This window comes from Streptacidiphilus alkalitolerans, from assembly GCF_042511045.1.
GTDB lineage: Bacteria > Actinomycetota > Actinomycetes > Streptomycetales > Streptomycetaceae > Streptacidiphilus > Streptacidiphilus alkalitolerans.
In genome coordinates this window covers 682,537-850,701 of sequence record NZ_JBHEZX010000001.1, presented here as the reverse complement: position 1 = coordinate 850,701, position 168,165 = coordinate 682,537, and the positions used below count along the sequence as shown (strand labels likewise).

General features: G+C 72.3%; 152 protein-coding genes and 1 pseudogene (1 of these 153 only partly in view). 90 read left to right on the top strand and 63 right to left on the bottom strand.

All coding sequences use genetic code 11. From position 1 onward, the window contains the following. Positions 1 to 1,159: pseudogene (locus ACEZDG_RS03805) on the top strand (hypothetical protein); the annotation flags it as partial. A 75-nt stretch (positions 1,160 to 1,234) separates the two neighbouring features. Further along, positions 1,235 to 2,044 (top strand): tetratricopeptide repeat protein, encoded by an 810-nt coding sequence (locus tag ACEZDG_RS03800; RefSeq protein ID WP_380502253.1) that lies wholly within the window; start codon positions 1,235 to 1,237, stop codon positions 2,042 to 2,044. Between the two features lie 85 nt (positions 2,045 to 2,129). Here the strand turns inward: ACEZDG_RS03800 and ACEZDG_RS03795 are convergent, their stop codons facing one another. Continuing rightward, entirely contained in the window at positions 2,130 to 3,461 is a 1,332-nt protein-coding gene (locus ACEZDG_RS03795) for a DUF1015 family protein (protein ID WP_380502195.1), read from the bottom strand. Positions 3,462 to 3,504: 43 nt separating this feature from the next. Between ACEZDG_RS03795 and ACEZDG_RS03790 the strand changes: the two genes are divergently transcribed. After that, a complete protein-coding gene (locus ACEZDG_RS03790; RefSeq protein WP_380502193.1) occupies positions 3,505 to 3,954 on the top strand; it encodes a tetratricopeptide repeat protein in 450 nt (149 codons plus the stop codon). A gap of 11 nt (positions 3,955 to 3,965) precedes the next feature. Continuing rightward, complete coding sequence (locus ACEZDG_RS03785; RefSeq protein WP_380502191.1) at positions 3,966 to 5,003, top strand: HAD-IIA family hydrolase; 1,038 nt, start codon at positions 3,966 to 3,968, stop codon at positions 5,001 to 5,003. A gap of 7 nt (positions 5,004 to 5,010) precedes the next feature. Here the strand turns inward: ACEZDG_RS03785 and ACEZDG_RS03780 are convergent, their stop codons facing one another. Next, on the bottom strand, positions 5,011 to 5,358 hold the full coding sequence (locus ACEZDG_RS03780; protein ID WP_380502189.1) for a sterol-binding protein: 348 nt from the start codon (positions 5,356 to 5,358) through the stop codon (positions 5,011 to 5,013). A gap of 120 nt (positions 5,359 to 5,478) precedes the next feature. Here ACEZDG_RS03780 and ACEZDG_RS03775 point away from each other — a divergent pair, with 120 nt between their 5' ends. The 6 genes from ACEZDG_RS03775 (at position 5,479) to ACEZDG_RS03750 (ending at position 11,533) form a co-directional block, all read left to right on the top strand. Then, positions 5,479 to 6,336, top strand: coding sequence for a hypothetical protein (locus ACEZDG_RS03775; protein WP_380502187.1), 858 nt, complete (start codon positions 5,479 to 5,481; stop codon positions 6,334 to 6,336). Then, entirely contained in the window at positions 6,329 to 6,505 is a 177-nt protein-coding gene (locus tag ACEZDG_RS03770; RefSeq protein ID WP_380502185.1) for a hypothetical protein, read from the top strand. The genes ACEZDG_RS03775 and ACEZDG_RS03770 overlap by 8 nt, the downstream gene beginning before the upstream one ends. Positions 6,506 to 6,549: 44 nt before the next feature. After that, positions 6,550 to 7,362, top strand: coding sequence for a TlyA family RNA methyltransferase (locus ACEZDG_RS03765; RefSeq protein ID WP_380502183.1), 813 nt, complete (start codon positions 6,550 to 6,552; stop codon positions 7,360 to 7,362). 88 nt (positions 7,363 to 7,450) lie between these two features. After that, positions 7,451 to 8,347 (top strand): NAD kinase, encoded by an 897-nt coding sequence (locus ACEZDG_RS03760; RefSeq protein WP_380502181.1) that lies wholly within the window; start codon positions 7,451 to 7,453, stop codon positions 8,345 to 8,347. A gap of 219 nt (positions 8,348 to 8,566) precedes the next feature. Further along, positions 8,567 to 10,270, top strand: coding sequence for a DNA repair protein RecN (gene recN, locus ACEZDG_RS03755; RefSeq protein ID WP_380502179.1), 1,704 nt, complete (start codon positions 8,567 to 8,569; stop codon positions 10,268 to 10,270). Between the two features lie 123 nt (positions 10,271 to 10,393). Continuing rightward, positions 10,394 to 11,533, top strand: coding sequence for a glycosyltransferase family 4 protein (locus ACEZDG_RS03750; protein WP_380502177.1), 1,140 nt, complete (start codon positions 10,394 to 10,396; stop codon positions 11,531 to 11,533). A gap of 77 nt (positions 11,534 to 11,610) precedes the next feature. Here ACEZDG_RS03750 and ACEZDG_RS03745 read toward each other — a convergent pair whose 3' ends face one another. Together ACEZDG_RS03745 and ACEZDG_RS03740 are read right to left on the bottom strand one after the other, a co-directional pair. After that, positions 11,611 to 12,285: an HAD-IA family hydrolase gene (locus tag ACEZDG_RS03745; protein WP_380502175.1), complete on the bottom strand. Its 675-nt coding sequence runs from the start codon at positions 12,283 to 12,285 to the stop codon at positions 11,611 to 11,613. Between the two features lie 54 nt (positions 12,286 to 12,339). Continuing rightward, positions 12,340 to 14,265, bottom strand: coding sequence for a glycoside hydrolase family 15 protein (locus ACEZDG_RS03740; protein ID WP_380502173.1), 1,926 nt, complete (start codon positions 14,263 to 14,265; stop codon positions 12,340 to 12,342). Between the two features lie 394 nt (positions 14,266 to 14,659). On the opposite strand from ACEZDG_RS03740, the gene ACEZDG_RS03735 reads away from it, so the two are divergent. From ACEZDG_RS03735 to ACEZDG_RS03685, 11 genes are all read left to right on the top strand, one after another. Further along, entirely contained in the window at positions 14,660 to 16,348 is a 1,689-nt protein-coding gene (locus ACEZDG_RS03735) for a CTP synthase (RefSeq protein WP_380502171.1), read from the top strand. Between the two features lie 102 nt (positions 16,349 to 16,450). After that, positions 16,451 to 17,098, top strand: a complete 648-nt coding sequence (locus ACEZDG_RS03730) for an NUDIX domain-containing protein (protein ID WP_380502169.1) — start codon at positions 16,451 to 16,453, stop codon at positions 17,096 to 17,098. A gap of 73 nt (positions 17,099 to 17,171) precedes the next feature. Beyond that, a complete protein-coding gene (locus ACEZDG_RS03725; RefSeq protein ID WP_380502167.1) occupies positions 17,172 to 19,400 on the top strand; it encodes a tetratricopeptide repeat protein in 2,229 nt (742 codons plus the stop codon). A 215-nt stretch (positions 19,401 to 19,615) separates the two neighbouring features. After that, a complete protein-coding gene (gene ald, locus ACEZDG_RS03720; RefSeq protein ID WP_380502165.1) occupies positions 19,616 to 20,731 on the top strand; it encodes an alanine dehydrogenase in 1,116 nt (371 codons plus the stop codon). A gap of 452 nt (positions 20,732 to 21,183) precedes the next feature. Continuing rightward, positions 21,184 to 22,320: a ParA family protein gene (locus ACEZDG_RS03715; protein WP_380502162.1), complete on the top strand. Its 1,137-nt coding sequence runs from the start codon at positions 21,184 to 21,186 to the stop codon at positions 22,318 to 22,320. Then, on the top strand, positions 22,305 to 22,832 hold the full coding sequence (locus tag ACEZDG_RS03710) for a hypothetical protein (RefSeq protein ID WP_380502160.1): 528 nt from the start codon (positions 22,305 to 22,307) through the stop codon (positions 22,830 to 22,832). Before ACEZDG_RS03715 ends, ACEZDG_RS03710 begins: the two co-directional genes overlap by 16 nt. 58 nt (positions 22,833 to 22,890) lie before the next feature. Further along, complete coding sequence (locus ACEZDG_RS03705) at positions 22,891 to 23,748, top strand: segregation and condensation protein A (RefSeq protein WP_380502158.1); 858 nt, start codon at positions 22,891 to 22,893, stop codon at positions 23,746 to 23,748. A 332-nt stretch (positions 23,749 to 24,080) separates the two neighbouring features. Then, positions 24,081 to 24,698: an SMC-Scp complex subunit ScpB gene (gene scpB / locus ACEZDG_RS03700; protein WP_380502251.1), complete on the top strand. Its 618-nt coding sequence runs from the start codon at positions 24,081 to 24,083 to the stop codon at positions 24,696 to 24,698. 61 nt (positions 24,699 to 24,759) lie between these two features. Continuing rightward, entirely contained in the window at positions 24,760 to 25,911 is a 1,152-nt protein-coding gene (locus tag ACEZDG_RS03695) for a pseudouridine synthase (protein WP_380502156.1), read from the top strand. A 27-nt stretch (positions 25,912 to 25,938) separates the two neighbouring features. Continuing rightward, positions 25,939 to 26,514, top strand: a complete 576-nt coding sequence (locus ACEZDG_RS03690; protein ID WP_380502249.1) for a TetR/AcrR family transcriptional regulator — start codon at positions 25,939 to 25,941, stop codon at positions 26,512 to 26,514. 74 nt (positions 26,515 to 26,588) lie between these two features. Then, the gene (locus ACEZDG_RS03685; RefSeq protein ID WP_380502155.1) at positions 26,589 to 28,082 is read left to right on the top strand and encodes an MFS transporter; all 1,494 of its coding nucleotides are present in this window, start codon (positions 26,589 to 26,591) and stop codon (positions 28,080 to 28,082) included. Positions 28,083 to 28,113: 31 nt separating this feature from the next. Here the strand turns inward: ACEZDG_RS03685 and ACEZDG_RS03680 are convergent, their stop codons facing one another. Together ACEZDG_RS03680 and ACEZDG_RS03675 are read right to left on the bottom strand one after the other, a co-directional pair. Then, entirely contained in the window at positions 28,114 to 28,497 is a 384-nt protein-coding gene (locus tag ACEZDG_RS03680; RefSeq protein WP_380502153.1) for a DUF952 domain-containing protein, read from the bottom strand. Positions 28,498 to 28,604: 107 nt separating this feature from the next. Next, positions 28,605 to 29,837: a glycoside hydrolase family 6 protein gene (locus ACEZDG_RS03675; protein ID WP_380502151.1), complete on the bottom strand. Its 1,233-nt coding sequence runs from the start codon at positions 29,835 to 29,837 to the stop codon at positions 28,605 to 28,607. A 159-nt stretch (positions 29,838 to 29,996) separates the two neighbouring features. On the opposite strand from ACEZDG_RS03675, the gene ACEZDG_RS03670 reads away from it, so the two are divergent. Further along, the gene (locus ACEZDG_RS03670; RefSeq protein WP_380502149.1) at positions 29,997 to 31,118 is read left to right on the top strand and encodes a M24 family metallopeptidase; all 1,122 of its coding nucleotides are present in this window, start codon (positions 29,997 to 29,999) and stop codon (positions 31,116 to 31,118) included. A 20-nt stretch (positions 31,119 to 31,138) separates the two neighbouring features. Here the strand turns inward: ACEZDG_RS03670 and ACEZDG_RS03665 are convergent, their stop codons facing one another. Further along, positions 31,139 to 32,551 (bottom strand): aminotransferase-like domain-containing protein, encoded by a 1,413-nt coding sequence (locus tag ACEZDG_RS03665; protein ID WP_380502148.1) that lies wholly within the window; start codon positions 32,549 to 32,551, stop codon positions 31,139 to 31,141. On the opposite strand from ACEZDG_RS03665, the gene ACEZDG_RS03660 reads away from it, so the two are divergent. The 4 genes from ACEZDG_RS03660 to der all read left to right on the top strand — a co-directional run bounded on the left by ACEZDG_RS03660 (position 32,550) and on the right by der (position 37,217). Further along, complete coding sequence (locus ACEZDG_RS03660) at positions 32,550 to 33,530, top strand: DMT family transporter (RefSeq protein ID WP_380502146.1); 981 nt, start codon at positions 32,550 to 32,552, stop codon at positions 33,528 to 33,530. The two genes, ACEZDG_RS03665 and ACEZDG_RS03660, sit on opposite strands and share 2 nt — an antisense overlap. A gap of 220 nt (positions 33,531 to 33,750) precedes the next feature. Beyond that, the gene (locus ACEZDG_RS03655) at positions 33,751 to 34,842 is read left to right on the top strand and encodes a prephenate dehydrogenase (protein WP_380502144.1); all 1,092 of its coding nucleotides are present in this window, start codon (positions 33,751 to 33,753) and stop codon (positions 34,840 to 34,842) included. A 124-nt stretch (positions 34,843 to 34,966) separates the two neighbouring features. Next, entirely contained in the window at positions 34,967 to 35,635 is a 669-nt protein-coding gene (cmk, locus tag ACEZDG_RS03650) for a (d)CMP kinase (protein WP_380502142.1), read from the top strand. Positions 35,636 to 35,825: 190 nt separating this feature from the next. After that, a complete protein-coding gene (der, locus tag ACEZDG_RS03645) occupies positions 35,826 to 37,217 on the top strand; it encodes a ribosome biogenesis GTPase Der (RefSeq protein WP_380502247.1) in 1,392 nt (463 codons plus the stop codon). Positions 37,218 to 37,296: 79 nt separating this feature from the next. On the opposite strand, the gene ACEZDG_RS03640 is transcribed toward der, so the two are convergent. Further along, entirely contained in the window at positions 37,297 to 37,596 is a 300-nt protein-coding gene (locus tag ACEZDG_RS03640) for a hypothetical protein (protein WP_380502140.1), read from the bottom strand. A 70-nt stretch (positions 37,597 to 37,666) separates the two neighbouring features. Further along, positions 37,667 to 38,536: a hypothetical protein gene (locus ACEZDG_RS03635; RefSeq protein WP_380502138.1), complete on the bottom strand. Its 870-nt coding sequence runs from the start codon at positions 38,534 to 38,536 to the stop codon at positions 37,667 to 37,669. A gap of 492 nt (positions 38,537 to 39,028) precedes the next feature. On the opposite strand from ACEZDG_RS03635, the gene ACEZDG_RS03630 reads away from it, so the two are divergent. Both ACEZDG_RS03630 and ACEZDG_RS03625 read left to right on the top strand, forming a co-directional pair. Then, entirely contained in the window at positions 39,029 to 39,742 is a 714-nt protein-coding gene (locus ACEZDG_RS03630) for a transglycosylase family protein (protein ID WP_380502136.1), read from the top strand. A gap of 140 nt (positions 39,743 to 39,882) precedes the next feature. After that, positions 39,883 to 40,800: a transglycosylase family protein gene (locus tag ACEZDG_RS03625; RefSeq protein ID WP_380502134.1), complete on the top strand. Its 918-nt coding sequence runs from the start codon at positions 39,883 to 39,885 to the stop codon at positions 40,798 to 40,800. Here the strand turns inward: ACEZDG_RS03625 and ACEZDG_RS03620 are convergent. From ACEZDG_RS03620 to ACEZDG_RS03605, 4 genes are read right to left on the bottom strand one after another with little or no spacing between them, the layout of a single operon-like run. Next, complete coding sequence (locus ACEZDG_RS03620; protein ID WP_380502132.1) at positions 40,772 to 41,491, bottom strand: ATP-binding cassette domain-containing protein; 720 nt, start codon at positions 41,489 to 41,491, stop codon at positions 40,772 to 40,774. The genes ACEZDG_RS03625 and ACEZDG_RS03620 overlap by 29 nt on opposite strands. Then, complete coding sequence (locus ACEZDG_RS03615; RefSeq protein ID WP_380502130.1) at positions 41,481 to 42,182, bottom strand: ATP-binding cassette domain-containing protein; 702 nt, start codon at positions 42,180 to 42,182, stop codon at positions 41,481 to 41,483. The genes ACEZDG_RS03620 and ACEZDG_RS03615 overlap by 11 nt, the downstream gene beginning before the upstream one ends. After that, positions 42,179 to 44,164: an ABC transporter permease gene (locus ACEZDG_RS03610; protein ID WP_380502128.1), complete on the bottom strand. Its 1,986-nt coding sequence runs from the start codon at positions 44,162 to 44,164 to the stop codon at positions 42,179 to 42,181. The genes ACEZDG_RS03615 and ACEZDG_RS03610 overlap by 4 nt, the downstream gene beginning before the upstream one ends. Beyond that, positions 44,161 to 44,745, bottom strand: a complete 585-nt coding sequence (locus tag ACEZDG_RS03605) for a hypothetical protein (protein ID WP_380502126.1) — start codon at positions 44,743 to 44,745, stop codon at positions 44,161 to 44,163. The genes ACEZDG_RS03610 and ACEZDG_RS03605 overlap by 4 nt, the downstream gene beginning before the upstream one ends. 155 nt (positions 44,746 to 44,900) lie before the next feature. On the opposite strand from ACEZDG_RS03605, the gene ACEZDG_RS03600 reads away from it, so the two are divergent. The 5 genes from ACEZDG_RS03600 to ACEZDG_RS03580 all read left to right on the top strand — a co-directional run bounded on the left by ACEZDG_RS03600 (position 44,901) and on the right by ACEZDG_RS03580 (position 49,860). After that, complete coding sequence (locus ACEZDG_RS03600) at positions 44,901 to 45,500, top strand: hypothetical protein (protein WP_380502124.1); 600 nt, start codon at positions 44,901 to 44,903, stop codon at positions 45,498 to 45,500. 28 nt (positions 45,501 to 45,528) lie between these two features. Continuing rightward, on the top strand, positions 45,529 to 46,857 hold the full coding sequence (locus ACEZDG_RS03595; protein ID WP_380502122.1) for an ABC transporter substrate-binding protein: 1,329 nt from the start codon (positions 45,529 to 45,531) through the stop codon (positions 46,855 to 46,857). 84 nt (positions 46,858 to 46,941) lie between these two features. Continuing rightward, positions 46,942 to 47,802 (top strand): acyl-CoA thioesterase, encoded by an 861-nt coding sequence (locus tag ACEZDG_RS03590; protein ID WP_380502120.1) that lies wholly within the window; start codon positions 46,942 to 46,944, stop codon positions 47,800 to 47,802. A gap of 113 nt (positions 47,803 to 47,915) precedes the next feature. After that, complete coding sequence (locus tag ACEZDG_RS03585) at positions 47,916 to 49,226, top strand: MFS transporter (protein WP_380502245.1); 1,311 nt, start codon at positions 47,916 to 47,918, stop codon at positions 49,224 to 49,226. A 172-nt stretch (positions 49,227 to 49,398) separates the two neighbouring features. After that, positions 49,399 to 49,860: a hypothetical protein gene (locus tag ACEZDG_RS03580; RefSeq protein WP_380502118.1), complete on the top strand. Its 462-nt coding sequence runs from the start codon at positions 49,399 to 49,401 to the stop codon at positions 49,858 to 49,860. On the opposite strand, the gene ACEZDG_RS03575 is transcribed toward ACEZDG_RS03580, so the two are convergent. Further along, positions 49,806 to 50,402: a phosphonate degradation HD-domain oxygenase gene (locus ACEZDG_RS03575; protein ID WP_380502116.1), complete on the bottom strand. Its 597-nt coding sequence runs from the start codon at positions 50,400 to 50,402 to the stop codon at positions 49,806 to 49,808. The two genes, ACEZDG_RS03580 and ACEZDG_RS03575, sit on opposite strands and share 55 nt — an antisense overlap. A gap of 217 nt (positions 50,403 to 50,619) precedes the next feature. On the opposite strand from ACEZDG_RS03575, the gene ACEZDG_RS03570 reads away from it, so the two are divergent. The 4 genes from ACEZDG_RS03570 (at position 50,620) to ACEZDG_RS03555 (ending at position 54,308) form a co-directional block, all read left to right on the top strand. Then, positions 50,620 to 51,834, top strand: a complete 1,215-nt coding sequence (locus tag ACEZDG_RS03570) for an FUSC family protein (RefSeq protein WP_380502114.1) — start codon at positions 50,620 to 50,622, stop codon at positions 51,832 to 51,834. A gap of 104 nt (positions 51,835 to 51,938) precedes the next feature. Beyond that, the gene (locus tag ACEZDG_RS03565) at positions 51,939 to 52,118 is read left to right on the top strand and encodes a hypothetical protein (RefSeq protein ID WP_380502112.1); all 180 of its coding nucleotides are present in this window, start codon (positions 51,939 to 51,941) and stop codon (positions 52,116 to 52,118) included. Positions 52,119 to 52,220: 102 nt separating this feature from the next. Next, positions 52,221 to 53,099, top strand: a complete 879-nt coding sequence (locus ACEZDG_RS03560) for an RNA polymerase sigma factor SigF (protein WP_380502110.1) — start codon at positions 52,221 to 52,223, stop codon at positions 53,097 to 53,099. 138 nt (positions 53,100 to 53,237) lie between these two features. Further along, positions 53,238 to 54,308 carry a fatty acid desaturase family protein gene (locus ACEZDG_RS03555; protein ID WP_380502243.1) on the top strand — a complete coding sequence of 357 codons (1,071 nt, stop codon included), beginning with the start codon at positions 53,238 to 53,240 and terminating at the stop codon, positions 54,306 to 54,308. Here the strand turns inward: ACEZDG_RS03555 and ACEZDG_RS03550 are convergent. From ACEZDG_RS03550 to ACEZDG_RS03540, 3 genes are all read right to left on the bottom strand, one after another. Further along, a complete protein-coding gene (locus ACEZDG_RS03550) occupies positions 54,305 to 54,835 on the bottom strand; it encodes an NUDIX domain-containing protein (protein ID WP_380502108.1) in 531 nt (176 codons plus the stop codon). The genes ACEZDG_RS03555 and ACEZDG_RS03550 overlap by 4 nt on opposite strands. A 44-nt stretch (positions 54,836 to 54,879) precedes the next feature. Continuing rightward, entirely contained in the window at positions 54,880 to 55,731 is an 852-nt protein-coding gene (locus ACEZDG_RS03545) for an SAM-dependent methyltransferase (RefSeq protein WP_380502106.1), read from the bottom strand. Positions 55,732 to 55,826: 95 nt separating this feature from the next. Then, entirely contained in the window at positions 55,827 to 58,115 is a 2,289-nt protein-coding gene (locus ACEZDG_RS03540; protein WP_380502104.1) for a SpoIIE family protein phosphatase, read from the bottom strand. A gap of 242 nt (positions 58,116 to 58,357) precedes the next feature. Here ACEZDG_RS03540 and ACEZDG_RS03535 point away from each other — a divergent pair, with 242 nt between their 5' ends. Continuing rightward, the gene (locus ACEZDG_RS03535) at positions 58,358 to 59,242 is read left to right on the top strand and encodes an ATP-grasp domain-containing protein (protein ID WP_380502102.1); all 885 of its coding nucleotides are present in this window, start codon (positions 58,358 to 58,360) and stop codon (positions 59,240 to 59,242) included. Here ACEZDG_RS03535 and ACEZDG_RS03530 read toward each other — a convergent pair. The 4 genes from ACEZDG_RS03530 to ACEZDG_RS03515 are packed head-to-tail and all read right to left on the bottom strand — an operon-like array spanning position 59,219 to position 62,414. Further along, the gene (locus ACEZDG_RS03530) at positions 59,219 to 60,073 is read right to left on the bottom strand and encodes an SCO6745 family protein (protein ID WP_380502100.1); all 855 of its coding nucleotides are present in this window, start codon (positions 60,071 to 60,073) and stop codon (positions 59,219 to 59,221) included. The two genes, ACEZDG_RS03535 and ACEZDG_RS03530, sit on opposite strands and share 24 nt — an antisense overlap. Before the next feature lie 10 nt (positions 60,074 to 60,083). Then, a complete protein-coding gene (locus ACEZDG_RS03525) occupies positions 60,084 to 60,434 on the bottom strand; it encodes a hypothetical protein (RefSeq protein ID WP_380502098.1) in 351 nt (116 codons plus the stop codon). 26 nt (positions 60,435 to 60,460) lie between these two features. Beyond that, complete coding sequence (locus ACEZDG_RS03520; RefSeq protein ID WP_380502096.1) at positions 60,461 to 61,438, bottom strand: threonine/serine dehydratase; 978 nt, start codon at positions 61,436 to 61,438, stop codon at positions 60,461 to 60,463. Between the two features lie 58 nt (positions 61,439 to 61,496). After that, positions 61,497 to 62,414: an SDR family oxidoreductase gene (locus ACEZDG_RS03515; RefSeq protein ID WP_380502094.1), complete on the bottom strand. Its 918-nt coding sequence runs from the start codon at positions 62,412 to 62,414 to the stop codon at positions 61,497 to 61,499. A 112-nt stretch (positions 62,415 to 62,526) separates the two neighbouring features. Here ACEZDG_RS03515 and ACEZDG_RS03510 point away from each other — a divergent pair, with 112 nt between their 5' ends. Further along, positions 62,527 to 63,252 carry a TetR/AcrR family transcriptional regulator gene (locus tag ACEZDG_RS03510; protein ID WP_380502092.1) on the top strand — a complete coding sequence of 242 codons (726 nt, stop codon included), beginning with the start codon at positions 62,527 to 62,529 and terminating at the stop codon, positions 63,250 to 63,252. On the opposite strand, the gene ACEZDG_RS03505 is transcribed toward ACEZDG_RS03510, so the two are convergent. Together ACEZDG_RS03505 and ACEZDG_RS03500 are read right to left on the bottom strand one after the other, a co-directional pair. Continuing rightward, positions 63,178 to 63,711, bottom strand: a complete 534-nt coding sequence (locus ACEZDG_RS03505; RefSeq protein ID WP_380502090.1) for an adenylate kinase — start codon at positions 63,709 to 63,711, stop codon at positions 63,178 to 63,180. The genes ACEZDG_RS03510 and ACEZDG_RS03505 overlap by 75 nt on opposite strands. 42 nt (positions 63,712 to 63,753) lie before the next feature. Next, entirely contained in the window at positions 63,754 to 64,764 is a 1,011-nt protein-coding gene (locus ACEZDG_RS03500) for a LuxR C-terminal-related transcriptional regulator (protein ID WP_380502088.1), read from the bottom strand. A gap of 457 nt (positions 64,765 to 65,221) precedes the next feature. Here ACEZDG_RS03500 and ACEZDG_RS03495 point away from each other — a divergent pair, with 457 nt between their 5' ends. Both ACEZDG_RS03495 and ACEZDG_RS03490 read left to right on the top strand, forming a co-directional pair. Further along, complete coding sequence (locus ACEZDG_RS03495; RefSeq protein ID WP_380502086.1) at positions 65,222 to 65,434, top strand: hypothetical protein; 213 nt, start codon at positions 65,222 to 65,224, stop codon at positions 65,432 to 65,434. 50 nt (positions 65,435 to 65,484) lie between these two features. Beyond that, a complete protein-coding gene (locus ACEZDG_RS03490) occupies positions 65,485 to 66,162 on the top strand; it encodes a response regulator (protein WP_380502084.1) in 678 nt (225 codons plus the stop codon). 18 nt (positions 66,163 to 66,180) lie between these two features. Here ACEZDG_RS03490 and ACEZDG_RS03485 read toward each other — a convergent pair whose 3' ends face one another. The 8 genes from ACEZDG_RS03485 to ACEZDG_RS03450 form a co-directional block, all read right to left on the bottom strand. Continuing rightward, the gene (locus tag ACEZDG_RS03485; protein WP_380502082.1) at positions 66,181 to 67,710 is read right to left on the bottom strand and encodes a SagB family peptide dehydrogenase; all 1,530 of its coding nucleotides are present in this window, start codon (positions 67,708 to 67,710) and stop codon (positions 66,181 to 66,183) included. Positions 67,711 to 67,754: 44 nt separating this feature from the next. Continuing rightward, a complete protein-coding gene (locus tag ACEZDG_RS03480; RefSeq protein WP_380502080.1) occupies positions 67,755 to 70,040 on the bottom strand; it encodes a TOMM precursor leader peptide-binding protein in 2,286 nt (761 codons plus the stop codon). Positions 70,041 to 70,082: 42 nt separating this feature from the next. Continuing rightward, the gene (locus ACEZDG_RS03475) at positions 70,083 to 73,364 is read right to left on the bottom strand and encodes a DUF4135 domain-containing protein (protein WP_380502078.1); all 3,282 of its coding nucleotides are present in this window, start codon (positions 73,362 to 73,364) and stop codon (positions 70,083 to 70,085) included. Position 73,365: 1 nt separating this feature from the next. Beyond that, positions 73,366 to 75,525, bottom strand: a complete 2,160-nt coding sequence (locus ACEZDG_RS03470) for an ATP-binding cassette domain-containing protein (protein WP_380502076.1) — start codon at positions 75,523 to 75,525, stop codon at positions 73,366 to 73,368. Further along, positions 75,522 to 77,801: an ATP-binding cassette domain-containing protein gene (locus tag ACEZDG_RS03465; protein WP_380502074.1), complete on the bottom strand. Its 2,280-nt coding sequence runs from the start codon at positions 77,799 to 77,801 to the stop codon at positions 75,522 to 75,524. Before ACEZDG_RS03465 ends, ACEZDG_RS03470 begins: the two co-directional genes overlap by 4 nt. Then, positions 77,798 to 78,385, bottom strand: a complete 588-nt coding sequence (locus ACEZDG_RS03460) for a hypothetical protein (protein ID WP_380502072.1) — start codon at positions 78,383 to 78,385, stop codon at positions 77,798 to 77,800. Before ACEZDG_RS03460 ends, ACEZDG_RS03465 begins: the two co-directional genes overlap by 4 nt. Beyond that, positions 78,382 to 79,626, bottom strand: a complete 1,245-nt coding sequence (locus ACEZDG_RS03455) for a cytochrome P450 (protein ID WP_380502070.1) — start codon at positions 79,624 to 79,626, stop codon at positions 78,382 to 78,384. Before ACEZDG_RS03455 ends, ACEZDG_RS03460 begins: the two co-directional genes overlap by 4 nt. A gap of 139 nt (positions 79,627 to 79,765) precedes the next feature. After that, the gene (locus ACEZDG_RS03450; protein WP_380502068.1) at positions 79,766 to 79,927 is read right to left on the bottom strand and encodes a hypothetical protein; all 162 of its coding nucleotides are present in this window, start codon (positions 79,925 to 79,927) and stop codon (positions 79,766 to 79,768) included. 226 nt (positions 79,928 to 80,153) lie between these two features. Here ACEZDG_RS03450 and ACEZDG_RS03445 point away from each other — a divergent pair, with 226 nt between their 5' ends. The 4 genes from ACEZDG_RS03445 (at position 80,154) to ACEZDG_RS03430 (ending at position 82,739) form a co-directional block, all read left to right on the top strand. After that, on the top strand, positions 80,154 to 81,065 hold the full coding sequence (locus ACEZDG_RS03445) for an ABC transporter ATP-binding protein (protein WP_380502066.1): 912 nt from the start codon (positions 80,154 to 80,156) through the stop codon (positions 81,063 to 81,065). Further along, the gene (locus tag ACEZDG_RS03440; RefSeq protein ID WP_380502064.1) at positions 81,062 to 81,871 is read left to right on the top strand and encodes an ABC transporter permease; all 810 of its coding nucleotides are present in this window, start codon (positions 81,062 to 81,064) and stop codon (positions 81,869 to 81,871) included. Before ACEZDG_RS03445 ends, ACEZDG_RS03440 begins: the two co-directional genes overlap by 4 nt. A gap of 125 nt (positions 81,872 to 81,996) precedes the next feature. Next, positions 81,997 to 82,428: a DUF427 domain-containing protein gene (locus ACEZDG_RS03435; protein ID WP_380502062.1), complete on the top strand. Its 432-nt coding sequence runs from the start codon at positions 81,997 to 81,999 to the stop codon at positions 82,426 to 82,428. Then, positions 82,425 to 82,739: a hypothetical protein gene (locus tag ACEZDG_RS03430; RefSeq protein ID WP_380502060.1), complete on the top strand. Its 315-nt coding sequence runs from the start codon at positions 82,425 to 82,427 to the stop codon at positions 82,737 to 82,739. Before ACEZDG_RS03435 ends, ACEZDG_RS03430 begins: the two co-directional genes overlap by 4 nt. A 34-nt stretch (positions 82,740 to 82,773) precedes the next feature. Here ACEZDG_RS03430 and ACEZDG_RS03425 read toward each other — a convergent pair whose 3' ends face one another. Further along, the gene (locus ACEZDG_RS03425) at positions 82,774 to 83,448 is read right to left on the bottom strand and encodes a lysophospholipid acyltransferase family protein (protein ID WP_380502058.1); all 675 of its coding nucleotides are present in this window, start codon (positions 83,446 to 83,448) and stop codon (positions 82,774 to 82,776) included. A gap of 44 nt (positions 83,449 to 83,492) precedes the next feature. Beyond that, positions 83,493 to 84,434, bottom strand: a complete 942-nt coding sequence (locus ACEZDG_RS03420; protein WP_380502056.1) for a helix-turn-helix domain-containing protein — start codon at positions 84,432 to 84,434, stop codon at positions 83,493 to 83,495. A gap of 166 nt (positions 84,435 to 84,600) precedes the next feature. Between ACEZDG_RS03420 and ACEZDG_RS03415 the strand changes: the two genes are divergently transcribed. From ACEZDG_RS03415 to ACEZDG_RS03400, 4 genes are all read left to right on the top strand, one after another. Beyond that, positions 84,601 to 85,533, top strand: coding sequence for an SDR family NAD(P)-dependent oxidoreductase (locus tag ACEZDG_RS03415; RefSeq protein WP_380502054.1), 933 nt, complete (start codon positions 84,601 to 84,603; stop codon positions 85,531 to 85,533). 388 nt (positions 85,534 to 85,921) lie between these two features. Beyond that, complete coding sequence (locus ACEZDG_RS03410; RefSeq protein WP_380502052.1) at positions 85,922 to 86,443, top strand: helix-turn-helix domain-containing protein; 522 nt, start codon at positions 85,922 to 85,924, stop codon at positions 86,441 to 86,443. A gap of 92 nt (positions 86,444 to 86,535) precedes the next feature. Then, positions 86,536 to 87,057, top strand: coding sequence for a hypothetical protein (locus tag ACEZDG_RS03405; RefSeq protein WP_380502050.1), 522 nt, complete (start codon positions 86,536 to 86,538; stop codon positions 87,055 to 87,057). After that, positions 87,054 to 89,054: an MAB_1171c family putative transporter gene (locus ACEZDG_RS03400; RefSeq protein ID WP_380502048.1), complete on the top strand. Its 2,001-nt coding sequence runs from the start codon at positions 87,054 to 87,056 to the stop codon at positions 89,052 to 89,054. Before ACEZDG_RS03405 ends, ACEZDG_RS03400 begins: the two co-directional genes overlap by 4 nt. A 78-nt stretch (positions 89,055 to 89,132) precedes the next feature. On the opposite strand, the gene ACEZDG_RS03395 is transcribed toward ACEZDG_RS03400, so the two are convergent. Continuing rightward, positions 89,133 to 89,630, bottom strand: a complete 498-nt coding sequence (locus ACEZDG_RS03395) for a peptidylprolyl isomerase (protein WP_380502046.1) — start codon at positions 89,628 to 89,630, stop codon at positions 89,133 to 89,135. A gap of 230 nt (positions 89,631 to 89,860) precedes the next feature. On the opposite strand from ACEZDG_RS03395, the gene ACEZDG_RS03390 reads away from it, so the two are divergent. Next, a complete protein-coding gene (locus ACEZDG_RS03390; RefSeq protein WP_380502044.1) occupies positions 89,861 to 91,474 on the top strand; it encodes a cellulose binding domain-containing protein in 1,614 nt (537 codons plus the stop codon). 127 nt (positions 91,475 to 91,601) lie between these two features. Next, a complete protein-coding gene (locus ACEZDG_RS03385; RefSeq protein WP_380502241.1) occupies positions 91,602 to 92,231 on the top strand; it encodes a nucleoside/nucleotide kinase family protein in 630 nt (209 codons plus the stop codon). A gap of 26 nt (positions 92,232 to 92,257) precedes the next feature. Here ACEZDG_RS03385 and ACEZDG_RS03380 read toward each other — a convergent pair whose 3' ends face one another. Together ACEZDG_RS03380 and ACEZDG_RS03375 are read right to left on the bottom strand one after the other, a co-directional pair. Further along, positions 92,258 to 93,220 (bottom strand): ornithine cyclodeaminase family protein, encoded by a 963-nt coding sequence (locus ACEZDG_RS03380; RefSeq protein WP_380502042.1) that lies wholly within the window; start codon positions 93,218 to 93,220, stop codon positions 92,258 to 92,260. Beyond that, positions 93,217 to 93,984 (bottom strand): IclR family transcriptional regulator, encoded by a 768-nt coding sequence (locus tag ACEZDG_RS03375; protein WP_380502040.1) that lies wholly within the window; start codon positions 93,982 to 93,984, stop codon positions 93,217 to 93,219. Before ACEZDG_RS03375 ends, ACEZDG_RS03380 begins: the two co-directional genes overlap by 4 nt. 87 nt (positions 93,985 to 94,071) lie before the next feature. On the opposite strand from ACEZDG_RS03375, the gene ACEZDG_RS03370 reads away from it, so the two are divergent. Together ACEZDG_RS03370 and ACEZDG_RS03365 are read left to right on the top strand one after the other, a co-directional pair. Further along, positions 94,072 to 95,403, top strand: a complete 1,332-nt coding sequence (locus tag ACEZDG_RS03370) for an amidohydrolase family protein (protein WP_380502037.1) — start codon at positions 94,072 to 94,074, stop codon at positions 95,401 to 95,403. Further along, positions 95,400 to 96,473, top strand: coding sequence for a dipeptidase (locus tag ACEZDG_RS03365; RefSeq protein ID WP_380502035.1), 1,074 nt, complete (start codon positions 95,400 to 95,402; stop codon positions 96,471 to 96,473). The genes ACEZDG_RS03370 and ACEZDG_RS03365 overlap by 4 nt, the downstream gene beginning before the upstream one ends. Positions 96,474 to 96,577: 104 nt before the next feature. Here ACEZDG_RS03365 and ACEZDG_RS03360 read toward each other — a convergent pair whose 3' ends face one another. From ACEZDG_RS03360 to ACEZDG_RS03345, 4 genes are all read right to left on the bottom strand, one after another. Beyond that, complete coding sequence (locus ACEZDG_RS03360) at positions 96,578 to 97,693, bottom strand: hypothetical protein (protein ID WP_380502033.1); 1,116 nt, start codon at positions 97,691 to 97,693, stop codon at positions 96,578 to 96,580. A gap of 119 nt (positions 97,694 to 97,812) precedes the next feature. Further along, a complete protein-coding gene (locus ACEZDG_RS03355; protein ID WP_380502031.1) occupies positions 97,813 to 99,114 on the bottom strand; it encodes a class I SAM-dependent methyltransferase in 1,302 nt (433 codons plus the stop codon). 167 nt (positions 99,115 to 99,281) lie between these two features. After that, on the bottom strand, positions 99,282 to 102,944 hold the full coding sequence (locus ACEZDG_RS03350) for a discoidin domain-containing protein (protein WP_380502029.1): 3,663 nt from the start codon (positions 102,942 to 102,944) through the stop codon (positions 99,282 to 99,284). A gap of 224 nt (positions 102,945 to 103,168) precedes the next feature. Then, a complete protein-coding gene (locus ACEZDG_RS03345) occupies positions 103,169 to 104,248 on the bottom strand; it encodes a glycoside hydrolase family 19 protein (protein ID WP_380502027.1) in 1,080 nt (359 codons plus the stop codon). A 255-nt stretch (positions 104,249 to 104,503) separates the two neighbouring features. On the opposite strand from ACEZDG_RS03345, the gene ACEZDG_RS03340 reads away from it, so the two are divergent. The 10 genes from ACEZDG_RS03340 to ACEZDG_RS03295 all read left to right on the top strand — a co-directional run bounded on the left by ACEZDG_RS03340 (position 104,504) and on the right by ACEZDG_RS03295 (position 114,506). Beyond that, positions 104,504 to 105,307 carry a VOC family protein gene (locus ACEZDG_RS03340; protein ID WP_380502025.1) on the top strand — a complete coding sequence of 268 codons (804 nt, stop codon included), beginning with the start codon at positions 104,504 to 104,506 and terminating at the stop codon, positions 105,305 to 105,307. Between the two features lie 172 nt (positions 105,308 to 105,479). Next, on the top strand, positions 105,480 to 106,001 hold the full coding sequence (locus ACEZDG_RS03335) for a hypothetical protein (protein ID WP_380502023.1): 522 nt from the start codon (positions 105,480 to 105,482) through the stop codon (positions 105,999 to 106,001). Positions 106,002 to 106,156: 155 nt separating this feature from the next. Next, positions 106,157 to 106,786 (top strand): HdeD family acid-resistance protein, encoded by a 630-nt coding sequence (locus ACEZDG_RS03330; RefSeq protein ID WP_380502021.1) that lies wholly within the window; start codon positions 106,157 to 106,159, stop codon positions 106,784 to 106,786. A gap of 170 nt (positions 106,787 to 106,956) precedes the next feature. Beyond that, positions 106,957 to 107,919, top strand: a complete 963-nt coding sequence (locus tag ACEZDG_RS03325; protein WP_380502019.1) for a site-specific recombinase — start codon at positions 106,957 to 106,959, stop codon at positions 107,917 to 107,919. A 109-nt stretch (positions 107,920 to 108,028) separates the two neighbouring features. Further along, complete coding sequence (locus tag ACEZDG_RS03320; RefSeq protein WP_380502017.1) at positions 108,029 to 109,186, top strand: MFS transporter; 1,158 nt, start codon at positions 108,029 to 108,031, stop codon at positions 109,184 to 109,186. Continuing rightward, positions 109,183 to 111,510: a molybdopterin oxidoreductase family protein gene (locus tag ACEZDG_RS03315; protein ID WP_380502015.1), complete on the top strand. Its 2,328-nt coding sequence runs from the start codon at positions 109,183 to 109,185 to the stop codon at positions 111,508 to 111,510. Before ACEZDG_RS03320 ends, ACEZDG_RS03315 begins: the two co-directional genes overlap by 4 nt. Positions 111,511 to 111,517: 7 nt before the next feature. After that, positions 111,518 to 112,165 (top strand): 4Fe-4S dicluster domain-containing protein, encoded by a 648-nt coding sequence (locus ACEZDG_RS03310; RefSeq protein ID WP_380502013.1) that lies wholly within the window; start codon positions 111,518 to 111,520, stop codon positions 112,163 to 112,165. Next, positions 112,162 to 112,800, top strand: a complete 639-nt coding sequence (locus ACEZDG_RS03305; protein WP_380502011.1) for a QcrA and Rieske domain-containing protein — start codon at positions 112,162 to 112,164, stop codon at positions 112,798 to 112,800. The genes ACEZDG_RS03310 and ACEZDG_RS03305 overlap by 4 nt, the downstream gene beginning before the upstream one ends. Continuing rightward, positions 112,797 to 113,150 carry a hypothetical protein gene (locus ACEZDG_RS03300; RefSeq protein WP_380502009.1) on the top strand — a complete coding sequence of 118 codons (354 nt, stop codon included), beginning with the start codon at positions 112,797 to 112,799 and terminating at the stop codon, positions 113,148 to 113,150. Before ACEZDG_RS03305 ends, ACEZDG_RS03300 begins: the two co-directional genes overlap by 4 nt. A 99-nt stretch (positions 113,151 to 113,249) precedes the next feature. Then, positions 113,250 to 114,506, top strand: a complete 1,257-nt coding sequence (locus ACEZDG_RS03295) for an MFS transporter (RefSeq protein ID WP_380502007.1) — start codon at positions 113,250 to 113,252, stop codon at positions 114,504 to 114,506. A gap of 18 nt (positions 114,507 to 114,524) precedes the next feature. On the opposite strand, the gene ACEZDG_RS03290 is transcribed toward ACEZDG_RS03295, so the two are convergent. After that, the gene (locus tag ACEZDG_RS03290; RefSeq protein WP_380502005.1) at positions 114,525 to 114,965 is read right to left on the bottom strand and encodes an acyl-CoA thioesterase; all 441 of its coding nucleotides are present in this window, start codon (positions 114,963 to 114,965) and stop codon (positions 114,525 to 114,527) included. Beyond that, the gene (locus ACEZDG_RS03285; protein ID WP_380502003.1) at positions 114,962 to 115,633 is read right to left on the bottom strand and encodes a TetR/AcrR family transcriptional regulator; all 672 of its coding nucleotides are present in this window, start codon (positions 115,631 to 115,633) and stop codon (positions 114,962 to 114,964) included. The genes ACEZDG_RS03290 and ACEZDG_RS03285 overlap by 4 nt, the downstream gene beginning before the upstream one ends. A gap of 113 nt (positions 115,634 to 115,746) precedes the next feature. Here ACEZDG_RS03285 and ACEZDG_RS03280 point away from each other — a divergent pair, with 113 nt between their 5' ends. Both ACEZDG_RS03280 and ACEZDG_RS03275 read left to right on the top strand, forming a co-directional pair. Beyond that, positions 115,747 to 116,919: an HNH endonuclease gene (locus ACEZDG_RS03280; protein ID WP_380502001.1), complete on the top strand. Its 1,173-nt coding sequence runs from the start codon at positions 115,747 to 115,749 to the stop codon at positions 116,917 to 116,919. 406 nt (positions 116,920 to 117,325) lie between these two features. Continuing rightward, positions 117,326 to 117,727 carry a hypothetical protein gene (locus tag ACEZDG_RS03275; RefSeq protein ID WP_380501999.1) on the top strand — a complete coding sequence of 134 codons (402 nt, stop codon included), beginning with the start codon at positions 117,326 to 117,328 and terminating at the stop codon, positions 117,725 to 117,727. Positions 117,728 to 117,745: 18 nt separating this feature from the next. On the opposite strand, the gene ACEZDG_RS03270 is transcribed toward ACEZDG_RS03275, so the two are convergent. The 14 genes from ACEZDG_RS03270 to ACEZDG_RS03205 all read right to left on the bottom strand — a co-directional run bounded on the left by ACEZDG_RS03270 (position 117,746) and on the right by ACEZDG_RS03205 (position 131,744). Next, the gene (locus ACEZDG_RS03270; protein ID WP_380501997.1) at positions 117,746 to 117,964 is read right to left on the bottom strand and encodes a hypothetical protein; all 219 of its coding nucleotides are present in this window, start codon (positions 117,962 to 117,964) and stop codon (positions 117,746 to 117,748) included. Positions 117,965 to 118,080: 116 nt separating this feature from the next. Then, a complete protein-coding gene (locus ACEZDG_RS03265; protein ID WP_380501995.1) occupies positions 118,081 to 119,172 on the bottom strand; it encodes a glycosyltransferase family 2 protein in 1,092 nt (363 codons plus the stop codon). After that, positions 119,169 to 121,961 carry a class III lanthionine synthetase LanKC gene (gene lanKC / locus ACEZDG_RS03260; RefSeq protein WP_380501993.1) on the bottom strand — a complete coding sequence of 931 codons (2,793 nt, stop codon included), beginning with the start codon at positions 121,959 to 121,961 and terminating at the stop codon, positions 119,169 to 119,171. Before lanKC ends, ACEZDG_RS03265 begins: the two co-directional genes overlap by 4 nt. Positions 121,962 to 122,012: 51 nt before the next feature. Further along, positions 122,013 to 123,701, bottom strand: coding sequence for a daptide biosynthesis intramembrane metalloprotease (mpaP, locus tag ACEZDG_RS03255; RefSeq protein ID WP_380501991.1), 1,689 nt, complete (start codon positions 123,699 to 123,701; stop codon positions 122,013 to 122,015). A gap of 13 nt (positions 123,702 to 123,714) precedes the next feature. Continuing rightward, positions 123,715 to 124,461: an ABC transporter permease gene (locus ACEZDG_RS03250; RefSeq protein WP_380501989.1), complete on the bottom strand. Its 747-nt coding sequence runs from the start codon at positions 124,459 to 124,461 to the stop codon at positions 123,715 to 123,717. After that, positions 124,454 to 125,194, bottom strand: a complete 741-nt coding sequence (locus tag ACEZDG_RS03245) for an ATP-binding cassette domain-containing protein (RefSeq protein WP_380501987.1) — start codon at positions 125,192 to 125,194, stop codon at positions 124,454 to 124,456. Before ACEZDG_RS03245 ends, ACEZDG_RS03250 begins: the two co-directional genes overlap by 8 nt. Then, on the bottom strand, positions 125,191 to 125,394 hold the full coding sequence (locus ACEZDG_RS03240) for a hypothetical protein (protein WP_380501985.1): 204 nt from the start codon (positions 125,392 to 125,394) through the stop codon (positions 125,191 to 125,193). The genes ACEZDG_RS03245 and ACEZDG_RS03240 overlap by 4 nt, the downstream gene beginning before the upstream one ends. A 144-nt stretch (positions 125,395 to 125,538) precedes the next feature. Next, positions 125,539 to 125,727, bottom strand: coding sequence for a daptide-type RiPP (locus ACEZDG_RS03235; protein ID WP_380501983.1), 189 nt, complete (start codon positions 125,725 to 125,727; stop codon positions 125,539 to 125,541). Between the two features lie 82 nt (positions 125,728 to 125,809). After that, entirely contained in the window at positions 125,810 to 125,971 is a 162-nt protein-coding gene (locus ACEZDG_RS03230) for a daptide-type RiPP (protein WP_380501981.1), read from the bottom strand. A gap of 107 nt (positions 125,972 to 126,078) precedes the next feature. Then, entirely contained in the window at positions 126,079 to 127,437 is a 1,359-nt protein-coding gene (mpaC, locus tag ACEZDG_RS03225) for a daptide-type RiPP biosynthesis dehydogenase (RefSeq protein WP_380501979.1), read from the bottom strand. Then, positions 127,434 to 128,774, bottom strand: a complete 1,341-nt coding sequence (mpaD, locus tag ACEZDG_RS03220) for a daptide-type RiPP biosynthesis aminotransferase (protein WP_380501977.1) — start codon at positions 128,772 to 128,774, stop codon at positions 127,434 to 127,436. Before mpaD ends, mpaC begins: the two co-directional genes overlap by 4 nt. Beyond that, a complete protein-coding gene (gene mpaM, locus ACEZDG_RS03215; RefSeq protein ID WP_380501975.1) occupies positions 128,771 to 129,625 on the bottom strand; it encodes a daptide-type RiPP biosynthesis methyltransferase in 855 nt (284 codons plus the stop codon). The genes mpaD and mpaM overlap by 4 nt, the downstream gene beginning before the upstream one ends. A gap of 5 nt (positions 129,626 to 129,630) precedes the next feature. Continuing rightward, positions 129,631 to 130,704 (bottom strand): daptide biosynthesis RiPP recognition protein, encoded by a 1,074-nt coding sequence (gene mpaB / locus ACEZDG_RS03210; protein WP_380501974.1) that lies wholly within the window; start codon positions 130,702 to 130,704, stop codon positions 129,631 to 129,633. A gap of 77 nt (positions 130,705 to 130,781) precedes the next feature. Then, on the bottom strand, positions 130,782 to 131,744 hold the full coding sequence (locus tag ACEZDG_RS03205; RefSeq protein ID WP_380501972.1) for an LLM class flavin-dependent oxidoreductase: 963 nt from the start codon (positions 131,742 to 131,744) through the stop codon (positions 130,782 to 130,784). A 566-nt stretch (positions 131,745 to 132,310) separates the two neighbouring features. Between ACEZDG_RS03205 and ACEZDG_RS03200 the strand changes: the two genes are divergently transcribed. Continuing rightward, positions 132,311 to 133,297, top strand: coding sequence for a helix-turn-helix domain-containing protein (locus ACEZDG_RS03200; protein WP_380501970.1), 987 nt, complete (start codon positions 132,311 to 132,313; stop codon positions 133,295 to 133,297). Between the two features lie 91 nt (positions 133,298 to 133,388). On the opposite strand, the gene ACEZDG_RS03195 is transcribed toward ACEZDG_RS03200, so the two are convergent. Further along, positions 133,389 to 135,608 carry an NADP-dependent isocitrate dehydrogenase gene (locus tag ACEZDG_RS03195; RefSeq protein WP_380501968.1) on the bottom strand — a complete coding sequence of 740 codons (2,220 nt, stop codon included), beginning with the start codon at positions 135,606 to 135,608 and terminating at the stop codon, positions 133,389 to 133,391. Positions 135,609 to 135,728: 120 nt separating this feature from the next. On the opposite strand from ACEZDG_RS03195, the gene recQ reads away from it, so the two are divergent. Both recQ and moaA read left to right on the top strand, forming a co-directional pair. After that, positions 135,729 to 137,621, top strand: coding sequence for a DNA helicase RecQ (recQ, locus tag ACEZDG_RS03190; RefSeq protein WP_380501966.1), 1,893 nt, complete (start codon positions 135,729 to 135,731; stop codon positions 137,619 to 137,621). A 150-nt stretch (positions 137,622 to 137,771) separates the two neighbouring features. Beyond that, entirely contained in the window at positions 137,772 to 138,779 is a 1,008-nt protein-coding gene (gene moaA, locus ACEZDG_RS03185) for a GTP 3',8-cyclase MoaA (RefSeq protein ID WP_380502239.1), read from the top strand. 57 nt (positions 138,780 to 138,836) lie between these two features. Here moaA and ACEZDG_RS03180 read toward each other — a convergent pair whose 3' ends face one another. The 6 genes from ACEZDG_RS03180 to ACEZDG_RS03155 form a co-directional block, all read right to left on the bottom strand. Then, positions 138,837 to 139,439 (bottom strand): molybdopterin-dependent oxidoreductase, encoded by a 603-nt coding sequence (locus ACEZDG_RS03180; protein ID WP_380501964.1) that lies wholly within the window; start codon positions 139,437 to 139,439, stop codon positions 138,837 to 138,839. A gap of 164 nt (positions 139,440 to 139,603) precedes the next feature. Continuing rightward, complete coding sequence (locus tag ACEZDG_RS03175; protein WP_380501962.1) at positions 139,604 to 140,413, bottom strand: alpha/beta hydrolase family protein; 810 nt, start codon at positions 140,411 to 140,413, stop codon at positions 139,604 to 139,606. A 129-nt stretch (positions 140,414 to 140,542) separates the two neighbouring features. After that, complete coding sequence (gene ribA / locus ACEZDG_RS03170) at positions 140,543 to 141,679, bottom strand: GTP cyclohydrolase II (protein WP_380501960.1); 1,137 nt, start codon at positions 141,677 to 141,679, stop codon at positions 140,543 to 140,545. A gap of 45 nt (positions 141,680 to 141,724) precedes the next feature. Next, positions 141,725 to 142,252, bottom strand: a complete 528-nt coding sequence (locus tag ACEZDG_RS03165; RefSeq protein WP_380501958.1) for a group II truncated hemoglobin — start codon at positions 142,250 to 142,252, stop codon at positions 141,725 to 141,727. Next, entirely contained in the window at positions 142,249 to 142,584 is a 336-nt protein-coding gene (locus ACEZDG_RS03160) for a putative quinol monooxygenase (RefSeq protein ID WP_380501956.1), read from the bottom strand. The genes ACEZDG_RS03165 and ACEZDG_RS03160 overlap by 4 nt, the downstream gene beginning before the upstream one ends. A gap of 117 nt (positions 142,585 to 142,701) precedes the next feature. Then, positions 142,702 to 144,420 (bottom strand): FAD-dependent oxidoreductase, encoded by a 1,719-nt coding sequence (locus ACEZDG_RS03155; RefSeq protein ID WP_380501954.1) that lies wholly within the window; start codon positions 144,418 to 144,420, stop codon positions 142,702 to 142,704. Between the two features lie 320 nt (positions 144,421 to 144,740). On the opposite strand from ACEZDG_RS03155, the gene ACEZDG_RS03150 reads away from it, so the two are divergent. The 22 genes from ACEZDG_RS03150 to glgB form a co-directional block, all read left to right on the top strand. Further along, positions 144,741 to 145,565, top strand: coding sequence for a type 1 glutamine amidotransferase domain-containing protein (locus ACEZDG_RS03150; RefSeq protein WP_380501952.1), 825 nt, complete (start codon positions 144,741 to 144,743; stop codon positions 145,563 to 145,565). A gap of 4 nt (positions 145,566 to 145,569) precedes the next feature. Next, the gene (locus ACEZDG_RS03145; RefSeq protein WP_380501950.1) at positions 145,570 to 147,219 is read left to right on the top strand and encodes a thiamine pyrophosphate-binding protein; all 1,650 of its coding nucleotides are present in this window, start codon (positions 145,570 to 145,572) and stop codon (positions 147,217 to 147,219) included. Positions 147,220 to 147,283: 64 nt separating this feature from the next. Then, complete coding sequence (locus ACEZDG_RS03140; RefSeq protein ID WP_380501948.1) at positions 147,284 to 147,718, top strand: nuclear transport factor 2 family protein; 435 nt, start codon at positions 147,284 to 147,286, stop codon at positions 147,716 to 147,718. Positions 147,719 to 147,757: 39 nt separating this feature from the next. Beyond that, on the top strand, positions 147,758 to 148,213 hold the full coding sequence (locus tag ACEZDG_RS03135) for a nuclear transport factor 2 family protein (protein ID WP_380501946.1): 456 nt from the start codon (positions 147,758 to 147,760) through the stop codon (positions 148,211 to 148,213). A gap of 33 nt (positions 148,214 to 148,246) precedes the next feature. After that, the gene (locus ACEZDG_RS03130) at positions 148,247 to 148,618 is read left to right on the top strand and encodes a nuclear transport factor 2 family protein (protein ID WP_380501944.1); all 372 of its coding nucleotides are present in this window, start codon (positions 148,247 to 148,249) and stop codon (positions 148,616 to 148,618) included. A 32-nt stretch (positions 148,619 to 148,650) separates the two neighbouring features. After that, a complete protein-coding gene (locus ACEZDG_RS03125; RefSeq protein WP_380501942.1) occupies positions 148,651 to 150,249 on the top strand; it encodes a GMC family oxidoreductase in 1,599 nt (532 codons plus the stop codon). Continuing rightward, positions 150,242 to 150,856, top strand: coding sequence for a DJ-1/PfpI family protein (locus ACEZDG_RS03120; RefSeq protein ID WP_380501940.1), 615 nt, complete (start codon positions 150,242 to 150,244; stop codon positions 150,854 to 150,856). Before ACEZDG_RS03125 ends, ACEZDG_RS03120 begins: the two co-directional genes overlap by 8 nt. Beyond that, entirely contained in the window at positions 150,856 to 151,311 is a 456-nt protein-coding gene (locus tag ACEZDG_RS03115) for a VOC family protein (protein ID WP_380501938.1), read from the top strand. The genes ACEZDG_RS03120 and ACEZDG_RS03115 overlap by 1 nt, the downstream gene beginning before the upstream one ends. Further along, a complete protein-coding gene (locus tag ACEZDG_RS03110) occupies positions 151,304 to 153,136 on the top strand; it encodes an AGE family epimerase/isomerase (RefSeq protein ID WP_380501936.1) in 1,833 nt (610 codons plus the stop codon). Before ACEZDG_RS03115 ends, ACEZDG_RS03110 begins: the two co-directional genes overlap by 8 nt. Before the next feature lie 2 nt (positions 153,137 to 153,138). Then, entirely contained in the window at positions 153,139 to 153,498 is a 360-nt protein-coding gene (locus ACEZDG_RS03105; protein ID WP_380501934.1) for an STAS domain-containing protein, read from the top strand. Further along, positions 153,495 to 155,621, top strand: a complete 2,127-nt coding sequence (glgX, locus tag ACEZDG_RS03100; protein ID WP_380501932.1) for a glycogen debranching protein GlgX — start codon at positions 153,495 to 153,497, stop codon at positions 155,619 to 155,621. The genes ACEZDG_RS03105 and glgX overlap by 4 nt, the downstream gene beginning before the upstream one ends. 58 nt (positions 155,622 to 155,679) lie before the next feature. Further along, positions 155,680 to 155,991, top strand: coding sequence for an STAS domain-containing protein (locus tag ACEZDG_RS03095; RefSeq protein ID WP_380501930.1), 312 nt, complete (start codon positions 155,680 to 155,682; stop codon positions 155,989 to 155,991). A 10-nt stretch (positions 155,992 to 156,001) separates the two neighbouring features. Beyond that, positions 156,002 to 156,418 (top strand): ATP-binding protein, encoded by a 417-nt coding sequence (locus ACEZDG_RS03090; protein WP_380501928.1) that lies wholly within the window; start codon positions 156,002 to 156,004, stop codon positions 156,416 to 156,418. Between the two features lie 110 nt (positions 156,419 to 156,528). Continuing rightward, entirely contained in the window at positions 156,529 to 157,668 is a 1,140-nt protein-coding gene (locus ACEZDG_RS03085) for a PP2C family protein-serine/threonine phosphatase (RefSeq protein ID WP_380501926.1), read from the top strand. Next, entirely contained in the window at positions 157,669 to 158,391 is a 723-nt protein-coding gene (locus ACEZDG_RS03080; protein WP_380501924.1) for a MinD/ParA family ATP-binding protein, read from the top strand. Between the two features lie 19 nt (positions 158,392 to 158,410). After that, positions 158,411 to 159,739, top strand: a complete 1,329-nt coding sequence (locus tag ACEZDG_RS03075; RefSeq protein ID WP_380501922.1) for a sugar phosphate nucleotidyltransferase — start codon at positions 158,411 to 158,413, stop codon at positions 159,737 to 159,739. A gap of 251 nt (positions 159,740 to 159,990) precedes the next feature. Then, positions 159,991 to 160,713, top strand: coding sequence for a type 1 glutamine amidotransferase domain-containing protein (locus ACEZDG_RS03070; RefSeq protein ID WP_380501920.1), 723 nt, complete (start codon positions 159,991 to 159,993; stop codon positions 160,711 to 160,713). A 50-nt stretch (positions 160,714 to 160,763) separates the two neighbouring features. Beyond that, on the top strand, positions 160,764 to 161,228 hold the full coding sequence (locus tag ACEZDG_RS03065) for a (2Fe-2S)-binding protein (RefSeq protein ID WP_380501918.1): 465 nt from the start codon (positions 160,764 to 160,766) through the stop codon (positions 161,226 to 161,228). Between the two features lie 33 nt (positions 161,229 to 161,261). Then, positions 161,262 to 163,658, top strand: coding sequence for a xanthine dehydrogenase family protein molybdopterin-binding subunit (locus ACEZDG_RS03060; RefSeq protein WP_380501916.1), 2,397 nt, complete (start codon positions 161,262 to 161,264; stop codon positions 163,656 to 163,658). Next, the gene (locus tag ACEZDG_RS03055; protein ID WP_380501914.1) at positions 163,655 to 164,506 is read left to right on the top strand and encodes an FAD binding domain-containing protein; all 852 of its coding nucleotides are present in this window, start codon (positions 163,655 to 163,657) and stop codon (positions 164,504 to 164,506) included. Before ACEZDG_RS03060 ends, ACEZDG_RS03055 begins: the two co-directional genes overlap by 4 nt. Before the next feature lie 219 nt (positions 164,507 to 164,725). Then, on the top strand, positions 164,726 to 166,765 hold the full coding sequence (locus tag ACEZDG_RS03050; protein WP_380502237.1) for an alpha-1,4-glucan--maltose-1-phosphate maltosyltransferase: 2,040 nt from the start codon (positions 164,726 to 164,728) through the stop codon (positions 166,763 to 166,765). Beyond that, positions 166,762 to 168,165, top strand: the 5' portion of a protein-coding gene (gene glgB, locus ACEZDG_RS03045) for a 1,4-alpha-glucan branching protein GlgB (protein WP_380501912.1). The gene runs 513 nt beyond the window's last position; only the first 1,404 of its 1,917 coding nucleotides appear in the window; the start codon lies at positions 166,762 to 166,764; its stop codon lies off the right edge, out of view. The genes ACEZDG_RS03050 and glgB overlap by 4 nt, the downstream gene beginning before the upstream one ends.

The following is a 168,165-nucleotide window of genomic DNA, read 5'->3' as shown; positions in this document are numbered from 1 at the left end:
CAGTGGTGGCGGTAGCTTCCGTCGTGACGACCGGCCGTCCGGTGGTGGGTTCAACCGTGATGACCGTGGTCCGCGTCGTGATGACCGCCCGTCCACGGGTGGTGGGTTCCGTCGTGATGAGCGTCCGTCCTCTGGCGGCGGCTTCCGTCGGGATGACCGTCCCTCCGGTGGCGGCTTCAACCGTGACGACCGTGGTCCGCGCCGGGACGACCGCCCCTCGACCGGCGGTGGGTTCCGTCGTGACGACCGCCCGTCCGGCGGGTACGACCGTGGGCCGCGTCGCGATGACCGTCCGTCCAGTGGTGGCGGTAGCTTCCGTCGTGACGACCGGCCGTCCGGTGGTGGGTTCAACCGTGATGACCGTGGTCCGCGTCGTGATGACCGCCCGTCCACGGGTGGTGGGTTCCGTCGTGATGAGCGGCCTTCCTCCGGCGGCGGGTTCAACCGGGACGACCGGCCCCGTAGTGGTGGCTTCAACCGTGACGACCGCGGCCCGCGTCGCGATGACCGTCCGTCGACCGGCGGCGGGTTCCGTCGCGACGACCGGCCCTCGTCCGGTGGCGGCGGGTACGACCGTGGTCCGCGTCGGGACGACCGCCCGTCCACGGGTGGTGGGTTCCGTCGTGATGACCGCCCCTCGTCCGGTGGTGGCTTCAACCGCGACGACCGTGGTCCGCGTCGCGATGACCGGCCGTCGACCGGTGGTGGGTTCCGTCGGGATGACCGTCCGTCCGGTGGTGGGTTCAATCGTGATGACCGTGGTCCGCGTCGTGATGACCGTCCGTCCACGGGTGGTGGGTTCCGTCGTGATGAGCGGCCTTCCTCCGGCGGCGGGTTCAACCGGGACGACCGGCCCCGTAGTGGTGGCTTCAACCGTGACGACCGCGGCCCGCGTCGGGACGACCGTCCGTCGACCGGTGGTGGGTTCCGTCGTGACGACCGGCCGTCCGGCGGGTATGACCGTGGGCCGCGTCGCGATGACCGGCCGTCCAGCGGTGGTGGCAGCTTCCGCCGTGACGACCGTCCGTCCTCCAGTGGCGGGTACAACCGGGACGACCGTGGTCCGCGTCGTGATGACCGCCCGTCGACCGGTGGTGGGTACCGTCGTGACGACCGCCCGTCCTCGGGTGGGGGTTACAACCGGGACGACCGGCAGGGGGACGAGCGGCGGAGTGAGCCGGTTCGCCGGCTGCCGATCGACGAGGACATCACCGGGCAGGAGATCGACGGTGATGTGCGGCAGGAGCTGATGAGCCTGCCGAAGACGCTGGCTGACGATGTCGCCAAGAACCTGGTCATGGTCGCGCGGCTGCTGGACGCGGAGCCGGAGGAGGCGTACGCGTACTCTCGGGTCGCGCTGCGGCTGGCGTCGCGGGTCGCGGCTGTGCGGGAAGCGGCTGGATTCGCCTCGTATGTGACGGAGCGTTACTCGGAGGCTCTCACTGAGTTCCGTGCCTCGCGGCGGATGACCGGGCTGGCCGACCTGTGGCCGGTGATGGCGGACTGCGAGCGCGGTCTCGGCCGTCCGGAGCGGGCGCTGGAGATGGCCGGTGCACCCGAGGTGAAGCAGCTGGACAAGGCCGGGCAGATCGAGATGCGCCTGGTCGCGGCCGGTGCGCGCAGCGACATGGAGGAGTTCGACGCCGCCGTGGTCACGCTGGAGTGCTCCGAGCTCGGCTCGAACTCGGTGCAGCCGTGGACGGCCCGTCTGCGGTACGCCTACGCCGACGCGCTGATCGGCGCCGGCCGGGCGGACGAGGCGCGCGAGTGGTTCGCCAAGGCGGCCGAGGCCGACCAGGACGGATCCACCAACGCCGCCGAGCGCCTGGCGCAGATCGACGGCATCGAGTTCGTGGACGCGCTGGACCCCGACGTCGAGATCGATGACGAGGCCCAGGTCGAGACCGCCGGGGACACCGGGGACACTGAGGACGACGACACGGAGTTCGCCGAGGGCGACGGCGAGGACTACTATGAGGACGACGACGAAGAGGACGAGGAGGAGGGGGTTGTCACTCCCTCCGACGAGACCAAGCGCGACTGAGCGACTCACCCACTCACGTGAGTGAGTGACCAGCTGAACGACTGTGGCCCGCACCGGGGGAACCGGGGCGGGCCACAGTCGTTTCTCAGCGGATCAGGAGGCTGCGCAGGACCAGCCCGGTGGCCGGTTTCGGGCCGAAGGAGGTGGACTTGCGCGGCATCGTCACGCCCTGTTCGGCCAGGCGGCGGACCACGCCCTCCTCGACCGGGTGCAGCAGCACGGCCGTTCCGCCGTCCCGCGCGGCCTCGCGGACGGCGGCGGTGGTGTCGTGGAGGTAGCCGATGTGCTCGGGCGCGTCGGGGACGTGCCAGACCCGGTCCAGCAGGACCGAGTGCAGCACCGTGGCGTCGAGCCTGCGGTACTCCTCGGGGCGGTCGGGCGGGACGGCGGCGTCCAGGGTGGCCCGGTCCGGTCCGGTGAGCAGGTGGAAGGCGCCGTCGCCGGACAGTACGAAGGCGTTGGCGCCGTCGGCCTTGGCCGCCGCCAGGGCCGTGACGGCGTCCTGCTGGGTGCCGCGGAGGGCGGTGGTCCGCCAGGCCGGGCCCAGGGCGGCGAGGGCCTTGTCCAACGGGAGCTGGTGCAGCACCCGGTGGATGGCGCGGACCCGGAGCGGGTAGCGGGCGGTGTCGACCAGCAGCACCAGGCCGCGGTCCCAGGGGCTGTGCGCCAGGTAACGGTGTTCCCGCTGCAGCCGCAGGTACATCGCCCAGCGGTGGTGTCCGTCGGCGATCAGGGCCCGGCAGGTGGCCAGGTCGGTGCGGACGGCGGTGATGTCCGCCCGGGCGGTGACGGCCCAGAGCCGGTGGGTGGTGCCGTCGGCGGTGGTGCTGGTGAGCAGCGGCTCGCCGGCCACTGTGCGTTCGACGACCTCGGCCGCGCCGCCGTCGCCCCGGTAGGTGAGCAGCAGCGGCTCCAGGTTGGCCTTGGTGGTGCGCATCAGCCCGACCCGGTCGGCGACCGGGCGGGGCATCACGTCCTCGTGCGGGAGCACCACGCCCGCGCTGGGGCCGCTGACGGCGAGGGCGCCGATCAGGCCGCGCTGCAGCACTCCGTCGGAGGTGTGCTGCTCGTAGACGTAGAGGGCGGGCTCCGGGTCAGCGGTCAGCACGCCCTTGCGCTGCCACTCGGCCAGCAGCCGGGCGGCACGGCGGTAGCCGCTCTCGGCGGTGGGCTGGGGACGGGGCAGGATCAGCCGGACGATGTTGTGCGGATCACCGGTCTCCAGCAGCAGCCGCCCCTCCGGGTCCACCACGTCGTACGGCGGGGAGGTGACGGCGGCGAGGGAGCTGACCCGGGCCGGGTTGTAGCGCAGGCCCCGGAAGGGGGCCAGCGACAGTCCGGCGGCGGCCACCCGGCCCGCGTCCCCGTACCTGAAATCTCCTGGATCGTCTGCACTGTCTGCTCTCACTCTGGGCATGTTAACCGGGTATGCCCAGTTGGCTGAGGGGAGAGGAGCCGCGATGAAGGAGCGGACACATAGTGACGAAGGTGCTCCGGCCGGTGATGTGTACGACTGGTTCCGGCGCGGAAGCGAGCTGCTGGAGAGCGGGCATCCGGGGGCGGCGGAGCAGTTGCTGACCCGGGCGGCGGCGGCCGAGCCCGGGTCGACGGCGATCAGGGAGGCGCTGGCGCGGGCGCAGTTCGACGCCGGGGCCTACCCGGCGGCGCTGGAGAGCTTCCGCGAGCTGGCGGGGGCGGATCCGGCCAATGACTACGCCCAGTTCGGCTGGGGGCTGACCGCCGCGCGGATCAGGGACTTCGAGGAGTCGGCGGTGCATCTGGCCCTGGCGGTGGCGATGCGCCCCGACCTGGCCCACTACCGGGCGGCGTTGAAGCAGACCAGGGCCACGCTGAAAGCGCGGGCCGGGGGATTCGATAACGTCGGGCAGGACGCACGCCCGGACGAGTAGGAAGAACCCAGATGCCTGAGCAGCCGCTGCACCGGATCTACGACACCGCCCTGCTGGATCTGGACGGGGTGGTGTACGCGGGGCCGCAGGCGATCGAGCACGCGGTTGAATCCCTGGCCGAGGCACGGGAGGCGGGCATGCGGCTCGCCTATGTCACCAACAACGCCTCCCGCACGCCCAAGGCTGTGGCCGCGCACCTCAGCGAGCTGGGGGTGCCCGCCGAGCCGGAGGACGTGATCACCTCGGCGCAGGCGGCGGCCCGGGTGGTGGCGGGAAAGGTGCCCGAGGGTTCGAAGGTGCTGGTCATCGGTGGTGAGGGCCTGGTCGAGGCGGTGCGCGAGCGCGGCCTGGAGCCGGTGCGCTCGCTGGACGACGACCCGGCGGCGGTGGTGCAGGGCTACGACGCCACGGTCGGCTGGCAGCAGCTGGCCGAGGCCTCCTACGCGGTGGCGAAGGGGCTGCCCTGGGTGGCCTCCAACACCGACCTGACCATCCCGACCGCGCGGGGCACCGCGCCCGGCAACGGGACGCTGGTCGCGGCGGTGCGCACGGCGACGGGCGTGGAGCCGGAGGTGGCCGGAAAGCCGCTGCCGCCGATGCACCGGGAGACGATCCTCAGGACCGGGGCGAAGCATCCGCTGGTGGTCGGGGACCGGCTGGACACCGACATCGAGGGGGCGTTCAACGGGGGCGTGGACAGCCTGCTGGTGTTCACCGGCATCAGCCGGCCCGAGGACCTGCCGGAGGCCCCGGCGAAGTACCGGCCCACCTACCTGGCCGCCGACCTGCGCGGGCTGCTGCGGGTGCAGCCCGAGCTGGTCGCCGGGGACGGCGGCGCGTACAGCTGCGGCGGCTGGACGGTGACGGTCGCCGACGGGGCCCTCAGCCTGGGCGAGGCGCGCGGGGAGGACCCCTACGACGGGCTGCGGGCGCTGTGCGCGGCGGCCTGGGCCGCGGCCGATGCGGACGGCGCCGACGGTGGCGGCGGCGCGAACGATGGCGGCACGACGCCGAAGTGGCGGGACGCGCTGGCCGCGCTGGGCCTCTGACTCCCGGTCAGAGCAGCTTGCGGAGCTGGAGCAGGTCGCGGATGCCCGCGTCCAGCTTGACCCTGCCGGTGGCCCACGCCGAGGCGAAGTTGAGCTTGCCGTTGACCAGGGCGACCAGGTCGTCGCCGGTCATCGACAGCCCGATCTGGGCCTTCTCGGCGGGGCGCCCCGGGCTCTCGGTCAGACCGGTGATGGTGCCGCCCTGGAGCCGTCCCGAGAAGGTGATGTCGAGATCGGTGATCCAGCAGGTCAGCGAGCGGTCGAGGGAGGCCGCGGTGCGGACGTTTCCCTCGGCCTTGCCGAGGTTCCGGCTGAGCTGCTCCAGTGCCGCGCGGCACTCGGCGGGGTTGGCCATGGTGCGCTGTGCTCCCGTTTGTTCTGGCGGATGGGCGGATTGTTCTGGTGGTACCGACGTTGCCCGACGCTACCGCAGTGGGCCTGGGTGAGAGACTGGGAGCGAGAGAGGGAGACCTGTATGCGCGACGTAGTGCGTGACTGCCTCAAGGTCGTGGCGGAGGCCGCGGGCGGGGTGGTCGTGGTGGTCGAGGAGGCACGGAAGCGTGCCGAGGACGAGCTGCGCGGGCGGGTGCCGGAACCGGTGCAGGAGGCGGTGGCCGGGGTGGTCGGCGCGGTCCGCACTGAGGCGGACAAGGTGTGGAGCCGGCTGGGCGACGGTGTGGTGCAGGTCGGCGTGGTGCTCGAGTTCCTGGAGCAGCAGGTCCGGCAGCTGCAGGGCGGGACGGAGTCGGTCCCGGGTCCGGCCTCGGAGCCGGACTCGACCTCGGCCTCGGCCGAGGACGAGCCCCGTCGGGGGCGGGCCGAGCAGGCGTTCCCCGCCGCGCGGAGCCGGTCGGCGGCGTCACGGCCGCGCCCGGTGCGGGTGGTTGTGGACGAGGACCCCGAGCTGGCCGCCGCGGCGGCGCGGCGCAGGGCGGCGGTGCCGGGGATGAAGAAGACCGCGGAGCGGCGCGCCGCGGCAGCGCCGGTCGCGCAGACCCCGGCGAAGCCTGCGCCGGCGAGGCCCGCGGCGGCGAAGAAGGCCGCGACGAGGCAGGCGCCGGCGAAGAAGGCTGTCGCGAAGAAGGTCACGGCGAAGCCGGTACCTGCGGCGAAGCAGGCGCCCGCGAAGAAGGCTGCGGCCAAGAAGACCGCCGCCAAGAAGGTCGCGGAGAAGCCCGTTGCCGCGAAGCAGACGGCCGCGAAGAAGAGTGCCACCAAGCAGGCACCGGCCAAGAAAGCCCCGGCCAGGAAGACCACCGCCAAGCAGGCTCCGGCCAAAACGGCTCCGGCCAAGGCGGCGCAGCCCGGGCGGGGCGGGGTCGGGGATGAGTGAGGCGGTGCCGCTGGAGACCGGGCACGGGGCCGTCGACGGGGCGCTGGCGCGGCTCGCGGAGTTGGACGGCGTGCCGGTCGAGGCGCACGCGGAGGTGTTCGAGGGCGTGCACCAGGTCCTGCGTGACACCCTGGGTGCCCTGGACGCACCGCGCCCCGGCCTCTCGTAGATCTTCGTCGTAGGAACCACACAACCGCAGGAGCTGAACCGCACGTGGCAGTCGCACGACGCCGTCTGGACGCTGAGCTGGTCCGCCGGAACCTGGCCCGGTCCAGGGAGCACGCCAGTGAGCTGATCGCCGCCGGGCGGGTCTCGGTGGGCGGCGCGACGGCGACCAAGCCGGCCACGCAGGTGGAGACCGCGGCGGCGGTGGTCGTCGCCAAGGACGACAACGACCCCGACTACGTCTCCCGCGGCGGCCACAAGCTGGCCGGGGCGCTCGCGGCGTTCGTGCCCGAGGGCCTGGCGCTGGAGCGGCGGCGCTGCCTGGACGCGGGCGCGTCCACCGGCGGGTTCACCGATGTGCTGCTGCGGGCCGGGGTGGACCGGGTGCTGGCCGTGGACGTCGGCTACGGGCAGTTGGCCTGGTCGCTGCAGAGCGACGAGCGGGTGACCGTGCTGGACCGGACCAACGTCCGCGAGTTGACGTTGGATCAGATCGGCGGGGAGCCGGTGGACCTGGTGGTGAGCGATCTGTCGTTCATCCCGCTGGGCCTGGTGCTGCCCGCGCTGGTCGGCTGCACGGCGCCGGAGGGCGATCTGGTGCTGATGGTGAAGCCGCAGTTCGAGGTGGGCAAGGAGCGGCTCGGCAGCGGCGGGGTGGTCCGCAGCGCGCAGCTGCGCCAGGAGATGATCGAGAAGGTGGCCGGGCAGGGCGCGGCGCTGGGTCTCGGTGTGCGCGGGGTGGTCGCCAGCCCGCTGCCGGGGCCCTCCGGCAATGTCGAGTACTTCCTCTGGTTCCGGCGCGACGCCGGTCCTTTGGACCCGGCCGACGCGCACCGGGCGGTCGTCGAAGGCCCGCAGTAGCCGGGGGTGGCAGCCGGTAGGGTCGGGGAACTGCACACAGTGAGGACCGACCGGGCCGAGGGCGTCCCGGCACGCGCTGGAGGAACAGATGAGTGACCGTACGGTCTTCCTGCTCGCGCACACCGGCCGCGAGGAGGCGCTGCAGAGCGTCGAACAGCTGGTGGAGGGGCTGCTCGAAGCCGGGATCCGGCTTCGGGTGCTCGCCGCGGAAGCACCTGACATGGGCTTTCCGGCCGGGGTGGAGGCGGTGCCGACCGGCCCCGGCGCGGCGGAGGGCTGCGAGCTGATCCTGGTGCTGGGGGGCGACGGCACGCTGCTGCGCGGCGCCGAGCTGTCCCGTGAGTCCGGGGTGCCGATGCTCGGGGTGAACCTGGGCCGGGTGGGCTTCCTGGCCGAGGCCGAGCGCGAGGACCTGCAGAAGGTCGTCGAGCGGGTGGTGGACAGCGACTACGAGGTCGAGGAGCGGATGACCCTCGACGTGGTCGTTCGAACGGACGGCCGGATCGTGCACCGCGACTGGGCGCTGAACGAGGCCTCGGTGGAGAAGGCATCCCGCGAACGCATGATCGAGGTGGTGACCGAGGTCGACGGTCGGCCGGTGTCGACCTTCGGCTGCGACGGGGTGGTCTGCGCCACACCGACCGGGTCCACGGCCTACGCCTTCTCGGCCGGCGGGCCGGTGGTCTGGCCGGAGGTGGAGGCGCTGCTGATGGTGCCGATCAGTGCGCACGCGCTGTTCGCCAAGCCGCTGGTGACCTCGCCGGACTCCGTGCTCGCGGTCGAGGTGCAGGCCAGGACCCCGCACGGGGTGCTGTGGTGCGACGGGCGGCGGACAGTGGAACTGCCGCCGGGCGCGCGGGTGGAGGTCCGCAGGGGCGCCATCCCGGTCCGGCTGGCCCGGCTGCACCGGGCCCCGTTCACCGACCGGCTGGTGGCGAAGTTCGCTCTGCCGGTCACCGGGTGGCGGGGCGCGGCGGAACGCTGAGCAGGTCGGGTGCGCCGGGTGCGGTCGGCTTCGCCGCGCGGTCCGGCGGACCACTACGCTCAGTCCTACGCAGGACCGACGCAGGACCTGTTGGGCGGGGGCCCACTGCTCCCCGCGTGTCTCCGATATATCTCCGCAGAGGGGCCAGAGGGGCTAGTGAGCACTCGCCGAGAGGAAACGGTGCAGGTCAACGGCATGAAACGGCCCCGCCTCGAAGAGATGCGGATACGTGCACTCGGGGTGATCGAGGACGCCGTGGTCGAGTTGTCGCCCGGGTTCACGGTGGTGACCGGCGAGACCGGCGCGGGCAAGACCATGGTGGTGACCAGCCTGGGCCTGCTGCTGGGCGGACGGGCCGACCCCGGTCTGGTCCGCACCGGCGCCGAGCGGGCCGTGGTCGAGGGCCGGGTGGCCTTCGCCGAGGGCACGCCCGCCGCGCAACTGGCCCTGGACGCCGGGGCCGAGCTGGACGACGGCGCCCTGCTGATCAGCCGTACGGTCTCGGCCGAGGGGCGCTCGCGGGCGCATGTCGGCGGCCGTTCGGTGCCGGTGAGCCTGCTGGCCACGCTGGGCGAGGACCTGATCGCGGTGCACGGCCAGACCGACCAGCAGCGGCTGCTGCAGCCGGCCCGGCAGCGCGGCGCGCTGGACCGCTACGCCGGTGGCACGGTGGCCGAGCCGCTGGCCGAGTACCAGGCGGCCTTCCGGCGGCTCCGCGAGGTCACGGCACGGCTGGACGAGCTCACCACCCGGGCCAGGGAGCGGGCCCAGGAGGCCGACCTGCTTCGCTTCGGCCTGGACGAGGTCGCCGCGGCCGAGCCGGTCGCGCACGAGGATCTGGAGCTGGCCGCCGAGTCCGAGCGGCTCGGACACGCCGACGCCCTCTCCTCGGCCGCCAACCAGGCCCACGCGGCGCTGGCCGGCGACCCGTCCGACCAGGACGCGGTGGACGCCGGGACGCTGCTGGCGCAAGCCCGGCGGGCGCTGGAGTCCGTGCGCGGGCACGACCAGCGGCTGGCCGCACTGGCCGACCGGCTGGTCGAGGTCGGCTATCTGCTCTCCGACATCGGCGGCGACCTGGCCGGGTACGCGGACGACCTGGACGCCGATCCGGCGCGGCTGGCCGCGGTGGAGGAGCGGCGGGCGGTGCTGTCGCACCTGGTGCGCAAGTACGGGAGCCCGGACGGCGGTCTCGACGAGGTGCTGGCCTGGGCCGAGAGCGCTGCTCTCCGTCTGACCGAGCTGGACGGCGACGACGACACGATCAGTGCTCTCGAAGAAGAGCAGCGCTCTCTTCATGAAGCAGTGTCCGCACTTGCCGCGCAGCTCACCGAGGCCCGGCACGCCGCCGCCGAGGACTTCGCCAAGGCGGTCACCGCGGAGCTGACCGAACTGGCCATGCCGCACGCCCGGGTCAGCTTCGGGATCACCCCCGCCGCCGACTTCGGCCCGTACGGCGTGGACGAGGTCGAGGTGCTGCTCGCCCCGCACCCGGGCTCGCCGCCGCGTCCGATCGCCAAGGGCGCGTCCGGCGGTGAGCTGTCCCGGGTGATGCTCGCCGTCGAGGTGGTCTTCGCCGGGGCGGACCCGGTGCCGACCTACCTCTTCGACGAGGTGGACGCCGGAGTCGGCGGCAAGGCCGCGGTCGAGGTCGGCCGCAGGCTGGCGCGGCTCGCCCGCACCTCGCAAGTGATCGTCGTCACCCACCTGCCCCAGGTCGCCGCGTTCGCGGACCGGCACCTGGTGGTGGAGAAGACCGTCGACGGCACGGTCACCCGCAGTGGCGTGACCACGCTGAGTGACGCGCAGCGGGTCAGGGAGCTGTCCCGGATGCTGGCCGGTCTCGAGGACTCGGAGCTGGGCCGCGCCCACGCCGAGGAACTGCTCGCCGCCGCCCGGACGGTGGCGCCGCCGAACGGGTGAGCGGTCCCGGACGGAGCAGTGCCCGGGGCTGCTGCCGACTGTCCAAGACCGGGCCCGAGCTGGCATTGTTGTGCCGCGCCGGCCCACCGGCCACCGACTACCGCAGGGGAGAAGAACCGGACCGTGGAGCACACCTCGGCAGCCCCCACCGGAGAACTGCACGCCGTCCTCGTCCTGGCGGGCAGTTCCGGCGGCATCGGCGCGCACGTCCGCTCGCTGGCCCAGGGGCTCAGCGCGCACGGACTCGAGGTCACTGTCTGCGGTCCGGCCGAGACCGACGAGCTGTTCGGCTTCTCCGCCTCCGGCGCGCGGTTCCACCCGGTGGAGATCACCCCGACCCCGGGACCACGCACCGACGCCGCGGCGGTCGGCGAGCTCCGCCGGGCCTTCGCCCGCGCCTCGCTGGTGCACGCCCACGGCCTGCGGGCGGCGCTGCTGTCCGACCTCGCGCTGCGCACCGCCCGGGCCGGCACCCCGCTGGTGGTCACCTTCCACCACGCCAACCTGGCGACCGGGGTCGAGCGGCGGCTGCTGCGGCTGATGGAGCGTCGGGTGGCCAAGTCGGCCGACCTGGTGCTCGGCGCCTCCTCCGACCTGGTGACCCGGGCCCGCGGCCTGGGCGCGGCCGACGCCAGGCTCGGCCCGGTCGCGGCCCCGCCGCTGCCGGTCCCGGTGCCCGAGCGCAGCCGCGAGGAGATCCGCAGGGCGCTGCTCGGCAGCAGGGAGCGGGCCGACCGTCCGGTGGTGCTCGCGGTGGGCCGACTGGTGCCGCAGAAGAACTTCCACCTGCTGTTGGACGCGGCCTCCGGCTGGCGCGGCGGCGAGGAGCCGCTGCTGCTGATCGCCGGCGAGGGCCCCGAGCAGGGGGCCCTGCGGGCCCGGATCAAGTCGGAGAAGCTGCGGGCCAAACTGCTGGGGCACCGGTCCGATGTGAGGGAACTGCTGGTCGCGGCCGACCTGGTGGTGATCCCCTCGCGCTGGGAGGCCCGTTCGCTGGTCGCCCAGGAGGCGCTGCGGGCGGGGGTCCCGCTGGTCGCCACCGCGGTGGGCGGGCTGCCCGAACTGGTCGGCGACGCCGCGGTACTGGTCCCTCCGGGGGATCCGACGGCCCTGGCGGCGGCGGTGTCCGGGCTGCTGGCGGACGCCGACCGTCGCCGTGTGTTGGCCCTGGCGGGGCCTCAGCAGGCTTTGACCTGGCCTGATGAGGCCGCGACGGTGGCTCAGGTGCTCAGTGTCTACGACGAACTGACGGGGGAGCGCTGAAGGTGGGCGCGAGGGTGCGGGTCGTGGGTGGTTTTTCGCGCAGTTCCCCGCGCCCCTAGCGCCGTGCCTGGTGGGCCTTAGGCGGTGATGGTGAGGGTCAGGGTGCCGTCGGCCTCGGTGACGGTGACCTGGTGCAGGGAGTCGACGGAGACGGTCGCGCCGTAGCCGGTGGTGGCCGGGCCCACGCCGATGACCTGCATGCCGGCGGCGAGCCCCGCGGCGACGCCGGCCTCGGAGTCCTCGAAGACCAGGCAGTCGGCCGGGTCGATGCCGAGCAGCTTCGCGCCGAGCAGGAAGCCCTCCGGGTCGGGCTTGCTGAGGGTGACGTGCTCGGCGGTGACCGCGACCGGCGGCAGCGCCAGTCCGGCCGCGCCCATCCGGGCCCGGGCCAGGGCGTCGTCGGCCGAGGTGACCAGGGCGTGCGGGAGGCCGCCGAGCGAGGCGAGGAACGCCGCCGCGCCGCCGATGGCGACCACGCCCTCGGTGTCGGCCGTCTCCTGGGCCAGCATCCGGGCGTTCTCCTCGTGGTTCTGCTCCATCGGGCGGTCCGGCAGCAGGATCGCCATGCTGGCGAAGCCCTGGCGGCCGTGCACCACCTCCAGCACCTGGTCGCCGTCCAGGCCGTACTGGAGCGCCCAGGCGCGCCAGACCCGTTCGACGGCCGGTCCTGAGTCGACCAGGGTCCCGTCCATGTCGAGCAGCAGGGCGCGTCCGGTCAGGGTGGTGACGGCGGCTGTCGGGGTGGCGGGCATGTGACTCCTTGGAAGGACCGAGGTTTGTTCCTCAATCATACAAAGGAGCGCGGCTCACATGCCGGGCAGTCCGCCGCAGGCGTTGAGGCGCAGGGCGGTGTCGATCAGCGGGACGTGGCTGAACGCCTGCGGGAAGTTGCCCACCTGGCGCTGCAGCCGGGGGTCCCACTCCTCGGCGAGCAGGCCCACGTCGTTGCGGATCGACAGCAGCTTCTCGAACAGCTGCCGGGCCTCGGCCACCCGGCCGATCATCGCCAGGTCGTCGGCCAGCCAGAACGAGCAGGCCAGGAACGCGCCCTCGTCGCCGGGCAGGCCGTCCAGGCCCTCCTCGCCGCCGCTGGTGGGGTAGCGCAGCACAAAGCCGTCGGGGGTCAGCAGTTCGCGCTGGATCGCCTCGATGGTGCCGATCACCCGCTTGTCGTCCGGCGGCAGGAAGCCCACCTGCGGGATCAGCAGCAGCGAGGCGTCCAGCTCCTTGGACCCGTAGGACTGGGTGAAGGTGTTGCGCTCCCGGTCGAAGCCGTTCTCGCAGACGTCCTCGTGGATGTCGTCGCGCAGCTGCCGCCAGCGCTCCAGCGGGCCCTCGTGCGGGGTCTCCTCGATCATGCGGATGGTGCGGTCCACCGCGACCCAGGCCATCACCTTGGAGTGGACGAAGTGCCGGCGCGGGCCGCGCACCTCCCAGATGCCCTCGTCCGGGTCGCGCCAGTGCTGCTCCAGGTAGCCGATCAGCCGCAGCTGCAGCAGGAAGGCGTGGTCGTTGCGGGCCAGGCCGGTCATATGGGCCAGGTGCAGCGCCTCGACCACCTCGCCGTAGACGTCCAGCTGGAGCTGTTCGGCGGCGCCGTTGCCGATCCGGACCGGGCCGGAGCCCTCGTAGCCGGGGAGCCAGTCCAGGGTGGCCTCGGTGAGTTCCCGCTCGCCGGCGATCCCGTACATGATCTGCAGGTTCTCCGGGTCGCCGGCCACCGCCCTGAGCAGCCACTCGCGCCAGGCGCGGGCCTCGTCCCGGTAGCCGGTGCGGAGCAGCGAGGAGAGGGTGATGGTGGCGTCGCGGAGCCAGGTGAAGCGGTAGTCCCAGTTGCGGACGCCGCCGATGTCCTCCGGCAGCGAGGTGGTGGGGGCGGCGACGATGCCGCCGGTGGGGGCGTAGGTGAGGCCCTTCAGGGTGATCAGCGAGCGGACCACGGCCTCCCGGTAGGGGCCCTGGTAGGTGCACTGGGAGGCCCAGTCGAGCCAGAACTCCTCGGTGGCGGTCAGCGCCTCCTCGGCGTCCGGCTGGTCCGGCGGGCCCAGGTGCGAGGGCTGCCAGGTGAGCGCGAAGGCGATCCGCTGGCCGGCCTGGACGGTGAAGTCGGCGTAGGTGGTGAGGTTGCGGCCGTAGGTCTCGGCCTCGCCGTCCAGCCAGACCGAGTCGGGCCCGGCGACGGCGACGGTGCGGACGTTCTCCGGGTTCGCCGGGTCCTCGACCTTGTGCACCCAGGGCACGATCCGCCCGTAGGAGAAGCGCATCCGCAGCGCCGAGCGCATCCGCACCCGGCCGCTGACGCCCTCGACGATGCGGATCATCTGCGGGACCGCGCCGCGCTCGGGCAGTCCGCGCGGCGGCATGAAGTCGATCACCCGGACCGTTCCGCGCGGGGTGTCCCACTCCTGCTCCAGGATCAGCGAGTCGCCCCGGTAGCGGCGCCGGGTGGCCGGCTGGGCCGGGGCGGCGGCGGTCGGCGGCAGGGCCCGGAACTCGCCGGTGCTGTCGAAGCCGGTCGGGAGCGGCAGCGGCGGCACGACCGGCTGCTCCGGGACCGGGTCGGCCGGGCCGATCCGCCAGAAGCCGTGCTCGTCGGTGCCGAGCAGCCCGGCGAAGACGGCCGGGGAGTCGAAGCGGGGCAGGCACAGCCAGTCGACCGAGCCGTCCCGGCTGACCAGGGCAGCCGTCTGCATGTCGCCGATGAGTGCGTAGTCCTCGATGCGGGCGGCCATGTGGATCTCCAGTTCACGCGATGAACAACACGGCGTCGCCGGTGCGGGGAAGTGCGGGGAGGGGGGTTGTGTGGGGGAGTCTGCTCGCGGAGGAGTGGTGTCCCCCGGCGATCTTCCGCCGATCCGTCAGGCGCTGTGATGCGTCCGGGATCTGTGTGGTTCCTGAATGGGGAACGCGTCCGTGCAGGATACGACGTCCGGCAGGGTGGGTGGGAACTCCGTGATCGTGGCGCGCCGCCGAGCAGCGCCGGGAGCACGATCACGCCGGGTGACTGATAGGCTGGTACCCCGTGGACTGGTGCTAGGCACCGCCGCCAACCCACCCCCTCAGTGTCTCCTGGGGGCCAGGGTCCGGCCGCCACCGACGTGAAGACGCAACCACGGGAGCCCCCTCTTGGCACAGCCCCATTCCGCCGTAAGCCGGAACAATACGACGACCAAGCACCTCTTCGTCACCGGGGGCGTCGCCTCCTCGCTCGGCAAGGGGCTCACCGCCTCCAGCCTCGGGGCTCTGCTGAAGGCGCGCGGACTGCGGGTCACCATGCAGAAGCTGGACCCGTACCTCAACGTCGACCCCGGCACCATGAACCCGTTCCAGCACGGCGAGGTCTTCGTCACCGACGACGGCGCCGAGACGGACCTGGACATCGGCCACTACGAGCGCTTCCTCGACACCAACCTGCACGGCTCGGCCAACGTCACCACCGGCCAGGTGTACTCCACGGTGATCGCCAAGGAGCGCCGCGGCGAGTACCTGGGCGACACCGTGCAGGTCATCCCGCACATCACCAACGAGATCAAGTCCCGGATCCGCCGGATGGCGACCGACGACGTGGACGTGGTGATCACCGAGGTCGGCGGCACCGTCGGCGACATCGAGTCGCTGCCCTTCCTGGAGGCGGTCCGCCAGGTCCGGCACGAGGTCGGCCGGGACAACGTCTTCTTCGTGCACGTCTCGCTGCTCCCCTACATCGGCCCCTCGGGCGAGCTCAAGACCAAGCCCACCCAGCACTCGGTGTCGGCGCTGCGCAGCATCGGCATCCAGCCGGACGCGGTGGTGCTGCGCGCCGACCGCGAGGTCCCGCAGGCCATCAAGCGCAAGATCTCGCTGATGTGCGACGTGGACGAGGAGGCCGTGGTCGCCGCGATCGACGCCAAGTCGATCTACGACATCCCCAAGGTGCTGCACTCCGAGGGCCTGGACGCCTATGTCGTCCGCCGGCTCGGCCTGGCCTTCCGCGACGTGGACTGGACCGTCTGGGACGACCTGCTGCGGCGGGTGCACGAGCCCGAGCACGTGGTCAAGGTCGCGCTGGTCGGCAAGTACATCGACCTGCCCGACGCCTACCTGTCGGTGACCGAGGCGCTGCGGGCCGGCGGGTTCGCCAACCGGGCCAAGGTCGAGATCAAGTGGGTCACCTCGGACGACTGCAGGACCCCGGCCGGCGCCGAGGAGCAGCTCGGCGACGTGGACGCGATCTGCATCCCGGGCGGGTTCGGCGACCGCGGCGTGGACGGCAAGGTCGCCGCGATCACCTACGGCCGGGAGAAGAAGATCCCGCTGCTGGGGCTGTGCCTGGGCCTGCAGTGCGTGGTCATCGAGGCGGCCCGGAACCTGGCGGGGCTGCCCGAGGCCAACTCCACCGAGTTCGACCCGGCGGCGCAGCACCCGGTGATCTCGACCATGGCCGAGCAACTGGAGATCGTGGACGGCAAGGGCGACCTGGGCGGCACCATGCGGCTCGGGCTGTACCCGGCGAAGCTCGCCGAGGGGTCGATCGTCCGCGAGGTCTACGGCGGCGAGCAGTACGTGGACGAGCGGCACCGGCACCGCTACGAGGTCAATAACTCCTACCGGGGCGAGCTGGAGAAGACCGGCCTGGTGTTCTCCGGGCTTTCGCCGAAGGGCGACCTGGTGGAGTACGTGGAGTACCCGCGCGACGTGCACCCGTACCTGGTGGCCACCCAGGCGCATCCGGAACTGAAGTCCCGGCCGACGCGGCCGCATCCGCTGTTCGCGGGGCTGGTGGCTGCCGCCGTGCGTCGCCAGCAGGGCGAGGGTGCTCCCGCGGCGTCGGAGTAGGCGCCCGGGTCGGCCCGGGTAGCTGTTCGCGCAGTTCCCCGCGCCCCTACGTGGTTGCATGGCTGGGCACTGAACTTGAGCGCGGCAACATGGAGGCTTGGGATGCGGCGGGAAGCGGTTGTGGACAGTCCGGAGGAGTGGCCGGTGACGTCCTCGCGGACGGCGTTCCACGGGAAGGTCTGGGACATCCTCACCGAGGAGGTGGTGATGCCGGACGGCGTCGTCGCCGCCCGCGACTTCCAGCGGCACCCCGGCGCGGTCGGGGTGCTCGCGCTGGACGAGCAGCGCCGCGTCCTGCTGGTGCGCCAGTACCGGCACCCGGTGCGGCACCGGCTGTGGGAGCTCCCGGCGGGCCTGCTCGACGTCCCCGGGGAGAACCCGCTGCACGCCGCGCAGCGCGAGCTGTACGAGGAGGCGCACGCCAAGGCGGGGGACTGGAGGGTGCTGATCGACTTCTACAGCTCCCCCGGCGGCTCCTCCGAGGCGCTGCGGATCTTCCTGGCCCAGGACCTGGCCGAGGCCGACGGCGAGCGCTTCCAGGCCGAGCACGAGGAACTGGACCTGGAGGTCGACCGGGTCGACCTGGACGAGCTGGTCCGGCTGGTCCTGGCCGGGGAACTGCACAACGGCGCGCTGGTCGCCTCGGTGATGGCGGCGAAGGTCGCGCTGGACAGCGATGTGTACGGGGACGCGGGCCTGCTGGGCCTGCGACCGGCCGACTCGCCCTGGCCCGCGCGTCCGTTCGAGTGAGTGTGCGGACAACCGCGGGACCGACCGGGCACAGCTGCGGAGCCGCGCCCGGTCGGTGAACTACGCTGCGCAGGTGGCTGCAGCACAGACGGCACAGCAGAACCGCCCGCTCGGCAGATCCGGCACGCCCGGCCGTCTCCGAGCCCAACTCCCTGAGGACTCCCCCTACTTCACCGGTCGGCTGGCGGAACTCGCGCAGCTGAGGGACGAGGTGGGACGGCCCGCGCTGGGGTCGCAGCCGGAGGACGGCGCCGACCGGTCCAGCCGGGTGCTGCTGGTCGCCGGGCGTCCCGGATCCGGGCGGACCGCGCTGGCCGTGCGCTTCGCCCGCAGCGTCGCGGAGGACTATCCCGACGGCTGCTTCTTCGTCCGGATGAGCGCCCCGGACGGGGCCCCGGTCGGCGCGGGCGACGCGGCCCGGCTGCTGCTCGGGGCGCTGGGCGAGCCGCGCGGCGCGCTGGGCCCGGACGGTCCGGCGGACGACGAGGCCGACTGCGCCACCCTGCGCGAGGTGCTGGCGCAGCGTCAGGTGCTGCTGGTGCTGGACGACGTGCAACAGGCGGACCAGGTACGGGCGCTGCTGCCGCAGGGGCCCGGCTGCCTGGTGGTGGCGGTCAGTTCGGGGCCGCTGACCGGTCTGGCCGACGCCCGGCCCTGTGTGATCGGCGGCCTGGACCTGGCCGCCGCGACGGCGGTGCTGGTCGGCCTGGCCGGGGACACCAGGATCGTCTGCGACCCGGTGGCCGCGCGGACCCTGGCCGAGGCGCTGGCCTGCCACCCGACCGCGCTCGGCCTGGCCGGCGGCTGGCTCAGGGCCAGGCCGCGGGCCTCGGTCACCGATGTGCTGCGGCTGCTGTCGGCGCCCGCCGCGGCCGTGCCGGTGGTCGCGCCCCGGGTGGAGCTGGAGAAGCAGCCCGGCGCGGCGGATCCCGGACCCGAGCCGCTGCGGCGGGCCTTCGAGCTGGTCCACGCCGGGCTGCCGGCCAACGCCGCCCGGCTGCTGCGGCTGCTGACCCTGGCCCCGGACGGGGTGGTCGACCCCCGTACCGCGTCCGCGCTGCTGGGCTGCCCGGTCGACGCCGCCGCGGTCCATCTGGCCACCCTGGCCGAGCAGCAGCTGCTGCGGGCCGCCACCGCGCCCGGCGACGACCCGGGCCCGCACCGGTACCGGCTGCCCGGCTGCCTGCGCCCGGCGCTGCTGGCGCTGCTCGCGGCGGACCGCGCGTCGGAGACCGATCTGGCCCGGGCCCGGCTGCTGGAACGGCTCACCCGGCTGCTCACCGCCTGCTGCCAGCTGCTCGCCCCACCCGCCGGCCCGCTCCGCGGCCCCGCGGCCGAGCCGCTGCCGGGCCCGCTGCGCTTCCACGGCCAGGCCGAGGCCTGGACCTGGCTGGACACCGAGCTGCCGGTGCTGCGCGCCGCCGTCCGCACCGCGCAGGCCGACGGCGCGCTGGACGGGGTGGCGATGCGGCTGTCCACCGCGCTGGTGCGGGCGCTGCCGCTGTGGGCGGGCTCCGCCGCGCCGGTCGCGGCCGACCTCTACGCCCTGCACACCACCGTGCTGGAACTGGCGCTGCGCGGCGGGTTCCCGCGCCAGCAGGCCGCGGCGCTGGTCAACCTGGGCGACCTGCACGCCGCCGCCGGGCAGCACGTCCGGGCGCTGGAGCGGTACCGGTCCGCGCTCGGCCCGGCCAGGGCCGTCGACGACCAGACCGCGGTGGGCCGGATCCTGGAGGCGGTCGCCGGGGCCCACCGGGCCTCGGGGGACCTGGTCCGCGCCGCCGACTGGTACGGCAGGGCGCTGGCGCTGCGCCGCAAGCGCGGCGAGCGGCAGGACGAGCTGCGGCTGCTGGGACGGCTCGCGGCGACGCACACCGCGCAGGGACGGCTGGGGGACGCGCTGCGCGACTACCGCGCGGCGGCGGCGCTGCACCGGAAGCTGGGGGACGAGGTCTCGGCGGTGGGCGCGGTGCTGGGCGCGGCCCGGGTGCAGGAGCTGGCCGGGAGCACCGAGCAGGCGCTGCGGACCCAGCGCGAGGCGCTGGCCGCCGCGCGGCAGTGCGCCGAGCCCGCGGCGGCGCTGCGGCTGCAGGTCCAGGTGCTGCAGCGGATGGCCGAGGTGCTGGAGCGGGCCGGGGACCCGGGCGGCGCCCGGGTGCAGCGGGCGCAGGCGGCGGCGCTGGAGGCCGGGCCGGGGGCCGGACCGGGTGCGGAGCCGGCGGCCGGGCCCGTCGAGGGGGCCGTTCCGGGCCCGTCCGACGAGGTCGATACGGGCGATGAGCCGGGTATGTCCCGATCCTGACCGGGTAGGAGTAAGGCGTCCTATCAGCTGATTGTTTCGAGAGATAGTCGCGCAAGCCTACGAAACTGCCAACCAATCGGTTTCATTTGGTCACATTGGAAGGCTGGCGCATCGCCCAGGCTTCATTACACTCGGAAGAGCCGCAACCAGTGCGCGGCCACCCTTCGGCGTATCCGCCGTCGGGGATCCCCCATGTGCAAGGGACGTGTTTAGCCGTGAAGGTCGGCATCCCCCGCGAGGTCAAGAACCACGAGTACCGCGTGGCGATCACGCCCGCAGGCGTTCACGAGCTGGTCCGCAACGGGCACCAGGTCGTCGTGGAGCAGAACGCCGGCGCCGGTTCGTCCATCCCCGACGCCGAGTACGTCGCGGCCGGCGCCGAGATCCTCGGCACCGCCGACGAGGTGTGGGCCGCCGCCGACCTGCTGCTCAAGGTCAAGGAGCCGATCGCGGAGGAGTACCACCGGCTCCGCAAGGGCCAGACCCTCTTCACCTACCTGCACCTCGCCGCCTCCCGGGAGTGCACCGACGCGCTGCTGGCGTCCGGCACCACCGCCATCGCCTACGAGACCGTGCAGACGGCCAACGGCGCGCTGCCGCTGCTCGCGCCGATGTCCGAGGTCGCGGGCCGGCTGGCCCCGCAGGTCGGCTCGTACCACCTGATGCGCCCGGCCGGCGGCCGCGGCACCCTGCCCGGCGGCGTCCCCGGCACCCACGCGGCCAAGTGCGTGGTCATCGGCGGCGGCGTCTCCGGCTGGCACGCGGCGACCATCGCCATCGGCATGGGCTACGACGTGACCCTGCTGGACCGCGACATCAACAAGCTGCGCGAGGCCGACAAGATCTTCGGCAACCGGATCAAGGCCATCGCCTCCAACGCCTTCGAGCTGGAGAAGGCCGTGCTGGAGGCCGACCTGGTCATCGGCGCGGTGCTGATCCCCGGCGCCAAGGCCCCCAAGCTGGTCACCAACGAGCTGGTCTCGCGGATGAAGTCCGGCTCGGTGCTGGTGGACATCGCGATCGACCAGGGCGGCTGCTTCGAGGACTCCCGGGCCACCACGCACGCCGAGCCGACCTTCCCGGTCCACAACTCGGTCTTCTACTGCGTGGCCAACATGCCGGGCGCGGTCCCGAACACCTCCACCTACGCGCTGACCAATGTGACGCTGCCGTACATCGTCGAGCTCGCCAACCGCGGTTGGAAGGAGGCCTGCGCGCGGGACGAGGCGCTCGCCAAGGGCCTCAACGCGCACGAGGGCCAGCTGACGTACGGTCCGGTCGCCGAGGCGCACGGTCTGCACGCCGCGGATCTGGCCGAGGTGCTGGCCTGAACCGCCGCTGAAGCCTGAAATACCCCTGAAGGGGGCGTGACCCCGGCGGTTGAACGCCGGGCTCACGCCCCCTTCAGGCATTGGGTTCAGCGCTAATGTCGACACATCGTCAACTTGGTGCCGATGAATGTCACTCCCGTGCCGGGAGTGCCCGGGATGGTCAGAAGGGCTGTGATACCGCCTGTTCTCTGGCATCGTGGCGGTGTGCGGGTGCGCTTCTGGCCATCGCGTCGTGATCTAGTCATATCGACATGTTGGTTCGTGCATCACTGGTGTGGTGGTTGACGCTACTGTGTCGTTGCTAGGCTGCGGCACGGCACATGCCGCCCAGTGGAGGGGGCACAGCCCCAGAGCCCCACCAAAAGTTTCCGGTGTCAACGGCGGTCGCCAAGGAGGTAAGACGACTTGTGAATGAGTCGACATTTGCTCCCGGGGGTGGTCAGCCAGGACTGGTGCAGGACGGCACCGGTCTCTCCGGGGAGGACTCGGCGGACGTGCGGACCTTTGACGCCCGTCGCTCGGGACCCGAGTACGACGCCCACACCTACCCGGGCCAGCAGCCCGGTCCCTACGAAGCAGGCGCTCGCAACGCCGAGGTCCAGGACGGCTCCGCGTTCCAGGCGGTCGAACCCGGCCTGGTCTACGCCGAGCTGCCGGACGGTCAGTTCTACGACCCCGACGCCGAGTACGAGCCCGACCCCGAGTACGCGGCCACCCTGGCCCCGGACGCCGCCCGCCAGCGCCGCGAGCGGGTGGGCCCGACCGGCCGCCCGCTGCCGTACTTCCCGATCCCCTCGCCGCTGACCGAGCACGGTCCGGCGAAGATCGTCGCGATGTGCAACCAGAAGGGCGGGGTCGGCAAGACCACCTCGACCATCAACCTGGGCGCCGCGCTGGCCGAGTACGGACGACGGGTGCTGCTGGTCGACTTCGACCCGCAGGGCGCCCTCTCGGTCGGCCTCGGGGTCAACCCGATGGAGCTGGACCTCACCGTCTACAACCTGCTGATGGAGCGGGGCCTGACGGCCGACGAGGTGCTGCTGAAGACCGCCGTGCCCGGCATGGACCTGCTGCCCTCCAACATCGACCTCTCGGCCGCCGAGGTGCAGCTGGTCAGCGAGGTGGCCCGGGAGTCCGCGCTGGCGCGGGCGCTCAAGCCGCTGCTGCCGGACTACGACTACGTCATCATCGACTGCCAGCCGTCGCTCGGGCTGCTGACGGTCAACGCGCTGACCGCGGCCGACAGCGTCATCGTCCCGCTGGAGTGCGAGTTCTTCGCCCTGCGCGGGGTCGCGCTGCTCACCGAGACGATCGAGAAGGTCTGCGAGCGGCTCAACCCGGACCTGCGCCTGGACGGCATCCTGGCCACCATGTACGACTCGCGCACGGTGCACAGCCGCGAGGTGCTGGCCCGGGTCACCGAGGCGTTCGGCGACCACGTCTTCCACACCGTCATCGGCCGTACCGTGCGCTTCCCGGAGACCACGGTGGCCGGCGAGCCGATCACCACCTACGCCTCCAACTCGGTCGGCGCCGCCGCCTACCGCCAGCTCGCCAGGGAGGTGCTCGCCAGGTGCCCCGTCGAGTGAGCCTCCCGGGAGCGGACGAACTGTTCCGGACCACCGGGGGGATGTCGCTCACCCCCGCACCCCGTTCGCCGGAATCCGGCCAGCCCCGGGAGACCAGGGAGGGCCGCGAGGCGCGCGAGTCCCGCGAGGGGCAGCCGGCCGACGCGGCGGGGGAGCACGGAGCGGCCCAGGCCGAGCCGACCGCCCCCGCGCAGCGGCAGCCCGGCGGCCAGCCCGCCGCTCAGCACAACGGCGTCCCCGCCCCGGCGGGGGAGGCCGCGGCCCGGCGCAAGCCGCGCGGCGGCGGCCGTTCCCGCCCGACCGGGCGCGAGCGGCACGAGGAGAAGATCACGGTCTACGTCTCCGCCGAGGAGCTGATCGACCTGGAGCACGCCCGGCTGGTGCTCCGCGGCGAGCACGGGCTCGCCGTCGACCGGGGACGGATAGTGCGCGAGGCCGTCGCGGTGGTGCTGGCGGACCTGGAGCAGCGCGGCGAGGCCAGCATCCTGGTCCGGCGACTGCGCGGTCGCTGAAGCGGTCCCGGCCGGGTCGTGCCGACCCGCTGTCGCCGGTCCCCCTTATGGTGTTCGCGTGAGCGCACCTGTCCTGCCCGCCCACCTGGAGGAGCCCGAGCTCGAGGCCGAGCCGCCGGGTGGCTTCCAGGTGCACCTGGACAACTTCGAGGGGCCCTTCGACCTGCTGCTCGGTCTGATCGCCAAGCACAAGCTGGACGTCACCGAGGTCTCGCTGTCCCGGGTCACCGACGAGTTCATCGCCCACATCAGGGCCATGGGCGCGGACTGGGACCTGGATCTGGCCAGCGAGTTCCTGGTGGTCGCGGCCACCCTGCTGGACCTCAAGGCGGCCCGGCTGCTGCCGGTCGCCGAGCTGGAGGACGAGGAGGACCTCGCCCTGCTGGAGGCCCGCGACCTGCTGTTCGCCCGGCTGCTGCAGTACCGGGCCTACAAGCAGATCGCGACCCTGTTCAACGAGCGCTGGGCGGCGGAGCAGCTGCGCCGCCCGAGGACGGCCGGGCTGGAGCCGCAGCACGCCGCGCTGCTGCCCGAGGTGGTGATCAGCATCACCCCGGAGGGCTTCGCCCGGCTGGCCGCCAAGGCGTTCGAGCCCCGGCCGAAGCCGGTGGTCTACGTCGAGCACATCCACTCCTCCCGGGTCAGCGTCCGGGAGCAGGCCGCGCTGGTGCTGGAGCGGCTCCGTGAGCTGGGACAGGCGAGCTTCCGCACCCTGACCGAGGACGCGCCGGACGTGCTGACCGTGGTCGCCCGGTTCCTGGCGCTGCTGGAGCTCTACCGCGAACGGGTGCTCCTGTTCGACCAGCCGGAGGCGCTGGGGGAGCTGCTGGTGCAGTGGATCGGCGAGGAGGGGGCAGAGATCGAGGTCAGTGAAGAGTTCGACGCGGCACCTGAGCAGAAGGGTGAGGACGGATGACCAGCAGTGACGAGGAGCAGAGCGGCCTCCCGCCGCAGGCCGGCGCCGGCCGTCGCCGGCTCGGCATGCCGGGCCGGCCGCGTCCGGGGGAGTACCTGGAGAACACCTGGATCGAGCCCGACCCGGTGCAGCCGGACCCGGTGCCGGCACCGGGCCCGCAGCCGGTGCCCGAGCCGTTCCCGCAGCCCACGCCGGAGCCCGACCCGGTCCCCGGGCCCGTCCCCGAGCCCCCGCCGGAGCCCGTGCCGGGGCCGAGCCCGATCCCGGACCCGGTGCCCGCGCCGCCGGTCCCGCCGCTGCAGCCCCGGCCGCCGGTCCCCGATCCGCAGCCGCTGCCGCTGCCCGAGCCGGGCCCGCTGACCGCGCTGGACGTGGTGGAGCTGAAGCCCGCGCTGGAGGCGATCCTGATGGTGGTCACCGAGCCGACCACCAGCGCCCACCTGGCCCAGGTGCTGGAGCGGCCGAAGCGGGCGGTGGACCGGGCGCTGCGCGAGCTGGCCGCCGAGTACACCGAGCAGGGCCGCGGCTTCGAGCTGCGCTTTGTCGCCGGGGGCTGGCGCTACTACAGTCGGGTGTCCTGCGCTCCGGCCGTCGAGCGCTTCGTCCTGGACGGCCAGCACGCCCGGCTGACCCAGGCCGCGCTGGAGACCCTGGCGGTCATCGCGTACCGGCAGCCGGTGTCCCGTTCCCGGGTATCCGCCGTCCGTGGTGTGAACTGTGACGGTGTCATGCGTACCCTGGTACAGAGGGGTCTGGTCGAGGAGACCGGGTCCGAACCGGAGACGGGAGCGATCCTGTACCGGACGACGAACACATTTTTGGAACGGATGGGGCTGCGCGGCCTGGACGAGCTGCCGGAGCTGGCCCCCTTCCTGCCCGAGGCCGACGACGTGGAAGCGGACTCGCAGGAGGGCTCCGCGATCGCCGAGGCGGTCGCTATGAGCAGGTGAACAGGCAGGCGCACCCGCCCTGGGACGCGGCCCCGACGACGGATCGACAACGGACTTCTTGATGCGTAGCGGTAACGGTAACGGCAGGAACAGCAGTGGTGGCGGCGGCAGCGCCGGGAGCGGTTCGCGTGGCGGGAGCCAGCGCGGCGGTAGCAGCAGTGGCGGCACAGGGCGTGGTGGCGCGGGGCGCGGGAGCGCCGGGCGCGGTGGGGCGCAGGGCAACAGCAAGCGGGAGAGCGGCAGCGGCTGGGACAAGGAGCCGCCCCGTCCCGAGCAGCGGTCGTACGACCGTCCCGAGTTCGGCGCGCGTCCGGCCGGCCAGGGGCGCTCGATCGGCCAGATCCGCCCCGGCGGTCTCGGCGGCGGCGCGGGCGCCAGGCGCGGCCCGGCCAAGCCGGTGCGCTCGCGCGAGCTGCAGGCCAAGGTGGAGGACGCGGTCCGCGCCCGCCACGACAAGCCCGCGGTCAAGCTGCCCAAGACCCACGGCGAGCCCGAGGGCGAGCGGCTGCAGAAGGTGCTCGCGCGTGCGGGCATGGGCAGCCGTCGCGCCTGCGAGGAGCTGATCGACCAGGGCCGGGTCGAGGTCAACGGCGAGCGGGTGCGCGAGCAGGGCAAGCGGGTGGACCCGCAGCACGACGAGATCAAGGTGGACGGCCTGACCGTCGCCACCCAGTCGTACCTCTTCTTCGCGCTGAACAAGCCGGTCGGCGTGGTGGCGACGATGGAGGACCCGGACGGCCGGCAGTGCCTCGGCGACTACGTCAACAACCGGGAGACCCGGCTGTTCCACGTGGGCCGCCTGGACACCGAGACCGAGGGCATCATCCTGCTCACCAACCACGGCGAGCTGGCGCACCGGCTGACCCACCCCAAGTACGGGGTCACCAAGACCTATCTGGCCGCGATCCAGGGCCCGATCCCGCGCGACCTGGGCAAGCAGCTGGCCAAGGGCATCGAGCTGGAGGACGGCTGGGCCCGCGCCGACAGCTTCAAGGTGGTCCAGAACGTCGGCAAGAACTACCTGGTCGAGATCAGCCTGCACGAGGGCCGCAAGCACATCGTGCGCCGGCTGCTCTCGGAGATGGGCTACCCGGTCGAGAAGCTGGTCCGGGTGCAGTTCGGCCCGATCCCGCTGGGCGACCAGAAGTCCGGCTGGCTGCGCCGCCTCACCAACCCCGAGGTCGGCCAGCTGATGAAGTCCGTCGGCCTGTAGAGCGCAGGGCAGCAGATGACCGCGACGGTGCGCCGTACCCGCCTCAGTGACGAGCGGGAGGCCGAGCTGTACCGGGCCGTGATCGAGCTGGTGCTCGAGGTCGGCTACGAGGCGATGACCATGGACGCCGTCGCGGCCCGGAGCAGGTCCAGCAAGGCGACCCTGTACCGGCAGTGGGAGGGGAAGCCGAAGCTGGTCGCCGCGGCGATGCGGCACAGCAGGGCGCCGGTGGCGGAGGACATCGACACCGGCAGCCTGCGCGGCGACCTGCACGAGCTGGCCCGGACCATCGGCGAGGGCGCGGAGCACGACACGGTGTTCATGAGCGCGGTCGGGCATGCCGCGCACAGCAATCCCGACCTGGCGCTGGCGCTGCGGGAGATGCTGATCGACCCGGAGCTGGCCCGGCTCTCGGTGCTGCTGGGGCGGGCGGTCGCCCGGGGCGAGGTGCGCGACGACGCCCCGGCGGCCGAGTTCTTCGCGCACACCCTGGTGGGGGCGATGATGGCGCGGAAGGTCCTGGAGGACAGCTTCGCGGACGCCGACTTCCTGATCCGCTACATCGACGCGGTGGTGCTTCCCGCGTTCGGCGTCACCAGCTAAGCGAAACGGTTGCGTTTCGATAGGTCGCGTTATACCTTAGCTCCGTACGAAACCGTTTCGTTCGGAGAGAGGCCATGACCCAGACATCGATCGACGCCCGCGTCGACACCCCGCCCCGCGCCGCGGACGCGCCCGCGCACCGCTGGTGGGTGCTGGCCGTCATCGGCCTCGCCCAGCTGATGGTCGTCCTCGACGCGACCGTGGTGAACATCGCCCTGCCCTCGGCGCAGCACGCCCTGGGCTTCTCCGACAACGACCGGCAGTGGGTGGTCACCGCCTACTCGCTGGCCTTCGGCAGCCTGCTGCTGCTCGGCGGCCGGCTCGCCGACCTGGTCGGCCGCAAGGTGGTCTTCCTGGTGGGTGTGGGCGGCTTCGCCGCCGCCTCCGCGCTGGCCGGCGCGGCCGGGAACTTCGAGGTCCTGGTCGCCGGACGGGCGCTGCAGGGCCTCTTCGGCGCGATGCTCGCCCCCGCCGCGCTGTCGCTGCTCAACACCACCTTCACCGACGCCAAGGAGCGGGCCAAGGCCTTCGGCATCTTCGGCGCCATCGCCGGCGCGGGCGGCGGCATCGGCCTGCTGCTCGGCGGACTGCTCACCGAGCACCTCAGCTGGCGCTGGACCCTCTATGTGAACCTCTTCTTCGCGGTGTTCGCGCTGGCCGGCGGCCTGGCCCTGCTCAAGCGCGGCGCCCCCGCCAACCGCCCCAAGCTGGACCTGCCCGGCACCCTGCTGGTCTCGGCCGGACTGTTCGGCCTGGTCTACGGCTTCTCCAACGCCGAGAGCAAGCACTGGTCCTCCCCGCAGACCTGGGGCTTCCTGCTGGCCGGCGGCCTGCTGCTGGCGCTGTTCGGCTGGTGGCAGACCCGGGCCGAGCACCCGCTGCTGCCGCTGCGGGTGCTGCTCGACCGCAACCGCGGCGCCTCCTTCCTGGTGGTGGCGATCTCCGGGGCGGGCATGTTCGGGGTGTTCCTGTTCCTGACCTACTACCTGCAGGTGTCGCTGCACTACAGCCCGGTCAGCACCGGGCTCGCCTTCCTGCCGATGATCGGCGCGCTGATCGTCACCGCGCAGCTGTCCACCATCGTGCTGATCCCGAGGTTCGGTCCGAAGCCGGTGGTCCCGCTGGGGATGGCCATGGCGGCCGGCGGCATGGTGCTGCTCACCGGTCTCGGCCTGCACAGCGGTTACGCCGCGAACGTGCTGCCCGCGCTGCTGCTGACCGGCCTCGGCCTCGGCCTGGTGCTGCCCCCGGCGATGAGCCTGGCCACCGACCGGATCGGCGCGCAGGACGCCGGGGTGGCCTCGGCGGCGGTCAACACCATGCAGCAGATCGGCGGCTCCATCGGCACCGCGCTGCTGAACACCCTGGCCGCCAGTGCCGCCACCGCCTACGCGACCAGCCACGGACGCACTCCGGAGGTGCTGGCCCAGGCCCAGCTGCACAGCTACGCCACCGCCTACTGGTGGTCGGCCGGATTCTTCGCGGCGGGCATGGTCGTCGCCGGTGTGCTCTACCGCCGCGGCCGGGTCACGGTCGACCCGGACGCCCCGGTGGCCGTGCACATGTGACGCACAGTCAGTAATGAGCCGGCGGCCGGGCTCAGCTCCAGGGGATGAGCTTGGCCCACTTCCCCGAGTGGTCCCGCTGGACCTCCAGCATCCCCACCACCGCGCTGCGGTTGACCGGGCCGTAGATGTGCGGGAAGAGGACGGTCGCGGCGGTGCCCGGCGGCGGGGCCGGGACCGCGGCCTCCCAGCGGACCGGGGAGTCGAGCGCGTCCTCGTCGATGAGCAGCACCATCAGCGGGCCCTGGGTGTGCGCGAAGCGGTCGTTGGCCACCGTCAGCACCGGGCTGTCCTGCTGGTCGGGGGAGTCCGGCTCGGGGGAGCAGTGGATGAAACCCTCCAGCGCCAGCGAGGCCGTGGCGTAGGGGCGGTCGGGGTGCGCCAGCCAGCCGTCGAGCGTCGTCAGATGGAGAATCATCTCCCAGTTGTACCCTCCCCTCCCGGCGCCCACAAGTGACCTGCTGATCACTCGTGGGCGCCGGAGCGGGAGGTCGGCGCATGTGCCCGGCGGCTGCTCCCAGTTGCTCAGTCGAAGGGTGCGAGGTTGAAGCGCAGCGCCGGTGCGGCGGTCCTGGCCAGGCCCAGGGCCTGGGCGGGCCACCACACCCCGGCGGCCGGGTCGGTGCTGCCGTACTCGGGGTCGGCCGGTCCCGCCGTACCGCGGGTGCAGCTGCCGTCGGACTCGCCGGGGACCTTGATCCAGAGGAAGGCGTCCAGCAGCGGCACCCCGGTGTCCGCGGTCGGACGGGTGCCGAGACCGCGTCCGGGCGGGTTGCACCAGGTCTGCGGGTCGCCGGTGTACGTGCCCGCGGCCGGGGTCCACGGGCCCTGGCCGTTGCGGCTGCTGTCGATGACGAAGTGCGGCAGCGGGACGCCGGCCGGGACGTGGGCCGAGTACCAGGCGTCGGCGTCGGCGGCGGGCCAGTACTGGTTGGCGCAGTCGTCGGCGGAGGCGCCCGCGGTGTGCTGCAGGTACCAGGTGCACTGGGCGACCTCGGTCCCGTAACGGGTGAGGTCGGCGTCGGTCTGGTAGTTGGAGACATTGAGGAAGAAGCCCTGGGCCCGGGAGACCCCGGCCTGGAGCAGGAGTTGGGCCTGGGTGCCGACGTTCTGCCAGGCGCTGTGGCCGCCGTCCAGGTAGACCAGGGCGCCGGGTTGCTGCTCCAGCCGGTCGACGGCGGCGTTCAGCTGGTCCAGCCGGTCGGTCTGCTGCTGGGCGGTGCCGCCGCAGTAGGCGGGGCTGAGCGCCAGGCCGTCCGGTTCCAGCACGACCACGGTGCGGTGGCTGCCGATGCCGGCGGCCAGGGCGTTGATCCAGGCCGCGTAGTCGGCGCTGGTGGCCGCGCCGCCGGCGGAGTACTGGGCGCAGTCGCGGCCGGGGATGTTGTAGGCGACGGCGACCGGCACCTGGTGCGCCAGGACGGCCTTGGCCTGCAGTACGGCCATGTCGTGGGTGGTCGTGGCCGGGGCCGCGGTGCCGTTGAACCACTGGGCGACCGGCCAGGAGGCCAGTTCGGCCATGGTGAGGGCGTCCTTGAGCCGGCCCGCCTTGAGATCGGTGAGGGCCTGGGCGGCGGCCTTGCTGCCGGGGTCGACGAAGAAGCGGCTGCCGGCGGGGAGGGTATGAGCGGCGGCGGCGGCCGGTCGCGGGGCGGCACCGGCGGCGCTGGCGGGGCCCGCGCCCAGGCCGACCACCGCGGCCAGGGCTGCCAGGGCGGTGAGCAGTGGCTTCGACCGGAGATATGGGAGCGCTTCCATGGAAGTGAGGCACCAGACCTTTCAGCGAGTGGGCTTCGGCGCTGAACATCAAGCCAGCGGCGGCGTTTGACGTCAAGGGATTGAACGGGAGCGCTCCCAGATTTTTTCGACGGAACGGGTTCTGTGGCAGCCGGTGCGCCGTCGTGATGGACTGCGGGTATGGCCCATGACGCTGCGCTGTACCCCGCCGACCGGATCGCCCGCGCCCAGAAGGCCGCGGCCGACGCCGGACTTGACGCCCTGTTGGTGTCCCCCGGTCCCGACCTGCGCTATCTGACCGGCTACCAGGCGCTCCCGCTGGAGCGGCTGACCTGCCTGGTCGCGCCCGCGAGCGGGGAGCCGTTCCTGGTCGTGCCGCTGCTGGAGCAGCCGGCCGCGGAGGCCTCGCCGGTGGGCGGTCTCGGGATCGAGATCGTCGGCTGGCAGGAGACCGAGGACCCGTATGCGCTGGTCGCCTCACGGCTGCCGTCCGGCGGGGCGCTGCGGCGGGTGGGCCTGGACAACCACATGTGGGCGGAGAAGGTCCTGGCCTTCCGGGCCGCGCTGCCCGGGGCGGAGCAGGCGCTCGCCGGGGAGGTGCTCGGGGAGCTGCGGATGCGCAAGTCCGCCGCCGAGGCCGAGGCGCTGCGGCAGGCGGGCGCCGCGATCGACGCCGTGCACGCGGCGGTGGGCGACTGGCTTCGGCCCGGGCGTACCGAGCGCGAGGTGGGCGAGGACATCGCCGACGCGATCATCGCCGCGGGCCACGCCACGGTGGACTTCGTCATCGTGGGCTCGGGGCCGAACGGGGCCAGCCCGCACCACGAGGTCTCCGACCGGGTGATCCGGGCGGGCGACCCGGTGGTGGTCGACATCGGCGGCACCATGCCGTCCGGCTACTGCTCCGACTCGACCCGCAACTACTGCGTGGGCGAGGCCCCGGCCGACTACCTGCGGGCCTTCGAGGTGCTGCTGGCGGCGCAGACCGCGCAGTGCGAGTCGGTCCGGCCCGGCCTCACCGCCGAGCAGTTGGACGCGGTCGGCCGCGACCTGATCACCGAGGCCGGCTACGGCGAGCGGTTCATCCACCGCACCGGCCACGGGATCGGTCTTGAGACCCATGAGGAGCCCTACATCGTCTCCGGCTCGGCCCGCCCGCTGGAGCCGGGCATGGCCTTCTCCATCGAGCCCGGCATCTACCTGCCGGGCCTTTACGGGGCCCGGATCGAGGACATTGCCATCTGCACCGAAGCAGGCGGTGAGCGGCTCAATCTGACGCCGCGTGAGCTGCGGATCCTCTGACCCTCCCGCGCCTGCCCGTGCTACCCGCCCCCGGCCAGTACCTGCTTCAGCAGCCTTGCCCCGTCCGTCAGTTGCTGGACGCCGGGCACGCCCGAGTAGCTGATCCGCAGGTGCGGGGCCGGGGGCTCGGCCGGGTAGTAGGCCTGGCCGGGGGTGACCGCGACCCCGGCCCGGAAGGCGGCGGCGGTGAGCGCGGTCTCGTCCGCGCCCTCGGCCAGCCGGAGCCACAGGTGGTATCCCCCGTAGGGGATGTGATGCGGCGTCAACTCACGGGTGAAGGCCAGCCTGCGGTCGCGCAGCGCGGTGGCGACCGTGCGCAGGTGGGTGCGCCAGGCCGGCGCGGCGACCAGTTCCAGCGCGGTCTCCTGGAGCGGGCGGGGGACGAAGAAGCTGTCCACTGCCTGCAGCGCCCGCAGCCGTTCGAACGCCGGCCCGCGGGCGCTGATGGCGGCGATCCGCAGGCTTGGTGAACTCGCCTTGGTGAGCGAGCGGATGTGCACCACCACGCCGTCCGGGTCGTCCGCGGCCAGCGGTTGCGGCAGCGGCGGCGCGTCGGCGTGGACCAGCTTCCGGGCGAAGTCGTCCTCGACCACAAAGGCCCCGGCGGCGCGGGCGATCCGCAGCACCTCGACCCGTCGCCGCGGTGCCAGCACCGCCCCGGTCGGGTTCTGGAACAGCGGCTGGCAGACGAACACCCGGGCCCCGGTCGCGGCGAAGGCGTCCGCCAGCAGGTCGGTCCGCACGCCCTCGGCGTCCATCGGCACCGGGACCGGGCGCAGCCCGGCGGCGCGGGCGATGGCCAGGATGCCGGGGTAGGTCGGCGACTCGACCAGCACCGGCGCGCCCGGGGGCGCCAGGGCGCGCAGCGCGGTGCTGAGCGCGCTCTGCCCGCCCGCGGCGACCAGCACCTCAGCCGCGCTCAGGGTGTGCGCGGGGCCGGCGATGTCGGCGGCGAACCAGGCCCGCAGCTCGGGCAGGCCCTCGACCGGCGGACGGCTCCAGGTCCCCGGCCGCCGCCCGGCCCGGGCCAGCGCGGCGGCCAGGGCCCGCTCGGGCTGCAGCGAGGGGTGCAGGTAGCCGCCGCTGAGGTCGATCACATCCGGCGGCGGGACGGTGAGCGTGGCCAGCACCCCGGCCGCGTCCACCCCGCGCGAGCCCGCCCCGGCGCTGAGCGCCACCTGCTGCCAGGACAGGTCGCCGGCGCGGCCGGCCGGGCCGCCGTCCCGGCGGACCCGGAACACCCCCGCGCCCGGCCGGGACACCACCAGGCCCTCGGCGGCGAGCACGGCGACCGCCCGGGAGACCGTGCCGGGGCCGACCTGGTACTCGCCCATCAGCGCGCGGCTGGACGGCAGCATCCGGCCGTCCGGGTAGCGCTGGAGCTCCCGGCGCAGGGAATCCGCCAGGGCGGCCACACTGCTACGCTCATTCATGAGAGATCATGATAGCGCTACCGTCTCTTTCCTGGACTCCGGTAGCGGTGGGGCGACCCTGGCCGGCCTCGGCGTGCTCACCTTCTCCTTCAGCTTCCCCGCCACCGCCTGGGCCCTGGACGGCGGCCACGGCCTCGGCCCCTGGACGGTCACCGGCGTCCGGGGCGTGCTGGCGGCGCTGCTCGCCCTGGCCTGCCTGCGTCGCGGCCGGGTGCCGGTACCGGAGCGGCGGCACTGGCGCGGGCTGCTGGCGGTGGCGCTGGGCTGCGTGGTCGGATTCCCGCTGCTGACCACGCTGGCCCTGCAGACCTCCACCTCGGCGCACTCCGCCGTGGTGATCGGGGTGCTGCCGCTGGCGACGGCCGCCGTCTCGGCCGCTCTCGGCCGTACCCGGCTCTCGCCCTGGTTCTGGGGCGCGGCGGGGGTTGGGGCGCTGGTGGTCGCGGTGTTCGCACTGCGGCAGAACCACGGGCGGCCGACCGCCGCCGACCTCTGCCTGTTCGGCGCGCTGCTGGTCTGCGCCGTCGGCTACGCGGAGGGCGGCCGGCTGGCCCGGGAGCTGCCGGGCTGGCAGGTGATCGCCTGGGGCGTGGTCGCGGCCCTGCCGGTGACCGCGCTGACGGCGGCGGTCGCGCTGGCGGTGGAGCCGGTCGGGCTGACCGCCCACGCGCTCACCGGGATCGGCTACCTGGCCGCGGTCTCCCAGTTCGGCGGCTTTGTGCTCTGGTACCGGGGGATGGCGGTGATCGGCGTGCCCCGGGCGAGCCAGCTGCAGCTGGCACAGCCGCTGCTGACCCTGCTCTGGTCGGTGCTGCTGCTCGGCGAGCGGCTGCCCGCGTCCGCGCTGGTCGCGGCGGTGCTGGTGCTCGGCTGCATCGCCACCACCCAGCGGTTCGGCCGCAGGGCGCCCGAGCCGGGGAAGGCCCTCGGCGTCTCAGTCGGCGGACCTGCGGTTCCACATGGCGGGCAGTCGGATTAGTGTGACCGGGTCGGACCAGGTGGTGGGGCGCTTCGCGGGGGGCGTCCCACCACCTCGCCCGCACTCTCCCCCCGGCCGATCGGGTCGGCCTGCGCCCCGACCCGATCCGCACGGCCGCCGGCGCGGGTAAGCGGTCGCAGTGGTGGGCCGGGATACGGAATCATGGGGGAAGCAGCCCCTCTGCCCCTGTCCCGTGTCGTACCGAAGGACGTAGCCCGCCATGCGTACCGCCGCTGTGATCGGCACCGGACTGATCGGGACCTCCGCCGCGCTCGCGCTCACCGCGCGCGGAATAGACGTGCACCTCCGGGACGCCGACCCCGACGCCGCCCGTACCGCCGCCTCGCTCGGGGCCGGCACCGTGGACGGGCCGGAAGGGGTGGTCGACCTCGCGATCATCGCGGTGCCGCCGCCGATGATCGCCTCGGTGCTGGCCGCGTGCCAGCGCGAGGGCCTGGCCCGCTGCTACACCGATGTCGCCAGCGTGAAGGCGGGCCCCCGGCAGGACATCGCCGCGCTGGGCTGCGACACCGTCCACTACATCGGCAGCCACCCGATGGCCGGGGCCGAGCGGTCCGGCCCGCTGGCGGCGCGTGCCGACCTGTTCGAGGGCCGCACCTGGGTGCTGACGCCGACGCCCGACACCGACACCGACACCCTCAATGCCGCGCTGGAACTGGTCGCCCTGTGCGGGGCGGTGCCCGTGGTGATGGACGCCGAGGCGCACGACCGCGCCGTCGCCCTGGTCTCGCACACCCCGCAGGTGCTGGCCAGCCTGGTCGCGGCCCGGCTGGAGCACGCCGAGGAGAACGCGGTGCGGCTGGCCGGCCCCGGGATCAGGGACACCACCAGGATCGCCGGGTCGAACGCCCGGATGTGGGTGGAGATCCTCAGCGCCAACGCCGGGGTCGTCGCCGACATCCTGGAGGAGCTGGCCGCCGACCTGGGCACCGCCGTCACCGGGCTGCGCAGCATGCAGGCCGCCGACGAGGCCAAGCGCGCGGAGGGCGCAAGCACCGTCGAGGACGTGCTGCGGCGCGGCAACGCGGGCCGGGCCCGGATCCCCGGCAAGCATGGTGCGCCGCCGACCCGGTACGAGGTGGTCGCCGTGGTCATCGGCGACCAGCCGGGCGAGCTGGCCCGCCTCTTCGCCGAGGCCGGACGGGCCGGCGTCAACATCGAGGACGTGCTGATCGAGCACTCCACCGGGCTGCAGGCGGGCCTGGTCCAGCTGATGGTCGCCCCCTCCGCTGTGGCGGGGCTCACGTCCGCGCTGCAGCAGCGGGGATGGCGAGTGCGATCCGACCGGTAACCTTGGTGGAAGACCCCGCCGTGCCGAGCCGTGCTGCCCATGCATGCAGGCCGTGATCGAGAGAAGGACTGTCGCCGTGGCCCTCCACAACGCACCGAGTGGCGCAGACCGTTCGGATGCCCCGGTGATCATCGTCCTGGACGGCCCCGCCGGCACCGGCAAGTCCACGGTCTCCCGTGAGATCGCCTCCCGGCTCGGCCTCAGCTTCCTCGACACCGGTGCGATGTACCGGGCGATGACCTACTGGCTGCTGCAGAACGGGGTCGACGTCAACGACCCCGACGCGGTCGCGCTGGCCTCGTCCAAGCCGGTGATCCTGTCCGGTACGGACGCGGGCGGCCCGACCATCACGGTCGACGGGGTGGACGTGTCCGGGCCGATCCGCGGGACCGAGGTCACCGGCGCGGTGAGCGCCGTCTCCGCCGTTCCCGAGGTGCGGACCCGGCTGGTCGAGCTGCAGCGCGGCTCGGCCGAGGCCGCCCCCCGCGGCATCGTCGCCGAGGGCCGGGACATGGGCACGGTGGTCTTCCCGGCCGCCGACCTCAAGGTCTTCCTCACCGCCTCGGCCTCGATCCGGGCCGTCCGCCGGGCCGCGCAGCTCGGGGTGACCGACCCGGCCGGGACCGCCGCGATCCTGGCGGACATCGAGCGCCGCGACGCCTTCGACTCCGGCCGGGCGACCTCGCCGCTGGCCAAGGCCGAGGACGCGGTCGAGGTCGACACCAGCACGATGACACCGGACGAGGTCATCGCGCACATCCTGGGACTGGTGCGTGAGCGCGCCCGGGCCTAGGGCCCGCCTCTCCGAACACCGGCCCCCGCACCGTCCATTGAGCTTTGCGCGCCCCTCCCGGGCGACCACGAACGAGAGTTGGCACCGCACCATGAGCAACGAGATCGTCGGCAGCAACGCCGGCAACGGTGGGCTTGACGGCTCCGCCGGCAACGTCGATGAGATCAGCTCGGCGGACTACGCCGAGTTCATGGCGCTCGCCGCCGAGGAGGGCTTCGACCCCGAGGACATCGGCGACCTGAACGCCGACGCGGGGCCGCTGCCGGTGCTCGCGATCGTCGGCCGCCCCAACGTCGGCAAGTCCAGCCTGGTCAACCGGATCATCGGCCGCCGCGAGGCGGTCGTCGAGGACAAGCCCGGCGTCACCCGGGACCGGGTCCAGTACGAGGCCACCTGGAACGGCCGCCGCTTCCAGATCGTCGACACCGGCGGCTGGGAGCTGGACGTCTTCGGCCTGGACGCCATGGTCGCCGCCCAGGCCGAGGTCGGCATCGAGAACGCCGACGCGGTGCTGTTCGTGGTGGACGCCACGGTCGGCTCCACCGACGCCGACGAGGCGCTGGTCAAGCTGGTCCGCAAGTCCGGCAAGCCGGTGGTGCTCTGCGCCAACAAGGTGGACGGGCTCTCCGGCGAGGCCGACGCCGCGATGCTCTGGTCGCTGGGCCTCGGCGAGCCGTACTGCGTCTCCGCGCTGCACGGCCGCGGTTCCGGCGACCTGCTGGACGCGATCCTGGCCAAGCTGCCGCCCGCGCCCGAGCAGCGCTTCGGCGGCGAGGCCGTCGGCGGCCCGCGCCGGGTGGCGCTGATCGGCCGTCCCAACGTCGGTAAGTCCAGCCTGCTGAACAAGGTCGCCAAGGAGGACCGGGTCGTCGTCAACGAGGTCGCCGGGACCACCCGCGACCCGGTCGACGAGCTGATCGAGCTCGGCGGCAAGACCTGGAAGTTCATCGACACGGCCGGCATCCGGCGCCGGGTGCACCAGACCGCGGGCGCCGACTTCTACGCCTCGCTGCGCACCGCCGCCGCGCTGGAGAAGGCGGAGGTCGCCGTCGTCCTGATCGACGCCAGCGAGACCCTGGCCGAGCAGGACACCAGGATCATCTCGATGGCGGTCGAGTCCGGCCGCGCCGTCGTGGTGGCCTACAACAAGTGGGACCAGATCGACGAGGAGCGCCGCTACTACCTGGAGCGGGAGATCGAGACCGACCTGGTCCAGGTCCAGTGGGCGCCCCGGGTCAATGTCTCCGCGCTGACCGGCCGCCACATGGAGAAGCTGGTCCCGGCGATCGAGACCGCGCTGGAGGGCTGGGAGACCCGGATCCCCACCGCGCGCCTCAACGCCTTCCTCGGCGAGCTGGTCGCGGCCCACCCGCACCCGGTGCGCGGCGGAAAGCAGCCCCGCATCCTGTTCGGCACCCAGGCGGGCGCCAAGCCGCCGCGGTTCGTGCTGTTCGCCTCGGGCTTCATCGAGGCCGGCTACCGCCGCTTCGTGGAGCGCCGGCTGCGCGAGGAGTTCGGCTTCGTCGGAACGCCGATCTCGATCAGCGTGCGGGTGCGCGAGAAGCGCGGCCGCAAGAAGTAGTCCCTGGTCCTCAGGACGGCTGTGGGCCCCAGGTCGGTGACCTGGGGCCCACAGCCGTTCGTCCGGGACCGCGCGCCGCTCAGCCGCGGCCGGGCGGAAGCGAGAGGTAGCCGCGGTGGCGGCCCATGCCGCCGGTCGAGGCGTAGTCGTCGCCGGACGGGTAGTACGGGCCGAAGCCGGTGAAGCGCAGGTCCTCCTCGCCGGAGTGGTCCCCGGGGAGGGCGCGGAACAGCCGCCGGAACTCCGAGTACAGGGTGTCGTAGATCGGAGTCGCCGAGGGCGGCTCCGGTTCGTACGAGCGGGGGGAGGGCATCAGCGGGGCGCTCGGCGGCCGACTGTCGGCCCAGCGGGGCGGCGGGGGGAAGTTGTAGGTCTGCACGCCATGGCCAACGACCGGACGCCCCACGGGATGCGGGGCAGCAGTTGTGAGTCGGGGCGGCAGCCGCGACTCAGGTGCCGGCGAGCGGCAGCACCGCGCCGACCAGCAGACCGTGCCTGGCCGCGCCGTCCATCGCGCTGCGCAGCAGGTCCTCGCGGGGCTGGCGGCCGATGCTCCCGGCGGGCGCCGCGTACATCACCACCTCGCCCTGCTGGGTCGCGGCGGACCGCCAGGCGTCGGTCACCTGCAGCGGCTGGTGCGCCTGCCACCAGGCGATGGTGCCGCCGCCCTTGGCGGGCTGGAGGATGGCGTGCAGCTGGCCCATGGCCATCAGCACCGACCAGCCGGGCAGCTCGACCGGCGGCTGCTCCACGTCGAAGACCTGGCCGAAGCCCTGCTCCACCAGCATCGGCGCGAAGTGGTCCTGGCCGGACTCGTCGCCCGGCCGCCCGACCGCGCCGGTGGGCTCGACCACGAGGGCGGCCCGGGGGATGCCCGCGTACCGGCCGGTCTGGCTCAGCACCAGGCCGCAGGTGACGCCGAGCACGGCGGCCTGCTGGGGCTGGCCGCCCGGGCCCTGCGGCCCGCGCTGCGGGAGGGCGGCGGGGGCGGCCGGGGCGCTGGGGGCGGGTGCGTAGGCGGCCTGGGGCGGCGTCGTCTGCGGTGCCTCGCTGATGCTGCGCACGGCGCCGAGCAGCTGCTCCTCGGCGACCGGGACGACCTGGGACGGAATGCAGCGCGAGTGCGCGAAGGCCAGCACGGCCGTCTCCTCGCCGACGAACAGCACGGTCGCCGTCGACTCCTGGGTGACGTCCCCGGGCGCACGGCAATGGGTGCAGTCGTACCGGTCCGGTGCGGTCACACCGGTGAGCAGGCGGTCTGCTTCGTCGTCGCCGATCTCGGCACGGACCTCGTCGCTGACGTCGATCAAGCGCGGCACGAACACTCCTTGGGTCATCAGGGGCTGGGAAAGGATGTTCCAGCCGTGATGACAAACGGATCGGGTGTGCTTCGGGTCACGGTCGGGGCCGGTCGAGTCGGCGGGACTCGGGCATCCGCATGACAATGCGCTGGTCAGTGGTGACCATCCGTCGACCGTGTGGGCCAGCTCACGTACGGGTTGCTGTGGCCAGGAGCACAGCGTCCGCCGTCGATCGCTCACAAAAGGGACAAATGGTCTTGATGGTGGGCGTGCCGACGGCTGTCTACCGCTGGTAACACCGCCTTGAGCTGCGACGACCCGGAACCATTTGGATGCCTGGCGCGGGTTGCCTACGTTCGGACACCGGTGCAACGAGCACCGCGAGCACCGCTTCGGGGCGGCCTGAATCTCTGGGCCGCCGACCCGCCCCGTGAGCCGTGGTGACGGAGTGACGAGCGCGTACGACGCGCCGCCCGTCGGCCCGGCCGGGACTGTCGAGTAAGGGACTTCATGATCTTTCGCCACGAGAACGACGCCGTCCGCAACGCTGACAACACCGCTGCCATCGAGGGCGGCAGGAAGAAGAGCCGCCGCATCCGTGCGGCCGTGATCGCCGGTGTGGTCGTCGCCGCTCCCGTGGCTGGCCTGCTGACCGCGACCGGCGCGTCCGCCGCCTCCGGCTCCACCTGGGACGCGGTCGCCCAGTGCGAGAGCGGCGGCAACTGGAGCATCGACACCGGCAACGGCTACTCCGGTGGCCTGCAGTTCTCCCCGTCCACCTGGTCCGCCTACGGCGGCGACCAGTACGCCGCGAGCGCGAGCCAGGCCAGCGAGAGCCAGCAGATCGCGGTGGCCGAGCAGGTCCTCGCCTCGCAGGGGCCCGGTGCGTGGCCGGTGTGCGGCCCCCAGGCCGGCCTGAGCCAGGGGGACGCGGGCTCGTCTTCGACGTCGGACTCGGCTTCGTCGGACTCGACCTCGACCTCGACCTCGACCGGTAGCAGTGGCGACTCCGCGAGCGCGGCGGCTCCGTCCAGCAATGTTGACAACAGCGCCTCGTCGGCGCAGGCGACCGGCGCTACCTACACGGTGAAGTCCGGCGACACCCTGGGCACGATCGCCGCGGCGAACGGCGAGTCCTGGCAGACGCTGTACGCGGCCAACACGAGCACGGTCGGTGCCAACCCCGACCTGATCTTCCCGGGTCAGGTGCTCTCCATCGGCTGACCCTTCGTCGGTCCGCTGCTTGCGCCTGCGGCGGTGCGGTGCCCCGGACGGGGTGCCGCGCCGCCGTTCGTGTGAATGGACGGCGAGTCGTGCTGTCGGATCGTCAGATTATGTGCTGAGCCGACTTAGCGTCATTTGCCATGGCCACAGGGATGAAGGTGCTGGCGGTAGCGGCAACCGTGGCTGCGGCTGTCGCCGCGGTGCCGTGGACTGCGGACATGGGGTCTTCGACCCGGGTCGCGGTATCGGTGTGGGACCGGCTCGCGCAGTGCGAGAGCAGCGGAAACTGGCACATCAACACGGGCAACGGCTACTACGGCGGAGTGCAGATCTCTGCCGAGACCTGGTCGGAAGCCGGGGGCAAGGCGTACGCGAAGCGGCCCGACCTGGCGACGAAGGCGCAGCAGATCGCGGTGGCGGAGCGGATCCTCGCCTGGCAGGGCTGGACGGCCTGGCCGGCCTGCTCAAAGCACCTGGGCCTCACCACCCCACCCAAGCCCACCCCCAAGCCGGTGCCGAAGCCCACGCCGAAGCCGGTACCTACACCGAAGCCTGTGCCGAAGCCCAAGCCGACGCCTGTGCCTACGCCGACGCCTGTGCCTACGCCCAAGCCCCTGCCGAAGCCCACGCCTACACCGTCGCCCGTGCCCAGGCCCACGCCGAAGCCGAGCCCGAAGCCAGTGCCGACGCCTGTGCCCACGCCGAAGCCGGTTGCCAAGCCCAAGCCCGTGCCCACGCCGACGCTGATGCCCGTGCCCACGTCGACGCCCAAGCCCAAGCCCACGCCGAAGCCGGGTCCGGTGCCTGTTTCGACGGCGAAGCCTGCTCCCAGGCCGACCCCGGTACCGACGCCGGTTCCCACTCCGCCGCCGCCCACCCCTCCCCCCGCCGCGGGCACCGCTCCGCGGTACACGGTGCGGGCCGGGGACACGTTGTCGGCCATCGCCGCGCGCTTCGCGGTGAAGGGCGGTTGGCCCGCCCTCTACCGGCTCAACCGGGCCGCTATCGGCCCCGACCCGGACGTCCTGCTCACCGGGACGGTGCTGACGCTGCGGTAGCGACGATCGCCGCCAGCGCCGGTTCCCCCGGCTCGCCGGCGAAGACGACCGCACCGCGGTGCAGCGCATAGACCAGGTCCGGCGCCGGCACACCGAGCGTCCCGGCCCGGAGGGCCTGTTCGGCGAGGACGACGGTGCGGCCCGCCGCCGCGCCGGCGATCAGCGCCTCGTGGACGCGGGCCAGTACCGGCGCGGCGAGGCCGCGTCCCAACTCGTCCAGGAGCAGCAGCTGGGACGGGCCGGCCAGGGCCACCGCCAGTGCGACCATCTGCTGCTCGCCGCCGGAGAGGGTTCCCGCGCTGCGGGTCCGCAGTCTGCCGAGTTCCGGAAAGAGGTCGAACGCCGCCCCACGCGCCGACGCGGTGAGCCGGGACAGGTGCTCGGCGACGGTCAGTGTGGGGAAGACGGCGCGTTCGGCCGGGACCAGGGTCATCCCGAGCCGCGCCCGCCGGTAGGCGTCGAGCCCGGTGATGTCACGGGCCTTTGGGCTGCCGTCACCGAACCAGAGCACCTGGCCTCCCGACAGCGGGACCGTCCCGGCCAGCGCGTGCAGCGCGCTGCTGCGGCCCGCGCCGTTGCGTCCGAGCAGGACCGTCCGCCGGCCCCGGGGGATCCGCAGGTCCACGCCGTGCAGGGCCTCCAGCGGCCCGTAGCGGACCCGGGCCGCCCGCAGCGCGATCTCAACGCTCATCGACGGCCCCCGGCAATTGTTCTGACGCTTCGTCAATTCGCCCTGCGGTCATGGTGTGGACGCTGTGGGCGATCCGGTCGACCAGCTCGCGGTCGTGCTCGACCAGCAGTACCGCCCGGCCGTCCTCGGCGAGCGCGGTGAGCAACTGCGCCAGCAGCTCGGTCTCGTCGGCGTCCAGTCCGGCCGCCGGTTCGTCCAGCAGCAGGACGGTGGGGTCGCCGGCCAGGGCGCGTCCGAGTTCGAGCAGTCGCAGGGTGCCGGTGGGGAGCGTGCCGGCGGACCTCTCGGCGACTGATTCCAGGCCGAGTTGGCGCAGGGCGCGGGCGACGGCGAAGTCGGCGTCGCGGGGCGAGCGCCGGCCGGCCTGCTCGGCGCCGACGCGGAGGTTGTCGGCGACGGTCAGGCCGGGGAAGACGGCCAACTGCTGGAAGGTGCGGGCCAGGCCGAGCCGGGCCCTGGTGTATTCGGGCAGGTGGGTGATGTCGCGGCCGTCGAGCAGTACCTGTCCGGCGTCGGGGCGTTCGGCGCCGCTGAGGCAGCGGAACAGGGTGCTCTTGCCGGCCCCGTTGGGCCCGGTCAGCGCGGTGATCCGGCCGGGCGGGACGTCGAGGGACACGCCGTCGAGGGCGGCGACGCCGCCGTAGCGGCGGACCAGGAGCCGGGCGCTGAGCCCGGTCCGCTCCGGGGTCACCGCCCGCCGCCCGCGAGTTGATGGGCGATCCGGCGGCCGAGCGGGCTCAGCCGGACCGGGGGATCGGGCTGTGGTTCCTGCGCGGCCGGGGTCCGCAGCAGGCCGGCCCAGCGGCCCCAGGAGCCGGCGGACCAGCCGCGCAGCACCGCGAGGACGCCGATGGCGGCGGCCGAGACGCCTGCCGAGGTGGCGGCGTCCAGCGCGGTGAGGGCCATCGCGGCGAGCACCGCGCCGGAGGCGCTGCCGGCGCCGAAGACCACCACCGCGGCGAACCAGAGCAGCCCGAGCACCGGATCGAAGGAGTCGGGATCGAACGCCTGGGCGCCCAGCCCCAGCAGTCCGCCGCCGAGCGCGGCCAGCGCCGCGCCCGCGGTGAAGGCCAGCAGCTTCAGCCGCGGCACGTTGACGCCGGACGCGTACGCCGCCGGTTCGTGGTCGCGCAGCGCGCCGAGCGCCCGTCCGGTCCGGCCGCCGTGCAGGGCGCGGACCAGCAGCAGGGCCGTTGCCAGCAGCGCGAGTTCGGCGGCGTAGAAGACCCGGTCGTTCGCCCAGGGGCCGGTGCGGTCGAGGCGGATGCCGACAGTGAGATAAGGCTGTTGGAAGACAAGTCGACTCATGGCTGTGCCGACCGCGAAGGTGGTCAGGGCCAGGGCGAGGCCGCGCCGCCGGATCGCGGGCCAACCGACCAGCAGCCCGCAGGGGGCGGCGAAGGCGACGGCGACGAGCAGGGCGGTCAGGGCCGGGACGCCGTCGGCGGCGAGCGTGCCGGTGAGCAGTGCGCCCAGGCCCGCGTATCCGGCCTGGCCGAGCGAGATCTGGCCGCCGTAGCCGGTGACGACGACCAGCGAGAGCAGCACCAGGGCCAGCCCCGGGCCCGGCAGCAGAGCCCGTAGGTCGCCGCCGCGCAGCACGAGCGGGGCCAGCAGCAGGACCAGGCAGGCGCAGCGGCGCAAGCTCCGCAGGATCTCGACGTCCGAACCGACCCCCGCGCCCGCGCCGACCCCAGAGCCGACCCCCGCGCCCGCGCCGACGCCGACCCCCGGCAGCAGGGCCGGAAGCGGGGGCAGCGCGGGGACGCCGCCGGTCGCCCGGGTCAGCCGTCCGGGCAGGAGGACCACCGCGAGCAGCGCCAGCACAAACAGGTCGGCGCCGGCCGACTGCAGCAAGGGGCCGCCCCACCCACTGGGGTGAAAGGCCGTCAGTTCGCTCTGCCCGATGCCGAGGGCCAAGGCCGCGCCGACCGCGAGCGGCAGGCTGCGCAGCCCGGCGGCGACGGCGACCGCCAGGGTCTCCATCACCAGCAGCGGCAGCCCGTACGGGTCCAGCCGCAGCGCCGGGGCGAGCAGGACGCCGGTGAGGCCGGCGGTGAACGCGCCGAAGGCCCAGCCGACCGAGGAGACCCGGTCGGCGTCCAGGCCGGAGAGTTCGGCCAGCCGGCGGTTGTCGACGACCGCGCGGACCGTGGTGCCGAACGGCGTCCAGCGGCTCACCGCGCCGACCCCGACCGCGATCAGCGCGACGGCGGCCAGGTCGACCACGGTGTCCAGGGTGAGCCGCAGGCCGCCGGGGAGGCCGATCGGGCGGGCCGGGACGACGGCGGGGGCGTCGGTGAGCGGGGTCAGTCCCCAGCACAGCGCCGCCGCGCCGATCAGCAGCACGAACACACCGAGCCCGGCCACCAGGGTCTCCACGGTTCCGGCGTTGCGCCGCTGGAGCCGGCGGAACACCAGCAGGTCCATCAGCACCCCGAGCCCGGGGGCGAACAGCAGCACGCAGGCCGGGACAGCGAGGGCGCGCGGCCAGTGCCAGACCACCACGGTCTGCCGCAGGGCGTAGGCAGTGACCATGGCGACCGCGCCCTGGGCCAGGTTGAGCACGCCGGTCGCCCGGTGGCAGACCACCAGGCCGATACCGGACAGCGCGGCGGCACTGCCCACGGCGAGCCCGGCCACGGCGAGGTCCACCGGCAGCGGGACGGTCATGTCCCCTCCGGCGGTTCGCACAGCGGGCAGGGGCGCAGGCCGCGGCTGGCGACGTCCCCGTTGAGCAGCTGCTCGGGGTCCTGGCGGCCCTGCACCAGCAGGCAGTCGGAGCGGTGGTACGTCCGGCCGCCGGGCACGGCGAGCAGCCAGGGCCGGGCGGACCCGTCGATCTCGGAAGCCTCGGCCCGGTCGTTCTGCTCGGCCTGCACCGCCTCCGTCAGCAACCGGGTGAGAGTGGCGAGTTGGCGCTGCAGCTGCTCGTATTCCGGGGAGGGGCGGGCGCCTCGGCGGCGGGCCGCGAGCAGCACCGAGCCGCCGACGATCAGGGCCGCGCCGGGCGCGGTGGCGGAGGCCAGGTAGGGGATCTGCCGGGCGGTGTAGCGCTCGCCGGAGACCCCGTACCAGCCGAGCGCGCAGAGCAGCACGCCGGTGGCGCAGCAGATCCAGCCGAGGCGGTCGCGCAGCGCCTGGGCGGTCCTCCCGGCTCTGCTCGACCCGGGAGCCGCCGCGAACGCTCCTGCCGCGAACGGTGCTGCCTCGGACGGTGTTGGCGCGGATGCTGCTGCCGGTGGTGCCGCCATCGATCCCCCAGCCCGGCCGTCCCTGCGGACGGTCACATTCCTTCATCTTTTTCGCCGATGCGTGCACCGACGGGACCATCATCCGCCGAAACCGGTAGCTTGGAACTAGCTGACGGAGCGTCAGATGGAATACTGATTCGGACGGTGAGGATTCCATGAGCAACGGTTCCGCAAACGTTTCCGGGTACCTTCCGCGCGCTGCCGTCGGGGCGGCGGTGCTGCTCCTCGCCACGGCCTGCGGAAGCAGCGGGGGCGGCGGTACGGCGGCGCCCAGCGCGTCCCCCAGCGCCGCCGCGCCCACCACCAGTGCCGCGGCTCCGGCCACCACCAGCGCCGCTGCCGCACCCGCCGCCTGCGGCACCGGTGCGGCGCCGACGGTCAGCGGCACCGGGCCCAGCGACACCGCCGGGGCGGCGGCTGCGATCTCCACCAGCTACCAGAAGTTCTTCGACCCGGCCACGCCCGCCACCGCCAAGGTCGGGCTGCTGGAGAAGGGCACCACCTTCGCCCCCGTCCTGCAGTCCTTCGCCGCCAACCCGTTGGCCGCCCACGCCACCGCCACCGTGCTGACGGTGTCCTTCACCGGCGCGACCGCCGCCGACGTCACCTACAACCTCTGCGTCAGCGGGGCGCCGGCGCTGCCCGGTTCGGCGGGCAAGTCGGTTCTGGTGGGCGGGGTCTGGCAGGTCGCGGACGCCACCCTGTGCAACCTGATCAAGCTGAGCGGCGGGACCTCCCCGGCCGCCTGTGCCTGACCCCCTTCCCTCCCGTACCGTGCTGCCCATGCTTCCCCGTCGGACGGCCGGAAAGGTCCTGGCGGCCGTACTGCTGGCGGCCGTGCTGCCCTTGGCGGCCTGCGGCAGCCGGCTGCCGGAACGCGACTTCGCCGGGCCGCCCGCCGCCGCGCCGGGCGCCACCGGCGGGTCCGCGCCGCCGCCGCTCACCGTCGGCATCGTCACCTCGGTCTCCAGCGTGCTCGGCACCGAGGCGTTCAGCGGGCCGCTGTACGGGGCGCAGGCGTTCTTCCGCGCGCTCAATGCCGCCGGGGGCCTGGGCGGACGCCAGGTGAAGGTGGTGACCTGCGACGACAGTGGCAGTGGCAGCGGCAACCAGGCCTGTGTGCACAAGCTGATCGACCAGGACCACGTCCTGGCCCTGGTCGCCACCAGTGCCCTCGACTACGCGGGCGCCCCGTACGTCAGCGCCAAGGGCGTGCCCGACATCGGCGGCGAGCCGATCGGCACCGCCTACGACCGCTACCCGCACCTCTACCAGATCTACGGCAGCAGTGAGCCCAGGGACGGCCGGGCCGTCGGCTGGAACGGCACCCAGTACGCCACCACCGAGGTCTACCGCTACTTCGCCCAGAAGCTCGGGCTGCACTCGGCCGCCGTGGTCGGCTACAACCAGGCCGACTCGGCCCGCTACGCCGCCCAGTTGGTCCAGGGCCTGAAGGCCGAGGGCTACCGGGTGCTGACCGAGACGGTGGACTTCGCCCTGCCCAACTTCGCCGCTGTCGCCGCCCAGTTGAAGGCCCATGGCACCCAGCTGCTGCTGGACGCGATGGATACCAGGGGCAATGTCGCGCTGTGCCAGGCGATGGCCTCGGCCGGGGTGGCCGTGGCGGCCAAGGTCACCAATGTGCAGAACTGGACCGCGCGGGCGGGCAGCGACTACCAGGCCGTCCCGGGCTGCCTGGACGCGCTCTGGGCGACCGCCGACAGCCGCTCCTACGAGGATGTCCGGTATCCGGCGGTGGCCGCGTTCCGGGCCGCGATGAAGCGCTACTTCCCGTCCCGGGAAGGGCAGTTGTCGCAGTGGGAGGTGGAGGGCTGGGCAGCCGCCCAGTGGTTCGCCGACGCGGCGGGCTCCTGCGGCGCCCAGGTCGACCGGGCCTGCCTCGACCGCTACCTGCAGCGGCCGGAGCCCTATGACGCGCACGGCCTGCTGATCCCGACCGGCTTCACCCCGAAGCCGGCCCCGACCGGCCCGCAGCGGGCCTGCCTGGATGTGGCCCGCTGGCAGGGCGGCGCGGACGGCGGCTGGGTCACCCAGGTGGCGGACATGGACACCGACTGCTTCCAGGTCCCGGCGCTGCCCTACCGCTCGTGAGCAGCGCGCTGGTGAGCACGCACCGATCGGCGACAGGGGAGAATGTCCTCCGAGAGCGTGTGCGAGCGAGAGGACGAACATCCCATGGGCAACCCGGTGGACCAGCTGGTCGACCTGCTGGACCTCGAACAGATCGAGGTCAACATCTTCCGTGGGCGCAGCCCGGAGGAGTCGCTGCAGCGGGTCTTCGGCGGTCAGGTCGCCGGGCAGGCACTGATCGCGGCGGGGCGCACGGTGGCGTCCGACCGCCCGGTGCACTCGCTGCACGCCTACTTCCTGCGGCCCGGCATCCCCGGGGTGCCGATCGTCTACCAGGTCGACCGGATCAGGGACGGCCGCTCCTTCACCACCCGGCGGGTCCTCGGCGTCCAGCAGGGCCGGACGATCTTCGCGCTCACCGCCGACTTCCACCTGCCGGAGGAGTCGCCGTTCACCCACCAGCTGCCGATGGCGCCGGTGCCGCAGCCGGAGGAGCTGCCGACCGCGCTTGAGGAGGTCGGCTCGGTGCTCGGCGAGCTGCCGCCGTTCATCAGCCGCCGCCAGCCCTTCGACATCCGCTATGTGGAGCGGCTGCGCTGGACCGCGGAGGAGCTGGCCGGGGTCGAGCCGCGCAGCGCGGTGTGGCTGCGCACCAACGGCCGGCTCGGCGACGACCAGCTGGTGCACGCCTGCGCGGTCACCTACGCCAGCGACATGACCCTGCTGGACGCGGTACGGATCCCGGTCGAGCCGCTGTGGGGCACCCGGCACTTCGACATGGCCTCGCTGGACCACGCGATGTGGTTCCACCGTCCGTTCCGGGCCGACGACTGGCTGCTCTACCAGCAGGAGTCGCCGGTGGCGATCGGCGGCCGGGGGCTGGCCCGGGGACAGCTGTTCAACCGCCAGGGCGAACTGGTGGTCTCGGTCATGCAGGAGGGGCTGTTCCGGCGGATCGCCGACTGACCCGCGCCCGATTCACCCCGCTTCGCCGGACCCGGCCGGAGCGGCCCGGGCGCGGCGCGAGATGATGTGCTGTGCCCAAGGACCAGCTCACCCCGCCTGCCGCCGCCGACCCGATGGCCCAGACGACACCCCAGTCCGCCGTCCAGCCCGCCGCCACGGCCTCCGGCAGGTTCGGGCGGCTGGCCCGTACCGCGCTCGCCGACGTCACCCCGCTGCGCACCAGCCCGCACTTCCGGCGGCTCTGGTTCGGCCAGAGCGTGTCCTCGGTCGGCCAGCAGATGACCGCGCTTGCCATCTCGGTCCAGGTGTACGCGCTCACCGGCTCACCCTTCGCCACCGGTCTTGTCGGCCTGTGCTCGCTGGTCCCGCTGGTGGTCTTCGGGCTCTACGGCGGGGCCATCGCCGACACCATGGACCGCCGCAAACTGGGTCTTTTCGGTGCCACCGGCCTGGCCGTGCTGTCCGCCGGGCTGGCCGCGCAGGCCTTCCTCGGCGTGCGCCAGGTCGGGGTGCTCTACGCGGTGGTGGCGCTGCAGGCGGTGTGCTTCGCGCTGAACGCCCCGGCCCGGGCGTCCATGGTGCCCCGGCTGGTCCCCGCCGAGCAGCTGCCGGCCGCCAACGCGCTGTCGACGGTCAGCATGAACCTCGGGCTGACCGTCGGACCGATGCTGGGCGGACTGATGATCGGGGTCTGGAGCTACCAGGCCGCCTACCTGTTCGACGCGGTGGCCTTCAGCGCCTCGCTGTACGCGATGTGGCGGCTGCCCTCGATGCGTCCCGAGGGCGACCCGGCCGGTTCCGCCCGCCGGGCCCGGGCCTCGGTCCTGGACGGGCTGCGCTTTCTGCGCGACCGCCCCAATCTGCGGATGAGCTTCATGGCCGACCTGGCCGCGATGGTGTTCGGCATGCCCCGCGCGCTGTTCCCGGCGCTGGCCCTGGTCCTCTACCACGGCGACGCCGGCACGGTCGGGCTGCTGGCCGCCGCCCCGGCGGTCGGCGCACTGCTCGGCGCGCTGTTCTCCGGCTGGGTCGGACGGGTGCACCGGCACGGGCTCGCGGTGATCTGCGCGGTGCTGGCCTGGGGCCTGTCCATCGCCGGGTTCGGCCTGGCCCGGCAGCTGTGGCTGGGCCTGATCCTGCTGGCGATGGCCGGGGCCGCGGACACCGTCAGCATGATCTTCCGCAACACCATCATGCAGGCAGCCGCGCCCGACGACATGCGCGGACGGCTCCAGGGCGTCTTCGTGGTGGTGGTCGCCGGGGGCCCGCGCCTGGGCGACTTCGAGTCCGGCAGCGTCGCCCAGCTCACCAGCCCGACCTTCTCCGCCGTCAGCGGCGGCCTGGCCTGCGTCGCCGCGATGCTGATCCTCACTGCCCGCCACCCGGCCTTCGCCCGCTACGACTCCCGCAACCCCACGGCCTGAGCCGGGGCCTGAGCCGGGGCCTGAGCCGGGGCCGATAAGAACGCGTAAGGATCGGCCGCCCCGCCGTATGGGAGGTGTCAACGGCGGGTCCGCGCCGGGCGCCGCAGGGCTTCCATGGGTACAGACGCCGGTCCGGGCCCACTGGGGCCGACGCGGCGCGTTGGAGGTTCCCATGTCCGCCGTCCAGCTGCTCACCCGTACCGGCACCCGGGCCCACCGGTCGGCGCCCGCCGCCCACGCCGTCGCCGACCGCCGGGACCTGCTGCAGGCGCCGATGGCACTGGTGGTCGCCTTTGCGGTGGCGGCCCCGGCCTCGATCCTGCTCGCCGCAGTGGGGGCGTGGGGGCACCCGGTGTTCCTGCTGGTCGTGCTGTGCATGGCGGCGTTCGCCGTCGGCCGGGCCTGCGACCTGGCCGGGAGCCTCCTGGTCGGGCCGGTGTTCTGGCCGTTCTTCGACGGCTTCGACACCCACCGCTGGGGCGTCCTCGGCTGGGACGGGAGGACCGACGCGTTCCGCCTCGGCCTCCTGGTCGCGGCCGGGGCGCTCGGCGCGCTGGCCGGCCGCCTGCGCGCCGGTCGCTATCCGGCGGCGGCCGAGGGCGTGCTGAGCAGCCCGGCCAGCAGCGGCAGGTAGTGGGCGAACGGCGGGGAGGCGAACGCGGGGTCCTTGGCCTGCTCGTCCCAGCGCCGCAGCCGGACGGCGTCGGCGGCGTACGGGCCGGCCTCGAAGGCGATCGCCTGGGAGGAGTCCATCGGGCCGCCCTGGACCCGCAGGGTGTGCACCGAGGCCTCGGAGAGCCGTCCGAAGTAGCCGGGCTCGACCGCGCACAGGTAGCGCTTCGCGGCCACGTGCAGCCGTACCGGCTCGGTGACCTCGGGGCCGAACCACTGGGCCAGCCAGGCGGCGCCGGTGCGGCTGTGCTGGTTGTCCGTCCCGGCCATCAGCACGTCCCCGGAGAGCCCGCCCTGGGCCGCGGTCAGCGTCCCGAAGTGGCCCACGTCGTGCAGCAGGGCCGCCGCGACCAGCGCCGGAGCCGCCCCCGTGGCCTCGGCCAGGGCGGCGGTCTGCAGCATGTGCTCGGCCTGGGTGACCTCTTCGCCGAAGTACTCGGCGGCGCCCTCCCCGGCGAACAGGTCGGCCAGGACGTCGAGCGGAGCAGTGGCAGGCTGGGGCATCGCGATGTCCTCCGCGGGGTGGGGTCGGCGGAAAGGGGCTGTGGACGACCCTCGCACCGGCCGGCACCGTCCGGGTGACGCGGGGGAGGCCGCGGGGTGATGCCCGGGGGTCGGTGACGGTGTCGGCCGGGCCGGGGGTGTGGGCCATGTCATAGTGGTGATCATGCGGCGGCTCCCTGGGCAGAGGCAGCAGATGCCTGGTGCACCGGTACGGCAGATGCTCACCGACCTCCTGTCCGAGTTGAAGAAGCGCCGCAATGACCCCGTCGTGGTCCAGACCGTGCGGGCGACCGTCGCGGCGACCCTGGCGTACGCCGTCGCGCTGCGGCTGAGCAGCGAGCCGGCCCCGCTGACCGCACCGCTCACCGCGCTGCTGGTGGTACAGGTGACGCTGTACTCGACGCTGAAGACCAGCATCCGACGGGTGAACTCGGTCGTGGTCGGGGTGCTGATCGCGATCGGGTTCAGCTCGGTGGTGGGGCTGAGCTGGTGGAGCCTGGGGCTGACCATCCTGGCGGCGCTGACGGTGGGCCAGTTCGTCCGGGTCGGCGAGTTCGTCAACGAGGTCGCGATCAGCGCGATGCTGGTGCTCGGGGTGACCCGGCTGGCCTCCCAGGCCTGGGACCGGGTGCTGGAGACGCTGATCGGGGCCGGGGTGGGCCTGGCCTTCAACTTCCTCTTCGCACCGCCGGTGTGGGTCGACACCGCGGGGGAGTCGCTGGAGGACCTGGCCCGCCGGGTGCGGATGCTGCTGCTGCACCTGGCGGAGGAACTGGGCCGCCCGCCGGCCCCCGCGCGGGCCGCCGCCCGGCTGCACGAGGCCCGCCACCTGGACCAGGACATCGCCGAGGTCGACGCCTCGCTCCGGCAGGCCGAGGACAGCCTGCGGCTGAACCCGCGGATCAGCGAGGGGCTGCTGTCCCGGCTGGTGCTGCGTACCGGGCTCGACACCCTGGAGATCTGCGTGGTCGTGGTCCGGGTGCTGGCCCGCTCGCTGACCGACCTGGCCAAGCAGTACGAGTCGGAGGGGCCGGAGAGCGCGGACCGGCCGCTGTTCCCCGAGCGGATGGCGGTCTCCCTGGAGGAGCTGTTCTCGCACATCGGCGCCGCCCTGGTCAGCTTTGCCGTGCTGGTGACCACGCAGGTCAGCAGTAACGCGGAGGAGGCCGAGTCACGACTGGCGGCCGAGCTCGCCGCGGCCTGGGGCAGCCGGGAGAACGTGGCCAGGCTGCTGCTGGAGCGCATCCAGCAGAGCCCGCAGGCTTGGCAGTTGCACGGTGCGCTGCTCGCCGAGGTGGACCGGATCCTGGACGAGCTGGCGCCGGAGCACCGCTCCAAGCGGCTGATGGAGGAGTTGGACCGGGCCTCCCTGACGAAGCGTCAGCGCCGCTTCGGGCTGGCCCGGCCGCGCGGCCGTCGTCACTCTGCGTAACTCTTCGAGATGCGGGGCGACTTGTCGCCTGCGACGGTGGTGGGGAGCCCGCCGGATGCGGGCTCGGCGTTCCAGTTGTACTGACCCATGCAGGAGACACACTCATGTCGAAGGTCAAGAACCGCGACCGCAAGCAGAAGACCACCGGCCACGCCGACCACAGCGTCCACGGCGACAAGGCGATGTCCTCGCCGGAGATGCAGGACGCGCCGACGCTGCTGATGCCGACCACCTCGGCCCAGCCGTCGGCGCGCAAGAAGGAGAAGCGCTACGGCCACAACTGAGCCGGTGTGACCTCCGGCTGTTGCGGCAGCCTCCTGCGGTGCGTGCCCCTTCGGGGTGCGCACCACAGGCATGGGTGCGGCGAGTGGGGGTACACGTGGTCCATGACCGTCGACACGCAGGTGATACCGCAGGCCGCCGTTACCGCAGCAGTCCCGGAGCCGGCCCTCTCCTTCCCGGGGCTGGACCTCTCCGAGCCGCGCCGCGTCGGCCCGGTGGACGCGCGGGCGATGTCCAAGGTGCTGTTCGCCCGGCTCGCGGTGCTGGAGGAGGGGACGCACGAGTACCAGTACGTGCGGAACACCCTGGTGGAGCTGAACCTGACCCTGGTGAAGTTCGCCGCCGGGCGGTTCCGCACCCGCAGCGAGCCGATGGAGGACATCGTCCAGGTCGGCACGATCGGCCTGATCAAGGCGATCGACCGATTCGACCTCGGCCACGAGGTGGAGTTCCCGACCTTCGCGATGCCGACCATCGTCGGTGAGATCAAGCGCTTCTTCCGGGACACCAGCTGGGCCGTCCATGTGCCGCGCCGGCTGCAGGAGTTGCGGCTGCAGCTGGCCCGGGCCACCGACGAGCTGGCCCAGGCCATGGACCGGGCGCCCACCCCGCAGGAACTCGCCGCGCACCTCGGCCTGACCGAGGACGAGGTCCGTGAGGGCCTGGTGGCCGCCAACGGCTACTCCGTCAGCTCCATCGACGCGGGCACCCCCGGCGCCGAGGGCGACGACGACAGCTCCGCCTTCACCTCGCGGCTGGGCGAGTTGGACCCGGGGATCGAGGGCGTCGAGAACCTGGAGTCCCTCAAGCCCCTGATCGCGCGACTGACGGACCGGGAGCGGCTGATCCTGTCGATGCGCTTCGTGGAGGACATGACGCAGTCGCAGATCGGCGACCGCTTGGGCATCTCGCAGATGCATGTCTCCCGGCTGCTGTCGCGGGCGCTGGGACGGCTGCGCGGCCCGCTGCTCGCGGAGGCGTAGCAGCGGCGCCGGGGGTTGGCCGCAGGGGGTTAACCCCCGGGGCGGCCGGGTGGGCGCTCCATGGCTCGGCACAGGCGGTGATCCCTAGGTTGGGACGGGAGGGGCGGCGGACGGCCGCTCCTCCCGCCAGCCGAGGAGATCCCGATGTCGACGCAGGTCAGCGCGCCCCCGAGGGTGCAGCCCAGCGCGGAGTTCCGGCCGTCGCCGCCGCGGTCCGAGGAGGGCAGCGAGTTCGCCCCGCTGCTGCGGACGGTCCGGGCGGCGGGCCTGCTGGAGCGGCGGACCGGGTGGTACGCGCGCAGCATCGGGCTGAACCTGCTGCTGGTCGCCGCGACCTGGTCCGGGGTGCTGCTGCTGGGCGGGTCCTGGTGGGTGCTGGCGCTGGCGCTCCCCGCCGCGGTGCTGGGGGCGCGGACCGCGTTCGTCGGGCACGACGCCGGGCACCAGCAGATAGCCGCGAGCCGGCGGGTGAACCGGGTGATCGGCCTGGTGCACGGAAACCTGCTGCTGGGCATGGGCGTCGGCTGGTGGACCGACAAGCACAACCGGCACCACGCCAACCCCAACCATGTCGACAAGGACCCGGACGTCGGGGTGGGCGTGTTCGTCTGGACCCAGCGCCAGGCGGCCCAGCGGCAGGGCTTCGCGCAGTGGCTGACCCGCAACCAGGCGCGGCTGTTCTTCCCGCTGCTGCTGCTGGAGGGCGTCGCCCTCAAGGTGTCCAGCCTCCAGGACCTGCGGCACCGCTCCGGACGCGACCGGCTGGTCGAGGGCGGGCTGCTGGCCGCGCACCTGGCCGGCTACACGACCCTGCTGCTGGTGGCGATGAACCCGCTGCAGGCACTGGCCTTCGCGGCGCTGCACCAGGCGCTGTTCGGACTGCACCTCGGCTGCGCCTTCGCGCCCAACCACAAGGGCATGGAGATGCCCGACCCGGACGGCCCGCGCTGGGGCCACCTCCGGCGCCAGGTGCTGACCTCGCGCAATGTCCGCGGCGGACCGTTCACCGACTGGTTCCTCGGCGGCCTCAACTACCAGATCGACCACCACCTCTTCCCGAGCATGGCCCGGCCCCGGCTGAAGCAGGCCCAGCCGCTGATCCGGGCGCACTGCGCCGCGCTGGGGCTCCCGTACACGGAGACCGGGCTGATCGAGTCCTACCGGCAGGGGCTGCGCCATATGAACGAGGTCGGGGCGGACCTGCGCTAGACGCGCAGCGCGGCCAGCAGCAGGGCGGCGACGCTGGCGGCGTCGGTGATCACGCCCTCGCGGACCGCGGTGACGGCGTCGGCGAGCGGACGCCAGTCCAGGGTCATCCCCTCCTCGCTGGGCTCGCGGGCCAGGACGCCCGGCCGGAGGTCGCGGGCCAGGAAGAGATGGGCCCTGGCCGGGGTGGCGGTGGGGAGCTGGTCGATGACACCGAGCGGTTCCAGGGTCCCGGCCCGCCAGCCGGTCTCCTCCTCCAACTCCCGCCCGGCCGCCGCCTCGGGCTGCTCCGCACGGTCCACCGCTCCGCCGGGGACCAGCAGCATCCGCCGCTGCTGCAGGTAGAACCGGTCCTCGACCAGCGCCACCCGGCCGTCCTGGTCGAGGGCGACCACCCGGGCGGTGTCGGCGACGTCCACCCAGTCCCAGACGCCGGTGACGCCCTCGGCGATGAGCAGGTCGTCCTGGTACGCGCGGACGAAGCGGCCGTCGGTGAGTTGACGGCGGTCGGTTCGGGACCAGATGGCCATCGGACGCGTGCTCCTCCTGATCGGGATGCCGGATTGACGGTATGTCAGGGCTTGCTGCCGACGCCGCCGTAGAAGCCCCGGCTGCCGTTCCACTCCTCCGGGGTCGCCTCGGCGCGCCAGTTGGAGACCGGCACCACACCGGGTTCGAGCAGCTCCACCCCGTCGAACAGCTGGGTGATCTCGCTGCGGGAGCGCAGGTGCAGTTGGGCGCTGGCCCTGCTGTAGGGGCCCTTCATCTGCTCGGCGCGGCCGGAGAAGTCCTCGCCCTCGGCGTCCCAGGAGCCGTGGCTGAGGATCAGCAGGCTGCCCGGCGCCAGCGGTTCTAGCAGGTCCCTGACGATGGCGTGCGGCTGGTCGGAGTCCGGGATGAAGTGCAGGATCGCGGCCAGCACCAGGACCACCGGCTGGTCGTAGTCGATGACCTTCCGCACCACCGGGTCGGCGAGGATCTTCTCGGGTTCGCGCAGATCGGCCTGCACCACATGGGTCAGTCCGTGGCCGGTCCCGGCCATCAGCGCCCGGGCGTGGGTGAGCACGATCGGGTCGTTGTCGACATAGGCCACCCGGGCCTGCGGGTTGACCCGCTGGGCCACCTCATGGGTGTTGCCGGCGGTGGGGATGCCGGTGCCGATGTCCAGGAACTGGGAGAGGCCGGCCGCCGCCGCGTAGTGGATCGCCCGTCCGAGGAACGCCCGGTTCATCCGGGCGGCCATCCGCAGCTCCGGCACGATCCGCAGCACCTGCTCGGCGGCCTCGCGGTCGGCGGGGAAGTTGTCCTTGCCGCCGAGGTAGTAGTCGTACATCCGGGAGGGGTGGGGGATGTCCATGTTCAGGTCCGCGGACGGCGCGTGGTCCGGGATCTGTGCGTCGGTTGCCGATCTGCTGTCCTGCGCCACTGCCCAACCCCCGCACGTCCGGACACTCTCTGTGTACGCGTCAGGGTAGGCCCGTGACGACCCACCCGCCCATGCTTTTCACCAAGCCGTGTCTTTCACCAAGTCCTGGCCATCGGGTCCGCCGGGGACGGAACCTGCGGCAGCCGGACCAGGAGCAGGGTGACGTCGTCGTTGTGCGCCTCGGGGTCCGGGATCAGGGCCCGGAGCAGGCAGTCGGCGGCCCGGTCCAGCACCCGGGCCCCGTCGCCGTCGGACGGCTCCTCGGCCAGCGCGGACTCCAGGGTGTCGGCCAGGAGTTGGATCCGCAGGTCGATGTCGGTGTCCGGGGTCTCCACCAGGCCGTCGGTGTAGAGGGCGAGGGTCGAGCCCGGCGGCAGCCGGTGCACGGCCTGCCGGTGCTGGAAGCCGCCGACGCCGAGCGGGACGCTGATCGGCGCGGCCAGCGCCTGCGGCGGCTGCCCGGGGACGGTGAGCAGCGCCGGGAGGTGTCCGGCCGAGCACAGCGTCAGTTCTCCGGCGCCGGGATCCAGCACCAGGTAGCAGCAGGTGACCAGCTGGTCGGGCAGCTCGGCGACGAAGGCGTCCAGGGCGGTCATCAGCCGGGCCGGGGACAGTCCGGTCTGGGCCAGCGCGTGGGCGGCGGCCCGGAGTTGGCCCATCACCGCGGCGGCGTCGACACCCCGGCCCATCACATCGCCGATCAGGATGCCGAACCTGCCGCCGTCCAGCGGGATCAGGTCGAACCAGTCACCGCCCACCCCGGCGTCCTGAGCCGACGCCAGATAGCGGCTGGCGGTGGGGAGTTGGGGGAGCTGCGGGGGCGTTCCCATCAGGCTGTGCTGCAGGGTCAGCGCGATCCGGCGCTGCTGCTCGTAGAGGGCCCGGCGTTCGGCCTCGGCCTGCCTGCGGCCGGTGATGTCGCGGATCGCGGCGGAGACCAGCAGCCCGTCCTCGGTCTCCAGCGGGCTGACGCTGATCTCGACCGGGAACTCGCGGCCGTCCCGGTGCCGGGCCCGCAGGTCGGGTTCGGCGCCGGACGGTTCGAGCTCCGACGGGGTCAAGGGGCCCGAGGGCTCGGCCCGTTCCGGCAGCAGCAGCGAGAGCGGGCGGCCGACCAGGTCCTCGCGGCGGTGGTCGAAGAGCTTCTCGGTCTGCGCGTTGACCATGACGATGATGCCGTCGCCGTCGGAGATGACGGTGGCGTCGGGGCCCGACTCCAGCAGGTCGCGGAAGCGCCGCTGCAGCCGGTCCGCCTCGCGCCGGGCCAGCACCCGGTCGGTGACGTCCAGGGAGACGCCGCAGACCGCGTAGGGGCGGCCGGCCCCGTCGGTGAGCGGGAACAGCGTGGTCAGGTAGTGGTGCGGACCGTCCTCCTGCTGGACCACCTCCTCCTGCTGGACCGAGCCGCGGCCGGTGCGGACGGCGTGGTCGGCGCGCCGGGCGGCCACCGCCGCCTCCGGGGTCAGCAGGTCCTCGACCAGGGCGCCGACCACCTGGCCCGGGGCCGCGCCGACCAGGTGCTCGAAGCGGGAGTTGGCGGCCAGGTAGCGGCCGTCCAGGTCCCTGCTGAAGACGACCGCGGGGGTGTGGTCCATGAAGGCCTGCAGCTGGGCGTACTCGCCGATCTTCCGTAAGGCCTCGGCCCGTGCGGTCTCGGCCCGGCGGGCCAGCGAGAGCATCCCGAAGCTGACCACCAGCAGGGCGCTCACCCGGCCCAGCACCATCAGGGTGATCCCCTGCCTGACGCCGAACCACCGCGCGTCCTCGCCGGCCAGTTGCAGCCGGCCCAGCAGCGGGATCAGGGTCAGGGTGGCGCCGAAGGTCCACCGGCCGAACAGGCCGGTGGTCCCGGCGTTGGTCAGCAGCGCGGCCAGGCCCTCGTCCGGCCGGACCAGGAACACCGCGACGCCGATCAGGATCAGCGCCAGGGCGGTGCTGACGGCCATGCCGGTGCCGTTGCCGATCGGCCCCAACTCCCGGACGCTGTAGGCGAAGCTGTAGAGCCGGGCCTGGCCCAGCATGGCCACCGCCACGCCCAGGGCCTGGCCGAGCAGCACCACCCGCGGACGGTGCGAGCAGATCGCGGGCAGGGCGGCGGCGGCCAGCACCAGGCCGAGCGCGGACTCCGGCGCGCACAGCGAGCCGATCACGGCCGCGGCCACCGCCGCGGACCCGACCGTCCTACGGCCGGCCTCGGTGGGCCCGGCCCGGACGATCAGCAGCAGGGTGCCGGTCAACAGCACCAGCGCCACCGCCGAGTTGGGCTCCATCGGCACCGACCGGCCCGATAACGCGCCCCGCAGCACCCCGCTGTGCAGGGGCAGGCCCAGCAGGGCAGCCGCGGCCAGGAGGAGTCCGAGCAGGGCTGCCGTCGGAGCGGCCACCCGCGCTAAGGACAGCACCCGCGGATGTCCGGGCAGATCCAGCTTCGCCGTCGACCACGGCACCTCGCACCACCATGCGTTCGTTGTGCATTACCCGCAGCGACCGGATCAGGATGACAACGGTAGCCAGGAATGCCCGGAGGCGAAGGAATATACCGAAACGTACGACCGGGTGCCTGCCCATAGGATCACTGGGATGAGTCTTGTTCGTGGGATCCATGTCTCCAGCTGAGGAGAAGCAGATGACGTCCAAGGGGCGGGTGGTCCTGGCCACCTCGACGACCGGCATCGAGCGCGACAGCGACATGCCGCTGCTGCTCGACGCGCTGCGGGAGCGCGGCGTCGAGGCCGAGGCCGTGCGCTGGGACGACCCCGACTACGACTGGTCCGGCTGCACCGACGTGGTGGTCAGGTCGACCTGGGACTACGGGCCCCGGCTGGCGGAGTACCTGGCCTGGACCGACCGGGTCAGTGCGGTGGCCCGGCTGCACAACCCGGCCGAGGTGGTCCGCTGGAGCTCCGACAAGCACTATCTGCGGGAGCTCGCCGAGCAGGGGGTCCCGGTCGTTCCGACCGCCTTCCTGGCGCCGGGCGAGAAGGTGGTGCTGCCCGGCTACGAGCAGTTCGTGGTCAAGCCGACGGTCTCGGCCGGGGCCCGCGACACCGCCCGCTACACCGCCGACCAGGGCGCGCTGGCCGAGGCCCATGTGCTGGCCCTGCACGCCGCCGGCCGGACCGCGATGGTGCAGCCCTATCTGGCGCGGATCGCCGAGGGCGAGCGGGCGCTTGCCTTCCTCGGCGGCGCGTTCAGCCATGCGCTGCGCAAGGGCCCGGTGCTCACCGACGTCGGCGTGATCGACAACGCCCGGGTCGCGCACCCGGACCTGATACTCCATCAGCCCTCGGACGCCGAACGGGAGGTGGCCGCGGCGGCGCTCCGGGCGGCGCCCCGGCCGGACGAGATCCTGATCGCCAGGGTCGACCTGGCCCTCGCCGACGACGGAACGCCGCTGCTGATGGAACTGGAGCTGATCGAGCCCTTCCTCTTCCTCGGCCACACCCCCGCGGGGCTCGCCCGGTTCGCCCGGACGATCGAGGAGTGGTCAGGGGGTCGCGAAGACGCCTGAGGGGAAGGCGCCGTTGAGCAGCGCGGTCCTGGACAGCCGGTTGCCGATCTCGGTCAGCCGGGCCGTCCCGTCCGCGCCCAGGTGCTGGTAGGGGGCCTGGCCGAGGGTGTCGGTGAGGATCTCCAGCTGCTTCCGCAGGTCCTGCCCGCTCGGGGTCGGGCTGCCGTCGGCGTCCAGCAGGCCGCGGGCTTGCAGCCGTTCCACGCAGGCGTCCCACTCCTGCTGGGACCAGCCGCGGCTGGCGCGGGCGAACTCGGCGGTGAAGCCCTTGCCGCTGGCGGTGTGGGTCACCAGGGCGTCGAGGCCGTCGAGTTCGGCGGCGGTCAGTGCCGCGATGTGGCCGTCGCCGCGGTGCTCGCGCAGCAGGGTGAGGGCGTGCCAGAGCGCCAGGTGCGGCTGCTCGGGGACCGGCAGGTCGGCGTGCGCCGCGTACAGCGGCCGGCCGGCGGCGCCGCAGGCGGACGCGGCCTCGGCGGCCAGCCGCGCGGCCTCCGCGACCTCCGGGTCGGTCAGCACCTCCTCGCCCAGCAGTCGGCGCAGCACCCGGTCGACGGCCCGCAGTCGCGCCTCAAGCACGGCCTGCGGGGTCGCCAACTCCCAGGCCAGCGGGATGTGGTGGGCCACCAGGCCCGGGCTGAAGTTGAAGAAGACAGCGGTCACCGTACCCGCGCCGACCGCGCCCATCGCCGCGGCCCGGCCCGCGAAGTAGCTCATCCGGCCGGAGCGGAGCCCGACCGAGGTGAACTCCTGCTCGGCCTCGGGGGCGAAGTAGATCAACGAGTGCAGCGGGTTGAGCGCCTGATAGCAGCGCCTACTCTCCAGTAGCTTCATGGCTGACACTCTAGGGCTGTTCGTCGCCGTGCAGGCGGAGTGTGCGGGGCTGGGGGAGCCGGATCTGCAGTCGGGCCAGCGCGGTGGCCTGTTTGACCCGCAGCTGTTCCAGGTTGTCGTCGTAGCTGTGCTGGATCCGCTCCAGGCTCTGCCGCCACTGCGCCTCGGCCGCCGCCAGCGACTCCGTGGCGGCGTCCAGGGCGACCAGGGTCTGCGTGTACAGCTGCCGGTGCTCGGCGGACATCCGCTCGCAGCGCCGCCGGCAGGCCCGCAGCCTGCGCCGGTACAGCAGCGCGGTGGCCAGCGCTCCCAGGGCGACGGCCGCGAGGCAGCCAACGGCAACAGCGGTAGCAGCAGTCACGGCCGCCTCCTGGGTCCTGGGGGGACCTATGGTCGCAAATATTCGCCCGCGGCGGGAGCCGCCGCCAGATCGGCGGGGTCGGTGTTGGCCCCGCAGAGCACCACGGCCACCGTCTCGCCCGGGGCCGGGACGTAGGCGCCCGAGGTCAGCGCGGCCAGCGCGGTGGCCGCGCCGTGCTCCACCACGATGCGGTGGCCGTCCCAGAGCGACTGCCGGGCGGCGACGATCGAGGAGTCGTCCACCAGCACCGAGGACATGCCGGGCTGCTGGGCCGCGTGCAGCGCCAGGGCGGTGACCCGGCGCGCCCCCAGCGAGTCGGCCGCGACCGAGTCCACGGTGACGTCCACCGGACGGCCTGCGGCGATCGCGTCGTGCAGGGCCTGGCAGCCGGCCGGTTCGACGCCGACGGTACGGAGGCCGTGCCGGGCGGCGGCGGTGGCGACCCCGGCGAACAGCCCGCCGCCGCCCACGGCCACCACCAGGGTGTCCAGCTCGGGCAGCCGGCCGCGGATCTCGTCGACCAGGGTCCCGGCCCCGGCTGCCACGTACGGGTCGTCGTAGGCGTGCGAGAGCAGCGCGCCGGAAGCCTCGGCCCAGCGGCGGCACTCCTCGGCCGCGTCGGCGTACTCGCCGGGGACCAGCACCACCTCGGCCCCGTAGCCGAGCAGCCGCCGCACCTTGACCTGCGGGGCGCTCTCCGGCAGGAACACCCGGGCCGGGACCTGCCCCTGCTGCGCGGCCCAGGCGCAGGCCAGACCGGCGTTGCCGCCGGAGGCGATGGTGACGCCGGCGTCCGGCAGGGTGCCGTCCTTGCGGTGGGCGGCGATGAAGTTCCAGGCGCCCCTGGCCTTGAAGCAGCCGGTGTGCTGCAGGTACTCCAGCGCCAGCCAGAGCTGTGCGTCAGCTGTCGGAGCGTCGCCCCTGGCCAGGACCACGGGGCGGAGGGTGCCCGCGATCCGCTCGGTGGCCTGCTCGATGTCGCCGTAGGTCAGTGCAGGGTGCACCCGGGTCTCCCTCGTCTGGTCGCCGCCGTGCGGCCAATCTACGTCAGCCGGCCGGCGTTCAGCGGGGGAGGGAGACGCCGGTGAGGCGTTCGGCCTCGGCCCAGAGCCGGCTGTTGGCGGCCGGGTCCAGCGCCCGGCGGGTGATCCGGGCCGGTGCGGTGGGGCCGACCAGGCCGAAGCGTCCGCCCGGGCCGAAGTAGCTCGCGGCGGTGACGTCGGGGCTGGTGGCGGCGTGGAGCAGCGGCTCGGCGCCCTGCTCCACCTCCTGGGAGGGCAGGAAGTCGAGGCTGTTCAGCAGCGAGCGCTTCGGCTTGTCCCGGCCCAGGTTCGCACCCGCGGTCTGCAGATTGGTGCGGGTGTAGCCGGGGTGCGCGCCGGTGCTGAGCAGGTCCCAGCCGCGCTCGGCGGCGACGGCGGCGAGCTGCTGGGTGAGCATCAGGTCGGCCAGCTTGGACTGGGCGTAGGCGAGGTTCGCGCTGTAGCGGCGGCGCTCCGACTGCAGGTCGTCGAAGTGGATCCGGCCGTAGTTGGCGGTCCCGCTGCTCATCGTGGCCACCCGCGGCGACCTGGCCGCGAGCAGCAGCGGCAGCAGCCGCACGGTCAGCGCGAACGGGCCGAGGAAGTTGCTGCCCAGCTGGAGTTCGAAGCCGTCGGCCGTGGTCATCCGGGTCGGCGGGGCCATCACCCCGGCGTTGTTGAGCAGCAGGTCGAGCGGTGTTCCCCCGGCGATCAGGCCGTCGGCGAACTCCTGGACCGAGGCCAGGTCGGCCAGGTCGATCCGGCGCACCTCGAGCCGGGCGTCCGGGTGCTGGGCCAGGATCTCGGCGCGGGCCTGTTCGCCCTTGGCGACCGTGCGGACGGCCAGCACCACCCGCGCTCCGGCGGCGGCGAGGCGGCGGGCGGCCTCCTTGCCGGTGCCGCTGTTGGCACCGGTGACGACGGCGAACTTTCCGGTCTGGTCGGGGACGGTGTACACGGGGGCTCCTCGGACGGTGGGGCGGGCCATATCGGACCGCTGGTCTGTTGTATTCAAAGTTAGCAGACCGATGGTCCGATAACAACAGACCGAAGGTCTGTAGACTGTCCGCATGACCTCCACGCCCTTCCAGCGCGCCCGTAGCGACGAGCAGCGCGCCGTGCGCCGACAGGCGATCCTGGACACCGCGGCGGCGATGCTGGTCGAGATGCCGGTGGCCCAGGTGAGCCTCAATGAGCTGAGCCGGCGGGTCGGGCTGGCGAAGTCGAATGTGCTGCGCTACTTCGAGTCCCGCGAGGCGGTGCTGCTCGAACTGCTGGACGTCGCCTCGCGGGAGTGGCTGGAGCAGCTGGACCCGGCCTTCGCCGCCGCGGTCGCCGACGCCGGTACGGGCTACCGCGGCGACCGGCTGGTCGCCGCGCTCGCGGCCACGCTGACGGCCCGTCCGGTGCTGTGCGACCTGGTCAGCGCGCAGGCCGCGGTGCTGGAACGCAATGTGTCACCCGCCGTCGCCGCCGAGTACAAGCGCGCGGCGATCGGCAACGCCGAGACCCTGGGCCGGCTGATCGGTTCCTACGTACCGGAGTTGGGCGAGGGCGACGCGATGCGCTTCGCCGCGGTCACCATCATGGTTACCGGCGCGGTGTGGACGCACTCGCACCCGACCCCCGCCATGCTGGCCGTCTACGAGACGGATCCGACGCTGGCGGCCATGCGGCTGGACTTCACCGCCGCGCTGCGGCAGACCCTGGAGGTGCTGCTCTCAGGGCTGCTGGCCCGCGCCGCCGGCCAGCCAGGCGGCGGTCTCGGCCGGGGTGGCGAAGCGGATCACCTGTAGCGGGGCGAAGCGCGGGTCGTGCACGCGTCGGCCGATGTCCGCCCGGCGGGTCGCGTGCTGGGACCAGGCCCAGCGGACCGGGTGGTCCGGGCTGAACCACTCCGTCAGCTTCTCCCGGTTGCCGCCGAAGACCCGCTCCCGCAGCAGGGTGCGGCGCAGCGAGCGCCGCAGCACCCGGGGCAGCACCACGCGCTTGGGGTAGTCCAGCCACAGCACGGTGTCGGCCTGCTCCCAGAGCAGGTCGCGGACCTCCGGGTAGCCGAAGGAGTCGAAGATCCAGGCCGGTCCTGCCGCGATCCGGGCGACCTCGGCCCCGAACTCGGGGTTCACCGCCCAGCCGGGGCCGGTGAAGTGCAGCGCGTCCATCTCGTGGAAGGGCAGCCCGAACCGCTCGCCCAGGGTCCGGGCGAGGGTGGACTTGCCGGCCCCGGTGATACCGGCCACGAGGATCCGCCGCATCCGCGCAGAGTAGCCGCCCGGCCGTCGGCGCGGATCAGCGGGTCAGTGCACGGCGTCGGCCGGGTTGTCCAGCCAGCCGAGGTCGGCGACCTTGATGCCGGCCTGGAACCTGCTGCGCGAGTCCATCCGGGTCATCAGGTCGGACATCATCCGGCGGATCGTCCGCAGCGAGACGCCGAGCCGCTGCGCCGCCCGCTCGTCGGTGAGGCCGTCGGCGAGCAGCCGGAGCAGCTGCCGTTCCTGGTCGGAGAGGCCGCGCGAGTCCCGCTGCGGAGCCTCGCCGAGCGGTTTGGCCTGCTCCCAGACCTGCTCGAACAGGGCCCTGAGCGCGGCGATCACCCCCGGGCTGTGCAGCAGCACGGCGCCCTTGCGCGGGTCCTCCGGATCCAGCGGCACGACCGCGGTGGCGCCGTCCGCGATGATCAGGCGTAACGGCAGTGCCGGGACGGTACGGACGGTGCCGCCCAGCTCGTTCAGCCACTGGGCGTAGCGGACCGTGGCGGGGTCGTTGCGGACGCTGTCCAGGTAGACGGTGCGCATCCGCACCCCGCGCTCCAGGGTCTGCTGGTCCAGCGCCCGGCTGGCCTCCATCACCTGGGCCGGCTGCGGGCCGCCGGGGGCGAAGGAGAGCACCTCGCCGGCCGCGTCGGTGGCCAACTGCTCAAGCCGGTCCCGTACTTCGACGAGGTTGGAGATGACCTCCACCCCGGACTCCGGGCTCTGCCGGCGCAGTGAGGCGTACTCGGCGATCAGGCCGGTCAGGGCGCCTCTGCTGCGTTCCATCTCGCGCTGTCTGCGCAGTGCCTCGGACTCCTGCCGGGCCAACAGCGCGGCCAGGCCGAGTTCCGGATTGACGGCCCGCCAGCGTCCGCCGGCCCCGGGCGGGCGGGCCAGGGCCAGGTCGGCGAGCTGCTCGAGTGCGGTGGTGACCTCGGACTCCTCGCGCTCCAGCCTTTCGGCCAGCTGGGCCGGGTCGTCCTCGGGGTGCAGCAGCAGGATGCGGTAGACGGACTCGGAGAGCGCGTCGAGGCCGAAGGGTTCCGAAGCGCTCACCTGGGGGGTATCCCGTGGCCGGGTCCGCACGCAGGTCTGTGCGCGGGTCTGTGCGTCTGGCCGGGTCTGTTCATCAGGCTCTCCCAGAGACCGTCCGTAGTGGCGGAAGCCGACTGGATTCACCCGCGATGGATGTGCGGGGAGTGACTCGGTGGAGCACAGCGTAGCGGCTGAGGCGCACTATTCGAACACTTTTGGATGAACTTGTGTCATCCGCGTGTGCATCAGTTCGTGAAGCGCGGCCGGGGGTGGCAGCCGTGGCCGGGGCTGGCACCACAGTGCCAGGGCACGGTGGTGCCAGCCGGAGATGCTGACACCGGTTGTCCGCGGACGCCATTCTCATGGTGTCGGCAGGAAGACACCGGGGGCCGCCTCCGGAAGCCCCCGCCGAGGTCGCTGGGAAACCCGCGCAAAAGTCAGGGCCAATCAAGGACTTCCGAGAGGATCGGGCATCGCTATGCGAAAGATCGCCGGTTTTGTGATGGTTGCTGCACTTTCGTCCGCCGCACTGGGTGGCATCACCCTCACCATCGCCGCCGCCCCCTCCGGCCACGCGAGCACCTCCTCCGTCGTCGTCGCCGACGGCAGTGACACCCCTCCGGCCAACCCGGCGCCCACGCCCTCCCCGACCGACACCCACAGCAACCCGAACACCTGGGGCTGGGGCTGACCGTCCCCGCCGCAACGGACATCGCGACCACCGCCGCTGGAGGAGACCGGATGACCACCGCACTTGAGCACGCGTCAGCACGAGGGGACAGACCGGCCGCCGCCACGGTGCCGGCCACCCGCACCATCAGCATTCTGCTCGCCGACGGGCACCACCTCTTCCGCTCGGCCCTCGGGGCCCTGCTGGACCGCGAGGAGGACCTCAGCGTGGTCGCCGAGGCCGCCTGGGGGGACGACGCCCTGCGCGAGGCGCTGCTGCTGAGACCGGACGTAGCGGTCCTCGACCTGGATCTTCCGGGACTGCCGGCCCTGGAGGCCGCCGCCCTGATCCACGATCAGATCCCGGACACCGGCGTGCTGCTGCTCACCGCCTTCGCCCGGCCGGCCGATGTGAAGCGGGCCCTGGCCGACGGCATCGACGGAGTCCTGCTGAAGGACCTGCCGCCGACCCGGCTGCTCAGCGCCATCCGCAGCCTGGCCGCGGGCGACCAGGTGTACGACCCGGCCCTGGTGGTGGACGCGGTGCGAGCCCGCGTGGGTGGTCCCACCCCGCGCGAGCTCACGGTGCTGCGGCAGATCGCCGAAGGCAGCAGTATCGGAGAAGTGGCCAGGGACCTCTCGCTGTCCCAGGGCACCGTCCGCAACTACGTCTCCTCGGTCATCGCCAGGACCGGCGCGCGCAACCGCTGCGACGCGATCCGGATCGCCAGGGAGAGCGGCTGGCTCTGAACCCGAGCTGGGAGCAGGTCAGTTGACCGCCTCCCGGGATTCGGCCACGACGTCCGCGAACCCGCGCCCGACCGCCGCCGGACCGTCCGGACGGCTGCCGATCAGGAACTCCCCGACCGAGGACTCCGAGGTCCAGTCCAGGCCGAGGGCCCGTGCCGCCGCGTCGGTGTCGCCGGAGCCCAGCCCGCACGGACCCAGCCCCATGGCCGTCGCCACCAGGTAGAGCGTCTGGTAGAGCACTCCGACGTGCTTCAGTGTCAGCGCGTAGGCGATCTGGCTGTACTTCCAGGACAGCCTCCCGAACCGGGAGGTCACCGTGATCAGCACCTGCGGTTCCACCGTGCAGTTGGTCGCCCGCCAGGCCGCCGTCAGCAGTTCCCGGAACGCCGCCTCATCAGCCGCGCCACTCCAGTGGCGCGGCTGCAGGCGGTGCGCTGCCGCGTCGTAGCGGTAGACGCCGGGCTCCAGGCCCTCGCAGTCCGCGACCGAGAGGTAGACCTCCAGCTCGCCGGTGGAGCCCCCGGCCGGATAGGGCCGGTCCACGATGTCGTACGCGGTCGGCGACTCCGGGTCGCCCGGGATCACCCGGCGGACCCGGGCCGCGCGGTAGAGCAGCTCGCCGAGCTGATCCACCGTCACCGGCTGGTCGCCGTAGGAACGGACCGAGCGGCGGCCCTCCAGCACCTCGCTGAACGAGGGGTCGCGGTACACCACCTGGGCCCAGTCCGGCACCGGCAGGTCCACGCCGGGGCCGTCCTCGCGCGGGCCCGCCCCCGGCACGGCCGGCAGCTGCGGCTGGTCCGGGTGGGCGAAGATGCCGCCGCTGGGGTAGTCGTGCCGGCCGGCCCGGCTGCGGGAGTGGAACAGCAGGTCGTGGAAGTCCCAGAGCGCGGGATCCGTCGCCTGGTCGGCCCCGGCGGCGGTCTCCAGGAAACCGGTGCCGGCCAGCAGCCCGGCCAGCGCCTCCCCGGCCGCCACCGGAAGCCCGGCCACGGCCGCCGCCTGAGCCACCGTCCGCAGCGAGGTCAGCGCCGCGACGAAGGCCCCGGCCGAGGGCTGATGGAGGGTCACCCGGTAGGAGGCGAGCGGGGATTCGACCACGCAGGCGCCGGTGTTCTGCTCCGGCAGCCGGCGCAGGTAGGCGAACCGGGACAGCACCACCGGCGTGTGCGCCGGGACGTCCGGCGGCGCGTCGGCCGGCAGGGTGGCGGAGCGGGCGATCGGGACCGCGGTGGCCAGCGCGTCCCCGTCCCGGTCGGCGAGCACGGTGGTCACCAGGAACGGGAAGCGCTCCAGCAGCCGGAGCAGCCGGCCTGCGTCCGGGCCTTCGGTGAGCTGGTCGGCGTCGGTGTCCTGCTCGGAGAGCAGGGCGAGCCGGGCCACCGTCGCCGCGCCGAGGGCGTGCACCCGCTGCCGGCCCCAGGGGTGGGTGAGCTCGACGTCGTCACCGTCGGCGGCGACCAGGACGTCGGGGCGGAGCCGGAGCAGGCGGCGCAGCGGGGGGGCGTTCGCGTCGAGGGAGGGGAACAGGTCCTGGGTCACGGTCATGGCGCACCTCTCGGGTCACAGCGGGTGTACGGGTGGTGACGGGCTCAGATGAAGATGGAGATCGGGTTGAGGTCCGCCTCGGGCGTCGGCGCGTCCTGCCAGCCGAGCTTCACCGGGACGTCGTACAGCCGACCGGGGGCGAACCGGGCCCAGAAGTGGCGCATGCCGGGGACGATCACCTTGGCGACGGGCAGGCCCACGTCGGGGCGGGTCTGGTCGAGCACCAGCATTTCCATGCCCTGCTGCTCGACCAGCCGCTGGGCCAGCGCGAGGTCCGCGCCGAGGTCGGCCCCGGCCAGCGAGGGCCAGCGGGACGGGCCGGCGGCGGGGGCGGCGCGATCGGGCAGCAGGTAGGGCTGGTTGGCCACGGTGGCCGTGGTCCACCAGGCCTTCTGCTCGTGGTCGGCGCCGGCGTAGGTGACCTCGCCGTGCGGTCCCTGCCCGGCCACCGGGGCGAGGAACTGGTTCATCTCGGTCAGCGCCCGGGTCAGCGCGATATGCGGGTCCAGGTGGGCGCCGAAGGCGATCAGCACGTCCTCGGCCGGCTTGTCGGTCCGCCGGGAGAACGCTCCGACCACCGGGATACCCAGGTCGGAGGTGAGGTCCAGGGCCCACATCTCCCGGTTCAGCCCGGCGTAGACGCCGCGCATCCGGTCGATGTAGGGGTCGCCGAAGGCGTCGAGGTCCACCGCCGGACGCTGCGCCCGGTTGTACCACCAGAGCGCCACGGCATCGCGCTCCACCAGTTCCAGGAAGCCCTGCAGCGCGGCGTCCTCGAAGGAGGTCCCGGCGGCGGAGCCGTTGGAGTCGCCCATGGCGAAGAAGGGCCCGTTGTGGCGGTAGCCGTAGTAGAGGTTCATGGTCGGCAGCCAGCGGGTCCGCTGCTGGGTCAGCGACCAGGCCGGGGACCACTCGATCCTGGCGTCCTCGCGGAAGCGCTCGGGCACGGTGTTGAACATGGACCTCTTGGCGTTCCAGCGGTCCCGTTCGGCGAACTGGCGTTCGCTGAACAGCAGGCTGGTGGCCGGGTGCACCGCCGCGTCGCCCAACTCGTCGTACGCGGCGGTGCACCGGGCCTCATCGCCCTGGAACACCCCGGAGTAGCGCTCCATGGCCTCACCCATGGCGCTCGCCCTGGCCTGCACATCGGTGCGGCCCTTGCCGCAGCTGACCGAGCGCAGCCCGGTCCGCAGCTGGCGCAGGTCGCCCACCTGGCGGGCCAGGTTCTGCCCGGCGATGTACACGCGCAGGCCGTCCGGGGTGTTCTGGGCCGGGACCAGGGTGGTGACCACCCCGGTCACCGGGCTGAGTTGCGGACGGTAGGTGTCCAGCATGTCCTCGGGGGAGGTGGAGCGGTGGCCGCCGTCGCCGGTGAACACCTTGGCCACGGCCTCGAACCGGACCGGCTCCAGCTGCCGCCGCTCCATCAGGGTGTCGTCACCGCAGGCCGGGCACTGCGGGCGGCGGACCAGCAGATGCCGCTCGGCCTCCAGGCCGACGGTGTCCAGGGTGAACACGGCGGGCGCGGCCGGACGCGCCCCGGCCAGCCACTTGGCCGCCTCGACGGCGGCCAGCTGCACACCGGTGGTGCGGGTCGCGGCGAGGCCGGCCACGGCGGTGGAGAGCGGCTGGTCCTGGCCGAGCCGGTGCTGCAGGTAGCTGAGCGACTGCCGGTTGGCGGAGAGCCGGTGGGACAGGCACTCCCAGCAGCCGGCCTCCGGGGTCGCCGGATCGGGGTCGAAGACCGGGCCGATCCAGAGGATGGAGCCGACCGGGCGGGCGATCAGCCACGGCCGGCCCTCGGCCAGCGCGGCGGTGTTGCGGGCGGCGAGGCCCGGGTGCAGGTAGTCGTCGACCAGGGCGATGGTCAGGTCGGCGGCGGCGGAGGGCTGACGCAGCGTCACCTCGCCCACCCCGGCCGCGCGCAGGGCCTCGGCCAGCGGCTCGGGGTCCACCGCGCCGAAGGTCTCGATCCGGACGGTGGCGGCGGCCAGGGCCGCGAGCGCGGTGTCGCCGTCCAGTCCGGCCATCTCCAGGAAGGCCGCCGCGGCCCGGTCGGATCCCGGGTCGGTCGCGGTCACCCAGCCGCCGCTGACCAGCTGGCCGACCGCGCCGCCCACCCGCTCGGCGGTGACCGTCCCGGCCAGCTCCGCGCCGATCTGCTCGACCGTGCGGGTGCCGTCCAGCAGCGGGGCCAGGGTCTGCGCGAGGCGTCCGGCGACGGCGGAGACCCCTCGCTCGGAGACCAGGTAGACGGCTTCCCCGTCGACCACGAAGGGGGTGAAGTGGCGCTTGAAGCCGACGGTCGGGCTCGGCGGGGTACGGGTCATGGCGGCGGGTCCCCTTTCTGCGGGTTCGGGCACGGGTACGGGTCAGCGGAGCGTGGTGAGCGGGGCGGCGGCGGGGTCGAGCAGGCGCAGCAGCAGCAGGCCGACGGCGGGGGAGCCGTCCAGGACGCTGAGGTTGATCCGGTCGTCGGCGGCCCGGTCCCGGTACCAGCTGCCGCCGGCGCCGCGGCGGGCGAACAGCTCGGCGACCAGCGCCCCCGCCGCCTCGCGGCCGTCGTAGAAGGGTCCGGGCACGAGCGCCGGGCGGCCCTCGGGCACGGTGTGCAGCAGTCCGGCCTCGGCGGCGGACAGCGCCTCCCCAGCCGTGGCGACCAGGGCCCGGCTGCCGAGCGAGGCCACCTGGGCGACGCCGACCGGCGCGGCCAGCAGGCCGAGGTCGCCCGAGTGCACCGCGTCGGTGCCGAGCGAGACCGCGGCCTCCAGGCAGGAGAGCCGGCCGCTGCGGGTGAAGACGTCGAAGCGGTGCTCGCGCAGCAGGCCGCGGAGCACGTCGGGCGCGGCCACCAGTTCGGGGGCCTGGGCCAGGGTGCGGGCCAGCGCGGCGGCGACACTGTCGACGCCGGTCGGGACCAGGTCGAGGAAGCGCTGCGCCCCGATGAACTTGGCCTCGCTGTCCGTGAGTTGCTCGACCGCCAGGGCGGCGAGGGTGCGTACCGCGGTGTCCAGCTCGGGAGTCGGGACCGGGGTGGCCCGGCGCAGCCGCAGCAGGTTGAGCAGCAGTCCTGATGTGCCGAGCGGGGCGTCCTGGAAGGGGGCCGGGCGCTTGCCGCCGCCGGTCGTCCGGGTCAGCGCCAGGGCTCCCGGGACCAGGGCCTGAGCCAGGGTCAGAAATTCTGGCTCGGCCAGCAGTTGGCCACCACGGGCCAGGGCGTGGATCAGCGCGCCGGGGCCGGCCAGGCCGCCGGGGACCGGTGCGCCGAGGGCGAGCCGGCCGTCCGTGGCGAAGGCGAAGGCATGCGGGCTGCCGGGGTCGACCATGGCCCCGGCCGCGGCCAGGGTGTCGTGGGCGGCCTGCCGGAAGCGCGGTTCGCCGGTGGCGGTCCACAGCTCGGCCAGGAACAGCGCCACCCCGACCCCGCTGGAGACCAGGTCCACCCCGCCGAGCACCTCGACCTGGCGCAGCCCGGTGAGCGGGTACCAGCTGAGGCCGATCCAGCCGCTGCCGCCGCTGGTGCGGTGCCGGTCGACCAGGATCCGGTCGCCGATCCGTACCGCCTGCTCCAGCAGTTCGCCGGGGCTCAGCACGGCGGCGGTACCGGCGGCCGTTCCGGCGGCCGTCACGGTGCCGGACGGGACCGGGGGCTGCTCCGAGCCGCCGAGCGCCGCGTCCACGCAACCGGTGAGCACGGCGGTGTGGGCGTCCAGGTCGAAGTCCTCCAACTCGTCGACCCGGCCCATCAGTCGGCGCCAGGCGGTGTTCTGGAAGTGGCCCGGGATCTCCGTGCCGTCCACGGTGAACACGGACGAGGAGGTGGTCAGCGAGCGGAAGAAGGGGATGTCCAGGTCGCGGAAGGAGTCCAGCTCGCTGAGGACCACCTCCAGCAGGTCGTCCCGCTCCGGGTCGCCGGCCCGGGCGGCCACCGCGCCGCGCAGCGCCCCGGCGATCACGGTCTCCCTGGTGGCGCCGTCGGTCAGCGCCAGCGGGCTGGTGGAGGCGTTGAGGATCTTGTAGCCGTCCCAGGTGTGGCGCCAGATGTAGCGCACCCAGATGCCCCGGAACCCGGCCAACGGGCCGTCCTCGGCCGCGAGTTCGCTGCGCAGCGAACGCAGCGAGCGATGCATCTCCCGGTAGCCGGCCACCACCTCATCGGTGTACTGCCAGGGGTCGGCGGTCTCCGTGCCGTGCACCGGCCGGTACGGGGGCAGCGGCAGCGTGGGCGCGCCGGGGTCGCCGTCGTAGCCGCCGGCCCGGGTCAGGCAGCCGATGTCCAGCGCGGGCTGGTCCTTGGCCGCGACCCAGGGCTGCGCGGCCATCGCGGTGCGCACCACCGTGGTCTCCAGCAGGTCCAGCAGGCCGCGCTGCCCGGCCGGGAGCGCGGGCGGGGTCTGCACCCTGGGGTAGAGCAGGCACTCCAGGTCGGTGATCACCGGGTGCTCCCCGCAGGCGAGCAGGTTGTCGGCCCACAGGTCGCGGCCCTCCAGCAGCTGCACCAGCCGGATGGTCATGCCCAGCCGGCGGTAGAAGCGGGCGAACCCGGCCCGGTCGGCGCAGGGCGAGGCGGGAACCAGCTCCTCCCAGCCGTACTCGCTGCCGGTGCCGGCGGCCAGCGAGCCGCCGAGTCCGTCGTCGCCGTGGTCGCTGCGCGGCAGGATGGTGCGGACCGGCAGGTCGAGCGGCAGGTCACTGGTGTTGAGGTGGTTCACGAACTCCATGTACGCGGTGCCGTGCCGCATGTCCTTGGGCTTGTAGACGGCGCCCTGGCCGTTCTCGAAGTGCAGCAGGGCGACCGAGTGGCCGCCGGCGTGGCGGTCGCCCGCGTCGCCGCGGACGTGGTCCAGCGCGCCGGGGTCGGCGCCGTCCCAGAGCTCGGCGCGCAGCAGTTCGCGGTCGGCGGCGAGCCGGGCGAAGAGCTCGACATAAACGAACTGCCAGTTCCGGCAGACCACGCCGACCAGGTAGGCGAGTCCGGGCAGCCGCTCCAGCCGGGCCAGCCAGCCCTGCTGAGAGGCGTCCAGGCCGTCGCTGCTGTCCCAGTCGATCGCCCCGGTGCGGCCGGTGGCGGCCTGCAGCTCGTAGCAGAACGACAGCCGGCAGGCCTCGCCGAGCCGGGCCACCAGGGTGCCGGTGAGGTCCTCCCTGGCCCGGTCGCTGACCTGGACCCCGAGCACCTGGCCGGCCTGCGACGGGAGCAGTACCCCGGCGGCGTTGCGGAAGGAGGCGTTGAGCGCGCCGGCGGCCGTGGTCGCCGGGCTCGGCTCGGCCGGCTGGGCGCGGAGGAAGGAGGCCAGCGCCTGGGCCCAGTCCGGCAGCCGGTCCCGGTCACGCAGGGCCACCTTGCGCAGTCCGTCGCCGAGCGGCCGTCCGGTGGCGGCGAGGTGTTCCAGCAGCACACCCGCGCTGGCCGGGTCGCCGGCCGCCCGGGTCAGCCAGGTCTGCAGCACCGCGTTCAACTCGCCACGGGCGGAGGCGGGTTCTGAGGAGAAGTAGGAACCGGGGGAGCCTGCCGCCACCCGGTCGGGGAAGGAGGCCGCGGCGGCGAGCACCGCGCGCAGCCGCTCGTCGCCCCGGTAGAGGTCGGGCAGCAGCGCCTCGTCGGCGGGCCGGTCGCCCACGGCGGGCGTCCAAGCCTCTAGGTCAAGCGTCATCTCACAGCTCCTGGGGTCGGACGAGGCGGGTGAACAGGGGGTCGGTGTCGAGCAGTCCTTCGTAGGTGCCCTCGGCGGCCACCCGGCCGCCGTCCAGGACGTAGATGCGGTCGGCGCGGCGGATGGTGCTGAGCCGGTGGGCGACCACCAGCCGGGTGCGGTCCAGTGCGGCGATGCCGTCGGCGACATGGCGCTGGGTGGCGTTGTCCAGGGCCGAGGTGGCCTCGTCCAGCAGCAGCACGGCCGGGCGCCGGACCAGGGCCCGGGCCAGCAGGATCCGCTGCACCTGGCCGCCGGAGAAGCCCTGGGCGTCCTCGCCGACCCGGGTGCCGAGGCCGAGCGGCAGCTGCCGCAACTCCTCGGCGATGCCCGCGAGTTCGGCGGCCTCCCAGACGTCCTGCTCGGTCACCTCGGGATCGGTGCCGGCCAGGTTCTCCAGCAGGCTGCCGCGCAGCAGCCGCCCGTTCTGCAGCACCGTGCCGAGTTGGCGGCGGACCATCCGCACATCCAGTCCGGCCAGGTCCTGGCCGTCGTAGCGGACGCTGCCGCTCTGCGGGTGCTCGAACCCGAGCAGGATCCGGACCAGGGTGGACTTCCCCGCCCCGGACGGGCCGACCACGGCCACCAGCTCGCCGGGCTCCGCGTGCAGCGAGACCGCGTCCAGCGCGGCGGCGGCGGCGCCCGGGTAGCGGAAGGAGACCGCGTCCAGGGCCACCGCGCCGCGCAGGGTGCCGGGGTCCTGCAGCCCGCGTCCGGCGGTAGTGTCGGCGGCCTCGGCCGGTTCGGCCAGGATCGGACGCAGCCGGTCCAGCACCGGGGCGATGCCGTAGGCGGTGGCGGCGGCATGGGTGACCTGGCCGAGCGCCAGCGCGACCTGGCCGGCCGCGATCCCGGCCGCCATCAGCTGACCTGTTCCGGTGCCGCCGCTGCCCTCCAGGGCGACCCCGGCCAGCAGCAGCGCCAGCAGGATCGGCTGCAGCGCGGTGGTCAGTGCGGTGGAGGCCGCGTCGGCCCGCATCGCGGCGGTGTCGGCGCGCTTCTGCGCGGCGAAGGGGACGGCCCAGCGGGCGAACGCCTGGATCTCCCGTCCGGCGGTCTGCAGCTTGTCGATGCCCAGCATCAGGCCGTAGAGGGTGCCGTGCAGCCGCCCGTGCAGGGCGTAGACCTGGGACTCGTGCTGCTGCCGGCGTCGGCCGAGCAGCGCCAGCAGCGCGGTGACCAGCAGCGCGGCGGCGAGCAGCAGCGCGCCGAGGCGCAGGTCCACCGCGAGCAGCACCAGCAGCCCGGAGAGCGAGAAGAAGGCGCCGAGCACCGCGCCCACCAGCACCTCGGACAGCGCCTGCCGGGCCTCGGCGATGGCGTTGGCGCGGTGCACCAGGTCGCCGGTGCTGAAGTCGCGGAAGAACCGGGCGTCGTGGGAGAGCAGCCGGTCCCAGACGGCCGGCTCCAGCGCCGCCTGGACCCGGCCGGTGAGCCGGACCGCGGCGGTGTTGCGGACCAGCAGCAGCAGTCCGGCGGACACCGACACGGCGGCCAGCAGCACCGCCAGCCAGCGCAGCGGGTGGTGCCCGGCGGCGACCAGACGGGGCATCAGCAGCCCGGTGCTGAGCGGCACGGCCAGGCCGAGCACCGCCGAGAGCAGCCCGGCCGAGCCCAGCACCAGCAGCTCGCGGCGGGCGCCGGGGGCGCCGAGCGCGAAGCGCAGCAGCGAGGCCGGGGTGGGGACGCCGGCGGGGAGCGGGCGGTAGAGCAGGTAGGCGCGGCGGGAGAGGACGGGGACGCCCCTGCCGCTCCGGCGCCGGCGGCCGGGCAGTAGTGCGACCGGGTGGTCGCCGTCGGCGGTGAAGCCGATCATCGGGCCGGTGGTTCCGGCGGTGTCGCCGTGCCCGCTGCCGTCGTCCGGCAGGGTGATCTGCCGCCAGCGCACCCCCAGTTGGCGCAGGGCCGCGGTGAGCGGATCACGCGCGTTGCGGACCGGGTTCGGCAGCTCGGCCGGGGCGTCCTTGCCCAGCGCGGGCGCCAGGGCCCGGAGTACGGCGAGTACCGGGTCGTCGGTCACGGCGCCGGTGGGCGCGCCGCCCAGCTGCAGTGCGGCCAGGGAGCCGTCCAGCGCCGAACGGTTGGCCGCGGCGGTGTCCGCGAGGTAGGCGGTGACCGTCATGACTCCTCCTCGGTCTCGTCCAGCTCGGTCTCGTCCAGCTCGGTCTCTTCCAGCAGGGCCCGGTAGGGGCCTTCGACCAGGGCGAGTTCGGCCGGGCTGCCCTGCTGCACGATCCGTCCGCCGGCCAGCACCACCACCCGGTCCGCGGCCCGCACCGTGCTCAGCCGGTGCGCCAGCACCAGGCAACTGCTGCCGCGCTTGCGGAGATTGGCATTGACCAGGGCCTCGGTCCTGGCGTCCAGCGCGGAGGTGGCCTCGTCCAGGACCAGCAGGGCCGGCTCCAGGGCCAGCGCCCTGGCCAGTTCCAGCCGCTGCCGTTCGCCGCCGGAGAGGTTGCGGGCGCCCTCCTCGATCGCTCCGGCGTCCAGGCCGCCGCGCTGCCGCACCAGGGCGGCGCACTCGGCGTCGGCCAGGGCCCGGTGCACGGCGGGCAGGTCGGCGGCCGGGTTCCAGAGCGTCAGGTTGTCCCGGAAGGTGCCCTCGAACAGCCGCAACTGCTGTTCCACATAGGCGATCTGAGAGGTGACCACGGCGCGTGGCACCTCCTCGCGGGGGCGTCCGTCCAGCAGGACGTCGCCGGACCAGGGGCGCAGCACTCCGGCGGCGAGCCGGGCCAGCGTGGACTTTCCGCTGCCGCTGCCGCCGACCACCGCGACCCACTCGCCCGGACGCACCGTCAGCGAGATGCCGGACAGGGTCGGCGGGCGGTTGGGGTCGTAGCCGAAGGAGATGTCTCGCAGTTCCAGACCACCGCGCAACGGGGTGGCGTCGTCGGGAACAGCGAGAAGCGGGGTGAGGTAGGGGTCGGGCTCGGAGTGCTCGACGTCCTCCAGCAGGGCGGTCTGGGCCCGGGCCACGGTCAGTTCCGAGCCGGTGCCCACCAGTTGGGTGACCGGCAGCAGGAAGCCGTTCAGCAGCAGCAGGAAGGCCAGCAGGGTGCCGACCGGCAGCGAGCCGCTGATCAGCAGAGAGGTGCCGCCGACCACCACGGCCGCGCTGGCCGCGGTGTTGAGCACGGTGGGCAGTGACAGCGGGGTGAGCACGGTGGCGGCCATGGTCTGGGCGGTGTCCATGGCCCGGGCCTGCCAGCCGGACCAGGAGCGGAAGAAGGAGTCCTCGGCGCCCTCCGCCTTGATCGTCTCAATGGCGGAGACTCCGGCGAAGGCCACCCCGTCCCGCTTGTACTGCTCCGAGTGCAGCCGGTGCAGCATGCCGCCGCGGCGCTTGGTCGCCAGCCGCAGCGCGAGCACGTCCAGCACGGCGACGGTGACCGGGATCGAGGAGAGCGCGGGGGAGAGCCAGACCAGCGCGGCCAGGTTCACCGCGGCCGAGGCGGCAGCGGCGGCGGCGCCGGCCGCGCGGTAGGAGAGCAGCGCGGCCAGCCCGTCGTTCATCTGGACCCGGGTGACCAGGCCGCCGAGCTGTCTGCGGTGGAAGAAGGACCCCGGCAGCCGCAGCATCCGCCACAGGAACACCGCCGAGGAGCGGGCCGACATGGACTCCAGCACCCGGTTGACCACCGACTGCTGCAGCCAGGTGCCCAGCAGCACGGTCAGCGCCGCACCGGCCGTGGCCAGCACCAGCGGCAGCGCCCAGGAGGTCGCCCCGCCCACGGTGACCGAGGTCAGGAAGGCACGGAGCAGGAACGAGGCGGTGACGGCCGGCAGGGTCAGCACCACCGAGGCCAGCACCCCGAGCAGCAGCGCGGGCAGGTAGGGGCGGATCCGGGCGCCCAGCGAGCGCAGGAACGGCAGCCGCACCCCGCCCGGTTCGAAGTCGGGGCCCGGCTCGAAGCCGACGGCGATACCGGCGAAGGACTCCCAGAAGGTCGCCGGAGTGGCGCTGTAGGAGCCGAGCGAGGGGTCGTTGACGTGCACCCGGCCGCGCTTGATCCCCTCGTAGACGGCGAAGTGCGGCCCGGAGAGCAGCACCATCGACGGCACCGGCACCGCGTCCAGGCCCAGCAGCGGGCCGGTGCCGCGGACCACTCGGCGGCCCTTGGCGGTCAGCCCGTAGCGTCCGGCCGCCCGCACCACCGAGGCGGCGCTGACACCGTCCCGGGAGACTCCGCAGGCGCGGGAGGCCTCGTGCAGGGTGGTCCGCCGGCCGAAGGCGCCGAGGACCACGGCGAGGCAGGCCGCGCCGCAGTCCTGCTCCTCCATCTGCGGGACGATCGGGGTGCGGAGATAACGGCGGGCGCGTGCGGGTTTCGTCGGTGGTGGGGGAGCGGCGGCCGGTTCGGCCTCCGGGGTACGGGGACGGGTGTCCAGGCTCATCGGCCGGCCCCCGTCGAACCGAACAGCACCTGGTAGGGATGCCGGGTGCCGAGGTCGATCGAGGCGCTGACCAGCACCGGAGTCGCATCGGTCCGGTCCGGGTCGGCGGCGCCCGGCGGCAGGTCGAGCACGGCGTGGACGGTCCAGACCGGGGTGTCACCGGTCGGCAGACCGGGCACGGTCTGCGTGCCGTCGAGGGCGTCGGCGCGGGTGGGGTAGGCGTCCACGGAGGTAATCCGCAGCTGTGCCATCCCACCTCGCACCGGCACCAGACCAAGCTGACCAGGCGTCAGTTGTGCTGCCTGGGTCGGCGAGGTGACGAAAAGTCGAAGGGTGGCCGGTCCCGCGCCCTGGTCCATGGCGACCACGCCGGGCAGGGTCAGGGTGTGCGGTAGTGCGCCGAGCACACCCCAGGCGGTGCCCGCGGCGACGGCGAGCAGCAGGGCGATCGAGCCCAGCCAGAGCCGGGCGCCGATCAGCCGGACCGGCCGGTCGAGGCCGGGCTCCACGGCGCCGGGGGCGGCGGCAGGGGTGGGTGCGGGAGTCGGCGCGGCGGTCCGCTCGGGTTCCACGGTGGTGGTCATGCGGCTCGCACCCCCGCTCCGGCCAGGGCGCGCGGCGGGCTGAGGATCGGGAGTTCACGCAGCCCGCCGAAGACGAACTGCTCGCTCCAGGGCGCGGTCGCCTCGGTGAGCGGGGTGCTGAGCTCGCGCTCGGCGCCCGCGGCGGCGAGGGTGCGCAGCACGGTCCCGCCGACCATCAGCGACAGCGGTGCGCCCAGGCAGTGGTGCGGCCCGTGGCCGAAGGCCAGATGACGTCGTTCGGCACGGGCCGAGTCGAAGCGGTCGGGGTCGGGGAAGCGGCGCGGATCGCGGTTGGCCGCCGCGTACAGCAGCAGCGCCACCGAGCCGGCCGGCAGGACGGTGCCGCCGACCGGGACGTCCCGGGTGACGGCGCGGGCGCTGGCCCGGACCGGGCTGCCGAGCCGCTGGCTCTCGTCGAACACGGCCTCCGCCGACTCCGGGTCGAGACGGCACAGTTCCAGCAGTTCGGGCCGCTGGAGCAGCTGCCACACGGCGACCGCGAGCCCCGAGGTGAGGGTCTCCAGGCCGTTGGCGAAGAGCATCACCACAAAGGCGAGCAGGTCCTCGGAGTCGATCCTGCCCTCGGCGCGGGCCACGGTGAGCCGGCTGATCAGGTCGTCGCCGGGCCGGGCGGCGCGCTGGGCGCACAACTCCTCGACATAGTCCCGGAACTCGGCGAACTCCGCGTCCAGCGCGGCGGTCGCCGCCTCGTCCGCGAAGGGGTCGAGCAGCGAGCGGGCCACCAGGCCGGCCCAGCCGGTCACCCGGCCGCGGTCCTGCTCGGGCACGTCGAGGATCGCGCAGGAGACGGCCACGGGCAGCGGGACGGCGAGGTCGGCGACCAGGTCGAAGGAACCGGAGGCCAGCAGCGGAGTAAGCAACTGCTGGGTGGTGTCCGTGATCTGACGCTTGATCACGTCAAGGCGGCGGGCACTGAAGGCGGCGGTCGCCAGGCGCTTCAGGCGGGAGTGGTCACTGCCGTCGCGCAGCGGGAGCATTCTGGCCACCACACTGCCGAGCGCCGAGGAGCCGGAGCGGGCGAGGCCGACCGCCGAGGGGTCCACCATCGTGCCGGGGTGCATCAGCACGGTGACGATCTCCTCGTAGCCGGAGACCACATGGACCCGGCCCAGGTCGAGCACGGGCGCCGAGTCCAGCAGCTTGCGGTAGAGCCCGGGTGGGTCGTGACGCGCGGCCGGGCTCTGGATGAACCGCGCGAGCTCGTGCCGGAGGCTGTCCATTCCCGGCTCTCCTTGTCCTCTGGAAGCGGGTGCTGTCAGGAGGAGTGGCGGGGGTGCCGCGGCGAGAACGGTGTGGCGTCCTCGACCGCGGCACTGCCCCACTACTTCTTCAGGTGCTGGTGCTGGTGGTGCTGGTGGCTCAGTTGGAGAGCGAGCTGAAGGACGAGACCGGGCAGGCGGCGCTGGCGAGCGAGCTGACGCTCAGGCCACCGGAGACGGAGTCCAGCTCCTCGACCTCGATGTCGAACTGCTCGGTCTCCTCGACGGCGGCGGTCTCGACGATGTTCTCGTTGTCAGCCATGGCTGTATTCCCTTCGCTTTTTCCCCGGACCGTTTCCGGCGATGAGATAAATATGCACCGGCACCCCATGTGAGCAGCAGTGGGAGACGTCAGATAAACAGCCTGAAAAATGTCACCAGGTGTATCCATGACATTTTGCATATGCTTGCCGCACCGCTCCGGAATGCTGCATTCTGCTCTTATGGATAAACTCTTCACGCATGGAAAAGACCATGGGGAGCCCGCCGTGGAGGTGCAGGAACTGCACCAGTCCTACGGCGACTACACGGCGGTGCGCGGGGTCAGCTTCACGGTCGCCCGCGGTGAGCTGTTCGCCCTGCTCGGCACCAACGGGGCCGGCAAGACCACCACCCTGGAGGTGGTCGAGGGCTACCGCGCGCCGACCTCCGGCCAGGTGCGGGTGCTCGGCCTCGACCCCTACCGGGACGGTCCCGCGGTCCGCCGCAGGATCGGGGTGATGCTCCAGGAGGGCGGATTCTTCAACGAACTGACGGTCCGTGAGACCGTGGACTCCTGGCGCGGCTTCATCACCGGCGCCCGCCGGACCGCCGAGGTGCTGGAGCAGGTGGACCTGGCCGGCCGGGCCGGGACCAGGGTCGGCCAGCTCTCCGGCGGCGAGCGCCGCCGGCTCGACCTGGCGCTGGCCGTCCTCAACGGCCCGGAACTGCTGTTCCTGGACGAGCCCACCACCGGGATGGACCCGGAGGCCCGGCGCAACACCTGGCGGCTGGTCAAGGAGCTGCGGGCGGCCGGCACCACGGTCGTGCTGACCACCCACTACCTGGAGGAGGCCCAGCAACTCGCGGACCGGGTCGCCATCATGACCGAAGGTCGGATCGCCGCCACCGGCACCGTCGCCGAGGTGCTCTCCGGCCGGGGGAGCCGGATCAGCTTCCCGGTCCCGCACCGGCTGCACCCCGCCGACCTGCCCGAACTCCCGGACGGACGACCGGTGTTCGACGGCGCCCCGGGCCATCAGACGGCCGCCTACGCGGTCGAGCGGACCGCCCCTGCGCTCGCCGCGCTGCACCGCTGGGCCGCCGACCTCGGCGTCGAACTCGACGGCATCGAGGTGCGCAGCGCGTCCCTCGAGGACGTCTTCCTGGAACTGGCCCACGAGAAGGCGAGCCACCGATGAACTGGACGCACTACACCCGGGGCCAGTTCCTGCTCTCCTGGCGGGTGTTCTGGCGCAACCGCCGGTCCACCTTCGTCGGCTTCCTGCTGCCGGTGCTGCTGAACCTGGTGGTCGCCGCGCCGCTGCGGGACAAGCAGATCGGCGGGGTGGACGCGGCCGGCTACACCACCGTGGGCTTCATCGGCCTGGCCATGGTCACCTCCTTCGTCAACCTGCTCAACGCGGTCGTCGCCCGCCGCGACGAGCTGGTGCTGAAGCGGCTGCGCGGCACCGAGGTCCCGCCGAGCGCCATCTTCGCCGGGCAGCTGGCCGTGGGCGGCGTGGTGCTGCTGCTCCAGGTGCTGGTGCTGGGGGCGGTCTCGGTCGGCTGGTTCGGCGCGCCGCTGCCGGCCGACCCGCTGCTGCTGCTGCTCGCGCTGACCGGCGGCTACCTGGTCTTCGCCGGGCTCGCCTTCGCGCTGGCCGGGTTCACCCCCAGCGCCGAGACATCACCGCTGGTGGCGACCCCGGTCCTGCTGCTCTGCATGTTCGGCGCCGGGGTGTTCACCCCGTTGCAGTCACTGCCGTCCTGGCTGCGCGCCCCCGCCCACAGCCTGCCGCTGGCCCCGGTGATCCAGACCCTGCGCACGGCCTGGTTCGGCCGCGACTTCGGCCATGAGACCTGGGGCGGCGCCCCGCTGGCCCGGCTCGACCTGCTGCACGGCTGGCAGTCGGTCGCCCCCGGCCTGCTGATCGTCGCGGCCTGGGCCGCCGCCGCGGTGATGCTGACCCGCCGCTTCTTCCGCTGGGAACCGCGGCGTGGCTGACCGGGCCGCGGCTGACCGGCGGTCGCTTTCCGGAGTGCCGCCCACCGGCCCGTCGCTGACCGGCCCGGTCCGGGGCGGGGTGGCAGACTGGCAGGGTCCTCACCGACCAGAGAGAGGCCCCTGCCATGACCACCGATCGACCGGTCCTCCAGCCGAGCCCCAGCCACCCCATCACCGTCGAGCCCAACGCCGCCCGGGTGCGGGTCACCGTGGCCGGCCAGGTGGTCGCCGACACCCGGCGGGCGCTGACCCTGCGCGAGGGGCACTACCCGGCGGTGCAGTACGTGCCGCTCGCGGACGTGGACCGCTCGCTGCTGGTCCGCAGCGGGACGACCAGCTACTGCCCGTTCAAGGGCGAGGCCAACTACTACAGCGTCCCGGCCGGCGGTGAGCGCTCGGTGGACGCGGTGTGGGTGTACGAGTCCCCGTACCCGGCCGTCGCCGAGATCAAGGACCATGTCGCCTTCTACCCCGACCGGGTGGACGCGATCGAGCAGCTGCCGGGCGCCGGTGAGGGCGGTTCCGGCTCCGGAGCCGGGGCAGGTGGTCCGGTATGAGCAAATACGTGCTGACCATCCCGGGCACCTTCCTGCGCCCGCTGCAGCCGGACGCCAAGGGCAGGCTGCTGACCGCGCTGCAGGGCGTCGACCCCGACCAGGTGGGCTCGGTGCCCGACGACCTCGACCTGCTCACCCTGGACCAGGACGGGGCCAGGTTCGTGCTCCGGCTGGAGGTCCAGGCCCAGGACCGCGGCGCGGCCGAGGGCGAGGCGCTCGCCGTCGCCCGCCGTGCGCTCGCCTCGGCCGGCTACGACCAGGACACCGCGCCCACCGGCGCTCCGTCGGTCACCGCGATCGACGTCGGTTAGGCCCGGGGCGGCCGGTCAGGCGCGGAGCAGCCGGTCAGGCCTGGAGCACCGGAAGGCGCCCGCCGCCCTCGGCGCCCGCCGCGGCGGTGCGACGGGCGGCGGCGACGGCCGCGTGCGCCTGGGCGGTGGCCTCGGCCAGGGAGCCGGTCAGCTGGACCGGCTCGCCCAGGTGCACATGCAGCCGGGGCCGCCGCAGCGGGGCGGTGAACAGCCCGGCGAGCTGCTTGGCCCGGCTGCCCGAGGTGATCCGGCGGGCCCCGGCCTGTCCCAGCGGGACCACCGGGGCACCGGTGGCCAGCGCGAGCCGGGCCACCCCGGACCGGAACTTCTCCGGGTCGCGGTCGCCCGAGTCGAGCCGCTTCGGCAGCCGTCCCTCCGGGTAGATCACCACGATGCGCCCGGCCGCGATCGCCTCGGCGGCCCGGTCCAGCGCCTCGGCCGCCCTGCGGTCGCCGCGGTGCACCGGGATGTGGCCCTCGGCGCGCAGCCGTCCGCCCAGCAGCGGGATCCGCCAGAGGCCGGCCGCGGCCAGCACCACCGGACGGCGGACGCCCCGGCGGGCCAGGGCGGCCAGCACCACACCGGGGTCGATCAGGGAGCTGTGGTTGGCCGCGACGATGCTGCCGGGCGCGGGGCCGGTGCTGCCGTCGGCGGTGACGTCCAGACGGCCCAGGGCGGGCAGGACGCGGCGGGCTATGTCGCTGAGCATGCGCCCATCCTGGCGGGCCCGGGCGGCCCGCCGCATGAGTACGGCTACTCGGGTAGCTCGACGGACGTGGAGGCCGGTGCGGCGGCCGGTGCGGAAGCGGCGGCGGGCCTGCGGGGCGGCGCCGGCTCGGCGGTCCAGTCGGCCAGCAGCCGCAGGGCCTGCTGCGAGGGCGAGCCCGGCTCGACGGTGTAGAGGCCGAGGGTCAGGTCGGGGTCGCCGGTGGGGTTGAAGACCTCGTACTCCAGGGTGAGGTCGCCGGCCACCGGATGGTGGTAGCTCTTGCTGCCGTGGCTCCGCCTGAGCACGTCGTGATCCGCCCACCATCGGCGGAAGTCCCGGTCGCGGACCGACAGTTCGCCGACCAGCTCGGCCAGCCGCGGGTCGTCCTGGTGCCGTCCGGCGTAGAGGTGGAGACCGGCCACGCTGCCGCGGGCCGCGGACTCCCAGTCGGTGTAGAGCTCGCGGGCGGACTCGTCCAGGAACAGGTAGCGGGTCATATTGCGCTCGTGCCGGGGCAGCGCGTCGAAGTCGGTGTAGAACACCCGGGCCAGCCGGTTGCACGCCAGCACGTCGTTGCGGTGCCCGATCAGTATCGCGGGGGACTCGGTCCACTGCTCCACCACCCGGAGCAGCCCGGTCCTGACCCGCTGCGGCGGGGCCGGACGCCGCCGGGCCCGGGTCGGCCGGGCCAGGGTGAACAGGTGGTCGCGCTCGACGGCATTGAGCCGCAGGGCCCGGGCGACCGCGTCCAGGACCGCCTCGGAGACATTGAGGTTGCGCCCGCGCTCCAGCCGGACGTAGTAGTCCACGCTCACCCCGGCGAGCATGGCGACCTCCTCCCGCCGCAGGCCGGGCACCCGGCGGGCACCGGTCTGCGGCAGACCGGCCTCGGCCGGGGTGATCCTGGCCCGGCGGGAGCGCAGGTAGTCCCGCAACTCGTTGCTGTCCTCGGCTGCGCCGGTGGCGCCGGTGGAACGCTGGTCCATGCCCTCCACCATAGGTCGGGCCCGGCCCCGGGACAGTGCCGCAGAGGGGTTCTGCCGGACCCCCGGTCCGGGCGTCACTGGTGCCGGGCTCCGCGCCGGTGTTCCGTGGAGACAGAACCGCGAGACAGAACCGCACAGCACCGCACCGCACAGACGGGACAGCACCATGACCGGATCCGCACCCCTCAGCACCCCCTTCGACGCCGCCTCCACCGCCGCCGAGGTCGCGGCCGGCCTCGACCTCACCGGCCGCCGGGCCGTCGTCACCGGCGCCAGTTCCGGCATCGGCATCGAGACCGCCCGGGCCCTCGCCGCCGCCGGCGCGGAGGTGACCCTCGCCGTCCGCGACACCGAGGCCGGGCAGCGGGTCGCCAAGGAGATCACCGGGACCCACCCCGGGGCCCGGCTGCGGGTCGCCCCGCTGGACCTCTCCGACCTGGCCTCGGTCGCCTCGTTCGGCGCCGGCTGGGAGGGGCCGCTGCATCTGCTGGTCAACAACGCGGGGGTGATGGCCACGCCCGAGCTGCGCACCCCGCAGGGCTGGGAGCTGCAGTTCGCCACCAACCACCTGGGCCACTTCGCGCTGACCACCGCACTGCACCCCGCGCTCGCGGCGGCCGGCGGCGCGCGGGTGGCCGCGGTCAGCTCGGTCGCACACCTGGACGCCCCGGTCGACTTCGACGACCTGCACTTCCAGCGGCGTCCCTACGACCCCGCGGTGGCCTACGGGCAGTCCAAGACGGCTGTGGTGCTGTTCGCGGTCGAGGCCGCCCGGCGCTGGGCCGACGACGGCATCACCGTCAACGCGCTGCACCCCGGCGCGATCCTGACCAACCTCACCCGGCACTACGACAGCGCCGAGCTCGCCGCCGCGATCGCCACCCGCGGTTACACCTTCAAGACGCCCGAGCAGGGCGCGGCCACCTCGGTCCTGGTCGCCGCGTCGCCGCTGCTGGACGGTGTCACCGGCCGCTACTTCGAGGACTGCGCCGAGGCCCGCCGCCACACCCCGGGCATCCGCAACGGGGTTGCCGACCATGCCCTCGACCCGGCCGCGGCCAGCCGCCTCTGGCAGGTCGGCCTGGATCTGCTCGGCTGAGAGTGTCCGGCACATGCTGGGTCGGCGGCGATGCCCGCAGCCTTGGCGAATGTCGCTGGAGACCCTTGCGGGCCATGGTCCGCCAGTGCTGCGAAGCGGTTCGGATCGGTTATGAGCGGTCAGAATCGGTTGCGAACAAGGGAGTTGGGCAACAAGCAGGCCGCGGCGGCGACAGCATCCGATCCTGGTCTGCCAGCCGGAGCATGTCAACCACTGGTTGAGGGAATTTCGCTCTTTCGTACGAATAGTTGCGGAGAAGTGGATAGTTGATTCTTCTACTGTGGTGAAGGCCGTCAACTGCGGGTTGAGAACCACCGGCCCGCTGGCGGTCCTGCGGCGTCGGCCTCTAAGGTGCGTGCAGGGATCATTCGCTTGATGGGGGCCGTGTATGACACCGGGTCAGAATTCCCAGCCCGACCTGGGCGATCGGCCCCCAGGCCCGGGGTCGGAGTTCGCCGATCGCCTCAACTGGCTCTTCGGGACCATCCACCCGCTGTCCGGCCCGTACAGCAACGCCCATGTGGTCCGCGTGATCAAGGGCAATCCGGAGAAGTACGGCAGTGTGTCGCTCACCGAGCAGTACCTCTCCCAGCTGCGCAAGGGGCAGCGCACCGCGCCCAGCGACGAGACCAAGCGGGCGGTCGCCCTGTTCTTCGGGGTCCCGGTCGGCTGGCTGCTGGGTGAGCTGGACCCGGCCGCGGCGCGGCAGGTGGAGAACGAGGTCCAGCTGCTGGCCCTGGCGCTCCGCGACGAGGGCGTGAAGTCGATCGCGCTGCGCAGCTTCGGCCTCCCCAGCGACATGCAGAACCTGGTGCTGGGCCTGCTCGGGCAGATGCGCGGCCAGGCCGGGCTGCCCGGCGAGCAGATACCGGACCCGCTGGGCGACGGCGACACCGAGGACGAGGGTTGAACCAGGATGGGATCCTGCCTTCCCGGTTCCGGCCGGCGGCTGTCACGGTGCCGGTCCACGTCTGGCGTGCGCCGGGTGCGGAGGGGCGGACGATGAACGCCGTGCGCCGGTTCTGCGCCCGCCTGGTCGAGGAGTTGCAGATCCCCGGAGACTGCGACCTGGACGGGCTGGTCCAGCACATCGCCCGGGTCACCGGGCGGGAGCTGACCGCGCGCCCGGCCCCGCTCGGACCGCGGGTCTCCGGGCTGACCCTGGCCACCGACACCCACGGCCTGATCCTCTACCAGCGGCACACCACGGTCTGGCACCAGACCGGCATCGTGCTGCACGAGCTCGGACACCTGGCCTGCCGGCACGAGTCCTCCCCCGAGGCGATGGTCGAGGCGGCCAGGCTGCTCGCCCAGGTGACCGATCCGGCCCAGATGGCCCAGCACTTCAGCGCCGGGGTGCACGCCCGGCACCACGGCTACCACAAGCGGGCCGAGTTGGAGGCGGAGGAGTTCGCGGTCCAGGTCACCGCGCGGCTGCCGCTGCTGGCCGTGGCCGGATCCTCGCAGGCGGTGGACCGGCTCGCCCCCTCGCTCGAGCACCGGCGCCCGAGCGGTGCCCCGTGAGCGCCTTCTGGGAGACCTACCTGGACGTGGCCTACCCGCTGGTGGGCGCGCTCTCCTACGGGGTGGTCGGGCACAAGCTGAACGCGCTGCGGCGGGTGGGCTGGGATCCCGCGCTGGCGGCGATGGCGGCCTGCCCGGCGTTCAGCGGGTCCGCCTTCCTGGTGGCCACGCCGGTGCTCTACCGGGCCATCGACCGCGCGGTCGGCGTGCCCAACCTCACCACCCTGCTGGTGTATGCGCTGATCACCGCCTGCGGGGCGAGCGCCCAGGTGCTGCTGGTGCTGTGGCCGACGGAGCAGCACCAGCGCCGCGGCGGTCGGGCCGGCTGGCTGGCGCTGCGCCGCCTGCGCACCCAACTGGCGGTCTTCGCAGTCACGTTGGCGCTGATGGTCACCATGTTCGGGGCCGGCGCGGCGGAGGTGCGGGCCAGGGAGGCACCGACCACCTTCGACACCGTGTACGCCTCGGTCCCGGCCATCGCGGTCTTTCTGATCGTCTATCAACTGGCGTTCTTCTACACGCTGGTGCGGCTGGCGATGCTCTGCCGCACGCTGGCCGCCGATCCGGCGGTGGCGGTGCGGTACTGGCACGGCAAGGGCCTGGCGCTGATCGGGGCCGGCTCCTGCGTCGCGCTGGGGTACGGCGGTTGCAAGCTCGCCGCGATCGCGCTGCGACTGGCCGGCAGCCACGCGGATGTGCTGTCCACGGTGGTCGCCCCGGAGTTCGCCTCGGTGGGCGCGGTCCTGATCGCCGCGGGATTCTCCGCCACCGTGGCCGGGCCGCGGCTGGTGCTCTGGCGCCGCTACCGCCAGGTCGCGCCGCTGCAACGGGTGCTGACCGAGGCGGTGCCGCACGCGCGGATGCCCCGGCTGTGGTGGGAGGGGCTGCTGCCGAGCGGCTGGCGGCACCGCGAGTGGCAGCGGCAGGTGATGGAGGCCAGGGACGCCCAGGTGCTGCTGACCCAGTACGCGGCGCCCGACCTCGCCGACCGGGTCCTCGCCCCGGCCGGCGCGGGCGGCGCGGGCGGCGCGGCTGCACCGGCCGACGCGGTCGGCCCGGCCGGCGCCGAGCAGGAGCGGCGGGCGCTGGCGGACGCGGTCAGCCTGCGCTCGGGGCTGGCCCGCTACCGGCTCGGCCACCGGGCGACCCCGGCCCTGGAACTGCCCCCGCCCGGTGGCCGCGACGCCGGCGGCGACGTCACCTCGGACCAGCACGACCTGGCCCGGGTCGCGCTGGCCTTCTTCGGCCCCGCGGTCGAGTTCGTGCCGCCCGGGTACGCGCCCGTGCCCGGCCCCGACCCGCATGAGCGGGTCCGCCGGATGGCGCTGACCACGCATCGGGACGACCTGCGGATCGGGCTGACGCTGGGGCTGTGGCGGACCTTCGCCGTCCCCGCCGTCGCCTCCGTCCTGGTCGCCTCCGGGGGCATGGTGGCCGACCCCGACGCACGCGCCGAGGCGACCGGGCAGATCCTGTTCCAACTGCTGGAGGACGGCCTGGAGGATCCGGCGAGCGCCCCGGTCCTCGACCACCTGCGCAGGGTGCACACCGGCCTGGACCAGGAACTGATGCGTTATGTGCTGACCGTGTTCGCACTGGAGCCGATCCGCTTCATCGACGCCCACGGCGTCCGCCCGCTCGATCCGCAGGACCGGGCCGATCTGGTCGCCTTCTACCGGGACCTGGCCGCGGCCCTCGGGGTGGAGCCCCCGCCGGGCGGCCCGGACGACTGGTCCCGCTGGTCCCGTGCCTTCGAGCAGGAGCGCTTCGGCGCCACCGAGGACGCCGCGCTGCTCTGGTCCAGCACCCGCGGCCTCGCCGCCCGGCGGCTGCCCGAGCCACTGCGCCGCCCGCTGCGCGGACTCGCGGTCGCCGCGGCCACCGCGCTGCTCGACCCGCCACTGCGCGCGGCCGTCCAGGCGCGGCGCCCCGGACCGCTCTCCCGCGCGGTCGTCCACACCCTGCTCGCCCTGCGCCGCCGGGGCGCCCGAGGCTAGGGCCCGGACGTGCACGAGCTCGCCGACCGGTCGACTTCGCCGGTCGGCGCGCTCACGGGTGGGAAGAGCGGGCAGGCGTCAGATGACTCCGGAGTCGGAGATGGTGATCTTGGCCTTGGTCTTGCCGCTGGAGGAGCCGAAGCTCTCGATCTTGCTGACCAGGTCCAGGCTCTCCTTGTCGGCGACCTCGCCGAAGACCACGTGCTTGCCGTCCAGCCAGTCGGTCACCACGGTGGTGACGAAGAACTGGGAGCCGTTGGTGTTCGGCCCGGCGTTGGCCATCGACAGCAGGCCCGGCTTGTTGTGGGTGAGCTTGAAGTTCTCGTCCGGGAACTTGTTCCCGTAGATGCTCTTGCCGCCGGTGCCGTTGCCGGCGGTGAAGTCGCCGCCCTGGAGCATGAAGCCGGGGATGACGCGGTGGAACGAGGATCCCTTGTAGCCGAACCCCTGCTCGCCGGTGGCCAGCGCGCGGAAGTTCTCCGCCGTCTTGGGGACCACGTCGTCGAAGAGGTTGAAGGTGATCCGCCCGGCGGGCTCGTCGTTGATGGTGATGTCGAAGTAGACCTTGATCGTCATAAACACCATCCTGACACTTCCGGGGCCTCCCCGGCGACTCCATGGTGGCGCCCCGGTGTCGCGCGTCCCGTCCGCCGCCGCCGACCCCGGGCTGCCGCACCCTTGACGGCGGGCATTGGTCTGGACCACGGTAGGGATGCCGCGGCAGGTCAGTTCCATGCATGGAGCACCCCCACACTCCTTCAGCAGCACGAGCTCTGTGCTGCCCATCCGCTTGGGAGGACACGCCCATGAGGCGCGTCACCTTGCCCCTCACCGCCGCCGCGGCGCTGCTCGCCGCCCCGCTGCTGCTCCCCTCCACCGCCCATGCCGCCAACGGGCTCACCGGGCTGATCGCGAACTTCGCGGTCACCTCAAGCTGGCAGAGCGGCTTCGAGGGCACCTATACGATCACCAACAACTCCAACGCCGCCGTCAGCTCCTGGTCCCTCGGCTTCGACCTCCCCACCGGCGAAGCCGTCACCAGCGCCTGGAACGGCACCCTCACCCACTCCGGCAACCACTACACCCTCACCTCGCCGACCTGGGCGTCCCCGCTGGCCCCCGGGGCCACCGCCGATGTCGTCGGCATGGACTTCTCCACCGGCGCCACCCAGACCCCGCCGGCCAACTGCCTGATCAACAACGCGCCGTGCCAGGGCCTGCCGCCCGACCTGGTCGCGCCCTCGGTGCCGACCGGCCTGGCCGTCACCGGGACCGGCCCCGGCAGCATCGCCCTGTCCTGGCACGCCTCCACCGACAATGTCGCGGTCACCGGCTACCACGTGTACGAGGGGACCTCCGTCGTCGCGACGGTCACCGGCACCGCCACCAACCTGATCGGCCTGCTGGCCGGCAGCAGCCACACCGTCAGCGTCGCGGCCTTCGACGCGGCCGGCAACGAGTCGGCGCACTCCGCCACGCTGACCGCCACCGCGGGCAGCGGCACCGCCCCCGGCGCCGCGGCCCCGTACGTGGACCTCGGCTCCTACCCCACGCCCAGCCTGCCGGCCATCGCGGCGGCGACCGGGCTGAAGCAGTTCTCGCTGGCCTTCATCATCAACGGCAGCACTCCCTGCACCGCCAGCTGGTTCGGCGCCTACGACCCGGCCACCGGCTGGGACAAGGCGGACTTCGACGCGATCAGGTCGGCCGGCGGTGACGTCCGCCCGTCCTTCGGCGGCGCCAACGGGACCGAACTGGCGCAGTCCTGCACCACGGTGGCCAGCCTCGCCGCGCAGTACCAGAAGGTCGTCGACGTCTACGCGCTGGACCGGATCGACTTCGACATCGAGGGTGCGGCCGTGGTCGACCACGCCTCCATCGACCGCCGTTCGGCGGCCATCGCCGCGGTCCAGGCCGCCCAGCGGGCCAAGGGCCGGGACCTCAAGGTCACGCTGACCCTGCCGGTGCTGCCCACCGGCCTGACCGCCGACGGGGTCTATGTGCTGCAGTCCGCCAAGAACGCGGGTGTGGTCGTGGACGCGGTCAACGTCATGGCCATGGACTTCGGCGACTCCACCGCCCCCAACCCGGCCGGGAAGATGGGCGCTTACGCGATCCAGTCGGCGCAGTCCACCCAGGCGCAGGTCAGGCAGGTCTGGACGACCCTGACCGCGGCCCAGGCCTGGCGGATGGTCGGGGTCACCCCGATGCTCGGGGTGAACGACAACACCAGTGAGGTGTTCGGTCTGGCCGACGCCTCGCAGCTGATCACCTTCGCCCAGCAGAACCACCTCGGCGAGCTGGCGTTCTGGGAGGTCACCAGGGACGCCCACGCCTGCCAGGGCGGCCTGTCCAGCTGCACCAACATCACGCAGACGCCCTACCAGTTCTCCAAGATGTTCGCCGGCTTCACCGGCTGACGGACCGCGGTACGGCGGCGGGTACGGTGGCACCGACCGACGCACCGCCACGAACGGGGTTCCCACCGTGCCGCACCTCCCCGCCGACCCGCACCCGGAGCCGCCGCCGGATCAGTCCCCGGAGCCGCTGCCGTGGTCGGTGCCGGTCCTGGCCGAGTCGGCGCGAGCGCTGCTGCGCCCCGGCGGACGCCGCCTGCTGGGGCTGACCGGCCCGCCCGGAGCGGGCAAGAGCACCCTGGCCGCCGAGCTCTGCGCCGCGCTGGGGCCGGTCGCGGCCTGCGTCCCGATGGACGGTTTCCACCTGGCCAACCAGGTGCTGCGGCAGTTGGGGCTGGCCGACCGCAAGGGCTCACCGCCCAGTTTCGACGTCGGCGGGTTCCAGGCGCTGCTGCGGCGGCTGCGGGCCGACACCGGGCAGGTGGTCTACGCACCGGAGTTCCGGCGTGAGCTGGAGGAGCCGATCGCCGGGGCCATCGCCGTGCCGGACAGCGTCCGGCTGGTCGTGGTCGAGGGCAACTACCTGCTGCTGGACGACGGCCCCTGGCGGGAGACCGCGTCGCTGCTGGACCAGACCTGGTACCTCCGCCCCGAGGAGCCGGTCCGGGTGCGGCGGCTGCTGCAGCGCCACCGGGCCCACGGGCGTTCCGAGGCCGAGGCGGCGGCCTGGGTGGACCGCAACGACGAGCCCAACGCCCGGCTGATCGCCGCCACCGCGCACCGGGCCGACCGCATCGTCGTCCCCACCGCCGAGGACTGACCCCCGGCAGCGCAGCCGGGCGGCGCTCACATGTCGACGGCGGTGCCCAACCCGTGGGCGCGGGCGAAGGCGTGGACCACCGACGCCGCCGCCACGTCCAGGGCGGCGTGCCCGGTCGACTTGAACACGGTCAGCTCGGAGGGTCCGCGGCGGCCCGGGTGCCGGCCGTCCAGGACCGCGCCGAGCAGGACGGCCCGTTCCGGCGCCAGGCCCTGGAGCTCGTGCGCACCGGCCGGGGGAGCCTCGGCGGCGGCGCCGGGCCACTCCGTGAACAGCGAGCCGTCCCTGATCGTCTCCGGGTCCAGTTCCGGGCCGTGCGAGCCGCCGACCGAGCTGATGTGGGCCCCCTCGGCCAGCCAGGCCCGCCTGAGCACCGGCTCCCGGGCGCCGGTGCAGCAGAGGACGACGTCGGATCCGCGCACCGCGGCCTCGACCGTAGCCGCCGAGGCATTCGGCTGACGGTCCGCCAACTCCCGTGCCCGCAGCGGATCGCGGCCACCCACGACGACCGGGGTGCGGCTGCCGAGGGCGGCCAGCAGCGCGAGTTGGGCCTCGGCCTGGGCGCCGGTGCCGATCACGGCGATCCTGGCCGGATCCGGCCGCGCCAGCGCGAGCAGACTCTGCGTGGCGGTGGCGGCGGTCCGCACGGCGGTGAGCGGTTCGGCGTCCATCAGCGCGAGCAGCCGTCCGTCCTGCTCGTCGAAGAGCGCCACCACGCCGCGGTGGGAGCTGCGACCGACCTGGCCGGGCGCGGCGAACACCGACACCAGCTTGGCGGCCAGGCCCAGCCCGGGAACGTAGCCCGGCATCGCGCCGAGCAGCCCGGCCGGGGCGAACGCGGCGATCCGGGGCGGGGCCGAGGCCGTCTGCCGGCTGATGGCGACCAGCGCGGTCGAGACCGCGGCCAGCACCGCGGCCGGATCGAGCGCGGCCCGGGTCTGTGCCCGGTCGAGGACCAGCACGCCGTCGGTCCGCGGCCCGCCGCTCATACCCGCTCCGTCTCGTCGCTGAACAGTGTGGTCAGGATGCCCTGGAGCTCGGCCGTGGACTGGAGGAGCCGCCGCTTCAGCTCGGACAGCCGCGGCTCGTCGAACTCCGCGTCCAGCCCGACCACGGTGAGTGCGCAGAGCGGCAGCCCCTTGGCCGACACCACCGCGCGGCTGACCGACGCGATCAGCTTCTCGTTGCGCCCCCGTTCCAGCGCGTATCCGGTGGCCCGGGCCCGGTCGAGGTCGGCCAGCAGCCCGTCCGCCCCGTCCAGCGGGTAGCCGGCCTCCTCGGCCGGACGCAGATAGGGCGCCCGCGCGTTCTCGTCCAGCACGGCGACCAGGGCCATCGGCCCGGCGAAGCGGTGCACCGGCAGCGCCTCGTCGCGGAGATGGGTGATCATCTCCAGCCGCTGCGGGCGGACCACGTCGATCACCCGGGACCGCTCGGACTCCAGCACCTGCAGGTTCACCATCATCCCGGTCCGCTCCGACAGCGCTTCGAGGACCGGACGGCACAGCGCCACCAGCGAGTTGGCGGCGGCGGCCGGGGAGAGCTGGAGCACCACCGTGCCGGGCAGGTAGTGGTCGTCCACGCGCAGCACCCAGCCGCGCCGCACCAGGTCCACCAGGACCCGGTACGCGGTCGCGCGGTGCATCCCGACCTCGTTGGCCAGCTCGCTGAGCCGCAGCGGGCGGTCGGAGCGGGCCACCACCTCGATCAGGTCCAGCGCCTTGTCCACAGCTGAGCTGGACGACCGCGGCATGACGTACCACTCCTCGGGCTTATGGTTACCATAGTTGTGACGTATGTTTCATGGACTGTAACACGATAGGAAATCCGGTGAGGATCGATGGGTCATGAGGTTCTCGGCGCCCCGACACCGTTCGCCGCGCCCGCTCCAGGCACGGTCACGGTCTACCGCGGCGCGACGCTGATCGACGGGACCGGCGGCCCGGCCCGGCCCGGGACGACGATCGTCGTCGACGGCGCCGAGATCCGGGCGGTGGCCCCCGACGCCGAACTGGACCAGGACGCGGACGCGCTCGGCGGCGCCCGGGTGGTGGACCTCGGTGGCCGCTTCGTCATCCCCGGTCTGATCGACTCGCACCAGCACCTCGCGACCCCGCCCGACCGCGCCGCGGCCGAGGCGGTGCTGCGCCGCCAGGTCTACGGCGGCGTCACCGCGATCCGGGACATGGCCGACGACCTGCGCCAGGTGGGCGACCTGGCCCGGGCCACCCGGGTCGGCGAGATCCCGGGACCCGACATCCGCTACGCCGCGCTGATGGCCGGGCCGAGCTTCTTCGACGACCCGCGCACCTGGCAGGTGTCGCAGGGCGAGACCCCGGGCGAGGTGCCCTGGATGCAGGCGGTCACCGACGACACCGACCTGCCGCTGGCGGTCGCGAGAGCCCGCGGCACCCACGCCCAGGCGATCAAGATCTACGCCAACCTGCCGGGCCGCACCGTCGCCGCGATCACCGCCGAGGCCCACCGGCAGGGCATCGACGTCTGGGCTCACGCGGCGGTGTTCCCGGCGAGCCCGGGGGAGGTGCTGGCCGCCGGCGTGGACGCGGTCTCGCACATCACCCTGCTGGTCCACGAGGCCGCCGAGCGGGAACTGACCAGCTATCAGGACAAGCCGCCGGTCGACCACGCCAGGTTCGCGGCCGGCGACGACCCGCTGATGGAGTCGCTGTTCGCCGAGATGCGGCGCCGCGGCACCGTCCTGGACGCCACCGCGAGCATGTGGACCAGCGACGAGGTGATCGGCGCGGGAACCCCCGAGGACCTGGCCAGGGCCGCGGCCAACGCCGAACTCGCGGCAGCCCTCACCGCCCAGGCGTACCGGGCCGGGGTCACCCTCTCGACCGGCACCGACTACGAGACCGGCCCCGGGCACCCCTACCCGTCGCTGCACGAGGAGATGGCCTTCCTGGTCCGGCGCTGCGGGATCCCGGCCGCCCAGGTGATCCGCTCGGCCACCCTGGCCGGTGCGGTCAGCATGGGCGCCGAGGACGTCATGGGCACGGTCGAGAGCGGCAAGCTCGCCAACTTCGTGGTGCTGGAGCGGGACCCGCTGGAGGACATGGCCAACCTGCGCAGCATCGAGTTCGTCGTCAAACGCGGCCTGCGCCACGACCGGGCCGACTACCTCCCGAAGGGACAGGGCGAGCGATGAGCTCCGCACACGACTACACCGTCATCAACGCGCTGGGCGGTCTCGACAACCCCAACGCCCCGCACTCCTCGGCCGCCGCCGGGAAACTCGTGCAGACCAGCGAGGACCTGACGATCGACGCCCGCACCCTGGCCGACGCCCACGCGTCCGGCCTGACCGCGGTGAACATCACCCTCGGCTACACCATGGGCGACCTGCCGCCGTACGAGCACACGCTGCACGAGATCGAGGTCTGGGACGCGCTGATCCGGGACAACGCCGCCGACCTGGTCAAGGTCCGCACGGTGACGGACATTCAGCAGGCCCGCGCGGACGGCCGGATCGGGGTGATCTACGGCTTCCAGAACGGCGTGGCCGTCGGCGACGACCTCGGCCGGATCGAGACCTTCGACCGGCTCGGGGTGCGGGTGGTGCAACTCACCTACAACCAGGCGAACCACCTCGGCGACGGTTCGATGGCGCCGGAGAACCGCGGACTTACCCCGTTCGGACGGCAGGTGGTCGAGGGCCTGAACGACCGTCGGATCATGGTCGACCTCTCCCACAGCGGGGAGAACACCTGTCTGGAGGCCGCCAGGATCTCCCGGCAGCCGGTCTCGATCAACCACACCGGCTGCCGTGCGCTGGCCGACCTCCCGCGCAACAAGACGGACCAGGAACTGCGGCTGGTCGCGTCGCGCGGCGGCTTCGTGGGCATCTACTTCATGCCCTTCCTGAACACCTCGGGCCACGCCAGCGCCGCCGATGTGGTCGAGCACATCGCCCACGCGGTCAACGTCTGCGGCGAGGACCACGTCGGCATCGGCACGGACGGCCCGGTCACCTCGATCGACGACCTGGACGGCTACCGCGAGCAGCTCGCCGAGCATGTGGCCCTGCGCAGCGCGGCCGGTGTCGGCGCGGCGGGGGAGCGCAGCGACACCCTGCCGTTCGTCATCGACCTGCGCGGCGTGGACCAGTTCCACGAACTGGTCCGGCTGCTCGAACAGCGTGGCTACCGCTCGGAGCGGATCGAGAAGATCCTCGGCCGCAACTTCCTCGACTACGCCGCACGGGTGTGGCGGCCCTGAGGGTGTGGCGTCCCTGACGGTGTGGCGGCCCTGAACAACTCCGGTCTCCCGGCCCCGTCCCCGCTGTCGGTCGCGACGGCGGTGACGGGGCCGGCCGGGAGGGGTCAGACCTTGACAGGCACGGTGTAGCGGGCGCGCTTGTCCTCGCCGGTCTGCTCCGCGACGACGCCTTCCTTCACCATGCTCTTCAGCACATTGCGGAAGTTGGTCGCGTCCGAGGACTTCCACTCGTCGCCCATGACGGCGCGGGACACCTCGCCCGCGGACTGCGGCTCCCGCAGCGCCTCCAGCGTCGCCACGATCTTGGCGCGGTCCGCGCGGACCGGCTTCGCGGCGGCGACGGTCTCGGCCTTGGGCGCGGTGCGCGCGGCAGGCACGGTGGCCGCGGCCTTGGCGGGGGCCTTCTTCGCAGGCGCCGCCTTGGCTGCCTTGGCTGCCTTGGCCGGCTTCGCGGCCTTGGTCGACTTGGCGGTCCTGGCTGCCTTCGCCGCCGGCGCGGCCTTGGCCGGCTTGGCCGTGGCCTTCTTGGCGGCGGCCTTGCGGGGCTTCCTGGCCGGTGCGGCCGCCTCGACGACAGGCTCGGCCGCCGGGGGAGCGACCACCGGCGCGGCGGCGGTGGCGGAGTAGAACGCGGTGCCCGCCTGCTCGGACTTGGCGGCCAGTCCGGCCCTGGTGAGCACGGCCAGCGCCCGGCGGATCGCCTGGACCGCCGCGCTGCTGGCCTCGGGGCCGTTCACCTCGACCGAGATCTCGGCGACCTTGTGCACGCCCGGAGTCGCCTCCAGGAAGCCGAGCACCGCGACCTGACCCGGGTTCAGCGCCTCCCGGGACACCGGCGCCGGAGCGGAGGCGGACACCGAAGCCGACACGATCTCAACCGCCTCGGCGACCACGGCGACGTCCACCGCTTCGGACACCGCTTCGGCGACCTCGACCGCTTCGGCGACCGCCTCGGCCACCTCGGCGGCCTCGACCGCCTCCAGCGCCACTTCGGATTCCGTTGTGGCGCTGTCGAGTTCGTCCAACTTGGCGACCAGGAGGTCGCGGCCGGCCACCAGGATCCCGACCGCCGCCTCCCGGGCCGCCAACTCCTCGCTCAGCTCGGCAACGGCCTGCCGGGCCGCCGCGAGTTCGTCGTCCAGCTCGTTCAACTGCCCGGTGAGGTAGTCGCGAATGCCGGCAAGTACCGACTCGAGCCTGCTGTTTGCTGCTTCTGTCATGAGCGCCTTACCCATCATCGGAACCAATACGTTCCCGTGATGGTAGGCACAACTCGGCCGTGTTGCGTTACCAGTTGTCGGATATCACTCGACCGGGGTTCGTTGTTGTCCGCCGTTGGTCAGCTGCTCCAGGGCCCGCGGACCAGTGGCATGCCCGAGTTTCCCCCGGTCCTGGTACGCACCGCGAGCACCTGGTTGACGCCGATTCCGTTCTGCTCGAAGGCCACCGCCGACGCCGCCATGTAGAGCCGCCACACCCGGGCCCGACCCGGGCTGACCAGGCGAACTGCCTCGGCCCAGTTGCGTTCCAGGTTCGTCACCCAGCCGCGCAGGGTGAGTGCGTAGTGCTCGCGGATGGACTCCAGGTCGCGTACTTCGAAACCGGCCTGTTCCAGCAGTGACACGGTGGTGCCCACGGGCGCGAGCTCCCCGTCCGGGAAGACGTAGCGGTCGATGAACTCGTCCACCGAGTAGGTCGATTCGTCCGCCCGCGGCGGCCGGGCGATCTGGTGGTTGAGCAGTCGGCCGCCGGGCTTCAGCAGTCCGAACAGCTGCGACGCGTACGTCCCGTAGGCGACCGAGCCGACGTGCTCGGCCATGCCGATCGAGGAGATGGCGTCGAAGGGACCGTCGTCGATCCGGCGGTAGTCCTGCACCCTGATCTCCACCCGGTCCGCCAGGCCGGCGTCCACCACGCGCTTGCGCGCGAGTTCGGCCTGCTCGACGGAGATGGTGACGCCCACGGCGTGCACGCCGTAGTGCTCGGCCGCGTGCAGCACCATCGAGCCCCAGCCGCAGCCGACGTCGAGCAGCCGCTGTCCCGGACGCAGCGCCAGCTTGCGGCAGACCAGGTCGAGTTTGTCGAACTGGGCCTGCTCCAGGGTGCTGTCCTGGCTGTCCCAGTAGGCGCAGGAGTAGACCATGGAGGGACCGAGGACCAGCGAGTAGAAGTCGTTGCCGACGTCGTAGTGGTGGCTGATCGCCTCCCGGTCGCGGCGCAGGCTGTGCTTCAGGCCGTGCCGGGACCGCAGCTCCTCGCGCGGCGGCGTGGGCGGCAGGCCGGGCCCGGCGAGGGCGAGCACCTGACCGGCCAGCCGCAGCAACCGGGGATCGGGCAGCAGCCTGCGGACGTTGCGCTCCGCCGGGCCGTCCTCGTGCTGCCATATCAGCGGCGCCAGCCGCGCGAGCGCCTCGTACAGATCACCCTCGACGGTGATCTCCCCGGCGACCCAGGCCCGGGCCAGGCCGAGCTCGCCGGGCTTCCAGAGCAGTCGGTGCAGCGCGCGACGGCTGCGGACGACGAGCACGGGCGCGTCCGCCGGGCCGACCTCGCTGCCGTCCCAGGCACGCAGGCGCAGCGGCAGTGGGCCGCCGAATGCCTCCGCCAGCAGACTTCCGAGTCGTCCAGCTGCCTGATCCATGGGAACCAGCCTCACAATCGATCCTCTTACCTACGACTCCCCGAGCCGCTTGCACCCTACACATAAGTTGTTAATTACATCTAGATTGCCCGGCCCGCGCCGTTGGATCACGCAGACCGGCCGCCCACCGGGGAGGGTGGGCGGCCGGAACGGGCGGAGGAAGCGGGTCAGGAGAAGATCTGCACCTCGGAGAGCTGGGCGGCGGGCCAGCCGGTGTTGCCGGTGACATTGAGCCGCAGGTAGCGCACGGAGGCGGTCGGCACGGTGATCGTGACGGTGTTCCCGGTGGCGGGGTCGAAGGTGTAGCCGGCCGAGGCCTTGAGCGTGGTCCAGCTGCTGCCGTCGGTGGAGCCCAGGACCGAGAGTGTCTCGGTGCGGGCGGCCCAGGCGGTGGCCGGCGGCAGGTCCAGGGTGAGCGTGGTGACGTTCTTGGCGCTGCCGAGGTCGGCCTGCAGCCACTGCGGGAAGGCGTTGTCGGTGCTCTCCCAGTAGCTGCTGGTGCTTCCGTCGTTGGTATTGGCCGGGGTGTAGTTCTGGGTGGAGCCGCTGGCGGTCATCACCGCGGTCAGGGCCAGGTTGCCGCCGCCTCCGCCGCCGGCCGCGTTGCCGGTGCCGGTGAGCGCCACGGTGAGCGGCCCGGCCGGGTCGTTGGAGCTGATCGAGACCGTGCCGCCGCGGGTCCCGGTGGCCGTGGGCTTGAAGGTGACGCTGACGGTGCAGGAGGCGCCGACGGCCAGGGTGCTGCCGCAGCTGGTGGTGTCGGTGTAGTCACCGGAGACGGTGACGGCGCCGAGCGAGGCCGCCGCCGTGCCGTTGTTCTTCACCGTGGTGGTCTGCGCGGCGCCGCTGCTGCCGACCGTCTGGCCGGCGAAGGTCAGGCTGGCCGGGGTCGCCGCCAGCGCGGGCGCGGTGCTGCCGCCCCCGCCGCCGGTGCTGCCGCCGCCCGGGAAGATCTGCAGCTCGGAGAACTGCGCCGCGGGCCAGCCGGTGTTGCCGGTGACATTGAGCCGCAGGTAGCGGACGGAACCGGTCGGCAGGCTGATCGTGGTGGTGTTGCCGGTGGCGGGGTCGAAGGTGTAGCCGGCCGAGGCCTTGAGTGTGGTCCAGGTGCTGCCGTCGGTGGAGCCCAGGACCGAGAGGGTCTCGGTACGGGCGGCCCAGGCGGTGGCCGGCGGCAGGTCCAGGGTGAGCGAGCCCACCTGCTGCGCCGAGCCCAGGTCGGCCTGCAGCCACTGCGGGAAGGCGCTGCTGTTGCTCTCCCAGTAGCTGCTGGTACTGCCGTCGTTGGTGTTGGACGCCGGGAAGCCGCCGGTGCTGCTGCTCGCGGTGATGGTGGCGCCGGCCGCCAGGTTGGTGGTGGAGCTGACGCCCGTGCCGCTGAGCGTGGTGCCGACCGGGGTCGTGGTGGTGGAGTTGGCGACGGCCAGGGTGCCGCTCTGGGCCCCGCCGGTGGTGGGGGTGAAGGTGACGCTGACAGTGCAGGAGGCGCCGGCCGCCAGGGTGCTGCCGCAGGTGTTGGTCTGGGCGAACGGGCCGCTGGCGGTGATCGAGGTCAGCGTGGCCGCGGCCGGGCCCGGGTTGCTGACGGTGACGGTCTTGGCCGCGGTGGTGCTGCCGACGGCGATGCTGCCGAAGGCCAGCGAACCGGGGCTGGCCGAGACCGGGGTGTTCACCGTGGTGCCGCCGTCGCTGCCGATCAGCTGCACCGTGCGCGGACCGCCGGACTGGCTGTTCGGGACGGTCAGGGTGCCGGTGGTGATGCCGGAGGCGGGGGCGGTGTACGACACGTCCACCTGGCACCACATGCCGGGGTCGGTGTCATTGGCGCCGGCCAGGCTGCTGCCGCAGGGCTTGGCGGCGTCCTGGGTGACGGTGAATCCGCCGGTGGCGGAGATGCCGCCGAGCGGGGTGGCCGAGCGTCCGGTGTTGTAGACGGTCACCTTCTGGACCGGGGTGGCGTGCCCGACCGTGGCGTTCTCGAAGGTCACCGTGCTCGGGAAGGAGGTGACCGGGGCGTTGGCGGGGAAGCCGCAGCTGGCCGCGGTGGACCAACCGGTGTTGCCGGAACCGGTGTTGAGCGCGAAGCCGGAGCCGCAGTCCTCCACGCCGCCGACGCCGACACCGGTGGCGGTCACCCCGGAGACACTGGCCGAACCGGAGGTCTGGTCCTGGAAGACATAGGTGCCGACGTTGTTGACGGTGTCATTGCTGATGTTGATCCCGCTGATCGGCTTGCCGCCCTCCAGCGTCCCCTCGAACTGGAACGCCTCGTACGGGCTGTCGTCGATCTCGTTGCCGGTGACATTGACGGTGCCGGTCATCGCCGAGTCCAGCGCGAAGAACCACATCGCGCCCACGCCGTAGTCCCAGCCGGGGTCGAACTGGCCGGTGCGCACCAGCTTGTTGCCGCTGATGGTGGTGGTCCCGGCGAGGGCGACCGCGCCGAAGCGGTTGCCGACGTGGATGCCGCCGCCGCGGGTGACGGTGTCCTGCAGCAGGTTGTTGGTGGCGCTGTTGTCCGAACCGCCGTAGAAGGCGATGTTGTTGGCCAGCCCGGGGGAGTCGACCGTGTTGTGGTCGAAGACGTCGCCGCTGTCGTTGGTCGAGGACCACAGGGCCAGTCCGTCGTCCTGGGTGTTCCGCAGGAAGCTGTTGCTGACCGAGGAGTTGGTGACCCCGCCGTCGAAGTTGATGCCGTCGGCGAGGGTGTCCTGGATCCGCATGTTCTGCAGCTTCAGATTGGTGGTCGCGCCGACGATCCAGGCGCCGACCTTGGCGTTCTGGATCCAGACATTGGAGATGGTGGTGTTGTTGAAGCCGCCGTTGAAGCCGTTGACCGAACCGTCGCTGTCGTCACGGGTGTTGACGTTGCCGAAGATCGACAGGTCGTGCACGGTGACCCCGGTGGTCTGCCCCACGTTTCCCTGGAACTCCACGTTGTGGCCGGTCAGTTCGGTGTACCACTCGCCGGCTCCGGCGACCCCGACCTTGTTCAGGCCGATCGGCGCGGTGATGTTGTAGAGCCCCTGCGGCAGGTAGACCCCGGTCCCCGCCGCCGAGGCGTCGTTGATCGCCTGCTGCAGCTTGGTGGTCGCGTCGGCGACGCCGGTGCTGTCGATGTTGTACGGCGCCTGGGTGACGTCCAGGTACCCGGCCGGCTTGGGCAGCGGGGCCGGGACGTTCTCGAAGTCGGCGGTGTTGATCGCGTACCAGGGAGCGGTGTCGTTGGCGTCGACCTGGAGCTTGACCACCGTCCCGATCGGCAGCACGGACGGGAACATGGTCCGCACGTCGTCGTAGAAGTCGTGCGGCACGGCGCTCTGCGGATCGCCCACGTCGGCCGGGTTGCTGGTGAACGTGTACGCCCCGTACAGCCAGCTGTTCTTCGACGTCAGCTGGAGGTCCTCGGTCTTGGTTCCGTTGACGTACACGCTGATCGGCGCGGTCAGCCCGGCGCCGTCCAGCGAGTCGGGTATCGCGTAGTGGAAGTCCACTGCGTTCGCCGGGGCGGTGAGGGTGAACGAGACGTACTTGCCCTGGCCCACCAGCTGCACGGCCTGACGGCCCGTCGCCTCCGAGGCCAGGGTGCCATAGGTGTAGTCGGGGGCCAGCACATTGCCGTTGGTGGCGGCGTTCGCGGCCAGGTACTCGGTGAACGGCACGGCGGCGCCGGGCGCGGTGGCCGCGACGGCGGACGCGGCGGGCAGCGCCAGCAGCGGGGCCGCGGCCAGCAGGGCCCCGGCGGTGAGACCGGCGGCCAGGCGCCGGGCCCGGTGCGGGACGGACGCGCGCGGCGCACGCCGGTGGACGCGGGCGGGGAGGTGGAACACGGACGGCTCCTCTGACGTGGGTGGTGCCAGAGGGACGGTGGGACCGCATCCGGGTGGGGGATCGCCCTGTGGCGGCCTCACTTAACCATTCCCGACAGATGACCACAAGATGTCAACCGATGTTCGCAAAATCTCGACATGAGCCTGCATGTCTGTGAGTTGGGCCGCTGCAGCAGCAAAGCCCCCGCCCGGATCCCGGGCGAGGGCTTCGACGTGGACCGGTGCTAGCAGGTCAGGTTGCTGCCGGGGCTGACCCCGAGGATCGCGGCGTAGCTCTGGTACTTGCTGACCCGGTCCTGCATTTCGGCGGTGTTGTTGCCGTTGCACTCCAGGCCGCCGTTGATGCTGCGGATGGTCTCACCGAAGCCGTAGCCGTTCACCATGGCGTTGTGCGCCGTCATCGTGCCGGGGCCGTTCTGGGTGTCCCAGTACCAGAGCCCGGTCTTCCAGGCGACGGAGGCGTCGGTCTGCACCAGGTTCGGGTTGTCCAGCAGGTCGATGCCGAGTGCGTCGCCGGCCGCCTTGTAGTTGAAGTTCCAGCTCAACTGCATCGGGCCGCGCCCGTAGTAGGCGTACGTCCCGGCCGGGCAGCCGTACGGCTCGCTCGCGCAGTAGTTCCCCGACTGGTCGATCTCGGTGATGTAGACGAGGCCGCCGGTCTCATGGCTGACGTTGGCCAGGAACGCCGCGGCCTCCTGCTTCTTGACCGTGTCGCTGCCGGTGGTGGCGAAGCCCGGGTAGGCGCTGAGCGCCGCGGTCAGGCCGCTGTAGGTGTAGAAGGCGTTCCGGCTCGGGAACATCTGGTTGAACTGGGCCTCGCTGACCACGAATCCACCGTTGCTCGGCGGGGTGGTACCGCCGCCGCCGGTGCAGCTGTAGGGGGACCAGTACCAGGTGCTGATGGTCGGGTCGTAGCCCGGGTTGTCGTGGGTCGCCTGGTAGTACAGGCCGTTGGAGTACTGGACGATCGCCCCGGTGGCGTAGCTGGTACCGGCCACCCAGGCCGGGTAGGAGCAACTCCCGCCCCCCGGAGGGTTGGTGGGCGGCGGCGTACTGCCGTCGCCACAGGCGCCCTGGTCGGTCCAGACGCCGACCGAACCGCCGGGGGTGTCGTTCTGGGTCCACCACTTGGCCAGCCAGTTGTGGCTGTTGTACGAACTGACACCGCCGTTGGTGTAGACGGTCGTGGGACTCCAGGCGGCGGCGCAGGCCACGGTCGAGGCCGAGGCGGTCGGCAGTGCCACCGCCAGTCCGGTGGCCAGGGCAAGGGCGGACAGGAACGCAAAAATGCGTTGTCGGGACATACGGTCACTCCTTCGTGCGGGTGGGGCCGCACGTGGTCGAGGACAGGCTGGTCTCCCTCGGATCCGCCGCGGCAACGGGCGGTCCGGTTCGGGGACACGGGATGACTCAATCGCTTTGGTCTATACCTGTCAATGGGTTGCGGGGCAAACCTTCCGATTCCGGCCGTCCTGCTGTCGCGCCGAGCGGTGCCGGGCTTCAGAATCTGGACAGGGAAGGACCAGGCAGGAGACCCACAGCAGGAGAGGGGCAGCAGCGTGGCGGCAGAATCCGAGAGCATGCCCTACGCGCTCGGTGTTCCCTGTGTCCCCGGAGCCCCGAGCTGGGTCAGCCTGCTGTCCCGCGACCCCGACGCGTCCCGGCGCTTCTACGGCGAACTGCTCGGCTGGGAGTTCCAGTCCGTCGACGAGCGCGAGGGCAGCTACTCCTACGCCACGGTCCAGGGGGTCAGCATCGCCGGGGTGGGCGCCGTGCCCTCCGGCTGGCGCGGCGCGCCGACCTGGACCGTGTTCTTCGGCGTGGCGGACATCGACGCGGCGGTCCGGCGGACCCGTGAGCGGCTGGGCACCGTGGGGATCGGCCCGCTCGACCTCAGCTCGGGCCGGGTGGCCGTCGCGGTCGACCCCGACAACGCGGTCTTCGGCCTGTGGCAGGGGGAGCCGGGCCCGGCCAGGACCCTGCGGATGTCCGGCGCCCCCTCCTGGATGGAGCTCTCCACCGACGCCTTCGCCGCGGCCCTGTTCTACGGCGCGGTGCTGGACTGGGCCGTCCAGGACCGCAGCGCCCTGGACGTGTCCTGGGAGAACGAACGCGTGGTGCTCCGCGCCGCGGGCCGCCGGATCGCCGCACTGCGCACGGCCGAACCGACCGCCTCGGCGCTGCCGGAACGGCCGGTGTGGCGGGTCTTCTTCTCGGTCGGCTCGGCCGATGCCGCGGCCGGGCACGCGAGTCGGCTGGGCGGCACGCTGATCGCCCCGATCGAGAGCACTCCCTACGGCAGGGTGGCCCGGCTGCGCGACCCGGAGGGCACCCAGTTCTCGCTGATCAGCGCGGACGGCTGAGGCCCACCGGTCCGCTCCGGCCGGAGCCTTGTCGCGGGCACAACCAGCCGATAGTTTGCCCGTGCACCGCCAAGGCTCCACGCACCGCTCTGCGCACCGCCAAGGCTCCATGCACCGCCTCCATGTACCGCCAGGCACGCCACCCGCATCTGCCTCGCCCCAGGAGAGACCCATGGCCCGCACCCGCTTGTCCCGCAGCGCCACCCTTGCCACCGCGCTCGCCCTCGCCCTGCTGTCCGGCGCCACCGCCGCGACCGCGGCCGTCGCCGACGACCCCGGCCCGATCCAGGACCCGATCCCGGTCGGACCGAACCTGTTCTTCCACGGCCTGGTCAACGGAGCCGCCGCCAACGCGGTGATCAAGGTCGGCTGCTTCGGGCCGATCCTGCCCGGCCAGACCGGCCACCCCCTGGCCGGCCAGTACGTCGAGGCCGTGACCGACCTGCCGAGCAGCACCACCGTCGGCGGCTACACCGGCAGCGCCGCGCACAGCCTGGTCGTCGGGATCCAGGGGGCGTCCAGCAGCGCCGGTCCCGCGATCGGGACGCTGACCAGCTTCTTCGTCCGGCTGCCGATCCCGACCTCGCTGAACCTGCCCTGCGGCGGAACGACCAAGGTCGGCTTCACCCCGGTGCCGACCAGCGACACCGCCCGCGCGTCCGTGGTCACCGTCTCGCTCGTCGGCGAGCCCTGACGGTCGGCGGAGGGCCCGCCCGGCGTCGGAGAGCCCCGCCCGCCGCCACAGCAGGCGAAGACCGGGCAACCGGACGAGGATGTCAGCAAGCAAGTGCACCGGCCGCGTGCATCGGCCATGGGCCCGGCACCGGCATCCCGCGAGAGGTAGGCGCCATGACCTCGACTTCCGGTCCCCGTACCACCCCACAGCCCGACCATCCCCGTCCCGACGTGCCCCTGCTCGGCCCCGGCCTCGGCGCCCTCGCCGACGCCGCCTGGCAGGTGCTCGTCGCGGCGGGGGTGGTCTCCGTCGTCCTGGGCATCGTCGTCCTGGTCTGGCCGCACGCCACCCTCGCCGTGATCGGCATCCTGTTCGGCATCTTCCTGGTCATCAACGGGATCTTCCAGCTCGCCGGGGCCTTCGGCTCCCACGTGCCGGGCTCGATGCGCGCACTCCACTTCGTCAGCGGCGCACTGAGCCTGCTGCTGGGCCTGATCTGCTTCCGCGGGGCGGCCGAGTCGATCCTGCTGCTCGCCCTCTGGATCGGCTTCGGCTGGCTGCTCCAGGGCGTCATGCTGACCGCGGTGGCGCTCTCCACCGAGGGGCTCCCGGCCCGCGGCTGGCAGCTGTTCCTCGGCGTGGTCACCGCGCTGGCCGGCATCGTGCTGATCGTCTCCCCGTTCAGCTCGCTGACCGTGCTGGCCGTGGTCGCCGGGATCATGCTGGTCGTGCTCGGACTCACCGAGATCGTGCACGCCTTCCAGCTCCGCAACCTCGCCAAGTCCGCCCCTGTACACCGCTGAACAGGCTAAAGACGGTGACCGGTGCGGCCCTGCGCCCGGTTCAATGCCCGGTTTCCCGGGGCGGGTCCTCTAGGCTCACCCTCGCCCCGGGGCCATCCGTCGCGGACACGGTCGCACCGAGGACGTGCGGCGTACGCCTGTGGTGACGGAGCTGGGAGAGGCGGTACCGGGTGACAGTGGGGCATGCGGCCGGGCCGCAGGACTACCTGGCGGCGGTGGACTGCTACCTGCTGGCGGCGAGGATCTCCGAGAGCTCGGCCCGGATCTACCGGATCTCCCTGGTCAACTGGTCCTGGCTGCTGGCCGGCCGGCCCACCCCGCTGGGGCAGTTCCGGCGCGGGGCGGAGCCGCCCGCGCTCGCCCTGGCCGTACTGGACGACCCCGCGCTGCCGAGGCGGCTCGCGGAGTTCGCCGCCGCCAGGGCGGACGCGGTGGACTCGGACACCGTGCAGCGCGAGCTGTCCATCCTGCGCAAGGCGATCCGCTGGTGGCGCGGCCAGGGCTGGATCAGCGCGGACCCCACCCAGGGCATCGAGCAGCGGCCGTCGGCCCCGCAGACGGCCGCTGCTCAGCTGCTGTCGCCGCATCAGATCGCCCGGCTGTGGCAGCTCGAGGCACCACTGCGGGAACGGACCCTCTGGCGGCTGGTCCATGAGGGCGCGACACCGGTCGAAGCCCTGCTGGCCCTGAACGTGGAGGACGTGCTGCCCTCCGGCGGCGAGCGGCCCCGCCGTCGGCTGCACGGGCAGCCCGGCACGGTGCGCTCGCTGGCGCGGCTGATCGGCGTCCGGCGGAGCGGCCCGCTGTTCCTGACGGCGGTGCCGGGCGCGCGGGCGGTGGCGTCCCGCGACCGGTGCCCGATCACCGGCTGGACCCGGCTGCCGGTCCGGCAGGCCGAGGACATCTTCGAGCGCGGCACCCGGCTGCTGGCCAACCCGCTGGCCGACGGCCGCCAGCTGCGGGAGCTGCGCGGGTGGACCCTGCGCCAGTTGTACCAGGCCGGGCTGGCCCCGGTGCCCGCCTCGCCCTTCCCGGACCGCTACGGCCGCGGCGGCACCGGCCGAGCCGGCACCGGCCTGGCCGCGCCCGGCGCCGAGGCGCCGCGCAGCCGCGCGCACCTGGCCGGGGTGTAGCGCGGGGCGAGGGGCGCCGGGGCGCGGGGCTTCGGGCTGCTGTACTCGTCCGGCGCAACCGCTGGTGGCAGAGCGCGTCGGCGGTCTGACTGACCGTTATGGTCGAATTGTGACCATTGAAGCCGCCGCCGAACCCGACGCCGACACCGGTCCCGACCCCCGACCGCAGGCCGACGGCGAAGCCGCCGCGCGGAAGGTCAGGACTCGCGCCGCGCTGATCGCCGCCGCCGTGTCCGTGCTGCTGGTGGTCGCCATCGTGCTGGGCAGCCGGGGCCTGCGGGACTTCGACTCCGCGCTGATCCCGTACACCGTGGCCACGATCTTCCTGACCTTCGGCGTCGTCTACCGCTACCTGGTCTGGATCTCGGCGCCGGCCGCCTGGCGGCTGTTCCGCAAAGGCCTCGGCACGCTGTTCTCCTGGCAGAACTTCCGCCGCGCCCCCACCGCGCTGCCCCGGATGGCGGCCACCTACCTGGGCTTCCAGCGCTTCCTCGGCGCCCGTTCGCACTCCCGCTGGATCGCCCACCAGGCGATGTTCTGGGGCTGCCTGCTCGCCGTGGCGATCACCTTCCCGCTGACCTGGGGCTGGTTCACCTTCACCGCCTCCAGCGCCACCGGGCCCGGCTACGAGATGCGGGTGTGGGGCTTCAAGGTGCTGGGCTTCAGCTCCAGCAGCCTCTTCGGCTGGGCCATGTACCACGGCCTGGACCTGGCCGCGGTGCTGGTCATCGGCGGTGTCGGCTACTTCCTGTGGCGGCGCACCCGGGACCGGGCGGCGACCACCGGGCAGCGCTTCGGCTACGACTTCCTGCCGCTGCTGGCCCTGCTCACCATCTCGGTGACCGGGCTGCTGCTCACCTTCTCCGAGATCTGCCTGCACGGCGGCGGTTATGAGTTCCTCGCCGTGCTGCACATGGTCTCGGTGGTGTTCACCCTGGTCTACCTGCCCTTCGGCAAGTTCTTCCACATCGTGCAGCGTCCGGCCGCGGTGGGGATGCAGCTGTTCAAGTACAGCACCCGCACCGGTGCCGCGGCCGGCCTCGGAGCCGGTGCCGCCGCCGGGCAGCCGGGCGCGGAGCCGGCGGAGTTGTTCGCCTGCCGCCGCTGCGGCGAGCCGGTCGACACCGCCCCGTACGTGGAGAACCTGCGCGGCACCATGCGCGACCTGAAGCTGGGCTTCGACGAGTGGGCCGAGTACTGCCCCCGCTGCAAGCGCGTCCTGCGCGGCAGCGCCTATCTGCAGCACGTGAAGCGGGGATTCAAATGAGCCACCCCCTCGGCAGCCGGGAGAGCCGTCCGGTGCCGGTGTCCCTGGATCCCACCGTCGCCCCGCCGGGCACCCGCAACTTCCGTGACGCGGGCGGCATCCCCGCCGACCAGTGGCACGCGAACCAGGTCGCGCAGACCCTGGTGCCCACCCACTGCTGCTTCTGCGGCGTCCAGTGCGGGATGTACCTGCGGGTGGACGACCACGGCAAGGTCTTCGGCGTCGAGCCGCGCAACCACGACATCAACCGCAGCCGGCTCTGCCCCAAGGGGCTCAACGCCTACCAGCAGGTCAACCACCCGGACCGGCTCACCGCACCGCTGATGCGCCGCAGCCGGGACGAGCCGCTGCGCGAGGTGAGCTGGGACGAGGCGCTGGACTTCACCGTCGCCGAGGTGCGCCGGATCCAGGCCGAGCACGGCAGGGACGCCTTCGGACTGCTCGGCGGCGCCAGCCTGTTCTCCGAGAAGACCTACCTGGTCGGCAAGTTCGCCCGGGTCGCGCTGAAGACCCGTCATGTCGACTACAACGGGCGGCTGTGCATGGTCAGCGCGGCCGGGGCGAACAAGCTGGCCTTCGGCATCGACCGGGCGGCCAACCCCTTCGCCGACATCCTGCAGACCGACTGCCTGCTGATCGCCGGCTCCAACGTCGGCGAGTGCTTCCCGGTGATGACCCAGTACCTGTGGGGCGCCAGGGACCGGGGCGCGTCGCTGATCGTGGTGGACCCGCGCGAGACCGCGATCGCCAGGACCGCCGACATCCATGTCGCGCTGCGCTCCGGCACCGACTCGGCCTTCTTCAACGCGGTGCTGCACGTGGTGATCAGGGAGGGCCTGACCGACGAGGTCTTCCTGGCCGAACACACCACGGGCTGGCAGGAGTTGAAGGCGACCGTCGCCGCCTACCCGCCCGAGCGCGCCGCGGAGATCTGCGGCATCCCGGCCTCGCAGGTCGAGCAGGTGGCCCGGATGTTCGCCGGAGCCCCACGCGCCATGGCCTGGCACGCCCGGGGCATCGAGCACCACACCCAGGGCGTGGAGAACTGCCTGACCGTCATCAACCTCTGCACCGCCACCGGGAACCTGGGCAAGCCGGGGGCCGGCTACGGCACCATCACCGGCCAGGGCAACGGCCAGGGCGGACGCGAGCACGGCCAGAAGTCCGACATGCTGCCCGGCGGACGCTCCATCAGCGACCCCGAGGCACGCAGGTTCATCTCCGACTTCTGGGGCATCGAGGAGGCCGAACTGCCGCAGGCCGGCACCTCGATGATGGAGATGGTCTGGCAGATGCAGCGCCAGGAGATCCGCGGGCTGATCGGGATCTGCAACAACCCCTTTGTCTCACTGCCCAACTACGCGGTGGTCAAGGACGGTTACGACACCCTGGACTTCCACGCCCAGTTCGACTTCTTCCTCTCCGAGACCGCCGCCAACGCCCATGTCGTCTTCCCGGTCACCACCTGGGCCGAGGACGAGGGGGTGATGGCCAACGCCGAGGCGCGGGTGGTCAAGCACAACAAGGCGCAGGAGCCCGCGCCCGGGGTGCGCACCGACACCTGGGTGATGTGCGAACTCGCCCGCCGGCTCGGCGTGGGCGACAAGTTCGCCTTCGACGGTTCCCGGGCCGTCTTCGACGAGTTGCGGCACGCCTCGGCCGGCTCGGTCAACGACTACTACGGGATCACCTACGAACGCCTCGAGGAGACCGGCGGCATCGCCTGGCCCTGCCCGGACCTGGACCACCCCGGCACGCCCCGGCTGTTCGAGGGCGGCCTGACGTACCACGCCGACCGGAAGGTCCATCTGCAGACCGTGGAATGGCACCCGCCGGCCGACCCCTTCGACGAGCAGTACCCGTTGCGGCTCACCACCGGCCGTACGGTGGCGCACTTCCTGTCCGGCAACCAGACCCGGCGGCTTGGCGCGCTGGTCGAGCAGACACCGCGGCCGTGGGTCGAGCTGCACCCCACCCACGGCTACCGCAACGGCGACCCGGTCCGGGTCACCACCCGGCGCGGCAGCGAGGTGCTGCCCGCGCTGGTGACCGAGGCGATCCGTCCCGACCATGTCTTCATCCCCTACCACTGGCCGTTCCCCACCTCGGCGAACGCACTGACCATCGACGCGCTCGACCCGCGCTCCAAGATCCCGGAGTACAAGGTCTGCGCCTGCCGGATCGAACCCGCCCCCGAGGTGGACCCGGTTCCGGCCCCGCCGATGCCCCCGGGCCGCTCGGCCTACCCGGAGGCCCAGGCCTCCCGCGACGACCCGATGCCGCCCACCTCACCGCAGGGCCGCGGCACGGGCGAAGGGAGGTGATCCGGCGATGATGGGACGAACGCTCTTCATCGACCCGGGGCGCTGCATCGGCTGCCAGGCCTGTGTGTCCGGCTGCCGGGAGTGCGACTCGCACCGCGGCAAGTCCATGATCCACCTCGACTACCCGGACCAGGGCAGTTCGGTGGCCTCGCTGCCGACGGTCTGCATGCACTGCGAGGACCCGGTCGCGCCGTGCGCCGAGGTCTGCCCGGCCGAGGCGATCCTGATCAGCCCGGACGGGGTGGTCCACGAGGCCGACCCGACCCGCTGCATCGGCTGCGGCAACTGCGTCAACGCCTGCCCGTTCGGCGTCCCCAAGATCGACCTCGAAGCAAAGCTGCAGATGAAGTGCAATCTGTGTTACGACCGCACCTCGATCGGCCTGGCCCCGATGTGCGCGACGGTCTGCCCGACCGGCGCGCTGTTCTACGGGACCTTGGAGGAACTCCAGGCCGAACGGCCCAACGTGGACGTCTCCAACTGGTTCGAGTTCGGCGACGTGCAGATCACCACCGGTGTCGCCATGGTCATCCCGGCTGACAAGCGCGACCGCCCGGTGCCGGGCGGGATGCCGACCCTCCCCCTGGTGCAGATCAACGGACGCGATACCGGCAGCGGTAGTAGCGGCAGCGGCGGCGTGGGAGGTGTGTGGTGAGCAGCGAACAACTGGACCCGGGTATCCAGCACCAGGGCGGGCACGAGGCGGAGCAACGGGCCCTGCGCGAGCGCCTCGGCACCGACTCGCTGACCTCGCGCCGCGACTACCTGCGGGTGATGACCACGGTCTCCGGCGGCCTGCTGGTCGGCAGCGTCGCGGTCTCGGCCGGCGTACTGCACCGGCACGGCGACGCGGAGGCGGCGGACGTCCCGCTGCTCCGGGTCGCCGAGCGGCTGGACCGGGGGCAGGCGGTGACCTTCAACTACCCCGGCGAGCACGACCGGGCGATGGCGGTCCGGCTCGCCGACGGCAGCGTGGTGGGCTACTCCACCGTCTGCACCCATCTGGCCTGCGGAGTGCTGTGGCGTCAGGACCGGGGCGACGAGGGCGAGTTGTACTGCCCGTGCCACGAGGGCTCCTTCGACGTACGCACCGGCGAGGTCACCGGGGGACCGCCGCCGCGCGGCCTGCCCAAGGTGCTGCTGGAGGAGCGCGCCGACGGCAGCGTCTGGGCGGTGGGCACGGCCTACTCGGACGAGTCCGTGCGGCACGCGGCCTGCCGACAGCTCAGCGCGATCCGGCCCGGTGCCGCCGCACCGGCCTGCGCCCGGGGCGGAGGGAACCAGCCGTGACCTTCCCCCCTGAGTACCACCCCGGCAGCGACGAGCCGCGGCTCAACCGCCCGGTCGCCGAACGCTATCCGCAGATCCGTCCCACCAGCGGCTACGGCGACTCCCGGGTCGTCCACAGCGGCCCGGGACCGGGTGCGGGGACCGAGCAGGAGCCCGAGCGCTCGGCGATCCTCACGGCGCGGCTGTTCGTCGTCCTGAGCGTGGTGGCCGGGCAGCTGTGGGCGCTGAACGTCGGCGTCGACGCCTGGATGCAGGGACGGACCGGAACCGCCTGGTGGTGCACCGGCTTTGAGGCGCTGTCCTTCCTGATCGCCCTGGGCGCCTGGCGGATCGGCCCCCGCGACCGCTGAGCCGTCCGCGCGAACGCCCGTCCGCCCGTCCGCCTATACGCCTGTACGCCTGTACGCCAAAGCCTGTGCGGCAACACCCGACCACCGAGGGACGGAACCATGACCGACACCCGTACCGGCTCCGGTACCGGAACTGACGCCGGATCACCCGAACGGCCGGCGATCCCCACGGCGGCCTGGGTCAACCTCGCCCTCGCCACGGTCGGCATCGCCGTCAACTTCTGGGCCTGGGGCCTGATCAGCCCGCTGGGACCGACCTACAAGCAGCAGCTCGGCCTCAGTTCGTTCCAGCAGTCGTTCCTGGTCGCCGTCCCGGTCCTGGTCGGCTCGCTGGGGCGGATCCCGGTGGGCGCGCTGACCGACAAGTACGGGGCCCGGCTGATGGTCCCGGCGATCAGCTTCGCCACCATCCTGCCGGTGCTGGGCTTGAGCGTGGTCCACAGCTACGCGATGCTGCTGCTGGTCGGCTTCCTCCTCGGCATCGGCGGCAGCTTCTTCGCCGCCGGCGTCCCCTACGTCAACGCATGGTTCCCGCCAGCCCGCCGCGGCATGGCCACCGGCGTCTTCGGGATCGGCACCGGCGGCACCGCCATCGCCTCCTTCTTCACGGCCCGGATGCTGCGCTGGTACGACAACACCAACACCATGTTCTACCTGGTCGCGATCGTGCTGGCGGTCTACGGGCTGATCGCCCTGCTGGTCGCCAGGGACGCGCCGGGCCGCCAGGTACCCGCGCAGCTGTTCGGCCGCCGCTTCGCCGAGGCGCTGCGGGCCCCGGCCACCCTGCCGATGTCGCTCCTCTACGCGGTGGCCTTCGGCGCCTTCGTCGCGATGGGCGTCTACCTTCCCACCTACCTGAAGGAGGCGTACAGCCTCAGCCAGGACGGGGCCTCCACCAGGGCGGCTGGCTTCACTCTGGTCGCGGTGCTGTTCCGGCCGCTGGGCGGAACCCTCTCGGACCGGATCGGCCCGGCGAAGGTGCTGATGGCCTCGTTCGCCACGCTGGGCGTCACCGCGGTCTGGCAGGCGTTCCAACCCGCGCTCAACCCCTGGTCCACGGTGGCCTTCCTGGTCATGGCCGCCAGCGTCGGCCTGGGCTGCGGCGCGGTGTTCGCGCTGGTCGCGGTCGTCACACCGAAGGAGAAGGTCGGCACGGTCACCGGCCTGGTCGGCGCCGCCGGCGGCCTCGGCGGCTACTTCCCCCCGCTGGTCATGGGCTCCGTCTACGGCAGCACCGGCTCCTACGCGATCGGCCTGATGCTGCTCTCGGACGCGGCCTTCGCCGCACTCGTCTACTGCGCGGCCCGACTCCGAGGCCGGGACCGCCGAGACAGCCCGAACGCCTTCGGCAGCTGAGCCGCTCGGCTTTGGGTTCTACGCCGCTGAACGCAGCAACTGACTGACGATCTCCCGCGCGCGGCCGGTGATCGGGCTCGGCCGCAACGTGGCCGGGTCCACCTTCACCTGGACCCGGCGGCCGTTCGCGTGCAGCACCGCGCCGTCCGCCGAGGTGATCGCGAAGCCGTAGACCACGCTGCTGCTGCCCAGGCGCTCCACCCACATCCGCACCGCGGCCGTGCCGGGGCGGGTGATCGGCGCGTGGTAGGTGATGCTGAACTCGCGGACCACGAAGAACGAGTCGCCGAAGTCGGCCGCCCCCGGATCGAAGGTCCAGCCGCGTTCGGTCCAGAAGGCGCTCAACGCCCGTTCCAGCAGCAGCACATAGCGGGCGTTGTGGACGACGCCGAGTGCGTCCAGGTCGTCGAAGTGCACCTGGACGGTCTCCAGGTGCCCGGGCTCGGTGAGAGTGGTCATGACGCGTTCTCCGTCTCCGTAAGGTTCGACAGGCTGGACAGGCTGGGAAGGATCGAAGGGTCGGTGCTCAGCGCCCGCAGCCGGTCGAGTACGGCCCGGCGGCTGTGGAGCAGGCCGTGGCTGCCACCGGGCATCAGCCGCAGATGGGTGACCACCGCCTCGCCCAGCGCGTTGATCTCGAAGGCAAGCTGCTCCGGATCGGTGTCCGGCCGCAGTTCGCCCAACTCGCCCGCCTGGACGGCGACCTGCCGCAGCAGCGCCAGCCAGTCCACCAGCGCCTGCGCGATGGCGTCATGGACGGGCCCGGGCCAGTCGTCGAACTCATGCTGCACGGCGGCGAAGAAGCAGCCACCGGGGAGGGTCTCGGCCTCGTAGAAGCCCAACCGCTGCTCATGCAGCGCCCAGAGCCGACGCACCCCCCGAGGCCGGGCCAGCGCCGGCGCGACGATGAGCTCGGTCCACTGCCGAGTGGCGTGCTCCACGATCGCCAGCTGCAGATGCTGCTTGTCCGGCCAGTGCGTGAACAGCCCGGACTTGCTCACCCCGAGCGTCAGCGCCAACCGCGCCAGCGACAACCCCTCCAACCCCTCGACCGACGCCATCGCCACAGCCGCATCCAACACCGACCGACGCGTCCGCTCACCCCTGGCCAGCCGCCCATCACTCATGCGGCGCAGCCTACCAAACTTTCCGACCGACCGGTCGCACTTATTTATCCCTTCTTCGGCCAGAGCAGGTGGCGTCGTAGGCTCTGTGTTGACACAGGTAGGCAGGGGGAGCGATGAGTAGTCCAGCGTTGACGGATGCTGATGCTGTACGCCAGGTAGTCAATGAGTATAAGAAGCAAGGACGGCAGGCCTTCTTGGCTCGCTACAACTTCCAACCGGCGAAACGATTCCTCCTTCAGCATGAGGGGCGGCTGTACGACGCCAAGGCGATCGTCAACGCGGCGTACCAGGCACAGCACGGCCAGCCGGCTCCCCACATCATTAGCGGTGGTCGGGCTCACAGCAACGCGCTTCTGGAGAAGCTAGGTTTTACGGTCGTTGACCGCCGTCCCACCACTGTGGAGGGCGAGTTGGCTTGGCGTCTGGCGTTGTGGGCTCACCTCGAAGCAACGCAAGACCTTGCTGCCGTTCCGCCGCAGGCCCTCCGGGAGTTTGATGCCTACGGAGGCCAACAGGGCATCTGGGTCGACTCGGCTAGAACCAGCCTTATCGGGCTGGGTCAGATTGCCGTATCGTTCCTGCATACGGGAGCTGACTATCCAGACGACATGACTGATGACGCGGCTCTGTATCACTATCCGACGACCAGGCGGCTCGGCGAACGCGATCAAGCTGAGATTAACGCAACTAAAACCGCGGCCAATCTCAAGCTTCCTATTTTTGTCATTTCAAAGCCAACACCACGTTCTGCAGTGCGGGGTGTCCAGCTCGCTTGGGTGGAGGGTTGGGAGGACCAAAGCAAGCTTTTCCTGGTCACCTATAACCAGGCGGCGCCTGAGCGGATTATTCAGGATGACCGTTCCGATGAATCGGCTTTTGTGTTGTCCGGAAACCGAAGCCATCAGAGCCGTCGCAATGTACGCGTTCGCCCTGGTCAGCCTCGCTTCAAGCTGGAAGTGTTTCAAAGGTATGGTCCGCGCTGCGTATTGTCTGGGATCGCCGTTCCCGAGATGATCGAGGCGGCGCATCTGCGTCCGGTCGCGGATGAGGGTTCGGATGACCCGCGCAATGGGCTCCCGCTCAATGGTGCATTGCATCGCGCTTTCGATGCGCATCTTTTTGCCATCGAGCCAGAGTCGCTGGAGGTCGTGACGCGTCCGCAAGGTCCGTCCCTTGAGGAACTGCACATTACCGTCAGCAACTTGAAGGATCTTCCGCGGAAGCCTCACCACGATGCCTTGGAGTGGCGCTACCAGGAATGGCGCCGCCGGACTGGCCTTAACTGACGGTGCGGCGTGGTTTCGACCTTCTGGCCAAGATTGATACCGGATGGATTTGGCTGAACCATCGGCGGATCGCTCACAGCTTTGCCATATTGGCACGATGACTGATCAGGTGAGCGGGTCCGGGGAGTCGCAGTATCCGAGCGATGTCGGTGGGGGTGGGGGCTCTGCGTCGGGGCGGGGGTGGGGGGCGCGGTCGGTGGTGGCTGGGGTGGTTGGGCTGGTGGTGGGGGCGGCGTTGGTCGGGGTGCCGTGGTTGGTGACGTCGGGGGGTTCGGGGCCGGGGTACGGCAGTGCGGGGACGGCGGGGCGTACGCTCAGTCCGCCGGCGACGTTGGGGGGTCTGGCGCAGTACGCGAAGGCGCTGACGGGGGTCGGGGGCGCCAAGGGGGCGGCCAGTGGGGCCACGATGGACGCGCAGGACACGAAGAGTGCGCAGCGGTTGTCCCAGGCGTACGGCGGGGCCAAGGCCGTCGTCCAGCACTATGCGGACAGTGGGGTCGCGGAGATCGTGATCCTTGATGCTGTTTCCGCGTCGTCGCCGCAGCCGTATGTGCCGTACGAGGATGCGGCGCAGCTGGGGATGGCTGTGCCGCCGGACCAGTTGGTGCAGGTCGGCCAGGTCGCCTGTGTGGTCTACAACCAGGGGACGGCGGCCGGGCAGAAGCCCACGGCGGAGTCGGTGGTGGTCAACTACTGTCAGCGCACCGGGAGTGGGCTGACCGTGCAACTCCGTGCGAGTGGGGATCTGCAGCACCAGCCGCAGCAAATGGCGGCGCTGGTGGAGAAGGCCTGGACGGCGCTTTCCTGACTGCCCCACAGCACCTTCCTACAGCTTCCAGGAGCGTAGGGCGGGGTCGGCGAGGGCGCGTTCGACTGCCGTGCGGACGGTGCTGAGGGGGACACCGTCGGGCGGGGTGATCTCCAGGATCAGGGCGCCGTCGGGGTGGGTGGAGGTGCAGTGCCAGGTGTTGGGCAGCAGGGCGATCAGGCGGGCGGCGGCGAGTTCGGGCGCGCCGGTCGGGTTGCCTGGCCTGCGGGGGACCACGGGGAGTCGGTACGGGGAAGGGCGGAGTGGGGGAAGGGAGGGGGGAGGGGAGCCGAGAGGGGAGTTGAGGGGGGAGGGATGCGGGACGGTCTTGTTCCCTTGTGGGTCCGGGGCGGTCACTGGGAGGGCTCCAGGAGGGCTGCGGGGGCTGGGCGTTGTGCGACAACAAGGGGGGTGGCGCCGTGCGGGGCGAGGATGGTGTCGATCAGGGCGAAGTGGGTGGCTTGAACGCGGCGGGCGAGGGTCCGTAGCCGCGCGGCATGGGATTCGGTGGAGCACCACAGGGTCTGCGCGAGGACGTAGCGGCCCTGGCGGGGGAGCAGGTGGAGTTCGGGCCACAGGGGTGTGTCGTCCGAGGTTGCGGCGTCGATTTCGGCGTCAAGGTCGCCGTCCCAGCCCCGCGGTGCGTGGAACCGGGGCGCGGTGCTGAGCCTGCCGTACCAGGCGCGGGTGTCGTCGCGGTGGGCGGTGCGGAGGGCGGAACTGTGGCGCGCGTCCTGCAGCTCGCGCAGGGCGGCGTGGGCTCGGCGCGGGTCGTCGAAGACAGCGAGCGGGAGCAGGTGTCTGCGGGGGGTGCGGTAGCGGCGGGTGCCGGTGTCGTCGAGCAGCAGCGCGGTCCGGTCCGGCACGGTGGTGAAGTCCAGGCCGGCGTCGGTCAGGCGCAGCCACAGGTCCCAGTCCTCAAGACCGACGCCGTTGCGCCAGCCGCCCACCCGCTCCGGCAGGCCGCGCAGGTGGGCGACCCGGGAGGGCTCGAACAGCGGCCCCAGGACCTGGATCTCCGGATGCCAGCAGAGCGCCAGCGACCGGGACTCGGCGGTCACCGCACCGGCGGCGTCGACGCGGGTGAAACCGGTGGCCACCAGGGCGGCACCGTCCGCGAAGGTGCGCAGCAGTACGTCCAGGTGGTCGGGGCGCCAGCGGTCGTCGTGGTCCAGGTAGGCGACGACCTCGCCGCGGGCCTCGGCCAGGCCGGTGTTGCGCGGAGTGCTGGGGTGGCCCTGGTGCGGGATGCGGATCAGCCTGATCCGATCGTCCTGCGCGGCTGCGGCGCGGACCACCTCGTCGGTGTCGTCGGTGCTGCCGTCCGAGACGACGAGCAGTTCGAAGTCGCGGACGGTCTGGGCCTGGACGGAGCCGAGGGTGGCGACGAGGTGGGTGGAACGGTTGTAGGTGGGACAGATGACGGTGACCTGAGGGTGGCTCATACCGTCAACTTCCCTGCGTGCGTGGGAGAAGAGAGGAAGGGGAGGCCGCTGCCCGGGGTCCTGGCGGTGGCGACGGCGAGCAGGACACCGGCGGCGCCGGTCGCCAGGTCGGTGGAGAAGCGAAGGGCGTGGTCGCCGAGGAGCTCCACGTGTCCGTCGATCGGGACGGCGTGCCAGCCGAAGGCGCGGATGTGGCGTTCCTGGGAGGGGGTTGGCTCGCCATGGGTGAGTTGATGGAGTGTCAGGAGGGTGCCGGCGCGGCCGTGGAACAGGCCGGCGTTCATGGTGAACTCGCGGTCTGCGCCCTCGCGGATGCGTTCGGCGGCTGCGACGAGTTCCGGGGCCGGATCGCTGAGCCGGTCCAGGAGTTGCTGCAGGACGATGGCGACGCCGCCGCCTGCGGTGAGGTACGGGGCCTGCCAGGGGGCGTCGCCGCCGGGGCGGGGCACTTGCGGGTCGGTCGGGTCGGTCGGGTCGCTCGGGCCGTTCGGCGTGGCGCTCCAGCCGAGGGCGGCGAGGTCCTCGCGTAGCGCGGTTTCAGCGGCGGCTAGGAGGGCGGCGTCGCCATTGCGTTCGTGCAGGCGCAGGAGGAGCAGGGCGTCGCCGGTGCGGCCGTGCAGCAGGCCGGGGCGGGCGGCCCGGCGGACTTCGGCGGCTGCCTGGCGGGCCAGTTCCTCGGCTGTGCGGAGCAGGGAGGGGTCGTTGGTGCGGTCGCTGAAGTGCAGTGCGGCGAGGGCGATTCCGGCGGTGCCGCTGAGGAGGCTGCCGCCGGCGTCCTCGATCGGGAGGGCGAGTGCACGGTGGAGCAGTTCGGCGGCCTGCTCGGGGCGGCCCAGTCGGTCCAGGGCGAAGGCCAGGCCGCTGAGGCCGTCGTAGAAGCCGGGACGGGGCTGCTCCGAACTCTGCGCGGCCTTGGCCGACTTGGCCAGCCAGTCGACGTGGGCGTCCGGGACGGGGCTGCCGGACTCGGCGACCGCCCAGAGCACGCCTGCGGCTCCATGGGCGAAGGTGGTACCGCCGGTGGGTGTGGCGAACTGCTCGATGTCGCCGGGGAAGAGGCGGTCCTGGCGGTCGGGTGTCGCGGCGGCGGTGATTCCGGCGCTGATGGCGCCGCGCAGCTGGTCCCACGCCTCGGGCCGGGCATCCCACCAGGAGGTGTTGTCCCCGACGGTGGCCTGTTCTGAGACGGTGGCCTGTTCTGAGAGGGTGGGTTGGCCTGAGGTGGTGGGCCGCTCCGCAACGGTGGCGTGTTCTGAGACGGTGTTCCGCTCCGCGAGGGCGTTCCGTCCCGCGAGGGCGTTCCGCTCCGCGACGGCGTCGACCTCCGCGAGGCCGTCTACCTCCAGCGCAGCGTCTACCTCCGCCGCGGCGTTCGTCGGCCACGCGGCTGGGCCCAGGTCGTCGTAGACGTGGTGGGCGAAGTCCTCGGGGACGGGGAAGCGTTCCCTGATCACGGCGAGGAACTGGTCGGCCTTGGCCCGGTCCCAGGGCAGTGCCACCGTCAGCGGTAGGAACAGCGCGAGGCGCAGGCAGCCGAGCGCATAGCGGTCGACCGCCGCGCCGGTGTAGCCGAACGGGGCGCGGAAGCCGGGTGCGCCGATGGACTGTCCGGCCTCGGCGTCGGTCGCGCTGGCGGTCTCCAGGTCGATGAAGGCGATGCTGCCGTCCTCGCGGACCAGGACGTTGTTGGGGTGCAGGTCGCCGAAGACCACACCACGCTCGTGCATCGCGTGCACGCCCGCGTCGATCTGCTCCAGGATCTTGAGCGCCCAGGAGGTGTACTCGGCGCACCGGTCGTCCGAACGCTCGCCGCTGACCAGGGGGTTGCGGGTCAGCATCTCCTGGATCAGCGGCACACCGTCGACGTAGGCGCGGGCGAGGAAGAAGTGTTCGCGCCCGACCCGGTAGTCCACCAGTTCCGGGATGGCGGGCAGGCCGGACAACTGCCGCAGTGCCCAGTGCTCGCGTTCCAGCCGGGTGACCGCGTCGGCGCCGCTCTCGTCCAGGCCGGCCATCGGGCGGGCCTCCTTGAGCAGCACGGTACTGCCGTCGCGGCGGTCGGTGGCGAGGTAGACGCCGCCGCCGTTGGAGAAGTGCAGCGCCTTGGACACCGCGAACGGGAAGCCGTCCAGCGTCCCGGAGTTGCGTGCCTGCAGTGCCTCGGCCAGGCAGTCGGGCAGGACGGCCCAGGCGGGCGGACGGAAGCCGGGGCCGCGCCGGTCGGGAACCAGCGCCCCCTGCGGGTCGGTGACGCAGTACACCACCTCGCCGGTCTCGGCGGACCGGGCCAACTGCTCGACGAAGGCCCCGTACCGGACGTAGAGCGGGCCGGATCTCCAGCGCAGGTCGCTGAGGATGTACGGGCCGGGCTCGCCGTCGAGCAGGACGCCGAGTTCGTCCAGGACGGTCGCGAACTGCTCGTCGTCGGCCGGGTAGAGGGTGATGAACTTGCCGCTGCTGCCACGGTCGCCGTACTTGCTGTTGCGCCAGGTGAGCACGTCCATGCTGCGGATGAACTTGAAGGGCACGGCGTTGCGCACGCAGTATTCCCAGGTGGTGTCGAGGATCCGGCGGGCGTTGGGCAGGTCCGCCGACACATGGATCTTCCAGCCCTGGGGCCGGAGCATCGCCCCGTCCGGGCAGAGGAAGTCCCAGTCGGCGTTGGTCCGCCGGTGCCAGCCCTCCGGCAGCGCGCCGTCCGGTGCCATGAACCCTGCCTCGGCCGGGACTTGGGGCAGGTCGTAGAAGCGGCTGCCGGCCTGGCAGAACTTCATGTACTGCAGGTTCATGACGGCCTCCTTGGACCACGGAACAGGGAACACGGACGAAAGAAGTTCGGGCTACCAGCGCCAGACCGGGGCCAGGTAGGTGTCGTAGCACCAGACCGCCAGCGTCCTGCGGCCGGTGTCCAGCACGGCCGCGCCGGTACGGTCGGCCGGGGCCGCGTCCACCCGGAGCCGGACGCCGGACGCGGGCAGTGACAGCAGGTCGCCGCTGACCGGGGTGAACGCCGAGATCGGCGCGGTGGTACTGGTGGCGTGCGGGTCCTGGACGGTCGCCGAGCCGCTGCGGCTCCGGGTCATCACGCCGGCCCGGTAGAGCGCGACCGGCTCCCCGGCCCGGACCGCGCCCATGTCCGCCGAGGTGGGCAGCACCAGCTCGACCCGGCCGTCGGACCCGGTCACGTAGCCGCCGGAGAGCCGGTACGGGACGCTCACCAGCATCAGCGCCGCGGCCACCGCCGCGGCGGCCAGGGTCCCGGCCAGGGCCACCCGCCAGAGCGGGGCGCCCGCCGCACGGGCCTCGCGGACCAGCCGTCGCGCACCGCGCCAGAGCCGGTAGCCGACGTAGCAGAGCACCGCGCAGACCGCCGCCGCCCCGAACTCGCCGATCCGCTGCAGCAGCCCGGCCCACAGGGCGACGGCACTGCCGATCAGGTACAGCGGGAAGGCCAGGCAGGCCAGCCCGTACGGCACGGACCAGCGCAGTTCCGGGAGTTCACGGACGTACCGGCCGCCGAAGAGCAGCCGGGACAGGAAGCGCCGGCCGTCGGTCATCGAGCGGTCGCGCAGGTGCGGCAGGTCCAGATGGCTCATCAGGGCGATGTAGCCGTCCAGCTTCACCAGCGGCAGCAGGTTCACCAGGCCGCTGACATAACTGGCCAGCGCGAACACCAGCACTGCCTCGCGCAGTGTGGACGCGGACAGGAACAGGCAGCTCAGCGCCGCCACCCCGGCCACCACCGCCTGGGCCGCGATCCCGGCGAGCGCCACCCTGACCCGCTGCTCCCTGCGGCCGAGCCGCCAGCCGTCGGAGACGTCGCAGAAGAACGCGGGGGACAGGTAGAACAGCATCACGCCCATCCGGCTCGGCCGACCGCCGTAGTAGGTGAGCAGGGCGCCGTGGCTGAACTCGTGCACGGCGGTGGTCGCCAGCACTCCGCCGAGGATCCCGGCGTACGCGGCGAGCGGCAGCGGCGCGCCGAGGGCCGCCGTCAGCGCCGGCGCCATCAGGGCCAGCGCGAGCAGGCCGCCCAGCGCGCAGACCAGCGCGGCGACCGCGACGCCCCGGTTGGCGAGCCGCGCCAGCAGCGGTGACATCCGGGACAGCAGCCGCTCCGGCCGGAGCACGGTGAACTGGACCGTCAGCGGCGGGACGAACCTCAACCGGCGGTCCCGCTTGGGCCGTTCGGCGCCGTCGTCGAGCACCCGGGCGCCGGCCAGGGTGTGCAGCGCCTTGGCCACGTCCGCGGTGGTCCACGGCGCGCCGAGGAGGTCGACGAGTGCCCGGTGGTCCCGGGTGCCGTCCAGCGCCTGCACCAGCCGGGCCAGGTCGGGCTGCACCCGGAAGTACCCGGCGGTGCCCCGCTGGATGATCCAGGGCTGGCCCTCCTCGCTCGGCCGGTGCACCCGGACGTCACTGGCGATCCGGGGCCGCTCCAGGTACGCGGGGTCCAGCGGCGGCACCACCCGCGCCGCAGCCGGGGACGCCGGGTCGGACGGTTCTGCCAGGGCCTGCTTCTGTGCCATGGTCCTCGGCTCCTCAGCTGCTGATGTCGCGGGACAGGACGATCGCGCGGGCGGCGAGTCCGGCGGCGAGCAGCCAGCCGGCGATGACCAGCAGGGCGACCGGCTCGGACAGCAGGTCGGTGTGCCGGTCCCGGTAGACCGAACTCATGGCGATGGTCATCAGGTACTTGCCGACCGCCGGGACCAGCCGCTGCAGTGCCGGGTCGACCAGCAGGGTCAGCCCCAGCACCGTTGCCACCGAGGCGAGTTGGTTGCGGCAGAGCCAGCCGAGGAAGACCCCCCAGGGCCCAGCGAGCAGGCTGCACAGGAACACACCCAGCACGGTCAGCCAGGTCTCCCCGGTCCACTGCGGCGTGCGGCCGTAGCCACTGAGCGTGCCCCAGGCGGACAGCAGGCCCAGGGCGACGGCGAAGAGGCCGGACAGCGCGCCCAGCGCCGTGCCGACCGCCAGTTTGGCGCCGAACAGCCGGGCTCGGCTGCCACCCAGCAGCACCGAGCGGCCGATGGTGCCGGAGGAGAACTCGCGACCGACCACAACGGCCCCGAACAGGCCCGCGAAGAGCAGCATCATCATCCAGGAGCGCACCACGTCGCCGGTCACCGAGCTCGCCGTGGCCGTCCCCTGCTCGATGGCCTGGTTGCCCTGGGAGGCGTAACCGAAGCTGGTGATCAGGCACATGAAGGAGCCGCAGCAGAGCAGGACCAGCCAACTGCGCCCGGTCCACGCCTTGCGCCACTCCGCGGCCAGCAGGTTACGCATGGCTCTGCTCCTTTCCGACGGTGCCGGCTCCGACCAGGTCGAAGAAGCGGTCCTCCAGCCGGTCGTTCTGACGGGGAATCAACTCACTGAGCGGGCCCGCATAGCGGAGCGTCCGCTCCAGGACGACCACGTCGTCCACGGTCTGCTCGACCTCGGCGAGGAGGTGGCTGGACAGCAGCACGGTGCGGCCCTCCTCGGCGAGCGAGCGGAGGGTGGTCCGCAGCCAGCGGATGCCGTCCGGGTCAAGGCCGTTGGCGGGCTCGTCCAGGACCAGCAGCTCCGGGTCGGCGAGCAGGGCGGTGGCCAGGGCGAGGCGCTGGCGCATGCCGGTGGAGTAGCCCTTGACCCTGCGGTCGGCGCTGTCGGTCAGCCCGACCCGTTCCAGCACCTGGTCCACCCGGCTCGTGGGCAGGCCCAAGGTGCTTGCCCAGATCCGGAGTTCGCGTCGTCCGGTGGCACCGGGGGTCCAGCCGAGGCCGTCCATGCTCACCCCGATCCGGTGCGCGGCGCGGGGCAGGTCCTGGTAGCGGTGGCCGAACACGGTCGCGCTGCCGGAGGTGGGACGGGCCAGGCCGAGCAGCACCCGCAGCGAGGTCGTCTTGCCCGCGCCGTTGCGCCCCAGCAGGCCGGTGACCCGTCCGGGGCGGACCTGGAAGCTCAGCTCCTCGACGGCCCGCACCGTGCCGAACTCCTTGGTCAGGGACTGGAATTCAATGGCGGGAGCGCTGCTCATCGCTGCCTCCGGAGTGAGCCGAAGAGGGCCCCGATCACGGCGATCAGCAGGATCAGAGTGGCGGAGAGGACGGTCATCGCCCCGGTGCGAGTGGAACCCGGGGGCAGGGCGACGGACATCAGCAGGGCGGTGGTGTTGAGCGCGCAGAACAGGGCGAGCACGGCGATCTGCGTACGCGGTCGCCGCCGGTTCTCGTCCACGGGTCCTCCAGGTGTGGTGCGGTGTGGGAAGGAGCAGCGCAGGGTGCGAGGAGCGCCGTGGTGGTGGCAGCGGACTGCCACCACCACGGCCGCTTCGTTGGATCTGATCAGTGCAGACCGAGACCGGTCGGGATCAGGTTCGGATCAGGTGAGGACGCTGATCGCGGAGTACAGGGCGGCACTGGCGACGGCCACCCCCACGATGCCGACGCCGATGGCGACACCGGTCCAGAAACCGGGGGCCTCCATGGCCTCCAGCTCCTGCATGCCGAGCTCCAGCGACTGGTCGTCGAAGACGCTCACCGTGTCCAGCAGGTCCAGGGTTTGCTGCATGTCGTGCTCCTTCCAGGTATGTGCAGACGGGTAGTTGAACGGGTTGAGCGGGTTGAGCGGTCGAGCGGGTGGGGCGGGCGGATCAGGTGACGATGATCGCCGAGACGGCGAAGCTGGCGTACGCGGCGCTGACGCTCACGACGATGCCGACGCCGACGCCGACCGCGGTCCAGAAAGCGGGAGCCTCCATGGCCTCCAGCTCCTGCATGCCCAGCTCGAGAGCCGTTCCGAATTCGTCCTGCATGTTGTGCCTCCTCTCCTACCTGCGGGGTGTGGTGGGTGTTTCTCTTCTCCGCCTCCGCGACGGCGGTGCCGCGCGGAGCCGGAAACCTTGGGGGGCGGACGCGGCCGTCAGGCCGTGGTCCAGGACGCTGTGGTGAGCGTTGGCGCGGACGCCGGCCCGGGCTGGGCCGTGGGTACGGCCGCCGGCGTCGGCACCGGCGGGGGGAGGGCGGCGGCCAGGAGCCGCCTGACGTCCTCCGCCGCCAGGCCGCCGAGCATCGGCAGACCGCTGCCCCAGGCGCGGACGACGCGCAGCGCGGTCTCGTCGATCAGCTCGGGGTCGGCCCCGGCCTCCCGGCCGATCCGCCAGCGGTCGATCAGGGCGGCGATGCCGGGCCCGGGATCGGCCGGCAGCGCGGCCAGTTCGGCCGGACCGGCGGCGCGCAGCCGGGACCAGATCCGGGCCAGCCTGGGCGCCGAGCCGAGCCTCGGCTCACCCGCCGTCACCGCTGTCCACAGCGCCGGCAGCAGCGTGGCGACCGCCGGTATCTTCCGGATGCCGAGCACCGTGGACAGCTCGTTGGCGATCAGCCAGCCCTTGACCGAGTACGGGTCCCGGCCCCGGTGCAGCCAGCCCGCGTGGGTGAGCCCGCTGAGCCGGGCCACGTCCACCCGGACCTCGGCCGGGACGGCGACGCCGGACCGGTCGGCCTGGCCGGCCTGGCAGCCCAGCACCGCCAGCCGCTGCGCGATCACCTCCACCAGCGCGTCCTCGGTGGGCAGTTCGCTGTGGTCGCCGATGTAGGGGCTGACCACCCGGAACAGCGCCTCCAGCACCCCTTCGGCCACCAGGGCGCTCGGCAATGAGGCCGTTGCCAGCGGATCGACCACCGAGGACTCGGGGGTGAGTACGGACCCCAGGACCAGCCGCTTGCCCCAGGTGTGGGCCAGGCAGGCGACGGCGCTGGCCTCGGTGCCGGTGCCCAGGGTGGTGGGCACCGCGACCAGGGGCATCGGCCGCACCGCGTCGGAGGGCAGCACCACCAGGCCGCTGCGCTGGGTCACGGCCAGCCGGCCGGCGACCGCCGGGTGGGCGTCCAGCAGCGTGGCCAGTTTGGCCTGGTCGATCACGGTGCCGCCGCCCACGGCGACCACCAGGTCGGCGTCACCCACCTGCCGGGCCATGTCCTGCACCCCCGGCAGGTCGCCGGGCCGGGACCAGACCAGCACGTCCGCGTCGCGGCGGGAGGCGGGCACGGCCGCGCGGATCCGGGCCGCGAACTCCGTCCCGGCCACCCCCGGGTCGAGCAGCACCACCGTCCGGCCCCCGGTGCGGAGGGCCAGCCGGGCGAGCAGGCCCGGGTAGTCGTGCGGCAGGACGGCGGTACGGCGGTCCACGACCGTCCGACGTCCCTCCGCGGTGCCGGCCGGGACGGCGGGGGCGGCGGAACCGGCGGTGCCGGTCGGCCGGGCCGGGTTCGCGGTCATGAGCCGGTTCCCAGCAGTTGCGGGACGGTGCTGGACCGCGGCGCTTCCGCCGCCCACCCGGGGTAGGCCGTCTCCGCGAAGGCGGCGAGGCCGGTCAGGACGCAGTCCAGCAGTTCGGTCAGTTCGGCGGGGGAGTAGGTGAGGGCGGGGATCAGCTGGATGCCGTTGACCCCCGGGTGCACGATCGCCCCGGCCGCCCTGATCCTGCTGACCAGTGCGGACACCTCCGACTGCGGCAGCGGTGTTCCCTCCGGTGTGCGGATCCGCAGGGAGCGGAAGCAGCCGGCCCCGGTGCTGCCGCTGACCAGGGGATGGTCCTGCGCCAGCCGTGCCAGCGCGGTGTCCAGCAGCGCCGAGAGGCGTCGGCCCAGGGCCAGGGCGTCCAGCCGCTGCATCTCGGCGATGGTGGCCACGATGGCCGCGCAGGTGGCGGGGGTTCCGGCCTGGGTCTCGCCGTGCATCAGCACCGCGCCGGTCTGGGTGAAGGTGTCCGCGACCCGGTGCGAGGCGACCACCGCGGCAGCGGCGGCGGTGCCGTTGGTGAGGCCCTTGGAGGCCACCAGCAGGTCGGGGTGGGCGGGCCACTCCTGCGAGGCGAAGAAGGGTCCGGTGCGGCCGAACCCGGTGGCGACCTCGTCGGCCACCAGCAGGAAGCCGTACTGCTCGCGCAGTCGCAGCAGGGTGTCGATGTACTCGGCGGTGAGCGGCACTGCGCCGCTGCCGATCACCGGTTCGACCACCACCGCTGCCACGCGGTCTCCTTGACGCTCCATCAGAGTGCTGATGTCGGCCGGGTCGTTGACTCCGACATGGCGGACGAGTCGCTGGTCCACCCCGTAGAGCTGTTGGCCCAGCGGCTCGCCGGTCAGGCCGAAACTGCCGTAGGTCAGGCCGTGGTAGCTGTCCCGCAGGCCGACCACGAGGTTGCGGCGCGGTTCGCCGCGCAGCGCGTGGTAGTGCCGGGCGAGCTTCATCACCAGGTCGTTGGCCGCGCCGCCGGAGGTGGAGAACAGCACCCTGGCGTAGTGGTCCGCTCCGCAGACCCGGACCAACTCGGCTGCGGCGAGCCGGGCGTAGCGGTTCTCGTAGCGGAACACACCGAGGTAGGAGGCCGCGAGCAGGGCCTCGGCGGTGGCGGCGGCGATCGCGGGGTTGCCGTAGCCGAGGTTGGTGTTCCACAACCCGCTGCTGCCGCAGAGCAGTTCGCGGCCGTCGGCGAAGCGGACCCGGACGCCGTGCGCCGACACCGCGCACAGCGAGTCGTCGCCCTGGGATTCGGGGGGCAGCAGCGAGGGCCACAGCGGGCCCGGACGGCGTCCGGCGTCGTGGGCGTTCACGGTGCGACCCCTGTCTCCAGCAGCACGTCGCGGTGGCGCACGCCGGCATCGGGCAGGGCGTGCCGGACCGGGACGGTGAAGCCGGCCGCGACCAGCTCCTCGGTCAGCAGGTCGGGTGACAGCACGCCGATCTCGGTGGTGCAGACGTCCACCGGTCCCGAGTCGGGCAGCGGCTCGGGGAGGACCACGACGGTGCGGGTCTGCGCCCCCGGGCTCCACTGCTCGAACATCCGGTAGCCGCGGCCGGACGCCGCGGTGTAGTGGAGCGCGACCTCGGTGGCGTCGGCTGCTCCGGCCGTATCGGCGGCCGTATCGGCGGCGTCCACGGTGGACAGCAGGAACCGGCCGCCCGGGGCGAGATGGGCGCGGACCGCCCGGTAGAGGCCGACCCGTCCGGCTGCGTCGAGCAGCGAGACGGAGGTGGTGCCGAGGACGACCGCGCCGAAGCGCCGGTCCAGCGCGAAGGCGCTCATGTCGCCCTGCAGCAGGACGCAGCGCTGCCGCAGGGCGGGCGGCGCGGCCTCCAGCCGCTCCCGCAGCACGGCCAGCATGCTGGCGGACAGTTCCAGCGCGGTGACCTCGCGGCCCAGGGACAGCATCGGCATGGTCAACCGGCCAGTACCGGCCGCGAGTTCGAGCACCGGACCGGTCAGGGTCCGGAGTCGGCCCAGCAGTTCGCGCACTTCGTGGGTGTCACGGCCGGCCAGGTCGTGGTAGACGGTGGAACCGACCTCGTCGTAGAGGTCCCTGAAGCGGACCCGGCTGCCGAGCGCGGCGACGGCTTCCCCCGCGTGGCCGGTCAGCACGGGTGCGGTGGCTGAGTGGGCGACAGGTTCGGTGGCGGTGGTCATCGGGGTCACACCCCCGCGCCGACGGACTCGGCCCGGTGCAGCTCGACGCCGACCGCGCGCAGCGATGCCCTGGCCCGTTCCAGCAGGCCCCGGTCGGCGAAGCGCTCCGGGTCCTCGGCGGAGCCGCAGCCGAGCAGGGCTTCGACGGCGGGGGCGAGCGCGAGGTCCAGCTGGAACGTCCGGCTGCGGTCCACGGTGTGGACGAAGGCGGCCTGGTCCGTCCACAGCAGCAGCGGCGCGGCGGCCGAGGGGACGTCGGCGGCGAGGCCGAGCTCGGCCAGTTCCGGCAGCAGCCGGGCGCCGAACCCGGACACCCGGGGCTCGGACAGGCCGCGGGCCCGCAGGTCGCGGATGGAGTCCAGTGCGGCCAGATAGCGCCCCAGCCAGGGCCTGGCGGCGAGTGCGTCCGCGCGGGCCGGCTGGTCCAGGACGCTGCCGAGGCAGACCGGGCAGCCATGCTCGCCCGGGTCGGTACGGAGCTGGGTCCAGGCGTGCTGCAGCTGCTCGGGTGAGGCGCCGAGTGTGCCGAGCGGGCGGCCGTGCGGGGAGGTGGAGACGGTGCCCGAGGCGGCGATGTGCAGTCGCCACTGCGGTCCGTCGGCCGAGGGCCCGCTGCCGAGGGCGCACACGTCGGCGAGCTGGATCACCGGATGGGTGAGGAAGTCCGAGAAGACTCCCGCCTCGCGGGCCTGGTCGGCGTCGTCCAGGTAGTACTGGAAGTCGGTCTCGTCGGCGATCCGCACCAGGGTCGGGCCGACCACGGACATATAGGGGCTGACGCCGTAGGTCTGGCTCTGCAGGAAGAAGCTGCTGCCGACCGAGAACTCACCCCCGGCGTCGCTGAGCGAGCCCTCGTAGTGGACCACGGTCGGGCCACCGACGGTGTACACACCCCCATCGCCCCCGTCCGCCGAGGTGGGGACGAAGACGACCGACTCCGGACCGGCCAGTCCCGAGGCGACGGCAGCGGTGAGATGGTCCGCCCGTTCCAGTACCAGCGTCGCGGTGGTGCCGTCCGCCGGGGGTGTGGGCAGCAGCCCGGCCTTTCCGGTCCCCCAGGACATGAGATGCCTTTTCACGTTCCCTCACTTCTCGCTGTCGTCAGGTCAGGTCAGGTCGGGCCAGGTCGGGCCAGGTCGGGCCAGGTCAGGCCGGGTCAGAGGAGTGCGGCCAGGATCTTCTTGAGCTGTTCCATCGCCACCTGCGGCCCGCAGGCGGCGAACACACCCGTCAGATTGAGCACCACCTCGTCCGCGCCCGCTGCTGCGAACTCCGCCAACTGCTCGACCAGGCTCGGCAGTTCACCGCTGACGAAGGCGCCTCCGGCGACCAGTGCCTTGGCGTCGGCGGCCGGGTCGGACCCGGTGGTGTTGATGCCCGCCCGGCGGAGCATGTCCCGGTAGTGGGCCCCCTGCAGATGCGCCCCGCTGCCGGCCAGGGCGAACTCGGCCGGGTCGCGGTCGGGCACGGCCAGGGCGACCGGGACGACCGCCGTCAGCGTGGGAGCGGCCTTGCGTCCGGCCCGTTCGGCGCCCTCGCGCAGAGCAGGGACCACGGTGTCCCGCAGATAGGTCGCGGGGGCCAGCCAGGTGATCGCCGTGTCGGCCAACTCACCGGCCAGCCGCGCCATTCCGGGGCGCAGCACGCCCAGTCCCACCTCGACCCGCGCGCCCGGTGAGGGCGGCAGGGCGGCGTGGCAGTGGTAGTAGCTGCCCTCCGTTGCGACGGGCCGCCCGGTCAGCAGTCCGCGTACGGTGCCGAGGTACTCCCGGGCCGCCGTCAGCGGGCTGGCGTAGGGGGCGCCCAGCAGGTCGCGCTGGAAGGTGGGGGCACCGGGGCCGAAGCCCGCCAGGACCGGCTGACCTGTCGTCAGCGACAGCGAGCGGGCCTGCAGCGCGGCGGTGTAGGGGTGGTGCAGCGGCATCAGGGAGACCCCGATCCCGGTCGGCACCCGGAAGCCGACGCCAGCCGCGTGGGCGAAGCCCTGGTACGGGTCCACCAGGAGCGACTGCCCCTGCCAGAGCCGGTGGGCGTGTGTCCACTGCACCAGGGCCGCGTACGGCAGCACCTGCTCCGGCCGCCGTGGTACGAAAGGGATGAGGACCGAGTACGTGGTCATCTGTCGCTCCAGCGTCGAGTGGGGGACGGATCAGGCAGCGCGTCAGGACCAGTCGAAGACCAGCGAACGGAATTCGGGTGAGACCGGGCCCCCGGTGCTGTGCGCGGAAATGCTGGCTGCGAATACCTGGGTCATTTCTCCCCCTACTGCTTTTGGGTTCTCTGCCGCTTCCTTCGCCTTCCTTGCAAAAGAGATCCTGGCAAGGGTCGGCCCCGTGTTCGACGGTTGGGGGCTGCAACTTCCTGCTGTCGGGAGTGCGACTGGCTGCAGGCAGTCGCACTCCGGCGCCCCTGGCGGCTCCCCGACGCCCCCGGGCAGGAGCGGGGCCCGGTCCGCGGGGGAGTCGGGCTGTTCGCACCGATATCCCCCATGGCCTGCGCCGATGTCCGGACGGTCGGGATGAGGAGACCCGGTATAGGACTTGTGCGGTATCCGGGTAGGTATGAGCACGGGCAGATCCCTGACAGACGGCCGCAAGTGCGAGAAGATGCGGCGCGAGTTGTCGTGGTCCGTGTTGCTATCAACGCATGGGGGCACAGTTGTCGGGAATCCTCGGTTCGCTCGGTATGTCGGAGACCGAAGAAAGCGTCTATCGCTGTCTCCTGCGCTCCTACGAGAATTCGGTCCAGGGGATAGCCGAAACGCTCGGCATACCGGTGGACGAGGCGGAGCGCAGCGTCGCCCGGCTCAGCGCGATGGACGCGATAGAGCCGGTGGCCCTCTCCGACGACCGGAGGTACCGGGCGGTGTCGCCCGCGCTGGCGGTGCAGCGCCTGGTGGAGGGGCATCTGCGGGACCAGCGGGCGCGCCTGGAGAGACTTGTCCGGGAGGACCGGATCGTGGAGGCGCTGGTCAATGAGCGCCGCTCGGTCGGCTCCCCGCTGCTGCCCACGTACCAGGCCGTCGAACGGGTCGAGGGCATCGCCAACGTCCGGGCCGTGATCGACGAGTTGACGTTCTTCGCGCGCCACGAGGGGATGACCACCCAGCCGCACGGCGCGCTCAGCGCGGACGGGATCAGGGCGGCCCGGGTGATCGACACCCGGGTGCTCCGACGCGGGGTCCGGATGCGGACGATCATGGCGGGGGCGGCACTTGACGATCCCCCGACGGTCGCCTACCTGCGGGAACTGACCGCGATGGGGGCCGAGATCCGGATCTCCAAGCGGCCGTTCGAGCGCATGCTGATCGTCGACCGGCTCACCGCGCTGAGCCCGATCAACCCCGACAACTCCGCGCTGGGCGCCCTGGTGATCCGGGAGCCGGGCCTGGTGTCGAACCTGGTGGCGTTATTCGAGCGGACCTGGCTGGACGGTGTCGACATCGAGGAGGCGATCGGTCCGGTGGAGCCCGACCCGGACGGCGCCCTGACCGAGATCGAGCGCCGGATCCTGGTGATGATGGGCCAGGTCGACAAGGACGACCAGGGGGCCAGGGAACTGGGCATCTCGATCCGCACCTACCGCAAGCACATCGCCGACCTGATGCTGCGGCTGGGCGCCGCCAACCGCTTCCAGGCCGGAATCCAGGCCCGGGACCGGGGCTGGCTCTGACCGGAGCCGGTCGACCCCGGGCACGGGAAAGGCCCTCCGAACCCGGAGGGCCTTTCCACCGCCTTTGCTTAACAGGCGAGTTGACCCGCCGTCAGCCGAGGCTGGCGATGGCCTCGTTGAAGGTGGTCGACGGGCGCATGACGGCCTCGGCCTTGGCCGCGTCCGGGTGGTAGTAGCCGCCGATGTCGGTCGGCGAGCCCTGGACCGCGATCAGCTCGGCGACGATGGTCTGCTCCTGCTCCGACAGCGTCTTGGCGAGGGCCGCGAAGGCCCCGGCCAGCTGGGCGTCGTCGGTCTGCGCGGCCAGCTCCTGGGCCCAGTAGAGGGCCAGGTAGAAGTGGCTGCCGCGGTTGTCGATGCCGCCCAGCTTGCGGCTCGGCGACTTGTCCTCCTCCAGGAAGGTGCCGGTGGCCCGGTCGAGGGTGTCGGCGAGGACCTGGGCCCGGGCGTTGCCGGTGCCGGTGGCCAGGAACTCGAAGCTGGCGGCCAGCGCGAAGAACTCGCCCAGGCTGTCCCAGCGCAGGTAGTCCTCCTTGACCAGCTGCTGCACATGCTTGGGCGCGGAGCCGCCGGCCCCGGTCTCGAACAGGCCGCCGCCGGCGATCAGCGGGACGATCGAGAGCATCTTGGCGCTGGTGCCCAGCTCCAGGATCGGGAACAGGTCGGTCAGGTAGTCGCGCAGCACATTGCCGGTGACCGAGATGGTGTCCTCGCCGCGGCGGATGCGCTCCAGCGTGAACGCGGTCGCCTCCTCCGGGGTCTTGATCTCGATCTGCAGCCCGTCCGTGTCGTGCTCGGGCAGGTACGCCTTGACCTTGGCGATCAGGTTGGCGTCGTGCGCGCGGCTCTCGTCCAGCCAGAACACGGTGGGGCTGCCGGTGGCGCGGGCGCGGGTGACCGCGAGCTTCACCCAGTCGCGGATCGGCACGTCCTTGGTCTGGCACATCCGGAACACGTCGCCGGCGGCGACCGGCTGCTCCAGCACGGTGTCGCCGGCGGTGTTGACCACGCGGACCGTGCCGTCGGCTGGGATCTCGAAGGTCTTGTCGTGGCTGCCGTACTCCTCGGCGGCCTGGGCCATCAGGCCGACGTTGGGCACCGAGCCCATGGTCGCCGGGTCGAAGGCGCCGTGGGCGCGGCAGTCGTCGATGACGACCTGGTAGACCCCGGCGTAGCTGCTGTCCGGGATGACGGCGAGGGTGTCGCCCTCCTTGCCGTCCGGGCCCCACATGTGGCCGGAGGTGCGGATCATGGCCGGCATGGACGCGTCGACGATGACGTCGCTCGGCACGTGCAGGTTGGTGATGCCGCGGTCGGAGTCGACCATGGCCAGGGCCGGGCCGTCGGCCAGCTCGGCGTCGAAGGAGGCCTTGATCGCTGCTCCGTCGGGCAGCGCGTCCAGGCCCTTGAGGATGCCGCCGAGCCCGTCGTTGGGGCTCAGGCCGGCCGCCGCGAGCACCGCGCCGTACTGGGCGAAGGTCTTCGGGAAGAAGGCCCGCACCACATGGCCGAAGATGATCGGGTCGGAGACCTTCATCATGGTGGCCTTGAGGTGCACCGAGAACAGCACGCCCTCGGTCTTGGCCCGGACCACCTGGGCCGCGAAGAAGGACTCCAGCGCCGCCACCCGCATCACCGACGCGTCGACGACCTCGCCGGCCAGCACCGGCACCGAGGCGCGCAGCACCGTGGTGCTGCCGTCGGCGGCCACCAGTTCGATCCGCAGCGAGTCGTCGGCGGCCAGGACCGCGGACTTCTCGGTGGAGCGGAAGTCATCGGCGGTCATGTGCGCGACATTGGTCTTGGAGTCGGCGGTCCAGGCGCCCATCCGGTGCGGGTGCGCCTTGGCGTAGTTCTTGACCGAGGCGGGCGCGCGGCGGTCGGAGTTGCCCTCGCGCAGCACCGGGTTCACGGCGCTGCCCTTGACCTTGTCGTAGCGGGCGCGGACGTCCCGGTCCTCGTCGGTCTTCGGGTCGTCGGGGTAGTCCGGCAGGGCGTAGCCCTGCTGCTGCAGCTCCGCGACCGCGGCCTTGAGCTGGGGGATGGAGGCCGATACGTTCGGCAGCTTGATGATGTTGGCGCTGGGGGTCTTGGCCAGGGCGCCCAGCTCGGCGAGGGCGTCCTCGATCCGCTGTCCCTCGTCGAGACGCTCCGGGAAGCTCGCGATGATGCGCCCGGCCAGGGAGATGTCACGCGTCTCCACCCTGACGCCCGCCGTCGAGGCGTACGCCTGGACCACAGGCAGGAACGAATACGTCGCCAGGGCCGGGGCCTCGTCAGTGTGCGTATAGATGATGGTCGAGTCAGTCACCAGTACTCCGCTTCACGTCGAAAACGTCTCGATATCAAGATATCTCGTGTCCGCCCCTCCTCGACACCCACCCCGGCCGACACGTCGTGTCGTGTCCGACCCGGCCCGTACAATCGGCGGATGAGCGTTCCTGGCCTCACATCCACCGCACCGGTCTCCGAAGGCGGTGAGGCGGCCGAGGTGCTGCACCGGGTCTTCGGCTACGACGCCTTCCGCGGCAGCCAGCAGGAGGTCGTCGACCATGTGATCGGCGGCGGCGACGCGCTGGTCCTGATGCCGACCGGCGGCGGCAAGTCGCTGTGCTACCAGATCCCCGCCCTGGTCAGACCCGGTGTCGGCGTGGTGGTCTCGCCGCTGATCGCGCTGATGCAGGACCAGGTCGACGCGCTGCGGGCGCTCGGCGTCCGGGCCGGCTTCCTCAACTCCTCGCAGAGCCTGGACGAACGGCGGCTGGTGGAGGCCGAGTTCCTCGCGGGCGAGCTGGACCTGCTCTACCTGGCCCCCGAGCGGCTCCGGGTGGAGGCCACCGTCCGGCTGCTGCAGCGCGGCAAGATCTCACTGTTCGCGATCGACGAGGCACACTGCGTGGCGCAGTGGGGGCACGACTTCCGCCCCGACTACCTGGCCCTGTCCGCGCTGCGCGAGTACTGGCCGGAGGTGCCGCGGATCGCGCTGACCGCGACCGCCACCGCGGCCACCCACGCCGAGATCAGCTCCCGGCTCGGCCTGGAGGGCGCACGCCACTTCGTGGCCAGCTTCGACCGGCCCAACATCCAGTACCGGATCGCGCCCAAGGACGAGCCGCGCAAGCAACTGCTGCAGCTGCTCCGCACCGAGCACCCGGGCGAGGCCGGGATCGTCTACTGCCTGTCCCGGGCCTCGGTGGACAAGATCGCCGCCTACCTGGTCGACCACGGGGTGGAGGCGCTGCCGTACCACGCCGGGCTGGACCAGCGGGTCCGGGCCGAGAACCAGTCCCGGTTCCTCCGCGAGGACGGCCTGGTGATGGTCGCCACCATCGCCTTCGGCATGGGCATCGACAAGCCCGACGTGCGGTTCGTCGCCCACCTGGACCTGCCCAAGTCGGTCGAGGGCTACTACCAGGAGACCGGCCGGGCCGGCCGGGACGGGCTGCCCTCCACCGCCTGGCTGGCCTACGGCTTCCAGGACGTGGTCCAGCAGCGCAAGATGATCGAGACCTCGGAGGGTGACCAGGCGCACCGCCGCCGGCTCGCCGCGCACGTGGACGCGATGCTGGCGCTGTGCGAGACCGTCGAGTGCCGCCGGGTCCAACTGCTGGCCTACTTCGGGCAGAAGAGCGACCCCTGCGGCAACTGCGACACCTGCCTCACCCCGCCGCAGTCCTGGGACGGCACGGTCGCCGCGCAGAAGTTCCTGTCCACGGTGGTGCGGCTGCAGCGCGAGCGCGGCCAGAAGTTCGGCGCCACCCAGATCACCGACATCCTGATGGGCCGCAAGACCGCCAAGGTGATCCAGTTCGACCATGACGCGCTGAGCGTCTTCGGCGTGGGCGCGGATCTGACCGAGGCCGAATGGCGTTCAGTGGCACGGCAGTTGCTCGCACAGCGGCTGATCGCGGTCGAGGGCGAGTACGGGACGCTGGTGCTCACCGAGGACAGCGGCGAGGTCCTCGGCGGACGGCGCGAGGTGGCGCTGCGGCGGGATCCCGAGAAGGCGGTCCGGGCCGCGAAGGCCGCCAAGGCGGGCGGCGGCACCGGCCGCAAGGCCGCGGCCGTCGACCTGCCCGCGGAGCTGCTGCCGGTCTTCGAGCGGCTGCGCGGGTGGCGTGCCGCCACTGCCAAGGAGCAGGGCGTGCCCGCGTACGTCGTCTTCCACGACGCGACCCTGCGCGAGATCGCCGGCACCGCCCCGACCACCCTGGCCCAACTGGCCACGGTCAACGGCGTCGGCGAGAACAAGCTGGCCACCTACGGCCAGCAGATCCTGGATCTGCTGGCCTCCCCGTCGGAGGACGCCGAGCCAGAGGGCTGATCTGCCCTCAGGCGGTTCAAGGTCAGGTATTCGGAGCGGTGAAACCGGGGGTCGGGGTTCGGCGGGGGTCGGTCTGCCACCATGAGCAGGTGGCACTTCTCCTACCCACCGCCCCACCAACCCCCAGGGGAGCACCCGGTGAGCCGAACCGTGCTGATGGATACATTCGGGCGTCGTGCAGTGGATCTGCGGGTGTCGCTGACCGATCGTTGTAATTTGCGGTGTACGTATTGCATGCCGGAGCAGGGGTTGGCGTGGTTGCCGAAGCCGTCGTTGTTGTCGGATGCGGAGATTGTGCGGTTGGTGGGGATCGCGGTCGGTGAGTTGGGTGTGCGGGAGGTGCGGTTCACGGGGGGTGAGCCGTTGTTGCGTCCGGGGTTGGTGGGGATTGTGGAGGCGTGTGCGGGGTTGGTGCCGCGTCCGGAGTTGTCGTTGACGACCAATGGGGTGGGGTTGGCGCGGACGGCGTCGGCGTTGCGGGGTGCGGGGTTGGATCGGGTGAATGTGTCGTTGGACACGGTGGATCCGGAGACGTTTCGTGTGTTGACGCGGCGGGACCGGGTGGGTGAGGTGTTCGAGGGGTTGGCGGCGGCGGATGCGGTGGGGTTGCGTCCGGTGAAGGTCAATGCGGTGTTGATGCGTGGGGTCAATGACCATCAGGCGGCGGATCTGCTGGGGTGGTGTCTGGAGCGGGGGTATGAGCTGCGGTTCATCGAGCAGATGCCGTTGGACGCGCAGCACGGCTGGGACCGTACCGGCATGGTGACCGCGGAGGAGATCCTGGCGCGGCTCGGTGAGCGGTTCACGCTGGTGCCGGAGCCGGATGGGCGCCGTGGTGCTGCGCCGGCGGAGCGGTGGTTGGTGCAGGGGTGGACGGGTGCGGATGGGGGTCCGGCGCGGGTGGGGGTGATCGCGAGTGTGACGCGTCCGTTCTGTCGGGCGTGTGATCGGACCCGGTTGACGGCGGACGGGCAGGTGCGGAACTGCTTGTTCTCGACGCAGGAGACGGATCTGCGGGGGGCGTTGCGCGGGGGTGCGGACGATGCTGCGGTGGCGGAGTTGTGGCGGGCGGCGATGTGGGGGAAGAAGGCCGGCGGCGGGATCGACAATCCGGAGTTCACCCAGCCCGACCGGCCCATGTCCGCCATCGGCGGCTGACCGGCGCTGACCCGCTCGCCTCGCCTGCCCCCGCCTGCCCCGCTCTACTCGCCCGGCTCAGCCGCCGACGGCCGGGCCCACCGGGCAGAGCACTCTGGCGCCCGGTCCCAGCAGGCAGTTGACGTCGGTGGTGCTGGGCACCCGGGGCTGTGCGGCCTCGGCCAGGGCGGTGTCCGCCGCGGCTGCGGCGGGGACTGCCGCTGCCGCTGCCGGGTCGAGTCGGGCCAGGCCCACCCAGACGGTGGTGATCCCGCTGACGTAGCGGGCTCCGCAGGTGTCGCCGGGGACGACGAGCTGCGGGCCGGTCTCGTCCAGCGGGACTCCGTCCACGCTGGTGGCGAGCAGGATCTGTCGGCCGCTGAAGTCCGGGTCGATCTCGGCCCAGGAGAGCAGGGCGAAGTGGTCGTCGGCGCCGGTGACGGTCAGCAGGTGCCGGAGCCGGACCTTGCGGGTGCCGCGGTCGACCTGCGTCCCGGCGGTGCGCAGCACGTCCCAGAGCCGCGGTCCCTCGAAGTTGTGCTGCTGCATGGCGCCCCTGGAACGGCAGTTGAAGGAGGCGGAGACCTGCTGCGCGGGCAGCTCCCTGAGTTGAGCGACCGTCAGTTCCGTGGGCTGGTCGAAGGCTCCGTGAAGCAGGACAGCAGGGGCGGTGCGGCTCATTCGGGGACCCTTTCCGACGCTGTGCCGATGGGCGCGGGGTGACCCGACCAGTGTGGCGGATGTAACGCATCTGCTGGGCCAGAACCGAATAGTAGCAAGCACCTGCAAGGGAACATCCAATTCTTGACTTGCATCTGCCAAGGGTTGGATCGCCCCGTTTTCGGTCAGTTCTTCAGCGCCGCGAGCAGATCCGGCCAGGCCGAGGACTCCGGGTCGATCAGGGCGAGGTGCTCCAGGCCCGCGAGTTCGACCAGGTGCACCTGGTCGCCCGCCTGCTCGGCCCGGGTCGCGTACGCGCGGCTCATCGCCACCGGCACGTTGGCGTCCTGGGTGCCGTGCAGCAGCGTCACGGTCACGCCCAGCGGCAGCAGCGCCATCGGGTCGGTGACCGCGTAGCGGTCCGGGACCTGTTCCGCCGAGCCGCCGAGCAGGCCCGCCGCGGCGTCGTCGCCCAGGCTCCAGGCGTCGGCGAGGTCCAGCGAGGAGCAGCCGGCCAGCGACACCACCGCGTCGGGGCGCCAGTCCGAGCGCCAGCCGTCGTAGTCCTCGTCGGCGGTCAGCCGGTGCCGGGCGGCGGCCCACAGCGCCAGATGGGCGCCGGCGGCGTGTCCGACCAGGACGGTGCGCCTGGGCCGGAGCGAGTGCCCGGCCGAGATGGTGTCGAGCATCTCGAAGAACATCGCGATGTCGTCGAAGGTGCCCGGCCAGCCTCCGCCGCGGGAGCCGACCCGGCGGTACTCGGGTACGGCGACGGCGTATCCGGCCAGGGCCAGTGCGTCGGCCAGCGGGGCGACGGCGGAGCGGTCCTCCGCGTCCTTCCAGAATCCGCCGTGGATCAGCACCAGCAGGGTCTTCACCTCGCCGGGACGGACCCCTGGCGGTAGCCGCAGGTCGACGACCTGCTCCGGGTGCGGGCCGTAGTGGGCGAGGTGGACGGGGGGCGGCACGGCCCCGGGCCGTGCGTCTGTGGCCATCGCGGTCTCCTTCGTCTGCTCCGCTGGGGGATCGTGCGAGGGATCGTGCGACGGGGTCCGCTCCGGTGGTGACCAGCTACCGGACCGGACCCCGCGTCCATGGGGTGCCGGACAGCCGCTGAACGGCCTTCAGGCAGCCGGTCCCGCGCCCACCGCGGCGGGCAGACCGCCCAGGTCCGGCAGGACGTGGCCCATCCGGTCCCGCTTGGTGACCAGGTAGGCCATGCTGTGCGGGTTCGGGGCGACGAACAGCGGCATCCGCTCCACCACGTCGATCCCGTAGCGGGTCAACGACTCGGACTTGTCCGGGTTGTTGGAGAGCAGCCGGATCGAGCTGATCCCGAGATCGGCGAGGATCTGAGCCGCCATCCGGTAGTCCCGCGCGTCCTCGGGGAGGCCGAGGGCGGAGTTGGCGTCGACGGTGTCGAAGCCGGCGTCCTGCAGGGCGTAGGCCCGCAGTTTGGCCAACAGGCCGATGCCGCGCCCCTCGTGGCCGCGCAGGTACAGGATGACGCCCGAGCCGGCCGCCGCGACGGCGGCCATCGCGGCGTCGAGCTGGGGACCGCAGTCGCAGCGCAGCGAGCCCCAGGCCTCGCCGGTGAGGCACTCGGAGTGGACCCGGACCAGGACGCGCTTGCGTCCGCGGACCGAGCCCAGGGTGAGTGCCACCTGTTCCTGGCCCTGCAGCAGGCCCCGGTAGCCCCAGGCGGTGAAGACCCCGTGGTCGGTGGGTATCAGCGCCCGGGCCGCGCAGGCGAGGGCGCTCCCGGACTCCGCCAGTGCCTCGGCCGCGGCGCGTACCGGGGCGTCCGGGTCGAGCTCCCGCCGGGCCTGGGCCCTGATGGCCATCAGGATCAGGCCCATGCTGTTCTGGCCCTGTCCGTAGCAGCCGCCCCAGAAGGGGTCGCCGTCGTTCCCGGCGACCAGTTCGGCGGGTTCGGTGGCCAGCAGCCGTTCGCGCAGCACCGGATCGTCGAACTTCTGCTCGACGAGGCGGCGCATCACGATGACCTTGGCCTCCTCCCAGTCCGCGCGGTCGGAGTACTCAGCGGCCAGCCGGAGCATCCGGTCCGGGTCGGAGGTCGAGGCGATGCGTGCGGGTAACGCCTGGCCGCCGATGCGCGACGCCTGGTAGGCGTGCTCCACGGAGGGGTACTCGCGCCCGTCCAGATGGATTCTGGCCGGGTAGGAGTTGTCCAGGAAGTCCCACGGGCCGGAGAAGGTGTCGATCAGGGTAGCCGATATAGAAGCGCTCACTTCTGACATGACTTACTCCAAAACTTGACATAGCGGGAAGCAGGACCCGGACGCTCAGGCGGAGTCGGGCTGCCACGGCGGTGTCTGGCCCCACTGCCAGACCGGTACTTCCGCCACGTCCACCGGCGGCGGGTTCTCCCCGGAGTAGATCAGCGCCATCCTGGTGCCCCACTCGATGTAGTACATGAACACCGCGCGGAACTCCGGGTCGGCGGGCAGGCCGACCTCGTCCGACGCGTCCACCAGCAGGGAGACCCAGCGGCGGCGCTGCTGCTCGGTGATGCCCCGGCCGAGGTGCTTGTTCGCCATGTGCGGATGGCCGCCGAGACCGACGGTGTAGTCGCGCGGGCCGCCGAAGACCTCGCCCAGCCACTTCGCCACGTGCTCGGCGTGCCGGCTGTCCATCTGGGCGAAGACCGGTGCGAGCACGGGGTCCTGGAGGACGTGCCCGTAGAACACCTCGGTGAGCCGGCTGAGCGCCGCTGCCCCGCCGGCCCACTCGTAGATGCTGGGCGGCCCCGGCTTCTCCCCGGCCGGCTTCTCCTTGGTCCCCGGCTGCCCGGACGCCCCGGGCTCGGTCACGACTGCCCCTGCGCCGCGGCCTTGCCGCTGCCGAACACGTCGGTGACGTGGTAGTGCTGCATCTCCTCGATGGACTGGAAGAAGGGGCGCACGGCGGCGAAGAAGGCCGGGAAGTACGGCCCCTTGCGGAAGCCCTCGATGTGGTCCTCCACCGAGGTCCAGCGGATCCGCAGGATGTAGCGGTCCTCCTCCTCCTGGCACTGGCTCAGTTCCCAGTCGATGCACTCCGGCGCCGCGGCCAGCGACTCGGCGGCCTTGAGGTAGGCCTGCTCGAAGTTCTTGCGGTTCTCCGGAGTGATCCGGTAGCGGATGTATTCGACAGTGGTCGTCATGGACGACCCCCCTTCGTCACGGATGGATACACGAGCTGTAATCATAATTACGTCCTCGTGTGGCGGGGCGCAAGCACCGACCGGTCGTGTTCGACTCATCGGGGCGTTGCCCGGGTGTCATCCTGAGACGCGATAGCGCTGGATCAGGTCGACCGCCATCGCGCCTTCGCCGACCGCGGCGGAGACCCTTTTGACCGAGTGGGCCCGTGCGTCGCCCGCGGCGAAGACTCCGGGAATGCTGGTCTCCAACGGGTACGGAGCACGTTCCAGGCTCCATTCGCTGGGCACCTCACCGCCGTTGGCCACCAGGTCGGAGCCGGTGAGCACAAAACCGCGGTCGTCCCGCTCCACCATGTCGCCGAGCCAGTCGGTGTGCGGATGCGCTCCGATGAAGGTGAACACGAATCTGGTCTCCACCTCGCTCAGGGCACCGCCCTCCGAGTCGTACAGAACCACCCGTTCGAGGCGGTCCACGCCGATGAATTCTCTTACCGTAGTCCTGAGTCGGATCGCGATGTTCGGTGTCCGGGAGAGTTCGTCGGCGAGGTACGGGGACATCTTGGCGGAGAGCGAGCTGGCCCGGACCAGCAGGGTCACCTCGGAGGCGTACTTGGCCAGTTGGACCGCGGCCTGTCCCGCGGTGTTGGCGCCGCCGACCACCAGCACCCGCTGGGCGATGCAGGAGCGGGTCTCCGCGGCGGACAGCCCGTAGTAGAGGCCCACCCCCTCGAAGCGGGACGCGCCGCGTGCCTCCAGCCGGCGGTAGGTGGCGCCGGGGGAGAGCAGCACGCTCTCGGCGCTCGCCTCGGAGCCGTCGGCCAGGGTGATGATCTTGGCGGGGTCCTCCCTCCGCAGTCCCACCACCTCGGCCGGGCACATGAGTTCGGCGCCGAAGCTGACCGCCTGGATCGCGGCCCGCCGGGTCAGGTCCTCGCCGGAGAGGCCGGAGGGGAAGCCGAGGTAGTTCTCGATCAGCGGAGCCCGGGCGGACTGGCCGCCGGGGTTCGGCTGGGCGTCAAGTAACAAGGTGCGTAAGCCTTCTGAGGCCGCGTGCACCGCCGCGGACAGCCCGGTCGGGCCCGCGCCCACGATGACGCACTCGTAGTGCGGCAGCGAGGAGGAGGCGGACCAGCCCAGCTGCTCGGCCAGGTCCTCCTCGGTCGGCGCGAACATCACCATGCCGTCCGGCAGCAGCACCACCGGCAGCGCCGCTCCGGGGACCCCGCCGGGACCGGTCAGCAACTGGCCGATCTCCGAGTCCCGGTCCACGTCGACCGCGTCGAGGAAGCTGAACGGCTGCCCGTTGCGGGTCAGGAACTCCCGTACCGCACGGGTGGTCGAGGAGACCGCGTGGCCGATCACCTGGATCTGCCGGCGCACGGTGCGGCGGCCGGACCACCACTGCTCCAACAGCCGGTCCAGCACCGGGTAGAGCCGTTCCTGCGGCGGTCCCCAGGGTTTGAGCAGGTAGTGGTCGAGGCCCACCTGGTTGATGCCGACGATGGCGGCGTCCGTCTCCGCGTACGCGGTCAGCAGCACCCGGCGGGCCTCCGGGAACCGCTCCATGGCCTCCAGCAGGAACTGCAGCCCGGTCACGTCCGGCATCCGCTGGTCCACCAGGAACAGGGCCAGCTCCTGGCGCCGTTCGGCCAGGGTGTCGAGGACCTTCATCCCCTCCTTGCTGGAGTGGACGGTGAGGATCGCGTACCGGTCCGCGTAGGCGGTGCGCAGATCGCGGCGGACTGCCCTGAGCACCTGGGGATCGTCGTCCAGGGCCAGGATCACGGGCTTGTGTCCGTCGTCCCGCGTGGCCGGCCCGGTCGCTTTCCTGCTCATGCAGCCTCCTCAGGGGGGCCCGGATCCGGGCCCGGGCGCGGCATCGCAGAGTGCACAGATTTCATCGGGGGGTCCTCTGTGGTCGGACAGTGGATCCTGCCCAGGGTAGTCGTGCACATGGCGAGGGCGCCATATATGCCGGTCCACCGCCTCATTTCGGTGCTACTTCATGAAGTCACCGGAAAACGGTCGGAATTGGCACTACGTCACGAAGTCCGGGTGGGTTCCTTTCCAAGCGGCCTGCCCGCAGCGCACGGTGGGTCACGGCCGGGAGCGAAGATTCCGGCCGGCATGTCGCCGCGATCCGTGGGAGGGTATCGATGAGCAAGAAGATTCTGGTCTTGGTTTCGGAGCACGGCTACTGGTCCGAGGAACTGATCGGGCCGATCTCCCAGTTCGACGCACAGGGCTATGAGGTCGACTTCGCAACGCCCACCGGGAAGCGGGCGCACGCGCTCCCGCCCAGCCTGGACCCCGACTACATCGACCCGCCGCTCGGCCGCTCGGTGACCTCGGAGGAGAACGCCCGGCTGGGGCGCGAGTTCGACGCCTCCCGCCGGCTGGACCAGCCGCTGGACCTCAGCACCTGGCTCCCCGAGCGCCCCTACACCAGCGACACCGGCTACCTGCCGAAGCTGGAGCAGTTCCACCGCGACCTGGACAAGATCGACGCCGACATCTCCGGCTACGACGCGCTGCTGATCGTGGGCGGTAGCGGTCCCATCGTGGACCTCGCGAACAACGAGCGGGTGCACAGCCTGATCCTGTCCTTCCTGCGCTCCGGCAAGGTCGTCGCGGCCGAGTGCTACGGGGTGGCCTGCCTGGCCTTCGCCCGTGACTGGAGCGACCGGAAGAGCATCATCTGGGGCAAGAACGTCACCGGGCACTGCAAGGAGTACGACTACAAGGACGGCACCGGCTTCCTCGGCACCGACTTCGTGATGGGCCCGCCGCCGTACCCGCTGGAATACATCCTGCGCGACGCGACCGGCCCCGACGGGGCGTACCACGGCAATTTCGGCAAGCCGACCTCCGTGGTCGTGGACTACCCGTTCGTCACCGGACGGTCGACGCCCGACTCGTACCTCACCGGGCAGAAGATTGTCGAGGTCCTGGAAAGTGGACTCACCCGGTACGGCTGGTGAATCGATGACAACCGCCGCCGGGAAATTCAAGCTGATCGAACAGTTTCGGGCCGATGGACTCGGTCTCATGTTCGGTAATCCAGGTACGGTCGAACAAGGGTTTCTTGACGCCGCCGACCTCGACCCGGAATTCCACTACATCCTCTCGCTCCAGGAGACGGTCGCGGCCGGTGTGGCGGACGGCTACGCCCGCGCCTCCGGTGGAGCGGCGCTGCTGCAGCTGCACTCCGGGGTGGGCCTGGGCAACGGCATCGGCATGCTCTACCAGTCGATGCGCGGGCACACCCCGCTGGTGGTGGTCGCCGGCGACGCCGGGGTCCGCTACGACGCGATGGACGCGCAGATGGCCGCGGACCTGGTCGCCATGGCCAAGCCGGTGACCAAGTACGCGACCCGGGTCACCGACCCGCAGTCGCTGCTGCGCACCATCCGCCGGGCCGTCAAGATCGCGCTCACACCGCCGCGCGGACCGGTGTTCGTCCAGCTGCCGATGGACGTGCTGGACGAGCTCAACAGCGAGCCGGTGATCTCCGCGGTGGTACCGCGCACCGACAGCCTGCCCGCACCCTCGGCGGTGGGGGCGGCGGTCGAACTGCTCGCCGACGCCGCGAACCCGCTGATCCTGGTGGGCGACGGAGTGAGCCTGGCCGGGGCGCAGCGCGAACTCGCCCGGGTGGCCGAGCTGTTGGGCGCGGACGTGTGGGAGGTGGACGCCTCCGAGGTGAACCTGCCGGCCTCGCACCCGCTGCGCCGGGGGATGACCGGCCACATGTTCGGCGAGCACAGCGCCGAGCTGGTGGCCGCCGCGGACGCGGTGCTGATCGTCGGCACCTATGTCTTCCCCGAGGTGTTCCCCAGCCTGGTCTCGCCGTTCAAGTCCGGCGCCAAGATCGTGCACGTGGACCTGAACACCTATGAGATCGCCAAGAACCACCCGGTGGACCTCGGCATCGCGGCCGACCCCAGGGCCACCCTGGCGGCGATCGGCGGCGGCCTGGCCCTGCAGATGCCCGAGCGGCGCCGCAGGGCCGCGGCGGAGCGGCTGGCCGAGCGCACCGCGCAGCGGGACGCCGAGGCGGCAGCCGTCGCCGCGGGCCCCGGCCCGGACGCCGGCAACCTGGAGCTGTTCCTGCACCGGCTGGCCACCCGCACCGGTGGCGACCTCATCGTCTTCGACGAGGCGCTCACCAACTCCCCGCTGGTGTCCAAGTACCTCCCCCCGGAGCGTCCGGGCGACTACCACCTGACCCGGGGCGGCTCGCTGGGCGTGGGGCTGCCGGGAGCGGTCGGCGCCAAGCTGGCCCGTCCGGACCGGCTGGTGGTCGGCTTCGCCGGCGACGGCGGCTCGATGTACACCTACCAGGCGCTGTGGACGGCGGTGCGCCACGGCGTGGACGCCAAGTTCGTGGTCTGCAACAACCGCAAGTACCGCCTGCTGGACGACAACATCGACCAGTACTGGCGCGAGCGCGGCATCCCGGCGCACAACTTCCCCTCCTCCTTCGACCTGTCCAGCCCGGAGATCGACTTCGTCGGCCTGGCCCGTTCGCTGGGCGCCGAGGGCACCCGGGTGGAGAAGCCGGCCGAGGCGGCCGCCGCCGCCGACCAGATGCTCAAGCACTCCGGCCCGTTCCTGGTCGACGTGCAGATCTGACCAGCAGTCACACCACCGGTCGGCCGCGTCCGCGCGGCCGGCCGCCAACCGAGGGAGGGCTCGCATGACCGCCGTACAGCCGCTGACCGAAGCGTCCATCCAGGAGTTCGCCGTCAACTGGTACGTCGCCCTGGACCACCACGTCCCGCTCGAGGAGACGCTGGCGATGCTGGACGAGGAGCTGGAGTTCAAGGTCCCCGAGGACACCTTCCTGGGCCACCTGGGCTTCGCCCGCTGGTACGAGGCGGTGACCAACCGCTTCTTCGACGAGGTGCACACGGTCACCAAGGTGGAGTCCGACATCTCCGACGGCTCGGCCACCGTCCGGGTGTTCGTCAACTGGCAGGCGAAGATCTGGAACCCGCCGGCTGAGAAGAGCCAGTGGCTGGGCTTCGACGCCGACCAGACCTGGACCGTGGTGGCCGGCCCGGACGGGCCGCTGATCCGCAGCTACGCCGTCAACGCCCTGGACCCGATGCCGGGTTCGTCCTCGCTCTGAAGCCGTGAAGCTCTGAAGCTCTGAAGGGATGGAAGCGCCATGACCGAAGTGACACGGGAGCGCGTCGAGGCCGCCTACCGGGCCCTGGGAAGCGGGGACCGGTCGAAGATCATCGAGTACTACGCCGAGGACCTGCGCTGGCTGGTCCCGGGCAACCACCCGCTGGCCGGCTGGTACGAGAGCCTGGACGAGTTCCTGGAGCTGATGGCCACCACCGGCAAGCTCACCGGCGGGTCCTTCCGGATGGACCGCGAGGTGATCATGGTGGGCGACGACGTCTCCGCCGACGTCTGCCACAACTACGGCCTGCGGGCCGGCGCGCCGGAGGACAGCCAGTCCCCGTACGAGCGCATGGACGCCACCGTCTTCCACTTCATGCGCTGGCGGGACGGCCGGATCGTCGAGGGCCACGACGGCCTCTTCGGCGACGACGCCACCGCCTTCAGCCAGTTCTGGGCCCCGTTCCGGCCCGGCGGCATCCGCGACGGCCACTGACCGCGACAACTAACCAGCAGGGAGGCTGCAGGGATGGACGCACACGAGGTGCTGAGCAAGTACTACGAGTACGCGAACAAGGGCGACTGGGACAGCTGGTGCGACCTCTTCACCGAGGACCAGGTGATGGACGAGCAGCTCGCCGGGCACATCGAGGGACTGGCCACGCTGCGCTCGATGATGGCCGGCATGGACAAGATGTACCGGGTCTTCCAGAACCAGCCGGTGCGCTTCCTGGTCGACGGCGAGCACGCCGCCGCGGTCTCGCACCTGACCGCCGAGAGCATCTCCGGCAAGGCGATCCGGGCCGAGGTCATGAACTACTTCCGGATCGTCGACGGCAAGATCGCGTACATGGCCAACTACCACGACACCGTGCCCTTCCAGGTGCTCTCCCAGGTCTGAGTCGGCCCACGATCCCGAGCGAGGAGGCAGTGGTGAAGGAGTACGACTACATCGTTGTGGGCGCGGGCGCGGCCGGAAGCGTGCTGGCCAACCGGCTCAGCGAGGACCCGGACAGCACGGTGCTGGTCCTGGAGGCCGGTGGCGACCGGATCCCTCCGGAGGTGGACGACCCGTCCTCCTGGTACAAGCTGCTGGGCGGCCCGATCGACTGGGGCTACACCAGCGTTCCGCAGCCCGGACTGGGCGGTCGGCAGACCTATGAGCCGCGCGGCAAGGCGCCCGGCGGCAGCAGCAACCTCTACATCATGATGCACATTCGCGGGCACGCCTCCGACTTCGACAACTGGGCCTACCAGGGTGCGGCCGGCTGGGGCTACCGCGACGTGCTGCCGTACTTCGCGCTGATGGAGTCCCAGGAGGACACCACCGCCGCGACCACCGGCACCAGCGGTCCGCAGCGGATCACCAACGCCGGGAAGCACCAGCCGAACCCGACCTCTCGGGCGTTCATCGACGCGGCGGTCGAGCTGGGCCACCGGGAGATCGCGGACTTCAACACCGACGGCCCCCAGGGCGGCCTCTTCGGCACCGGCTGGCACCACATCGACGTGGCGGACGGCCGGCGCCAGGGCTCGCTGGCCTCCTACCTGGAGCCGGCCCTGACCCGCCCCAACCTGACCCTGCGCACCGCGGCGCGGACCACCCGGCTGCTCTTCGAGGGCGACGCCTGCGTGGGCGTCGAGTACCAGCAGACCGCGCAGCCGACCGACGTCCCCGGACGGGTGGTGGCCGACAGCAGCGGAAGCAGCGACCCGGCCGGCACCTACCAGGTCCGGGCCCGTCGCGAGGTGATCGTCGCGGCCGGCGCCATCGAGTCGCCCAAGCTGCTGCTGCTGTCCGGCATCGGTTCGCCGGACCAGCTGCGGGCCCTGGACATCCCGGTGCAGGCGGCCGTGCCCGGCGTCGGCGAGAACTTCCACAACCACGTGCTGACCGGGCTGATGGCGGAGGTGCGGCAGGAACTCCCCGCACCCACCCAGAACCTGTCCGAGAGCGCGCTGTTCCTCGCCTCGCAGCCCGGGCTGCCGGCGCCGGACCTGCAGATCGCGTTCGTCCACGTGCCCTTCGACGTGATCGTGGGCAAGGACCACCCCAACACCGTGAGCATCCTGCCCGGTGTGGTGCGGCCCGCCTCGCGCGGCTGGATCCGGCTGGCGGACCGCGACCCGCAGACGCCCCCGCTGGTCAACCCGAACTACCTGGGCGACCGCTGGGACCTGGAGCGGATGCTGCAGGGGGTGAAGCTGGCCCGCGAGATCTTCGGCACCACGGCCTTCTCGCCGTGGTTCAAGCAGGAACTGCAGCCCGGTCCCGACGTGGTCGGCGACGAGGCGCTGCGGGACTTCATCCGCCGCAGCGCGGAGAGCTACCACCACCAGGCCGGCTCCTGCCGGATGGGCGTGGACGACCTCTCGGTGGTGGACCCGGAACTGAGGGTCCATCAGGTGAGCGGGCTGCGGGTGGTCGACGCCAGCGTGATGCCGGCCGTGCCCTCCGGGAACTGCCACGCGGCGATCGTGATGATCGCGGAGCGGGCAGCCGATCTGATCAAGGGAGTATCCCGTGCCTGACGCAGTGCTGAAGCCCGGTCCGCTGTCCGGTCAGCGGATCGCCGTGCTGATGGAGAGCGACTACTACGAGCCGGAGATCTTCTACTACCAGCACCGCTTCGCCGAGGAGGGGGCCCGGGTCGAGTTCCTCACCCGGCTCTGGGGCCAGGACTCGATCACCTTCAGCGGCCACGAGTACCGTGCGCCGTTCGTGGTGGACCGGGGGTTCGAGGGCCTCAGCGACGAGGAGCTGCGCGGGTACGCGGCGCTGATCGTGCCGTCCGGCATGGTCGCCGACCGGCTGCGCTACACCGAGGACGTGGACCAGCTGGCCCCCGCCACCGACCTGCTGCGCCGCGCCTTCGCGGAGCCCGCGGTGCTCAAGGGCGTGATCTGCCACGGCATGTGGCTGGCCGCCTCGATCCCCGAGGTGGTGCGCGGGCGCAAGGTGGTCTGCCACAACAACCTCATCGGCGACATCAGGAACATGGGCGCCGAGTACGTGGACGAGGACGTGGTGGAGGACGGGGACGACCTGGTCACCGGACGCACCGGCGCCCACCACCACCTGTTCGCCCGGCGGCTGATCTCCAAGCTGACCGAGCGGGCCGGCCGGGGGGAGTCCTGATGCGGTGGTCCCACATCGGGCTCAACTGCCAGGACCAGAAGGCCACGGAGGAGTTCTACACCCGCTGGTTCGGCTTCCGCCGGGCCAGGGAGGTGGACCTCGGCGGCAGTTCCATCGTCTTCCTCCGCCAGGGCGACGCCTACCTGGAGCTCTTCGAGGGCGGCGGGTCCGCGCCGGTCACCGCCGACGGGGACGGTCCCGCCGAGCCGGGCCGGATGCGCCACCTGGCCTTCCAGACCGACGACGTGGACGGCTTCCTGGCCGCCATGGGCGAGGAAGCCGTGGTCACCCTGGGCCCGATGGGCTTCGACGACTTCATCTGCGGCTGGCGCACGGTCTGGCTGCGTGATCCCGACGGCGTGATCGTCGAGGTCAGCCAGGGGTTCCAGGACGACACACCGCAAAGCACGGACAGCGTACGAGCGCACGCGACCGAAGGAGTGAGTCATGACTGATGCAGCGAACTTCACGTTCTCCGACACGATCGCCGGATACATCGAGCACTTCGACTCGGAAAAGCAGATCCTGCGGCTCCGCACCGCCGACGACCGGTCGTTCACGGTGTCGCTCAAGGGTTCGCCCAGCGCCGAGCTGCTGCGCAACCTGGAGGAGCCGTACATCGACGCCTCCAGCCACATCGACGAGATGCTGTCCCCGGGACGCTTCCTGTTCGTCGGCGGGATCTTCTACCCCCAGGGCGAGGAGGTGCACTGCGAGGCCAAGCGCCTGGTGTTCCTCGGACGCGGGGCCGAGGACTTCCGGTTCGAGGAGGGCGGCTGGTGGATCAACCAGATCGAGTCGCTGGCCGACTTCTACCGCCGGGCCCAGTTCCCCGAGGGCGTGGTGGACTTCGACGAGTACCGCACCGAGATCCGGCTGGGCGGCGAGAAGACCGACAGCCACGTCCAGGAGACCGACACCATCTCCCGGCTGGTCTACGGGATGGCCTCGGCCTACCTGCTCACCGGCAAGGACGAGTACCTCGAGGTCGCCGAGCGCGGCACCGAGTACCTGCGCAAGCACATGCGGGTGGTCGACAACGAGGACGACGTCGTCTACTGGTACCACGGCATCCGGGTCGACGGTGAGAACAGCGAGCGCAAGCTGTTCAGCTCCGAGTTCTCCGACGACTACGACGCGATCCCGATGTACGAGCAGATCTACGCGCTGGCCGGCCCGATCCAGACCTACCGGATCACCGGCGACCCGCAGATCAAGAGCGACGCGGACGCCACCATCCGGCTGTTCGAGCGCTTCTTCCACGACGCCGAGCAGGGCGGCTACTACTCGCACGTGGACCCGATCCTGTTCAGCGCCGACCACGAGTCGCTGGGCGAGAACCGCGAGCGGAAGAACTGGAACTCGGTCGGCGACCACGCCCCCGCGTACCTGATCAACCTGTACCTGGCCACCGGCCAGGAGAGCTACGCGGACTTCCTGGAGGCGACCTTCGACACCATCACCGAGCGCTTCCCTGACTACAAGAACAGCCCCTTCGTGCAGGAGCGGTTCTTCCGCGACTGGTCGCACGACACCGGCCACGGCTGGCAGCAGAACCGGGCGGTGGTCGGCCACAACCTGAAGATCGCCTGGAACCTGATGCGCATGAACTCGCTGCGCCCCAAGACCGAGTACAAGGAACTGGCGGCCCAGATCGCCGAGTTGATGCCCGCCGCGGGCAGCGACCAGCAGCGCGGCGGCTGGTACGACGTGGTGGAGCGGGTCAAGGGCGACGGCGAGGACCACCACCGCTTCGCGTGGCACGACCGCAAGGCCTGGTGGCAGCAGGAGCAGGCGATCCTCGCCTACCTGATCCTCGACGGCACCATCGGCGGCGACAGCTACCTGCGCGAGGCCCGGCAGGCGGAGTCCTTCTACAACACCTTCTTCCTGGACCACGACGAGGGTGCCGTCTACTTCAACGTGCTGGCCGGCGGCATGCCGTACCTGCTGGGCACGGAGCGGCTCAAGGGCAGCCACTCGATGAGCATGTACCACTCCGCCGAGCTGTGCTACCTGGCGGCGGTCTACAACAACCTGCTCATCAACGGCCGGGACATGGAGTTCTACTTCAAGCCCACCCCGGACGACCTGCCGGAGCGCACCCTGCGGGTGTCGCCCGACCTGCTGCCGGCCGGCGCCGTGGTGATCCGCGCGGTCGAGGTCAACGGCAAGGACCACACCGACTTCGACGCCGAGGCGCTCACCGTGCGGCTGCCCGAGGGCGACGAGCGGGTCAGCGTCAAGGTGTGCCTGCACCCGGTCAAGGGGGACAAGTAGCCATGGCCCTGGATGTGAACATCCGCCGCGGCCGGAGCGGCACGGTGGTGGAGCTGACCGGTGAGATCAACAGCTCCACCTCGGTCGGCCTGCTGGACGACCTGCTCCCGCTGATCGGCAACGGCCGGGCGCTGGTGGTCGACCTGCACGCGGTCGACTACGTCTCCAGCGCCGGGCTGCGCACCCTGCTGGTGGTCTACCGGGAGGCCCAGCGCGGCAACACCTCGGTCCGGCTGGCCGGGCTGAGCGACGAGATCCGGTTCGTCATGTCGGTCACCGGCTTCCTGGACTTCTTCGAGCCCAAGGTGGAGGACCCGACCAAGATCGGCGAGCCCGTGCAGGCCCAGCGGGTGCTGCGATGAGCGGCCTGGAGGTCGTTCACCGGATCGACTCCTACCCGACCCACAAGATCAACGGACTGGGCGTCAGGGCCGGCCGCCCGTACCCGCTGGGGGCCACCCTGGTCCCCGGCGGGGTGAACTTCGCGGTCTTCTCCGACACGGCCACCTCGATGAGCGTGGTGCTGTACAGGCGCGGCGAGGCCGAACCCCACGTCGAGCTGGAGTACCCGGAGGAGTTCCGCACCGGGAGCATCTTCTCGATGACGGTCTTCGGCCTGGACCACGAGAACATCGAGTACGGCTTCCGGGCCGACGGCCCGTTCGACCCGGTCCGGGGCCACCGCTTCGACCCGCGCCGGGTGCTCGCCGACCCGTACGCCCGGCTGGTCGCCGGGCGGGACGTGTGGGGGACCACCCCGGACCGGTCCGACAACTACCAGTACCGGTCCCGGGTGGGCCTGGACGACTTCGACTGGGGCGCGGACACCCCGCCCCGGATCCCCACCGAGGACCTGGTGGTCTACGAGGCCCACGTCCGCGGCTTCACCCAGCACCCCTCCTCCGCCACGCTGGCCCCGGGCACCTTCGCCGGGCTGCGCGAGAAGATCCCGTACCTGAAGCGGCTCGGGGTCAACTGCGTGGAGCTGATGCCCATCTTCGAGTTCGACGAGTGCGACAACCCCCGCAGCAACCCGGTGACCGGCGAGCCGCTGGTCAACTTCTGGGGCTACAACACGCTCTCGTTCATGGCTCCCAAGGCGGGCTACGCGGCCACCGGCCGCTGGGGCATGCAGGCCGACGAGTTCCGGACGCTGGTCAAGGACCTGCACGCGGCCGGCATCGAAGTGGTGCTCGACGTGGTGTTCAACCACACCGCCGAGGGCAACGAGCAGGGCCCGACCATCTCCTTCCGGGGGCTGGACAACGCCACGTACTACATGCTCACGCCCGAGGGGTACTACTACAACTTCAGCGGCACCGGGAACACGGTCAACTGCAACCACCCGGTGGTGCGCGAGTTCGTGCTCGCCTGCCTGCGGCACTGGGTCGCCGACTTCCACGTCGACGGCTTCCGCTTCGACCTGGCCGCGATCCTGAGCCGGGACGAGGACGGAACCCCGCTGCCCAACCCGCCGCTGCTGGAACTGCTCGCCTTCGACCCGGTGCTCCGCGAGTCCAAGCTGATCGCGGAGGCCTGGGACGCGGCCGGCCTGTACGAGGTGGGCCGGTTCCCCGCCTACGGGCGCTGGTCCGAGTGGAACGGCAAGTACCGCGACGCGGTGCGGAAGTTCCTCAAGGGCGACTCGGGGACCGTCTCCGAACTGGCCGCCCGGGTGATCGGCTCCCCCGACCTGTACGCGGGCCGGGGGGCCAACGCCTCGATCAACTTCCTCACCGCGCACGACGGCTTCACCCTCGCCGACATGGTCAGCTACAACGACAAGCACAACGAGGCCAACGGCGAGGGCAACGGCGACGGCGCCAACGACAACAACAGCTGGAACTGCGGGGCGGAGGGGCCGACCGACGACCCCGGGATCAACGCGCTGCGGCTGCGGCAGATGAAGAACGCCCTGGCCATCCTGCTCACCAGCCAGGGTGTGCCGATGCTGCTGGCGGGCGACGAGTTCGCCCGCACCCAGCAGGGCAACAACAACACCTACTGCCAGGACAACGAACTGTCGTGGCTGGACTGGAGCCTGGAGGAGAGCAACGCCGAACTCCTGGAGTTCACCCGGGGCCTGATCGCGCTCCGGTCCGCGCACCTGGTGCTGCGGGCCACCGACCACCCGGACGGCACCACGCCGCCGGGGGACGAGCTGCCCGACATCAGCTGGCACGGCCGGGAGATCGGCCAGCCCGACTGGTCCGACGACAGCCGGCTGCTGGCCGTGCTGCGCAGCGGACTGGGTGACAGTGACTGTGTGTACACCGCCATGAACTCCCACTGGGAGGCCGCGGACCTGGCGCTGCCCCAGCTGCCCGGCGGACTGGTCTGGCACCTGGCGGTGGACACCTCGGCGCCGGCTCCGCAGGACCTCTACCGGCCGGGCCTGGAGCCCGAGCTGGAGAACCCCTACCGCTACCTGGTCGGACCGCGCTCCGTGGTGGTCCTGGTCGGCCGTCCGCCCGCGCAGTCCTGAGCGGGAGCGGCCCGACGCACGCCCTCAACACAAGCGAAGTACCGGAAGGACAACAACAATGCCGCTCTCACTCTCGTTCAGCAGTACCGCAGACACCTCCGTGATCGAACTGACCGGCGAACTGGACGCGTCCACGGCCGCGGAGTTCCACGAGAGCATCGAGAAGGCCGCCGCCCGCGGTCCGGCCACCGTGGAGATCCGGATGGCCGGCCTCACCTACATGGCGAGCGCGGGACTGCGCTCGCTGGTCTTCGCCCGGCAGAAGATGGGCGAGGACGTGGAGATCAGGGTGGTCGGCGCCACCGAGCCGGTGCTGCGGGTGATCCGCGCGGCCGGCCTGGACCGCAGTATCAGTCTGCTCGATGACTGAGTTGGCCGTCGTGACCGAGAGGGCATCCGCACTCCGGGCGCCCGCCTCGTTCCCGGGGCTGGAGCAGATCACCCGCTTCGTGCTCGGCCTGGTCCGGCGTGCTTCCCTGCCGGACCAGGCCGGCTACCGGCTCCGCCTCGCGGTGGACGAGCTCGCCACCAACACGGTCACCCACGGGTACCGGGACGGTGGCGGTGAGATCACCGTGTACGGCGGAGTGGAGCCCGACCGGGTCTGGATCCGGTTGGAGGACCAGGCCGACTGCTTCGACCCGAGGACGCGGCTGCACCCGCCCGACCCGGCCACACCGCTGCAGGACCGCCCGATCGGCGGCCTCGGCATCTACCTCGCCCTGACCAGTCTGGACGAGTTCGACTACGCCTATGTCTGCGGCAGGAACGTCCTCACCCTGACGGTCCGTCGCTGATGCACGAGTTGGAGGAGGGCCAGCCCCACATGTCAGGAATCTCGATCCTGATCCTCGTTGAGCGACCTTCCCCTCCGCGGAACCTGATGCGGGCCCTCGAATCGGAGGATGTGACCATCTCCGAACTGGGTCTGCGCGAACTGCTCGCGCGGCCGGCCTCCACGCTGCCGCAGACCGACGTCCTGCTCGCCCCCGCCAGGGTCGGGCCGGAGTCGGTCGCGGCCGCGGCACGGCGGCTGGACCGCGCGGGCAGTACCCCGATCGTGGTGGTCTACGCGGAGGAGGACTTCGAGCAGTTGGAGGCCCATGTCCGGGTCGGACACGAGTTCCTGGTACCGCCGTTCCTGCCCGCCCTGGTCCACTCGCGGCTGCACAGCTGCTCCGAGCGGGCCGAGCTCGGCCGTACCCTGCGCGAGGCCGACGCCCGTGCCGAACAGCTCAGCAACGAAAGGGAGTTGGCCATCGGCCGGGAGATCCAGGCGGGCTTCCTGCCGGACAAGCTGCCGGAGCCCGAGGGCTGGAACATCGACGTCACCTTCCGGCCGGCCCGCCAGGTCGCCGGGGACTTCTACGACGTGTTCGAAGTGGCGCACCGGCGCCGGCTGGCGCTGGTGGTGGCCGACGTCTGCGACAAGGGCGTGGGCGCGGCGCTGTTCATGGCGATGATCCGGAGCCTGCTCCGGCACGCCGCCGAGTACAGCGGCCTGGAGCACCTGGTGGCCGGCGGGCCGGACCCGATCGGCACGCTGCCCGCGGTCGGGGCCACCCCGATGATGAACGCGGTGCTCAGCACCAATGGATACCTGGCCAGGAACCACCTGCGCCAGGGCTACTTCGCCACGCTGTTCTTCTGCGTGCTCGATCCGGCGACCGGCAGCCTGGTCTACATCAACGGAGGCCACAACGCACCACAACTGATCAACAGTGGGACCGGCGCGCTCTCCGCGCTGGAGGTCACCGGGCCGGCCGTGGGGGTGCTGCCGGACGGCGTCTTCTCCCTCGGCTATGCCCAGATGGAACCGGGGGACATCCTTTTCATGTACACCGACGGCGTTTCCGAGGCCCGCTGCCCCGACGGGCGGTTCCTCGGCGAGGAGCGCATGCTCGCCCTGCTGGCCGAACCGGCATCGGACGGCAGAGTGCTGCTGGACCGGGTGGACCGGGCCGTCAGCGCGCACACCGGACTGGCCGAGCAGCACGACGACGTCACCATGATGGCCCTGCACCGCAAGCCGCTGGCGGTGGCCTGAATGGCGCGGACGGTCGTGTTCCACTCCCATCGCGGCGGCACCGGGAAGTCGACCGTGGCGTCCAACGTGGCCATGCTGATCGCCTCGGCTGGCGGCCGGGTCGCGATGGTCGACACCGACATCCAGTCCCCGGCGCTGGACGGCCTGTTCGGTCTGGGCCAGTACGAGTCCTCGCTGGGCGACTACCTGCTGGGACGCTGCGAGATCGAGGCGGCGGCCCACCCTGTCGGCCCGCCGGGACTACGGCTGGTCCCGGCTCTGGGACGGTCCTGCCGGCTCGGCGAGATCATGGCCACCGGCTACGACGTGGGCCTGCTGCCGGAGGGCTTCAACCGGCTCAGTGCTGTCTACGAACTGGACGTGCTGCTGCTGGACACCCATACCGGGCTCAACAACGAGACCATGACCGCCATCGCCTGTGCCGACGTCCTGGTGACGGTCGTCCGCGCGGAACTGGCGGAGCTGGTCGGAGCCGAGGCGACCGTCGCCATGGCCCGACCTACGGACTGCAGGCGCTCCGTGGTGATCAACATGTCACCGGGCGGCGTCGACCCGGAGGCGGCCCGGCAGCGGGCCGAGCAGCTCTACCGGGCTCCGGCCGTGGTCCTGCCGTACGCCCCGGAAATCTCCGTGCTCGGCGGAGAGCGAATCCTTTCCGAGGCCCGGCCCAACCATTCCCTCGTCACCGAATTCCGACAACTGATCAGCGTGCTACTCGACTAGTCCCGATCATTGACGGGGGATGAAAATGGAAGCAGTCTCGACAATTGCCCTGGCCGGCGGCCGTGGAATTCGCGCCAGGCCGATGAGCCTCAATTCTGGCGACTACCTCAGGAGCAAGGCGGCGGTGTCCTTCGTGGGCCGGCCGCTGATCGAGTGGTCGGTCCTGGCGCTGCGCGGTCTGGGCGTGCGGGACTACTACGTGCTGGCCAACGGCCGGGAGAACCGGGCGCAGACCAAGGCGGTGCTGGGCCACGGCGAGCAGTGGGGCGTCACTGTCCGCTACTCCCGGGCCCGGTTCGACCGGGAGAACACCGGCAGCGGCCAGGCCACCCTGCGCGGCCTGGACTACTGGGACCTGAACGGCCTGGCGCTGGTGGTCCCGACCGACTCGATCTTCGACTTCGACCTTGCCGAACTCGTCCGCGCGCACCGCGCGGCCGGGGCCGATGTGACCGTGGCGACGGTGCTGCGGCCCGCCATCGAGGCGGCCGGGACCTACGGGGTGCTGGAGCAGGGCCGCGACGGCTCGGTCCGCCGCTTCGTGGAGAAGCCCTCGACCGAGCTGGCCTGCGCGCTGGCCGGCGGCGACCCCGGCGGACTGCTGCACACCAACACCGGGATGTACCTGATCGACTGCGAGCGGCTGCGGATGGCCGCGGCCGATCCGGCCCTCGCCGCGCTGGCCAGGACCCGACTCGACTGGGGCGGCGACCTGCTGCCCTACCTGGTGGCCGGCGGCCACCGGGTGCTCGCGCAGCCGATCGGGAGATTCGGCGACCTGGGCAACCCGGGCAGCTACCTGGACACCCTGCGAGAGGTGCTGCTCGACCGGTTCCCGCTGCTCAGCGCGGGGATCGACCCGCCCGTCGGGCTGCTGGCCGGGATGCGGATCCACGAGAGCAGCCTGGAGATGAAGGACCCGATCAGCGGCCGGACCCTGGCCGACAAGATCAGCGACGGCAGCGTCCGGATCGGCCCCGGGGTCCGGATCGGCCGGGACGTGGAGATCGGCCCCGACGTGACCCTGGAGGAGTCCGACATCGGCGACGGGGTCGACCTGGGCGCCGGCTGCACCCTGCGCGGGGTCGCCTGCGGCGACCACACCGTGATCGGCCCCGGCGCACAGCTCACCGATGTGTTCCTGGGCTGCATGGTGGACGTCTGCTCGACCCTGGAGCGGCCGGTCGTGCTCACCGACTACTGCGCCCTGGGCGACGAGGTCCGGGTTCCGGCCGGCACCCGGCTGCGCGGTGTCCACGCCATGCCCGGGCTGCGGATCCACGACTCGGCCCGGATCCCGACCGGCGCCAGCCTGTCCGGCGTCCGGGACCTGCTGCGCTGTATGTGAGTTTGGTAAGAGAGCTGGCGGCCGGACCGCGGCAGGGCGGTCTTGACAATTCAGGTGCGGTAATGCGCGACCCGTCGGGAGGGCCCGCGGAGACCGGTGGGCAATTGCAAGTGACTAACTCGCCGAGGAATCCTCGACCACTCTCGATCGGTGCTCGAAGCCATGCTGAAATCGAACTCGCGGCAACCGAAACGAATGCCGCAAGCGCACAACTCCACGAGGGGAGAGCAGACGTGAAGATTCTTGTGATCGTGACAGCGAAAGCTACGCTCCACCTGCTGGACGGCGAGCAGCACCCGTCCGGCTTCTGGGCCGAGGAGTTCGCGGTGCCCTACCAGATCTTCCGCGACAACGGCTATGAGGTGGATGTCGCCACCATCGGCGGTGTCGCCCCGACGCCCGACCTGACCAGCATCGACCCGGAGTTCCTGCAGTGGGTCCGCCCGCAGGGCAGCGAGAACCGGGACGCGGAGAACGCCGCCGAGTACATCCGGGTGATCGAGTCCACCCCGCAGCTGGAGCACCCGCTCCGGGTGGAGGACCTGACCGAGGCCTCGCTCGCCGAGTACGACGGCGTCTACGTCAGCGGCGGCCACGGCGCGATCGGCGACTTCCCCAAGTCCGACGAACTGGCGCAGCTTCTGCGCTGGGTGCTGGCCTCGGGCAAGCCCCTGGCCACCGTCTGCCACGGGCACACCTCGCTGCTCGCCCTGCGCGACGGTGAGGGCCACTGGCCCTTCGAGGGCTACCGGATGACGGCCTTCTCGCACAGCGAGGAACTCGTCACCAACATGGCCGGCCGACTGCCGCTGATCCTCGAGGTCGAGCTCACCCGGCTCGGCGCCCTCTACGAGAAGGCCGAACTCATCTGGGACTCGCACGTGGTGATCGACCGCAACCTCACCACGGGCCAGAACCCCTACTCCTCCAAGGCGCTGGCGGAGACCTTCGTCAAGCAGCTGGCCTCGGCCTGATTCCGACCGACCACCGTGCCGACCAGTCGGGCGAAGAAGGGGCTTGAGCCATGAACATCTCCATGAGAGTGAACGGGAAACCGGTCGAAGCCGAGGTGGAGCCCCAGGAGCTCCTGGTCGAGCGCATCCGCGAAGACCTCGAACTCACCGGGACCAAGGTCGGCTGCGACACCGGCCAGTGCGGGACCTGCGTCGTCAGTCTGAACGGCGTGTCGGTCAAGAGCTGCCTGGTGCTGACGGTCCAGGCGGACGACTCCGAACTGACCACCATCGAGGGCGTGTCGCCCGGGGAGGGTCTCAGTGACCTGCAGGAGGCCCTGCGCCGGGAGCACGGCACCCAGTGCGGCTTCTGCACCCCGGGCATGGTCATGTCGCTGCGGGACCTGCTGAGCCGGGAGGAAGACCCGTCGGAACAGCGGATCCGCGAGTGGCTGACCGGCAACCTGTGCCGCTGCACCGGCTACCAGAGCATTGTCCGCGGCGTCCAGGGCGTCGCCGCGGTTCCCGGCAGCTGAGCCGGCGTTCGAGCGACGGAAGGGGATTGGCACATGACCATGACGGAGGGCAGAGCGGTCCTCGGCGAGCCGAGCGACTGCCGCGAGGACCCCCAACTGCTACGCGGGGAAGCCACGTTCGTCGGCGATGTGACGCTGCCGAGGATGGCCCACATGGCGATCCTGGGCGCTGACCGGGCACACGCCACGATCAAGGGGATCGACACCAGCGCCGCGGAGGCGCTGCCCGGAGTGCTGTCGGTGGCGACGGCGGCGGATTTCGCCGATGTCATGCCGATGCCCTGCATCTGGATCCCCGGCGGGGTGGAGAGCCACTTCCCGCCGCACCCGTACGGACTGCCCGGCGCGCGTCCGGTGCTGACCGGTGACAAGGTGCGCCACTACGGCGACCCGATCGCGCTGGTGGTCGCGGAGACCCCGCGGCAGGCCCATGCCGCGCTCAAGGCGATCCGGGTGGACTACGAGGACCTGCCGGTGGTGACCCTGGCCGACGAGGCGGTCAAGGACGGCGCCCCGCAGCTGCACGAGGCGGTGCCGAACAACCTCAACGCCTACTGGACCTGCGGCGAGAAGGAGCTCACCGACCAGGCCATCGCCGAGGCCGAGGTGGTGGTGGAGCTGGACCTGGTGAACCAGCGCACCATCAACAGCCCGATCGAACCGCGCGGCGCCGTCGGCAACTACGAGGCGGCCACCGGCGATTACACGCTCTACGCCTCGACCCAGGGCCCGCACAACCACCGCTTCCTGCTCGCCGCCCTGGTGCTGGGCATCCCCTTCAACAAGCTGCGGGTGATCGCGCCCACCGTCGGCGGCAGCTTCGGCACCAAGGGCTACCTCTACCCGGACATGGCGCTGGTGCTGCTGATGTCCAAGAAGCTGGGCCGCCCGGTCAAGTGGGTGGACACCCGCACCGGTCTGATGAACTCCACCGTGCAGGGCCGGGACCACCGGCAGCACGTCACCCTGGCCGGGACCCGCGACGGGAAGATGACCGGTCTGCGCGCCACCAGCTACGCCAACCTCGGCGCCTACCCCTCCACCATCGGCCCCGGTGTGGCCACTGCGCTGATGGGACGCAGCATCAGCGGGATGTACGCGATCGGCGCCTCCTTCTGCGAGGTCTACGCGGCCTTCACCAACACCGTGTCGCTGGGCGCCCAGCGCGGCAGCGGCCGGGCCGAGGCCACGTTCCTGATGGAGCGTCTGGTCGACCGCTACGCGGCGGAGATCGGCATGGACCCGGCCGAGGTCCGGCTGAAGAACCTGGTGCCCGACGACGCCTTCCCCTACGAGAACGGCCTCGGCTGGACCTACGACTCCGGCAGCTACCGGGAGAACCTGGACAAGGCGCTGGCCCTGTCCGGCTACAGCGACATGGCCGCCCGCAAGGCCGAGGCCCGGACCCGGGGCAAGCGCCTCGGCGTGGGCCTGGCCTGCTACGTGGCGATCTGCGGGGTGGGCCCGTCCACCCGGATGTCCAAGGAGGGCATGCTCGGCGGTACCTGGGAGAGCTCCAACATCCGGGTGCACCCGACCGGCGAGGTGTCGGCCACGGTGGGCTCGGCGTCCACCGGTCAGAGCCACTACACGGTCTACGCCCAGGTGGTCGCGCAGGAGCTGGGCATCGACCCGTCCCTGGTCCAGGTGATGGAGGGGGACACCCTGCGCGCCCCCTACGGCCAGGGCACCTACGGCAGCCGCTCGTACAGCATGGCGGGACCGTCCCTGGCGCTGACCGCGCGCAAGGTCAAGGAGAAGATGCGCCGGGGAGCGGCCGCCCTGTTCGACGTGGACGTCGACAAGGTCGTCTACCAGGACGGCAAGATCTTCGTCCAGGGCGAGGAGGAGACCAAGTCCAAGTCCTTCGCCGACCTGGCGATGGCGCTCTGGTACGGCTGGGGGCTGCCCCCCGAGGTCGAGCCCACCGTGGACGAGACCACCTTCTTCGACCCGCCGGACTTCAACTACCCCTTCGGCAGCCATGTCGCAGTGGTGGAGATCGACGAACTCACCGGCGTGACCGAGGTGGTGTCCTACACCGCCGTCGACGACGCCGGCAACATCGGCAACCCGACCATCGTCAAGGGCCAGATCGAGGGCAGCATCGTGCACGGCCTCGGCCAGGCGCTGATGGAGCACGCGGTCTACGACGAGGAGGGCATCCTGGTCACCGCCGACCTGCGCAACTACGCCCTGCCCCGGGCCGCGGACGTGCCCTTCTTCCAACTGGACCGCACGGTCACCCCGACCCCGCACAACGTCCTCGGCGCCAAGGGGGCCGGCGAGATCGCCACCGTGCCGCCGGCCGCCGCGCTGGTCAACGCGGTCGTGGACGCCCTCTCCGACCTCGGAGTCCAGCACATCGACATGCCGATCACCCCGGAGAAGGTCTGGCGGCGGCTCTACCCGGAGGGGGACTCCCAGTGATCCTGACACCGTTCGACTTCGCCAGACCGACCACGGTGGACGAGGCCACCGCGCTGCTGGCGCGCACGGCCGGCAGCCGGCCGCTGGCGGGCGGCCAGAGCCTGCTGGTCGACCTCAGCACCGGCGAGGCCGCCGCCTCGCTGCTGGTCGACCTGGCCGGGCTCCCCGGCCTGCGCGGCGTCCGCCGCCGTGAGGACGGCGGACTGAGCATCGGCGCCACCACCACCCTGGCCGAACTGGCCGTGCACCCCGAGGTGCTGGCGGCGGCCCCGGCGCTGGCCCAGGCGGCCAGGGCCAACGGGGACCCGCAGGTCCGCAACCGCGGCACGGTCGGCGGCAACCTGGTCGCCGACCGGAGCGGGGTCGGACAGCGGCCCACCGACCTGCCGGTGGCGGCGCTGGCGGTGGACGCGGTGGTGACCGTGGTCGACGCCGACGGAAGCCGGAGCCTCCCGGTGGAGCGGCTGGCCGCCGAGCTGCGGCCCGGCTCGCTGGTCACCAGCCTGGAGCTGCCGGCTCCGGACAGCGCCGGCGTGGTCGGCAGCGCCTTCGAGAAGTCCGCCGACCGGGCCAGCCTCTACCCGCTCTGCGCGGTGGCGGTACGGATCGGCGCGGCCGGCTACCGGGTCGCGGTGACCGGGGCGACCGCGGGACCGGTGCGGCTGACCGACGTCGAGACCCGGCTCGCGGCCGGTCGGACCGACATCCCCTCGGTGCTGGCGGCGTTCGCCGCCCAGCCGATCGGCCTCTTCACCGCCGGTCGCGGCGGCTCGGCCGAGTACCTCCGGCACCTGGCCGGCGTACTGACCGCCCGGGCGTTGGCCCGCGCGGCGGCGGCTGCCGCCTAGGGCCTGTCCGGTCGGCCTTCGCGCTGCGCGCGAAGGCCGACCGGGCAGGTTCCAGGGGCTGGCCGCAGGAACCAGAGGGAGCGGCAGGAGGGAAACCGGCGGGCGCGGCTGCGCGCTCGCCGGAGCCACTCACAGACACCAGTACTCGTGGACACCAGCAGGAGACGGGGACGGACCGTGACAACGAACAGGACCTCAAGCCCGGCCACCAGGACCGGAATGCCCGGCGGTTCGCAGCTCGGCCGGATCGTGATCACTGACTGCAGACCCGAGGTCGAGGGTGGCGCGCGGCCTGCCAGGGCCGTCCCCGGTGAGTGCTTCGAGGTCTCCGCGACCGTCTTCAAGGAGGGCCACGACGTGCTGGCCGCCGAGGTCGTGCTGGTCGGCCCGGGCCCCGGGCACGGCCTGCGGGCCGTCCGCGAGCAGCGCTTCCGGATGACCGAGCGGGTGCGCGGCACCGACCGCTTCGGCGCCGAGGTGCGGGCCGACCTCGAGGGCGAGTGGCAGTACCGGGTGGAGGCCTGGGTCGACCCGGTCGGCAGCTGGCTGCGCACCGCGCACGCCCGGCTGGCCGCGGGCCTGGACGGCGACCTGCCGCTGTGGGAGGGCGCCGACCTGCTGGACCGCGCCGCCGAGGCGCTGAAGGAGGACCCCGAGGCGCACGCGGTGCTGGCCAAGGTGGCCGACGTGCTGCGGGACGACCGACGTTCCTGGGGCGAGCGGATCTCCGAGGTGCTGGCCCCGGCGGTGGGCGCGGCGCTCGCCGCCCACCCGCTGCGCGAGCACCCGTCCACCGGGCCGCTGCTCCCGCTGCGGGTGGACCGGACCCGTGCGCTCTACGGCTCCTGGTACGAGTTCTTCCCCCGTTCCGAGGGGGCCGTGGTGACCGGCCCGGGGCCGAAGCGCTCCGGCACGCTGCGCCAGGCGGCGGCCCGGCTCGACGCCATCGCCGGCATGGGCTTCGACGTGGTCTACCTGCCGCCGATCCACCCGATCGGCAGCAGCCACCGCAAGGGCCCGGAGAACTCGCTGAACGCCGAGCCCGGCGACCCCGGCTCGCCCTGGGCCATCGGCTCGGAGGACGGCGGCCACGACGCGGTGCACCCGGACCTGGGCACCCTCGCCGACTTCCGCGACTTCGTGGCCAGGGCCGAGAGCCTCGGCCTCGAGGTCGCCATGGACTTCGCGCTGCAGTGCTCCCCCGACCACCCGTGGGTGACCGAGCACCCGGAGTGGTTCCGGCACCGCTTCGACGGCAGCATCGCCTGCGCCGAGAACCCGCCGAAGAAGTACCAGGACATCTACCCGATCGACTTCGACACCGACCCGGAGGGGATCCTCCAGGAGAGCCTGCGGGTGCTGCGGCACTGGCGGGCGCAGGGGGTGCGGATCTTCCGTGTGGACAACCCGCACACCAAGCCGCTGCGGTTCTGGGAGCGGCTGATCGAGGAGGTCAGGTCGGAGGACCCGGGCGTGGTGTTCCTGGCCGAGGCCTTCACCCGCCCGGCGATGCTGCAGAGCCTGGCCAGGGTCGGCTTCCACCAGTCGTACAGCTACTTCACCTGGCGCACCGGCAAGGTCGAGCTGACCGAGTACCTCTCCGAGCTGGCCGGCCTGGACGGCAGCCCGTCCGCCGACTACCTGCGGCCCAACCTCTTCGTCAACACCCCGGACATCCTGCCCGGGCACCTGCAGACCGGCGGCAGGGCCGCCTTCGAGATCAGGGCGGTGCTGGCGGCCACGGCCGGGCCCACCTGGGGCGTCTACTCCGGCTTCGAGCTGTGCGAGTCGGTCGCGGCCTGGCCCGGGAGCGAGGAGTACCGGCACTCGGAGAAGTACGAGTACCGGCCCAGGGACTACGCCGGCGCGGAGGACCGCGGCGAGAGCCTGACCCCGCTGATCACCCGGCTGAACCGGATCCGGCGGCGCCACCCGGCCCTGCGCCAGCTGCGCAACCTGCGCTTCCACCGCACCGACAACGACCAACTGCTGTGCTTCTCCAAGCGGCTGACCCCGGCCGAGGGCGAGCCGGGCGGTGAGGACCTGGTGCTGGTGGTGCTCAACCTGGACCCGTACCGGGCGCAGCACGGGCGGGTCCGGCTGGACATGGCGGCGCTCGGCCTGCGTCCGGGCGAGAGCTTCGTGGTGGACGACGCGCTGAGCGGCGGCACCCAGCGCTGGGGCCACGTCAACCAGGTGCGACTCGACCCGCGCAGCAGTGTGGCGCAGGTCCTGGTCGCCCGCCGGAGCCGAGCGTGAGCACGGTGCTCCGTCCGGAATGGGGGCTGCTCGGCGAACTGGACCTGTACCTGCTGGCGGAGGGCAGGCACGAGGAGCTGTGGAAGGTCCTCGGCGCGCACGTGGTCGACGGCGACCAGCCCGGCGTGGTCTTCTCGGTGCTCGCTCCGGAGGCCCAGGCGGTGCGCCTGATCGGGGACTTCAACGGCTGGGACGGCAGCGGCCACCCGATGCGCCGGGTCGGCAGCAGCGGGGTCTGGGTGCGGTTCGTGCCCGGGGCCACCGAGCGGGCCCGCTACAAGTTCGAGGTGCTGGGCGCCGACGGGACGGTCAGGGAGAAGGCCGACCCGCTGGCCAGGGCCACCGAGGCGCCCCCGCAGACCGCCTCGGTGGTGCACCGCTCGCACTACGGGTGGGGCGACCGCGACTGGATCGCCGCCCGGTCCGGGTGGACCGCGCACAACTCCCCGATGAGCGTCTACGAGGTCCATCTCGGCTCCTGGCGCGCGGGTCTGAGCTACCGTCAACTCGCGGACCTGCTGCCGGAGTACGTCCGTCAGCTCGGGTTCACCCATGTCGAGTTCCTGCCGGTGATGGAGCATCCGTTCGGCGGCTCCTGGGGCTACCAGGTCACCTCCTACTTCGCGCCCTCGGCGCGCTGGGGCGATCCGGACGACTTCCGCCACCTGGTGGACTCGCTGCACCGGGCCGGGATCGCGGTGATCATGGACTGGGTACCGGCCCACTTCCCCAAGAACGAGTGGGCGCTGGGCCAGTTCGACGGCACCGCACTGTTCGAACACCCGGACCCGCGCCGGGCCGAGCAACGGGACTGGGGCACGCTCCAGTTCGACTACGGCCGGCCCGAGGCCCGCAGCTTCCTGCTCTCCAACGCGGTCTACTGGGCCGAGGAGTTCCACGTCGACGCGCTCCGGGTGGACGCCGTCGCCGCGATGCTCTACCTGGACTACTCCCGCCCGTCCGGGGAGTGGCTGCCCAACGACGACGGCAGCCGGGAGAACCGCGAGGCGGTCTCCTTCCTGCAGGAGCTGAACACCCTGCTGGGCCGGCGCTGTCCCGGCGTGGTCACCATCGCCGAGGAGTCCACCGCCTGGGACGGCGTCACCCGCCGGGTGGACCACGGCGGTCTCGGCTTCGGCCTCAAGTGGAACATGGGCTGGATGCACGACACCCTCGCCTACCTGGCCGAGGACCCGGTCAACCGGCGGCACCACCACCACCGGATGACCTTCAGCACCATGTACGCCCACGCCGAGAACTACCTGCTGCCGATCAGCCACGACGAGGTGGTGCACCTCAAGGGCAGCCTGCTCACCAAGATGCGCGGCGACCGCTGGCAGCAGTTCGCCAACCTGCGGGCCTACCTCTCCTTCATGTGGTTCCACCCCGGCAAGCAACTG

Coding starts and splice junctions, on each gene's coding strand:
- ACEZDG_RS03795 (WP_380502195.1), bottom strand. CDS start 3,461: ATGCCCAGAGTGAGAGCAGACAGTGCAGACGATCCAGGAGATTTCAGG.
- ACEZDG_RS03790 (WP_380502193.1), top strand. CDS start 3,505: ATGAAGGAGCGGACACATAGTGACGAAGGTGCTCCGGCCGGTGATGTG.
- ACEZDG_RS03785 (WP_380502191.1), top strand. CDS start 3,966: ATGCCTGAGCAGCCGCTGCACCGGATCTACGACACCGCCCTGCTGGAT.
- ACEZDG_RS03780 (WP_380502189.1), bottom strand. CDS start 5,358: ATGGCCAACCCCGCCGAGTGCCGCGCGGCACTGGAGCAGCTCAGCCGG.
- ACEZDG_RS03775 (WP_380502187.1), top strand. CDS start 5,479: ATGCGCGACGTAGTGCGTGACTGCCTCAAGGTCGTGGCGGAGGCCGCG.
- ACEZDG_RS03770 (WP_380502185.1), top strand. CDS start 6,329: ATGAGTGAGGCGGTGCCGCTGGAGACCGGGCACGGGGCCGTCGACGGG.
- ACEZDG_RS03760 (WP_380502181.1), top strand. CDS start 7,451: ATGAGTGACCGTACGGTCTTCCTGCTCGCGCACACCGGCCGCGAGGAG.
- recN (WP_380502179.1), top strand. CDS start 8,567: ATGCGGATACGTGCACTCGGGGTGATCGAGGACGCCGTGGTCGAGTTG.
- ACEZDG_RS03745 (WP_380502175.1), bottom strand. CDS start 12,285: ATGCCCGCCACCCCGACAGCCGCCGTCACCACCCTGACCGGACGCGCC.
- ACEZDG_RS03740 (WP_380502173.1), bottom strand. CDS start 14,265: ATGGCCGCCCGCATCGAGGACTACGCACTCATCGGCGACATGCAGACG.
- ACEZDG_RS03730 (WP_380502169.1), top strand. CDS start 16,451: ATGCGGCGGGAAGCGGTTGTGGACAGTCCGGAGGAGTGGCCGGTGACG.
- ACEZDG_RS03695 (WP_380502156.1), top strand. CDS start 24,760: ATGCGTAGCGGTAACGGTAACGGCAGGAACAGCAGTGGTGGCGGCGGC.
- ACEZDG_RS03685 (WP_380502155.1), top strand. CDS start 26,589: ATGACCCAGACATCGATCGACGCCCGCGTCGACACCCCGCCCCGCGCC.
- ACEZDG_RS03680 (WP_380502153.1), bottom strand. CDS start 28,497: ATGATTCTCCATCTGACGACGCTCGACGGCTGGCTGGCGCACCCCGAC.
- ACEZDG_RS03675 (WP_380502151.1), bottom strand. CDS start 29,837: ATGGAAGCGCTCCCATATCTCCGGTCGAAGCCACTGCTCACCGCCCTG.
- ACEZDG_RS03670 (WP_380502149.1), top strand. CDS start 29,997: ATGGCCCATGACGCTGCGCTGTACCCCGCCGACCGGATCGCCCGCGCC.
- ACEZDG_RS03660 (WP_380502146.1), top strand. CDS start 32,550: ATGAGAGATCATGATAGCGCTACCGTCTCTTTCCTGGACTCCGGTAGC.
- ACEZDG_RS03665 (WP_380502148.1), bottom strand. CDS start 32,551: ATGAATGAGCGTAGCAGTGTGGCCGCCCTGGCGGATTCCCTGCGCCGG.
- ACEZDG_RS03655 (WP_380502144.1), top strand. CDS start 33,751: ATGCGTACCGCCGCTGTGATCGGCACCGGACTGATCGGGACCTCCGCC.
- der (WP_380502247.1), top strand. CDS start 35,826: ATGGCGCTCGCCGCCGAGGAGGGCTTCGACCCCGAGGACATCGGCGAC.
- ACEZDG_RS03630 (WP_380502136.1), top strand. CDS start 39,029: ATGATCTTTCGCCACGAGAACGACGCCGTCCGCAACGCTGACAACACC.
- ACEZDG_RS03625 (WP_380502134.1), top strand. CDS start 39,883: ATGGCCACAGGGATGAAGGTGCTGGCGGTAGCGGCAACCGTGGCTGCG.
- ACEZDG_RS03620 (WP_380502132.1), bottom strand. CDS start 41,491: ATGAGCGTTGAGATCGCGCTGCGGGCGGCCCGGGTCCGCTACGGGCCG.
- ACEZDG_RS03610 (WP_380502128.1), bottom strand. CDS start 44,164: ATGACCGTCCCGCTGCCGGTGGACCTCGCCGTGGCCGGGCTCGCCGTG.
- ACEZDG_RS03605 (WP_380502126.1), bottom strand. CDS start 44,745: ATGGCGGCACCACCGGCAGCAGCATCCGCGCCAACACCGTCCGAGGCA.
- ACEZDG_RS03600 (WP_380502124.1), top strand. CDS start 44,901: ATGAGCAACGGTTCCGCAAACGTTTCCGGGTACCTTCCGCGCGCTGCC.
- ACEZDG_RS03595 (WP_380502122.1), top strand. CDS start 45,529: ATGCTTCCCCGTCGGACGGCCGGAAAGGTCCTGGCGGCCGTACTGCTG.
- ACEZDG_RS03590 (WP_380502120.1), top strand. CDS start 46,942: ATGGGCAACCCGGTGGACCAGCTGGTCGACCTGCTGGACCTCGAACAG.
- ACEZDG_RS03585 (WP_380502245.1), top strand. CDS start 47,916: ATGGCCCAGACGACACCCCAGTCCGCCGTCCAGCCCGCCGCCACGGCC.
- ACEZDG_RS03580 (WP_380502118.1), top strand. CDS start 49,399: ATGTCCGCCGTCCAGCTGCTCACCCGTACCGGCACCCGGGCCCACCGG.
- ACEZDG_RS03575 (WP_380502116.1), bottom strand. CDS start 50,402: ATGCCCCAGCCTGCCACTGCTCCGCTCGACGTCCTGGCCGACCTGTTC.
- ACEZDG_RS03570 (WP_380502114.1), top strand. CDS start 50,620: ATGCTCACCGACCTCCTGTCCGAGTTGAAGAAGCGCCGCAATGACCCC.
- ACEZDG_RS03565 (WP_380502112.1), top strand. CDS start 51,939: ATGTCGAAGGTCAAGAACCGCGACCGCAAGCAGAAGACCACCGGCCAC.
- ACEZDG_RS03560 (WP_380502110.1), top strand. CDS start 52,221: ATGACCGTCGACACGCAGGTGATACCGCAGGCCGCCGTTACCGCAGCA.
- ACEZDG_RS03550 (WP_380502108.1), bottom strand. CDS start 54,835: ATGGCCATCTGGTCCCGAACCGACCGCCGTCAACTCACCGACGGCCGC.
- ACEZDG_RS03535 (WP_380502102.1), top strand. CDS start 58,358: ATGACGTCCAAGGGGCGGGTGGTCCTGGCCACCTCGACGACCGGCATC.
- ACEZDG_RS03530 (WP_380502100.1), bottom strand. CDS start 60,073: ATGAAGCTACTGGAGAGTAGGCGCTGCTATCAGGCGCTCAACCCGCTG.
- ACEZDG_RS03510 (WP_380502092.1), top strand. CDS start 62,527: ATGACCTCCACGCCCTTCCAGCGCGCCCGTAGCGACGAGCAGCGCGCC.
- ACEZDG_RS03505 (WP_380502090.1), bottom strand. CDS start 63,711: ATGCGGCGGATCCTCGTGGCCGGTATCACCGGGGCCGGCAAGTCCACC.
- ACEZDG_RS03495 (WP_380502086.1), top strand. CDS start 65,222: ATGCGAAAGATCGCCGGTTTTGTGATGGTTGCTGCACTTTCGTCCGCC.
- ACEZDG_RS03490 (WP_380502084.1), top strand. CDS start 65,485: ATGACCACCGCACTTGAGCACGCGTCAGCACGAGGGGACAGACCGGCC.
- ACEZDG_RS03485 (WP_380502082.1), bottom strand. CDS start 67,710: ATGACCGTGACCCAGGACCTGTTCCCCTCCCTCGACGCGAACGCCCCC.
- ACEZDG_RS03480 (WP_380502080.1), bottom strand. CDS start 70,040: ATGACCCGTACCCCGCCGAGCCCGACCGTCGGCTTCAAGCGCCACTTC.
- ACEZDG_RS03475 (WP_380502078.1), bottom strand. CDS start 73,364: ATGACGCTTGACCTAGAGGCTTGGACGCCCGCCGTGGGCGACCGGCCC.
- ACEZDG_RS03470 (WP_380502076.1), bottom strand. CDS start 75,525: ATGACGGTCACCGCCTACCTCGCGGACACCGCCGCGGCCAACCGTTCG.
- ACEZDG_RS03465 (WP_380502074.1), bottom strand. CDS start 77,801: ATGAGCCTGGACACCCGTCCCCGTACCCCGGAGGCCGAACCGGCCGCC.
- ACEZDG_RS03460 (WP_380502072.1), bottom strand. CDS start 78,385: ATGACCACCACCGTGGAACCCGAGCGGACCGCCGCGCCGACTCCCGCA.
- ACEZDG_RS03455 (WP_380502070.1), bottom strand. CDS start 79,626: ATGGACAGCCTCCGGCACGAGCTCGCGCGGTTCATCCAGAGCCCGGCC.
- ACEZDG_RS03450 (WP_380502068.1), bottom strand. CDS start 79,927: ATGGCTGACAACGAGAACATCGTCGAGACCGCCGCCGTCGAGGAGACC.
- ACEZDG_RS03440 (WP_380502064.1), top strand. CDS start 81,062: ATGAACTGGACGCACTACACCCGGGGCCAGTTCCTGCTCTCCTGGCGG.
- ACEZDG_RS03435 (WP_380502062.1), top strand. CDS start 81,997: ATGACCACCGATCGACCGGTCCTCCAGCCGAGCCCCAGCCACCCCATC.
- ACEZDG_RS03430 (WP_380502060.1), top strand. CDS start 82,425: ATGAGCAAATACGTGCTGACCATCCCGGGCACCTTCCTGCGCCCGCTG.
- ACEZDG_RS03425 (WP_380502058.1), bottom strand. CDS start 83,448: ATGCTCAGCGACATAGCCCGCCGCGTCCTGCCCGCCCTGGGCCGTCTG.
- ACEZDG_RS03420 (WP_380502056.1), bottom strand. CDS start 84,434: ATGGACCAGCGTTCCACCGGCGCCACCGGCGCAGCCGAGGACAGCAAC.
- ACEZDG_RS03415 (WP_380502054.1), top strand. CDS start 84,601: ATGACCGGATCCGCACCCCTCAGCACCCCCTTCGACGCCGCCTCCACC.
- ACEZDG_RS03410 (WP_380502052.1), top strand. CDS start 85,922: ATGACACCGGGTCAGAATTCCCAGCCCGACCTGGGCGATCGGCCCCCA.
- ACEZDG_RS03405 (WP_380502050.1), top strand. CDS start 86,536: ATGAACGCCGTGCGCCGGTTCTGCGCCCGCCTGGTCGAGGAGTTGCAG.
- ACEZDG_RS03395 (WP_380502046.1), bottom strand. CDS start 89,630: ATGACGATCAAGGTCTACTTCGACATCACCATCAACGACGAGCCCGCC.
- ACEZDG_RS03390 (WP_380502044.1), top strand. CDS start 89,861: ATGAGGCGCGTCACCTTGCCCCTCACCGCCGCCGCGGCGCTGCTCGCC.
- ACEZDG_RS03380 (WP_380502042.1), bottom strand. CDS start 93,220: ATGAGCGGCGGGCCGCGGACCGACGGCGTGCTGGTCCTCGACCGGGCA.
- ACEZDG_RS03375 (WP_380502040.1), bottom strand. CDS start 93,984: ATGCCGCGGTCGTCCAGCTCAGCTGTGGACAAGGCGCTGGACCTGATC.
- ACEZDG_RS03370 (WP_380502037.1), top strand. CDS start 94,072: ATGGGTCATGAGGTTCTCGGCGCCCCGACACCGTTCGCCGCGCCCGCT.
- ACEZDG_RS03365 (WP_380502035.1), top strand. CDS start 95,400: ATGAGCTCCGCACACGACTACACCGTCATCAACGCGCTGGGCGGTCTC.
- ACEZDG_RS03360 (WP_380502033.1), bottom strand. CDS start 97,693: ATGACAGAAGCAGCAAACAGCAGGCTCGAGTCGGTACTTGCCGGCATT.
- ACEZDG_RS03355 (WP_380502031.1), bottom strand. CDS start 99,114: ATGGATCAGGCAGCTGGACGACTCGGAAGTCTGCTGGCGGAGGCATTC.
- ACEZDG_RS03345 (WP_380502027.1), bottom strand. CDS start 104,248: ATGTCCCGACAACGCATTTTTGCGTTCCTGTCCGCCCTTGCCCTGGCC.
- ACEZDG_RS03335 (WP_380502023.1), top strand. CDS start 105,480: ATGGCCCGCACCCGCTTGTCCCGCAGCGCCACCCTTGCCACCGCGCTC.
- ACEZDG_RS03330 (WP_380502021.1), top strand. CDS start 106,157: ATGACCTCGACTTCCGGTCCCCGTACCACCCCACAGCCCGACCATCCC.
- ACEZDG_RS03315 (WP_380502015.1), top strand. CDS start 109,183: ATGAGCCACCCCCTCGGCAGCCGGGAGAGCCGTCCGGTGCCGGTGTCC.
- ACEZDG_RS03310 (WP_380502013.1), top strand. CDS start 111,518: ATGATGGGACGAACGCTCTTCATCGACCCGGGGCGCTGCATCGGCTGC.
- ACEZDG_RS03295 (WP_380502007.1), top strand. CDS start 113,250: ATGACCGACACCCGTACCGGCTCCGGTACCGGAACTGACGCCGGATCA.
- ACEZDG_RS03290 (WP_380502005.1), bottom strand. CDS start 114,965: ATGACCACTCTCACCGAGCCCGGGCACCTGGAGACCGTCCAGGTGCAC.
- ACEZDG_RS03285 (WP_380502003.1), bottom strand. CDS start 115,633: ATGAGTGATGGGCGGCTGGCCAGGGGTGAGCGGACGCGTCGGTCGGTG.
- ACEZDG_RS03280 (WP_380502001.1), top strand. CDS start 115,747: ATGAGTAGTCCAGCGTTGACGGATGCTGATGCTGTACGCCAGGTAGTC.
- ACEZDG_RS03275 (WP_380501999.1), top strand. CDS start 117,326: ATGGACGCGCAGGACACGAAGAGTGCGCAGCGGTTGTCCCAGGCGTAC.
- ACEZDG_RS03265 (WP_380501995.1), bottom strand. CDS start 119,172: ATGAGCCACCCTCAGGTCACCGTCATCTGTCCCACCTACAACCGTTCC.
- lanKC (WP_380501993.1), bottom strand. CDS start 121,961: ATGAACCTGCAGTACATGAAGTTCTGCCAGGCCGGCAGCCGCTTCTAC.
- mpaP (WP_380501991.1), bottom strand. CDS start 123,701: ATGGCACAGAAGCAGGCCCTGGCAGAACCGTCCGACCCGGCGTCCCCG.
- ACEZDG_RS03250 (WP_380501989.1), bottom strand. CDS start 124,461: ATGCGTAACCTGCTGGCCGCGGAGTGGCGCAAGGCGTGGACCGGGCGC.
- ACEZDG_RS03245 (WP_380501987.1), bottom strand. CDS start 125,194: ATGAGCAGCGCTCCCGCCATTGAATTCCAGTCCCTGACCAAGGAGTTC.
- ACEZDG_RS03235 (WP_380501983.1), bottom strand. CDS start 125,727: ATGCAGCAAACCCTGGACCTGCTGGACACGGTGAGCGTCTTCGACGAC.
- ACEZDG_RS03230 (WP_380501981.1), bottom strand. CDS start 125,971: ATGCAGGACGAATTCGGAACGGCTCTCGAGCTGGGCATGCAGGAGCTG.
- mpaC (WP_380501979.1), bottom strand. CDS start 127,437: ATGACCGCGAACCCGGCCCGGCCGACCGGCACCGCCGGTTCCGCCGCC.
- mpaM (WP_380501975.1), bottom strand. CDS start 129,625: ATGACCACCGCCACCGAACCTGTCGCCCACTCAGCCACCGCACCCGTG.
- ACEZDG_RS03205 (WP_380501972.1), bottom strand. CDS start 131,744: ATGACCACGTACTCGGTCCTCATCCCTTTCGTACCACGGCGGCCGGAG.
- ACEZDG_RS03200 (WP_380501970.1), top strand. CDS start 132,311: ATGTCGGAGACCGAAGAAAGCGTCTATCGCTGTCTCCTGCGCTCCTAC.
- recQ (WP_380501966.1), top strand. CDS start 135,729: ATGAGCGTTCCTGGCCTCACATCCACCGCACCGGTCTCCGAAGGCGGT.
- ACEZDG_RS03180 (WP_380501964.1), bottom strand. CDS start 139,439: ATGAGCCGCACCGCCCCTGCTGTCCTGCTTCACGGAGCCTTCGACCAG.
- ACEZDG_RS03175 (WP_380501962.1), bottom strand. CDS start 140,413: ATGGCCACAGACGCACGGCCCGGGGCCGTGCCGCCCCCCGTCCACCTC.
- ribA (WP_380501960.1), bottom strand. CDS start 141,679: ATGTCAGAAGTGAGCGCTTCTATATCGGCTACCCTGATCGACACCTTC.
- ACEZDG_RS03160 (WP_380501956.1), bottom strand. CDS start 142,584: ATGACGACCACTGTCGAATACATCCGCTACCGGATCACTCCGGAGAAC.
- ACEZDG_RS03155 (WP_380501954.1), bottom strand. CDS start 144,420: ATGAGCAGGAAAGCGACCGGGCCGGCCACGCGGGACGACGGACACAAG.
- ACEZDG_RS03150 (WP_380501952.1), top strand. CDS start 144,741: ATGAGCAAGAAGATTCTGGTCTTGGTTTCGGAGCACGGCTACTGGTCC.
- ACEZDG_RS03145 (WP_380501950.1), top strand. CDS start 145,570: ATGACAACCGCCGCCGGGAAATTCAAGCTGATCGAACAGTTTCGGGCC.
- ACEZDG_RS03140 (WP_380501948.1), top strand. CDS start 147,284: ATGACCGCCGTACAGCCGCTGACCGAAGCGTCCATCCAGGAGTTCGCC.
- ACEZDG_RS03135 (WP_380501946.1), top strand. CDS start 147,758: ATGACCGAAGTGACACGGGAGCGCGTCGAGGCCGCCTACCGGGCCCTG.
- ACEZDG_RS03130 (WP_380501944.1), top strand. CDS start 148,247: ATGGACGCACACGAGGTGCTGAGCAAGTACTACGAGTACGCGAACAAG.
- ACEZDG_RS03115 (WP_380501938.1), top strand. CDS start 150,856: ATGCGGTGGTCCCACATCGGGCTCAACTGCCAGGACCAGAAGGCCACG.
- ACEZDG_RS03110 (WP_380501936.1), top strand. CDS start 151,304: ATGACTGATGCAGCGAACTTCACGTTCTCCGACACGATCGCCGGATAC.
- ACEZDG_RS03105 (WP_380501934.1), top strand. CDS start 153,139: ATGGCCCTGGATGTGAACATCCGCCGCGGCCGGAGCGGCACGGTGGTG.
- glgX (WP_380501932.1), top strand. CDS start 153,495: ATGAGCGGCCTGGAGGTCGTTCACCGGATCGACTCCTACCCGACCCAC.
- ACEZDG_RS03095 (WP_380501930.1), top strand. CDS start 155,680: ATGCCGCTCTCACTCTCGTTCAGCAGTACCGCAGACACCTCCGTGATC.
- ACEZDG_RS03080 (WP_380501924.1), top strand. CDS start 157,669: ATGGCGCGGACGGTCGTGTTCCACTCCCATCGCGGCGGCACCGGGAAG.
- ACEZDG_RS03075 (WP_380501922.1), top strand. CDS start 158,411: ATGAAAATGGAAGCAGTCTCGACAATTGCCCTGGCCGGCGGCCGTGGA.
- ACEZDG_RS03065 (WP_380501918.1), top strand. CDS start 160,764: ATGAACATCTCCATGAGAGTGAACGGGAAACCGGTCGAAGCCGAGGTG.
- ACEZDG_RS03060 (WP_380501916.1), top strand. CDS start 161,262: ATGACCATGACGGAGGGCAGAGCGGTCCTCGGCGAGCCGAGCGACTGC.
- ACEZDG_RS03050 (WP_380502237.1), top strand. CDS start 164,726: ATGCCCGGCGGTTCGCAGCTCGGCCGGATCGTGATCACTGACTGCAGA.